General features: G+C 56.7%; 227 protein-coding genes (1 of these 227 running past the window's edge). 200 read left to right on the forward strand and 27 right to left on the reverse strand.

Annotated features, from left to right (window positions below; genetic code table 11):
* Window positions 1–70 precede the first annotated feature (70 nt).
* Together CBW65_RS16870 and CBW65_RS16875 are read left to right on the forward strand one after the other, a co-directional pair.
* Window positions 71–1,288: an MFS transporter gene (locus CBW65_RS16870; protein ID WP_087457797.1), complete on the forward strand. Its 1,218-nt coding sequence runs from the start codon at window positions 71–73 to the stop codon at window positions 1,286–1,288.
* A 22-nt stretch (window positions 1,289–1,310) separates the two neighbouring features.
* Complete coding sequence (locus CBW65_RS16875; protein WP_087457798.1) at window positions 1,311–1,757, forward strand: hypothetical protein; 447 nt, start codon at window positions 1,311–1,313, stop codon at window positions 1,755–1,757.
* Window positions 1,758–1,796: 39 nt separating this feature from the next.
* Here CBW65_RS16875 and CBW65_RS16880 read toward each other — a convergent pair whose 3' ends face one another.
* On the reverse strand, window positions 1,797–2,282 hold the full coding sequence (locus CBW65_RS16880; protein ID WP_087457799.1) for a nitroreductase family protein: 486 nt from the start codon (window positions 2,280–2,282) through the stop codon (window positions 1,797–1,799).
* A gap of 163 nt (window positions 2,283–2,445) precedes the next feature.
* On the opposite strand from CBW65_RS16880, the gene CBW65_RS16885 reads away from it, so the two are divergent.
* The 57 genes from CBW65_RS16885 (at window position 2,446) to ispG (ending at window position 51,726) form a co-directional block, all read left to right on the forward strand.
* Window positions 2,446–2,682 carry a hypothetical protein gene (locus CBW65_RS16885; RefSeq protein WP_087457800.1) on the forward strand — a complete coding sequence of 79 codons (237 nt, stop codon included), beginning with the start codon at window positions 2,446–2,448 and terminating at the stop codon, window positions 2,680–2,682.
* Between the two features lie 77 nt (window positions 2,683–2,759).
* On the forward strand, window positions 2,760–2,924 hold the full coding sequence (locus tag CBW65_RS24325) for a DUF2197 domain-containing protein (protein WP_157722006.1): 165 nt from the start codon (window positions 2,760–2,762) through the stop codon (window positions 2,922–2,924).
* A 115-nt stretch (window positions 2,925–3,039) separates the two neighbouring features.
* Window positions 3,040–4,197 carry an ADP-forming succinate--CoA ligase subunit beta gene (sucC, locus tag CBW65_RS16890; protein ID WP_087457801.1) on the forward strand — a complete coding sequence of 386 codons (1,158 nt, stop codon included), beginning with the start codon at window positions 3,040–3,042 and terminating at the stop codon, window positions 4,195–4,197.
* A gap of 24 nt (window positions 4,198–4,221) precedes the next feature.
* Window positions 4,222–5,124 (forward strand): succinate--CoA ligase subunit alpha, encoded by a 903-nt coding sequence (gene sucD / locus CBW65_RS16895; protein ID WP_087457802.1) that lies wholly within the window; start codon window positions 4,222–4,224, stop codon window positions 5,122–5,124.
* Between the two features lie 66 nt (window positions 5,125–5,190).
* Entirely contained in the window at window positions 5,191–6,342 is a 1,152-nt protein-coding gene (gene dprA / locus CBW65_RS16900; protein WP_087457803.1) for a DNA-processing protein DprA, read from the forward strand.
* Between the two features lie 202 nt (window positions 6,343–6,544).
* Complete coding sequence (topA, locus tag CBW65_RS16905) at window positions 6,545–8,653, forward strand: type I DNA topoisomerase (RefSeq protein ID WP_087457804.1); 2,109 nt, start codon at window positions 6,545–6,547, stop codon at window positions 8,651–8,653.
* 40 nt (window positions 8,654–8,693) lie between these two features.
* Entirely contained in the window at window positions 8,694–10,007 is a 1,314-nt protein-coding gene (gene trmFO / locus CBW65_RS16910; RefSeq protein WP_087457805.1) for an FADH(2)-oxidizing methylenetetrahydrofolate--tRNA-(uracil(54)-C(5))-methyltransferase TrmFO, read from the forward strand.
* Between the two features lie 57 nt (window positions 10,008–10,064).
* Window positions 10,065–10,985 carry a tyrosine recombinase XerC gene (xerC, locus tag CBW65_RS16915; RefSeq protein ID WP_232463350.1) on the forward strand — a complete coding sequence of 307 codons (921 nt, stop codon included), beginning with the start codon at window positions 10,065–10,067 and terminating at the stop codon, window positions 10,983–10,985.
* A 19-nt stretch (window positions 10,986–11,004) separates the two neighbouring features.
* Window positions 11,005–11,550, forward strand: a complete 546-nt coding sequence (hslV, locus tag CBW65_RS16920; protein WP_087457806.1) for an ATP-dependent protease subunit HslV — start codon at window positions 11,005–11,007, stop codon at window positions 11,548–11,550.
* Between the two features lie 15 nt (window positions 11,551–11,565).
* The gene (gene hslU, locus CBW65_RS16925) at window positions 11,566–12,969 is read left to right on the forward strand and encodes an ATP-dependent protease ATPase subunit HslU (RefSeq protein ID WP_087457807.1); all 1,404 of its coding nucleotides are present in this window, start codon (window positions 11,566–11,568) and stop codon (window positions 12,967–12,969) included.
* 28 nt (window positions 12,970–12,997) lie between these two features.
* Window positions 12,998–13,765 carry a GTP-sensing pleiotropic transcriptional regulator CodY gene (gene codY, locus CBW65_RS16930; protein WP_087457808.1) on the forward strand — a complete coding sequence of 256 codons (768 nt, stop codon included), beginning with the start codon at window positions 12,998–13,000 and terminating at the stop codon, window positions 13,763–13,765.
* Window positions 13,766–13,994: 229 nt separating this feature from the next.
* Window positions 13,995–14,405, forward strand: coding sequence for a flagellar basal body rod protein FlgB (gene flgB, locus CBW65_RS16935; RefSeq protein ID WP_087457809.1), 411 nt, complete (start codon window positions 13,995–13,997; stop codon window positions 14,403–14,405).
* A gap of 2 nt (window positions 14,406–14,407) precedes the next feature.
* Complete coding sequence (gene flgC / locus CBW65_RS16940; RefSeq protein ID WP_087457810.1) at window positions 14,408–14,860, forward strand: flagellar basal body rod protein FlgC; 453 nt, start codon at window positions 14,408–14,410, stop codon at window positions 14,858–14,860.
* An 18-nt stretch (window positions 14,861–14,878) separates the two neighbouring features.
* Window positions 14,879–15,187, forward strand: coding sequence for a flagellar hook-basal body complex protein FliE (gene fliE / locus CBW65_RS16945; protein WP_087457811.1), 309 nt, complete (start codon window positions 14,879–14,881; stop codon window positions 15,185–15,187).
* A gap of 69 nt (window positions 15,188–15,256) precedes the next feature.
* On the forward strand, window positions 15,257–16,780 hold the full coding sequence (gene fliF, locus CBW65_RS16950) for a flagellar basal-body MS-ring/collar protein FliF (RefSeq protein ID WP_087457812.1): 1,524 nt from the start codon (window positions 15,257–15,259) through the stop codon (window positions 16,778–16,780).
* 21 nt (window positions 16,781–16,801) lie between these two features.
* A complete protein-coding gene (fliG, locus tag CBW65_RS16955; protein WP_408646558.1) occupies window positions 16,802–17,806 on the forward strand; it encodes a flagellar motor switch protein FliG in 1,005 nt (334 codons plus the stop codon).
* Complete coding sequence (locus tag CBW65_RS16960; RefSeq protein WP_157722008.1) at window positions 17,799–18,569, forward strand: FliH/SctL family protein; 771 nt, start codon at window positions 17,799–17,801, stop codon at window positions 18,567–18,569. Before fliG ends, CBW65_RS16960 begins: the two co-directional genes overlap by 8 nt.
* Window positions 18,566–19,891 (forward strand): flagellar protein export ATPase FliI, encoded by a 1,326-nt coding sequence (fliI, locus tag CBW65_RS16965; RefSeq protein WP_087457815.1) that lies wholly within the window; start codon window positions 18,566–18,568, stop codon window positions 19,889–19,891. The genes CBW65_RS16960 and fliI overlap by 4 nt, the downstream gene beginning before the upstream one ends.
* Window positions 19,888–20,334, forward strand: coding sequence for a flagellar export protein FliJ (locus CBW65_RS16970; protein ID WP_087457816.1), 447 nt, complete (start codon window positions 19,888–19,890; stop codon window positions 20,332–20,334). The genes fliI and CBW65_RS16970 overlap by 4 nt, the downstream gene beginning before the upstream one ends.
* 10 nt (window positions 20,335–20,344) lie before the next feature.
* On the forward strand, window positions 20,345–20,899 hold the full coding sequence (locus CBW65_RS16975; protein WP_087457817.1) for a MotE family protein: 555 nt from the start codon (window positions 20,345–20,347) through the stop codon (window positions 20,897–20,899).
* Between the two features lie 21 nt (window positions 20,900–20,920).
* A complete protein-coding gene (locus tag CBW65_RS16980) occupies window positions 20,921–22,333 on the forward strand; it encodes a flagellar hook-length control protein FliK (protein WP_087457818.1) in 1,413 nt (470 codons plus the stop codon).
* Between the two features lie 14 nt (window positions 22,334–22,347).
* Window positions 22,348–22,758, forward strand: coding sequence for a flagellar hook capping FlgD N-terminal domain-containing protein (locus tag CBW65_RS16985; RefSeq protein WP_087457819.1), 411 nt, complete (start codon window positions 22,348–22,350; stop codon window positions 22,756–22,758).
* A gap of 23 nt (window positions 22,759–22,781) precedes the next feature.
* Window positions 22,782–23,177: a TIGR02530 family flagellar biosynthesis protein gene (locus tag CBW65_RS16990; RefSeq protein WP_198299641.1), complete on the forward strand. Its 396-nt coding sequence runs from the start codon at window positions 22,782–22,784 to the stop codon at window positions 23,175–23,177.
* A gap of 78 nt (window positions 23,178–23,255) precedes the next feature.
* Window positions 23,256–24,065, forward strand: coding sequence for a flagellar basal body rod protein FlgG (gene flgG, locus CBW65_RS16995; protein WP_087457820.1), 810 nt, complete (start codon window positions 23,256–23,258; stop codon window positions 24,063–24,065).
* Between the two features lie 21 nt (window positions 24,066–24,086).
* A complete protein-coding gene (locus CBW65_RS17000; protein ID WP_087457821.1) occupies window positions 24,087–24,317 on the forward strand; it encodes a flagellar FlbD family protein in 231 nt (76 codons plus the stop codon).
* On the forward strand, window positions 24,307–24,747 hold the full coding sequence (locus CBW65_RS17005; protein ID WP_087457822.1) for a flagellar basal body-associated FliL family protein: 441 nt from the start codon (window positions 24,307–24,309) through the stop codon (window positions 24,745–24,747). The genes CBW65_RS17000 and CBW65_RS17005 overlap by 11 nt, the downstream gene beginning before the upstream one ends.
* Window positions 24,748–24,779: 32 nt before the next feature.
* Complete coding sequence (fliM, locus tag CBW65_RS17010) at window positions 24,780–25,784, forward strand: flagellar motor switch protein FliM (protein ID WP_087457823.1); 1,005 nt, start codon at window positions 24,780–24,782, stop codon at window positions 25,782–25,784.
* A complete protein-coding gene (gene fliY, locus CBW65_RS17015) occupies window positions 25,777–27,096 on the forward strand; it encodes a flagellar motor switch phosphatase FliY (RefSeq protein WP_087457824.1) in 1,320 nt (439 codons plus the stop codon). The genes fliM and fliY overlap by 8 nt, the downstream gene beginning before the upstream one ends.
* Window positions 27,097–27,114: 18 nt before the next feature.
* Window positions 27,115–27,477 carry a response regulator gene (locus tag CBW65_RS17020; RefSeq protein ID WP_087457825.1) on the forward strand — a complete coding sequence of 121 codons (363 nt, stop codon included), beginning with the start codon at window positions 27,115–27,117 and terminating at the stop codon, window positions 27,475–27,477.
* 143 nt (window positions 27,478–27,620) lie between these two features.
* Window positions 27,621–28,142: a flagellar biosynthetic protein FliO gene (locus tag CBW65_RS17025; RefSeq protein ID WP_157722010.1), complete on the forward strand. Its 522-nt coding sequence runs from the start codon at window positions 27,621–27,623 to the stop codon at window positions 28,140–28,142.
* Window positions 28,139–28,903: a flagellar type III secretion system pore protein FliP gene (fliP, locus tag CBW65_RS17030; protein WP_087457827.1), complete on the forward strand. Its 765-nt coding sequence runs from the start codon at window positions 28,139–28,141 to the stop codon at window positions 28,901–28,903. Before CBW65_RS17025 ends, fliP begins: the two co-directional genes overlap by 4 nt.
* 20 nt (window positions 28,904–28,923) lie before the next feature.
* Entirely contained in the window at window positions 28,924–29,193 is a 270-nt protein-coding gene (fliQ, locus tag CBW65_RS17035) for a flagellar biosynthesis protein FliQ (protein ID WP_087457828.1), read from the forward strand.
* Between the two features lie 16 nt (window positions 29,194–29,209).
* Window positions 29,210–29,998 carry a flagellar biosynthetic protein FliR gene (gene fliR, locus CBW65_RS17040; protein ID WP_087457829.1) on the forward strand — a complete coding sequence of 263 codons (789 nt, stop codon included), beginning with the start codon at window positions 29,210–29,212 and terminating at the stop codon, window positions 29,996–29,998.
* 3 nt (window positions 29,999–30,001) lie between these two features.
* Window positions 30,002–31,078: a flagellar biosynthesis protein FlhB gene (gene flhB, locus CBW65_RS17045; protein WP_087457830.1), complete on the forward strand. Its 1,077-nt coding sequence runs from the start codon at window positions 30,002–30,004 to the stop codon at window positions 31,076–31,078.
* Between the two features lie 17 nt (window positions 31,079–31,095).
* Window positions 31,096–33,129 (forward strand): flagellar biosynthesis protein FlhA, encoded by a 2,034-nt coding sequence (flhA, locus tag CBW65_RS17050; protein WP_087457831.1) that lies wholly within the window; start codon window positions 31,096–31,098, stop codon window positions 33,127–33,129.
* Window positions 33,129–34,394, forward strand: a complete 1,266-nt coding sequence (gene flhF, locus CBW65_RS17055) for a flagellar biosynthesis GTPase FlhF (protein WP_087457832.1) — start codon at window positions 33,129–33,131, stop codon at window positions 34,392–34,394. The genes flhA and flhF overlap by 1 nt, the downstream gene beginning before the upstream one ends.
* Window positions 34,387–35,262, forward strand: coding sequence for a MinD/ParA family protein (locus CBW65_RS17060; RefSeq protein WP_087457833.1), 876 nt, complete (start codon window positions 34,387–34,389; stop codon window positions 35,260–35,262). Before flhF ends, CBW65_RS17060 begins: the two co-directional genes overlap by 8 nt.
* A 28-nt stretch (window positions 35,263–35,290) precedes the next feature.
* Entirely contained in the window at window positions 35,291–36,352 is a 1,062-nt protein-coding gene (locus CBW65_RS17065) for a protein-glutamate methylesterase/protein-glutamine glutaminase (protein ID WP_087457834.1), read from the forward strand.
* A 13-nt stretch (window positions 36,353–36,365) separates the two neighbouring features.
* Window positions 36,366–38,420, forward strand: coding sequence for a chemotaxis protein CheA (locus CBW65_RS17070; RefSeq protein WP_087457835.1), 2,055 nt, complete (start codon window positions 36,366–36,368; stop codon window positions 38,418–38,420).
* 14 nt (window positions 38,421–38,434) lie between these two features.
* Entirely contained in the window at window positions 38,435–38,911 is a 477-nt protein-coding gene (locus tag CBW65_RS17075) for a chemotaxis protein CheW (protein ID WP_087457836.1), read from the forward strand.
* Window positions 38,912–38,917: 6 nt separating this feature from the next.
* Window positions 38,918–39,541 (forward strand): chemotaxis protein CheC, encoded by a 624-nt coding sequence (locus tag CBW65_RS17080; RefSeq protein WP_087459277.1) that lies wholly within the window; start codon window positions 38,918–38,920, stop codon window positions 39,539–39,541.
* Window positions 39,538–40,017, forward strand: a complete 480-nt coding sequence (locus tag CBW65_RS17085; RefSeq protein WP_087457837.1) for a chemotaxis protein CheD — start codon at window positions 39,538–39,540, stop codon at window positions 40,015–40,017. The genes CBW65_RS17080 and CBW65_RS17085 overlap by 4 nt, the downstream gene beginning before the upstream one ends.
* Window positions 40,017–40,415 (forward strand): hypothetical protein, encoded by a 399-nt coding sequence (locus tag CBW65_RS17090; RefSeq protein ID WP_087457838.1) that lies wholly within the window; start codon window positions 40,017–40,019, stop codon window positions 40,413–40,415. Before CBW65_RS17085 ends, CBW65_RS17090 begins: the two co-directional genes overlap by 1 nt.
* Window positions 40,416–40,430: 15 nt before the next feature.
* Complete coding sequence (locus CBW65_RS17095) at window positions 40,431–41,219, forward strand: sigma-70 family RNA polymerase sigma factor (protein WP_087457839.1); 789 nt, start codon at window positions 40,431–40,433, stop codon at window positions 41,217–41,219.
* Between the two features lie 27 nt (window positions 41,220–41,246).
* Window positions 41,247–42,677: a flagellar assembly protein A gene (locus CBW65_RS17100; protein WP_087457840.1), complete on the forward strand. Its 1,431-nt coding sequence runs from the start codon at window positions 41,247–41,249 to the stop codon at window positions 42,675–42,677.
* 17 nt (window positions 42,678–42,694) lie between these two features.
* A complete protein-coding gene (locus CBW65_RS17105) occupies window positions 42,695–43,006 on the forward strand; it encodes a hypothetical protein (RefSeq protein ID WP_087457841.1) in 312 nt (103 codons plus the stop codon).
* A 19-nt stretch (window positions 43,007–43,025) separates the two neighbouring features.
* On the forward strand, window positions 43,026–43,604 hold the full coding sequence (locus CBW65_RS17110) for a DUF6115 domain-containing protein (protein WP_087457842.1): 579 nt from the start codon (window positions 43,026–43,028) through the stop codon (window positions 43,602–43,604).
* The gene (locus CBW65_RS17115) at window positions 43,604–44,089 is read left to right on the forward strand and encodes an MltG/YceG/YrrL family protein (RefSeq protein WP_087457843.1); all 486 of its coding nucleotides are present in this window, start codon (window positions 43,604–43,606) and stop codon (window positions 44,087–44,089) included. The genes CBW65_RS17110 and CBW65_RS17115 overlap by 1 nt, the downstream gene beginning before the upstream one ends.
* A 226-nt stretch (window positions 44,090–44,315) precedes the next feature.
* Window positions 44,316–45,017 (forward strand): 30S ribosomal protein S2, encoded by a 702-nt coding sequence (gene rpsB / locus CBW65_RS17120; RefSeq protein WP_087457844.1) that lies wholly within the window; start codon window positions 44,316–44,318, stop codon window positions 45,015–45,017.
* A 112-nt stretch (window positions 45,018–45,129) separates the two neighbouring features.
* Complete coding sequence (gene tsf, locus CBW65_RS17125) at window positions 45,130–45,780, forward strand: translation elongation factor Ts (RefSeq protein ID WP_087457845.1); 651 nt, start codon at window positions 45,130–45,132, stop codon at window positions 45,778–45,780.
* A 109-nt stretch (window positions 45,781–45,889) separates the two neighbouring features.
* Window positions 45,890–46,609, forward strand: a complete 720-nt coding sequence (gene pyrH, locus CBW65_RS17130; protein ID WP_087457846.1) for a UMP kinase — start codon at window positions 45,890–45,892, stop codon at window positions 46,607–46,609.
* Between the two features lie 7 nt (window positions 46,610–46,616).
* A complete protein-coding gene (gene frr / locus CBW65_RS17135; protein WP_087457847.1) occupies window positions 46,617–47,174 on the forward strand; it encodes a ribosome recycling factor in 558 nt (185 codons plus the stop codon).
* A 54-nt stretch (window positions 47,175–47,228) separates the two neighbouring features.
* Window positions 47,229–48,002, forward strand: a complete 774-nt coding sequence (locus CBW65_RS17140; RefSeq protein WP_087457848.1) for an undecaprenyl pyrophosphate synthase — start codon at window positions 47,229–47,231, stop codon at window positions 48,000–48,002.
* 12 nt (window positions 48,003–48,014) lie between these two features.
* The gene (locus CBW65_RS17145) at window positions 48,015–48,827 is read left to right on the forward strand and encodes a phosphatidate cytidylyltransferase (protein ID WP_087457849.1); all 813 of its coding nucleotides are present in this window, start codon (window positions 48,015–48,017) and stop codon (window positions 48,825–48,827) included.
* Between the two features lie 30 nt (window positions 48,828–48,857).
* On the forward strand, window positions 48,858–50,027 hold the full coding sequence (locus CBW65_RS17150) for a 1-deoxy-D-xylulose-5-phosphate reductoisomerase (RefSeq protein WP_087457850.1): 1,170 nt from the start codon (window positions 48,858–48,860) through the stop codon (window positions 50,025–50,027).
* Window positions 50,024–50,593 carry a hypothetical protein gene (locus CBW65_RS17155; RefSeq protein ID WP_087457851.1) on the forward strand — a complete coding sequence of 190 codons (570 nt, stop codon included), beginning with the start codon at window positions 50,024–50,026 and terminating at the stop codon, window positions 50,591–50,593. Before CBW65_RS17150 ends, CBW65_RS17155 begins: the two co-directional genes overlap by 4 nt.
* A 44-nt stretch (window positions 50,594–50,637) precedes the next feature.
* Entirely contained in the window at window positions 50,638–51,726 is a 1,089-nt protein-coding gene (ispG, locus tag CBW65_RS17160; protein WP_269767958.1) for a flavodoxin-dependent (E)-4-hydroxy-3-methylbut-2-enyl-diphosphate synthase, read from the forward strand.
* 55 nt (window positions 51,727–51,781) lie between these two features.
* On the opposite strand, the gene CBW65_RS17165 is transcribed toward ispG, so the two are convergent.
* A complete protein-coding gene (locus CBW65_RS17165; RefSeq protein WP_087457852.1) occupies window positions 51,782–52,615 on the reverse strand; it encodes a glycerophosphodiester phosphodiesterase in 834 nt (277 codons plus the stop codon).
* A 634-nt stretch (window positions 52,616–53,249) separates the two neighbouring features.
* On the opposite strand from CBW65_RS17165, the gene CBW65_RS17170 reads away from it, so the two are divergent.
* From CBW65_RS17170 to CBW65_RS17365, 40 genes are all read left to right on the forward strand, one after another.
* A complete protein-coding gene (locus CBW65_RS17170) occupies window positions 53,250–54,623 on the forward strand; it encodes an APC family permease (protein ID WP_087457853.1) in 1,374 nt (457 codons plus the stop codon).
* Window positions 54,624–54,638: 15 nt separating this feature from the next.
* Complete coding sequence (locus CBW65_RS17175) at window positions 54,639–55,397, forward strand: SDR family NAD(P)-dependent oxidoreductase (protein WP_087457854.1); 759 nt, start codon at window positions 54,639–54,641, stop codon at window positions 55,395–55,397.
* A 69-nt stretch (window positions 55,398–55,466) separates the two neighbouring features.
* Window positions 55,467–56,009: a hypothetical protein gene (locus tag CBW65_RS17180; protein WP_087457855.1), complete on the forward strand. Its 543-nt coding sequence runs from the start codon at window positions 55,467–55,469 to the stop codon at window positions 56,007–56,009.
* Between the two features lie 73 nt (window positions 56,010–56,082).
* Window positions 56,083–57,801: a proline--tRNA ligase gene (locus CBW65_RS17185; RefSeq protein ID WP_087457856.1), complete on the forward strand. Its 1,719-nt coding sequence runs from the start codon at window positions 56,083–56,085 to the stop codon at window positions 57,799–57,801.
* A 67-nt stretch (window positions 57,802–57,868) separates the two neighbouring features.
* Window positions 57,869–58,492 (forward strand): glycosyltransferase family 2 protein, encoded by a 624-nt coding sequence (locus CBW65_RS17190; protein ID WP_087457857.1) that lies wholly within the window; start codon window positions 57,869–57,871, stop codon window positions 58,490–58,492.
* A gap of 51 nt (window positions 58,493–58,543) precedes the next feature.
* Entirely contained in the window at window positions 58,544–62,902 is a 4,359-nt protein-coding gene (locus CBW65_RS17195; protein ID WP_087457858.1) for a PolC-type DNA polymerase III, read from the forward strand.
* Window positions 62,903–63,080: 178 nt separating this feature from the next.
* The gene (gene rimP / locus CBW65_RS17200; RefSeq protein ID WP_087457859.1) at window positions 63,081–63,542 is read left to right on the forward strand and encodes a ribosome maturation factor RimP; all 462 of its coding nucleotides are present in this window, start codon (window positions 63,081–63,083) and stop codon (window positions 63,540–63,542) included.
* A 33-nt stretch (window positions 63,543–63,575) separates the two neighbouring features.
* The gene (gene nusA, locus CBW65_RS17205; RefSeq protein WP_087457860.1) at window positions 63,576–64,715 is read left to right on the forward strand and encodes a transcription termination factor NusA; all 1,140 of its coding nucleotides are present in this window, start codon (window positions 63,576–63,578) and stop codon (window positions 64,713–64,715) included.
* A 20-nt stretch (window positions 64,716–64,735) separates the two neighbouring features.
* Entirely contained in the window at window positions 64,736–65,023 is a 288-nt protein-coding gene (rnpM, locus tag CBW65_RS17210; protein WP_269767959.1) for an RNase P modulator RnpM, read from the forward strand.
* The gene (locus tag CBW65_RS17215) at window positions 65,016–65,342 is read left to right on the forward strand and encodes a L7Ae/L30e/S12e/Gadd45 family ribosomal protein (RefSeq protein WP_087457861.1); all 327 of its coding nucleotides are present in this window, start codon (window positions 65,016–65,018) and stop codon (window positions 65,340–65,342) included. The genes rnpM and CBW65_RS17215 overlap by 8 nt, the downstream gene beginning before the upstream one ends.
* Window positions 65,343–65,380: 38 nt before the next feature.
* The gene (gene infB / locus CBW65_RS17220; RefSeq protein ID WP_232463548.1) at window positions 65,381–67,825 is read left to right on the forward strand and encodes a translation initiation factor IF-2; all 2,445 of its coding nucleotides are present in this window, start codon (window positions 65,381–65,383) and stop codon (window positions 67,823–67,825) included.
* Window positions 67,826–67,940: 115 nt separating this feature from the next.
* On the forward strand, window positions 67,941–68,327 hold the full coding sequence (gene rbfA, locus CBW65_RS17225) for a 30S ribosome-binding factor RbfA (RefSeq protein ID WP_087457863.1): 387 nt from the start codon (window positions 67,941–67,943) through the stop codon (window positions 68,325–68,327).
* Window positions 68,293–69,309 (forward strand): DHH family phosphoesterase, encoded by a 1,017-nt coding sequence (locus tag CBW65_RS17230; RefSeq protein ID WP_087457864.1) that lies wholly within the window; start codon window positions 68,293–68,295, stop codon window positions 69,307–69,309. The genes rbfA and CBW65_RS17230 overlap by 35 nt, the downstream gene beginning before the upstream one ends.
* A complete protein-coding gene (gene truB, locus CBW65_RS17235) occupies window positions 69,306–70,220 on the forward strand; it encodes a tRNA pseudouridine(55) synthase TruB (protein WP_087457865.1) in 915 nt (304 codons plus the stop codon). Before CBW65_RS17230 ends, truB begins: the two co-directional genes overlap by 4 nt.
* A gap of 11 nt (window positions 70,221–70,231) precedes the next feature.
* The gene (locus CBW65_RS17240) at window positions 70,232–71,188 is read left to right on the forward strand and encodes a bifunctional riboflavin kinase/FAD synthetase (protein ID WP_232463351.1); all 957 of its coding nucleotides are present in this window, start codon (window positions 70,232–70,234) and stop codon (window positions 71,186–71,188) included.
* Window positions 71,189–71,330: 142 nt separating this feature from the next.
* Window positions 71,331–71,558: a hypothetical protein gene (locus CBW65_RS17245; protein ID WP_087457866.1), complete on the forward strand. Its 228-nt coding sequence runs from the start codon at window positions 71,331–71,333 to the stop codon at window positions 71,556–71,558.
* Between the two features lie 2 nt (window positions 71,559–71,560).
* On the forward strand, window positions 71,561–71,782 hold the full coding sequence (locus CBW65_RS17250) for a hypothetical protein (RefSeq protein ID WP_087457867.1): 222 nt from the start codon (window positions 71,561–71,563) through the stop codon (window positions 71,780–71,782).
* Between the two features lie 82 nt (window positions 71,783–71,864).
* The gene (rpsO, locus tag CBW65_RS17255; protein ID WP_087457868.1) at window positions 71,865–72,134 is read left to right on the forward strand and encodes a 30S ribosomal protein S15; all 270 of its coding nucleotides are present in this window, start codon (window positions 71,865–71,867) and stop codon (window positions 72,132–72,134) included.
* Window positions 72,135–72,322: 188 nt separating this feature from the next.
* Complete coding sequence (gene pnp / locus CBW65_RS17260) at window positions 72,323–74,572, forward strand: polyribonucleotide nucleotidyltransferase (RefSeq protein ID WP_087457869.1); 2,250 nt, start codon at window positions 72,323–72,325, stop codon at window positions 74,570–74,572.
* Between the two features lie 109 nt (window positions 74,573–74,681).
* Window positions 74,682–75,413, forward strand: a complete 732-nt coding sequence (locus CBW65_RS17265; RefSeq protein WP_087457870.1) for a polysaccharide deacetylase family protein — start codon at window positions 74,682–74,684, stop codon at window positions 75,411–75,413.
* A 2-nt stretch (window positions 75,414–75,415) separates the two neighbouring features.
* Window positions 75,416–76,393: a polysaccharide deacetylase family protein gene (locus CBW65_RS17270; RefSeq protein WP_087457871.1), complete on the forward strand. Its 978-nt coding sequence runs from the start codon at window positions 75,416–75,418 to the stop codon at window positions 76,391–76,393.
* 97 nt (window positions 76,394–76,490) lie between these two features.
* Entirely contained in the window at window positions 76,491–77,735 is a 1,245-nt protein-coding gene (locus CBW65_RS17275; protein ID WP_232463352.1) for a M16 family metallopeptidase, read from the forward strand.
* 89 nt (window positions 77,736–77,824) lie between these two features.
* The gene (locus CBW65_RS17280; RefSeq protein ID WP_087457872.1) at window positions 77,825–78,094 is read left to right on the forward strand and encodes a YlmC/YmxH family sporulation protein; all 270 of its coding nucleotides are present in this window, start codon (window positions 77,825–77,827) and stop codon (window positions 78,092–78,094) included.
* 147 nt (window positions 78,095–78,241) lie between these two features.
* Window positions 78,242–79,120 (forward strand): dipicolinate synthase subunit DpsA, encoded by an 879-nt coding sequence (dpsA, locus tag CBW65_RS17285; RefSeq protein ID WP_087457873.1) that lies wholly within the window; start codon window positions 78,242–78,244, stop codon window positions 79,118–79,120.
* Between the two features lie 16 nt (window positions 79,121–79,136).
* Window positions 79,137–79,739, forward strand: coding sequence for a dipicolinate synthase subunit B (locus CBW65_RS17290; RefSeq protein WP_087457874.1), 603 nt, complete (start codon window positions 79,137–79,139; stop codon window positions 79,737–79,739).
* Between the two features lie 37 nt (window positions 79,740–79,776).
* Window positions 79,777–80,814: an aspartate-semialdehyde dehydrogenase gene (locus CBW65_RS17295; protein ID WP_087457875.1), complete on the forward strand. Its 1,038-nt coding sequence runs from the start codon at window positions 79,777–79,779 to the stop codon at window positions 80,812–80,814.
* 15 nt (window positions 80,815–80,829) lie between these two features.
* Window positions 80,830–82,047, forward strand: coding sequence for an aspartate kinase (dapG, locus tag CBW65_RS17300; RefSeq protein ID WP_087457876.1), 1,218 nt, complete (start codon window positions 80,830–80,832; stop codon window positions 82,045–82,047).
* 71 nt (window positions 82,048–82,118) lie between these two features.
* Complete coding sequence (dapA, locus tag CBW65_RS17305) at window positions 82,119–82,976, forward strand: 4-hydroxy-tetrahydrodipicolinate synthase (protein ID WP_087457877.1); 858 nt, start codon at window positions 82,119–82,121, stop codon at window positions 82,974–82,976.
* A 212-nt stretch (window positions 82,977–83,188) separates the two neighbouring features.
* Window positions 83,189–84,856, forward strand: coding sequence for a ribonuclease J (locus tag CBW65_RS17310; RefSeq protein WP_087457878.1), 1,668 nt, complete (start codon window positions 83,189–83,191; stop codon window positions 84,854–84,856).
* Window positions 84,857–84,974: 118 nt separating this feature from the next.
* Window positions 84,975–85,763, forward strand: coding sequence for a ClpP family protease (locus CBW65_RS17315; protein ID WP_408646507.1), 789 nt, complete (start codon window positions 84,975–84,977; stop codon window positions 85,761–85,763).
* A complete protein-coding gene (locus CBW65_RS17320) occupies window positions 85,763–85,987 on the forward strand; it encodes a YlzJ-like family protein (protein WP_087457879.1) in 225 nt (74 codons plus the stop codon). Before CBW65_RS17315 ends, CBW65_RS17320 begins: the two co-directional genes overlap by 1 nt.
* Window positions 85,988–86,113: 126 nt before the next feature.
* Window positions 86,114–88,714 (forward strand): DNA translocase FtsK, encoded by a 2,601-nt coding sequence (locus CBW65_RS17325; protein WP_087457880.1) that lies wholly within the window; start codon window positions 86,114–86,116, stop codon window positions 88,712–88,714.
* Between the two features lie 166 nt (window positions 88,715–88,880).
* The gene (locus tag CBW65_RS17330; protein ID WP_232463353.1) at window positions 88,881–89,612 is read left to right on the forward strand and encodes a GntR family transcriptional regulator; all 732 of its coding nucleotides are present in this window, start codon (window positions 88,881–88,883) and stop codon (window positions 89,610–89,612) included.
* A 97-nt stretch (window positions 89,613–89,709) separates the two neighbouring features.
* Window positions 89,710–90,765 (forward strand): BMP family lipoprotein, encoded by a 1,056-nt coding sequence (locus CBW65_RS17335; RefSeq protein WP_087457881.1) that lies wholly within the window; start codon window positions 89,710–89,712, stop codon window positions 90,763–90,765.
* A 109-nt stretch (window positions 90,766–90,874) separates the two neighbouring features.
* Entirely contained in the window at window positions 90,875–92,401 is a 1,527-nt protein-coding gene (locus CBW65_RS17340; RefSeq protein WP_087457882.1) for an ABC transporter ATP-binding protein, read from the forward strand.
* The gene (locus tag CBW65_RS17345; protein ID WP_087457883.1) at window positions 92,398–93,462 is read left to right on the forward strand and encodes an ABC transporter permease; all 1,065 of its coding nucleotides are present in this window, start codon (window positions 92,398–92,400) and stop codon (window positions 93,460–93,462) included. Before CBW65_RS17340 ends, CBW65_RS17345 begins: the two co-directional genes overlap by 4 nt.
* A complete protein-coding gene (locus CBW65_RS17350) occupies window positions 93,462–94,430 on the forward strand; it encodes an ABC transporter permease (protein ID WP_087457884.1) in 969 nt (322 codons plus the stop codon). Before CBW65_RS17345 ends, CBW65_RS17350 begins: the two co-directional genes overlap by 1 nt.
* A 96-nt stretch (window positions 94,431–94,526) precedes the next feature.
* Complete coding sequence (locus CBW65_RS17355) at window positions 94,527–95,570, forward strand: HD-GYP domain-containing protein (protein ID WP_087457885.1); 1,044 nt, start codon at window positions 94,527–94,529, stop codon at window positions 95,568–95,570.
* 40 nt (window positions 95,571–95,610) lie between these two features.
* The gene (locus CBW65_RS17360; RefSeq protein ID WP_087457886.1) at window positions 95,611–95,814 is read left to right on the forward strand and encodes a helix-turn-helix domain-containing protein; all 204 of its coding nucleotides are present in this window, start codon (window positions 95,611–95,613) and stop codon (window positions 95,812–95,814) included.
* Window positions 95,814–96,191 carry a gamma-glutamylcyclotransferase family protein gene (locus tag CBW65_RS17365; RefSeq protein WP_087457887.1) on the forward strand — a complete coding sequence of 126 codons (378 nt, stop codon included), beginning with the start codon at window positions 95,814–95,816 and terminating at the stop codon, window positions 96,189–96,191. The genes CBW65_RS17360 and CBW65_RS17365 overlap by 1 nt, the downstream gene beginning before the upstream one ends.
* Window positions 96,192–96,270: 79 nt before the next feature.
* Here CBW65_RS17365 and CBW65_RS17370 read toward each other — a convergent pair whose 3' ends face one another.
* Window positions 96,271–96,498, reverse strand: coding sequence for an alpha/beta-type small acid-soluble spore protein (locus tag CBW65_RS17370; RefSeq protein WP_087457888.1), 228 nt, complete (start codon window positions 96,496–96,498; stop codon window positions 96,271–96,273).
* A 99-nt stretch (window positions 96,499–96,597) separates the two neighbouring features.
* On the opposite strand from CBW65_RS17370, the gene CBW65_RS17375 reads away from it, so the two are divergent.
* Window positions 96,598–96,801, forward strand: a complete 204-nt coding sequence (locus CBW65_RS17375) for a hypothetical protein (RefSeq protein ID WP_198299643.1) — start codon at window positions 96,598–96,600, stop codon at window positions 96,799–96,801.
* A 211-nt stretch (window positions 96,802–97,012) separates the two neighbouring features.
* On the opposite strand, the gene CBW65_RS17380 is transcribed toward CBW65_RS17375, so the two are convergent.
* Together CBW65_RS17380 and CBW65_RS17385 are read right to left on the reverse strand one after the other, a co-directional pair.
* Complete coding sequence (locus CBW65_RS17380; protein WP_087457890.1) at window positions 97,013–97,357, reverse strand: hypothetical protein; 345 nt, start codon at window positions 97,355–97,357, stop codon at window positions 97,013–97,015.
* A gap of 240 nt (window positions 97,358–97,597) precedes the next feature.
* Window positions 97,598–98,809 carry an MFS transporter gene (locus CBW65_RS17385; RefSeq protein WP_157722013.1) on the reverse strand — a complete coding sequence of 404 codons (1,212 nt, stop codon included), beginning with the start codon at window positions 98,807–98,809 and terminating at the stop codon, window positions 97,598–97,600.
* A gap of 185 nt (window positions 98,810–98,994) precedes the next feature.
* Here CBW65_RS17385 and CBW65_RS17390 point away from each other — a divergent pair, with 185 nt between their 5' ends.
* From CBW65_RS17390 to CBW65_RS17400, 3 genes are read left to right on the forward strand one after another with little or no spacing between them, the layout of a single operon-like run.
* A complete protein-coding gene (locus CBW65_RS17390; protein WP_157722015.1) occupies window positions 98,995–99,999 on the forward strand; it encodes a type 1 periplasmic-binding domain-containing protein in 1,005 nt (334 codons plus the stop codon).
* A gap of 26 nt (window positions 100,000–100,025) precedes the next feature.
* Entirely contained in the window at window positions 100,026–100,805 is a 780-nt protein-coding gene (locus tag CBW65_RS17395; protein ID WP_087457893.1) for a DUF3388 domain-containing protein, read from the forward strand.
* 38 nt (window positions 100,806–100,843) lie between these two features.
* Window positions 100,844–101,662: a helix-turn-helix domain-containing protein gene (locus CBW65_RS17400; protein ID WP_087457894.1), complete on the forward strand. Its 819-nt coding sequence runs from the start codon at window positions 100,844–100,846 to the stop codon at window positions 101,660–101,662.
* Between the two features lie 30 nt (window positions 101,663–101,692).
* Here the strand turns inward: CBW65_RS17400 and CBW65_RS17405 are convergent, their stop codons facing one another.
* Both CBW65_RS17405 and CBW65_RS17410 read right to left on the reverse strand, forming a co-directional pair.
* Window positions 101,693–102,061 (reverse strand): hypothetical protein, encoded by a 369-nt coding sequence (locus CBW65_RS17405; protein ID WP_087457895.1) that lies wholly within the window; start codon window positions 102,059–102,061, stop codon window positions 101,693–101,695.
* A 5-nt stretch (window positions 102,062–102,066) separates the two neighbouring features.
* On the reverse strand, window positions 102,067–102,420 hold the full coding sequence (locus tag CBW65_RS17410) for a YhjD family protein (RefSeq protein ID WP_087457896.1): 354 nt from the start codon (window positions 102,418–102,420) through the stop codon (window positions 102,067–102,069).
* Window positions 102,421–102,608: 188 nt separating this feature from the next.
* On the opposite strand from CBW65_RS17410, the gene CBW65_RS17415 reads away from it, so the two are divergent.
* The 16 genes from CBW65_RS17415 (at window position 102,609) to CBW65_RS17490 (ending at window position 118,103) form a co-directional block, all read left to right on the forward strand.
* Window positions 102,609–103,100, forward strand: coding sequence for a YajQ family cyclic di-GMP-binding protein (locus CBW65_RS17415; protein WP_087457897.1), 492 nt, complete (start codon window positions 102,609–102,611; stop codon window positions 103,098–103,100).
* Between the two features lie 124 nt (window positions 103,101–103,224).
* Window positions 103,225–104,571: a 30S ribosomal protein S12 methylthiotransferase RimO gene (gene rimO / locus CBW65_RS17420; RefSeq protein WP_087457898.1), complete on the forward strand. Its 1,347-nt coding sequence runs from the start codon at window positions 103,225–103,227 to the stop codon at window positions 104,569–104,571.
* Window positions 104,572–105,150 carry a CDP-diacylglycerol--glycerol-3-phosphate 3-phosphatidyltransferase gene (pgsA, locus tag CBW65_RS17425; RefSeq protein ID WP_087457899.1) on the forward strand — a complete coding sequence of 193 codons (579 nt, stop codon included), beginning with the start codon at window positions 104,572–104,574 and terminating at the stop codon, window positions 105,148–105,150.
* Between the two features lie 83 nt (window positions 105,151–105,233).
* A complete protein-coding gene (locus tag CBW65_RS17430; protein WP_087457900.1) occupies window positions 105,234–106,487 on the forward strand; it encodes a competence/damage-inducible protein A in 1,254 nt (417 codons plus the stop codon).
* Window positions 106,488–106,497: 10 nt separating this feature from the next.
* Window positions 106,498–108,078 carry a DEAD/DEAH box helicase gene (locus CBW65_RS17435; protein ID WP_087457901.1) on the forward strand — a complete coding sequence of 527 codons (1,581 nt, stop codon included), beginning with the start codon at window positions 106,498–106,500 and terminating at the stop codon, window positions 108,076–108,078.
* A gap of 195 nt (window positions 108,079–108,273) precedes the next feature.
* Window positions 108,274–109,317: a recombinase RecA gene (gene recA / locus CBW65_RS17440; RefSeq protein ID WP_198299851.1), complete on the forward strand. Its 1,044-nt coding sequence runs from the start codon at window positions 108,274–108,276 to the stop codon at window positions 109,315–109,317.
* 10 nt (window positions 109,318–109,327) lie between these two features.
* Complete coding sequence (locus CBW65_RS17445; protein ID WP_087457902.1) at window positions 109,328–110,020, forward strand: regulatory protein RecX; 693 nt, start codon at window positions 109,328–109,330, stop codon at window positions 110,018–110,020.
* Window positions 110,021–110,144: 124 nt separating this feature from the next.
* Window positions 110,145–111,686, forward strand: coding sequence for a ribonuclease Y (rny, locus tag CBW65_RS17450; RefSeq protein WP_087457903.1), 1,542 nt, complete (start codon window positions 110,145–110,147; stop codon window positions 111,684–111,686).
* A 116-nt stretch (window positions 111,687–111,802) separates the two neighbouring features.
* Window positions 111,803–112,309 (forward strand): hypothetical protein, encoded by a 507-nt coding sequence (locus tag CBW65_RS17455; protein WP_157722017.1) that lies wholly within the window; start codon window positions 111,803–111,805, stop codon window positions 112,307–112,309.
* A 66-nt stretch (window positions 112,310–112,375) separates the two neighbouring features.
* Window positions 112,376–113,185 carry a TIGR00282 family metallophosphoesterase gene (locus tag CBW65_RS17460; RefSeq protein WP_087457905.1) on the forward strand — a complete coding sequence of 270 codons (810 nt, stop codon included), beginning with the start codon at window positions 112,376–112,378 and terminating at the stop codon, window positions 113,183–113,185.
* Between the two features lie 147 nt (window positions 113,186–113,332).
* On the forward strand, window positions 113,333–113,593 hold the full coding sequence (gene spoVS, locus CBW65_RS17465) for a stage V sporulation protein SpoVS (RefSeq protein WP_087457906.1): 261 nt from the start codon (window positions 113,333–113,335) through the stop codon (window positions 113,591–113,593).
* Between the two features lie 117 nt (window positions 113,594–113,710).
* Complete coding sequence (locus CBW65_RS17470) at window positions 113,711–114,658, forward strand: dipeptidase (RefSeq protein ID WP_087457907.1); 948 nt, start codon at window positions 113,711–113,713, stop codon at window positions 114,656–114,658.
* Window positions 114,659–114,664: 6 nt separating this feature from the next.
* Complete coding sequence (locus tag CBW65_RS17475; protein ID WP_087457908.1) at window positions 114,665–115,495, forward strand: PHP domain-containing protein; 831 nt, start codon at window positions 114,665–114,667, stop codon at window positions 115,493–115,495.
* 118 nt (window positions 115,496–115,613) lie between these two features.
* Window positions 115,614–116,276, forward strand: coding sequence for a phosphate propanoyltransferase (pduL, locus tag CBW65_RS17480; RefSeq protein ID WP_087457909.1), 663 nt, complete (start codon window positions 115,614–115,616; stop codon window positions 116,274–116,276).
* Between the two features lie 16 nt (window positions 116,277–116,292).
* A complete protein-coding gene (gene mnmH, locus CBW65_RS17485) occupies window positions 116,293–117,363 on the forward strand; it encodes a tRNA 2-selenouridine(34) synthase MnmH (protein ID WP_087457910.1) in 1,071 nt (356 codons plus the stop codon).
* Window positions 117,360–118,103: an MBL fold metallo-hydrolase gene (locus tag CBW65_RS17490; RefSeq protein WP_087457911.1), complete on the forward strand. Its 744-nt coding sequence runs from the start codon at window positions 117,360–117,362 to the stop codon at window positions 118,101–118,103. The genes mnmH and CBW65_RS17490 overlap by 4 nt, the downstream gene beginning before the upstream one ends.
* A gap of 78 nt (window positions 118,104–118,181) precedes the next feature.
* Here CBW65_RS17490 and CBW65_RS17495 read toward each other — a convergent pair whose 3' ends face one another.
* The gene (locus CBW65_RS17495) at window positions 118,182–118,376 is read right to left on the reverse strand and encodes a hypothetical protein (protein WP_087457912.1); all 195 of its coding nucleotides are present in this window, start codon (window positions 118,374–118,376) and stop codon (window positions 118,182–118,184) included.
* Window positions 118,377–118,515: 139 nt separating this feature from the next.
* Here CBW65_RS17495 and CBW65_RS24330 point away from each other — a divergent pair, with 139 nt between their 5' ends.
* The 3 genes from CBW65_RS24330 to thyX all read left to right on the forward strand — a co-directional run bounded on the left by CBW65_RS24330 (window position 118,516) and on the right by thyX (window position 120,041).
* A complete protein-coding gene (locus CBW65_RS24330; RefSeq protein WP_157722019.1) occupies window positions 118,516–118,680 on the forward strand; it encodes a DUF3973 domain-containing protein in 165 nt (54 codons plus the stop codon).
* A 146-nt stretch (window positions 118,681–118,826) separates the two neighbouring features.
* The gene (locus CBW65_RS17500) at window positions 118,827–119,198 is read left to right on the forward strand and encodes a FixH family protein (protein WP_157722021.1); all 372 of its coding nucleotides are present in this window, start codon (window positions 118,827–118,829) and stop codon (window positions 119,196–119,198) included.
* 30 nt (window positions 119,199–119,228) lie between these two features.
* Window positions 119,229–120,041: an FAD-dependent thymidylate synthase gene (gene thyX, locus CBW65_RS17505; protein ID WP_087457914.1), complete on the forward strand. Its 813-nt coding sequence runs from the start codon at window positions 119,229–119,231 to the stop codon at window positions 120,039–120,041.
* Here thyX and yjeH read toward each other — a convergent pair.
* Window positions 120,038–121,300, reverse strand: a complete 1,263-nt coding sequence (yjeH, locus tag CBW65_RS17510; RefSeq protein ID WP_087457915.1) for an L-methionine/branched-chain amino acid transporter — start codon at window positions 121,298–121,300, stop codon at window positions 120,038–120,040. The genes thyX and yjeH overlap by 4 nt on opposite strands.
* A gap of 155 nt (window positions 121,301–121,455) precedes the next feature.
* Here yjeH and CBW65_RS17515 point away from each other — a divergent pair, with 155 nt between their 5' ends.
* Entirely contained in the window at window positions 121,456–122,367 is a 912-nt protein-coding gene (locus CBW65_RS17515; protein ID WP_087457916.1) for a LysR family transcriptional regulator, read from the forward strand.
* A gap of 37 nt (window positions 122,368–122,404) precedes the next feature.
* Window positions 122,405–122,878 carry an NUDIX domain-containing protein gene (locus CBW65_RS17520; RefSeq protein WP_087457917.1) on the forward strand — a complete coding sequence of 158 codons (474 nt, stop codon included), beginning with the start codon at window positions 122,405–122,407 and terminating at the stop codon, window positions 122,876–122,878.
* A 14-nt stretch (window positions 122,879–122,892) separates the two neighbouring features.
* Here the strand turns inward: CBW65_RS17520 and CBW65_RS17525 are convergent, their stop codons facing one another.
* The gene (locus CBW65_RS17525; protein WP_087457918.1) at window positions 122,893–123,894 is read right to left on the reverse strand and encodes a CobW family GTP-binding protein; all 1,002 of its coding nucleotides are present in this window, start codon (window positions 123,892–123,894) and stop codon (window positions 122,893–122,895) included.
* A 326-nt stretch (window positions 123,895–124,220) separates the two neighbouring features.
* Here CBW65_RS17525 and cotE point away from each other — a divergent pair, with 326 nt between their 5' ends.
* The 11 genes from cotE to CBW65_RS17580 all read left to right on the forward strand — a co-directional run bounded on the left by cotE (window position 124,221) and on the right by CBW65_RS17580 (window position 135,298).
* Window positions 124,221–124,757, forward strand: a complete 537-nt coding sequence (gene cotE / locus CBW65_RS17530) for an outer spore coat protein CotE (RefSeq protein ID WP_087457919.1) — start codon at window positions 124,221–124,223, stop codon at window positions 124,755–124,757.
* A 50-nt stretch (window positions 124,758–124,807) separates the two neighbouring features.
* Entirely contained in the window at window positions 124,808–126,172 is a 1,365-nt protein-coding gene (locus CBW65_RS17535; RefSeq protein ID WP_087457920.1) for a YheC/YheD family endospore coat-associated protein, read from the forward strand.
* 29 nt (window positions 126,173–126,201) lie between these two features.
* The gene (locus tag CBW65_RS17540) at window positions 126,202–127,578 is read left to right on the forward strand and encodes a YheC/YheD family endospore coat-associated protein (RefSeq protein WP_087457921.1); all 1,377 of its coding nucleotides are present in this window, start codon (window positions 126,202–126,204) and stop codon (window positions 127,576–127,578) included.
* Window positions 127,579–127,674: 96 nt separating this feature from the next.
* Window positions 127,675–129,135, forward strand: coding sequence for a putative amidoligase domain-containing protein (locus tag CBW65_RS17545; protein ID WP_157722023.1), 1,461 nt, complete (start codon window positions 127,675–127,677; stop codon window positions 129,133–129,135).
* A 114-nt stretch (window positions 129,136–129,249) separates the two neighbouring features.
* The gene (locus CBW65_RS17550) at window positions 129,250–130,653 is read left to right on the forward strand and encodes a YheC/YheD family endospore coat-associated protein (RefSeq protein WP_087457923.1); all 1,404 of its coding nucleotides are present in this window, start codon (window positions 129,250–129,252) and stop codon (window positions 130,651–130,653) included.
* Window positions 130,613–131,947: a YheC/YheD family endospore coat-associated protein gene (locus CBW65_RS17555; RefSeq protein WP_087457924.1), complete on the forward strand. Its 1,335-nt coding sequence runs from the start codon at window positions 130,613–130,615 to the stop codon at window positions 131,945–131,947. The genes CBW65_RS17550 and CBW65_RS17555 overlap by 41 nt, the downstream gene beginning before the upstream one ends.
* Window positions 131,948–132,046: 99 nt before the next feature.
* Window positions 132,047–132,958 (forward strand): PhzF family phenazine biosynthesis protein, encoded by a 912-nt coding sequence (locus CBW65_RS17560; protein WP_087457925.1) that lies wholly within the window; start codon window positions 132,047–132,049, stop codon window positions 132,956–132,958.
* 81 nt (window positions 132,959–133,039) lie between these two features.
* Window positions 133,040–133,885, forward strand: a complete 846-nt coding sequence (gene asd, locus CBW65_RS17565; protein WP_087457926.1) for an archaetidylserine decarboxylase — start codon at window positions 133,040–133,042, stop codon at window positions 133,883–133,885.
* Between the two features lie 107 nt (window positions 133,886–133,992).
* Entirely contained in the window at window positions 133,993–134,358 is a 366-nt protein-coding gene (locus CBW65_RS17570) for a hypothetical protein (RefSeq protein WP_087457927.1), read from the forward strand.
* Between the two features lie 59 nt (window positions 134,359–134,417).
* Window positions 134,418–134,615: a hypothetical protein gene (locus tag CBW65_RS17575; RefSeq protein ID WP_087457928.1), complete on the forward strand. Its 198-nt coding sequence runs from the start codon at window positions 134,418–134,420 to the stop codon at window positions 134,613–134,615.
* A 20-nt stretch (window positions 134,616–134,635) separates the two neighbouring features.
* Window positions 134,636–135,298: a protein kinase family protein gene (locus CBW65_RS17580; RefSeq protein ID WP_087457929.1), complete on the forward strand. Its 663-nt coding sequence runs from the start codon at window positions 134,636–134,638 to the stop codon at window positions 135,296–135,298.
* A 27-nt stretch (window positions 135,299–135,325) separates the two neighbouring features.
* Here CBW65_RS17580 and CBW65_RS17585 read toward each other — a convergent pair whose 3' ends face one another.
* Window positions 135,326–135,694 carry a hypothetical protein gene (locus CBW65_RS17585; protein WP_087457930.1) on the reverse strand — a complete coding sequence of 123 codons (369 nt, stop codon included), beginning with the start codon at window positions 135,692–135,694 and terminating at the stop codon, window positions 135,326–135,328.
* A 304-nt stretch (window positions 135,695–135,998) separates the two neighbouring features.
* On the opposite strand from CBW65_RS17585, the gene CBW65_RS17595 reads away from it, so the two are divergent.
* The 9 genes from CBW65_RS17595 (at window position 135,999) to CBW65_RS17635 (ending at window position 144,604) form a co-directional block, all read left to right on the forward strand.
* Complete coding sequence (locus tag CBW65_RS17595) at window positions 135,999–137,666, forward strand: DNA repair helicase XPB (RefSeq protein WP_087457932.1); 1,668 nt, start codon at window positions 135,999–136,001, stop codon at window positions 137,664–137,666.
* Window positions 137,663–139,249 carry a helicase-associated domain-containing protein gene (locus tag CBW65_RS17600; protein WP_087457933.1) on the forward strand — a complete coding sequence of 529 codons (1,587 nt, stop codon included), beginning with the start codon at window positions 137,663–137,665 and terminating at the stop codon, window positions 139,247–139,249. The genes CBW65_RS17595 and CBW65_RS17600 overlap by 4 nt, the downstream gene beginning before the upstream one ends.
* A gap of 241 nt (window positions 139,250–139,490) precedes the next feature.
* A complete protein-coding gene (locus CBW65_RS17605; protein WP_087457934.1) occupies window positions 139,491–140,042 on the forward strand; it encodes a ReoY family proteolytic degradation factor in 552 nt (183 codons plus the stop codon).
* A gap of 69 nt (window positions 140,043–140,111) precedes the next feature.
* Window positions 140,112–140,825 carry a creatininase family protein gene (locus CBW65_RS17610; protein ID WP_087457935.1) on the forward strand — a complete coding sequence of 238 codons (714 nt, stop codon included), beginning with the start codon at window positions 140,112–140,114 and terminating at the stop codon, window positions 140,823–140,825.
* Between the two features lie 240 nt (window positions 140,826–141,065).
* Complete coding sequence (locus tag CBW65_RS17615) at window positions 141,066–141,614, forward strand: ubiquinol-cytochrome c reductase iron-sulfur subunit (RefSeq protein ID WP_087457936.1); 549 nt, start codon at window positions 141,066–141,068, stop codon at window positions 141,612–141,614.
* Between the two features lie 29 nt (window positions 141,615–141,643).
* The gene (gene qcrB, locus CBW65_RS17620; protein ID WP_087457937.1) at window positions 141,644–142,315 is read left to right on the forward strand and encodes a menaquinol-cytochrome c reductase cytochrome b subunit; all 672 of its coding nucleotides are present in this window, start codon (window positions 141,644–141,646) and stop codon (window positions 142,313–142,315) included.
* Window positions 142,316–142,365: 50 nt separating this feature from the next.
* On the forward strand, window positions 142,366–143,127 hold the full coding sequence (locus CBW65_RS25155) for a menaquinol-cytochrome c reductase cytochrome b/c subunit (RefSeq protein ID WP_087457938.1): 762 nt from the start codon (window positions 142,366–142,368) through the stop codon (window positions 143,125–143,127).
* Window positions 143,128–143,181: 54 nt separating this feature from the next.
* Complete coding sequence (locus CBW65_RS17630) at window positions 143,182–143,760, forward strand: DUF1405 domain-containing protein (protein ID WP_087457939.1); 579 nt, start codon at window positions 143,182–143,184, stop codon at window positions 143,758–143,760.
* A 52-nt stretch (window positions 143,761–143,812) separates the two neighbouring features.
* Entirely contained in the window at window positions 143,813–144,604 is a 792-nt protein-coding gene (locus CBW65_RS17635) for a sporulation protein YpjB (protein ID WP_157722025.1), read from the forward strand.
* Between the two features lie 32 nt (window positions 144,605–144,636).
* On the opposite strand, the gene CBW65_RS17640 is transcribed toward CBW65_RS17635, so the two are convergent.
* Window positions 144,637–145,485 carry a YitT family protein gene (locus CBW65_RS17640; RefSeq protein ID WP_087457941.1) on the reverse strand — a complete coding sequence of 283 codons (849 nt, stop codon included), beginning with the start codon at window positions 145,483–145,485 and terminating at the stop codon, window positions 144,637–144,639.
* A gap of 133 nt (window positions 145,486–145,618) precedes the next feature.
* Here CBW65_RS17640 and CBW65_RS17645 point away from each other — a divergent pair, with 133 nt between their 5' ends.
* Window positions 145,619–146,569: a CPBP family intramembrane glutamic endopeptidase gene (locus CBW65_RS17645; protein ID WP_087457942.1), complete on the forward strand. Its 951-nt coding sequence runs from the start codon at window positions 145,619–145,621 to the stop codon at window positions 146,567–146,569.
* A 32-nt stretch (window positions 146,570–146,601) separates the two neighbouring features.
* Here the strand turns inward: CBW65_RS17645 and CBW65_RS17650 are convergent, their stop codons facing one another.
* Window positions 146,602–147,204 carry a DedA family protein gene (locus CBW65_RS17650; RefSeq protein ID WP_087457943.1) on the reverse strand — a complete coding sequence of 201 codons (603 nt, stop codon included), beginning with the start codon at window positions 147,202–147,204 and terminating at the stop codon, window positions 146,602–146,604.
* A 76-nt stretch (window positions 147,205–147,280) separates the two neighbouring features.
* Window positions 147,281–148,336, reverse strand: coding sequence for a YkvI family membrane protein (locus CBW65_RS17655; RefSeq protein ID WP_087457944.1), 1,056 nt, complete (start codon window positions 148,334–148,336; stop codon window positions 147,281–147,283).
* A 118-nt stretch (window positions 148,337–148,454) separates the two neighbouring features.
* Here CBW65_RS17655 and CBW65_RS17660 point away from each other — a divergent pair, with 118 nt between their 5' ends.
* A complete protein-coding gene (locus CBW65_RS17660) occupies window positions 148,455–149,240 on the forward strand; it encodes an undecaprenyl-diphosphate phosphatase (RefSeq protein WP_232463354.1) in 786 nt (261 codons plus the stop codon).
* Window positions 149,241–149,283: 43 nt separating this feature from the next.
* Here CBW65_RS17660 and ylbJ read toward each other — a convergent pair whose 3' ends face one another.
* Window positions 149,284–150,555: a sporulation integral membrane protein YlbJ gene (gene ylbJ / locus CBW65_RS17665; RefSeq protein ID WP_087457946.1), complete on the reverse strand. Its 1,272-nt coding sequence runs from the start codon at window positions 150,553–150,555 to the stop codon at window positions 149,284–149,286.
* A 148-nt stretch (window positions 150,556–150,703) separates the two neighbouring features.
* Between ylbJ and CBW65_RS17670 the strand changes: the two genes are divergently transcribed.
* From CBW65_RS17670 to CBW65_RS17715, 10 genes are all read left to right on the forward strand, one after another.
* Window positions 150,704–151,036, forward strand: a complete 333-nt coding sequence (locus CBW65_RS17670; RefSeq protein WP_087457947.1) for a nucleotide pyrophosphohydrolase — start codon at window positions 150,704–150,706, stop codon at window positions 151,034–151,036.
* A gap of 17 nt (window positions 151,037–151,053) precedes the next feature.
* Window positions 151,054–151,857, forward strand: coding sequence for a 4-hydroxy-tetrahydrodipicolinate reductase (gene dapB / locus CBW65_RS17675; protein WP_087457948.1), 804 nt, complete (start codon window positions 151,054–151,056; stop codon window positions 151,855–151,857).
* Window positions 151,858–151,874: 17 nt separating this feature from the next.
* On the forward strand, window positions 151,875–152,276 hold the full coding sequence (gene mgsA, locus CBW65_RS17680) for a methylglyoxal synthase (protein WP_087457949.1): 402 nt from the start codon (window positions 151,875–151,877) through the stop codon (window positions 152,274–152,276).
* A 143-nt stretch (window positions 152,277–152,419) separates the two neighbouring features.
* Entirely contained in the window at window positions 152,420–153,637 is a 1,218-nt protein-coding gene (locus CBW65_RS17685; protein WP_087457950.1) for a CCA tRNA nucleotidyltransferase, read from the forward strand.
* 22 nt (window positions 153,638–153,659) lie between these two features.
* Window positions 153,660–154,067, forward strand: coding sequence for an SseB family protein (locus tag CBW65_RS17690; protein ID WP_157722027.1), 408 nt, complete (start codon window positions 153,660–153,662; stop codon window positions 154,065–154,067).
* A gap of 156 nt (window positions 154,068–154,223) precedes the next feature.
* A complete protein-coding gene (locus CBW65_RS17695; protein ID WP_087457952.1) occupies window positions 154,224–155,894 on the forward strand; it encodes a hydroxysqualene dehydroxylase in 1,671 nt (556 codons plus the stop codon).
* Window positions 155,895–155,928: 34 nt separating this feature from the next.
* The gene (locus CBW65_RS17700; RefSeq protein WP_087457953.1) at window positions 155,929–161,274 is read left to right on the forward strand and encodes a protein kinase domain-containing protein; all 5,346 of its coding nucleotides are present in this window, start codon (window positions 155,929–155,931) and stop codon (window positions 161,272–161,274) included.
* Window positions 161,271–161,639 (forward strand): hypothetical protein, encoded by a 369-nt coding sequence (locus CBW65_RS17705; RefSeq protein ID WP_087457954.1) that lies wholly within the window; start codon window positions 161,271–161,273, stop codon window positions 161,637–161,639. Before CBW65_RS17700 ends, CBW65_RS17705 begins: the two co-directional genes overlap by 4 nt.
* 4 nt (window positions 161,640–161,643) lie before the next feature.
* The gene (locus CBW65_RS17710) at window positions 161,644–161,973 is read left to right on the forward strand and encodes a DUF3307 domain-containing protein (RefSeq protein WP_087457955.1); all 330 of its coding nucleotides are present in this window, start codon (window positions 161,644–161,646) and stop codon (window positions 161,971–161,973) included.
* Window positions 161,974–162,096: 123 nt separating this feature from the next.
* Window positions 162,097–163,239, forward strand: a complete 1,143-nt coding sequence (locus CBW65_RS17715; protein ID WP_087457956.1) for an HD-GYP domain-containing protein — start codon at window positions 162,097–162,099, stop codon at window positions 163,237–163,239.
* A gap of 39 nt (window positions 163,240–163,278) precedes the next feature.
* On the opposite strand, the gene CBW65_RS17720 is transcribed toward CBW65_RS17715, so the two are convergent.
* A complete protein-coding gene (locus CBW65_RS17720; protein WP_087457957.1) occupies window positions 163,279–164,337 on the reverse strand; it encodes an RpnC/YadD family protein in 1,059 nt (352 codons plus the stop codon).
* Window positions 164,338–164,615: 278 nt separating this feature from the next.
* Between CBW65_RS17720 and CBW65_RS17725 the strand changes: the two genes are divergently transcribed.
* Entirely contained in the window at window positions 164,616–165,821 is a 1,206-nt protein-coding gene (locus tag CBW65_RS17725) for an NAD(P)/FAD-dependent oxidoreductase (RefSeq protein ID WP_087459284.1), read from the forward strand.
* 28 nt (window positions 165,822–165,849) lie between these two features.
* Here CBW65_RS17725 and CBW65_RS17730 read toward each other — a convergent pair whose 3' ends face one another.
* Window positions 165,850–166,122, reverse strand: a complete 273-nt coding sequence (locus CBW65_RS17730) for a hypothetical protein (protein ID WP_087457958.1) — start codon at window positions 166,120–166,122, stop codon at window positions 165,850–165,852.
* A 165-nt stretch (window positions 166,123–166,287) separates the two neighbouring features.
* On the opposite strand from CBW65_RS17730, the gene CBW65_RS17735 reads away from it, so the two are divergent.
* The 8 genes from CBW65_RS17735 to CBW65_RS17770 are packed head-to-tail and all read left to right on the forward strand — an operon-like array spanning window position 166,288 to window position 175,185.
* Window positions 166,288–167,649 carry a tyrosine-protein kinase domain-containing protein gene (locus CBW65_RS17735; RefSeq protein WP_087457959.1) on the forward strand — a complete coding sequence of 454 codons (1,362 nt, stop codon included), beginning with the start codon at window positions 166,288–166,290 and terminating at the stop codon, window positions 167,647–167,649.
* On the forward strand, window positions 167,642–168,379 hold the full coding sequence (locus tag CBW65_RS17740; RefSeq protein WP_087457960.1) for a tyrosine-protein phosphatase: 738 nt from the start codon (window positions 167,642–167,644) through the stop codon (window positions 168,377–168,379). The genes CBW65_RS17735 and CBW65_RS17740 overlap by 8 nt, the downstream gene beginning before the upstream one ends.
* Complete coding sequence (locus CBW65_RS17745) at window positions 168,358–169,776, forward strand: oligosaccharide flippase family protein (protein ID WP_087457961.1); 1,419 nt, start codon at window positions 168,358–168,360, stop codon at window positions 169,774–169,776. The genes CBW65_RS17740 and CBW65_RS17745 overlap by 22 nt, the downstream gene beginning before the upstream one ends.
* A complete protein-coding gene (locus CBW65_RS17750) occupies window positions 169,773–170,678 on the forward strand; it encodes a glycosyltransferase family 2 protein (RefSeq protein WP_087457962.1) in 906 nt (301 codons plus the stop codon). Before CBW65_RS17745 ends, CBW65_RS17750 begins: the two co-directional genes overlap by 4 nt.
* A complete protein-coding gene (locus tag CBW65_RS24335) occupies window positions 170,675–171,919 on the forward strand; it encodes an O-antigen ligase family protein (RefSeq protein WP_157722029.1) in 1,245 nt (414 codons plus the stop codon). Before CBW65_RS17750 ends, CBW65_RS24335 begins: the two co-directional genes overlap by 4 nt.
* Window positions 171,876–172,886, forward strand: coding sequence for a glycosyltransferase family 2 protein (locus CBW65_RS17760; RefSeq protein ID WP_198299644.1), 1,011 nt, complete (start codon window positions 171,876–171,878; stop codon window positions 172,884–172,886). The genes CBW65_RS24335 and CBW65_RS17760 overlap by 44 nt, the downstream gene beginning before the upstream one ends.
* A gap of 7 nt (window positions 172,887–172,893) precedes the next feature.
* Window positions 172,894–174,234, forward strand: coding sequence for a sugar transferase (locus tag CBW65_RS17765; RefSeq protein ID WP_087457965.1), 1,341 nt, complete (start codon window positions 172,894–172,896; stop codon window positions 174,232–174,234).
* 3 nt (window positions 174,235–174,237) lie between these two features.
* Complete coding sequence (locus CBW65_RS17770; protein WP_087457966.1) at window positions 174,238–175,185, forward strand: LCP family protein; 948 nt, start codon at window positions 174,238–174,240, stop codon at window positions 175,183–175,185.
* A 53-nt stretch (window positions 175,186–175,238) separates the two neighbouring features.
* On the opposite strand, the gene CBW65_RS17775 is transcribed toward CBW65_RS17770, so the two are convergent.
* Entirely contained in the window at window positions 175,239–176,018 is a 780-nt protein-coding gene (locus CBW65_RS17775) for a metal-dependent hydrolase (RefSeq protein ID WP_087457967.1), read from the reverse strand.
* 135 nt (window positions 176,019–176,153) lie between these two features.
* Between CBW65_RS17775 and CBW65_RS17780 the strand changes: the two genes are divergently transcribed.
* On the forward strand, window positions 176,154–176,981 hold the full coding sequence (locus tag CBW65_RS17780) for a metallophosphoesterase (RefSeq protein ID WP_157722031.1): 828 nt from the start codon (window positions 176,154–176,156) through the stop codon (window positions 176,979–176,981).
* 46 nt (window positions 176,982–177,027) lie between these two features.
* Here CBW65_RS17780 and CBW65_RS17785 read toward each other — a convergent pair whose 3' ends face one another.
* The 4 genes from CBW65_RS17785 to CBW65_RS17800 all read right to left on the reverse strand — a co-directional run bounded on the left by CBW65_RS17785 (window position 177,028) and on the right by CBW65_RS17800 (window position 179,194).
* A complete protein-coding gene (locus tag CBW65_RS17785; protein ID WP_087457969.1) occupies window positions 177,028–177,723 on the reverse strand; it encodes a tryptophan 2,3-dioxygenase family protein in 696 nt (231 codons plus the stop codon).
* A gap of 79 nt (window positions 177,724–177,802) precedes the next feature.
* Window positions 177,803–178,207, reverse strand: coding sequence for a hypothetical protein (locus CBW65_RS17790; protein ID WP_087457970.1), 405 nt, complete (start codon window positions 178,205–178,207; stop codon window positions 177,803–177,805).
* Between the two features lie 150 nt (window positions 178,208–178,357).
* Window positions 178,358–178,843, reverse strand: coding sequence for an SRPBCC family protein (locus CBW65_RS17795; RefSeq protein WP_087457971.1), 486 nt, complete (start codon window positions 178,841–178,843; stop codon window positions 178,358–178,360).
* A gap of 21 nt (window positions 178,844–178,864) precedes the next feature.
* Complete coding sequence (locus CBW65_RS17800) at window positions 178,865–179,194, reverse strand: ArsR/SmtB family transcription factor (RefSeq protein ID WP_087459285.1); 330 nt, start codon at window positions 179,192–179,194, stop codon at window positions 178,865–178,867.
* A 135-nt stretch (window positions 179,195–179,329) separates the two neighbouring features.
* Here CBW65_RS17800 and CBW65_RS17805 point away from each other — a divergent pair, with 135 nt between their 5' ends.
* The 20 genes from CBW65_RS17805 to CBW65_RS17900 all read left to right on the forward strand — a co-directional run bounded on the left by CBW65_RS17805 (window position 179,330) and on the right by CBW65_RS17900 (window position 205,973).
* Window positions 179,330–180,115: a class I SAM-dependent methyltransferase gene (locus CBW65_RS17805; RefSeq protein WP_087457972.1), complete on the forward strand. Its 786-nt coding sequence runs from the start codon at window positions 179,330–179,332 to the stop codon at window positions 180,113–180,115.
* Window positions 180,116–180,215: 100 nt separating this feature from the next.
* On the forward strand, window positions 180,216–180,656 hold the full coding sequence (locus tag CBW65_RS17810; protein WP_087457973.1) for a DnaJ family domain-containing protein: 441 nt from the start codon (window positions 180,216–180,218) through the stop codon (window positions 180,654–180,656).
* 252 nt (window positions 180,657–180,908) lie between these two features.
* Window positions 180,909–183,089, forward strand: a complete 2,181-nt coding sequence (locus CBW65_RS17815) for an ATP-binding protein (protein WP_087457974.1) — start codon at window positions 180,909–180,911, stop codon at window positions 183,087–183,089.
* A 13-nt stretch (window positions 183,090–183,102) separates the two neighbouring features.
* Window positions 183,103–183,669: a Pvc16 family protein gene (locus tag CBW65_RS17820; protein WP_087457975.1), complete on the forward strand. Its 567-nt coding sequence runs from the start codon at window positions 183,103–183,105 to the stop codon at window positions 183,667–183,669.
* Window positions 183,666–184,442, forward strand: coding sequence for a hypothetical protein (locus CBW65_RS17825; RefSeq protein ID WP_157722033.1), 777 nt, complete (start codon window positions 183,666–183,668; stop codon window positions 184,440–184,442). The genes CBW65_RS17820 and CBW65_RS17825 overlap by 4 nt, the downstream gene beginning before the upstream one ends.
* A 35-nt stretch (window positions 184,443–184,477) precedes the next feature.
* A complete protein-coding gene (locus tag CBW65_RS17830) occupies window positions 184,478–186,226 on the forward strand; it encodes a phage tail sheath family protein (protein WP_087457977.1) in 1,749 nt (582 codons plus the stop codon).
* A gap of 31 nt (window positions 186,227–186,257) precedes the next feature.
* On the forward strand, window positions 186,258–186,692 hold the full coding sequence (locus CBW65_RS17835) for a phage tail protein (protein WP_087457978.1): 435 nt from the start codon (window positions 186,258–186,260) through the stop codon (window positions 186,690–186,692).
* Between the two features lie 85 nt (window positions 186,693–186,777).
* Complete coding sequence (locus CBW65_RS17840) at window positions 186,778–187,155, forward strand: hypothetical protein (protein WP_087457979.1); 378 nt, start codon at window positions 186,778–186,780, stop codon at window positions 187,153–187,155.
* Between the two features lie 32 nt (window positions 187,156–187,187).
* Window positions 187,188–187,349 carry a DUF6760 family protein gene (locus CBW65_RS17845; RefSeq protein ID WP_232463355.1) on the forward strand — a complete coding sequence of 54 codons (162 nt, stop codon included), beginning with the start codon at window positions 187,188–187,190 and terminating at the stop codon, window positions 187,347–187,349.
* Between the two features lie 17 nt (window positions 187,350–187,366).
* A complete protein-coding gene (locus CBW65_RS17850) occupies window positions 187,367–187,810 on the forward strand; it encodes a phage tail protein (RefSeq protein WP_087457981.1) in 444 nt (147 codons plus the stop codon).
* Window positions 187,811–187,815: 5 nt separating this feature from the next.
* Window positions 187,816–193,062 carry a hypothetical protein gene (locus tag CBW65_RS17855; RefSeq protein WP_087457982.1) on the forward strand — a complete coding sequence of 1,749 codons (5,247 nt, stop codon included), beginning with the start codon at window positions 187,816–187,818 and terminating at the stop codon, window positions 193,060–193,062.
* 33 nt (window positions 193,063–193,095) lie between these two features.
* Window positions 193,096–193,728 carry a CIS tube protein gene (locus tag CBW65_RS17860; RefSeq protein ID WP_087457983.1) on the forward strand — a complete coding sequence of 211 codons (633 nt, stop codon included), beginning with the start codon at window positions 193,096–193,098 and terminating at the stop codon, window positions 193,726–193,728.
* A 6-nt stretch (window positions 193,729–193,734) separates the two neighbouring features.
* Window positions 193,735–194,847 carry a phage late control D family protein gene (locus CBW65_RS17865; protein WP_087457984.1) on the forward strand — a complete coding sequence of 371 codons (1,113 nt, stop codon included), beginning with the start codon at window positions 193,735–193,737 and terminating at the stop codon, window positions 194,845–194,847.
* Window positions 194,844–195,572 carry a phage baseplate assembly protein V gene (locus tag CBW65_RS17870; protein ID WP_087457985.1) on the forward strand — a complete coding sequence of 243 codons (729 nt, stop codon included), beginning with the start codon at window positions 194,844–194,846 and terminating at the stop codon, window positions 195,570–195,572. Before CBW65_RS17865 ends, CBW65_RS17870 begins: the two co-directional genes overlap by 4 nt.
* Window positions 195,573–195,586: 14 nt before the next feature.
* Window positions 195,587–195,988 (forward strand): GPW/gp25 family protein, encoded by a 402-nt coding sequence (locus CBW65_RS17875; RefSeq protein WP_087457986.1) that lies wholly within the window; start codon window positions 195,587–195,589, stop codon window positions 195,986–195,988.
* A gap of 26 nt (window positions 195,989–196,014) precedes the next feature.
* A complete protein-coding gene (locus CBW65_RS17880) occupies window positions 196,015–199,077 on the forward strand; it encodes a baseplate J/gp47 family protein (protein ID WP_087457987.1) in 3,063 nt (1,020 codons plus the stop codon).
* A gap of 23 nt (window positions 199,078–199,100) precedes the next feature.
* Window positions 199,101–201,353 carry a putative baseplate assembly protein gene (locus CBW65_RS17885; protein ID WP_087457988.1) on the forward strand — a complete coding sequence of 751 codons (2,253 nt, stop codon included), beginning with the start codon at window positions 199,101–199,103 and terminating at the stop codon, window positions 201,351–201,353.
* 30 nt (window positions 201,354–201,383) lie between these two features.
* Entirely contained in the window at window positions 201,384–203,489 is a 2,106-nt protein-coding gene (locus tag CBW65_RS17890; protein WP_087457989.1) for a phage tail protein, read from the forward strand.
* Between the two features lie 24 nt (window positions 203,490–203,513).
* Window positions 203,514–205,208: a hypothetical protein gene (locus CBW65_RS17895; protein ID WP_087457990.1), complete on the forward strand. Its 1,695-nt coding sequence runs from the start codon at window positions 203,514–203,516 to the stop codon at window positions 205,206–205,208.
* A gap of 12 nt (window positions 205,209–205,220) precedes the next feature.
* Window positions 205,221–205,973, forward strand: a complete 753-nt coding sequence (locus CBW65_RS17900) for an eCIS core domain-containing protein (protein WP_232463356.1) — start codon at window positions 205,221–205,223, stop codon at window positions 205,971–205,973.
* A gap of 50 nt (window positions 205,974–206,023) precedes the next feature.
* On the opposite strand, the gene CBW65_RS17905 is transcribed toward CBW65_RS17900, so the two are convergent.
* Both CBW65_RS17905 and CBW65_RS17910 read right to left on the reverse strand, forming a co-directional pair.
* The gene (locus CBW65_RS17905) at window positions 206,024–207,706 is read right to left on the reverse strand and encodes an MORN repeat-containing protein (protein WP_087457991.1); all 1,683 of its coding nucleotides are present in this window, start codon (window positions 207,704–207,706) and stop codon (window positions 206,024–206,026) included.
* Between the two features lie 2 nt (window positions 207,707–207,708).
* Window positions 207,709–208,095, reverse strand: coding sequence for a DUF4280 domain-containing protein (locus tag CBW65_RS17910; protein ID WP_087457992.1), 387 nt, complete (start codon window positions 208,093–208,095; stop codon window positions 207,709–207,711).
* 127 nt (window positions 208,096–208,222) lie between these two features.
* Between CBW65_RS17910 and CBW65_RS17915 the strand changes: the two genes are divergently transcribed.
* The 3 genes from CBW65_RS17915 to CBW65_RS17925 are packed head-to-tail and all read left to right on the forward strand — an operon-like array spanning window position 208,223 to window position 214,909.
* Complete coding sequence (locus tag CBW65_RS17915; RefSeq protein WP_087457993.1) at window positions 208,223–209,950, forward strand: TolC family protein; 1,728 nt, start codon at window positions 208,223–208,225, stop codon at window positions 209,948–209,950.
* A gap of 13 nt (window positions 209,951–209,963) precedes the next feature.
* Window positions 209,964–212,048: a copper amine oxidase N-terminal domain-containing protein gene (locus tag CBW65_RS17920; protein ID WP_087457994.1), complete on the forward strand. Its 2,085-nt coding sequence runs from the start codon at window positions 209,964–209,966 to the stop codon at window positions 212,046–212,048.
* Window positions 212,045–214,909 carry an adenylate/guanylate cyclase domain-containing protein gene (locus CBW65_RS17925; protein WP_087457995.1) on the forward strand — a complete coding sequence of 955 codons (2,865 nt, stop codon included), beginning with the start codon at window positions 212,045–212,047 and terminating at the stop codon, window positions 214,907–214,909. Before CBW65_RS17920 ends, CBW65_RS17925 begins: the two co-directional genes overlap by 4 nt.
* Before the next feature lie 30 nt (window positions 214,910–214,939).
* On the opposite strand, the gene CBW65_RS17930 is transcribed toward CBW65_RS17925, so the two are convergent.
* A complete protein-coding gene (locus tag CBW65_RS17930; RefSeq protein WP_087457996.1) occupies window positions 214,940–215,509 on the reverse strand; it encodes a hypothetical protein in 570 nt (189 codons plus the stop codon).
* Window positions 215,510–215,753: 244 nt separating this feature from the next.
* Between CBW65_RS17930 and CBW65_RS24340 the strand changes: the two genes are divergently transcribed.
* The 6 genes from CBW65_RS24340 to CBW65_RS17955 all read left to right on the forward strand — a co-directional run bounded on the left by CBW65_RS24340 (window position 215,754) and on the right by CBW65_RS17955 (window position 221,831).
* On the forward strand, window positions 215,754–216,044 hold the full coding sequence (locus CBW65_RS24340; RefSeq protein WP_157722035.1) for a hypothetical protein: 291 nt from the start codon (window positions 215,754–215,756) through the stop codon (window positions 216,042–216,044).
* Between the two features lie 10 nt (window positions 216,045–216,054).
* A complete protein-coding gene (locus tag CBW65_RS17935; protein ID WP_198299645.1) occupies window positions 216,055–217,224 on the forward strand; it encodes a helix-turn-helix domain-containing protein in 1,170 nt (389 codons plus the stop codon).
* A gap of 158 nt (window positions 217,225–217,382) precedes the next feature.
* The gene (locus CBW65_RS17940) at window positions 217,383–217,649 is read left to right on the forward strand and encodes a hypothetical protein (RefSeq protein ID WP_157722036.1); all 267 of its coding nucleotides are present in this window, start codon (window positions 217,383–217,385) and stop codon (window positions 217,647–217,649) included.
* A gap of 40 nt (window positions 217,650–217,689) precedes the next feature.
* A complete protein-coding gene (locus tag CBW65_RS17945) occupies window positions 217,690–218,862 on the forward strand; it encodes a helix-turn-helix domain-containing protein (protein ID WP_087457999.1) in 1,173 nt (390 codons plus the stop codon).
* A gap of 321 nt (window positions 218,863–219,183) precedes the next feature.
* Entirely contained in the window at window positions 219,184–220,356 is a 1,173-nt protein-coding gene (locus CBW65_RS17950; protein WP_087458000.1) for a helix-turn-helix domain-containing protein, read from the forward strand.
* A gap of 209 nt (window positions 220,357–220,565) precedes the next feature.
* The gene (locus tag CBW65_RS17955) at window positions 220,566–221,831 is read left to right on the forward strand and encodes a helix-turn-helix domain-containing protein (protein ID WP_087458001.1); all 1,266 of its coding nucleotides are present in this window, start codon (window positions 220,566–220,568) and stop codon (window positions 221,829–221,831) included.
* Window positions 221,832–221,981: 150 nt separating this feature from the next.
* Here the strand turns inward: CBW65_RS17955 and CBW65_RS17960 are convergent, their stop codons facing one another.
* Together CBW65_RS17960 and aepX are read right to left on the reverse strand one after the other, a co-directional pair.
* Window positions 221,982–222,605 (reverse strand): AAA family ATPase, encoded by a 624-nt coding sequence (locus CBW65_RS17960; RefSeq protein WP_087458002.1) that lies wholly within the window; start codon window positions 222,603–222,605, stop codon window positions 221,982–221,984.
* Window positions 222,606–222,641: 36 nt separating this feature from the next.
* Window positions 222,642–223,523 carry a phosphoenolpyruvate mutase gene (gene aepX, locus CBW65_RS17965; protein WP_087458003.1) on the reverse strand — a complete coding sequence of 294 codons (882 nt, stop codon included), beginning with the start codon at window positions 223,521–223,523 and terminating at the stop codon, window positions 222,642–222,644.
* Between the two features lie 1,081 nt (window positions 223,524–224,604).
* Between aepX and CBW65_RS17970 the strand changes: the two genes are divergently transcribed.
* From CBW65_RS17970 to CBW65_RS17990, 5 genes are all read left to right on the forward strand, one after another.
* The gene (locus CBW65_RS17970; protein ID WP_087458004.1) at window positions 224,605–225,879 is read left to right on the forward strand and encodes a nucleotidyltransferase family protein; all 1,275 of its coding nucleotides are present in this window, start codon (window positions 224,605–224,607) and stop codon (window positions 225,877–225,879) included.
* 5 nt (window positions 225,880–225,884) lie between these two features.
* Complete coding sequence (locus CBW65_RS17975) at window positions 225,885–227,129, forward strand: MFS transporter (RefSeq protein WP_157722037.1); 1,245 nt, start codon at window positions 225,885–225,887, stop codon at window positions 227,127–227,129.
* A 100-nt stretch (window positions 227,130–227,229) separates the two neighbouring features.
* On the forward strand, window positions 227,230–229,611 hold the full coding sequence (locus CBW65_RS17980) for a DUF7408 domain-containing protein (protein WP_087458006.1): 2,382 nt from the start codon (window positions 227,230–227,232) through the stop codon (window positions 229,609–229,611).
* Window positions 229,608–230,534, forward strand: coding sequence for an ABC transporter ATP-binding protein (locus tag CBW65_RS17985; RefSeq protein WP_087458007.1), 927 nt, complete (start codon window positions 229,608–229,610; stop codon window positions 230,532–230,534). The genes CBW65_RS17980 and CBW65_RS17985 overlap by 4 nt, the downstream gene beginning before the upstream one ends.
* A protein-coding gene (locus CBW65_RS17990; RefSeq protein ID WP_087458008.1) for an ABC transporter permease crosses the window boundary here: on the forward strand, window positions 230,531–230,686 show its beginning. 735 nt of this gene lie beyond the right edge of the window; the window shows 156 of its 891 coding nt (coding positions 1–156); its start codon is at window positions 230,531–230,533; the stop codon falls past the right edge of the window. The genes CBW65_RS17985 and CBW65_RS17990 overlap by 4 nt, the downstream gene beginning before the upstream one ends.

The following is a 230,686-nucleotide window of genomic DNA, read 5'->3' on the forward strand; positions in this document are numbered from 1 at the left end:
CTGAAATTTCACTCCTGTTCTGTAGTAGGTGTCTTGAGGTGATTGTACATCACAGAAAGAAGGAAAGTCCATGCAACTTTGGAAACGGAACTTAATCGTACTGTGGTTTGCCAACTTCACGGTGATGATGGGGATGAGCCTGGTCATGCCCTTTTTGCCTCTTTACATTGAATCCCTCGGAGTCACCGATCCGAAAGAGTTGGCGATGTGGGCCGGATTGGTGTTTTCCGGCACCTTTATGGCTTCGGCGATCTTTGCGCCGATCTGGGGCGCGCTGTCCGACAAGACGGGGCGCAAAGTGATGCTTTTGCGCAGCGCCATCGGGATGGCGGTCGTCATGGCGCTGATGGGCTTTGTCACCTCGGTGGAACAGCTGTTTGCGCTGCGGATCGGCATGGGCATCATCTCCGGCTTCATTCCGGCTGCCGTCGCGCTGATGGCGACCAACACGCCAAAGGAGCATGTCGGCTACGCGCTGGGCACGCTGCAGACCGGCGGGGTGTCCGGTCAGATCATCGGCCCGCTGGTCGGCGGTGTGCTCGCTCACTTCCTCGGTTTTCGCAGCGTGTTTTGGTTTACGGCGAGCCTGCTGGTGGTCGCGACGATCATCGTTGTGGTTTTCGTCAAAGAAGAGTTCAAAAAACCGGCTCCGGCAGCGAAACGGGTCAAAGGCGAGCGCCGGCGCTTTGAGATGCTCGACCATTTGAAGATGGTCTGGCCGGTGCTGGTCGTGTCTTTCCTGATCACCTTCTCGATGATGATGATCGACCCGATGATGTCGATCTACGTCTCACAGTTGGCGCCAAACGCCGAAAACGTGGCGCTGATCGCCGGGATGATCACCGCCTGCACCGGGATTGCCAACATCATCTTCTCTCCGCGCCTCGGCCGTCTCGGCGACCGGGTCGGCTACAAAAAAGTCCTGATGCTCGCCATGTGCGGCGCTGCTCTGTTCTACCTTCCGCAGGCGTTTGTCACCGCGCCGTGGCAGCTGATGGTCTGCCGCTTTGGACTTGGCATGTGCATCGGCGGCCTGATGCCGCAAGTCAACTCGCTGATCCGGACACGGGTGCCGACTGAGCTGCAGGGACGGATGTTTGGCTACAACACGTCGGCGATGTTCCTTGGCAACCTGTGCGGGCCGAATGTCGGCGGTTTTATCGGCGGGACATTTGGGATTAGTTCGCTCTTTTTCATCTCGGCGTGTACAATGATAAGTAACGCGCTGTGGCTGAAATTTGCTGTCAAAGATCCCAAGGAACAGCCAGTCGCCGTGCAGGGAGCGTAGCAAGAGAACGGAGGATACCGCAATGAAACGATTGATCGCAGCGGGTCTGTGCGCCGGGCTGATCTTGGCCGGGTGCGCGCCGCAGACTGCCGAGCCGCCCAAACCAGCCCATGAGGAGCAAACGGAGGGCGTTGCGCTTCAGTTTGACGATCTGCTTCAGACGACGAAACTGGTCATGACCACCAAGGCAGGCTCGGACTTGCCAAAAACCTGGAAGTTCGAAGGGGACGAAGCGAAGGCGAAAGCAAACAGCCTCGTTCCGGTGCTGAAAGAAGGCCAGGAGCTGCCGGCCGGAGAAGGTCGCCTCGTGCAGACCACGGTGCCGATGGTTTCCTTTATTCTTGATGTCGGCACAAAGAAAGCGAGCATCAACGTCTATCAGGACCGCTACGAATTCCAAGGCGCCTGGTACAAGTTGGAAAATGCACCAGATCGCACATATGGCTCGATCAACGAACTGGAGAAATAAAAAAGACACCCGTCCACACGCTGGCGGGTGTCTTTTGGGTTACGGCAGCTGATGCAGTTTTTGCTGAATCGGCGTGCGCGGTTTCACAGCCGGCACTTCCAGCGGGTAGCCGACGGGCAGGAATCCGACGATCTCCTGTCCCTCCGGCAGTGCGAGCAACTCGCGGACGCGGGGCGAGACGCCAAGCGAAGACCAGCCGGTGCCGACCCCTTCGGCGTGCGCGGCCAGCATGAAATTTTGGATGAAGCAGGCTACCGCTTCGACGTGCTCATCCCGGTCGATCGCCGTTTTTGCCGGGGTGGACGCCACAGCGAGCAGGAGGGGAGCCCCGCCAAAATTCGTTTTGTGCTTCACTTGCGCCCGCGTTTCCGGGCCGATCACGTAGACCTCCCATGGCTCAGCCATGCGGTGATTCGGCGCGTAGCTGGCCCATGTCAGCCACTCCTCAACACGCTCCATCGGCACGGGGTCGGGCTTGAACTGCTTGATGTTGCGCCGGGTGAGTATCGCTTGTTTTATGTCCATCAGAACGCGCTCCTTTCCAAGTACCCAAAGTATCTCCTACTATTGTATGTGGTCATGCAGATGTTATAGTATTCCGAATTTTTTTCAGTGACGGAAACAGGTTTGTATTTTCCACAAGGTTGGATTATCCTAAGGAAGATGTGTGTGGAAGGGGGCTATGCGGATGGATAAAGCTTCTGTTCGCGCGATGGTGATCAAGAAAGTCGTTGACGAACTGTACCTCGACGAGAAGTTTGTCACCGAGCAGATTGACGCGATGGAAAAAGAACTTGGCGATGACCTTTACGGCCGCGACACGATCGCGGAAGTAGTCGCCCGCATCCTCGACATCATGGACGACGTCGAGTGGTCCAGCGACAAGTCCGGCCTGGTCGATAAGCCTGTGAAGAAAGTAAACTGATCGGCGTGCAAGCATCTAAGAGGTAAGGAAGCAGCATACTAGTCTCATCTGTATCCATTCAAAAGGAGTGACGCCAGATGAATCAAGAGTATACGCTTCGCTGTTCGCTTTGCGGGACGACACATGAGGCGGACGCAGCATCGGTCGAGCAGGTGCAGGCTGCGAAGGAAGGCAGTTCCACCTATATCTGCGATACCTGCGGACGCAGGGTTCAGTTCGAGAGCGAGCAGAAATTCCGCTAAGAAGTTGTCACTGATTTGTCGATTCTTGCAGGACTCGGACGAAACGGGTCGAATATAGAAGTTTGTTTTGGGCAATTGTACATTTTTTCACGAATCAAGTGGAGGAGGAAGCGGAATGAACATCCATGAGTATCAAGGCAAAGCTGTCTTGAAAAAGTATGGCGTAGCGGTTCCGAACGGCCGCGTGGCCTTTACGGTAGATGAAGCAGCACAGATCGCTGAAGAACTGGGCGGCAAGGCTGTAGTAAAAGCACAGATCCACGCAGGCGGCCGCGGCAAGGCAGGCGGCGTTAAGCTTGGCAAGAGCGTCGAAGAAGTTCGTACATACGCAGAACAGATCCTCGGCATGACGCTGGTCACGCACCAGACCGGTCCGGAAGGCAAGGTTGTCAACCGTCTTCTGATCGAAGAGCTGTCCGACATCAAGAAAGAATACTACATCGGTCTCGTCGTTGACCGCGCTACCCAGCGCGTTGTCATGATGGCGTCTGAAGAAGGCGGCACCGAGATCGAAGAAGTGGCAGAAGCGACTCCGGAGAAGATCTTCAAAGAAGCGATCGACCCGGCTATTGGCCTGGTTGCTTTCCAAGCACAAAAGCTGGCATACGCGATCAACATCCCGAAAGAGCTGGTGAAGCAGGCTGTGAAGTTCATGCAGGGCCTGTACGCTGCGTTTGTTGAAAACGACTGCTCGATCGCGGAGATCAACCCGCTCGTCGTCACCGGCGACGGCCGTGTTGTGGCGCTGGACGCGAAGCTGAACTTCGACTCCAACGCACTGTTCCGCCACAGCGACATCCTCGAATTGCGCGACCTGGAAGAAGAAGATCCGAAAGAGATCGAAGCTTCCAAGTTCGACCTGACCTACATTGCACTCGACGGCAACATCGGCTGCATGGTGAACGGTGCAGGCCTGGCGATGGCAACGATGGACACCATCCAGCACTACGGCGGCACCCCGGCGAACTTCCTTGACGTAGGGGGCGGCGCGACCACTGAGAAAGTTACCGCTGCGTTCAAGATCATCCTGTCTGACGATAACGTCAAAGGCATCCTGGTCAACATTTTCGGCGGGATCATGAAGTGTGACACCATCGCAGAAGGCGTTGTTGCAGCTGCAAGAGAAATCGGCCTCAACCAGCCGCTCGTCGTTCGCCTTGAAGGCACCAACGTCGAGCTTGGCAAGAAGATTCTCAACGAGTCCGGCCTGAACATCGTAGCAGCAGACAGCCTCGCTGATGCAGCTCAAAAGATCGTCGCATTGGTGAAGTAATACGAGCGGAGGAGGGTAACCCAAATGTCTATCTTGATTAACAAAGATACAAAGGTCATGACCCAGGGCATCACGGGTAAAACGGGCCTTTTCCATACAAAGCAAGCGATTGAATACGGAACGAACATGGTTGCGGGCGTAACCCCGGGCAAAGGCGGCACCGAAATCGAAGGCGTGCCGATCTTCAACACCGTGGTGGAAGCGAAAAATGCGACCGGCGCTAACGTGTCTGTCGTCTACGTTCCGCCGGCGTTTGCAGCAGACTCGATCATGGAAGCGGTAGACGCTGACCTCGATCTCGTCATCTGCATCACCGAAGGCATCCCGGTTATGGACATGATCAAAGTGCGCCGCTTCATGGAAGGCAAGCGCACCCGCCTGATCGGTCCGAACTGCCCGGGCGTTATCACGCCGGGCGAGTGCAAGATCGGCATCATGCCGGGCTACATCCACACCCCGGGCCGCGTGGGCGTTGTTTCCCGCTCCGGCACCTTGACCTATGAAGCGGTACACCAGTTGTCCACCGAAAACATCGGTCAATCCACCGCAGTTGGCATCGGTGGCGACCCGATCAACGGCACCAACTTCATCGACGTTCTGGAACTGTTCCAAAACGACCCGGACACCGACGCGATCATCATGATCGGCGAAATCGGCGGCACCGCGGAAGAAGAAGCGGCTGAGTGGATCAAAGCAAACTGCACCAAGCCGGTTGTCGGCTTTATCGCAGGCGCAACTGCGCCTCCGGGCAAGCGCATGGGCCATGCAGGCGCGATCATCTCCGGCGGCAAGGGCACCGCAGCTGAAAAGATCTCTGCGATGGAAGCAGCGGGCATCCGCGTAGCTCCGACCCCGTCCGACCTTGGTTCCACTATGGTCGCACTGCTCAAGGAAAAAGGTCTGCTTGAGAAAGTGACCGTGAAGTAATTTCACACAACCAGCAAGAGAGACTCCGCGTGAGTCTCTCTTTTTTATCCGAGAGGGGGAACGCATGTGCGCGTCGATGATATTTTGCTCTGGCTGTCCGTATCGCCCGGTGTGGGGGCGGTATCTGTGCGCAGGCTGCACGACTACCTGGGAAGTTGGGAGAAGGTGTGGGCGGCTGGAGAAGCGGAGATGAAAGCGGCGGGGGTGAAGAATGCGATCATCCGGTCGCTGCTGGCTGCCAGAGCCCATTTTGACCCCGTGGCGGTGCGCAGGCAGTTCGAGCCGGAAGGGGTGCGCTATGTGTCACAAGTGCATGCGGAGTATCCGGAGATCTTGCACACGCTGTATGATCCGCCTGCAGGGCTGTTTGTGATCGGGATGATCCCCGGGACCGGGTCTGATGCGCTTGCTGTGGTCGGCGCGCGGACACTGACCTCCTACGGGCGGCTGGCGACGGAGCGCCTGGTCACGGAGCTGGCCCAAAGCGGCCTGACGATCGTCTCCGGTCTGGCGCGCGGCATCGACACAGCGGCACACGGCGCTACACTGCAAGCGGGCGGTCGGACGGTCGCTGTGCTTGGCAGCGGGGTCTTGCAGATCTACCCGCGTGAAAATGTCCCCCTCGCGCACCGCATCGCCGACGGACACGGCGCTGTCGTCTCCGAGTATCCGCCACACACGCCCGGCAGGCCGCAAAACTTTCCGATCCGCAACCGGATCATCTCCGGCCTTGCCCAAGCCACCCTCGTCGTTGAAGCCGGCGAAAAAAGCGGCTCGCTGATCACCGCCGACCAAGCGCTTGAGCAAGGCCGCGATGTCTACGCCGTCCCGGGTCCGATCACCTCCCCGCCCAGCATCGGGACGAATCGCCTGATTCAACAAGGAGCTAAACTCGTTTTGACAGCTTCCGATATCCTCGAAGACTACAGCCTTTCTTTCCAAGACACCCAGAGCGGCGAAAACGCCGGAAATCATGGCTCAAGCGAACTCAACTCCGCTTTCTCCCCGCTGCAATCCCCGCTGCAAAACCATCCTGCCCATTCTTCAGAAGCTCTTCTCCTTCTAAAATCCCTTGGCTACGAAGAAGCCACCCTTGACGACCTGCATCACCGCACCGGCATGCCGCCTGGTCTCCTGCACAGCACGCTCTTGCGGCTGCAGTTGCAAGGCGTGATCTCGGCCTTGCCCGGCAACCGTTTTCTCCGTGTGAAAACGTAAGAGAGGGGCAGACACCACTCTCTTTTTTAGCTGACACCGTTTGCCGTTTGTGCGGTTTGGATATTACTAATCCATGAGTTCGCGCATAAAAATATCGTTTTGTCGTGACAAACGGTGATTTCTTGATATATATTGGTACATAGCATCTCTGGATTGTCATATGAAAACGCATTCTATTACATAAAGAAAGGAGGAGAGAGTCGTGTCCGATTATCTCGTAATCGTCGAGTCTCCCGCCAAAGCAAAGACGATCGGCAAGTACCTCGGAAAGAAATATGTGGTCAAGGCGTCAATGGGTCACGTGCGTGATCTGCCGAAATCGCAGCTTGGCGTTACTGTAGAAGACGACTTCTCTCCGAAATACATAACCATTCGTGGAAAAGGCGACATTTTGAAAGAGTTGCGCGATGCCCGCAAAAAGGCGAAACAAGTCTTTCTCGCAGCTGACCCTGATCGCGAAGGCGAAGCGATTGCGTGGCATTTGGCACATATTCTCGATGTCGATACGGCAGCACCCTGCCGCGTCGTCTTCAACGAGATCACGAAAGATGCCGTAAAAGAAGCGTTCAAACATCCGCGCTCGATCAACATGAACCTGGTCAACGCCCAACAGGCCCGCCGCATCTTGGACCGCCTCGTTGGCTATCAGATCTCCCCTCTTCTATGGAAGAAAGTCAAAAAAGGGCTGTCTGCCGGCCGCGTCCAATCGGTCGCGGTGCGTTTGATCATCGATCGCGAGAATGAAATCCGCGCGTTCGAGCCGGAAGAGTACTGGACGCTGACCACTCATTTCAAAATCGACAAAAGCAAATTTGAAGCAAGATTCCACGGTTTCGGAGAAGAGAAAAAAGAATTGAAGTCGGAAGCGGACGTACTGGAGATCCAAAAGATGATCGCCGGTCAAAACTGGATTGTGCAATCGGTCAAAATGACCGAGCGCAGACGCAATCCGTCCGCACCGTTCACCACTTCCACATTGCAACAGGAAGCGGCCCGCAAATTGAACTTCCGCGCATCGAAAACGATGTCCCTCGCCCAGCAGCTCTATGAAGGGATTGACATCGGCGGGGAAGGGACGGTCGGTTTGATCACCTATATGCGTACCGACTCCGTCCGCATCTCCCCGATTGCGCAAGAGGAAGCGCGAGAATATATCACCTCAGAATACGGCGCGGACTATTATCCGCCCGAGCCGCGCAACTACGCGACCAAGTCTAAAGGGGCGCAAGAAGCGCACGAAGCGGTGCGCCCGACTTCGGTGCTGCGCCACCCGGACAAGATCAAGGAATTCTTGAGCCGCGACCAGTTCCGCCTCTATAAGCTGGTCTGGGACCGCTTTGTCGCGTCGCAGATGTCTTCGGCGGTGCTCGATACGATGACCGTCGACATCGCAGCCGGCGAGACGCGTTTTCGCGCGACAGGTTCGAAGATCAAATTCCCGGGCTTCATGACCTTATATATTGAAGGAAATGATGAAGGGAAAGACGATGATGAGAAGTTCCTGCCGCCGATGGAAGAAGGGCAGCAGTTAAAAGACCCGGAAGTTGAACCGAAACAGCACTTCACGCAGCCGCCGCCGCGCTTTACCGAGGCGCGCCTCGTCAAGACGATGGAGGAGATCGGCATCGGACGTCCGTCCACCTATGCGCCGACTCTGGAGACGATCCAAAAGCGCGGCTACGTGCTGTTGGAGGAGAAGCGTTTCATCCCGACCGAGCTTGGCGAGATCGTCCATGAGATGATGGCAGAGTTCTTCCCGCAGATCATCGACGTCGATTTCACCTCCACGATCGAGCAGGAGCTCGACGAAGTGGAAGAAGGCGATATCGACTGGGTGAAAGTCCTCGGCGAGTTCTACGGGGATTTTGAAAAGCATCTGCGCATAGCCGAAGAAGAGATGAAGCACGTGGAGCTGCAAGAGGAAGTCTCAGACGTCCCGTGTGAAAAATGCGGGAAGCTGATGGTTTACAAACACGGCCGCTACGGCAAATTCTTGGCTTGTCCGGGCTTCCCGGACTGCCGCAACACCAAGCCGATCTTAAAAGAGATCGGCGTTGGCTGCCCGAAATGCAAAGTGGGGCAGCTCGTCGAGCGCAAAGGCAAACGCCGCCGTGTGTTCTTCGGGTGTGACCACTATCCGGAGTGCGATTTCATCATCTGGGATCGTCCGACCGGCAACCCTTGCCCGGAGTGCGGCGAACCGCTTATCATAAAACGCACCGGAAAAGGTGAAGGTAAGGAAGTCATCCAGTGTTCCGGTGCGGAATGCAGCCATAAAGAAGAAGTGACCACAGAGGGCAAACAGGGGTAGTTTGCCCCTGTTTTTTGTGGTAAGAAAGGGGATTTTCATCATGACACAGCCGATCACAGTCATCGGGGCAGGTCTTGCAGGGTCGGAGGCAGCATGGCAGATCGCCAAGCGCGGCCATCGCGTCAACCTGTACGAGATGCGCCCCGTTCGCGCGACTGATGCACATAAAACGGAAAACTTCGCCGAACTGGTCTGCTCGAACTCCCTGCGCGGAGCATCGCTGACCAACGCGGTGGGCCTGTTAAAAGAAGAGATGCGCCGCCTCGACTCGGTGATCATCTCCTCGGCCGACAAGACGGCCGTACCGGCAGGCGGAGCGCTTGCTGTCGACCGCGATGTCTTCTCCGGGGAAGTGACGCGCCGCGTCATGGAGCACCCGAACATCAACGTCATCCGCGAAGAGGTGACCGAGATTCCGCAGGACGGCATCGTGATCATCGCCAGCGGTCCGCTGACCTCGCCGTTTTTGTCCAAAGCGATCTTGGAACTGACCGGAGAAGAGTACCTGTATTTCTACGATGCAGCCGCTCCGATCATCAACAAGGAATCGATCAATTTTGACAAGGCGTTTATCGCCTCCCGCTACGACAAAGGGGAAGCGGCGTACATCAACTGCCCGATGACCGAAGAGGAATACAACGCGTTTTACGAAGCGTTGGTCACGGCTGAAGTGGTGCCGCTGAAAGAATTTGAGAAAGAGATCTTCTTCGAAGGCTGCATGCCGGTCGAAGTGATGGCTAAACGCGGCCGTCAGACCATGCTGTTTGGTCCGCTGAAGCCGGTTGGACTGCCCGACCCGCGCACCGGCAAAGAGCCGTTTGCCGTCGTGCAGCTGCGCCAGGACAACGCCACCGCCACTTTGTACAATATGGTTGGTTTCCAGACCCATCTCAAGTGGGGCGAGCAGAGCCGGGTGTTCCAGATGATCCCGGGCCTCGAAAATGCAGAGATCGTGCGCTTTGGCGTCATGCACCGCAACACGTACATCAACTCGCCGAACTTCCTGCGCCAGACCTACCAGACGAAAACGCGCGACAACCTGTTTTTCGCCGGTCAAATCACCGGTGTGGAAGGCTATGTTGAATCGGCAGCAGCCGGCCTGATCGCGGGCATCAACGCTTCCCGTCTGCTCGAAGGCAAGGAACCGCTGGAGTTCCCGCGCGAGACGGCGATCGGCTCGCTTGCGTATTACATCACGCATACCAGCGGCAAGAACTTCCAGCCGATGAACGCAACGTTTGGTCTGCTCCCGCCGCTGGAGAAAAAGATCCGCAACAAGATGGAGAAAAACGAAAAGATCTCCGAACGCGCATTGGACAGCCTCGGCGCGTTTATGAGTGGGCAAGAGCTTTAATACGGGTCTAAAACGCCCGTTTTTTACATAGGGATGCAGGAAAAGGCGGGGATTACGATGGAACAGCCGCTCGTCTGGCCGCCGATGATCGATCATCAGGTGGACTTGTACATGCAGTATCTCGCCGTCGAGAAAAGGGTGTCACATCACACGCTCGACCATTATTATTCCGACCTCGAACAGTTCATCGCCTTTATGCTGGGCGAAGGGCGAACTTCGTTTGCCGACATCACGCATCTGGATGTGCGCACGTTTGTCGGCCGCATGGCGCGCGACCGGGCGAAAAAGACGATCGCGCGCAAAGTTTCGGCGCTCCGCTCCTTTTTCACTTTTTTGCGGCGGGAAGGCTTTGTGGAGAAAAATCCGGCCAAAGACGTGCACCTGCCCAAGCTGGAGCGCCGCCTGCCGAACTTTTTATACCTCGATGCCGTCGAGCGCCTGATGAACGCGCCTGACACCTCCACGCTGCTGGGACTGCGCGACAAGGCGCTGCTCGAGCTCTTGTACGCGTCCGGCGTGCGGGTCAGCGAGTGCGTCGGGCTCGACCGCTCAGACCTCGACCTGGACCTTGGGGCAGCGCTGGTCTACGGCAAAGGCGCCAAGGAGCGCTACGTCCTGCTCGGGTCGTCTGCGCTCAGCGCTTTGCGCCGGTATCTGAGCGAGGCCTGGCCGCTCTTGCGGCAGCAGGCGGACGGGGAGGATCGCCCCGTGTTTCTCAACCACAAAGGAACGCGTTTGTCTGACCGCAGCGTGCGACGTATTCTCGACAAATACGTAGTACAACTTGCCGGGATGCAAAAAGTGTCTCCGCACACGCTGCGCCACACGTTTGCCACCCATCTGCTCGACCACGGTGCCGATTTACGGGTCGTGCAGGAACTGCTCGGCCACGCCAGTCTGTCCAGCACGCAGATCTATACGCACACGACTCGCGAGCATCTGGAGCGAGTGTACACCAAGGCCCATCCGCGGGCCTAAGAGAGAGGGGACGGGAAGTATGAGCCAAAGCCAATTCCACTCCACAACGATCTTCGCCTGCCGCCGCAACGGCAAAGCGGCGATGGCAGGCGACGGCCAGGTCACGTTTGGCCAAAACATGGTCATGAAAAACGGTGCCAAGAAAGTCAGACGCCTGTTCCGCGGCGAAGTGGTCGCCGGTTTTGCCGGATCGGTTGCCGACGCATTCACTTTGTTTGACCTGTTTGAAGGCAAACTGGAAGAATTCCACGGCAACCTCCAGCGGGCTGCTGTTGAACTTGCCAAAGAATGGCGCACCAGCAAGATGATGAAGAACCTCGAAGCGATGCTGATCGTGATGAACCGCGACCATCTGCTGCTCGTCTCCGGGAACGGGGAAGTGATCGAGCCGGATGACGACATCATCTCGATCGGTTCGGGCGGCTCGTTTGCTTTGGCCGCCGGGCGCGCGCTGTATCACCACACGGAGCTCAGCGCCCGCGAGATCGCAGAAAATGCCCTCAAGACGGCGGCAGACATCTGCGTGTTCACCAACCACAACATCATCGTCGAAGAGATCGGCTAAGAGGAGGGGAAAGCCATGATCAAAATGAAAGAACTGACCCCAAAGCGAATTGTCGAAGAACTCGATAAATATATCGTCGGCCAAAGCAAAGCGAAAAAAGCGGTCGCCGTTGCTCTGCGCAACCGGTACCGCCGCTCGCTGCTCGCCGAAGACATCATCGAAGAGGTAACGCCGAAAAACATCCTGATGATCGGACCGACCGGCGTCGGCAAAACGGAGCTCGCCCGCCGCCTGGCCAAACTGGTCGGCGCACCGTTCATCAAGGTCGAAGCGACCAAGTTCACCGAAGTCGGCTATGTCGGACGTGACGTGGAGTCGATGGTGCGCGACCTGGTTGAGACGGCCATCCGCATCGTAAAAGCGGAAAAAATGGCGGAAGTCGAAGAAAAAGCGAAATTTATGGCTGAAGACCGCCTCGTTTCGCTGCTCGTTCCCGACCCGTCGAAAAACAAAAATTTCAAAAATCCGTTTGAAATGCTGTTTAGTGGCAATGCTGGTACTCAACAAGACGAAAATGCACAGGATTCGTATGAGATCCGACAAAAACGAAGCGAAGCTCGCAGACGTTTGGAAAGTGGAGAGTTGGAAGATCAGATCATCGAGGTGGATGTCGAAGACAACTCCCCGGGCATGATGGACCTGCTCGGGAACGGTGCAGGCATGGACGGCATGGGCATGAACAACATCCAGGAGATGCTGGGCAACATGATGCCCAAGCGCCGCAAGAAGCGCAAAGTGCCGATCCGCGAAGCGCGCAAGCTGCTCGCACAGGAAGAGGCGCAAAAGCTGATCGACATGGATGAAGTGACCGCCGAGTCGGTGCACCGCGCGGAACAGTCCGGCATCATCTTTATTGACGAGATCGATAAGATCGCCGGCAAAGAGCGCGGCGGCCCCGATGTATCCCGCGAAGGCGTACAGCGCGACATTCTGCCGATCGTAGAAGGCTCCACCGTGATGACCAAGTACGGCCCGGTCAAGACGGACTACATCCTCTTCATGGCAGCCGGCGCGTTTCACATCTCCAAACCAAGCGATTTGATCCCGGAACTGCAAGGCCGTTTCCCGATCCGGGTCGAACTGACGAGCTTGTCCAAAGAAGACTTCCAGCGTATCCTCACCGAACCGCGAAACGCGCTGATCAAGCAGTACATCGCGCTGCTCGAGACGGAGGGCATCAAAGTCGAGTTTACCGAAGATGCGATTGGCAAACTCGCGGAACTCGCCACCACCGTCAACCAGGAGACGGATAACATCGGAGCCAGACGCCTGCACACGCTGCTGGAGAAATTGCTCGAAGACCTCTCCTTTGAAGCATCTGACGTGCTGCTCGACAAAGTGGTGATCACGCCGGCTTATGTCTCGGAGAAACTGGAAGGCATCGTGAAGAACAAGGATCTCAGCCAATATATCCTGTAGGCATATCTCAGGAGGGTACCAGGCTGATATGGAACTTTTAAGCAAAACGCGGGTATTGAACCAATTGTTGCAACGAACTGACGGCATGAAGGTAGTCTTTGAAGAAATGACCGCCTCTTTGCGCGACATCATTTTTACAAACGTCTTTTTGACGGATGAACATGGCCGGCTGCTCGGTCATGCGCTGTCCGGGGTGTTTGATGTCTCGCAGTTTGCAAAAGACGAGGCAGGGCTCACCTGCCTGCCGAAAGACTTTGTGACAAAACTCCACAGCAACGATCTCACTCGCATCAATTTACAGGAGGACACCCCGTTTTGCAGCCCGGCGGCAGGCGATGAGACATACCTGTCGATCGTGCCGATCCGCGGCAACGGCGAACGGATGGGCACGCTGATCTTGACCCGGCAAGGTGAAGCAATGTCCGAAGAGGACATCGTGCTCGCCGAGTACAGCGCTTCGCTGATCGGGCTGGAGCTGGTCCGCCTCTCTTCGCAAAAGAAAGTGCAGGAAGGCCGCGACCGCTCGATCGTCCAGATGGCAGTCTCCTCGCTCTCCTTCTCGGAGCTGGAAGCGGTCGACCATATCTTTGCGGAACTGAACGGCCGCGAAGGACTGCTCGTCGCTTCCCGCATCGCTGACCGCGTCGGCATCACGCGTTCCGTGATCGTCAATGCGCTGCGCAAGCTGGAAAGCGCAGGCGTTGTGGAGGCGCGTTCGCTGGGGATGAAAGGCACGCATATCAGGATCATGAACGAAAAACTTCTTCCATTGTTGGAAGATATGAAATCGAGATAGCAGAAAAGGCGTGGACTCCGGTCCGCGCCTTTTTGTTTTGTTCATGTAAATGGAAAAAGAAATGAGGAGGATAATGTCGAGTAAGGTCGAAAGTCCCTAGTAAGATATTAGCTATAGTTATAAAATGGTGAGTGGCAGTTTCAAATGGATGTCGAATCCTGCAGGATTTTCGCACATCTCGAAGAAAAAATATGTTACTATCATACTATCAAATCGTAAGGGTGATTGTATGTCGTTAATCAACAACCGCGCTATCACCTTGCTGGAGCGCTCGCTGGATGCTGCGAGCATGCGGCAGAAAGTGATCTCGAACAACCTCGCCAATATCGACACGCCGAACTACAAACGCAGCGATGTGTCTTTTGAATCGACCCTGCAGCAAGTGTTGCAAGGAAATGCGCTGAGCGGCCGTCGTACGGACGCGCGGCACATGCAGATCGGCGCCGCTTCCGTTTCGGATGTGGAGCCGGAGCTTGTGACCGACCGCTCCACGTCGATGCGCCAGGATGGCAACAACGTGGATATCGACGTTGAGATGACCAATCTCGCGGAAAATCAGATTCTTTACAATGCATTAACGCAGCGGATCAACGGCAAATTCGCCACGCTCAAGTACGCGATCAGTGAAGGGAAGCGATAAGGATGGGAGTATTCGACAGCATTAACATCAGTGCTTCGGGGCTTACGGCACAGCGTATGCGCCTCGACGTTATCGCCGGCAACATTGCCAATGCCAACACGACGCGCGGAGTGGATGGCCAGCCGTACCGCCGCCAGATCGTCACGCTCGGCGAGCGCACGACATCGTTCCAAAATGTATTGAACCAAGAGCTTAGCCAATCGACAGGCCAAGGCGTGCGCGTGACCGGCATCGTCAAAGACGAGACGCCGTTTAAACTCGTGTACGACCCCAACCACCCGGATGCGGTCAAGACGCCGGGGGACCCGATGTTTGGCTACGTTCGGATGCCAAATGTCGACATCGCGCGGGAGATGGTGGATATGATCTCCGCGACCCGCAGCTACGAAGCAAGCGTAACGGCGGTTAACGCCGCCAAAGCACAGGCGCTGAAAGCGCTGGAAATCGGCAAATAGGAAGGAGGAACGGGATAGATGATTCAAGGAGTTAACAAATTGATGCAGCCGACCGCCCTTGAAGGGGTCAAGGCACTGCAAGCGCCGGATATCAAAAAGGCGGATGGCCCGTCCTTTTCCGATGTGCTGAGCCAGGCGATTGAAAGCGTCAACACCCAGCAAAAGCAATCGGATGTGCTGACCGAGGCTTTGGCCAGCGGCCAAGCGCCCGATTTGCATACCGTTATGATCGCATCTGAAAAGGCATCGATTTCTTTTCAATTAATGGTGCAAGTGCGAAACAAAGCAATGGAAGCATACCAAGAAGTCATGCGCATGCAAGTCTAGGGGTAAAAGACTTGTGTGAATGTGCATGAAGCGCGTGTGGGGAGAAAGAAGTAACGACGAGGTGAAACTGTGAACCAGCAGCTTAAGCAATTATTCGAAAAAATAACAGGATATTGGAAGCAGCTCGAGAAAAGACAACGCCGGAACCTGATCCTTGTTGGCGTCTTCTTTGTACTCACCGTATCCCTGCTCTCTTGGTTCGCTTTTCGCCCGAATTATGTAGTGGTATTTGCGAATCAAACGCCTGCCAGTCTGGGCGAGCTTTCGCAAAAGCTCGATGAACTGAACATCCCGAACCAAGTCGGAAGCGATTCGATCTCCGTGCCGGAACAGTTCCAGCATGAAGCGACGATGAAGCTCGCGATGGAAGGTCTCCCGCAATCCGGGACGCTTGGCTATTCCGTCTTTGACCAGACCGATCTTGGCATGACGGAAAAGGAGTTCGATGTCCGCTATCAGCAGGCGATCGAAGGCAATATCGCCAATGCGATTCAAACGATCAAGGGAGTACAGGAAGCAAAGGTCAGTGTCGTTCAGGCGGAAGAGAAGCTGTTCGTCTCGGAAGCAGAGCAAAATGCCAAAGCATCGGTCATGCTGGCTTTAGCGCCGGGCGTGCAGCTGACCACCGAGCAGATCGGCGGGATTCAACAACTCGTCTCGCACTCGGTCAAAGGGCTCGTTCCGCAAAACGTCACCATCGTCGACCAAAACGGCACGCGTCTTGTCGATGATACGGGCGAAGCGCTGGCGGCTGGCAGCTCCAGCACCCAACTGACCAAGCAGCAGCAGATCCAGATTCAAGTCGAACAGGAAGCTACTAAAAAGATTCGTAATGCGCTGGAGCGGATTGTCGGTCTGAACAACGCAGCCGTTGTGGTTCATGCAGATGTTGATTTTAATCAGCGCAGCTGGACCGATAAAAAGATAACCCCGCCGATCGAAGGCTCCACTTCCGGGGCGGTGATTTCGCAGCGCGAAACGAGCGAAGAAAGCGAAGGCACCACTGGCGGCGGCGCTGCCGGCCAGCAGCAAAACAACAACAACCAGCAGCAGCTCGTCAACGGCGGACAAGGCACACAATCCTCGTCCAAGTCGGATGACACCACCAACTTTGAGTGGAATACCTACGTGGAAAACGGCGAAACATCCGCATATCGCGTCAACCAATATACGGTCTCCGTTCTGTTGAACAAAGAGACGATGACCCCGGCTGAACGAGAAGACATCACCAACTTCGTTTCCACGGCGATCGGGCGCAAAAACGACGGGACTGCAAACGATGTGATCACCGTCACCGGCAAATCGTTTGTCGCTCCGGCCAATCCGTTCGAAACGGAAGCGTTCTATCAGCAGCCGTGGTTCCTCGGCGCGATGGCAGCGGCGCTTGTCCTCCTCGGCGGAGGCGCGTACGTGATGACCCGTCGCCGCAAGCAGACGGACGTTCCGGTGCTCGAAGCGCCGGCTACGAAAGAGATTGCGGTAGCGATGGAAGAATCCGAATCGCAAAAGATGAAAAAGCAACTCGAAAAACTTGCAAACCAAAAACCGGAAGAATTTGTCAACCTGTTGCGTACTTGGTTGGTAGAAGAGTAGGAGTGACTGCTTGTGGCGCGCATGCAACAAAAACTAACCGGGCGTCAAAAGGCGGCCGTTCTGCTTGTCTCTCTCGGACCGGAAATCGCTTCGAAAGTGTTTAAGCATCTGCGTGAAGACGAGATCGAACAGTTGACTCTGGAAATCGCGAACGTACGCAAGATCGAATACGAACAAAAAGAAGATGTGCTCGATGAGTTCCACTCGATTGCCCAAGCGCAAGAGTACATCTCCCAAGGCGGGATCGAGTACGCCAAAGATGTATTGGAAAAGGCGCTCGGATCTCAAAAGGCGATCGACATCATCAATCGCCTGACCGCCTCTTTACAAGTTCGTCCCTTCGACTTTGCCCGCAAGGCGGATCCGAACCAGATCTTAAACTTTATCCAAAACGAGCATCCGCAGACGATCGCGCTTGTACTCGCCTACCTCGATGCCCAGCAGGCGGCGATGATCCTTTCTGCGCTGCCGCAGGAACGTCAGGCGGACATCGCCCGGCGCATCGCGATCATGGACCGCACGTCTCCGGAAGTGATCAACCAAGTCGAGCGGGTACTGGAGAACAAACTCTCGCAGATGACCTTGCATGACTTCTCGACCGGCGGCGGGATCGACGCGATCGTTCAAGTCCTCAACGGTGTTGACCGCTCGACCGAAAAGACGATTCTCGAGTCCCTGGAGCTGCAAGATCCGGAACTGGCCGAAGAGATCAAGAAACGCATGTTTGTCTTCGAAGATATTGTTTCCATCGACAACCGTTCGATCCAGCGCGTGATCCGCGATGTTGATACCAACGACCTGGCGCTGGCGCTCAAAGTCTCCAGCGAAGAAGTGCAGGAAGTCATCTTCCGCAACATGTCCAAGCGGATGGTGGAAACGTTCAAACAAGATATGGAATTCATGGGGCCTGTGCGTCTGCGCGACGTCGAAGAAGCACAACAACGCATCGTAGGCATCATCCGCCGCCTCGAAGAGAGCGGCGAGATCGTGATCGCCCGCGGCGGAGGGGACGATATCATTGTCTAAATTGCTCAAAGCACAGCAGACGTCGCTCACTTTGCAAGCGTATCGGATGCCGGAGCAGCAGGTGTACTTCCCGCGACCAGACTCAGCTGAGGAAACGGAGCTGGAGGCGGCCAAGTCGGCTGCTGAACAGGCAGCAGAAGCAATTTTGAACGAGGCCAGAGCAACCGCCCGGGACCTACTCGCTCAAGCTGAGGCAGAAGCGACCGGACTGCTCGAGCAGGAACGGCAAAATGTGCAGACCCTGCTGCAGGCGGATGTGGAAGCAGCCAAAGCTCTGGGCTATCAGGAGGGCATGGCGCAAGGCGTCCGGCAGGCGGAAGCAGACTGCGCCGGGATGCTGATGGCGGCCGAAGAACAATACCGCTCTGCGGCGGAAGAACGCCGCCGTTATCTGGCGGAAGCGGAGCCGATGATCGTTGATCTCGCGCTTTCCATTGCGAAAAAGATCATCACCCGCGAAAGCAGCGTCGACCGCTCGTTTGTGGTTGATGTGGTCAGTACGGCGCTGGAAGAAATGCACGACGGCGGCAAAGTCGAAGTGCGCGTCCACCCGGATGACCATGATGTGGTGCAGCAGAGCCGCGAGCAACTGCGCAAGGCCGTACCGGGTCAGACGGAGCTGTTAATCATCAAAGATCACAGCGTGGAGGCAGGTGGATGTGTCGTCTGCACCGCGTTTGGCAACATTGATGCACGAATCGACACCCAACTGGAAGAGGTGAGAAAGGCGCTGCAGGAAGTCGCTGCAAGCCTTGAACCATGAGTGGGCATGCGAAACTTGAAACGTATCTCAGCCGGCTGAACCGCACCCGCACGATCAAAGTCAATGGCAAGGTGACCAAGGTCATCGGCCTCACCATCGAATCGAGAGGTCCGGCTGCGACGATCGGCGATGTCTGCCAGATCGAATCGCCGGGCGCGCCGCACATGCTTGCCGAAGTGGTTGGTTTCCGTGAAAACAACGTGCTGCTGATGCCGTTTTCCGACCTCGGAGCCATCGGCCCCGGCCATGACGTTGTCGCCACGGGGAATTCGCTGCAGATAACGGTCGGACCGCATCTGCTCGGACGCATTCTCGACGGTCTGGGACAGCCGATTGACGGCAAGGGGCCGCTCGACAGTCCGCAGATGTTCAGCGTCATGCGACAGCCGCCCAATCCGCTGAAACGCAAGCGGATCGACCAGCCGCTTTCGGTTGGCGTTCGCTGCATCGACGGTTTGCTGACCGTCGGACGCGGTCAGCGCGTCGGGCTGTTCGCAGGTTCCGGCGTCGGCAAGAGCACCTTACTTGGCATGATGGCGCGCAACACCTCAGCCGACATCAACGTGATCGCGCTGATCGGGGAACGGGGCCGCGAAGTGCGGGAGTTTATCGAGAAAGATCTCGGACCGGAAGGGCTGGCCCGCTCCGTCGTGATCGTCGCCACCTCCGACCAGCCGCCGCTCGTGCGGATCAAAGGGGCGATGGTGGCGACGGCGATCGCCGAATACTTCCGCGATCAGGGGCAGGATGTCGTTCTGATGATGGACTCCGTCACCCGTTTTGCCATGGCGCAGCGCGAAGTGGGTCTCGCCGTCGGCGAACCGCCGACCACGCGGGGGTATACGCCTTCCGTTTTTGCGATGCTGCCGAGGCTTTTGGAGCGGGCCGGCACCGGGGAGCGGGGAACGATCACCGCTTTTTATACCGTGCTGGTTGACGGGGATGACATGAATGAGCCGATCGCCGATGCGGCGCGCGGGATTCTCGACGGACATATCGTCCTCTCCCGCCAGATCGCCAACCGGGGCCATTTCCCGGCGATCGACGTGTTGGCCAGCGTCTCTCGTGTCATGAACGATCTCGTGGAGCCTGAACACAGGCGGGCGGCCGCGACGGTCAAGAAGCTCAGTTCGATCTACAAAGATTCGGAAGATCTGATCAACATCGGCGCGTATCAGCGCGGCAACAACATGCAGATCGACAAAGCGATTTTGCATCAGCCGTCCATTGCGCGCTTTACAGCGCAGGATGTCCATGAGCACAGCGATTTGCACAGCGCGCGAGCCGCACTTTTTGAACAGTTCGGAGGCATTGAGGTATGACGATCTCCTTGACTTCCCTGCAGAAGATCACCACGCTAAAAAACCGCATCACCCAGCAGGCGACTTGGGAATATGCCGAGTCGAAGCGGATACTTGATGCGGAGTATGACAAGCTGTATACGCTGGCCGAGCAGCACGATGCGGCCAAAGCGGAACTGCATCAGGCGACAGAAGAGCGCATCTCCACGCAGCATTTGCATTCGTGGATTTTGTATCTGAACGCCCAGCAGCGCCAGATGCTGCATCAGGCGGAAGTGATCGCGCAGCAGAAAGTGGATTGCGAAGACAAGCATGACCGATTGAAAGGCCGTTTTCTTGACGAACAGATGTGGTCGAAATTGCAGGAAAAGCGCCGTGAGGAAGTGCGTGCCCATCTGGATAAGCAGGCGCAGGAAGCGCTGGATGAAGCGGCTGCAGCACTGAGAAGCCGCACGGGGAGGTGAAGAGGGAAGCATGGAAGCGGAACATCGCTACAGCAAAATGGAGTGGCTGTTTTACATCATCATCCTCCCGCTTCTGTTTACCGCTCTTTTGTCCGGGATCATCCTTCAATTCTTAGGGGTTGACGTGACAGGCAAGATCGCAGGCGCGGCCCGCGAGCTCCCGGTGGTCTCCTCCTTCTTCCCAGACGAAGAGGGGGCTGTGGTCGATGCACAAGCTGCAGCTGACGCAGCCAAGCAAAAGAAGATTCAGGAGCTGCAAGACCAGGTCACCGCGCTTGAAGGAGAAAAACAGCAGGCCCAGTCTGACCTGAAGAAGAAGGACAATGAAATCAACCGGCTCAAAGAGCAGATCTCCGATCTGGAAGCGAAAGCCGGGACGAAAGACCCGCTGAAAGCAAAAGCGGAAACGTATGCTGCAATGGCACCTGCCAAAGCGGCGCTGGTGATGACGCAAATGTCTGTCACGGAAGCGAAGCAGCTGTTGGCTAAGATGGACTCAAAAGCGCAGGCGGCGATCCTCGAACAGATGGAGCCGGCGATCGCAGCGAAGATGATGAGCAGCTAACAGCGAAAGGAGGTGACAGAGATGGAAATGGCGATTGGAAATACAAGTGTGGCCACAGCAACTGCAGGCGCGGGGAAAACAACGACCGCAGGCGTGAAGTCCGAACCTCAAGGTGCGTTTGGTCTGCTCTTGCAGGCAGCAGGCTTGTCCCAACCAGCAGCAGGCACCGAAGAAGGCGCTGTCGATCAGGAAGATCTGATGGCCGCTTTGGCGGCGCTCGCAGGAGGCTTGTCCCCGCTGCTTCTGGCCGCTCTGAACCAGCCGGAAATCACGGCGGAAGGCACAGAGCAAGGACTGACCTTGACCGTGCAAACGGAACAAGGCGCCGTGTCGCTTTTGCTGAAAGACCTGCCGCTGAACAACTCCGAACTTGCTGCGGTCTTACAGGAATTCGGCGCAGCACCGGAACTTTTGACTGTCTTGTCTAAAGAGCCGCAAGGAAATCCGATCGAAACGTTAAAACTGCATCCGCAACTGATGCCGGAGCTTGGAAACGCGCTGACCCAGATGGTGCAGACGCTGACCGCCGCACCGCAGCTGATGGTGCAGGAAACGCATACGGCCGTGCTTTTTCAAAGCTTGATGCAATCGGTGCAGATCGAGACGGTGCAGGAAAAGCAAACGGCTGCAACCGGTGAGGAAGGGGCAGATCTCGCAGTGCCGGCGAAAGGCAACAGCTTGCTTGGCAAACTGCAGGCGACGATGTCGATGCACACGCTGCAAGCAGCTTTGACTCTTGCTGAAGCGGCCGTCACATCGCAAGCCCAAACGGCTGAAGGTACCGCGGGAGCCGTGCTTCATGCATCGGCACCGGCAGCAGGCGTCAATGCTGAAGAGCTGGCGTCAGCGGGCAAGCCCGCACCGGATGCTTCGCAGAAAGCTGCGGATGCACAGCCTTCCGCAGGGGTTGCGGTCAACCAGACCTACCAGCAGCTTCCTGAGCGTCATTTGAAGCTGGAGCCGGTCGTCACCATGCGCGCCGATCAATTCCGCTCGGAGTTGACCGCGAACGTGGTCAAACGCGCTACGCTGATCGAAGCGCCGGGCCGCCATGAATTCCGCATCATCCTGGAACCGCAGGGACTGGGGGAAGTGGAAGTGCGCATCCAGTCGGTGAACAAACAGATCTCCGTGCAATTGATCGCCGATTCTCAAGCATCGAAAGGCATGCTCGATTCGGCGCTGGCCGGCCTGAAACTGCAATTGCAGGCACAGGGCATCCAGTATGACCGCATCGAGGTCCAGACCGCTGCGAACAACACCGATTTGGGCTCCGGACTCCCGGAACACCGCGGATCGGGCCAGCAGGCACGCGAGCAGCAGCAAGGCGGACAATCGCGCGTTGCAGCCACTGACACCTTTACTTTGAGCGAAGGTGAAGCAGAGCTTCTTGACCCGCTTTTGAACCCGGACAGCATCGACGTCACCGCGTAGAAGGAGTGGGAACCATGGCAAACAGCATTCAAATTGACAACTCGCACCGCTACGAATCACGCCCGGAAACAACTCCCAAGCGTGAACTCGACCGCGATGCATTCTTGAAAATTCTCGTCACACAGCTGGCGAACCAAGATCCGACGCAGCCGTTGCAAGACCGTGAGTTTATCGCCCAGATGGCGCAGTTCTCCTCGCTTGAGCAGATGAACAAAGTCGCCATTTCCAACCTGCAGGTCGTGCAGATGAACGCGATGACGCTCGGCGCACAGCTGCTCGGCAACACCGTCTCGTATGCAAACGACAATGGGGAGACCGTAACCGGCAAAGTGACAGCAGTCAAGACGGTAGACGGTACAGTCAGAGTGCAGGTGGGCGATGATCTGATCGATCTGAACGCCATCGAGACAGTGCAAGCTGAATAACCTTCGAGCAGGGGGTGGGGAACGTGAGCCAAGAATGGCTTTTGCGGCCGTTGTCGCAACCGATCACTCCGAAGCGGGAGATCGGCACGGGAATCACAAGACCGAAGATACCAGGGGGAAGTTCCTTTCAAGAGGAGCTGAACAAAGTCCTTGCCAAACAGCAGCAGGCGGTCACCTTTTCCGGACATGCTCTTGAGCGCTTGCGGGTGCGTAACATCTCGCTGACGCAAGATGACCTCAACCGGCTGGGAAAAGCGATCGACAAAGTCGCTGCCAAGGGCGGACGCGAATCGCTGGTGGTGTACAAAGACACCGCCTACGTGATCTCGGTGAAGAACCGCACGGTGATCACCGCCGTCGATTCCGCGCATATGAACGACCACGTGTTTACACAGATCGACAGCGCAGTATTTGCTTAAACGGGCCGGACCACAGAGTGGATGCCCCAGAGCCGCCGACCGACAGACGCGGCACACATACCAAGGAGGGAAACTTCGATGCTTCGTTCTATGTACTCCGGCATTTCCGGGATGAGAGGTTTTCAGACCAAGCTTGACGTAATCGGCAACAACATCGCCAACGTAAACACGGCAGGCTTCAAAGCGGGCCGCGTGATGTTCAAGGACATCATGAGCCAGACCCTGCAAGGCGCAGGCGCTCCGACCGCTCCGTTTGGCGGCACCAACGCACAGCAGATCGGTCTGGGCTCGGCGCTTTCCGCGATCGACACCATCATGAACAACGGTGCGGCGCAAGTCACCAACCGTCCGCTCGACTTCGCGATTCAAGGCGAAGGGTTCTTCACGGTCGTCAACGACAACGATGAGACGTTCTACACCCGTTCCGGCAACTTCTACTTTGACAGCGCGGGCTTCCTCGTCAATGGTGACGGCTGGAAAGTGGCTGACTCGAACGGCACGCCGATCGAAGTCACCAACATCGCAGACATCAAGTCTTTCTCCTTTGACTCCAAAGGGATTCTGACCACTGTCGACGGTGCTGGCACGATCACCACGTTTGACCCGATCGGCATGACCAAGTTTGCCAACCCGTCCGGTCTTGAGAAAGTAGGCGGTTCGCTGTTCAAGGAATCTCCGAACTCCGGCGCTCCGACCTTGGCGCCGCCGGGCGATGCAACCGCCGGCACCGGCGTTTTGATGGTTGGCTCGCTGGAAATGTCGAACGTCGACCTGACGAACGAGTTTGCTGAAATGATCGTTGCGCAGCGCGGTTTCCAAGCCAACTCCCGCACGATCACCACAGCGGATGAAATTCTGCAGGAAGTCGTCAACCTCAAGCGCGGTTAAGATCAGAGGTGAGGTGAGCGTATGATCCGAGTCACGAGATTCAACCGTTCCACAGTCTATCTCAACGCAACGCTGATCGAAGCGGTGGAAGCCACACCGGATACGGTGATCTCGTTGATCACCGGGAAGAAATTCGTGGTGGCCGAATCTGTCTCGGAAGTGCTTGATATGATCCAAACATTCTACCGAAACGTCGGGCTTGTCGCCGTGCAAGCCCGACAACTCAACGCGGAGGGAACCGATGTTTCGTAATAAGATGCTCAATATCGTACTCATTCTGATCATCGCAGTAGCCCTGCTTGGCATCGTCGGGATTGTCGCTTACAAAACTGTAATCGTGCCGACTGCCGGTCATGAGGAGGAAAAAGTGCCAACTGCGGCGGAATTATTAGAGAGCCAGATTGAAATCGGTAAAATGACGACCAATCTGGCCGGCGATGCGCTGATTCAGGCGACCATCTCCGTTCAAGGCGACAGCGTGGACACGATGCACGAACTGGAAGAGCGCAAAGCACAGATCAAAGACATCATCAACGCCGTGCTGCATACGACCACTCAAGCAGACATTGAGAAACCGGAAGGCTATCAGGAGTTGAAAGTCCGTCTGGTTCAAGAGATGAACAAAGTGATGCTCGAGGGAAAAGTGACAGACATCTACATCTCCGACATCGTTGTGCAGTAAGACAACCCGGTAGAAAAAGGAGGTGATGACAGATGGCTGAGGTCTTGTCGCAAAGTGAGATTGATGCGCTGTTATCCGCGCTTTCGTCGGGCGAGTTAACAGCGGAAGAGATTCGAAAAGAAGACACCGACCGCAAGATCAAGGTATACGACTTTAAGCGTGCGATGCGCTTCTCGAAAGATCATATTCGAAGCATCACGCGGATTTTTGAAAACTTTGCGCGGCTGCTCACGACATATTTTTCTGCTCAACTGCGCACGTTTGTGCACATTTCGGTCGTGTCTGTCGATCAATTGCCTTATGAAGAATTCATTCGCTCCATTTCCAAAATGACGATTTTGAACGTATTTAACTGCGCGCCTCTGGAAGGGAAATTCGTCATGGAAGTCAACCCGAACATCGCCTACGCGATGCTCGACCGTCTGCTGGGCGGTCCGGGTCAAGGCACGGATGAACTGCGCGATCTGACCGAGATTGAAATGACGATCATGGAGCGCGTGTTCGGCCGGGCGCTGGACAACTTCCAAGAAGCGTGGAAGGCGGTCGCCGACCTCGATACGGCGGTCGATCATCTTGAGGTCAACCCCCAGTTCCTGCAGCTCGTTTCACCTAACGAAACGGTTGCCGTCGTCTCCTTGTCGACGAAGATCGGGGAAACGACCGGGATGATCAACATCTGTATGCCGCATGTGGTATTGGAGCCGATCATTCCGAAGCTGTCCGCCCACTATTGGATGGGCAGCATGAAGAGCTCCAAAGATTACAGCGAAGATTGGGAGGCCATCCGTCAGAGCCTCGGTCAAACGCAAGTGCCTCTGGCCGCGGAACTGGGGAATTCCACAATCTCCGTTGGCGAATTTCTCTCGCTTGGTGTAGGCGACGTCATCGCCTTGCATCAGGATGTCAACGCCAAAATTCAGCTTCGCATCGGCAACCGTGTGAAATTTTACGGACAGCCGGGCACTGCACGCGGCAAGGTGGCCGTGCAGATTTCGCAAGCAATAGAGGATGATGAAGGAGTGGGCGCAGATGAATAGAGATGTTTTGTCGCAGCAGGAAATCGATGCCCTCCTCAGACAGAGTGATGGAGACAGCATGGGCTCGAGTGATTTAAAAGTTTCCGATTATCTGTCGGACTTTGAGATGGACGCATTGGGTGAAGTCGGGAACATCTCGTTTGGCACCGCGGCAACCGCGCTTTCCACTCTGTTGCGCCAGAAGGTGGACATCACGACGCCGAAAGTGTCTGTCGTCGCACGCGACCAGTTGAACCACGACTTCCCGTTGCCGCACGTGGCGATCAAAGTCAGCTACACCGATGGATTCGTCGGCGCAAACGTCCTGGCGATTCGCGTGGAAGACGCGCAGGTGATCGCAGACTTGATGATGGGCGGCGACGGCAAGTCCGCGCCGGCCGAACTCAACGAACTGCACCTGTCTGCGGTGGCCGAAGCGATGAACCAGATGATGGGCTCCGCTTCGACTTCGATGTCGACGATCTTCGACATGATGGTTAACATCACCCCGCCGGATGTCGATGTGATGGACTTTGACAAACGGCAGTCGGTCAACCTGTTCCCGAATGATGAAGTGTTGATCAAGATCTCCTTCCGTCTGATCGTAGGCGACCTGATCGACTCGCATATCATGCAGCTGGTGCCGGTCTCGTTTGCCAAAGACATGATCAACAAGCTGACGGGCGGCATTGGTGAAGAACCGGCTCCGGCCGCACCTGCGCCGGAACCTGTCCGCGCTGAAGCGCCGACGCCGCAGCCTGCCCCGCAGGCCGCAGCTCCGATGCCGGAGCCGCAAGCAGCAGCGCCGATGCATCCGGGATATCCGACGCAGCAGCCGATGTACGAGCAGCCTGCGCATGCGTATCCGCCGCAGCCGATGTATGCGGAGCACCCGCCCGCGCCGTATCCGCCGCAGTACCCGCCGCAATATCCGCCTTACGGATATCCGCCGCATGGCTACGGACATGCCGAAGCTGCCGCAGCGCAAGCGCCGCAGCGCCCGATGCCGAGCGTCAATGTGCAGCCGGTGCAATTCGCATCGTTTGATGAAGGTGCCGGAGCGGGCGGACAGCAGAGCAATCTCGATCTGCTGCTCGATGTGCCGCTTACGATTACCGTGGAACTGGGACGTACCAAGAAGCTGATCAAAGACATCTTGGAACTCGTTCCGGGCTCGATCGTTCAGCTGGATAAGCTGGCGGGCGATCCGGTCGATATCATGGTAAATAATAAGCTGGTCGCAAAAGGAGAAGTTGTGGTCATTGACGAAAACTTTGGTGTACGGGTAACTGACATCATCAGTCCGTCTGAGCGAGTTCGCAAATTACAGTAATTAGGGGGAAACTAAAAGATGTCTCATAAAATCCTGATCGTAGACGATGCAGCATTTATGCGAATGATGATTAAAGAGATTCTCACCAAAAACGGATATACCGTTGTAGGGGAAGCGCAAGACGGGGTACAAGCGGTGGAGAAATACAAAGAGCTGCGCCCTGATCTGGTGACGATGGACATCACGATGCCGGAAATGGACGGCATTCACGCACTGAAAGAAATCCGCGGTTTCGATCCGAACGCGAAGATCATCATGTGCTCCGCAATGGGTCAGCAGGCGATGGTTATCGACGCGATCCAAGCAGGCGCGAAGGACTTTATCGTCAAACCATTCCAAGCGGATCGTGTAGTCGAAGCGATCAAGAAAACGCTGAGCTAATTTTTCCCTTGCGTCAACAAAACAGAAAGGGTGGGGTCATGCGACCGAAACTACGTAGACTTGTTGCCTGGTCAGTTGCTGCGGGAGCCCTCTGGTTATCGTCCCCCCCTCGCGTGTTGGCGGTTGAGAACAATGTGGAGGACATGCTGAAGAAAGACGCGCCGGCCACGAATTTTGATGTGGCAGCAGGCGACGGCGGGTCGATGATCTGGTCAATCGTGCAGTTGTTTTTTGCGCTGGGGATTATTATCGCCATCATCTATCTGCTGATTCGCTTCCTTTCCACGCGCACCAACCTCTCACGCGGCAATGTGATTCAACCGCTCGGAGCGCATACGCTTGCGTCCAACCGCTCTGTGCATGTGATCGCTTTGCAGGATAAAGTGTATGTGATCGGTGTGGGGGACAACGTCACACTGCTCGATACGATTGAAGATGCAGAGCAGATTGAACAGCTGAAAGATTCAACGCAGCAGGCAGCCGGGCCGATGTCCGGCACTCCTGGACTGACCGATTTGATCGGTCGTTTGCGCAAGAAACAAGAGCCGCAAGCGGAAGAGTTACAGGTATCCGACCTGTCGTTTGATGCAGCGCTGCGCGAGAAGTTAAACTCGCTCAAAGAACAGCGCACTTCGGCTGTACAACCGGAGGATGACAAGCGATGAAAAAACTCCAAGTCTTCCTGCTGGTCATCGTTGCTTTGTTTACGTTCGCTTTGGGGACGGAGCCTGCGCATGCGCAGCAGAGTATCGTGATTCCGGGGATCGATATCGGAGTCTCGACAGCTGACGATCCGGAGTCTGTCTCCACAAGCTTACAGATCATCATGATGCTGACGGTGCTGTCATTAGCTCCGTCGATCCTGATTCTGATGACGTGTTTCACCCGTATCGTAATCGTGCTGTCATTTGTCCGCAACGCGCTGGCGCTGCAGCAGATGCCGCCGACTCAGGTCTTAATCGGACTTGCTTTATTTATGACCCTATTCGTTATGTATCCAACCTTACAGCAAATCAATGATGACGCTTTGCAACCTTATTTGAACGGTACAATGTCTCAAACGGTAGCATTGGAGCAGGCTGCAACACCACTTAAGCATTTTATGGCCAAACAGACCCGGGAGCAGGATTTGAAGCTGTTTTTAGACTTCCGCGATCAGCCGATGCCCGCCACGGTGGAAGAGATACCGATCTCCACGCTGGTGCCGGCCTACACGATCTCGGAGCTGAAAACGGCGTTTCAGATCGGTTTCATGATCTTCATTCCGTTTTTGATCATCGACATGGTCGTCGCGAGCGTCCTGATGTCGATGGGGATGATGATGCTGCCGCCGGTCATGATTTCGATGCCGTTTAAGATCCTGCTGTTTGTCTTGGTTGACGGTTGGTACCTCGTCGTGAAGTCACTGTTGATCGGCTACCAGTAAACGGAAAGGAAGATGAAAGATTGAGCGCGGACTTTATCATCTCACTTGGACAAAACGCGATCTGGACGCTGCTCATGATTTGCGCTCCGTTGCTAGGCATCGGGCTTCTGGTCGGTTTGGTGGTTTCGATTTTTCAGGCGACCACTCAAATTCAGGAGCAGTCGTTGCAGTTTATCCCGAAGCTGATCGCCACGTTTGTTGCAATGGTCGTCTTTGGACCGTGGATGCTGTCGCTGATTTTGGACTTCACGAGGAATATTTTTGGAAATTTAAACTCGTTTATCGGATAGAAGGGGTGACATCTACATGTTAGGTCTCGTTGTTAACTATGTAGAAGTGTTCACCCTTGTCTTAGTTCGGATTTCGAGTTTTTTCTTCCTCACCCCGTTTTTTGGTGCAAGAAACATTCCGGCCCCGGTGAAAATCGGGCTCGCCTTCATGATTGCGCTGCTGATGACCCCGGCTTTGACGGGGACGGAGGCTGGGCAATTGTATGCAGGAGCCGGTTTCGCACAGCTGTTTCTGATCATCTTGAAGGAAATGATGGTCGGGGTCACACTGGCGATGGTCGCGGCGTTTATCTTTGCGGCGATTCAGGTTGGCGGGATGTTTATCGATATGCAGATCGGGTTTGCGATGGCAAACGTATTTGACCCGTTGACGGGCCACTCGGCACCGCTCACCGGTCAGTTCAAATATGCGCTTGCCATGTTGCTGTTTCTTGGATTGGATGGACATCACGGGTTGCTGGCGGCGCTGTTGCAAAGCTACAATTTCTTGCCGCTTGGCTCATTTGCATTCTCAGGTGACTTGTTGTCCGTTGTGATGCAAACGTTCTCCGTCATGTTTTTGCTCGGCTTTAAGATCGCCATTCCGATCGTAGCGGCTTTGTTCCTCACCGATGTCGGCTTGGCGATTCTGTCTCGGGCGGTCCCGCAGATGAACGTGTTTGTCATCGGGATGCCGGTCAAAGTGCTGGTTGGCATGGTGATGGTCGTCGTGGTGATGCCGGCCTTTGTCTATCTTCTCCGGGGGCTGTTCCAGACCATGTACGGTCAGTTGGATACGCTCCTGCGAGTCGTGGGGGGCAGCTAATAGATGATTTGTTTAGACCTCCAGTTGTTTGCCGGTGAAAAAACGGAAAAAGCGACACCTAAGAAACGGCAGGATGCCAGACAGAAAGGGCAGGTCGCCCGCAGCCAGGAATTTGGCCAGGCGATCGTGCTGTTGATCGGTCTGTTTTGCCTGAAGCTGATGTCCGGCACGTTCCTGACTGAATTGGTCGAACAGTTCCGGGTCCGGCTGTCCGGCGGGCTGTCGTATCAACTGTCCGAGCAGACGATCGCGCCGCTGTTTTTAGATTTGACGCTGACGGTCGCGATGCTCGTGCTGCCGATCGGCGGGGCGGTCATGGTCATCGGAGGATTTGTCGCCTATTTTCAGGTTGGCTCTCTGTTTACGATGAAGCCGCTGATGCCTGACATCAAAAAGATCGACCCGATCCAAGGGTTTAAACGCATGTTCTCCATGCGCACGTTCGTTGAACTGCTCAAGTCGCTTTTGAAGATGACGATCGTATCGGTCATCGTCTATCTGGAACTGATGAGCGACTGGAAACGCGTGTCGCAGCTCGGCTCGATGGAAGTGCTCGACATGCTGTCGGTCGTCGGCAGTCTGGCCTTTGATATCTTCTGGAAAGTTGGGGTTGCCATCCTCGTCCTCGCGATCTTTGACCTGTTTTATCAGCGCTTCGATTTTGAAAAAAATCTGCGCATGTCGAAGCAGGAAGTCAAAGAGGAGTACAAGCAGACTGAGGGCAGCCCGGAGATCAAAGGGAAGATCAAAGAGCGCCAGCGCCAGATGGCGATGCGCCGCATGATGGCCGATGTGCCGCAGGCGGATGTCGTCATCACCAACCCGACGCACTATGCGATCGCCATCAAATATGACGCCGAGAAGATGGAAGCGCCGCAAGTCGTCGCCAAAGGGATCGATGAAACGGCGCAGCGCATCAAGAAGGTGGCCAAAGAGGCCAATGTCGTGATGGTTGAGAACCGTCCGCTGGCGCAAACGCTTTACAAAACGGTTGAGATCGGGGAATCGGTTCCCGGCGAGCTGTTCCAGGCCGTTGCGGAAGTGCTCGCCTACGTCTACCGCCTGAAAGGTAAAGTGTAAGGAAAGGAGTGACCAAGTTGAAGCTTAAAGATCTCGGCGTAATCGGAGCAGTCATCGGAATCGTCATCATGATGGTCATTCCTATGCCGACCCCTTTACTCGACTTTCTGATCATCATCAACTTAAGCATTGCGCTGACGATTTTGCTCGTCGCGATGAACACCAAAGAACCGCTGCAGTTTGCGATTTTCCCATCGTTGCTGCTTTTGACCACGATGTTTCGACTCTCACTGAACGTTTCCTCCACCCGTGCCATCCTCTCAAAAGGGGAAGCGGGTAACGTCATTCACACGTTTGGCACGTTCGTAATCGGCGGCAACGCTGTCGTCGGGATCATCGTGTTTTTGATTCTTGTCATCATTCAGTTTATCGTCATCACCAAAGGTTCGGAGCGCGTGGCAGAAGTCGCAGCGCGCTTTACGCTCGATGCGATGCCGGGAAAACAGATCTCGATCGACGCTGACTTGAACGCCGGCCTGATCACCGAGAAGGAAGCGAAAGACAAGCGCCAGAAGATCGAGCGCGAAGCAGACTTCTACGGAGCGATGGACGGTGCGTCCAAGTTTGTCAAAGGGGATGCGATCGCAGGTATCATCATCGTCGTGATCAACATCGTAGCCGGTTTCATCATCGGGGTTGCGATGCGCGGCGAATCGGCTGCAGAAGCCATGCAGACCTACACGATTCTTTCGGTCGGCGACGGTCTGGTCTCCCAGATTCCGGCCCTGCTGATCTCGACGGCGACCGGTCTTGTCGTCACCCGTGCCGCTTCTGACGGCAATCTGAGCGACGATTTGATCCGCCAATTGCTCGCGTACCCGCGCATGCTGTACATCGTAGCCGGGGTGATCGCGATGCTTGGGCTGTTTACGCCGATCGGTGTGCTCAGCACGTGGCCGATCGCTGGCCTGATGGTCTTTGGCGGCATCCGAATGCAGCGCACGATGCAAATGGAAGAGCTGCGCGAAACGGAGCGCGAAGAAGAAGTCAAGCAAGACGAAGTTCGTTCGCCGGAAAGCGTTCTGTCGCTGATCCATGTTGATCCGATCGAGTTTGAATTCGGCTATGCGCTGATTCCGCTCGCCGACGTCAACCAGGGCGGAGATTTGCTGGACCGCGTGATCATGATTCGCCGCCAATGCGCGATCGAGATGGGCTTGATCGTGCCGGTGATTCGCATCCGCGACAACATCCAGCTGCGTCCGAACGAATATGTGATCAAAATCAAAGGCAACGAAGTCGCGCGCGGCGAACTGCTGCTCGACCATTACCTCGCGATGAGCCCGGGTGTGGACGACGAATCGGTCGTCGGCATCCCGACCAAAGAGCCGGCGTTTGGCTTGCCGGCGCTGTGGATCGCCGAAAACATGCGGGAGAGCGCCGAGTTTGCCGGCTACACGGTGGTGGATCCGCCGTCGGTTGTGGCGACCCACTTGACCGAAGTGATCCGCACCCATGCCAGCGAACTGCTGGGCCGTCAGGAAACCAAGCAGCTCATCGACTCGCTGCGCGAGAACTACCCGGCGCTGGTCGAAGAAGTCGTGCCGTCGCAGCTGTCGATCGGCGAAGTGCAAAAGGTGCTCGTCAACCTGTTGCGCGAGAAGATCTCCATTCGCGATCTCGTCTCGATCGTCGAATCGCTGGCCGACTACTGCCAATACACCAAAGACCCGGATATCCTCACCGAATATGTGCGCACGGCGCTGGCTCGTCAAATCACGAACCAATACCGCACCCCGCACGGTCCGGTGAAAGTGATCACCCTGGCACCGACGGTGGAAAAAATGGTGGTCGACAACATTCAAAATTCCGAGCACGGGGCCTACCTGGCGCTCGATCCGCGCGTCTCCCAGCAGGTGTATCAAAAGCTGGCTGAGCAAGTCCAGGGGCTGGTCGCGATGGGGCATTCCCCGATCCTGATCACGTCCCCGAACATTCGCATGCATGTGCGCAAACTGATCGAGCGCGTGCTGCCCGATGTGGCAGTGCTGTCGTTTAACGAATTGGATGCAACGGTTGAAGTGCAAAGCGGAGGGGTGGTGAATCTGTAATGTTAGTCAAGCGTTATGTGGTCAAAGAGATGCCGGAAGCGGTAGCGATGATTCGCGAAGACCTCGGGATCGATGCTGTGATCCTGTCCACGAAAAAAGTGCAAAAGCGCGGTTTTCTCGGTCTGTTTCCGAAAACGCACATCGAAGTGATCGCCGCAGCCAACGAACAGGAGACGCCTGCTGAGCCAAAAGCGCAGCAGTATCATGCCCGTCCGGCCGCTGCGAACGCCTACCAACGCCAGATCGGGCAGCCGGCCGCCGAGCCGGCGCCTCCCGCACCTGAACAGGCTCCTGCTCCGGCACCGGTTCAGAACAGTGTTCCGACACCTGCAGTGACACCTGCTGTAACGCCTCCAGCAACACCTGTACCCGCCCCTGCTGCAGAAGATGGGGAGAAAGTCCTCAGAGAAGTACAGGAGTTGCGCACGATGTTCCGCAGCCTGCTTAACTCGTCCTACAATCAGTTAATGCCGGAAGCGATCGTCAACGTTCGCAAGCAACTGCTCAAAAGTGATCTCTCCGAAGAAGCGGTTGACGAACTAATTGAACGCGGAATTCGAAATATTGATGGGGTTCATGAAATAAGCGAGCAGGAATTTCGGGGCATTTTGACAAACTTTATTAGAGAGGATTTAGATCGCTATAGTCCTCCATCTCAAATTAGTTTAAAATCAAAGGTAGTTGCGTTTATTGGACCGACCGGAGTCGGCAAAACGACGACCATCGCCAAGCTCGCGGCGGAGCAAGTGCTTTCGCGCGGCAAGAAGGTAGGCCTGATCACCACCGATACCTATCGAATCGCCGCCGTAGAACAGCTGCGCACCTACGCGAACATTTTGGGCATACCGCTTGAGGTGTGTTACGCACCGGAAGACATCAAGCGGGCGATGAGCGCATACGCCGACTACGATCTGATTCTGATCGATACGGCGGGGCGCAACTATCACAATCTGCTCAATGTACGGCAGCTCAACACCTACCTTGAGGAGATCCAGCCGGACGAGACCTACCTGGTGCTTTCGCTGACCACCAAAGCTTCCGATCTGGAAGAGATCGCGGGCAACTTTACGCAGGTGCGGGCCGACAAGTTTTTGTTCACCAAGTCGGACGAGACCAAGACGTATGGCGCGGTCTACAACCTTGTCACCCGCTACAAGAAGCCGTTGTCGTACCTTGCGACCGGGCAGAACGTGCCGGAGGACATCGAAGCGGTGTCGACCGAACGGCTGGCCAGACTGCTGACAGGAGACATTTCCTATGAATGACCAGGCAGAGCGTCTGCGTTCGATGGTCGCACAGTCTCGTCAGGAAGAAACGCCAGCCAAAAACACCCGCGTCATCACCATCACCAGCGGCAAAGGCGGCGTGGGCAAGTCGAACTTCACGCTGAACTACGCGCTGGGGTTGGCGCAGCAAGGAAAACGGGTAGTCATTCTCGATGCGGACGTCGGTTTTGGCAACATCGACGTGTTGATGGGGGTCACACCGAAAAAGACCCTGGCCGATTTGATTCGCAAGGAGGCCACGCTCAAGGACATCCTCGAAACAGGACCAAGCGATATCAAATTCATTGCGGGCGGTTCTGGCTTTCAAGATCTGCTCGATATTAAGCCTGAACAATATGAGTACCTCTTGGAACAGCTTGGCGAACTGCAAGGATATGCCGATTATGTGCTGATCGACACCGGTGCGGGACTGAATGCGCAGACGCTGCAACTGATTTTGGCGTCAGACGATGTGTATGTGGTGCTGACACCGGAACCGACCGCCATCACAGACGCATATGCGCTGATCAAGATGGTGGTCACCCGCGAACCGGGCACCCGCCTCCAACTGGTGATCAACCGGGCACAGTCCGTGCCGGAAGGGAAGGAGACAGCCGAGAAGATTCGGCTGGTGGCCGAGCGTTTCCTCGGGGTTGAGGTTCCCACGCTGTGCGTGCTGCTCGACGACCCGAACGTCACGAAATCGGTCAGACGGCAAGTGCCGTTTCTGCTCGCTTATCCAAACGGACTGGCCTCGATGTGCATCGGCAATGTCGTGTCCGCGCAGATCAAAGGCGAAGTTGCCAGAGATTTATCGACTAAAGGAATGAAACAGTTTTTGCATCGAATGGTTCGGCTGTTTCAATAGTACCCAGAATTGAGGGATGTTTGACAGGATGAGCCCGATCAAAGTTCTCGTTTGTGACGATTCAGCTCTTATGCGTCGCATCATTAGCGACATTTTGAAATCGGACCCCGAAATCATGGTGGTTGGAGCAGCTAAGAACGGCTTGGAAGCGCTTGAACTCATACCTCATTTAAAGCCGGACGTTCTTACCCTCGACATTGAGATGCCTGTTCTCAACGGTCTGGAAGCGCTCCCGATGATCTGGCGACGATTCAAACTGCCGACGATCATGCTGTCCTCTTTGACGCAGGACGGGGCAGAAGCGACGATCAAGGCGCTGGAACTGGGCGCGTTCGATTTTGTCGGCAAACCTTCGGGGGCGATCTCGCTCGATCTGCGCATCGTCGGCGAAGAGCTGGTCGCCAAGGTTAAAGCGGCCGCGAAGAAAGACCAAGTCGTGCGCAGCACCACCTATTTCAAGCCGTTGGCAAAACCGATTCCCACACCTCCCAAGCCCATGCGGGCGGGGAAGCGGGTGGAAGAGATCATCGCCATCGGCACTTCAACGGGCGGACCGCGGGCTTTGCAGGTCGTCTTGTCACACTTGCCGGCCGAACTTCCGGCTGCTGTCGTCATCGTGCAGCACATGCCGCCCGGTTTTACAAAGTCACTCGCCACGCGGCTCGACCACTTGTGTCAAGTGCGCGTGCACGAAGCGGAGCACGGTCAGGTGTTAGAAGAAGGGCATGTCTACATCGCACCAGGGGACTTTCATATGAGAATCGTGGAGCATCGCCCTCATACCTATCGAACGGAGCTTTCTCAAGAACCGCAGGTCGGCGGACATCGCCCGGCGGTAGACATCCTGTTTGATTCGGTCGCCGCTTTGCGCGATGTGCGCGTCACCGCCGCTATCCTGACCGGGATGGGCGGAGACGGTTCCAACGGCATGGTCAAGATCAAGAAAAGCGGCGGTCGCACGATCGCCGAAGCGCAGGAGTCATGTGTAGTATTTGGAATGCCGCGTTCCGCGATCGCCAAAGGTTGTGTCGATACTGTAGTTCCCCTGGATCGTATTGCGGACGAGCTTAGAAAATCGTGGAAACGCTAGGAGGTGCCTTGATATGGACATGAATCAATACCTTGATATGTTCATTGAAGAATCAAAAGAGCATCTGCAGGCCATCAACGAAAGCCTGCTTGCTTTAGAGCAATCACCTCAGTCGCTCGATATCGTCAACGTTGTGTTTCGCTCCGCTCATACCCTCAAAGGAATGGCGGCGACGATGGGCTTTGAGAAGATGACGCATTTGACTCATGAAATGGAGAACGGGCTTGATCTGATGCGCAATGGCATCCTCGCTGTAAACGGCGATGTGATGGACGTGCTGTTTAGCTGCGTGGATATCCTCGAAGGGCAGCTGAACCAGATCATCGAAGCGGGCAACGACAGCGCTTCTGACATCGAGCAGACCGTTCAGAAGCTCAAAGAGCTGGTGACCGGCAAGCCTTCCGCAAGCACTGGTGCTGCTCCGGCAGCCGCTGCGGAAGTGACGGAAGACGGACTCTTGTTCAACGAATATGAATCGACGATCCTACGCCAATCGCAGGAGAGCGGGTTCAGCGCTTACAAGATCATCGTCACCCTGAACGAAAAGTGCATCATGCGCGCCGCTCGTGCTTATATGGTGTTTGATGCTTATGAGCGCACCGGCGAAATCATCAAGTCCGATCCGAGCGTAGAGGACTTGGAAGAAGAAAAGTTCGAGAAGGACTTCATGATCGTCCTCGTCACCAAAAAGGACCTGGAAGGCGTCCGCACGATCGGGATGAACATCTCCGAAGTGGCTGACGTCAAGGTCACGCCGATTCAAGTGGAACTGCAAGCTGAGCCGGTACAAGCCTCCAAGGCGGAAGTGGCAGCCGCTGCAGCGCCTGCAGCAGTTGTACAGGCAGCTCCCCAAGCGCCTGCTGCTGTTGCCGATGCCAAAACACCGCTTGTCCAAGATCACAAGAAGTCGCAGATCGGCAAGTCGGTCCGTGTTGACATCGACCGTCTGGATGTCCTGATCAACCTGTTCTCGGAACTGGTCATCGACCGCACGCGTCTGGAGCAGATTTCTAAAGAAATCGGAAACAACGACCTGATTGAGACGGTCGAACATATGAGCCGCATCTCCACCGACCTGCAGAACCTGGTGATGACGATCCGCATGGTGCCGGTCGATACCGTCTTCAACCGCTTCCCGCGCATGATCCGCGATCTGGCGCGGGAACTCGGCAAGAAGGTCGACTTCGTCATCCGCGGCCAAGAGACAGAGCTCGACCGCACCGTCATCGACGAAATCGGCGATCCGCTTGTGCATCTCTTGCGCAACTCGATCGACCACGGTCTGGAAGTTCCGGCGAAGCGCCTGGAGCAAGGCAAAAGCGAAACGGGCCGCGTCGAACTGGTCGCGTTCCAATCGGGCAACCACGTCTTCATCGAAATCACCGATGACGGCAACGGCATCAACCGCGATGGCGTGCTGAAAAAAGCGATCGACAAAGGGCTGGTCGACCCGCTTGCTGCGGAATCGATGCCGGACATTCAAGTGTTCGATCTGCTGTTCCACTCCGGATTCTCCACGGCGGAGAAGATCTCCGACATCTCCGGCCGCGGCGTCGGCCTCGACGTGGTCAAGACGAAGATCGAATCGCTTGGCGGCCGCGTGGTGGTGCAGTCCACTCCGGGACAAGGCACCAAGTTCTCGATTCAGCTCCCGCTGACCCTGTCGATCATTCAGGCGATGCTGGTGCAGATCGCAGACGAAAAATACGCGATTCCGCTCTCCTCGATCATCGAGACGGCGATCATCAAAAAGACCGACATCAAACGCGTGCATCGCCAAGATGTCATCGACTTCCGCGGCAAAGTCGTTCCGCTGCTCGACCTCGAAAAGACCTTCTCCGTACCGCGCGAAGTTGCGGACACGACAGATGAAGTCAACGTGGTCATCGTCCGCAAAGGCGACAAGATGGCGGCGCTTTCGGTCGACTTCTTCATCGGTCAGCAGGAAGTGGTGCTCAAGTCGCTCGGCAAATACCTGAGCGGCACGGTGTTCGCAATTTCCGGCGCAACCATCCTCGGCGACGGCCAAGTCGCGCTGATCATGGATTGCAACGCTTTGATTCAATAAGGAGGGGACAAGTCATGTTGGAGCGCAAAGATATCGTGGAAGAAATCAAGGTAATCGTGTTTAGTCTGGTGGACGAAGAGTACGGCGTGGAAGTCGCGCAAGTACGCTCGATCGAAAAAATGCAAAACATCACCCGCGTCCCGCGCACGCCGGACTTTGTCAAAGGCGTCATCAACCTGCGCGGCGTGGTCACTCCGGTCATCGACCTGAAGACCCGCTTCTCGCTGGGTGAAGAATCGTACACCGACTCCACCCGCATCATCATCGTGGCGGTGGAAGACATGGAAGTGGGCCTGATCGTCGACGCGGCAAACGATGTCATCGACATCCCGGTCAACTCGATCGAACAGCCGCCGGCAGTTGTCGGCGGGATCAAAGCTTCCTACCTGCGCGGTGTTGCAAAACTGGAAGACCGACTGCTCATCATGCTGAACCTCGACAAGGTACTCAGCAACGAAGAGATCCAAGCGATGTCGACGTTGGAGCGCTAAGCTATGATGGAGGATATCCGAAATCTCGGAGAAATCCAACTAAGCTGCCTGCGCGAAGTGGGGAACATCGGAGCCGGACATGCGGCGACCGCGTTGTCCAAGCTGCTGCATTCCGACATTCAAATGAACGTGCCCCGCGTCTCGGTCGTTGGCTTTGACGAGATTGCAGACGTCGTGGGCGGCGCCGAACAGTTGGTGATCGGGATTTTCCTGCGCATCGAGGGCGAACTGCCGGGCAGCATTTTTTTCCTGCTGCATCAGGAGAGCGCCAAGCGTCTGGTCTCCGGTCTGGTCGGCGAATACGGCTCAGGCGAGCAGGATGTTTTTTCCGAGATGGAGATCTCCGCACTCCAGGAGATCGGGAATATCTTGGCAGGCTCCTACCTCTCTTCGCTGGCCGATTTTACGAAAAAAGACACGTCGCCGACTCCGCCTGCGCTGGCTGTCGATATGGCGGGCGCGATTTTGAGCATCGGCATGATTCAATTGGGACAGGTGTCCGACTACGCTTTGGTGGTCGACACGGAGTTTCGCCAAGGGGAGTTGGAAATTCATGGTCACTTCTTCCTGCTCCCTGACCCCGGTTCTGTCAATTTATTGTTCCAGTCTTTAGGGGTGGAGAGCGCATGAATGTGATCAGAGTGGGAATGGCCGACCTCGGCACCGCAACATCTCCTGACTCGCTGCGCACCACCGGGCTCGGGTCGTGCGTAGGCATCGCTTTGTTCGACCCGCAGGCCAAGGTGGCCGGGCTCGCCCACATCATGCTCCCTGCTGCGGCGAACGCGGACGAAAAAAACCGGGCTAAGTATGCCAATACGGCAGTTCCGATGCTGATCCAGCTGATGGAGCAGCAAGGCGCCAACAAAAAACGGATGATCGCCAAACTGGCCGGCGGCGCACAGATGTTTACGTTTGCCGGACAAAGCGACCTGATGCGAATCGGGCCGCGCAACGTGGAAGCGGTCAAACAGGCGCTGACAGCGTTTACCATTCCGGTCACAGCGGAAGACACCGGCGGCAACTGCGGCCGTACGATCGAGCTGAGCGGCGCGGATGGAGCGTTAGTGATTCGAACAGCAAAGCAAGGAGTTACGACGATCTGATGAAGCAAAAACAAAGCAGACTTGGGCTGCAAGTTGGTCTTGGCGTGTTTGGATTCTTTCTGGCGATGGGTTTGTCGCTGGCCGCCGGAAACACGATGCTTACCAGTCTGACCCGCGGGGCCGTCGGGTTGCTTGGTCTGTTTGTTTTCGGCTACGTTTTGAAATTGATCCTGCGCATCTTTGTTGGGGACCCGCAAGGCGAAGAGGTGCGCGGTCAACATATCGATCTGTTGCTTCCCGAACAGCTGCCGGTAAGCACGCCGGAAGGGAAATCGCGCCAGGGTGAGCCGGAGCATGATTTCGTCCCGCTGCATCAGGCGCTGACCCAAGAGCCGCTCTCCGATGACGAGGCTCGCAAGATGGCAGAAGCATTGCGGCATCTCAAAGATACGGACTGATAGGTGGTGGTGGAGATGAAGCAACTGCAGCATTTGGAGCAGACAGACCTTTTATGGACACGTTGGCAGCAAGATCATGACAAACAGGCGCGCGATGCTCTCGTTGTCGCTCATCTTCCACTGGTGCAAAAAGTCGTCTACAAGATGTCGAGCACATGGAATGCTGCCGTCAACTTTGACGATCTGATCAGCATGGGCACGCTTGGGCTGATCGAGGCGATCGAGCGTTTCGACCCGCTCCGGGGCTATGAGTTTGTCACGTTTGCCACGTGGCGGATTCGCGGGGCGGTGCTCGACGGGCTGCGCAGCCAGGACTGGGTGCCGCGCTCCTTGCGCACGAAGGCGAAAGAGATCGAGGCGGCCTACGCGGGACTGGAGCATGAACTGCTCCGCTCCGCTGAAGACGAGGAGATCGCCGCGCGTCTGAACATGCCGATCGCGGAATTTCGGCAGACATTATATGAATTGTCCGTTTCGCCGCTGGTGTCCTTGGACGGAATTCTGAAAAAGGATGACACGGACAGCACCGTGACAGTAGCTGATACGATCATCGATCCGAATGCTCCCCAGCCTGAGTCATCTATGGAACGGTCGATGGTGCAAGACGTGTTGACGAAGGTTCTGACGAGACTCCCGGAAAAAGAACGTCTTGTTGTGACGCTGCATTACTATGAGGAATTTTCGTTTAAAGACATCGCGGAGATTTTGGAGCTGTCCGGCTCCCGGGTTTCCCAACTGCATACCAAGGCGATCTATCGGCTTCGAGGAGCCTTGAGCCGTCTGAAGCAAGAGTTGAGAGGCTAAGGGGTTTTGACAGTGGGGGGGAATAGCATGGAGCACAAACAAGACGAGAATGTCTTTTGGCTCAAGAACTGTAAAGTCACCGTCGAAGGCGGCTTGACAGCATACATGACGTTGAGCGAGACATTACTTCAAGAACAGAATTTCCCGCAATTGACCTATAACGGCTTGGTGGAATATTTGCGTCATAACGGCGTCACGTTTGGCATCGACATGGTATCCTGCCAGCAGATCTGCATGAATCCGCGCGGCTACATCGGCTTTAAGCAGAAAGTTGCAACCGGCAAAGCGCCGATCAACGGCGACAATGCGGTGATCGACATTCTGCTCGAAGACACCCAGCACGTTCCGCGCGAACTGGAAGACGGACGCGTCGACTTCTTTGATCTGGGCGTGGTGCGCACCGTGCACAAAGGGCAAATCCTGGCGAAAAAGAAAACGCCGACAGAAGGCGTGCAGGGCGTTGGGGTAAACGGAGCTCCGATCATGGCGAAACCGGGTCGGGATTATCGGCTTCCACAAGGGAAAAATACGGTGATCAGCGAAGACGGGCTCATGCTGCTCGCGGACAGAGACGGTCATGTCTCCTACACGCCGCGCGATGTGAAAATCCATGTCTTCGATGTATTTGAAGTAAACAGCGATATCGACTTCTCGGTCGGCAATATCGATTTTCTCGGCAATGTCCGCATTCGCGGCAATGTGCTGCCAGGCTTTCGCATCGTGGCGGCCGGCGACATCGAAATCGCCGGCAATGTGGAGAACGCAGTCCTCGAAGCGGGCGGTGACATCATCATTCGCGGCGGTGTCCAGGCGCGCGGCAAAGGCCTGATTAAGGCGGGCGGGACCGTTCGGGCGCGCTTTATGCAAGGGGCGGTTGTCGAATCGGGCGTTGATGTGATCGTGCGCGATTCGATCATGCACTGCAACATCTCCGCCGGGCGCAACATCATGATGGAAGCGCAAAAGGCGGTGATCGTCGGCGGCTTGGTACGCGCCGGGGAAGAGGTGCGCACGCGTACGCTCGGCTCTCCGATGGCAACTCCGACCGAGGTGGAAGTTGGCGTCCATCCGCATCTGCGGAATGAAATGCAGGAGTTGCATCAGAAGATGAAAGACCTGCAGCAGAACATGGACAAGACGAAAAAAGCGCTGGCGTTGCTCGACAACATGGCAGGCATCGGCAATCAGCTCCCGCCTGACAAAGCGGCGCTGCGCCAGAACCTGACCGCCACCTACCAGCATTACATGAGCGAGGAAGAGGAACTGATGTTTCGCCGCTCGGAGATCGAAGCGATTTTGCTCGATACCAGACGGGCAAAAGTATATTGTCTGGATATCCTGTACGGCGGTGTGAAACTCACGCTGGGTCAGCAGGTCGCGTATTTGCGTGACACGCGCACCGGCCCTGTCGTCTACGGGATTGCGGATGGAGAATTGACAACGAGCGTCGTCTACTAGTCGGGAGGTGCGGTCTGATGTCACTCAAAGCGGTGGAATTGCAAGTTGCGGTGCCAAGAACGGTTGAACACAGCAGACAGATGCAAAACCAGCAGCACCAGACCATCCTGGCCAACGCGATGCATGCGGAAGCCTTGACGGGACAGTCGGTGGAGCGAGATCAGACGGTTACCCGATCCGATGAAAACGCGCGCGCAGAACTCCGCGACAAGCGGGAGGGCAGCGAACGGCAGGAGAGCGGACAGGACCGGTCTCAAGACGGCAGGCAGCAAGACGAGGCGGCTGCTCCTCATCCCTATAAAGGACACCGCTTGGACATCAAGATGTAAGAGAGCGGGGACAGCACTGATGGTGAATCAACTCTATCTCTACGTAGCACTGATCGGACTCGCGCTCGTCCTGTACGCGCTCACCCGCACGAAAGGGACAGCCAAAGCCCCGGTACCGGAGCGCTCAGTACCGGCTGCGGCGCCGGCAGTCGATCAGGAGCTCAAAGATCTGCTCGATAATTTCATGAATGAGCTGGAGCGGGACAACGTCAAACTGATCGACGGCTTTACGAAGCTCCAGATTGAGCACAAAGAACAGATCGCAAGTCAAAACAAGATCATCCGCACCCTGGAAAAGCGCATCGTCGAACTCGAAGCCAAGCTGGCCGACGCTCCGGAACTGGTCCTTCCGCAGGTGGTAGAAACGCCTGTGGCAGCAGAAGCGGCAGTCGAAGCCAAATCGGAACCGGCGGTGGCGGCGCAAGAAGCGGTGCTGGAAGAGCCCGCGAAGCCGGCTTTTGTGATGCACGAAAAATATGCGCAGGTGCTCACATTATCGCGCCAGGGATACTCTCCCGAACAGATCGCCCGTGAGACGAGCATCGGCGTTGGCGAGATCCTGCTTGTCATTGGTCTGGCCAAGCGAGGTGAAGCCTGATGGAACGCAGACTCTTTTTCCTCGGGCTTGGGACGGGGCTGATCGCGGCTACGCTGGTGATTGGCGCAGGCAGTTCCCTCGTAAAGGATTCGTCCGACGCTGAGCCCAAACAGGCCGCCCCGACTGAGCAGGCAACCGAAGTCGATTGGCAGCAGGCGGCCAAGCAGGCCGGGATGGTCGTTTTGAAGAAGGACGACTACCAGCAGCAACTGACCAAGGCGCAAGCGGACGGAGCCAAGCAAAAGGAAGCTGAGCTGAAGAAAAACACCGCGAGCAGCGGTGTATTTGTCTACATTCAGCCCGGCATGGGCACGACCGATGTGGCGATCCTGCTGCAGGCGGCAGGCGTGCTTCAGGACGGTAATCGGCTGATCGCGCTACGCGAAGACTGGCCGAATCCAATTCGCGCGGGCACGTATGAGCTGAAGAAGAATTCCGACCCGCAGGAAGTGTTACAAACCATCGCGACACCGCCTTCCGAATAGGCGGATTTTGCCGTTTCAGGAACAACCGGGCATGAAACACCAGGCCTGGTTGTTTTTTTCTTGGCAGGTCTTGCACAAGCTTGTCCCGTGTGCTATAGTAATCAACGGTGTGAAAACACAACACACGCCTGCCTGACTGTTTCGAAGGTGCTGGCCCTCGGGGCGAGTGTCGAAGCGGATTGACGGCGGCGGAGGAAAAAACCATTTTGAGAGGAGGCTGACGATCATGGCGATCATCAGCATGAAACAACTGCTTGAGGCAGGTGTACACTTCGGGCATCAGACCCGTCGTTGGAACCCGAAAATGTCTCGCTACATCTTCACCGAACGTAACGGTATTTACATCATCGACCTTCAAAAGACTGTTAAGAAGGTAGAGGAAGCGTACAACTTTGTTCGCGACCTGTCCGCTGAAGGCAAAGACCTTCTGTTTGTCGGCACCAAGAAGCAAGCTCAAGATTCCGTTAAGGAAGAAGCAGAGCGCGCTGGCCAGTACTTCGTTAACCAACGTTGGTTGGGCGGCACTCTGACCAACTTCTCCACCATTCAAAAGCGTATCAACCGTCTGAAGAAGCTCGAAACCATGGAGCAAGACGGCACTTTTGAAGTCCTTCCGAAGAAAGAAGTTATCATCCTGAAGAAGGAAATGGAACGTCTCGAGAAGTTCTTGGGCGGTATCAAGGACATGAGAGGTATCCCGGGCGCACTGTTCATCATCGACCCGCGCAAAGAGCGCATCGCGGTTGCTGAAGCACGCAAACTGGGTATCCCGATCGTTGCAATCGTTGACACCAACTGCGATCCGGACGAGATCGACTACGTAATTCCGGGCAACGACGATGCAATCCGCGCGGTGAAACTGCTCACCGGTAAGATTGCTGACGCGATCCTGGAAGGTCGTCAAGGCGAAGATAACACAAACGAGTAGTATTCGAGAGGGTGGCTTTAGGGTGTAAAGCCCTAACCACCCTTTTTCCCTACTCGATCAGGGTAACCACTCTCTAATAATGGGTAAGATACAACCAAGGAGGGAAATGACAATGACCATTTCTGCTGGACTTGTTAAAGAACTGCGTGAGAAAACCGGCGCAGGCATGATGGACTGCAAAAGAGCTCTTGTTGAAACCGACGGTGACATGGAAAAAGCGATCGACTTCCTGCGTGAAAAAGGCCTCGCAGCTGCTGCGAAGAAATCCGGCCGTATCGCTGCTGAAGGTCTTGTAGAATCCTACATCCACGCTGGCGGCAAAATTGGCGTTCTGCTCGAAATCAACTGCGAAACTGACTTCGTAGCTAAGAACGATGACTTCAGAGGCTTTGTTCGTGACATCGCAATGCACATCGCAGCGGCGAAACCTACATACCTGACCCGCGAAGAAGTTCCGCAAGATGTAATCGAACACGAAAAAGAAATCCTGCGCGCTCAAGCGCTTAACGAAGGCAAGCCGGAAAACATCGTCGACAAGATGGTAGAAGGCCGCGTTCAAAAGTACTACAAAGAAAACTGCCTGCTCGAGCAAGGGTTTGTTAAAGACCCGGACAAGTCGATCGAGACCATCGTAAAAGAAAAGATCTCGACGATCGGTGAAAACATCAACATCCGTCGCTTCGTTCGTTGGGAGATGGGTGAAGGCCTCGAGAAGAAAGTTGATAACTTCGTAGAAGAAGTTATGAACCAAGTTAAGAAGTAAGCTTGCAACTTTAAGGTCACCGATGGGAACACTTTCCGTGTTCCCTTTTTTTAAGCCAAGGCAGGAAATGGATAAATCACGTAGAAACTACTGTATTGGAGGATAGGCAATGCTTCAACCAAAATATAAGCGTGTCATTCTCAAATTGAGCGGTGAGGCACTTGCAGGTGTTGCCGGTTATGGGATTACGGCACCGGTTATCTCCTCAGTTGCGCTGCAGATTCGCGATATCGTTGAACTGGGCGCACAAGTAGCCGTTGTTGTAGGTGGCGGCAACATTTGGCGCGGTGTCTCCGGCAGCAAGCAGGGCATGGATCGTGCGACGGCAGACTATATGGGGATGCTGGCGACTGTGCTGAACGCACTCGCCTTGCAGGATGCGCTCGAAAACATCGGTGTTGATACACGTGTGCAGACATCCATTGAAATGCGCCAGGTAGCAGAGCCATACATAAGACGCAAGGCCATCCGGCACTTGGAAAAGAGCCGTGTTGTCATCTTTGCAGCAGGCACCGGTAACCCGTACTTCTCGACCGACACCACCGCAGCGCTTCGGGCGGCGGAGATCGAGGCGGAAGTCATCCTCATGGCGAAAAATAACGTGGACGGCGTCTATGATGCCGACCCGAAAAAAGTAGCTACAGCGACCAAGTTTGAGACGCTTTCCTATATGGATGTGCTGAACAAAGGGCTTGGTGTGATGGATACGACGGCGATTACGCTGTGCATGGATAACAAAATTCCGATCGTTGTATTCAACATTTCGGAAGAAGGCAACATCAAACGAGCGATCCTCGGCGAAGAGATCGGAACTACTGTTGAGGGGTGATCCACAAATGGTCAACGAACTGATGAAGAACCTGAATGACCGTATGGAAAAAGGGATTGGCAACGTAAAGCGCGAGTTCGCAAGCGTTCGCGCAGGCCGCGCAACTCCGGCTTTGCTCGACCGCGTGCAAGTTGATTACTACGGCAGCGCAACTCCGATCAGCCAAGTGGCGAACGTTTCTGCTCCGGAACCGCGCATGCTGGTGATCCAGCCGTGGGACAAAGGTACGCTTGGCGACATCGAAAAGGCGATCATCAAGGCTGACCTCGGCCTGACGCCGACCAACGACGGTTCGGTCATCCGCATTTCGATCCCGCAGCTGACCGAACAGCGCCGCCAGGATCTGGCGAAGATGGTCAAGAAGATGGCGGAAGAAGGCCGTGTTGCGATCCGCAACATTCGCCGCGACATCAACGACGACCTGAAGAAACTTGAGAAAAACGGCGAGATTTCCGAAGACGAAAGCCGTCGCACGCAAGAGAAAGTGCAAAAGGAAACCGACCGTTTCATCGGGGAAATTGACAAGCTGCTGGTGGCTAAAGAAGCAGAAATCATGGAAGTATAAACCGTCGCCCCCCTTGGCAAGAGGGGGGTATTTTTGACGTGGGGGACATCCTGTATGTTACAACGACTCATTCGTTTTTTTCAAAAAGCATCGCAAGAACAGACAGATGAACATGGGATCGTTTTGGACAGCGTGCCAAACCACGTAGCCATCATTATGGACGGGAACGGACGCTGGGCCAGAAGACGCGGCCTGCCGCGCATCGCCGGCCATCGCGCCGGGATGCAGACCGTTAAGGAGATCACCAGGGCTGCTGATGACATCGGCGTCAAGGTGCTGACGTTGTACGCGTTCTCCACGGAGAACTGGAAGCGCCCGACCGATGAAGTTGATTTTCTGATGCGGCTACCGGAAGAGTTTTTGCGGATGGAACTGGAAACGCTGATGAAGAGGAACTGCCGCATCCGCATCCTCGGCTATCCGGAAGGATTGCCCGAGCATACGCGCCAAGTCGTGACGGACGCGGAGATCAAAACAAAAGACAACACCGGTCTTATTTTGAATATTGCTCTGAACTACGGAAGCCGCGCGGAGATGCTGCAAGCGGTCAAGCAGATCGCGCAAGACGTGGCCGACGGTGTCCTGCAAGTGGAGGACATCAATGAACAGTCGATGGACAACGCGCTGTTGACTCGCGGGCTGCCCGACCCGGACCTGATGATTCGCACGTCCGGCGAAGTGCGCCTGTCCAACTTCCTGCTGTGGCAGGTTGCGTACACCGAACTTTGGTTTACCGATATGTTCTGGCCTGATTTCAAAAGGGAAGACTTCTTCCACGCCATTCGCGAGTTTCAAGGGCGGGGCCGGCGATTTGGCGGACTAAAATAGGAGGGACGCACCATGTTATACCAACGAGTCCTGACCGGCGTGATCGGCGGCGCCCTCTTTCTTGGTGTCGTCTGGCTGGGCGGCATACCGTTTCACCTGCTACTGGCTCTGCTCGCCGTTTTAGGGTACCGTGAGCTGGTGAAAATGCGGGGCTTTGGCAGCTTGTCCGCTCCGGCGCTGCTCGGCTATATCGTTACGCTGGTCTTGGTGACCAACCCGCTGTGGCGGGACAACTGGCAGCTTTCGGCTGCACCCGATTCGATTTCGAACTTTTGGCTGATTGTCGTACTGTTCGCTTTTTTGACAACCAGCGTTGTGACCAAGAACCGTTACACGTTTCAAGATATGGGCTTTCTGTTTGCCGGTACGCTCTATCTTGGTCTCGCGTTTCAAAGCGCCTCTCTGCTTCGCACGGAAGAGGGCTTGGGACTGCACTATTTTCTGTTCCTTTTGATCTTGATGTGGACAACCGACTCGGCCGCCTATTTTGTCGGACGGTCGCTGAAAGGCCCCAAGATCTGGCCTGCGATCTCGCCGAACAAAACGGTGTCCGGTTCTGTAGGCGGCGTGGTGGCGGCTGTCGTCGTCGGCGCGATTTTTGCCGCGATGTACGACTTGCCCTTTGGGCCGTGGCTGCTCTTGTCGGCGGTGCTTTCGATCGTCGGGCAGCTCGGTGATTTTGTGGAATCCGGATTAAAACGGTCGCTTAACGTCAAAGACTCCGGCACGTTGCTGCCGGGGCACGGCGGTGTGCTCGACCGATTTGATAGCTTGATCTTTAGCGCGCCGATCGCGTATTACTGCATTTTGGCGCTCATACACTAGCTTTGAACGCACCAGATATGAGGTGACTGAATGTCTCGAACGATCGCATTGCTCGGCTCGACCGGGTCGATTGGCACGATGACGCTGGACGTTGTGCAAAGCCACCCCGAAGAGTTTCGAGTCGCAACTTTGGCAGCAGGTCGCAACATCGACCTGCTGCTCTTGCAAATAGAACAGTTTCGTCCTGAGATTGTCAGTGTTGCTGATGAAGCAGGGCGGGACGCCGTGCGAGCGCGCTTTGGCTCGCAGGTCGAAGTGCTGACCGGACTGGAAGGTCTGATTGCCTGCGCCACCCATCCCGACGTGGACGTGGTAGTGACGGCCGTGGTCGGCTCGGTTGGACTCCTGCCGACGATGAAGGCGCTGGAGGCGGGCAAAGACATCGCGCTGGCCAACAAAGAAACGCTGGTCGCAGCCGGTCACCTGGTGATGGAGCTGGCCCAGGCAAAAGGCTGCGCGATCCTGCCGGTAGACAGCGAGCATTCGGCGATCTATCAGTGCCTGCACCGCGAACGTCCTGTCGATGTTGACCGCATCATTTTGACAGCGTCGGGCGGCTCTTTCCGCGACAAAACGCGCGAGGAGATGCAAGTCGCCACCGTCTCGGGCGCTTTAAACCATCCGAACTGGGCGATGGGGGCGAAGATTACGGTCGACTCCGCGACGCTGATGAATAAAGGCTTGGAAGTGATCGAAGCGCACTGGCTGTTCGGAATGCCGTATGACCGCATCGATGTGGTCGTGCACCCGGAAAGCATCGTGCATTCGCTCGTCGAATTTGTGGACGGCTCGGTGCTGGCTCAGCTTGGCTCTCCCGACATGCGCATCCCGATTCAGTATGCGCTGGCATACCCGAACAGGCTGCCCGCGCCATTCAAACGGCTCAACCTGCTGGAGGTGGGCCAACTGCATTTTCGCGCACCAGACTTTGAGCGCTTCCCGCTCCTGCGCATGTGCTTTGAGGCTGGCAAGGCGGGCGGTTCGATGCCGACGGTGCTCAACGCGGCCAATGAGGTGGCCAATGAGCTGTTCCGTAAGGAGCAGATCGGCTTCCTCGACATTGAGCGGACGGTGGAGCGCGTGATGGACCGCCATACGCTGCACACTCATCCGAGCCTCGAAGACGTGATGGCAGCGGATTCGTGGGCACGTCAGCAGGCGCTGGAAGTTGTGCGCGACTTGGAAACGGGCGGCAGATGAGCCAACCGGCGCTTGATGCTGCCCTGGTCAAAATCGCCCGGGCGTTCGCAAGTGAAGAGATCGTGTGGGGAGTAGGCGGTTCGCGCCTGCTCCTTGCGCATGGAATTGCAAGTGCGGCGCGTGATTTGGATCTGCTGGTCACCGAAAGTACGGCCGGGCGTGCCAAGGAACTGCTGCAAACGATTGGCAGAGGTGAGGCGGGGCTGCCCAAGCCGCCTTTTTGCTCCCATATGTTTATGCAGTTCACCGTCGATAGCACGGAGACCGATCTGATCGCCGGCTATTCGATCTCACACGAAGCGGGCGTCTATGAGCAGCAGTTCTCTGCGGAATCTGTGACGGGCAGCCTGGTGCTGGGAGACGCGCAGATCCCGCTGACGGCGCTGGAGGACTGGTATGTGACGTATCAGCTCTACCCAGCCAAAGCGCAGAAGGCGGAGCAGATCGAAGCATATTTTACAAAAAATGGGGTAGCGCACCCTGAGTTGCTCAGGCTGGCTCTGCAAGGGGAATTGCCGGAACGGGTGCGTGTACGAATCGAGCGGTTGCTGGTACAATTGTCTTAGGATCTCTCGCAGGCACCAAGACATTGAAATGGGAGAGTGTAAGTATGTTGATTCATCGTTCCAAGACGCGGCCGATTCAGGTTGGCGATGTCACGATCGGCGGTTCGGACTCCGTTGTCCTGCAGTCGATGACCATGACCAAGACGGCCGATGTAAAAGCGACCGTCGAACAGATCAAGCGCCTCGAAGATGCAGGCTGCCAGATCGTTCGTGTCACCGTTAACAACATGGAAGCGGCAGAAGCGATCAAAGAGATCAAACGCCAGATCTCGATCCCGCTGGTCGCTGACATTCACTTTGACCATAAGCTGGCTGTCAAAGCAGTGCAAAACGGGATTGATAAAGTACGCATCAACCCGGGCAACATCGGCAAGCGCGAGAAGGTAGAAGAGGTTGTCAAAGCGTGCAAAGAGCGCGGTGTGCCCATTCGGATCGGGGTCAACGCCGGGTCGCTTGAGAAGCACATCCTTGACAAATATGGCTATCCGACCGCACAAGGGATGCTGGAAAGCGCGGAGCTGCACGTGGGCATCCTGGAAGACCTCGGCTTTGAAGACATCATCATCTCGATGAAGGCGTCTGACGTGCCGTTGGCGATCGAGGCGTACACGCTGGCTGCACAGCGTTTTAACTATCCGCTGCATCTCGGCATCACCGAGGCTGGCACGATCTTCTCCGGCACGGTGAAAAGCGCAGCAGGCCTTGGCGCGCTGCTGGCCAAAGGCATCGGCTCGACGATGCGCGTCTCCTTGTCTGCCGATCCGGTCGAAGAGATCAAAGTTGGCCGTGAGCTGCTCAAATCGTTTGGTTTGGCATCAAACGCGGTGACGCTGATCTCCTGCCCGACCTGTGGACGGATTGAGATCGACCTGATTTCGATCGCCAATGAGATCGAACAGTACGTCTCGACGATCAAAGCTCCGATCAAAGTCGCAGTGCTGGGCTGTGCTGTCAACGGCCCGGGCGAAGCGCGCGAAGCAGATATCGGCATCGCAGGTTCGCGCGGCGAAGGCCTGTTGTTCCGCCACGGCGAGATCGTCCGCAAGATTCCGGAAGCGACGATGGTTGAAGAGTTGAAAAAAGAGATCGATGCGCTGGCGAAGCAGTACGAACTGACCGGCTCGTTGAAGTAACCAAGCAAGGCGCTCAGACCACAATGGTCTGAGCGCCTTTTTTCTAAGCAACTTTTTATGGGGAAAGGGTATCGGTGATCACCGCATCGACTCCCATTTCGGTCAGGTGATGAATGTCTTGCGCGGCGTGCGCAGTCCACGGGGCGACTTTCATCCCCAGTTCATGCACGCGCTCGACGAGCGATGGCGTGACGAGCTGCAGTTTGGGATTGATATAGTCGGCGTAGGCAGCGTATCGCAACAGTTGCGAGTCTTTGAGCAGCTCGCCGCGTTTGACCAGCACTGCGAGCGGAACGTCAGGCGCGTAGTGGTGAAACTGTTGCAGCGAGCGGATGTCGAACGATTGGACGATGATCTTGCTGTCCGCGTGATGGAGGCGGTGCTGCTGCAAAAGCGCGGACAGTTTTTGTTCGATGCCCGGGTAGCGCGATGGGACTTTTAATTCAAGCAAGAGACCGGTTGCTCCGCCATAGCGGGTCAGCACTTCATCGAGGGTCGGGAGCTTCGTCCCGCGAAACGCCGGATGAAATTTTTGACCGGCATCAAGCGCGCGAAGTTGATCCAGCGTCAGGTCTTTGACCGCGCCGGTTCCATTGGTGGTGCGGTCGACCGTAGCGTCGTGGAGGACGATCAACGCACCGTCACGGCTCATCTGAATGTCCAATTCTAAGAAATCGGCCTGCAGTTCGACGGCAGCGTCAAATGCAGGGATGGTGTTTTCCGGAGCAAGCATAGCAGCACCGCGATGGGCGATGAGCGGCATGTCAGTTAGCAGAGAAGGATGACTGGAATCCGGGATGGCCAAGGATACGGCTGACGCATCCGATGCAAAAAACGCCAAAAGTGATGACAACATCAGTGTTGCAGCGAGGTTTCGATAACGTTTCAAGGTGCCCACTCCTCATCGTGTCCTGCCTCTACTGTATCCGAATTGTAGTATTTTGTCTATTCGGATTATTTAGAAAATTGTTTACCCGTAGGCCTAAAGGAGTAAGTGGCAGCTGTTGCCAGTAAAAATTTTGAAACGATATTAAAATTCTTCGAAAGTTAGAGCGGAGAAGGGGATCAGGACTGTTGGACTAAGCGGGGGGAGGCGGAAAAATAAAGAATATGAATCTTGATAAATTACTAAAATGAAAACGGAACCCCTATATCTAGGGCTTTACGTCTAGATCGATGTAGTACCTTTTTCCTGTTTTAACTGATTTTTCGCTAGTTCTAAAGGGATTTGTTATAAAAGTGTGATACTCTATATATAGGGGAATTAACGAAGGGCCGTAATGTCTTTTGTTGAAGTTGTTTGAGAAATTTTCGGACAAACTCACATAAGTGGTTACAAAACTTGCGCGTTAATGTATAATGAACAAAAAATAATAATTCAATCCAACGGGATATTCGATCACAAGTAAAGTTAGAACATTAAGATTTAAATGAATATTCCGAACTGGCGGTAGGGACTTGTTTATTTCCATTGTGGGGGAATATCCAAAAATCCTTAGCGGAAATGGAAGAGGTGTGTTGGCATGGCACAGATGGAGATGCAAACTGGTTCAAGTTTTAGCTACAAACAAGAGTTGAAAAGAACGCTGACGTTCAAAGATCTTGTCATCTTTGGCTTGGTGACGATGCTTCCGATTGCGCCTGCTCAAGTTTATGGCCTGATCGCGCCAAGCAGCTTTGGGATGACGCCGCTTGTCTATCTGGTCGGGATCATCGCAATGTTGTTTACAGCGCTTTCGTATAGCAAGATGAGCCGCGAGTTTCCGTACGCCGGCTCGGTGTATTCCTTCGTCCAGCGCGGCTTGAACCCGCACATCGGGTTTGTCACCGGCTGGCTGATCATCATCGACTACATCTTGGTGCCGGCGCTCTTGTATTCATTCGCCGGGATCTGGATCTCCGGGGTCATCCCGTCCGTTCCGGCGTTTGTGTGGGTGATCGTGTTTCTGATCATCAACACCTACATCAACGTCAGAGGCGTGTCGCTGGCGGCGAAGACGAACTTCATGTTCCTGATCGTCGAGCTGCTGACGGTGTTTCTGTTCCTCTGGTTTGCCATCAAGTACGTGTTTATTGACGGCGGCGGTGCAGGCGGCTTCTCGGCAGCGCCGCTCTACCAGCCCGACAAGGTCGACTTCAGCTTCCTGGCGGCAGCAGCTTCGATTGCGGTGCTTGGCTTCCTTGGATTTGACTCGATCTCGACATTGTCGGAAGAAGTGAAGAACCCGAAAAAGACCGTGGGCAAGGCCACGATCGCAGCACTCGTGCTGATCGGCGCTCTGTTCATCGTGCAAGCTTACATGGCCGCTCTGGTGCAGCCGGACTACACCGGTCTCCATCCGGACATGGCGTTCTTTGACATCACGCGCATCGTCGGCGGCGACTTCCTCTACTTCATGTGGATCATGGTCGGCGTGGCTGCGGTCGGCATCGCCAATGCTTTGACGGTGCAGGCTGCCATCTCCCGCATCTTGTACTCGATGGGCCGGGACAAGCTGCTGCCGTTCTCGGGCTTCCTCGGCAAGATTCACCCGAAGCATCAGACGCCGGCAAACGCGACGTATTTCGTAGCCCTGCTGTCTGTCGTGATCGCGGCGTTTCTCGATCTGGAGACGATCATCAAGTACATCAACTTCGGTGCGCTGACCTCGTTTATGATCTTGCACATCACAGTGATCTACCACTTCTTCTTCCGGAAGAAGGAACGCAGTGTAAAAGGAGTGATCGGGTATCTGATCTTCCCGCTGCTCGGGTTTGGCGTGCTGCTGTTTGTCTGGATGGGATTTGACACGATGACGTATGTGTTAGGCTTCTCGTGGCTGGCGATCGGGGTAGTCGTCGGGTTCTTCAAATCAAAACGCTACAAAGAAGTGCCTCCTGCTTTGCAAGAGGTCTAAAGAGGAGGGGCAACGATGAGACTTGCTGACAAAATTGCAATCGTCACCGGAGCGGCGCAAGGGATCGGAGCTGCGACAGCCCGCCGTTTTGCGCAGGAAGGGGCGCGAGTCGTACTGACCGATGTGCTGGAATCTGGCGCCGGGGTCGCACAGGAAATACGCGATGGCGGCGGCCAAGCTGAATTTTTCCGGGCGGATATCTCGAAAGCTGCCGACGTGCAGGCGCTGGTTGCGTTTACGGTGGAGCGCTTTGGCGCTTTGAACATCATCTGCAACGTCGCCGGGATCAACATTCCGGGCTCGGTGGTCGATCTGGAAGAAGAGATCTGGGACCGCACGTTTGCGGTGAACGTCAAGTCGATGTTCCTGACCGCCAAATACGGCATTCCGGAAATGCAAAAGTCGGGCGGCGGCTCGATTATCAACACCGGGTCGGCCAACTCGCTGGTCGCAGAGCCGCTCCTGTCCGCTTATGTGGCGTCCAAAGGGGGCATCCTGATGCTGACCAAGCAGATGGCGCTCGACTTTGCCAAAGACAACATCCGCGTCAACTGCGTCTGCCCGGGTTGGGTCGACACGACGATCAACGATGCGCACCATGACCTGTTTGGGGGGCGCGCCGTGCTGGAAACGATGATCGCTGACGTGCAGCCGATCGGCCGCGTGATTCGGCCGGAGGAGATCGCCGACGTCAATCTGTTCCTCGCCTCTGACGAATCGTCGTCGATGACCGGCAGCGCGATCGTCTGTGATGGAGGCATCACCGCGAAATAAATTGGACAAGCTCTCCCCAGACGATACGTTTGGGGAGTTTTGTTTTTGCGGGTCAGGGAGGATGACGAGATGAAACTGCAAACACCGCTTGGAACGATAAATTTTGTTTGGACGACAGAAAAGGAGTCGGGAACAGAAGCGGAAGGCACGCTGCAGCGGGTCGGGGTCACGAAGTTTCTAAAAAGCAAAGGGGTCAAACAGATCTGGGCGGCTTACTGGCGCATGCAGATAAAAGGCGACCCGGGGCTCGTGCGCTTTTCGTTTGCGTGGGAGCCAGGGTATCTGTGGAACGATGACATCGGGTCGAACTCCGGACAATACTTGGATGCATACAGGTATTCAACCGACGAGTGGAACCTGTCGATCGGGACGGACGATGAAGAAATGTTAGGCATCCGCGCCAAGCAGGGCCAGGGAATCCCAATCCACGCGCAGTTTCATGATGCGGAGTATGAGGAGGGGGGCTTTTCCGTCCCGATCGGCGGTCTGAAAGACGGGGACGAGTGCTGGATTTATTTTGCCGTCGCCTGGGCGAAAGCGTCGGACGATGTCGGGGACTGGCTGGCGGTCGATACGGCCAATTGGAAATACAGAATGCCTTTCGTACGCTAGATTTCGCTTTGTGTTTTGGTACGAAATACCTTACAATAATGAATCATGGAGTCTAGACTTGGAGGAACTCACCATGCGTCAAAACAAGATGATCCTTCCCACGCTGAGAGAGGTGCCGAAAGAAGCAGAAATCACCAGCCACAGGCTGATGCTGCGCGCAGGCCTCATTCGCCAGCTCGCTTCGGGGATCTATACATATCTGCCACTGGGCTATCGCGTCCTGAAAAAAGTGGAGCGCATCGTCCGCGAAGAGATGGAGCGCGCAGGCGCACAAGAACTGTTGTTCTCCGCGCTGCAGCCGGCCGAGCTGTGGCATCAGACCGGCCGCTGGGATGACTACGGCCCGGAGCTCGTTCGCCTGAAAGACCGTCATGACCGCGACTTTGTCCTCGGTCCGACCCACGAAGAAGTTATCACCACTTTGGTGAAGCAGGAGATCTCTTCGTACAAAAAGCTCCCGGTCAATCTGTTCCAGATCCAGACCAAATACCGTGACGAGCGCCGTCCGCGCTTTGGCGTGATGCGCGCCCGCGAGTTTGTGATGAAAGACGCTTATTCGTTCCACACGTCGTGGGACGATCTCGATGTCACCTATAAAACGATGTACACCGCTTACAGCAACATCTTCTCCCGCCTCGGCCTGTTCTTCCGTCCGGTCGAAGCCAATGCCGGCGCGATCGGCGGCGAAGGCGAGAACCATGAGTTCATGGCGATGGCTGCTGTCGGGGAAGACACGATTGCCGTCTGCTCGCACTGCGACTACGCGGCCAACCTGGAAAAAGCAGAAGCGGCAGATGTGCCGGCTGCAGGCCTTGAGCCGACCGCAGACGCTCCGGCGTTTGAAAAGCTGCACACCCCGGGCACCAAGACGATCGACCAGTTGGTAGCGGCACTTGGTCTGGAAGCGTCCGTCTTCCTGAAGACCCTCGTTTATCTCGCTGACGGCCAGCCGGTGGTAGCGGTCGTGCGCGGCGACCACGATGTCAATGAAGCGAAACTGAAAGACCTTATCGGAGCGACCGCGCTGGAGATGGCGAACGACACCACGATCGAGCGCACCTTGGGCGCGCCGGTCGGCTTCATCGGCCCGGTCGGGCTGAAAGGCGTCCAGATCATCGTCGACAAGGCAGCAGCAGGCGTTGCAAGCGGTGTGACCGGCGCTAACGAGTCGGATTACCACCTGCAAAACGTCGTGGTCGGCCGTGACTTCACGCCGGACAAGGTAGCTGATATCCGCAACGTGGTCGAAGGCGACAAGTGCCCGAACTGCGGTGACGGCGCGCTGGAATTCCACCGCGGCATCGAGTGCGGCCACATCTTTAAGCTGGGGACCAAGTACTCTTCGAAGATCGGCGCGACCTATCTCGATGAAAACCAAAAGTCCCAAGACATCATCATGGGCTGCTACGGTATCGGCATCTCGCGCTGCCTCGCTGCGGTCATCGAGCAAAACAACGACGAAGGCGGCATCATCTGGCCGATTTCCGTCGCGCCGTTCCACGTGCATGTGATCCCGGTCAACGCCAAGGACGAAGAGCAGACGGCGATCGCGGAGAACCTCTACCGCCGCCTGCAGGCGCAAGGCGTCGACGTGCTGATCGACGACCGCGACGAACGTCCGGGCGTAAAGTTCAAGGATTCCGACCTGATCGGCATCCCGCTGCGCGTCACCGTAGGCAAGCGCGCAGGCGAAGGCATCGTTGAGTTTAAAGTGCGCAAGACCGGCGAGACGACCGAAGTGGCGATCGAGCAAGCGTACGAAGAGATCACCGGTCTGGTGCTCGGGCAGTAATCATTTGCCCGGCGCCGGAGATCAGGGGAGAGGAGACAGGGTGCTCTTTTGAAAAAGGAGTGAGACCTTGCTTACCTTGATTATCCCGGCCTATAACGAAGCGGAGAATATCGAAGCTGTGCTTGACGTTGTGGTGCAGATGCCCGATTTCCAGCAAATAGTTGTGATCGATGACGGTTCGGTCGACGGAACTTATGATAGAATCAAACAGTATCCGGTCGAATCGATCCGTTTTGATCACAACCGCGGCAAAGGCGCCGCGATCTGGGCGGGCGTCAAATTTGCACAGCATCCGTACATTATGCTGCTTGATGCAGATCTGATCGGGCTTCGCGAGAACCATCTGCGAAGTCTGATCGAACCTGTGGTTTACGGAGATGCGGCGATGTCGCTTGGCCTGTTTGGCACGGGGCGTTTTGCCACCGACTGGGCGCAGCGTGTGGCGCCGAATCTGTCCGGTCAACGCGTGCTGCGGCGTGAAGTGCTTGAATCTTTGCCGATGATTGAAGATACCCGCTACGGCGTGGAAGTGGCGCTTACCCGCCATGTCCGCCACTCGGGGCTGAAGGTGACCGAAGTGCCGCTCGAGGAGCTGACCCATCGGATGAAAGAGGAAAAATTGGGCCTGGTGCCCGGCTTCATGGCGCGGATGCGGATGTACTGGGACATCATGCGCGTATTGATTCGCTAGAGTTGATGTTAACTACGTATCATTTCATATAATCGAGGGGGTTTTCCCATTATGAGTCTTGTGGATATGAATGGGCAAAGTCTCTCTTTTTTTTGCGAACGTTTGGGGATTAAGGAAGAAGCGGTGATTGAAGAGCTTGCCCGCGGACAATTTGCCGGCCGTGCGGTCGTCAACAAAAAAGACCGTTCCGTCTCCGCGAAAATTACGCTGCCAAGCCGCATTCCCGTTGCTGCGTATGCACGGGTGCAAGGCGCGTTTCAAGCGTATTTTGCCGGTGTGGCGAAACAGGCGAACCTGCGTTTTGAATATGCAAACGAAGAGACCGATGTGCTGGAGCGCGTCCGCGATTACTGGGCGCTGGCTGTCGATCAGGTGCTGGGCGAGGATCTTTCCTTAAAAGGAGAGCTCAAAGAAGCAGCCCGGCTGCTGCTCGATGAGCGCTCGATCCGCGTGCCGGTCACTTCCGACGTCATCGTCAGCCGCGTGAAGCAGAAGCAATATGATGAGCGTTTGGCGAACTGGCTGAAAGACCACTTGAGCCTGCCGCTGATCGTGCAGCTGTACACCGACGAGAGCAAGCGCACCGAAGCGTTTGAAAACTTCCGCTCCCTGGTCGAAGAGCAAGACCGCATCGAGGGACAAAAAGCTGCCGTGGCAGCAGAGGAAGAGAAGCGTCAGGAAGCGATGAAAGGCGGGAAAGACGGCGCACCGCCGGAGAAAGTTGAACTCGGTCATCCGATCGACGACGAGCCGACCAGCCTGAAGGAGATTCAGGACGAGATGCGCCGCGTGACGGTGCTGGGACGAATCTTCTCGGTGGAAACCCGCGAATTGGCATCGGGACGCACGTTGTTCACGTTTAACATCACCGACAACACCGACTCCATCTCCTGCAAGACGTTCTCGAAAGGGGACAAGCAGCTCGATGTGCTCAAGCTGCTCAAAGACGGGATGTACATGAAGGTGCGCGGCACGGTGCAGTTTGACACCTTTGCCAAGGAGCTTGTGCTGATGGTGCAAGACCTGTCCGAACAGCACAAGCCGACCCGCAAAGACACGCGGGAGAAAAAGCGCGTCGAGCTGCATCTGCACACGCCGATGTCTTCCCTCGACGGCGTGGCGCCGGTCAAAGACCTGTACTGCCAGGCGGCGAAATGGGGACATACGGCGATCGCCGTCACCGACCATGGCGTCGTGCAGTCCTTCCCGGAAGCATACAGCGTCGCCAAGAAGAACAACATGAAGTGCCTGCTTGGACTTGAAGCGTATGTGGTCGATGACGGAGCGTCGATCGTCTTCCAATTAAAAGACGGCACCGATGTTACGATCGACACCAACACCGAATGGGTCGTGTTCGACACCGAGACCACCGGTTTGAACGCAGCCGAAAACACGCTGATCGAGATCGCGGCCGTGAAGATGAAAGGTCTGGAGATCATCGAAGAGTGGACAGAGCTGATCGACCCGGAAGTGCCGATCTCGGCGAAGATCACCGAACTCACCCGCATCACCAACGACATGGTCAAAGGCAAACGCAAGCTGCACGAAGTTCTGCCCGACTTCCGCGCATTTGTCGGCGACGGCGTGCTGGTCGCGCATAACGCGGAGTTTGACCTCGGCTTCCTGAAAGCGAGCGCCAAGCGCATCGGCATGGAGCCGTGGCGCAATGTCGTGCTCGACACGCTGTCGCTCGCCCGCAAGATCTACCCGCATGAAAAGAACTACCGCCTCGGCACCTTGGCGAAAAAGTTCGATGTCGATCTGGTCAACGCCCACCGCGCGCTCGACGATACGGTGGCGCTGGCGAGAATCTACCAGTTCATGCTGAAAGACTTGGAGGAGAAAGGCTATGCGACGTTGTCGCAGCTGAATCAGAACGACGGTCAGGTCGACTACAGCCGCATCCGGCCGTTCCATGCCACGATCCTCGTGCAAAACAAGACCGGTCTGAAGAACTTGTACAGGATCGTCTCCGAATCGCACACGAAACATTTCTTCCGCGTGCCGCGCGTGCCGCGCAGCCTGCTCACCAAATACCGCGAAGGCTTGCTGGTCGGCTCGGCCTGCCAGCAAGGGGAAGTGTTCGATTCGATCCTGCGCGGGAAGACGGAAGAAGAGCTGCGCGGTGTGGCGGAGTTCTACGATTATCTGGAAATCCAGCCGCTTCTGCACTACAAGCCGCTTTTGCGCAACGAATCGATCTCCACGCTGGAATCGGTCAAAGAATACCAGCGCATGATCATCCGCGTCGGCAAAGAGATCGGCAAGCCGGTGGTGGCGACAGGCGATGTCCACTTCCTCAACCCGGAAGATGCGATCTACCGCGACGTGTTCCTACAGGCGACCAACGATCCCAACCGCGGGGATCAGCCGCCGCTGCACTTCATGAGCACCGATGAGATGCTGGAAGCGTTTGAGTATCTCGGTCCGGAACTGGCAGAAGAAGTGGTCGTCACCAACACCAACCTCGTCGCCGACATGATCGAAGACGTGTCGCCGGTGCCCGACCAGCTCTACACGCCGAAGATCGAAGGCGCCGAAGACGAGATGCGCAACATGTGTTACGAAAAAGCGCGCCGTCTCTACGGCGATGAGCTCCCGACGATCGTCGAAGAGCGTCTGGAAAAAGAGTTGACGTCGATCATCAAACACGGATTTGCCGTCATTTATCTCATCTCTCATAAGATCGTCAAGAAGTCGCTCGACGACGGCTATCTCGTTGGTTCGCGCGGTTCTGTCGGCTCGTCGTTTGTTGCGACGATGTCTGACATCACCGAGGTCAACCCGCTGCCGCCGCATTACCGCTGCCCGTCTTGCCAGTTCAGCGAATTTATCGCCGACGGTTCTGTCGGTTCCGGATTTGACTTGCCGGACAAAGACTGCCCGAAGTGCAATCATGTGCTGGAGAAAGACGGTCATGACATTCCGTTCGAAACGTTCCTTGGATTTAAAGGGGACAAGGTTCCTGATATCGATTTGAACTTCTCCGGGGATTACCAGGCGCGGGCGCATGCCTACACCAAGGTGCTGTTCGGGGAGGATTACGTGTACCGTGCCGGGACGATTGCAACCGTCGCGGAAAAGACGGCATTTGGCTACGTGAAGAAATATGCGGAGGAAAAGGGCTGGAACCTGCGCAACGCCGAGATGGCGCGGATGGTGCAGGGCTGTACCGGCATCAAGCGCACGACCGGCCAGCATCCGGGCGGCATTCTCGTCGTGCCGGACTACATGGACGTGTATGATTTCAGCCCGATTCAGTTCCCGGCCGATGATAAAAACGCGGAGTGGAAAACGTCGCACTTCGACTTCCATTCCATCCATGACAACCTGCTCAAGCTCGATATTCTGGGGCACGATGACCCGACTGTCATCCGCATGCTCCAAGACTTGACCGGTCTCGATCCGAAAAAGATCCCGACCGACGACCCGCAGGTCATGTCGCTGTTTGCCGGCACCGATGCGCTGACGATCGACCCGGACAACCCGGTCACGCCGCAGAAGATCCGTTCAAAGACGGGCACCTACGGCATCCCGGAGTTTGGGACGAAGTTCGTGCGCCAGATGCTGGAAGACACCAAGCCGAGCACATTCTCGGAGCTGTTGCAGATCTCCGGCCTGTCGCACGGGACGGACGTCTGGCTGAACAACGCGCAGTCCCTGATCCAAAAAGGCGTCTGCAAGCTGAAAGACGTGATCGGCTGCCGCGACGACATCATGGTCTACCTGATCTATGCAGGTCTGGAACCGTCCTTCGCCTTCAAAATCATGGAGAGCGTGCGGAAAGGGAAAGGCCTGACGCCGGAGATGGAAGAAGAGATGAAGAAGCATAAAGTGCCGGACTGGTACATCTGGTCCTGCAAGCAGATCAAGTACATGTTCCCGAAAGCGCATGCTACGGCGTATGTACTGATGGCCGTGCGGATCGCTTACTTTAAGGTTCACTATCCGCTGGAATTTTATGCAACTTACTTCTCCGTCCGCGCCGATGACTTCGACCTCGAAGTGATGGGCAAAGGCTACGACGCGATCGTGGCGAAGATCGAAGAGATTGAAGCAAAAGGCTTCCAGGCCGCTCCGAAAGAAAAAGCGCTGCACACGGTGCTGGAGATGGCTTGCGAGATGACGGCACGGGGCTACAAGTTCCTGCCGCTCGACCTCTACAAGTCGGACGCGACGAAGTTCCAGGTCGTCAAAGAAGAAAACGGCCTGCGTCCGCCGTTTGGCGCACTGGCCGGCTGCGGCGAATCGGCAGCCAAGTCGATCGCCGAAGCGGCGAAGCAGGGCGAGTTCCTGTCGGTCCAGGATCTGCAGGAAAAATCCCGCGTTTCCAAAACGGTGATCGAACTGCTCGAATCGCATGGCTGCCTGCAGGGGATGCCAGAGAGCAACCAGCTCTCCCTGTTTTAGTCTTGCGTGGAAAAGTCGTTCATGCTATAATTTGTATGGCTATGATGTGGAATACTGTCATCGACAAGAGTGGGGAAACCCACTCTTTCGGTTTATCTGGGTGTTTCGCGAGGTGCATACTTTGGAAATACTATTCCCACACACACGACATCTGCTCTCATTCTGAAGGAGGGATAGCATGACGAAGCGTAAAGTAACAGAAATCGTAGAAGAACTCGCAACCCCCATCGTCGAGGGTGAAGGTCTCGAACTTGTCGACGTTGAGTATAAAAAGGAAGGCGCCAACTGGTTCCTTCGCGTATTTATCGACAAGCCGGAGGGCGTAGACATTGATGACTGCGGCCGTGTCAGCGAAAAGTTGTCCGACATGCTGGATGAAGTCGATCCGATTCCGACCAGCTACTTCTTGGAAGTATCGAGTCCGGGAGCGGAACGACCGCTGAAGAAACCCGCCGATTATGAACGGGCGGTTGGCAAACATGTATACATAACAACGTACGAACCGATTGATGGACAGAAAACGTTCGAGGGTGTGCTGGAAGCGTACGACGGTGAGAACCTCACCGTAAAAGAGGCGAAAGCGGCAAAGACGCTCAACTTGGAAGCGGTCGCGTCCGCGCGCCTGGCCGTCGCATTCTAAACGGCGATTCTCGAAAGGAGGAGAGACCATTCTATGAATACAGAGTTTATTGATGCTTTAGAGCAGATCGAGCGCGAAAAAGGCATTTCCAAAGACCTTTTGATCGAAGCGATCGAAGCTGCCCTCATCTCAGGTTACAAGCGCAACTTTAACTCCGCGCAAAACGTGCGCGTCGATGTCAGCCGCCACACCGGTATCGTCAAAGTCTATGCGCGCAAGACGGTCGTCGAAGAGCCGACCGACCCGCGCCTTGAGATTTCGCTGGACGCGGCGGAGCAGATCGACCCGGGCTTCCAGATCGGCGACATCGCCGAGATCGAAGTTACCCCGCGCGATTTCGGCCGCATCGCAGCACAGACTGCGAAGCAGGTTGTCACGCAGCGCATCCGCGAAGCGGAGCGCGGTATGATCTACAATACGTTTGTTGACCGCGAGTATGACATCGTCACCGGTATCGTACAACGTCAGGACAACCGTTTTTATTACGTGGACCTCGGCAAGGTGGAAGCGGTGCTTCCGCTTACTGAAGTGATGCCGACCGAAAAATTTACGCATAACGACCGCGTGAAAGCTTACATCACCAAGGTCGAGAAGACCACCAAAGGCCCGCAGATCATGCTTTCCCGCACCCATCCGGGTCTGCTCAAACGCCTGTTTGAGCTGGAAGTTCCGGAGATCTATGAAGGTGTGGTCGAGCTGAAATCGGTCGCCCGCGAAGCGGGTTACCGCTCCAAAATCGCCGTGTTCTCCCGCAACCCGGAAGTTGATCCGGTTGGCTCTTGCGTCGGTCCGCGCGGCATGCGCGTGCAGGCGATCGTCAACGAGCTGAAAGGCGAGAAGATCGACATCGTCAAATGGAGTGAAGATCCGAAGGAACTCGTGGCCAACGCCCTGTCTCCTTCGAAGGTCGTCTCCGTCGACACCGATGAAGAGAACAAGGTCGCGCGCGTTGTTGTGCCCGACTATCAACTGTCGCTTGCGATCGGCAAGGAAGGCCAAAATGCCCGCCTCGCCGCAAAGCTCACCAACTGGAAGATCGACATCAAGAGCGAATCGCAAGCGGGCGAAGACGGCGATGTGCTCCCGCAGGATGCTGCTTCTTCTGACCACGGTGACTATGCGGATGAGAACTACCACGCAGAAGCTGTGGATGCCGAAGAAGTACGCGACTAGGGAAAAGGAGGGGATCCGCCTTGCAGAAAAAGATCCCTCTTCGCAAGTGCGTCGGTTGTCAGGAGATGAAGCAGAAGCGCGAATTGATTCGCATCGTCTACAACCAGGCGCAGAGTACGGTAGAGCTTGACCCGACCGGCAAGAAGGCCGGCCGGGGAGCCTACATCTGCCGCAAGGCAGAATGCTTAACGCCGGCACGCAAGAAAAAAGCGCTGGAGCGCTCGCTGAAAACGTCCGTATCCGAAGAGATTTACGAGAACCTGGCCAAGGAACTTTCCTTGGTGGATGAGGTGGGTCCGGATGAATGATGGGCGAATCTATAATCTCTTAGGACTGGCGATGCGAGCAGGTGCTCTGACAGCAGGAAATGACGCGTGTATGTCCAGTGTGCGTTCCGGTAAAGCGGCCCTGGCCGTCATTGCAAGTGATACTGGTGGAAATGCCAAGAAGAAGTATGCTGACAAGTGCAAGCACTACGGGGTACCCTTGGTGGAGCTTGGCACAAAAGACAGCCTTGGCCACGCGGTCGGGAAGGCGCAAAACGCCATCCTCGTGCTCACAGACCGCGGCTTCGCACACCGGATTCTGCAATTGACTGGGGAAAACATCGGGGGTGAAGCACATTGAGCAAACTGCGGATCTATGAATACGCCAAACAGCAGAATATGTCGTCCAAAGAGATCATTACAATCCTCAACCGCGTAAATGTGCCGGTTAACAACCACATGAGCGTGATGGATCAGGAGATGATCAGTAAAGTGGAACAACATTTCAAAGATGTGAAGGCCAAAGCAGAACCACAAAAAGGGGATCAATCCTCAAAACAAAATGGAGAACGGAGAAATCAGGGATATATGGCAAATGAGAATTCGAAAGGGAACCCGTCGACACAGTCTCCTCAGGCGAAACCTGAGAACGATAAAGACTACGATAACCTCGTAGATGATCGCGTGGCTTCCCAGCCGCGCAATGAGCGCATTCCGAAGAAACCGATTCCGAACAAGCCGGCCGGCGCGAAGCCTGCAACCGGCGGCACCACGGGCGGCAATCGTCCGAGCACAACCGGCGGCGGCAATCGCCCCGGCGGCCAGGGCGGCAACCGTCCGGGCGGCCAAGGCGGCGGCAATCGTCCGGGCGGCCAAGGCGGCGGCAATCGTCCGGGCGGCCAAGGCGGCGGCAACCGTCCGGGCGGCCAAGGCGGCGGCAACCGCGGTCCGAGCAACAACAACCGCGGCGGAAACAACAACAATCGCGGCGGCGGCGCAGGCCGCGGCGGGAACAACAACAACCGTGGCGGCGGTCGCGGAGGCAACCAGCAGGGCGGACATCGCCCGGCAGCGCCGAAGCAGCCGGAATTGCCGACGAAAATCGAGCTGATGGAAGCGCTGACCGTCAAGGATTTCGCCAAGCTGGTCAAGCGCGAACCGTCGGAGATCATCAAAAAGCTGCTCTTCCTCGGTATCATGGCGACGATCAACAACGAGATCGAAGTTGATGCGATGACCTTGGTAGCAGAAGACTACGGCATCGAAGTCGAAATCAAAGAGCCGGTCGATGAAGAAGCGGTCGACATGCTCGTCGAAGAAGAAAACCCGGAAAATCTCAGCGAACGTTCCCCGATCGTTACGATCATGGGCCACGTCGACCACGGGAAAACCACGTTGCTTGATGCGATTCGTTCCACGAACGTCACCGCATCGGAGGCAGGCGGCATCACCCAGCACATCGGCGCCTACCAAGTTGAGATCAAAGGCAAGAAGATCACTTTCCTCGACACCCCGGGCCACGCCGCGTTCACCACGATGCGCGCGCGCGGTGCGCAAGTCACCGACATCACCATCCTTGTCGTTGCAGCTGACGACGGCGTTATGCCGCAGACGGTCGAAGCGATCAACCACGCGAAAGCTGCGAACGTGCCGATCATCGTCGCTGTCAACAAGATGGACAAAGAAAACGCCAACCCGGACCGCGTGAAGCAAGAGCTGACCGAATACGGTCTCGTTGCGGAAGAGTGGGGCGGCGACACGATCTTCGTGCCGGTGTCCGCACTGAAGCGCGACGGTCTGGAAGACATCCTGGAAATGATCCTGCTGGTGTCTGAAGTGCAAGAGCTGAAGGCCAACACGGACGGCCGTCCGCGCGGCACCGTGATCGAGGCGGAGCTGGACAAAGGACGCGGCCCGGTGGCAACCGTGCTCGTGCAAAACGGCACCCTGCGCGTCGGCGATATTGTTGTCGCAGGCACCACCTACGGCAAAGTGCGCGCAATGGTCAATGACCGCGGCCGCCGCATCAAAGAAGCTGGCCCGGCGATGCCGGTTGAGATCCTTGGTCTCTCCGACGTTCCGAGTGCAGGCGACCTGTTCGTCGTTTACGATGATGAGCGCAAAGCGAGCAAACTCGTCGACAAGCGCGTCTCCAAGGTTCGTCAGGAAGCGATCGGCTCGAACTCCCGCGTCACGCTGGACGATCTGTTCAAGCAGATCAAAGAAGGCGAGATCAAAGAGCTCAACGTCATCCTGAAAGCGGACGTGCAAGGTTCTGTCGAAGCGCTGCGCGGCTCGCTTGAGAAGATCGAAGTCGAAGGCGTTCGCGTCCGCGTGGTTCACCAAGGCGTCGGTGCGATCAACGAGTCTGACATCATCCTGGCGACTGCGTCCAACGCGATCGTGATCGGTTTCAACGTCCGTCCGCAGCCGCAGGCGGAAAAGATGGCCGACTCGGAAAAGGTCGATGTTCGTCTTTACCGCGTCATCTACAACGCGATCGAAGAAGTTGAAGCAGCCCTCAAAGGGATGCTCGATCCGGAATTCAAAGAAGTTGTGCTTGGCCGCGCAGAAGTGCGCCAGACCTTCAAAGTTTCCAAGGTCGGCACCATCGCAGGCTGCATGGTCACCGAAGGCAAGCTCGTTCGCAACGCCGAACTGCGTGTCATCCGTGACGGCATCGTCATCTTCGAAGGCTCGTTTGACTCGCTCAAGCGTTTCAAAGACGATGCAAAAGAAGTGGCGACCGGCTTTGAATGCGGCGTGACCATCGAGAAGTTCAATGACGTCAAAGAAGGCGACATCATCGAAGCCTTCCAAATGGAGCAAGTTAAGATCGTATAATGACGACAGGAGTTGGGTTTCGCAATTGCCAAAGCACCGCTTCGGCTCTTGCGGGGCGCAACTCCGTCATGTATACATAGGCTGTTCACACTCCAACAAGATGAGGTGACCATTCATGGCAAAACTCAGAGTAAGCCGTGTGGGAGAACAGATCAAGAAAGAGATCGTCGATATCGTGCGCACCGAGGTCAAAGACCCGCGCGTTGGATTCGTAACGATCACCGAAGTAGAAGCATCGGGCGACCTGCAGCATGCGACCGTTTTCGTGTCGGTTCTCGGCGATGAAGAGCAGCGCAAAGGCACGATGGAAGCTTTGCAAAAGGCGGCGGGATTCATCCGCGCCGAGGTCGGACGCCGTGTTCGCCTGCGCCGCACGCCGGAATTGCACTTCAAATTGGACACTTCGCTTGATTACTCCACCCGTATCGGCAAAGTCCTGCGGGATATCAAAGAAGGTGAAAAGCAGGATGAGCCTCAATCTGAAACTGAAACCAGAATATAAGACGGCTGCCGACTTTTTCCACAAGCATGACAACCTGCTGCTCCTCGTCCATGAGAAACCGGACGGGGACGCGCTGGGTTCGGTTCTCGGCGCTGCAAAGCTTCTGCAACAGCTCGGCAAAACGGTGACGCTGGTCAACGATGATCCGATCCCGGATAAATTTATGTTCCTGCCGCTGGCCGACCGTTTCCAACTGCCGGAGCAGGTCGAAGGGACATTTCACAACGTGATCTCCTTTGACTGCGGGGACCGCAAGCGCCTTGGCCGCTCCGGCGGCCTGGTAGCAGAAGGAGCCAACCTGCTGAACGTTGATCACCATGTGACCAATGACCACTTCGGCACGGAAAACCTCGTCGACCTCGACGCGGCGGCGACCTGCCAGATCGTCTTCAAGATCGCGCAGCAACTGGGCATGGAACTCGACTTGGATACGGCGACTTGTCTCTATACCGGCTTGGTCACCGACACGGGCGGCTTCCGCTATTCGAATACCACTGAAGAGGTGCTGCTGATCGCAGCCAACCTGCTGACAGTTGGCGTCTCGCCGTACAACATCGTCGACCGCGTGATGGAGACGATGACTTGGCCGCAAGTGCTGCTGATCCGTTCCACGCTCGATACGCTGGGCCGCGATGAGAGCGGTCGCATCGCATGGGTGACGATCACCCGCGAGATGCTGGAGACGGCAGGCGGTTGTGACGAAGACGTGGAAGGGCTGGTCAACTACCCGCGCAACGTGGAAGGCGTAGAAGTCGGCATTTCCTTCCGTGAAGGGCTGCCCGGCAAAGTCAAAGTCAGCTTCCGTTCCAAATACGTCGTTGATGTTGGCGCCATTGCCTTGGAATTTGGCGGCGGCGGACACGCGCGCGCAGCCGGCTGCACGGTTGACGGCGACGTGGAAGCGGTCAAAGCGCGAGTGCTTACCCGCGTGCAAGAAGCGGTCGCAGGAGCGCCAGTGCACCCGGAGGCGACGGCAGAATGAACGGAATCCTCGTCATCAACAAACCGGCGGGCATGACGTCGCATCAGGTTGTGGGCAAGGCGCGGCGGATCTTGAGCATCAAAAAGATCGGTCACACCGGCACCCTCGACCCGGACGTGCAAGGCGTCCTGCCGATCTGCATCGGCATGGCGACCCGCGTCGCCGAGTACCTTCTCGACCAGTCCAAAGCATATCGTGGTGAGGTGACGTTTGGATTCTCGACCACGACGCAGGATGCTTCCGGCGAACCGGTCGAGACGGCGGACGATGTCAGCCTCACCGAAGCGGCCGTTCGCGAGGCGTTCGCTTCGTTTGTCGGTACGATCCTCCAGCGTCCGCCCGCATTTTCGGCGATCAAGATCGACGGGAAGCGGGCGTATGACCTGGCCCGCAAAGGGGAAGAAGTGGAGATCCCGCCACGCGAAGTGACGATTTATAAGCTGGAGATCGAAGAGATGCAGTTGGACCTGCCAAGGCCCAAAGTGCGTTTTTATGTGGAATGTTCCAAAGGCACATATGTGCGGACGCTCTGCCACGATCTTGGACAGCAATTGGGCGTTCCGGCGCACATGTCGGAGCTGTTGCGCACCAAGTCGGGTCCGTTTGACCTGTCGCAGGCGCTCACCTTCGAAACGCTGGAAGAGCTTGTGAAAAATGGCACGATCGGGGAAGTGCTTTTGCCGATGCAGGCGGCGCTTCCGCATCTGCCGCAAAACGTAATCCCGGAAGTGCTGGAGCGTCGCGTCAATAACGGGAGAGAGTTGACCATCAAACGCCAGATTCCGGGAGCTGAGGTCGGGTCGCTTGTGCGGATCGAGAGCCGTACCGGGAAACTGCTGGCGCTGTATCGCGTCACAGAGGTCGCGGACGGAGAACTGCACACGCTGCCGGAAAAGGTGTTTAAAGAGTAGGGGTGAACCTCGTGGAGATCATTCAAATCACCGATCTTCTGGACGGGAATGGGAATACGGCATTTCGGCCGACTGTGATGGCATTGGGGAATTTTGACGGGCTGCATATCGGGCATCAGCAATTGATCGCGCGGGCCAGAGGTTTGGCGGAGACGACCGGGCTACCGGTCAGCCTGCTGACCTTTTATCCGCATCCGCGTCAAGTGCTGGGCAAAGGGGGCTACACGCACCTGCTCACGCCGTTTGATGAAAAGATGCGCGTGATGCAGGAGCTCGGCGTGGATGTCGTCTATGTCGTCAACTTCTCGCTGGAATTTGCCGGCATGTCGGCAGAAGACTTTGTGTACCGCTTTTTGGGAGCGCTGCATCCGCAGACGGTCGTCGTCGGCTTCGACTATGCATTTGGGCGCGGCGGCACGTCAGACACGTCGCAGCTCAAGCAGCTCGCCGAGCAGATCGGCATTGACGTGGACATCGTCGGCGCTGTGAACGCGTATGGCGAGAAGGTGTCTTCCACGCTGATCCGCGAGAAGCTGTCCTACGGAGATGTGCGCCTGGTGCAGGAACTGCTCGGACGCCCGTACGGAATCAACGGCATCGTTGTGCATGGCGAGAAGCGCGGGCGGCTGCTCGGTTTCCCGACGGCGAACATCGAACCAAATGATCCGTATACCTTGCCGAAGAACGGGGTTTACCTGGTGCGGGTGCTGGTACAGAATGTATGGTACGCCGGCGTGCTGAACATCGGCACGAAACCGACGTTCCACGACAACCACCGCCGTACGCTTGAAGCACACCTTTTGAACTTTGAAGGAGACTTGTACGGGCAGACCGTGCGGCTCCAACTGCTCGATTTTATCCGCGATGAGAAGAAGTTTTTCTCCGTCGAGGAGCTGATTGCGCAGATCTCCTCCGATGTGCGGGAAGCGGAGACGCGCCTGCATTCGTTTTCCGGCATATCGTACTAGTTTTCGTGCATACATTTACAGCACGAAGGCTGGTATTGTAGAACATGTCCTACTATGCTATACTACTTTAGTGGTTCTTACTTACATTCCAATGATCCCGGCTCCGGCTCTAAACTGTTCGTGAGCGAGGGGATGGATGAGCGTGAGATACCCGCATGTCGATGAACGTGACGAACGTCTGATGGAATTGTGTCGCGAAGTCGCCCGCATCTGCATCAGCGATGAGTTTAAGCGACTCAACCGTGACCTTGTGAAGTTTTATCGCAAGAGCGGCATGCAAGACGCATTTCTGCTCGCATTTCAAGATTCGCTCTTCTCCATGTACACGGAGATGGATGATGACCGCCAGCTCTCGTTTGAGTATAACTGAGTATGCGAGTCATCGTCACTGATCACGCCAGACAACGGTTGTTTGAAGAACGGCAACGAGGCATCCGCATCGAGGATATCTCGAAAGCAGCGCGGCTGATTCCGGGCATGGTCCCGGTCGCCACACGTTTTCGGGGCTTTGTTTCTTTAGGCGGGCGGGCGTTTGATATCGTGGCGAAAGATATTGCGCAGGGAAGACTTGTCATCACAGTAATCGGCAAATGACACAGCAACCATGAGCGCGGATTGTCCGAGCACACCGACGGCATTCTGGGCCTTGGGGATAACTTAATGGAGGTGTATTGAGATGGCATTGTCTCAAGACGCAAAAAACCAACTGATCGAATCCTTTAAAGTACACGAGACCGACACTGGCTCTCCGGAAGTACAAATCGCAATCCTCACCAACAAGATCAACTACCTGAACGACCACCTGCGCACGCACAAGAAGGATCACCACTCCCGTCGCGGCCTGCTGAAAATGGTTGGTCATCGCCGTAACCTGTTGAACTACCTGCGTAACAAGGACATCAACCGTTACCGCGAAACGATCGGTAAACTCGGTCTGCGTAAGTAATGAATCAAGAAGCGGGAAGAAATTTCCCGCTTCTTCTTTGTATGTCCATGATTTTTATTAGACGAAGAAGGAAATACTGTCCACAGGTGCGAATTACTTAGAGGTTGTGGGTATAGTTTCCACTCATCTCTTTTTCATGAATACATAGGATATTAGGCAAAACGCCAAAAGGAGGCAGTTTTTCTTCTATGCATAGAACGTTTACAACTACACTCGGAGGCCGCACGCTGACGATCGAGACAGGCAAACTCGCGAAACAGGCGAGCGGCTCTGTTCTGGTTCGCTATGGCGAAACGGTGATCCTCTGTACTGTCACCGCATCGAAAGAACCGAAAGACCTCGATTTCTTCCCGCTCACCGTCAACTATGAAGAGCGTTTGTACGCGGCCGGCAAGATCCCGGGCGGTTTCATCAAACGTGAAGGACGCCCGTCCGAAAAAGCGATCCTGGCCAGCCGCCTGATCGACCGTCCGGTGCGCCCCTTGTTCCCGGAAGGATTCCGCAACGACGTGCAGATCGTCGACATCGTCATGTCGGTCGACCAGGACTGCGCGCCGGAGATCGCCGCGATGATCGGCACCTCTGCTGCGCTGATGCTGTCTGACGTGCCGTTTGAAGGCCCGATCGCCGGCGTCATCGTCGGCCGTGTTGATGGACAGCTGGTGATCAACCCGACCGTTCAGCAAACGGAGCAGTCCGACCTGCACCTCGTTGTCGCCGGTACCAAAGAAGCGATCAACATGGTCGAAGCGGGCGCGAAGTTCGTCTCCGAGCAGGATATGATCGAAGCGATCATGTTTGGCCATGATGCGATCAAAGAACTGATCGCGTTCCAAGAGCAAATGATCGCAGAGATTCAGCCGGTGAAAATGGCTGTCGTCCTGCACGAAGTGGACGCTGAAGTCAACGAGCAAGTCCGCGCCATGGCGACGGACAAGCTCAAAGAAGCGATCCGCACCTTCGACAAGCATGAGCGCGAAGCGAACATCTCCGTTGTCAAAGAAGATGTGCGTGCAGCGATGCTCGAACTGCTTGGCGAAGACAACTATAAAGCAAAACAAAAAGACATCGATGAAGTCCTCTACGACATCGTCAAAGAACAAGTGCGCTACTCGATCGTCCACGAAGGCATCCGTCCGGACGGCCGCGCGGTTGACGAAGTGCGCCCGGTCGCGACCGAAGTTGCGATCCTGCCGCGCGTGCACGGCTCCGGCCTCTTCACCCGCGGACAAACCCAAGCGCTGTCGATCTGTACGCTCGGCGCGCTTGGCGATGCGCAGACCATCGACGGCCTTGGCCTTGAAGAAGAGAAGCGCTTTATGCACCACTACAACTTCCCGCCGTTCTCCGTCGGCGAAGCGCGTCCGCTGCGCGCTCCGTCCCGCCGCGATATCGGTCACGGCGCGCTCGGCGAGCGTGCCATCGAGCCGATCATCCCGAACGAAGAGGAATTCCCGTACACGATCCGCCTCGTCTCCGAGGTGCTGGAATCGAACGGCTCCTCCTCGCAGGCTTCCATCTGCGGCTCCATCCTCGCCCTGATGGACGCAGGCGTGCCGATCAAAGCACCGGTAGCCGGTGTGGCGATGGGCCTGATCGCAGACGGTGACAAGATGGTTGTCCTCACCGACATCCAAGGCATGGAAGACCACCTCGGCGACATGGACTTCAAGGTCGCAGGGACCAGCGAAGGCATCACCGCGCTGCAGATGGACATCAAGATCAAAGGCATCAACCGCCAAGTGCTGGAACAGGCGCTGGAGCAGGCGCACCGCGGCCGCGCTCACATCATGGCGAAAATGATGGAAGCGATCTCCGAGTCGCGTCCGGAGCTCTCGCCGTACGCGCCGCGCATCATCACGATGCGCATCAACCCGGACAAGATCCGCGATGTTATTGGACCGGGCGGCCGCGTGATCAACAAGATCATCGACGAGACCGGCGTCAAGATCGACATCGAGCAGGATGGCCGCGTCTTCATCGCCGCGACCGATGCGCAAGCAGGCTATCGCGCGAAGGAGATCATCGAAAACATCGTTGCTGAGGTGGAAGCAGGCGCGACGTACAACGGCACCGTCACCCGCGTTGAGAAATACGGCGCGTTTGTCGAACTCCTGCCGGGCAAAGAAGGCCTCGTGCACATCTCCCAACTGGGCGATGAGCGCGTAGCGAAAACGGAAGACGTGTGCAACGTCGGTGACAAGCTGATGGTCAAAGTCACCGAGATCGACTCCCAAGGCCGCGTCAACCTCTCGCACCGCGAAGCGCTTCGTGAGCTGCGCGGCGAGCCGCCGACGCCGCTGGAAGAGATCCAGCGTCAGGTCAAAGCAGCGCGTGAACGCTCCGGCGGTCCGAGCCGTGGCGGAGATCGCGGTGGTGACCGTGGCGGCGATCGCAACCGCGACCGCGGCGAACGTCCGGCACGTCCGAGAACCTAATCGAACAGCAACACGCCAAGGAACAGAGCCCCGCTCTGTTCCTTTTTTCATTTGGTCTAGTCCTTTTCCAGTTTGCATAGACTGCCAATGAGGTTAGGAGGACAACCAGATGAAAAAAATAATGTACAGAAACAAATTTCATTCCGGCAAACTGGTCGCCGCCTGTGCCGTTTGCCTGTTGATGTTTTCCGGAATCACCGATACGCTGGCCATCAACACCTATGTTCGCGATCTGAAGGGACTGGCCATCCCCGTGCAGACCTACCGCGTCGAGCACCCGATCGTGGCGCTGACGTTTGATGTGTCCCAAGACAGCGACCAAGTTGCGCAAATTTTGGTTAAGCTGCGTGCAGAACGTGCGCGCGCGACCTTTTTCCTGACCGGCGAATGGGTGGAACGCCATCCGCATCTGGCCCGCGCCATCGTCAAAGAAGGACACGAGGTCGGGCGGAGTCTGTACACCAACCGCAAAGCGTCCGACCTGTCCACCGAGCAATTGCGCCAGGAACTGAAACGGACGGACGACGCATGGAGCGCAGCGAACCTGCCGGATGTCGATCTGTTTCGCGTGCCCTTTGGCGAAACGAACGGACAAGTTGCCAAAGAGATTCGTGCCCGCCATGAAAACCTGATCTCCTGGTCGGTCTCCGCCGTTCCGGAGGCCGAGGAAACGGCTGCCGCAGTCTGGAGCGGGCTGCCTGCGGGATTGTCCGCAGGGGACATCGTGCGCCTGCGCGCCGACAAACTCACAGCAGAAGGCATCAGCGCCGTGCTGCAGGGGATTCGCAGGGCTGGATTTGACGTCAAAACAATCTCTTCACTGCAAGAGGAGGTAGAGTGACTGTGAAACGACCATTTTTGATTGTGACGCTGACCAAACGCCGTCTCTTGCTTATGGTGGCGGCGTTTTTGTTTTTGGCAGCCGGACTGGCCATGAGCGGCGAGGAGCAGAAGCAGGTCGCTGTCGTCAACGTGATGGCCGGCATCAGCGACGATGCGCTCAAACAACGGGTCGAACTGCTCGCCAAAGAATATGACCAGAAGCCGATCGACGCCAAAAACGACCCGGTTTGGCGTGCGATACCGGGGCTGAACGGGCTGAAAGTCGACATTGAGGCCACGATTCAGAAAACCAAAGCGGCCGGCGGTGACCGCATCCAAGTCGTGGCGGAACAAATTCCGCCGAAGGTACACTTGAAAGACCTTGGCGCTTTACCGATCTACAAAGCAAATTCGCAAAAAAAGCAAATTGCACTTATGATCAACGTCGCTTGGGGGACAGAATATATACCAGAGATGCTTGCCACCTTGGAAAAGCACCACGTAAAAGCGACCTTTTTCCTCGATGGCAGTTGGACCAAAAAAAATCCGGAAGTCGCGAAACAGATCTCTGCGGCCGGGCATGAGCTGGGCAACCACGCTTACTCGCACCCCGACATGTCACGCATGGGCGTCTCCGATCAACTGCGCCAGATCACCCGCACCAACGCCGTGATCGAAGAGGCGACCGGCATCAAGCCCACACTGTTTGCGCCGCCGTCCGGAGCGTACGCCGACTCCACAGTCGCAACCGCCTACAAGCAGGGCATGTACACGATCCTCTGGTCACTCGATACGGTCGACTGGAAAAAGCCGCCCGCTTCCACGATTGTAAATCGAGTCCTGTCCCGAGCGGAAAACGGTTCGATGGTGCTGATGCATCCGACCGAACCAACTCGCGATGCGCTGCGTACGATAGTACCAAGTCTTCTCAAAAAGGGCTATGGCCTGGTTACCGTTTCTGAACTGCTGGACGAAACGCGTCCGGTGCCATCCTCTTAAATTGGTTCGATGTGGCATCGAACCCGGTTTTTTGCTATAGTAAACCTGATTCAGTCACATAGAAGAAGAGTCTCTCGTTGACAAGAGGAGGATGTTCTTGATTTATCGTGAAGTGCTCCAAAACGGGATACGAGTGGTCATCGAAGAAATTCCATCGGTGCGCTCCGTATCGCTGGGGATTTGGGTCGGGGCAGGTTCCCGCGACGAAAGTCCGCAGAATAACGGCGTTACCCATTTTATTGAACACATGATGTTTAAGGGAACGGATAAGTTGAATGCGCGCCAGATCGCCGAACTGTTCGACGGCATCGGCGGCCAGGTCAACGCGTTCACCTCCAAGGAATACACATGCTACTATGCGAAAGTGCTGGACGAACATTTTGGGCTGGCGCTGGAAACGCTTGGCGATATGGTGCTCAACTCCAAATTTGCGGAGGAGGAGCTGGCCAAAGAGCGCCGCGTGGTCGTCGAAGAGATCAAGATGTACGAAGACGCGCCGGATGATCTGGTGCACGACATGATCGCCGAAGTGGTGTTCCAAAAGCATCCGCTCGGCTATAACATCCTCGGCACGGAAGCCAACCTCAACGCGTTTACGCCAAACGATCTCTTCTCTTATATGGAAGAGAAATACACGACCGACAATGTGGTCATCGCCATTGCCGGCAACGTCAAGCGCGACCACGCGGTGGCTTTGGCGAGCCAACTGTTTGGCCACCTGCAGCCGTCCCGCATTTCGCGCCAGGATGAGCGGGCGGCGTTCCATGCGGGCAAAGCGATCCGCACTAAGCAGACCGAGCAGGCGCACATCGTGCTGGCGGCGCCTGGCATCGCGTATGATGACCCGATGATCTACCCGGTGATTCTGTTCAACAACGTGCTGGGCGGGTCGTCCTCGTCGCGTCTGTTCCAGGAAATTCGGGAAGAGCGCGGCTTGGCCTATTCGATCTACAGCTACCATACCGCCTATAAAGACATCGGCATGTTTGGGCTGTATGTCGGCACCGCTCCGGAACGGGCGCAGCACGTGCTGGACCTTTGTGAAGAGGTGCTTGGCGGCATCGCGCAAAAAGGCATCACCGAGAGTGAGTTGAACAAAGCGAAAGAGCAGGTCAAAGGCTCGCTGATGCTCTCCTTGGAAAGCACGTCTTCGCGCATGTCGAGACTTGGCAAAAACGAACTGCTGGGCCGTCACATCTCGCTTGACGAGATGGTCGACAAAGTCAAAAACGTGTCGCTTGAAGATGTAAAAACAGCGGCGGGCGCCATTCTTGGCGGCAAATTCGCAATGTCGGCAGTTGGTCCTCTCGACGATCTGCGGGCGCCGGGTGAAACGAAATAACAGGATTGACGAAAGGCACCTGAGCCCTCAGGTGCTTTTTCTATTTTCCCGCGCATAAGAGGTAACAAAGACAGGAGGGATTTTTACAGATGAGACTGAGTGAACTGGCGGGCAAAGAATTGATCGACGTGCGATCCGGCACCCGGATTGGGATGCTGGGCGGCGCCGATTTGTTTATTGATGAAGAGAGCGGGAAAATTCATTCGATCGTGATCACCCAAGGCGGCTTTTTCAATAAGAAAAAAGACCAGGCGGTCATTCCATGGGCGGCGATTCACAAAGTTGGCCCCGACATGATTCTGCTCGATTCGTCCCAGGAGGCGCGCTACGCCGGAGCGGTGTTTGGAACCACAGACTAGCCCAGCGCATAGGATATCTCACCTGCAGCGACCCGCGGCACTGGAGATTCCCCGTTTTCTGTGCAGCAAGGTCTCAGGAAGAATTGTCTGTTTGCCTTGAATTTTCTTCTGTTTCGCGTAAAATGTTGTGAAAGGGGTAACCGGAGCATGCTGACAGGGATCAAAATGGCGTTCGTCGGCGGCGACGCTCGCATGATTGAAGTGATCAAGTATGCGATCGAACTCGATGCGAGCATCGTTTTGATCGGCTTCGACCAACTTGAGACCCCCCTCGCAGATACGGTAAAGGCGGAACTTGCACCTGACGTGTTCAGCGACGTAGACGCAATCGTGCTTCCTGTGACCGGGATGGATGATGCAGGCCGCGTGGAATCGCGATATTCCACGGAAGAGCTGGTGCTGACGGAAGAGCACTTTTCCGCAGTCCGGCCAGAGGCGCTCATCTTCACCGGGATCGCAAGGAAGAGACTGTCGGAGGTGTGTCAGACCAAAGGTCTGCGCCTGATCCAACTGATGGAGCTCGATGAGGTGGCGATCCGCAACTCAGTGCCTTCTGCCGAAGGGGCGATTGCGATGGCGATGGAGCATACGGATATCACGATCCATGGTTCACGCTCCGTAGTGCTCGGTTTCGGGCGCTGCGGGATCACCCTAGCCCGGATGCTGAATGGCATCGGGGCGGATGTACGGGTATGCGCAAGGAAAGAACCTGACCTCGCCCGCATTCAAGAGATGGGGCTTGAGGCGTACCCGATGAATGAAATTTTGAAGGCGGTAGGAGATGCGGAACTGATCTTTAACACGATCCCGCATCTGGTGTTGTCAGCCGAAGTGCTGACACGGGTGCCGAGATCCTGCGTGATCATCGACATCGCGTCAAAGCCAGGCGGCACCGACTTTCGCTATGCAGAAAAACGGGGAATAAAAGCAATTCTTGCTCCAGGCCTGCCGGGAATCGTTGCCCCGAAGACCGCAGGGCAGATTTTGGCCAGAACGCTCTGCCGGATCCTTTGGGAACACGCATAACCTGGAGGTATCTGCTATGGAATTGAAAGGGAAAACGATTGGTTTTGGTCTTACCGGTTCACATTGCACGTATGCGGAAGTACAGCCGGCGATGGAAGCGCTGGTAGAAGCCGGAGCTCGCGTTGTTCCTGTTTTGTCTTATACGGTTCAATCGACTTCGACCCGTTTTGCCGAAGCGGACGAATGGGTGGCGACGATTGAAAAGATCACCGGCGAAAAAGCGATCAGGTCGATCCCGGAGGCCGAGCCGCTGGGCCCTTCGAAGCTGCTCGACTGCATGCTGATCGCGCCGTGCACAGGCAACTCGCTGGCCAAACTGGCCAATGCGATGAACGAATCGCCGGTGCTGATGGCAGCCAAATCTACGCTGCGCAACGACCGCCCACTCGTCGTGTCGATCTCGACCAATGACGGGCTGGGCCTCAATGCGACCAACATCGGGCGGCTGCTCGCGACAAAGAACATTTTCTTTGTTCCGTTTGGGCAAGATGACCCGTGGAAGAAAATCAATTCGCTGGTCGCGCGCAACGAGCTGATCCTCCCGACCATCGAGCAGGCGCTTGAAAAGAAGCAAATCCAGCCGATGATCGTGGAGAAATGGCGCGACCTGCAAAAATAAACGGTAAGCTTACTTGACGAGGAGTTGGACGATCGAAATGGTAAAAAAAGAACGCTACAACGTTGCAGTGGTTGGAGCCACAGGCGCAGTCGGTCAGAAAATGATTGAAACTCTGGAGAAACGGGATTTCCCCGTTGGCGAACTCCGCTTGCTCGCCTCTCCTCGTTCTGTTGGGCAGCAAGTGACGTTTAAAGGCCAGACGTATACGGTGGAAGAAGCCCGTCCGGAAGCGTTCGAAGGCATCGACTTCGCGCTGTTCTCGGCGGGCGGTTCCATCTCTGAGAAACTCGCTCCAGAAGCGGTGGAGCGCGGTGCGGTCGTCATCGACAACACCAGCGCGTTCCGCATGGTGCCGGAAGTGCCGCTCGTCGTGCCGGAAGTCAACCCGCACGCGATCTCGCAGCACCGCGGCATCATCGCCAACCCGAACTGCTCGACGATCCAGATGGTCGTCGCGCTCAAGCCGCTCTATGATGCGTATGGCATCGAGCGCGTCATCGTTTCGACCTATCAGGCGGTGTCCGGCGCCGGTCAAAAAGGCGTCGACGACCTGCTCAGCCAGACCCGCGCTGTCCTGAACGGCGAAGAGGTCGTTGGCACCCATCTGCCTGTCGGCTCGCAGCCGAAGAAACACCAGATGGCTTTTAACGCGATCCCGCAGATCGACGTGTTTGAAGAGAACGGTTTCTCCAAAGAAGAAATGAAGATGGTCAACGAAACGCGCAAGATTTTTGGCGACCAGGAGATTCAAGTCACGCCGACCGCCGTGCGGATTCCGGTCATGTACGGCCATGCCGAAGCGGTCTACATCGAGACGGAGAAGTCGTTCGACCTCGAAGAAGTGCGCCAACTGCTGGAGCAGGCGCCGGGCGTGACGGTGATCGATAACCTGAAAGAGCAGGAGTACCCGATGCCGGCGATGGCAGAGGGCACGCATGACGTGTATGTGGGGCGCATCCGCCGCGACTTGTTCCATCCGCGCGGTCTGAATTTGTGGGTAGTATCTGACAACGTGCTCAAAGGCGCTGCCTGGAACGCGGTGCAGATTGCGGAATATATGGTGAAATCCAAGTAGTAAGAAGGGGACTGCATGCGAATACTCGTTCAAAAATTCGGTGGCACCTCGGTCGCCACGCGAGAGATCAGGGAACAGGCGATCGAACACATAATGGAAGCGAAGTCACTCGGGTACAGCGTCGTTGTTGTCGTCTCAGCGATGGGGCGCAAAGGCGATCCGTACGCGACCGACTCGCTGCTCTCCCTGATCGACGAGCAAGACAGAACCTCCCGCCGCGAAGTGGACTTGTTGATGTCCTGCGGCGAACTGATCTCGGGCGTCGTCTTTGCCGCGCAGCTGCGCGCGCACGGCGTCGAGACGACCGTGTTAAACGGCGGTCAGGCGGGGATCACGACCAATGACGATTTTTCCCGCGCGCAGATCATGACGATCAATCCGAAGCGGATTCTGCAGGAGCTGGAGCATGACCGCGTGGTGATCGTGACTGGGTTTCAAGGCTGGACGAAAGACTATGAAACGACGACGCTTGGCCGTGGCGGCAGCGACACGACGGCGACTGCGCTCGGCGTGGCGCTCGATGCGGAAGTCGTCGACATCTTTACCGATGTCGAAGGCATCATGACGGCCGACCCGCGCATCGTCGATGACGCGAGACGCCTGCGCGCTGTCACCTACAGCGAGATCTGCAACCTCGCCTACCAAGGCGCGAAAGTGATCCATCCCCGCGCCGTGGAGATCGCGATGCAAAAGAACATCCCGATCCGGGTGCGGGCGACCTCGTCGAAGGACGAAGGGACGCTGGTCACCTCGCAGACCGGGACGGACCGCATCGAAGGCGAACTGCGTGATCAGCTGGTGACCGGGATCACGCAGACGGCAAACGTCACCCAGATCAAAGTGTTTGCCGAGCCTGGCATGAGCGGGATGCAGTTGAAAGTGTTTCAGGCGATGGCTGCGAACGGCATATCGGTCGACTTTATCAACGTCAACCCGCGCGGCGTCGCCTACACCGTCTCGGACAATGACACAGACAAAGCGCTTCGCGTGCTGGAAGACATGGGCTACCGTCCGGAAGTGACGCGCGGCTGCGCGAAAGTGTCGGCGGTCGGCGCGGGCATCGCCGGTGTACCGGGCGTGATGGCGCTGATCCTCGATGCGATCACGTCAGAAGGCATCGAGATCCTGCAGTCGGCCGACTCGCATACGACGATCTGGTGCCTCGTGCGCGGGGACGACATGGCGCGGGCCGTGCGGGCGTTGCATAACAAATTCGAACTGCACGCTCTGTAGACGGAGCACAAGATACAGGACTATATCTCAAGGATGGTGTGTAGACAGTGGCAGTTGATTTTGGAAGAATTATGACCGCGATGGTCACTCCGTTTGATGACAACCAGGAGATCGATTACGGGCGTTTGGACCGTGTGATCGAGCATCTGATCGCGACCGGCACGACAACGCTCGTCGTCTCCGGCACGACTGGCGAATCGCCGACTTTGACCAGCGATGAGAAGATCTCCCTGTTCAAATACGTGGTCGAAAAAGCGGCTGGCCGCGTCAAGGTGGTCGCAGGAACTTCGAGCAACAGCACGAAAGCATCGGTCAAATTGTCGCAGGAAGCGGAAGCGGCCGGCGTCGACGGCCTGCTGCTCGTGGTGCCGTACTACAACAAGCCGACGCAAGAAGGCATGTATCAGCACTTCAAAGCGATCGCCGAAGCGGTGCAGATTCCGTGCATCCTGTACAACGTTCCGGGCCGCTCCAGCGTCAACATGACGTCGGAGACCACGCTGCGCCTCGCTGAGATCGGCAACGTCGCAGCGACCAAGGAAGCGAGCGGCGACTTCAATCAGATCTCCGAGATCATCGCGGCCGCGCCGGCCGGCTTCAAAGTGTACAGCGGTGACGACAACCTGACCTTGCCGCTGCTGGCGATTGGCGCGTACGGAGTTGTCTCCGTGGCGTCCCATGTCGTCGGCAATGAGATGACCGAGATGATCACCCAGTTCGTGGAAGGCAACGTGGCGGAAGCGGCACAGATTCACGCCAAGCTCATGCCGGTCTTCCAAGGCCTGTTCCTCACCACCAGCCCGACCCTCGTCAAAGCCGCGCTGAACTTGAGCGGCATCGCAGTCGGCGGCGTGCGCCTGCCGCTGGTGGACGCAGCGCCGGAGCTGGTCGAAGAGATTGGCACCCGTTTGAAAAAAATCAAGGACTGATCCTTGTAAAAAAGAGGAGGGGCCCCGCATAAAGGGGCACCTCCTCTTTTTGTTGGTGTAAGCACAGTTTTTGACGGAAATACTACGCCCAATGGCTCTCTCTTGTAACGAAGATATAGTTCATGTATAATATTTACCAAGTGACTGGTACGGGTTTTTGGTGACACGAACTAGGACAAGCGAATGAAACGGATACTTTTGGAGGTGTAGTTTTGAGCAAGAACAACAACAAATTGTCGATCATCCCGTTGGGCGGCGTTGGGGAAATCGGCAAGAATATGACGGCGTATGTGTACGGCAACGACATCATCGTAGTCGATGCCGGCCTGAAGTTCCCGGAGGAGGAAATGCTCGGGATTGACATCGTCATCCCGGATATCACCTACCTGATCGAGAACAAGAACAAGATCCGCGGTATGTTTATTACCCACGGCCATGAAGACCACATCGGAGGTCTTCCGTACTTCCTGAAGCATATCAACGTGCCGGTATACGGGACACGTTTGACGCTCGGGCTGATCGAAGGCAAACTGCGTGAACACAATCTTCTTGAGGTCACCAAGCTGATCACCGTCACCAACCAGAACAATATCAAGGCGGGTGCCTTCACGGTAACTCCTTTCTACAACAACCACTCCATTCCGGACACCGTCGGTTTTGCGATCGACACTCCGGAAGGCGTCGTGATCCACACCGGCGACTTCAAATTCGACTTCACGCCGGTCGACAACCGCAAAGCGGACTTCCACATGCTGGCTGAGTGGGGCGCAAAGGGCGTATTGGCGCTGCTTTCCGACTCCACCAACGCCGAGCGTCCGGGCTACACGATGTCGGAGCGCGTCGTTGGCGTGACCATCGACGATACGTTCCGCCAGTCGAACGGCCGCATCATTTTGGCGACGTTCGCGTCCAACCTGCACCGGATTCAGCAGGTGTTCACCGCAGCGGAGCGCTTCGGCCGCAAGGTTGCTGTCGTAGGCCGCAGCATGGTGAACAACATCAACATCGCCATGGATCTTGGCTATCTGCAAGTGGCAAAAGGCACTTTGATCGACCCGGACGAAGTGAACAAGCTTCCGGCCGACCGCATCGTCGTGCTGTCCACCGGTTCCCAAGGCGAAGCGATGTCAGCGCTTACCCGCATGGCGCGCGCTACGCACCGCAAAGTCGAGATCATGCCGGGCGACACCGTCATCATCGCTTCGTCGCCGATCCCGGGCAACGAGAAGTTTATCTCCCGCACGATCGACCAACTGTTCCGCATCGGCGCGAACGTTATCTACCAGCAAGTGTCCGGCGTGCACGTATCCGGTCACGGTTCGCAGGAAGAACTGAAGCTGATGCTCAACTTGGTACAACCTAAGTACTTCATCCCGGTACACGGTGAGTTCCGGATGCTGAAAAAACACGTGGAACTGGCTGTCGCGACCGGCGTTGAAGAGGACAACTGCTTTATCGTCGATGTCGGCGATCAGGTGGAATTCCAGAACGGCCGCGCCCGCGTCGGTTCGAAAGTCCCGTCCGGCACCGTTCTCATCGACGGTCTTGGCGTCGGCGACGTCGGCAACATCGTCCTGCGCGATCGCAAGCTGCTCTCGCAAGACGGGATTCTTGTCGTCGTGGTCACCTTGTCCAAGGCGGAAGGCACGATCCTCTCCGGTCCGGACATCATCTCCCGCGGCTTCGTCTATGTGCGCGAGTCGGAACAGCTGCTCGACGAGGCAAACCGCATCGTCACAGCGACCCTGCAGCGCATGGTGGCAGAAAACGTCAACGAGTGGTCTTCGCTGAAGACGGGCGTGCGCGACGCGCTGTCCCGCTTCCTGTACGAGCAGACCCGCCGCCGTCCGATGATCCTGCCGATCATCATGGAAGTTTAATCAAACATTCGAGCCTTGGTTTCTTCGGAGACCAAGGCTTTTTTGCGTTCACAAGAACTGCATGTTTTGGCGAGGATTGTTTCATACTACATCCGAGAACTTAGAGGAGAGTGGTACGATGCAAGAATGGAGAAACGGGCGGATGGATATGCCGCCAACGATACATCCCCCACAACCGCCGGGCGTACAACCTGCGACGCCGCCGGGAATGCCGCTTGATATGCCAAGCCGCGGTCCTGTGGATACGATCCAGGCGCTTGGCACGACCAATGTGCCGTCCACCGACCAGTCGAACATCTATTGCATCAACGTGATCGGGCAGGTGGAAGGACATGTTGTGCTGCCGCCGCAAAACAAGACCACCAAATACGAGCACATCATCCCGCAATTGGTTGCTGTTGAGCAAAACAATTCGGTCGAAGGTGTGCTGATCATCCTGAACACGGTAGGCGGGGATGTAGAAGCCGGCCTGGCGCTGGCCGAGATGATCTCCTCCTTGTCCAAGCCGACCGTCACGCTGGTGCTGGGCGGCGGACATTCGATCGGGGTGCCGATCGCCACCGCGTCCGACTACAGCTTTATCGCCGATACCGCCACGATGACGATTCACCCGATCCGCCTGACCGGTCTGGTCATCGGGGTGCCGCAGTCGTTTGAATATCTGGAAAAGATGCAGGAGCGCGTGGTCAGCTTTGTCACCACCCACTCGAACATCACCGAAGACAAATTCCGTGAACTGATGCTGAAGACGGGCGAACTGGCCCGCGACATCGGCACCACCGTCGTTGGCCGCGATGCGGTCAAATACGGTCTGATCAATGAACTCGGCGGCTTGGGCCATGCGATTCGCAAGCTGAACGAAATGATCTCCGAGCGCCGCAACCGCGGGACTGAGGTGTTGCAATAATGCTCTGGTCGGTCGTTCCGGAAGAGTTCATTCTCGAAAATTATGACAAGCAGACATACAACTGGGTCGAAGCGGAAGTGAACGGCGTGAAAATGCTGGTCGAACCGGCCGAAGGACAGCCTGGCTACGGCCGCATCATCCGCCTGCTTTGCCCCAACCCGTCCAATTACTTAAACCCGAATTACCAGCCCGGTCAAACGATTTGTTTGCACGGCGGGAACTAGTTTTGAAACAAGAAAAGCCACGTCCCGGCTCAGCGGGAGTGGCTTTTTTTGCTGTGCACTGAAGGAAATGGAGGAAAAAAGGAGAAACTTTCATAGAGCAAGATTTGGCAAGAACGGAGCGAACCAATGGCGAGAGCAAAAGGGAAAGGCAAAGGCGCCAAAGGCGCAGGCAAAATTGAACAGACCAAGCAGTTTCTGAAGTTTGAACTTCTCGGCCTCTCCCTGATCGCCCTGGCGATGCTGGGGCTGGCCGCACAAGGCTGGGTGGGCAAAACGATCGATTATTTGTTCATCCTGGTCGGCGGCAACTGGGATTGGCTGCTCGAATGGTATTTGATCTACATTGCGGTCTATCTGATGATCAAGCGCCAGCGCTTGACGATGACCGCACGGCAGTGGGGGCTGATCGTCTTTTTGATCGTGATGCTCACCTGGTCGCATATGAACTTGTACGACACGATCACCCGGGGGCACACCAACGTCGCGCCCGACCTGTTTGACGCGACGATGGACCGCATTGCGGCACAGTCTGACTACAACACGAACATTCCGACTCAAAATGGACAGGCGATCACCAAGCCGTCTGCCGGGGGCGGCCTGACCGGATTTTTGATCTTCTCGCTGACCCATTACCTGTTCGATACGGCCGGCACGTTGTTCGTGCTGGTGATGTCGGGCATCATGGCGGTGATTTTGATCACGAAAAAGTCGCTCGTCACCACGCTTGGCAACGGGCGAGACAAGATGGCGACGCGGATGTCCGGCATGTTTGACGCGTTGCGCGAGTGGCCAAGCCTGCTGCGTGAAAAGCGCGAGAAGTCCAAGCAGGAGAAGCAGGAGAAGCAGGAGAAGCAAAACGCGCGCAGCCGTGCCGCTGCGGATGAAGTTTCGCCACTGTGGGATCTGGAAGAAGATGAATTTGCTGCCGTGACCGAAGTGGAGCCTGTTGCGGCCGCCAAGCCGAAGCAGCCGGAAAAACGCGCAACGCAGCAGTTCAGCGCACAGGAGCCGGAACAGGGCGATCTCGCCTTTACGGTGCGGTCTTTTGCCGATCAGTTGATCGCTGAGCAGCAGGAAGAAGACGTGCCTGCTGCAAGCGACGATCTGGACGTTCCGCGCTTCGTGCAAGGGGCAGACTCGCCGCAGATCAAGATCCAGTTTCCGGTCAAAGAGGCCCAGGCGCCGCTCGATCCGCCGTCTGTGCAGCAGCAGATGCCAACCTTGCCGATCAAAGGCATTCCGAAGCTGGAGGAGCCGATCGATCTGAAGCTGAATTTCCAGCCGGTGCAGGAGGATTTTTACGAAATTCCGCCGCTGTCCCTGCTCGATGTTCCGAAGTCGGGACAAAAGGGCATGGGCATCGCCTCGGTCAAAGCAAACGCGCGCAAATTGGAGCAGACGTTCGAAAGCTTTGGCGTTTCTGTCAAAGTGGTCAACGCCCAGATCGGGCCGACCGTCACCCAATACGAAGTGCAGCCGGCCGTCGGGGTGAAAGTCTCCAAGATCGTCAATCTGTCGGACGACATCGCCTTGGCGCTGGCGGCGAAAGACATCCGCATCGAAGCGCCGATCCCCGGCAAATCGGCGATCGGCATCGAGGTGCCAAACACCGAAGTTGCGGTCGTCACGCTGCGTGAGGTGCTGGAGGGGGGCGAATTTGCCGCCAACGATTCCAACTTGGCGATCGCGCTGGGCCGCGACATCTCCGGCATGCCGATCGTCGGCACCCTCTCCAAGATGCCGCACTTGCTGGTCGCCGGCGCGACCGGTTCCGGGAAATCGGTCTGCGTCAACGGGATCATCACCTCGATCCTGTACAAAGCCAAGCCGTCCGAAGTCAAGTTCATCATGGTCGACCCGAAGATGGTCGAGCTGAACGTCTACAACGGCATCCCGCACCTGATGGCGCCGGTCGTCACCGATCCGCGCCGCGCCGCCTACGCACTGAAAAAAGTCGTGGCCGAGATGGAACACCGCTACGAGCTGTTCTCCAAGACCGGCTGCCGCAACATCGACGGCTACAATGCGCTGATGAACGAAAAAGGGGCTCAGCCGCTCCCGTACATCGTTGTCATCGTCGACGAGTTGGCCGACTTGATGATGGTGGCGCCGGGTGACGTGGAAGATGCGATCTGCCGTCTGGCGCAAATGGCGCGCGCGGCCGGCATTCACATGATCATCGCCACGCAGCGCCCGTCGGTCGACGTCATCACCGGCGTCATCAAAGCGAACATCCCGTCGCGGATCGCCTTTGCCGTTTCCTCGCAAGTCGACTCGCGGACGATTCTCGACTCTGGCGGCGCGGAAAAGCTGCTGGGGCGCGGGGACATGCTGTACCTGCCCGTCGGCGCTTCCAAGCCGGTGCGCGTGCAGGGCGCGTTCCTCTCCGACTCCGAAGTGGAACGGGTCGTCACCTACGCCAAGTCGCAAGGCGAAGCGAACTATACGGTCGACCTGACATCGCCGCAAGCGGACGAAGGGAACGGAGCGGGCGACGACGATCTCGACGATCTGTTCTACGATGCCGTCTCGCTGATCGTCGACAGTCAGCAGGCGTCGGTGTCGCTGTTGCAGCGCAAGTTAAAAGTCGGCTATGCGCGGGCCGCCCGCCTGGTCGACCAGATGGAAGACCGCGGATTTGTTGGACAGTTTGAAGGCAGCAAGCCGCGGGAAGTAAAGATCACCCGCGACCAATGGACCATGATGCAACAGTCCGCCTCAGAGTAAATCTGAGGCGGTTTTTTATTGACAGAAAGTGCAGAAAACGATAAACCTTGTATGTTCTGTTTATCTTTTTTGTAAATGAGGAAAAATATCTCTAGCACTCGACAGTCGAAGTATGTAGAATAAGAAATGGTGTCAGACATCTGACTGACTATCCAGGGAGGTAAACGTGAATCAATTACGACCGGACACACGTCCTTTGTACATGCTGGTCATCGATCGCATCAAAGAGATGTCGGCAAGCGGCGAATGGCCGCCTGGAACGCGGCTGCCCTCCGAGTTTGAACTCGCCAAGATGTTTGGGGTGAGCAGGGCAACGCTTCGGGAGGCGCTTCGCGTGCTGGAGGAAGAGGGCGCGGTCGTGCGCAGACACGGCATCGGAACGTTCATCGCCGAACGTTCGCTTGTGCAGGCTGGCATCGAGCAGCTGTTTTCCGTCACCGAATGGATCGAGCGGGCAGGCCGGACCCCCGGCACGACCGGTTTTTCGATCGGGGAAGTGGAAGCGGGCAAAGAAGATCAGGAAGCGTTTGGCCTGAAAGGGCCGGAGAGCCTGTATCTGATCCACCGCATCCGCACCGCCGATGATGATCCGGTGGTGTACTGCGAAGACCGCGTGCCTAAGTCGGTGCTGCCGGACGGCCTCGACGGGTTTGACGGTTCGATCTTCAACCACTTGGAAGCGGCAGGGCGTCCGATCACCTATGCACGGACTGTGATCAAGCCGATTGCCCACCACCCGGAAGTGTTTCCGGCGCTCGATGTGAAAGAGGGCCAGGCCCTGCTTTTGCTGGAGCAGATGCACTTTGATGCAAGCGACAGCCCCGTTCTGTTGTCGGCCAACTATTTTCGCACGGATACGTTCCATTTTCACGTGTTCAGACGCCGGCCGAAAGAATAACGATGCAAGTTCGTGGGGGAAATGGGAAACGCTAGTATCAGTACATACCAGATGATCTGACTACACCATGTGAAACTATGAGAGTGAGGGACTACAAATGAAAGCAAGAAAGTTTCTGAGCTTGGCGCTCACCGGCGTGCTCGCAGCATCCCTGCTTGCAGGCTGCGGCACCGATAACAACGCAGAGCAAGGCAACAACAACGCAGGCGGCGACACCGAGAAGAAGCTGACGATCGGTATGGTTACCGACGTTGGCGGCGTGCACGACAACTCCTTCAACCAAGCAGCTTGGGAAGGCCTGACCCGCGCGAAAAACGAACTTGGCGTTACCCCGAAGGTATCCGAGTCCAAGCGCGCAGAAGACTACACCCCGAACCTGAACGGCTACGTGAAAGACAAGAACGTCAACATGACCTGGGGTATCGGCTTCCTGATGGAAAAAGACATCAAGACCGTTGCAACCGCGAACCCGGATGCTAAAATCGGGATCATCGACTCCGACCTCGGCGGCGACATTCCGAAAAACGTGACGGCTGTCACCTTCAAAGAAGAAGAAGGCTCCTTCCTGATGGGCGTTATGGCCGGCAAAATGACCAAGTCGAACAAAATCGGCTTCGTTGGCGGCGTGAAATTTGCCCTGATCGAGAAGTTCGAGTACGGTTTCAAAGCAGGCGTGAAGTCGGTCAACCCGAACGCGACCGTAACTGCTGTTTACGCAGACGCATTCGACAAGCCGGACAAAGGGAAACTGCTGGCAGCTCAGCTGTACCAACAAGGCGCTGACATCATCTTCCACGCTTCCGGTCTGACCGGCGACGGCGTATTCGCAGAAGCAAAAGAGCGCGGCGCGGGCTACTGGGTGATCGGCGTTGACCGCGACCAGTCCGAACTCGCTCCGGCGAACACCCTGTCTTCCATGGTTAAGCGTGTAGACAACGCGATCTTCGCGATCACCAAAGACCTGAACGAAGGCAAATACGAGGGCGGTCACATCGTCTACGGCCTGGCAGAAGACGGCGTAGGCTACGCTCCGACCACCAAGAACAACGTACCGGAAGATGTAATCAAGCTGATGGACGACTACAAACAGCAGATCATCGACAAGAAGATCACCGTTCCGGCTACTGCTGACGCATTCAACAACTTCAAGTAAGACAACTTCACGTAAGACAGAGCACCGATGAATAGTTCCGACAAACAAGGCTAGTGCTGACCCACTGGCCTTGTTTTTGGATTTAACCTCTAAAAGGGGAGGGAATGCTGTGCCGGCAGTCGTTGAAATGCTGGGGATCACAAAGCGGTTTGCAGGTTTTACCGCGAATGACAACATCAATCTGGTTGTAGAAAAGGGCGAGATCCACGCGCTGCTTGGGGAAAACGGTGCGGGGAAATCGACCTTGATGAATATCTTGTTCGGTCTGTACCAGCCCGACTTGGGCGAGATTCGCATCCGGGAGAAAACGGTGAAGATCACCGACCCGAACATGGCTAACGATCTCGGCATCGGCATGGTGCATCAGCACTTCATGCTCGTCGACAAGTTCACCGTCACCGAGAACATCATCCTCGGCGCAGAACCGAAAAAAGGCGTCAAGATCGACATCAAGAAGGCGGAGCGTGAAGTGCAGGAACTGTCGAACCGCTACGGTTTGAAAGTCGACCCGAGCGCGAAGATCTCCGAGATTTCCGTCGGGATGCAGCAGCGGGTCGAAATTTTGAAAACGCTTTACCGGGGCGCTGAGATCATCATCTTTGACGAGCCGACGGCAGTGCTGACGCCGCAGGAGATCAAAGAGCTGATGGAGATCATGCAAAATCTCGTCGCGGAAGGCAAATCGATCATCTTTATCACGCACAAGCTCAAAGAGATCATGGCTGTCGCGGACCGCTGCACGATCATCCGCCGCGGGAAGCACATCGACACCGTCTCGATCAGCGAAACGAACGTGGACGACCTCGCCGCCAAGATGGTTGGCCGTCACGTGTCGTTTGAAGTGCACAAGACACCGGCTCAGCCAAAAGGCGCAGTGCTGGAAGTCAAAGACCTCATTGTCGCCGGCAATCGCGGCGTCGATGCGCTGCGCGGCTTGAACCTGGAGGTGCGCGCCGGTGAAATTCTCGGCGTGGCCGGAATCGAAGGCAACGGGCAGTCGGAGCTGATCGAAGCGATCACCGGGCTGCGCAAAGTCAAATCGGGTTCGATCAAGCTGAACGGCAAAGAGCTGCAAAACCGCCGCCCTCGCGAGATCGTCGAGTCGGGCATCGGGCACATCCCGGAAGACCGCCACAAGCGCGGGCTGGTCCTCGACTATTCGATCGGGGAGAACATGGTGCTCCAGACCTACTACAAGTCGCCGTTTGCCAAGCGCGGAGTGATGCGCTACAACGCCGTCTATGAGTATGCGCGCAAGCTGATCAAGCAGTTTGACGTGCGCACGCCAAGCGAGTACACCGAAGCGCGCGCGCTGTCGGGCGGGAACCAGCAAAAAGGGATCATCGCCCGCGAAGTCGACCGCAATCCGGACCTGCTGATCGCAGCGCAGCCGACACGCGGCCTTGACGTCGGCGCGATCGAGTTTATTCACTCTAAACTGGTCGAGCAGCGTGATGCAGGCAAAGCGGTTTTGCTGCTGTCGCTCGAACTGGACGAAATTTTGAATGTGAGCGACCGCATCGCCGTCATCTATGAAGGCGAAATTGTCGGCATCGTGGACCCGCAAGAGACCAACCATGACGAACTGGGTCTGATGATGGCCGGCGGCGCAGAGAAAGGGGGAGCGCAGGCATGAACCATGGCAACTCGAGACTAAATGCGTTTCTCATCCCTGTGCTGGCTGTCATCCTCGGGATGATCATCGGCGCGATCGTGATGTTTGCGATGGGCTACAATCCGCTTCAGGCGTACTCGCTGATGTTCCAAGGCATTTTTGCAAATCCGTACTACATGGGCGAGACTCTGCGATCGGTGACGCCGCTGATCTTTGCCGGTCTGGCTGTGGCATTCGCATTCCGCACCGGCCTGTTTAACATCGGGGTAGAAGGCCAGTTCATCATCGGTCAATTGGCTGCTGCCTATGTCGGCATCATGTGGAACTTGCCGCCGGTGATTCATGCGATCGTGGCGATTGTCGTGGCGATGGTCTCCGCCGGCCTGTATGCAGGCATCGCGGGCTGGCTGAAAGCGCGCCTCGGGGTGCATGAGGTCATCACGACGATCATGCTCAACTACATCGCGCTGTTCAGCGCCAACTACATCATCCGCACGTTCCTGAAAGGTGCGTCGGAAGGCACGAAAGACATCTTGCCGTCGGCATCGATCACCTCGCCTTTCCTCGCCACCCTGTTTGAAGGGGCGCGCGTCAACCTCGGCCTGTTCCTGGCGCTGGGCCTGACGCTGCTCATGTACTGGCTGTTGTGGAAGACGACGACCGGCTATGAGCTGCGCGCCGTCGGGTTCAACCCGCATGCGTCCGAGTATGCCGGGATGAGCGTTTCGAAAAACGTCGTGCTGTCGATGGTGATCTCCGGCATGCTCGCCGGTGCAGGCGGCGCGGTGGAGACGCTGGGCGTCTACGGCTATATGGCGATCTCGGCCGGCTTTACCGGCATCGGCTTCGACGGCATCGCCGTTGCGCTGATCGGAGCGAACAACCCGTTTGGCGTTGTGCTTGGCGCATTGCTCTTTGGCGGCTTCTCCTTTGGCGCGGACAACATGCAGCGCACCGAAGGAATTCCGACCGAATCGATTCAGATCGTCATTTCGATGATCATCTACTTCGTTGCGGCTTCCTCGATCATCTACCGGTTGCTCGGTGTGTTCCGTCGTCGTCGTGAGGAGGTGCAGAGCTGATGAATATTGCAGATATTTTAGTTACGATCATCAATGGTTCGATCATCTTTGCGACACCGTTGATTCTGGCCGCACTTGGCGGCGTGTTCTCCGAACGCGCCGGTGTCGTCAACATCGCCTTGGAAGGCTTGATGGTCATCGGGGCGTTCGCTGCGGCGGTGATCACGATCTTCGCAGGCGAACAGTGGGGCGTGCCGGGCTGGCTGGCTCCGTGGCTGGGGATGCTCGCCGCGATGGTGGCAGGGATCATCTTCTCGCTTCCGCATGCTGTGGCGTCGATCGACTTCAAAGCCGATCAGACGGTCAGCGGCGTCGCGCTCAACTTCTTGGCAGCAGGTTTTGCCCTGTTTTTGGTAAAGAAGCTGTTCGAAGGAGCAGGTCAAACCACGACCGTGCAAAACGTGTTCACTAAGATTGCCATTCCGGGCCTGTACGAAATTCCGGTCATCGGCCCAGGGTTGTTTAACGTGTACGGCATCTCCTACCTGGCCTTGATTCTGGTCGGGGTCTCGTACTACGTGCTGTACAAAACGCCGTTTGGCCTGCGCCTGCGCGCTGTCGGGGAACACCCGCGCGCAGCAGACACGCTGGGCGTCAATGTGCGCAAGATGCGCTACATGGCGGTGATGATCTCCGGCGCACTGGCCGGCCTGGGCGGAAGCGCCTTGTCGATTGCGATCTCCTCGAACTTCCAGCACGCGACCGTCTCCGGTCATGGCTTTATGGCGCTGGCAGCGATGATCTTCGGCAAATGGCATCCGGCCGGGGCGATGGGCGCAGCGCTGTTCTTCGGCTTTGCGACCGCATTGTCCGTTTCCGGCCAGGTGCTGGGGCTGACGGCGTATGTGCCAAGCGAATTTTTGAATGCGCTGCCGTACCTGTTGACGATTCTGGCTCTGGCCGGGGTGGTCGGACGGGCGGAAGCGCCGGCCGCTTCGGGCAAGCCGTACGAAAAAGGCAGCCGCTAATCGCTCCAAACTAAGAGGAACGGGGGAATACCCCGTTCCTCTTTTTCACGTTCTCTGGTATAATTTTCACACAGATTTAAAAACGGGGGAACAGGTATGCCGACAAACGAGCGTAAAGTGCAAACATCTGAGTGGCAAAGCGAACTGGTCCTGGCCCGTGACATCATCGGGGAGCGGGGGCAGTTGGTACTGCCGCGCAAAACGGTGCTGACCCAAGCACAGTTGACCCGGCTGAAACAGCTCGGCATCTTAGAAGTCTGGGTACGGGAGATCGACCCGGTGGTCGCGCCGCTGTTCAATGATGTCATCGTGCAGGTCTATGAAGAAGCAGCCATCTGCGTCGAAGACCTGTTTGCTCAAGCGTCTGCTGCCCGGCAGCTCGATTTGGCAGGGACGCCCGACGTGCTGCAGCAGTTCTGGCGCGCTTGCAAGGAAGAGACCAATTTTTTGAATTTAATTCTGAATCTTCGCACGTTGGATGACTATACCTTTCAACATTCGCTGGGGGTCGGACTGCTCAGCGCGCAGATCGGCGAGTGGCTGGGCCTTTCAGTAGAAGCATGCGATGACCTGCTTTTGGCCGGCACTTTGCATGATATCGGCAAAAGCCTGGTCGATCAGGATGTGCTGCTCAAGCCGGACCGCCTGACGCGCGAAGAGTACGAACATATCAAGGCGCATACGACGCTCGGGTACATGGTGCTGCGCAACTCGGATGTCAAAGAAACGGTAGCGCTGACGGCGCTCAATCATCATGAGCGCATGGACGGCAGCGGATATCCGCGCGGCTTGAAGCAGGGGGAGATCGACCTGTACGCCCGCATCGTCGCCGTCTCCGATGTGTTTAATGCGATGACATCGCGCCGCGTCTACCGCGATGCCGCTTCCTATTACCGGGTGCTCGATGAGCTGTTAAGCGATTCGTTTGGCGCGCTCGACCCGGAGGTGGTGCTGATCTTTGCACAGCGGATGGCTGGATATTTTGTCGGCAACGTGGTGCGGCTGACCAACGGCCAGTCCGGCAAAGTGGTGCTGATCCCGCAAGATCGCCCGATGCGCCCCTTGTTGCTGGTCGGGGAAGGGTATCTCGATCTGCAGAAGCACCCGGAGTTGTACATCGAAAAAGTGCTGGAAGTATGATACAATGGTCGCAGTTTTAAGATCGAAGGAGACTTGCCACATGAGCGGAACCCAAACGCTTGAGCAACTGATAAAAGACAAGAAGCTGACCGTGCAGAAGATCGCAGATGAGACTGGGGTCTCGACGCTCGCTTTGGAATTTTTAGTTTACAAACAACATCAGCCGAAGCCGCACATCGCTCAAAAGATCGCCAAAGTGTTGGAGATGAAAGTCGGCGAGATCTGGCCGGAACTGAAACCATAATGCGCAAGATTTTTGTGTATGGCACATTGCTCACCGGCGAATCAAATCACACTGTCGCCGCACCCTACCTGCTGCAGGCCGAGCCTGGCCGCGTGCGGGGCCGCCTGTATGATGCGGCACAAGGGCGCTATCCGGCGCTGGTCCTCGATCCGGGCGGTGAGTGGATCGAAGGGGAATGGTTTCTGGTCACGCCGGAGGGCGTAGCGCGAATGGATGAGCTGGAAGAGTTTTTTGGACCGGATCATCCCGACAACCTGTACGAGCGCGTGGCGGTGTGCGACGCGGATACCGGGCAGGAAGGCGAAGTGTACGTCTGGCGAGATCACCGCAGTTGCCCGCCGATTCGCGGCAGGTCGTGGCGCACCTATCGCCGATAACCAAAGAGAAAGCGACCTCTGCTCAAGCGCGGAGGTCGCTTTCTCTTTGGTTGTCCCTATGTAGCAGAGGCGTGAGTGGTTAGCGGCGCATGCCCATTTGGCCCATGCTGCCCATACCGGACATGGACTGTTCGGCAAAACCCACCAGACGCTTGGTCATTTCACCGCCAACCGAACCGTTCAATCGGGAGGGGGTGTCACCACCGAGGTTTACACCAAATTCATTCGCAATTTCGTATTTCATCTGATCCAGCGCGTTTTCTGCACCGTTGACCAGCAGACGATTACGACCGGAATTGCTTGCCATTGCTATCACCTCCTTGTATTGAATACCTTTCCTTGGCATCTTCGATCTTATACATGGGATGTTATCCTTTTTTTCGGTCATCCTAAGCGGTAAAGACCGATGAGTAGTGGAGGTGTGGCAGTGCGCTCCGACAGCTTAAAAATGATCAATCTCTATGAAATTCCGGTTGGCGATGTCAAACGCATCGTCGATGTGCTGCAAAACGATCTCAAGGAATACGAGCAGCTCGATGCCGATTTTGGTCCTGGCACGGAAGAGGCTTTGAAAAAATTTGTTGAGGAATTGTCCAGACATCTCGAGTAGAAAGGAGTGCATCACGCATGCCGCCATCCCTCTGGTTTACCGCCAATTGGATCTGGGTGCTCACCGTTCTGGCCGCGGTCGGGATTCTCGTCTATCTGATGACATACCGCCGAAAGAACAAGCGCAGATAAAAAACAAGCCGCCTGCCCGTCATTCCCGGGTCAGGCGGCTTTTCGCGGTGATGCGCATCGTTTTGGTTATTTCCAGTTCTTTATTTCCACTTCTCGATGCCGATGATATAAGCTTGCGTAAAACCGATTCCGAGGTTGCGCGTTTCTCGGAGCAGCGCCCGGATGACCGATTCGTGTCCGTTTTTCATCAGGGTCTCAATGATCGTTTTGGTGGTAAACGGTTCGCTCATCCCTTCCTGCACGTCCGGATCGTGTTCGAGATCGTCCAGCCATTCATCGCTGTAGTGCGGGCCGAGTCGCTCTGCGTACGCCTTTTTGTACAGGTCTTTCACCGAAAAGGGCAGATCCAGTGCCTTTAAATAGAAGTCCAACTGATACAAGGCCTGGTCCGTTGTGTACTCGATATGATGAAATTCTTGTGCCACCCTGACATCTCCCCTTTTCCTGTGACCTTCGAATCCTTTTTCTATATATATTCAAAATCAGAAAAAGTGATGATTTTTTGGTACAATATGATGGAATTGCAAATGAGGAGGAAGACATTGTGGATTTCTTTATGGCGGTAGCGTTTGTACTCGTGGGGTTTCTCACGTTTGGACTTATGTTGATCTTTGCGCGCAAGAAAAAGAAATAAGGTTGGAACTTCGAGAGTCGAAGTTCCAACCTTATACGCGTAAGGTCTCATTGGTGCGCCGGAAAAAGAACAAGGCAACGAGCGGAGACAGGCCGACCAATAAGAAGGTCAGTTTCATCGATAAGCCTTCCGATAGCAGCCATTGCAGCCCAATCAAGGCGAGGATCGACAGACAGCGCCCGGTGTTGACCACCGATTCCCGGATGACGATGTACTCGACTTTGCGGTGCACCGCTTCCGGCAGCTGTCCCATCACATCGTAGGTGAGACAGGAGTAGGGGATGACCAAGAGTGGCGTGAACAAGGAGTTGGCGATCCCAAAGACAAACAGGGAGACTTTGTTCACTTCAAATAGCAGCATCAGCACGGAGAGTCCCAGCATGAAGGCGGCCGTCGTCACAAAGGTGTTGCGCCGCGCGGTGGTCAGGAATTTTTTGACCACATAGTAGGCGACCAGCGACCCGGCTGACGTGAACAGCAGGTAGCGCGAGGCGGTCAATTCGTCCTGCGTGACCACGAACACCAGCAAAAACGGCAAAAAGGCGAGCGTGCCTTCCCGAAATCCCATCGAGAATGACATGGTGAGCATTTTTCTCCATAAATTCTTGTGTTCTTGCGGTGAAAATCCGGCGTACAAATCGTAAGAGGGCGGTCCCCCTTTTGGCTGCAGCTTCCATGTGATCAGCACGGCGGTCAGGAACAGAGCAAACGAGACGGTAAAGATGATCGTATAGCCTTTCATCGGCAAGGTGGAAAGGATACGTCCGGCGAGCAGCGGGGCTGCCATCGTGGCCACAGCGAACAAAAAGCCGTTCGCCCCGTTGTATTCGTCCCGCGTCTCCGGTTCGGTCACTTCAAACACAAGCACGTTGTAGGACAGCCAAAAGAAGCCGGTGCCAATGCCCTGCAGCATCCCAAGCAGCACGTACAGGCTCACAGCCCGCGAACCGAAGCTGATGATCAGGATGTAAAACAAGGCGAGGATGGCGACGCCGATGCGCAGCGTGTACAAGCGGTCACTCTTTTTGGCAATCCAGCCGGCGATGGTGTACCCGATCGCAGAAAACAAAAAGATGTAGAAGTTGTAGATGGCAATCTGCTCCACGCTCTGCAGGAACTTCCAGAGGTAGATGTTGAGGAAAGTGTTTGATAAGGCGCTCGCTCCCGCAAAAAGGGTGTTGATCGAAAGCAGCCATTTGGAGCTCGGCGGCAAAAGCTGCCGAGTGGCTTCTGTCGTGTTCATGGATCTCCTCCTTTTTGTGAGATAGACATTCATCAGCTTTCCCGCCATGTGGGCAGGATACGTCTGGAAAAATTCGCAAAGCAATGTTGCCGCTCGAACCTGCCCGGAACTCTGTGTTATACTAGCAAGGAGTACCGTTTTTACGCATCTAAGGCAATCTACAGGCAGGAGCGTTCATTTCCACTATGAAACAGAGAATCCTACAACTCGTTGCAGCAGGCTGTCTGACCGCTGTGTTCGTCAGCGGTTGTCATAAACCAACATTTGAACATATGGAGCCAAGCACGATCAAATGGTCGATGAGCGTCGTCTCGACCGCACAGAGCGAAGCGGAGCAGCAGAGCGTTGCCAAACTCGCGCAGGAAGTGGCGGGCAAGCAAGGGCTGTCGGCCGATGTGCTGTACCCGGCCCAAGACGGAGATGTGGCGAAGCTGGCTTCGCAAAAAGGGCTTGACCTCGTGCTCGCCTCCGCTGATACGCCGCAGATCGCAGAGCTGGCCAAAGCACATCCGGAACTGCGCTTTTCACTGCTTGGCGACACGTCCGACCCGGAGTTGAGCAATGTCCGCCATCTCGTCCATGACCGGGCGCGGGTCTTGTTTATCGCCGGTTATCTGGCGGCGGAAGCAAACCGCACGTCGAACCAGCCGTTTACGGTGGTCGTGAAGGAACTGCGCGCAGCCGACGATCCGGACTGGCAGATGATCATGGCCGGGATGCATTATGCCGGGCGCAAAGACGTGCCGGTGCAAGTGCCGGTCTCAGCGCTTGACGGGACCGATGCGGCAGCTGGCCAGACGGCGGCGGGGCAAGGTGCACGCCCGCTGAAAGGCTTGTCCGCCGTGCTGCTCGACCCGCTTTCGGAAAAAGCGTGGGCAGGGCTTGGAGCGGGCGGCCAATGGCTGATCCGCACCGATGAAAAGACGGCTGCGTTGCCGTTGCAAGACCGCGTCATCGCCCAGCCGGCGTCCTTGTACGAAACGGCTCTGGAGCAGGAAGCCGAACTGCTGGTGTCCGGAAAGTGGACAGGTCAGCAAAAGGTCATCGTGGAAGGGACACGGTCGTACCGGATCAACAACGCGTCCGCCTTCGCCGATGCCGGGATGGATGTGCGTCTCGAACTGATCGAAGAACAATTGAAATCCGGCGCGATCAAGCCGGATCAATACACAGCAGGAGTTGGCCAATAGGCTGCTCCTGAGGCAAAAGGGGATGAATGGTGTTGGAGGATTGGTATTTGGAATATCACATCCACAAGGACAGACCGGGTCTGCTCGGTGATATTGCCTCACTGCTCGGGATGCTGTCGATCAACATCCTGACCGTAAACGGTGTGGAAAACAAAAATCGCGGATTTCTGCTGCAGACAGATGACCGGCAAAAGATCTCAGCGCTGCGTTCCATGCTGCGCAAAGTCGAAAATATCACCGTCACGGCCCTGCGCCAACCGACCTTGATCGACCGTCTGGCCTTGCGCCACGGCATGTTCATCGAGCGCGAATCCAGCGAGAATGTCAAAACGTATAAATTTACCAGGGACCAACTTGGAATTCTTGTGGATTTTTTGGGGGAATTACTAAAAAAAGAAGGAAATCAGGTGATCGGCATCAGAGGGATGCCCCGCGTTGGCAAAACGGAGTCGATCGTCGCTGCCAGCGTATACGCCAACAAGCGATGGTCGTTCGTGTCCTCCACGCTCTTGCGCCAGACGATCCGCTATCGGCTGGAAGAGGATGAGATGGCGACAGACAACATGGTCTACCTGATTGACGGCATCGTCTCGACGCTCCGCTCCAACGAGCAGCACCATTCGCTCGTTCGCGAGATCATGCGATTGCCGGCGCCAAAGGTGATTGAACACCCTGATATCTTTGTTCGGGAGACAGAATTTGGCTGGGAACATTTTGACCGGATCATCGAGCTTCGCAACTCGCCGGAAGAAGAGATCTCCTACCAGATGATTCAGACCGGATTTTCATCCTTCGATATCAGTTAACAAGGAGAAGGCAGCATAGTCTCGAAGGAGGTAACAACGTGCAGGAACTCGGAGCTGAGCTCAAACGAATCCGCGAAGAAAAAGGCTACAAGCTGGAAGACGTCCAGCAGGCGACCAAGATCCGCACCCGCTATCTCGAAGCGATCGAAGCGGGCGATCTGTCGGCGCTGCCGGGCGTGGTCTATATTCGCGGCTTTATCAAAAGCTATTGTGATTTCCTGGAGATCAACGGCCAGGAGATGCTCGACAAGTACGGGCTGGCTGCAGAGAAAAACGATACGCAGGTCGAGCCGGTGCGCGTCGCGCAAAAGAACAAAAACCTCGGCAAACCGGCAACGTTTAATCCGCGCCTGCTGCCGCAAGTGGCGATCGCCGTCGCGATCCTCGTGGCGCTGTCGGCCGCCTATGCGGTGTATGTAAACAAAGACGATCAGCAGCAGGTCAGCAACGAAAAAGCGGAAGTCAAGACGGCGGAGCAGCAAAAGCCGGCAGCCAAACCGCAAGCGCCTGCCACAACGCCCACACCGGCGCCGAAGCCGGAACCGGCCAAGCCGAAGACGGTGGTCCAGCAGGTGCAGAAAGCCGGCACGCAGACGACCTATCAAGTGTCCGGCACCAAGGAGATGACGGTGGTGCTCGCCGCGTCCAACGACTGCTGGATGCAAGTCACGGCAGACGGCAAGGTGCTGGAGTCGGGCATCGTCAAAAAAGGCGAGACCCGCACCTGGAAGGCGAAACAGGCGATCTCGATGCAGACGGGAGCTTCGAAGTATCTCACCGTCAAAATCAACGAGCAGCCGGTGCAGATCGAACAGCTCCTCGGCGGCTACACGTTCCTGTTTAACCTCAAGTCGTAAGCCAGGCAGAAGTGAAGGGGGATCGGTGCATCAGGATTCGTCCTCTCCGCCGTCATCAAGGCGGGGCGGGCGGCCGGTGTAGCGTCCGGGTTCGAGGATGCCCATGCCGATCCCCAGCCGTTCTGTCTCGCGGGCAATCACGTCGAGCAACTGCTCCAGACCGGCGTCATGCAGCGTGTCAAAGATCGTCATCAGCGAGTAAAATTCATCCCGGCCGGCCCGGACATACGGGTCATCCGCCAAAAACTCCAGCCACAGCGCCCCCGGCATCTCTTCCCACTCGTCCCCATAGGCCATCCTGTAGAGATCGGCCAGCGCAAACGGCACCCCGATCGCGTAAAAGTACACGCTGAGCTGATCGAGCGCGCGGGCAAGCCGCAATTCTGCTTTTCCTTTCATCCTCATCACCTCCCGCCCCAAAAATCTTGCAGAAACCGCTCCTGACATTCCGCATATAAGGTCGCCAGCAGAAAGCAGTGCCGGACTTCATATCCCCGCTCCACGTAGGTGATCTGAAAATCCAGACTGTTTTTTTCCTGTTGGATCACACGCACTCCGTGACGCCCCAGAAGCCGCTTCGCTTCGCCGATCCGCTTGAGCAGGCCGGCATGAAACGCTTCCAGCCGGTCGATATACGCCTGCCCGAGGTGCAGCGACAGGGCGCGGATTCTGCCGAGGTCTGCATCGACGTGCTGGCGGAGCAGATGCAGGATGAGGATTTCCTTCACCGTGGAGAGGGGATCAAATCCACCGTTCATGTGACCGGCCTCCTCGAAACAGAACAAACGTTCTAGGAATGTATGTTCGTATTCTAACACCGTGTTCGCCATTTTAAAAGCGCGAACTCAAATTTTTGTGATGGGATTTTTTGGCGCTTAACGTGCGGCGCTTTGTGTTATAATTGGGACAGCACATCGTTACAGTTGGTGACAGGAGGTACATACATATGGCAAAAGACGCATCTTTTGACGTTGTGTCAAAAGTGGACATGCAGGAGATGGACAACGCAGTCAACCAGGCGAGCAAGGAGATGATCTCCCGCTTTGACTTTAAAGGCAGCAAGAGCTCGATCGATCTGAAAGACGAAGAGATCTCCCTCGCATCGGACGATGAAGGCAAGCTGAGAAGCGTTGTCGACATCCTCGAGAGCAAGCTGATCAAGCGCGGCATCTCTCTGAAGTCGCTCGACTACGGCAAGGTGGAACCGGCGTCGGCCGGCACCGTCCGCCAGTCTGTCAAGATCAAGCAGGGCATCGATCAGGACAACGCGAAGAAGATCGTCAAGATCATCAAAGACTCGAAGATCAAAGTTCAGGCGTCTGTGCAAGGCGATGCTGTTCGCGTTTCCGGCAAGAACCGCGATGATCTGCAAGCGGTGATCCAACTGCTGAAAGAGTCGGATGTTCCGGTCGATCTGCAGTTTACTAACTACCGTTAACACTCGGATTGGAAGACTCTGCCCGCTGCGGAGTCTTCTTCCTTTACTTTTGACACCATTTCCTCATTCGTTTATACTGAGGGCAGAATGCCAAGCTTTTGCTTAGGCTTTGGAGGATAGGCTAGTGACAGAGAAAACCATACAAAAAGTACATTTCGTGACGCTCGGTTGTGAAAAAAATCTCGTAGATTCGGAAGTTATGATGGGGATTGTCAAAGGCAAGGAGTATAAGATTGTCGACACGCCGGATGAGGCGGATGTTGTTGTCGTCAACACTTGCGGCTTTATCGACAATGCCAAGGCCGAATCGGTTGAGACGATTCTGACCATGGCGCAATTGAAAGAAACACACCATGTAAAATCAGTTCTGGTCGCCGGCTGCATGGCCCAGCGCTACCAGGATGAATTGATGACCGAAATTCCGGAGATCGACGGGATCGTCGGCACCCAGGATCTGATTCGCATCGACGAACTGATCGAAGAGGCGCAGACCGGCAACCGTCCGCGCTACTTCTCGGCGGAGAACCCGATCTACCTCTATGACGAATCCACCCCGCGCGTGCACACGACGGGCGGATCTTCCGCGTATATCAAGATTGCGGAAGGCTGCAACCACTCTTGTACGTTCTGCATCATCCCGAAGATGCGCGGCAAATTCCGTTCCCGCCCGATCGAGTCGATCGTCAGCGAAGCGGAGATGCTCGTGTCGCAAGGCGTGAAAGAGATCGTGCTGATCGCGCAGGACTCCACCGACTACGGCATCGACATCTACAAGAAGCGCCGCCTGAACGACCTGCTCGAAGCGCTGAACGGCGTGGAAGGTCTGGAATGGATCCGCCTGCACTACGCGTATCCGGGCTTCTTCACCGATGAAGTGATCGACGCGATGGCGCGTCTCGACAAAGTGGCGAAATACATCGACATGCCGCTGCAGCACTCGGAGAACCACATTCTCAAGGCGATGCAGCGTCCGGGTCATCAGGCCGGCGTGAAAAAGCTGGTGCAAAAGATCCGCGACCGCGTGCCGAACGTGGCGCTGCGCACGTCGTTTATCGTCGGTTTCCCGGGTGAGACGGACGAGGACTTTGAGAACTTGTGCAATTTCGTCCGCGAAGTCGCATTCGATCATATCGGCGTCTTCACCTACTCGCCGGAAGAAGGCACTCCCTCTGCAGAATTTGGCGCTCAGGTGCCGGATGATGTCAAAGAGCGCCGCTCGAACATCCTGATGGAAGTGGCGCGCGAAGTCGCTGCTGAGCGTCAGGCTCGCCATGTCGGCCATGTGCTTGACGTGTTGGTTGAGAAGTATGATGAAGAAGACGAAACGATTCGTGTGGGACGCACGCAGTTCGATGCCAAAGACATCGACGGCATGGTCTTTGTCGCCAACACCGATGCAAAAGTCGGCGATATTATCAAAGTCCGCATCACCCATGCGTACGATTTCGACCTCTCGGGGGAGGCGGTCTAATTGAAATTCAATCTGGCTAACCGCATAACATTAGTCAGGATTTCATTGGTACCGATCGTCATGTTTTTCCTCTTGGTGCGTCTTGATCTGGGGAAATTTACGTTGTTCGGTCATCAAGCCTCTTGGTCTGACATTATCGCCGCGTTGATTTTTATCATCGCGGCGGTAACGGACGGCCTGGATGGCTACATAGCGCGCAGTCGGAAGATGATTACAGATTTCGGCAAGTTTCTCGATCCGCTCGCCGATAAGCTGCTCGTCTCCGCTGTGCTGATCTCGCTGGTCGAACTGGATCGGCTCGGCGCGTGGGTGGCGATCGTCATCATCTCCCGCGAATTTGCGGTGACCGGTCTGCGCCTCGTCGCAGCAGCCAACGGCACCGTGATCGCCGCATCCAAACTGGCGAAATGGAAGACGACCTTGCAGATCATCGCCATCGTGGCCTTGATTCTCAACAACTTCCCGTTCTCCACGCTCGACATTCGCTTTGACCTCTGGATGGTCTGGGCGATGGTTGTGATCACCGTCTGGTCGGGCGTTGATTATTTCGTGAAAAACAAACAAGCGATACAAGAATGACGTTGTGCATGGTAGCCGAGTGGAATTTTCCCTTGGCTACTTTGTTTCTTTCTTAATCATCGAATCGGAAGGGCTGAGACGTGATGAGAGCAGAGATTCTTGCGGTCGGCACCGAGCTTTTGATGGGTCAGATCGCCAACACCAACGCACAGTACCTGTCACAGCGCCTGGCGGAAATCGGCGTTGGCGTTTACCACCACACGGTGGTCGGGGACAATTTTGAACGCGCTGTGCAAGCGTTGCAAACGGCTAAGGACCGCGGGGCAAATGTGGTGATTTTAACAGGCGGTCTCGGGCCCACGGAAGACGATCTGACGCGGGAAGTCGTCGCTTCATTTGTCGGCAGAAGTCTGAATTTGTCAAACGAAATAGTAGAATATATTCGCAGCTTTTATACATATCGTGGACTTGAGATGCCCCAAAACAACAAGCAGCAGGCGATGGTGATCGAAGGGGCGGAAGTGCTGCACAATCCGCGGGGCACAGCGCCGGGCATGTACCTGGAGCAGGACGGCGTGCACTATTTCCTGCTGCCGGGTCCGCCGACCGAAATGCGCCCGATGTACGAAGAGCAGGTGCAGGCGATTTTGAAGCGCGTGCAGGGGGCGGCAGCGCTCGTTTTTGCCTCCCGCTTTCTGCGCATCTTTGGGCTTGGCGAATCGGCGATGGAAGAACAGATTCGCGACATCATTCAGAATCAGTCCAATCCAACTGTGGCGCCGTACGCCTCAGAAGGGGAAGTGAAGATTCGCCTGACCGCCAGCGCCCCGACGGAAGCGGAGGCGCATGCGCTGATCTTGCCCCTGGAAACGGCGATCCGTGAGCGCATCGGCCGCTTTATCTACGGGATCGATGACGAATCCTTGGAAGTGAAAGCAGGGCAGCTGCTGCAGGCGGCCGGGCAGACGTTTGCCACGGCGGAAAGCTGCACCGGCGGTCTGATCGGCAAGATGATCACCGACCTGCCGGGCAGCTCGGCCTATTTTAACGGCGGTGTGGTCTCGTACCACAACGAGGTGAAGCAGCGTGTGCTCGGCGTGGAGGAAGCGGTGCTGAAGGCGCATGGCGCCGTCTCGGCAGAGTGTGCCGTGCAGATGGCAGACGGCGCGAAGCGGGTGCTCGGCACCGACTGGGCCGTCTCGGTGACAGGCATCGCCGGACCTGGCGGCGGTTCGGAGGAAAAGCCGGTCGGGCTGGTCTACATCGCTGTCTCCGGGCCGGGCGGAACAACCGTCAACCAACACCAATGGAAACACGGGGATCGCACACAGATCCGTTTGCGGGCAGCAAAAACGGCTCTCTACAGCTTGATCCAACGTCTCCAGAACGAAAGGTGATCATAGGCATATGACGACATTTTTAGAACTGAACCTTGGCAAGAAGATTCAACAGGCGATCAGTGACATGGGTTTCGAAGAGCCGTCGCCGATCCAAGCGCAGTGCATCCCGGTCGTGCTGACCGGCAGTGACGTGATCGGGCAGGCGCAGACCGGCACAGGCAAGACGGCGGCGTTTGGCATTCCGCTGCTGGAAATGGCAGGTCCCGCCAAGCATGTGCAGGCGCTGATCCTGACCCCGACCCGGGAACTGGCGATCCAGGTCGCAGGCGAACTGCGCAAGATCGCCAAATACAAGCGCACCCGCACCATGCCGATCTACGGCGGTCAGTCGATCGGTTCGCAGATCCGCGCGCTGCAGCAAGGCGTGCAGGTCGTCATCGGCACGCCGGGGCGGATTCTCGACCATCTGCGCCGCGGCACGCTCAAGCTCGACAAGCTGAAGACGCTGGTGCTCGACGAAGCGGATGAAATGCTCGACATGGGCTTTATCGAGGACATCGAGTCGATTCTGAAAGAGACGCCGGCCGAGCGCCAGACCCTGCTGTTCTCGGCGACGATGCCGCCTGAGGTGAAGAGCCTCTCCAAGCGCTACATGATCGACCCGCAGAACGTGACGATCAACCGCGGCGACGTGACCGTGCCCTTGATCGAGCAGGTCTATTACAAAGTGCTGGAGCGCACGAAGCTGGAGAGCCTCTCGCGGATCATCGATTCCGAAGAGGTGGAGCTCGGTATCATCTTCTGCCGCACCAAGCGCGGCGTCGATGAGTTGACCGACTCCTTGATGAGCCGGGGCTACCTCGCCGACGGGCTGCACGGCGACCTGTCACAGGCCCAGCGCGACCGCGTGATGCGCAAGTTCCGCCACACGGAGATTCAACTGCTCGTGGCGACAGACGTCGCAGCGCGGGGGATCGACGTGGAGAACGTGACGCACGTCATCAACTTCGACATCCCGCAGGACCCGGAATCGTACGTGCATCGCATCGGCCGCACGGGGCGCGCCGGCAAGCGCGGCTTGGCGCTGACTTTGGTCACGCCGCCGGAGTTCAAGCTGCTCAAGCAGATCGAGAAGGAGACCAAGGCGAAGCTGGTCGCCAAAGAGGTGCCGTCGCTCGCCGATGTGGCGGAGCGGCAGACGGAGATCTGGCGCGACCGCCTGGTGCGCACGATGCAGGACGGCAAGCTGGCCACCTATCGCGCGATCCTCTCCGGGCTCGTCGATGAGTTTGATCCGCTCGACCTGGCTGCAGCCGCTCTGAAGCTGGCCAGCGGCGAGGACTTCGAAGCGCCGGAAGCCGACTACAACTTCGGCGAGACGGGCGGAGCGCCGGGCATGGTGCGCTTCTTCCTGAACATCGGCCGCAGCGCCAAGATCGGCCCGAGCGACCTCGTCAAGCACATCTCCGAAGAAGCCGGCATCCCCGGCGGGGCGATCGGCAAGATCGACATCTTCGAGAAATTCACCTTTGTGGAAGTGCAGGAAGAGTCGGCGCCGTTCGTGTTTGAGGCGCTGCGCAAGTCCCGCATCAACGGTTCCCGCATCAATTTGGAACCGGCGCGTCCGCGCGAACGCCAGCGCAAATAGACCGCAAACAGTCCCTGTGTCTGCAGGGGCTGTTTTTTGAAAAAAGAGGAGAACAAACGTTTGCTTTTTCTATTCATATGAAGTACAATAAAAGCAGGGATTGAAGAAACAGACGCGAATCTATTGGAGATTCGTGAGAGGAATAGAATAAGGGGAGTGTAACCATTGTCTAACGATCGTAAAGCGGCTTTGGATATGGCGTTGCGCCAGATTGAGAAACAGTTCGGGAAAGGTTCTGTCATGCGTCTTGGGGAGGCAGCTTCCAGCTACAACGTGGAAACTGTATCGACCGGTTCGCTGGCTGTAGATATTGCACTTGGCGTCGGCGGGTTCCCGCGCGGCCGGATCATCGAAGTATACGGACCGGAATCCTCCGGTAAAACGACCGTCACCCTGCACGCGATCGCTGAGGTGCAGCGCACCGGCGGCCAGGCGGCGTTCATCGACGCCGAGCACGCGCTCGACCCGGTCTATGCACAGAAGCTCGGCGTCAACATCGACGAGCTCCTGATCGCGCAGCCGGACACCGGTGAACAGGCGCTGGAGATCGCCGAAGCGCTCGTGCGCTCCGGTGCGGTCGACATCGTCGTTGTCGACTCCGTAGCGGCGCTTGTGCCGAAAGCAGAGATCGAAGGCGACATGGGCGATACCCACGTCGGTCTGCAGGCGCGTTTGATGTCGCAGGCGCTCCGCAAACTGGCAGGTGCGATCAACAAGTCGAAAACGATCGCGATCTTCATCAACCAGATTCGTGAAAAAGTCGGCGTCATGTTCGGAAATCCGGAGACCACATCCGGCGGCCGTGCGCTGAAGTTCTACTCCACCGTGCGTCTGGAAGTGCGCCGTGCCGAAGTGCTCAAGCAAGGCAACGACATGGTCGGCAGCCGCACCAAGATCAAGGTCGTCAAGAACAAAGTCGCGCCGCCGTTCAAACAGGCGGAAGTTGACCTGATGTTTGGCGAAGGCATCTCCCGCGAAGGCACGCTCGTCGACATGGGCACCGACCTCGACATCATCAACAAGTCTGGCGCTTGGTACTCCTACGAAGGCGAACGTCTCGGCCAAGGCCGTGAGAACGCGAAGCAGTTCCTGAAAGACCATCCGGAACTGGCGGCGAAGATCGACGGGCTGATCCGCGAACATTACCAAGTCGGCAAAGCTGCCGCGCCGGACTTCAAAGCATCTGCTGAAGAAATGGCCGATCAGGAAGCGGACGAATTGCTCGGTCTCGACCTGTAGGGCGTAACTCATGCAGGAAAAGAAAAAGCAGCAAGAGCAACCGGAATTTCGGGGCGGTCACGTGACCGCCCTTTCTGTGCAGAAAGCAAGTCCTGACCGGCTGAACGTGTTTGTCAACGAGGAGTTCCTGATGGGGGTCTACCGCGAAGTGGCGCTCAAGCACCGCTTGAAAAAAGGGCTGGAAGTCACGGTGGAGATGCTCCAGGCGGTGTGGCGGGATGAGGTCGTGTACAAGGCGAAAGACGCGGCGGTGCACTACCTGTCCTTCCGGCAACGCTCGAAGAAAGAGATGGTCGACTATCTGTCCGGCAAAGACCTCTTTGACGAAGAAGTGGTGCGGATGACCGTGGAGTGGCTGGTCGAACGCGGCTATATCAACGACAATGAATTTGCCCGCCTCTGGGTGGAGAACCGGATGCGCAACCGCCCGCGCGGCAAAGCGATGCTGCAATGGGAACTGAAGCAAAAGGGGATCGAGTCGGATTACATCGCCGAGGCGCTGGATGAGGTCGTAGACGAAGAATTGGAACTCGAAGGAGCCATGCGCCTGCTGCAGAAAAAAGTTGGCCGCAAATCGCTCCAATTTACATTTGAAGAACAGCGAAAACTGGCGCAATATCTGGCAAGACGTGGGTTTTCCACCTCGGTGATCAAGGATGCGCTGCGCCGTTTCATATCTCTCGCCAATCTTGACAATGATTGACACAGACGATAGAATTAATATTGCGTATAAACAGCTTGATCATTCTCTCGTGGAAGTAGCTTCGCATACCGGGTTTGCGTCAGACATGCTTAGATACATTTGAACTGAGCAAGGAGGCGCCACCATGGATTCCTTACTCCCGATCTTGTTATCGGTGATCTTCTTGGCAGTAGGTCTTGTTGGAGGCTATCTGGTTCGCCGCAACATCGCAGAGGGCAAATTGGCCGCTGCGGAACTGCGCGCAGAACAGATTCTTGATACTGCAGCAAAAGAAGCCGAAGCGAAGAAGAAGGAAGCAATTTTAGAGGCGAAAGAAGAAGTACACAAGCTACGTTCCGAAGCTGAAAAAGACACTCGCGAGCGACGCAATGAGATTCAGCGTCTCGAACGCCGCCTTTTGCAAAAAGAGGAGACGCTCGACCGCAAGACTGAGTCCATTGAGAAGCGCGGGGAAGTCTTATCGAATAAAGAACGTATGATTGAGGAGACGAAGGAGCGCGCCGACGCGATGCTCCGCGAGCAGGTCGCTGAGCTGGAGCGGATTTCCGGTCTGACCCGCGACGATGCCCGTCAACTGATCCTCACCAATGTGGAAAATGAATGCCGTCACGAAGCGGCAATCATGATGAAAGAGATCGAGCAGCAAGCGAAAGAAGAAGCTGAAAAGAAGGCGAAGGAAATCATCGCAACCTCCATTCAGCGTTGCGCTGCCGACCATGTCGCCGAAACGACCGTCTCCGTCGTCGCATTGCCGAATGACGAGATGAAAGGTCGCATCATCGGTCGTGAAGGCCGTAACATTCGTGCGCTGGAGACGCTCACCGGCATCGATCTGATCATCGATGACACTCCGGAAGCGGTTATCCTCTCCGGTTTCGACCCGGTACGCCGGGAGATCGCACGCGTTGCTTTAGAGAAGTTGGTTGCTGACGGGCGGATCCACCCGGCCCGCATCGAGGAAATGGTGGAAAAGGCTCGCCGCGAAATCGACGAGCGCATCCGCGAAGAGGGCGAACAAGCCACCTTCGAAACTGGGGTGCATGGTATTCACCCCGACCTGATCAAAGTTCTTGGACGTCTGAAGTATCGTACAAGCTACGGTCAAAACGTTCTCAAACACTCGATCGAAGTGGCCCATCTCGCCGGTCTCATGGCAGCCGAGCTGGGGCTTGATGTTCAACTTGCGAAACGTGCTGGCTTGATCCACGACATTGGCAAAGCGATCACCCATGAGGTGGAAGGCTCGCATGTCGAGATCGGTGTGGAACTTGCGAAGAAGTACAAGGAACACCCGATTGTGATCAACGCAATTGGAGCGCATCACGGTGATATTGAATTCACATCGCCGATCTCCATGCTGGTGGCAGCGGCTGACGCATTGTCGGCTGCACGTCCGGGTGCGCGCCGTGAAACGCTTGATATTTACATCAAGCGTCTTGAAAAATTGGAAGAAATCGCCGAGTCCTTTGACGGCGTAGAAAAGTCATATGCCATTCAGGCTGGACGTGAAGTACGTATCATTGTCAAACCTGAGCAAATTGACGACGCAGAATCGGTACGCGTTGCACGTGAGATTTCCAAACGAATCGAGAATGAACTCGATTACCCTGGACAAATCAAAGTTACGGTCATCCGGGAGACCCGAGCCGTCGAATACGCAAAATAAAGTAGCCCTTATGGCTACTTTATTTTTTTCTGCGCAATTTTTACCTGAAGGAATTTGCAGCAGGGTAAGCGAATAGGTGTGAGGTGGAATTTTTGAATTGAAGGGTTGGATTGCGATTGGCAAAACTTCGATTGAAGGAAACACCGGGCACGAATCTGCTCGTTTCGATGCTGATTCGTTATCCCGAACTCTCCTCACTCAGTCTAAACGCGCGAGCAGGAATGCTCACCTTGACGATATTATTGAAAGGCGAAGTGGCGGACGACACGTGCCGTGAATTCGCTTTGTATTGCACCGACTATTTTCTTGCCTGCCGCGAGCTGGAACCAAGCTTTGCACCGCTCGGCAAGATCGGCCATTCGCTGATGGACGGCGTGACGATTTTGACGTATGAGCAGCAGGTGGACGCGTTGCACGTCACGGAGCTTTCGTTGTTTGTGCAGTTGGTGCGCGAGTTTTATGCCGGACTGGTCGGAAGCGACCTGCTTCCGCTGCAGGAAGCGGAACTCCATGCGCAAGAAGAGATCATTGCGGGTATCTTAGGGGAAAAGGAAACGTTGCGCCAAGAGGACTCGATTGTCGCCTACCGTGATGGCGGGAAAGTTTTCGTATACAATAAGTAACAAAGAGTAACACAGAGCAACAGAACCAGAGATTGGCCGTTTCACAAGTAGATCGGAGGAAATGCTGTGCGCATTTTGTTTTTAGGAGATATTGTTGGACACCCGGGCAAGCAGATGGTCGAGCAGTGGATGCCGAAGCTGATGAAACGCTTCCAGCCGGACATCACCATCGCCAATGCCGAAAATATCGCACCGAACGGTCGCGGGATCACCGAGCGGCTTGCCGAGGCGCTTTTTGATGTGGAGGTTGACATCTTAACGCTCGGCAACCACACATTCGACCAAAAGGAATCGCTGCACCTGATCGGCACCGACCGCCGCATCGTCCGCCCGGCCAACTACCCGGACGGAGCGCCGGGCCAAGGCTACACGCTGTGCAAGGCGGCAGGCGGCCAGGTCGCGATCATCTCCCTGCTCGGACGCTCCTTTATGGGCGACTATGACGACCCGTTCCGCAAGGCGGATCAGATCCTGGCGGAGATCGGCGACAAGACGAAACACATCTTCCTCGACATCCACGCCGAAGCGACGGCGGAGAAGGCGGCGCTGGCGACTTATCTGTCCGGCCGCGTATCGGCGGTGGTCGGCACGCATACGCACGTGCAGACGGCCGATGAGCGGATTCTGGCCGGGGGAACTGCGTTCCTGACCGATGTCGGGATGTGCGGACCGTACGAATCGATCATCGGGTTCCACAAAGACGGCGTCATCCAAAAGTTTTTGATGCAAATGCCGTCCCGTTTTGAAGTTCCACAAGGAGAAGCGCAACTCCACGGCGTATTTATAGAAACAAACGACCATGGCCGCGCGGTGGCGATCGAGCGCATTTCGATCACACCGGATCGTCCGTGGGAATCAAATTTCGGTTTAAAATAAAATTTAATACCAACTTCTCCCTCCTTTAAGGATCACTGGTGGAATTTTGAGAAAATTTCACGCATTTCAGAAGGAATTAATTTGGTCTGCGCGAATATAGATACTAGTGTCCTAACCTAACGATCCAATCTAAAGGAGGTACTTGAAGTGGATGTATTAAAAGTTTCAGCAAAATCCAACCCTAATTCTGTAGCTGGAGCATTGGCAGGTGTCCTTCGCGAACGGGGCAATGCTGAGATCCAAGCGATCGGGGCGGGCGCACTCAATCAGGCAGTGAAGGCGGTAGCGATTGCACGGGGCTTTGTCGCACCCAGCGGCGTTGACCTGATTTGCATCCCGGCTTTTACCGATATCATTATTGATGGCGAAGAACGCACCGCGATCAAACTGATTGTTGAACCCAGGTAAGAGAGAACTTATTGCTCTTATACATTTTACGACCTCCTGTTTATCGCCCGATAAGCAGGTTTTTTCATATTTTTAGGCGAAACAGTAAGCACTACATACGACGGAGGAGATTCGCTGATGAATAAAAATACGCTGATCATCGACGGACATGCTGACATTCTCTACCGCATGGAAACGGAAGGGCTGCGTTTTCAAGATGAAAAAGGCCTGCTCCATTTAAGCAAAGACCGCATCGCCAAGGCGGGCATCGACTTGCAGTTTTTTGTGCTGTTTGTGGAGCCGAAGCACAATCCGGCCGAGCAGCTGAAGATTCATTTGAGCATGATTGAACAATTTTATGATGAAGTGGTCGCCGGCGCGAACTTCCGCCCGATTTTGAAAAAAGGCGACTTGGAGCGCAACATGGCCGATGGCGTGACGTCCGGCCTGCTGTCGATCGAAGGCGGTGACTGCATCCAGTCTGACCTGCGCATCCTGCGGGCGATGTACCGCCTCGGCGTGCGCGCGATGGGCCTGACCTGGAACCAGAGCAACTGCATCGCCGACGGCTGCGGCGAACGGGTCGACCGCGGCTTGACCGCGTTTGGGCGCGATGTGGTGCGTGAGATGAACCAGTTGGGCATGATCGTCGACGTCGCCCATCTCGGTGAAAAAGGGTTCTGGGACGTGATGGACATCGCTCAGGCGCCGGTGATCGCATCGCATGCCAACGCGCGGGCGATTCATGACCATCGCCGCAATCTGCACGATGATCAGCTGAAAGCTTTGTTTGCGACCGGCGGGCTGGTCGGCGTGACGTTTGTGCCGATGTTTGTAGGCGATGGTACGGTGTCGATCGATGACTTGATGCGCCATGTCGATCACATCTTGGAACTGGGCGGTGAAGATCACCTTGGCATCGGTTCGGACTTTGACGGCATCGAGCGGACGTTGACCGACCTGCGTCACGGGGAAGACCTGCCGAACCTGCAGGAGCGCCTGCTGCAAGCATATGGCGAACCGATTATGAAAAAGATAATGGGTGGAAACTTTAAGCGCGTGATCGACAGCGTGTTGAAGGGGTAGAGGCAGATGGAACTGGCAGACCTGCATGCACATACAACCGCCAGCGACGGCACCTACACGCCGCGTCAACTGGTCGAACTGGCCAAGCAAAACGGACTGCGCGCTGTTGCCGTCACCGACCATGACACGACCGACGGTCTGGCGGAAGCGCGGGCAGCCGGCAAGGAGCTTGGCGTGGACGTGGTGCCGGGCATTGAGCTGAGCACGACGTTTGAAGGCCGGGAAGTGCACGTGTTGGGCTATTTTTATGATCCTGATCATGAAGAGCTGCGCGACTTGACCGCAAGGATGCGCGCAGACCGCTTGAACCGCCTCGACAAGATGATCGGACGGCTGCAGGACGCAGGCGTGGCGATCACCCAAGACGAGGTGCTGGAAGAAGCGCAAGGCGCGGTTGGTCGTCCGCATATCGCCCGCGTGCTGATGCGCAAAGGCTATGTCAGCAACATCCCGGAGGCGTTCGACAAGTACCTCGGCTCCGGCAAGATCGGCTATGTCGAGCGCCTGAAAGTAACGCCGGGCGACGCGGTGCAGTTGATTTTGCGCGCCGGCGGCGTACCGGTCGTCGCTCATCCGGGGCTGATCGGCAAAGACTATCTGTTTGACACGCTGGTGCCGCTGGGGCTGGTCGGACTGGAAGTGTTTCATCCCGATCACCCGTTGGAGAAGCGGGCGCACTATGAGCAGCTCGCCAAACAGCACGGGCTGCTGGCGACGGGCGGATCTGATTTTCACGGCGGCGGCGCGGAACATCGCGGGGCGCTGGGCTCGGTTCATGTGCCGTACTCTGTCGTCGAAACGCTGCGGGCCAAAGCGGTTTATCAAGGCTGGACATAACTCTCAAGGCCGCCTGTTTTTACAGGCGGCCTTTTTGTGTGGCGGAGCAGCCGGGCGGGAACGATAAGTTTGAAATTGTCGCTCGAACAGGACTTCGCTATAATGAGGGGGGATCTGGATGAATATTCCGGTAGGTGTTTCAGCAAGGCATGTTCATTTGAGCCAGCAGGATCTGGAGACTTTGTTTGGACCTGGCGCGGGGCTGCATCCGAAAAAGGAGCTGTCGCAGCCGGGGCAATTCGCGTCCGAAGAAACGGTCGATCTGCAAGGCCCGCGCGGCACGATTGAAAAGGTGCGCATCTTAGGTCCGGTGCGCCCAAAGACGCAAGTGGAAATTTCCAAAACGGATGCGGTAAAGCTTGGCGTTGACGCGCCCGTCCGCGAGTCCGGTGATATACAAGGCAGCGCAGGGCTGCTTTTGATCGGCCCGCAAGGCCACATTGAACTGCAGACCGGCGTGATCGTCGCCGCCCGCCATGTGCATTTTTCGGAAGAGGATGCGCGGACATTTGGCGTGCATAACGGGGATGAGCTCGATCTGCAAGTGCAAGGGGAGCGCGGGCTGATTTTTAACCATGTGGTGGCTCGGGTGAACAAAGCGTATAAGCTCGATTTCCATATCGACACCGATGAAGCGAACGCGGCCGGTCTGCACACAGGCGATGAAGTGGAAATCGTCGAAGTGCATGATCTGCACGCGGATGAAGATTTCCGAGGAAATGAAGAAAAACGGGACATTTCGACTCCTGTCGCCGCTGAGCGTCAGGCAGTCGTGAAGTGATGGAGAGGAACAGGCAATGGCATTTAAAGAGATAGGAATCGAGCGGCTGTATGATGTGCCGGGGCGCGTGCTGGTCGATGTGCGCTCCCCAGGCGAATTTTTGGAAGGAACGATCCCAGGCAGTGTAAACGTGCCGCTGTTTACCGATGAAGAGCGGGCGCATATCGGCACGGTGTACAAACAGGAGAGCCCGGCGGCGGCGAGACGGCTGGCCATGCTGACCGTCTCCCCGAAAATCCCGCAGGTGGTCGAGCGGATGGAAGAGCTGATGCTGCAAGGCGAGTTGGTGATTTACTGCTGGCGCGGCGGGATGCGCAGCTTTGCGGCCTGCACGTTTATGGATCTGCTCAAATATCCGATTGTGCGCTTGAAAGGCGGATACCGCGCCTACCGCCAGCTGGTGATGACGGAGCTGGGCGGATATGTTGGGCTGGAGAGTCCGGTTATCGTGCTGCATGGCCTGACCGGGGTCGGGAAAACCAGAGCTTTGCTGATGCTGAAAGAACGCGGGCATCAGGTGCTCGACCTCGAAGGCATGGCCAACCACCGCGGTTCGGTGTTTGGCTCGATCGGGCTGGGTCAAGCGCATAATCAAAAGACGTTCGACTCGCACCTGTGGGAGTCGCTGCGTGAGCTCGACCCGACACGTCCGGTGTTTATGGAAGCGGAGAGCAGACGCATCGGCCGCTCGGTGATGCCGGAGTGGCTGGAGCGGGACAAGCAGTCGGGCTGCCATGTGCTGCTCGAAGCGTCGATGGAGCATCGGGTAGAGCGGCTGCTGGAAGATTATCTGCCGCATGAAGACCATCAGATCCGGGCACAGTTGGGCGATGCGCTGACGGCGATCCAGCGGCGCATCTCCCGCGAAGAATTCGATTGGCTGCAAGAACAGCTGGGCAACCATGCGTATGACCGCTTTTGCGGACGGCTGTTGGAGCTGTATTACGACCCGAAATACAAGCACAAGCTCGCCTCTTATCAGGCGGAGATGCTGCGCATCGACGGGGACGATCTCGAAGATGCGGTCTACAAGTTGGAAGTGCTGGCCAGCGAGCTTGGAGAACGTGAAGGAGTGTTTGCAAAATGAGCATGAAATTGCGCGTATTGGGCGAAACGGGCCCGTATCCGGCTCCGGGCGGTGCGACGACCGGATTTTTGTTATCGACAGAGCAGGGCAATGTGCTGATCGATGCCGGCAGCGGCGTGATGGCGGAGTTGACCAAACATGTGGCGATCAAAGACCTGCATGCGATCATCATCACCCATCACCACGCCGATCACACCAGTGACTTGAATGTCTTGCAGTACGGCGTGATGATCCACCGCCTGCAAGGGTTGCGTCAAGACCTCATCACCGTCTACGCCAACGGTGCGCCGGCGGAGGAGTTTGCCAAAGTCGGTTTGGACGGCCATGTGCAGGCGGTGCCTTTGTCGAAGGACAGCAAGATCGAGCTGTGCGGCATGACCTTTACGTTTGCCGATACGGTGCATGCCATCCCTTGTCTGGCTGTGTCGGCCGAGTATCAGGGCAAGCGCTTTGTCTTCTCCGGCGACTCCGGCCCTTCGGAGAGCCTGGAAGGGTTGGCGGCTGGCGCGGACTTTTTCCTCTGTGAAGCGTCTTGGTTGGAGCAGGACAGAGGCCCGGCGCACATCGGGCACCTGACTTCGAAGGAAGTCGGCGAGATCGGCAAGCGAGTTGGAGTCAAGCAGCTGTGCCTGACGCATTTCTACCCGGAGTATGACCGCTCGCTGTTGAAAGCGGAGGCGGAAGCGGAATTTGGCCGCGAAGTGCTGATCGCGACGCAAGGCGCAGTGTTTGAGATTTAGAACTTGAGACAGCAAAAGACCCGCGTTCCGGATGAGGAACGCGGGTCTTTCGTTCAAGCCGCAAGCCGCAGAAAAAGCTTAGTGATCAGCGCCGAGCTTCGACTGCATCGACCGCTTGATCGATTTGTGTGTCAACTGGTGCTGGCCGTACTGGGCTCTTTGCGACTTGCGTTCCCGCGAGCGCGGATGCCCTTGCGGTTTGTACAGCTCGGTGGCGAACTCTTCACGGGCAAAGTCGACTTTGTTGTGAAAGATATTCTTATGGTTTGGCATCGAAACCCCACCTTTCGTCTGTACTCGATTTGTAGTATGCCTTCATAAAAATTTTTTAGTAACGGTGAAACTTTCCACTGCTGCCAACCGTCTTATAGAGTATAGATGTCGCTTTTTGTCGGAATAGGAGGAGCGCGCCATGTATTATTGTTTGACGTGTCAAGACAGCCATCATCCTGAATCGAAGGCAGGCAAGCTGTTTCGCACCGGTTTCCGCACATTTCCGAGCGGGGAGAAATTGCCGCTGGGCGTGTGTCTGAAACGGGTGGAGCAGGAGCAGGCTTCGAATAAAAAAGTATCATAAGGTAAAAGATTCCACTTGAGAAGAAGTTTCTTCTCAGATGGGATCTTTTTTGATTTGAGCATCTTTGATAAGATGAGAGAGGTATTTCTATGAATCAGAGAATTGATTTGAGATGTTCTTTGAAACGGAGATTAGGATTTGTCACTTTGATTTGTTGTTTGCTCACGACCCCGCTCGCCGGCTGCAGCCGGAACGACGGAGGCTCGGCCGCGGCGGCGGAAGCGCTGCAGGTGGTCGTCAAGACCCTGCCTGCGGTGCCGCATGCCGGGCAGAAGGCCGAGTTTGTGGTCAGCGTCCTCGAACAGGGCCGTCCGGTGCAAGAGGCCGGGATCTCCTTGTATCTGGAGATGCAGGACATGGATCACGGCGAGCATGTGGTCACACTGCACGAAGCGAAGCCGGGCGAGTATCGCGGCAAAGGCTCGTTTCCGATGGCAGGAGAGTGGGTCGCGCATGTCCGGGTGGAACGTGAGCGCGGCACCGAGTCGGCCAATGCCAAGCTGGTCGTGAGCGACTAGACGTCTGGGAGATACGGGGAGGAGAATCACGTGGCGGTACGTTTTGCGTATAAAGGGGTCGAATACCCGACGGCGCTGAAGCTGTCTAAGGAATTGCCGATGCTGGCGTCGGTGCTGGTGCAGTGGTCGGAGGATGCGGACTGGTTTGCCGCGAATGTGGCGAGCTTGTGCTATGACACCGACTTGTACAAGCCGGGTTCGAAAGTGGCGACGCGCGTCGTCGAACATTGCCGCGATTCCGGGCACAATACGGTGCTGGAGCACAACGTGTTTTCGTTTGTGAAAAAGGTGCCGATCTTTGTGGCGCGGCAGGATCTGCGCGCCCGTCACGCCTCGTTTGACGAGCGGAGCCTGCGCTACTGCCGGGCGGATGACGGAAGCCTGGTGTATTACACGCCCAAGGAGCTGGCCCAGCCGGGGCGTGAAGAAGAGCTGAAGCAGTGGCACTATGTGCATGAAAAAGCGATCGAGCTGTACAGCAAGCTGACCGACGAGCAGATCCTCGAAGGGGAAAAAGCCCGCTCGGTGCTGCCGGTCGGCATTGCGACGACCTACACCGACACCCGCAACGCATGGGCATGGCGTCACCATTCGATGAAGCGTTTGTGCCTGCGCGCGCAGGAGGAGATCCGTCTGGTGCGCCGTCAGGAGGTCAATCAGCTGATCAAAGTGGCGCCGCTGTTGTTCGGCGACCTGAACATGCCCTGCTACATGCAAAATCAAGGCTGCCCGGAGACGAAGACGTGCGGCGTGATTCCGCTTAATGAAGTGAGCGGCCTGGCGACCGCTTACGAGCGGATGTTGGCTCGCAAAGAAGAACAAGAAAAACATCCCGTTGGTTAACGGGATGTTTTTTTCTTATTGCCAAACAGCCAGAGCGCCAGCATGATCACCAGCGGGTACAACACCGCCCAGCCGACGAAGGGGAAGATCAGCGCGGTGAGCACAAAGCTCAGCCAGGATAGACCGACGCCCCATCTGTTGCCTTTCAAAAGCCGGATGCCGGCCGCACAGCCGCCGAGGTAGGTCAGGATGAAGGTGGCGTTCGGGAACTGGATCAGCGTGCTGAGCGATACGGTATCGGTGGTATACAAGGTGAGCACCACCACGAAACACAAGGCGAGAAAGGCGAGTCCGCCAAGCGGCGTGCCGTGTTTTTCGGACAGGATGGCCAGCGGTTTGGGTGCATCGCCTTTGCTCGCCAAGGCGTAGGCGAGGCGGGAGGTCGCACCGACATAGGCGATGATCGTCGCCGTGCAGATAAACACGCCGGTAAATCCGGCCACATAGACGCCGCTTTTGCCGAGAATGCCTTCGATGACGAGGGCGAGCGACGCTTCGGAAACGCCTGCTGAGCCATAGGTGTGCGTGCCGACGGCGGCGAGGGCGGTCAGGAAATAGAGGATGCCGACGATGACCGCTGCGATCATCACGCCTTTGACCGCGTCCCGCTCCGGGTCAACAAACTCTTCGGACAGGTGGGAGACCGCTTCCCAGCCGATGAAACACCAGAACAGGATCGCGGCGGCCTGCCCGACGCTGACCCAGCCGTGGGGCAGGAACGGCGTGAAATGGCGCGCTTCGATGTTTGGGGCAGCGCCGGCGATGGCGAGCATCAGCACGGCGATGATCGCCGCGACGACCGCGACTTGGACGCCGCCGGCGACTTTCATGCCCAGCAGGTTGGTGAGCAGTCCGGCGAGCAGCATCAAGATGGCGATGATGATCCGCGCCCCTTCGCCCCAGCCCATCGCGGCGGTGAGGTAGCCCGCTCCGGTCAAGGCGGCGATCGGAGCGCCGATCGGCACCGACATCAGGAAGAACCAGCCGACCATCGTGCCGGCCCGGTCGCCGAACGCCCGCGATACAAAATGTGAGACACCGCCCGCACTGGGAAATTTGGCGGCGAGCAGTCCCATCGACAAAGCCATCGGCAGCACGAGCAAAGTCATCAGCCCCCAGGCGAGCAGGGAGGCGGGACCGGCGATTTCGGCAGCGAGGCCGGGCACGAGCAGCACGCCGGAGCCAAGCACCGCGCCAATGTACAAGGCAACGGCTTGCGGCAGGCCGATCGTTGCTTTGAGTCGTTTTGTTTTCTCCATGTTCAAAACCCCATTCTTCGCTGTTCTCTCTGCCAAGAAGCGTACCAGAGAACAACTCAATCAGTAAAATAGATCATTTTGATAATAAGAATCGGTTTTGCCGATGGAAAGCAGAGAGCGGGTGGTGTACAATTTAGCAAAAAGGGGGGCGGAGCATGGAGATCAGGCAGTTGAACACGTTTAAAGTGGTGGCGGAAGTGCGCGGCTTTACGAAAGCGGCCGAGCAGCTCGGCTATGCGCAGTCGAGCGTGACGGCGCAGATTCAGGCGCTGGAAGAGGAGCTGGGCACGCCGCTGTTTGACCGGCTGGGCAAGAAGATCATGCTGACCGACGCCGGAGAGCGGCTCTTGCCGTTTGCGACGGAGATGCTGCGGATGCACAACGCGGCCAAAGAAGCGCTGCAAAGCGATGCGACGCCGTCCGGGACGCTGACGATTGGCGCGCCGGAGTCGCTGGCGGCGTACCGTCTGCCGGAGATCGTGCGGGAGTATCGGCGACTCTATCCACAGGTGAAGATCGTGCTTCGTCCGGGCGTGTGTTATGAATTGCGGCAGCAGGTGCGGTCGGGGCAGCTCGATTTTGCCTTTTTGCTGGAACCGCCGGGTGAAGCGACCGATCTGCATTTGGAAACTCTGGTCGTGGAACAGATGGCATTGATCGCGCCGCTCGACCATCCTTTTGCAGCAAAAGAGCGGGTGCAGCCGCAGGATCTGGTGCAGGAGTCGATCTTGCACACCGAGCCCGGCTGCAGCTATCGCGGGCTGTTCGAGCAGCATTTGCAGCGCCATGGAGTGGTGCCGGCGAATTCGCTGGAATTTTGGAACATCGAAGCGATCAAAAACTGCGTGATGGCCGGGCTTGGCATCTCCTTTCTGCCTTTCATCGCGGTGGAGTCGGAACTGCGTGAAGGCAAACTGGCGGCGCTGTCGTGGGACGATGCGGCGACCCGTGTCGCGACACAGCTGATCCATCACAAAAGCAAATGGCTGGCTCCGGCGCACAGCGAATTCCTGCGCCTCGTCCGCGAGCACGCGAAGAAATGGAAGGAGCGCACATCCGCTCCGTGATCGACGCGCACCCGCAAACAGAAGGAGGAACTCCTGCATGACGATCAAAGTCCAAGTCTCCTGCATCGCGATACGAGACAACCACATCGCCTTGATCAAAAAAATCAACAACCCTGAGCAGGCGACCTACCAAAAACTCATCCCGCCCGGCGGTCATGTCGAGCTGCGCGAAACGCTGGAAGAAGCCTGCATCCGCGAGATGCGGGAAGAGACCGGCCTCACCGTGCAAAATCTGGAGCTGCGCGGCGTCGTCACTTTCATCGGCCATGGCCCCGGCTACCACTCCGTGTGCTTTTATTTCGTTAGCCGTGACGTGACCGGAGAGCTCCTAACTAACGAGCCCGACATCCTCATCCCGTCTTGGGTGGACCTCGCCACGTACCAAACCAACCCGGACATCCCCGACTACCACCGCGCCTTCCTCCGGCACTTCCTTGAAACGGACGCCATGCTCAACGCCCGCGTGGAATGGCTGCTCCCCGACAACCGCCTCGTCTGGTCGATCCAATAAAAAATACCCCGCTCTTATCGCGGGGTATTTGCCACTTCACACGCTTTCAATTTCCGAAGCAACTCGCGTTCGTCCAGCCCTTCCCCGATCAGCACGGCAAAAGCGGGCACCTCGCCGTCTGCAGGCGCAGTCATCGGCGCATAAGGCGTAAAGTGGAAGAGATACATCCGCCCGTTCTCCGCATCGCGGTAGAAGCCTTTCCCCCGCGCCACGCTCTCCGGCAGTCCGTACAAAAATTCATAGAGCCGGTCCGCATCCACTCCTGCTGCAAACTCATAATGCAGCGTCTGCAAGCCGCCAAAACTCGTCTTCTCCGCCACGCGCACTTCTGGCTTTACCTTTGATACCGTCTGCCGCATCTTAATCCGCTTCGGCCTGGCCGCAGCAGTTGCACCCGACACCCCGGCCCGCACTGCCAAGAGCGCCTCTGCATCGACTTGCCCGTTCACGACCCGCAACAGCGGAGACACAGGGTTGTGCTGGCGCAGCGCCCCTTCCAGCGCAAACCGCCGGTCCGGCTGGATCAGGTCGGTCTTGGTGACGAGCAGCACATCGGCATGCATCACCTGCTGCACCATCGTCTGCTGAAGCGGCGTCTGCTCAAACAGGGGCGGCAGTTGCAGCGGAAAACGCGTCGCATCCACACAGGAATACACGCCGGCGATCCGCACTTCGTCTTTCAAAGGGGGATCGAGCAGCGAATCGACGATCTCCAATGGCAAGGCCACCCCTGACGCCTCCAGAAAAATCAGATCGGGGCGATGCTCCTCGACCAACTGCATCATCGCGCCGGTCAAACTGCCTTTTACCGTGCAGCAGACACAGCCTTCGATCAGATCGACCGTCGGCACGGCCGCCCCTTGCAGGAGCAGGGTATCCACGCTCTGTTTGCCAAATTCGTTCATCAGCACGGCCGGCTTGTTCCCCTGCGCTTTCACCGCCTGGAGCAGCGTTTTTAAAATTGTCGTCTTCCCGCTCCCGAGAAAACCTGTCAACAGATAGACCGGTATTTGCATATCCAAACGACCTCCACGCCAAAATTCAATGCCCTAACCCTAGCGAACCCGTCCTGTTGTTGTCAAGTGTCAAGATTTCAAAGCGGGCGAATACACCTAATAGGGAAGGTTTTGCTGAAATCGAGGATGGGCGATTCTACCTGCACACATCGCCTACCCGCTCCATACGATATAGGGACAGTTGACCCACATTTTGTTAGCAGATAGCAGGAATGCAGCAGCCACCGTGACAGATGCACCAACGGCAGATGTCCCGCATAGAAATGGTATCACGTCTTGCCATCCAATGGCCTGCATCAACCTGAACTGAAAGAGGAGGTAGCTAGATGGCACGCACAGACAAAGAATACCGCGCCCGGGAAATTATCACCAACGCGGTCTGCGGCACTGGCAGCAAGTACTCGCAGACCACCTACACGATTCGTCCGGCGAACCGCCCGACGACCATCGGGGGCTGCTGGGTGATGAACCACTCCTACGAAGCGGAACTGGTCGGCGACGTCGTGGAAGTACACGGCCGTTTTGACGTGAACGTCTGGTATTCGTACCAAGGCAACTCGGAGACGGCGGTTGCGAAAGACACCGTTACCTATACCGAAACGATTCCGCTGCGCGAACTCGACCCGCACTGCGCCCGCGACAACATCAAAGTCTCCGTGAAAGTGCTGCAACAGCCGAACTGCCTCGATGCAACGGTTGTAGACAGCGGCCACGAGATTTTGGTCCGCGTAGAAAAAGAGCTGGCAACCGAAATCGTCGGCGAAACGAAAGTGTGGGTGCTCACCATCGACCAACCGCACTACAAGGATGACGAAGACATCGAAGATGAAGTCTTCGAAGACGACGACGATTTTGAAGATTAAAGGCTGAGGGCTGCCCTCAGCCTTTTTTCTTTCAGGAAAGGAGCCATCGTATGAAAGGCATCTGCGAGATTCAAAACTGGCCCGGCAGCGATGAATTTGTTGTCACGCTGCCCGGAGAGTGGCAGCCGCATCTCGCCGCATCGAAACAGCATGACAAAGTGCTCCTGCGCGCAGGCAACCGCAAAGCGGCCGCACATGTGGTCTACACGGACGAAGAAGAGGTGCAGATGACGCAAGCGCTGCGCAAAGAGCTGTGTCTGCCGCTGGGCAGGATTGCGATGAAGACGGTGGACGGCGAGCTGTGCTTCGGCCCGTTTCTCGGCCTGTACGCGCTGCCTGCGAAAACACCGGGCAAGCCGTTTGGCGAACTGACCTCTGTGTTTCAGGATATGATGCCGCTCGCCCAGCAGGCCGGCGTCGCCTTGTACGTCTTTGTCCCTGGCGAGATCAACTGGAGCGACGGAGTGGCGCACTGCTACGTCTACAAAACCCGCGAGAAGCACTGGGTGCGGACAAAACGCCCGTTGCCCGACCTCGTCATGCCCAAGATCATGGGCCAGCCCCCGCAGTGGCGCGACCGGATGCGCCAGGACCTGTGGCAGATGCAAAGGAAAGTCCCCTACGGCCACTTCAGCAACGCCACCGGACACAAATGGGACGTCCACCGCACGCTGGAAGCCAGTGAGGCGACACGCCGCTATCTGCCGGAGACGCGCTTCGTCAAAACCCCGCAGGACATCGACGAACTGCTGGAGCGCCACCGCAACATCTATGTGAAGCCAAGCTACGGCACCCAGGGCAAAAGCATCTACCGCCTGACCATGCAGGAACAGGGGCGGGGCGTCCGCGTCCAATACACGCAAAACGGGCGCACGATGACCCGCCGGCTGCAGCGTCCGGGAAAAGGCTGGAGCGGATTTTTGCAAAAACGCTTTTGTGCCGGGCGGTCTTATCTGGCCCAGCAAGGGATCGACCTGCTCGCCGACCGGGGCGTGCGGCCCGTCGACTTCCGCTGGCTGATGCAAAAGGACGGGCAGAACAGTTGGCACGTCACCGCCCGCATCGCCCGTGTTGCCGGGTCGGGATCGATCACCACCAACCTGCACACCGGCGGCCGAGCGGTGCTCGCCGACGACTTGCTCCGCGAGAACGGCTTTGGAGACAGCGCGGTGCGCAGCCGTCTGCTCAGCCAACTGGACGAAGCGGCCGAGCACATCTGCCGCGTGTTGGAAGCGAAGGCAGGAAAGATCGGCGAGCTCGGAATCGATTTTGGCGTCACGGCGGAAGGCAAGATCTATCTGATCGAAGTCAACCCGCGCCCGGGCAGGCAGATGCTCAAACAGACCTCGCTTGAGGTACGTGCGTTGTCACTCTTGCGCAATCTTGAATATGCTAAGTACACAACAGGTTTCTGACTATCCACAACGAGAGGAGGGACGGGGTCATGGCGAGTTCGAAAGCGATTCGTATCGAGCCCTCTTCTCTCGCGCACGGCTATGTGATGGCATTGCCGCGCGGTTATCTCAAAGACTTATCGCTCGCTCCGGGCGACCATCGGCTGTTTTTTGGAGCCAAACAAGCCCTCATCAAACTGCGCCCGTCGGAGAAAGGCGCAGCGGACACCGCTTTTTTGAGCGGGGAACTGCTCCGCGAGCTGCATCTGCCCACCGGGATCAAACTCATGCTGCACAAGACGGGAGACGGGCTGCGCTTTGGCTTTTTGCTTGGCATCTTGGCCAATGTGAAAACGGCGAACGGCCAGCTCACCGGCCAGCAGAAGCAGGTGTTTAAAAATTTGCTGGACGCGGCTGCCGGGGAGAAGATGTACGGCTATGTGTTTTCCGTGGCCGACATCGACTGGGAAGAGCGCACGGTGACCGGATACCGCCTGGAAGGCAAAGCAGGCTGGGCGAAACGGCGGCTACCGCTGCCCGACGCGGTCTATGATCAGATCATCTCGCGCGCCTACATCAACAAAAGCGATGTGGCTGAAGCGCGGGAAAAGCTGAAAGGGCTGCTCGGCAAGCGCTTTTTCAACCCCGGCTATTTTGACAAATGGCAGGTTCACCAGTGGCTGCACGGCGACCGGCGCACGATGGAGCACGTGCCGGACGCGGTCTGTTTCGAAAGCGTGGAGCAGGCCGCCCCGTTTCTGTATCAGCATCCCGATGTGTACTTGAAGCCGGTGCACGGCTCACTTGGCATCGGGATCATCCGGGCCCGGCGCCGCCCCGACGGGCGGGTGTTTTACCAGATCAAAAAACAAGACGGCAGCCTGCGCCAGGAGTACGCCGGTTCCGTCTCGGTCTTTCTGAAAAAGTTTCAAAAGCGCCTGAAAAACGGCCCTTATCTGCTCCAGCGCACCTTGCGGCTGAAAAGCTGGCAAGGCCGCCCGTTCGACATCCGCATTCTGCTGCAAAAAGACGGCGCGGGCGTCTGGAACCGCACCAAGATGTTCTGCCGCATCGCGCAGCAGGGCCAGATCACGTCCAACCTCTCCACCGGCGGCGACGCGCTTGCCGTCAAGCAACTGCTCCAAGAGATGTACGACGACAAAAAAGTCAGGCGCATCATGCAGCAACTGCGCGACATCTCCGATGCGGTGCCGCAGGTGATCGAGCAGGAGAACAGCGGCACGATCGGCGAGCTTGGCCTTGATCTGGGGCTGGATGAGAGCGGGAACATCTGGGTGATCGAAGTGAACGCCAAACCGTGGAAAAAGCCGAATGTCGAGGAAGGGGAATGGCGCGACCTCGCCTTGCTCGCGTTTGTGCGCCCGGTGCAATATGCGAAGTACTTATGCGAAACAGATCTCAGATAATCTCGGAAAGGAGACATGGCTATGGGTTACGTGCTGTTGCATTCTGGGCAGACCTCCGCAAAACGATTGCTTAGGCGCGTACAAGAGTGCATAGGCGTGGAAAGTGTAAACCCGGTGGCCAGTCAGGATGTGATGATTCGCTGGGGCACGCTCACAGGGGACGACCGCGCCGCCTGGACGCTCAATCCCCGGCAAGCGATCGAAAACTCGATCAACCGCACGCGGATGCTGAGAATTCTGAAGCAAAACGGCGTCTATGCGCCGTCCCTTGCCTCTTCAGGCTTGGAGAAGCGTCCGGATATGGCGCGGGACGTGATGCTCGACTCCGGCAAACGGGTCAAAATCGTGCGTCACTACCGCGTGCCGATCTTCGATCTGCAGCCGCTCGCCGTGTTTCGCGCCGACAGCAAGTCGCTATGGCTGGAGAGCAACGTCTCCCAGGCGCAGGAGAAATTTCGGGAAGTGCCGCTGGATGAGGACGTGTATGCGGAGCGTGCCGTGCGCTTGTCGCTGCGGGCCTTGCATGCGCTGGGCCTTGATTTTGGCATGGTTTCGATCGGGATCACTTCGGCCGACCGCACGATCTGCCTCGATGTTACCGCCTCCCCGAAACTGAACGTCCGCCTGCTTGAGCTGTTTGAAGACGCGCTGCAAGCATTCATCACGCGCGACCGTTCGGAAGAGCGGCAATATGAACAGCATGGCAGAAATCCGCATCCTTTTCTGATCGGCACCGATCTGGAGTTTATGCTGCGTTCGCCGCGCGGCAAGATGGTGCTCGCCTCCAAGTTCCTGCCGCGCAGCGGCCCGGTCGGCTGTGATGACCGCAGCTTGAATCTGGACGGGGAGAGATTCCCGCTCGCCGAGATTCGCCCGAGTCCGGCCCGCTCGCCGGGGGAACTGATGTCCAACATTCGCCGCACCCTGCAGGAAGCGGCCGGCCTGATCACGGCGAGAAATGTGCAGTGGGTCGCCGGGAGCATGCCGTTTCCGCGCTTTCCGATCGGCGGCCATGTGCATTTTTCCGATGTGAACTTTTCTTCCAGGCTGGTCAAAGCGCTCGACAACTATGTCGGCTTCCCGGTGATGATGATCGAAGCGGGGCAGACGGCGGTGAAGCGCCGGCCGAAGTACGGCTTTTTGGGCGATGTCCGCTTCAAAGACCACGGCGGTTTCGAATACCGCACGCCGGGCTCGTGGCTGGTATCGCCGGAGATCTCTGAAGCGGTGGTCTATCTGTCCTATCTGGTCGTGATGCACTATCGGGAGCTCGATGCGGACCTGTTTGTCAAACCGGGCATGCAGCGCCTGTTTTACCGCGCCTACAAGCAGGAGCTCCGGCCGCATTTTGAGCGGATCTGGAAGAGCATCGAAGCGACATCTACCTACAAGCAGTACAAAAGTACTCTGGAGATCATCCCGGAGATGGTGCGCCAAGGCATCGCATGGAATGAAGCGGCCGACCTCAGGCAGTCATGGGGCTTGCAGCAGCCGGCCGCGCCGCGACCCGTCGTCAGCGCACGCCGTGGACGAGGCGGCAGTCAATCGGCCAGGTAACCGTGAGCGACGGGTGCCTGGCCTTGTTGTTTGTCCAGAAAAAGGGGACCGGAGGAACCCGGCTGTCTTTTGCTTCATACAATACTAAATCATGAGCCAAGGGGAGGGGTATGAGTGAACCAACCCGGATCTTCCCTCATCCTCACAGCGCCCCGCAAGCAGCTGTCAGAATGGGGCTTGCGTGACGGCGCGAGCGTGCCGCTCGTCTGCGGCAGGCTGCAAGGGACGGTAAGCGTGAAGCAAAGCGCAAAACAGGAGCAGACCACGACCCTGCGCTGGCCGGGCGGTGTGCTCCAGTTGCAGATACAGGGGCTGTCCGGTCAGATTCTCTATTCAAAAGAGGAAGGCTTTCGCATCGGGCCGGTCATCGGGATCATGACCACCGGCGTCCGGCGCGATCACAAAAAGCCGATCGGCGGGCGCACGTCGCTGCTCGGCGATTTCGTCCGCGCCTCCCGTGAACTGAACGTGCTGTGCTACGTGTTTAACGCGTCCGATGTCAATTTTGTAAGTGGCACCGTGCGCGGCGTGACTTTATCCGGCCCGCCGGGGCGCGAGACGTGGACATTTGCCCGCTTTCCGCTGCCGGAAGCGGTCTACAACCGCGTGCCGCACCGCCGGGCGGAGACGCTGCCCGACGTGAAGAAGTGCAAGGAGCAGTTTGAACGGATGGGCGTGCCTTTGTTTAATGAGCGCTTTCTGAACAAAAACGAAATGTATCGCTGGCTGTCCGACGACAGACGCTCCGAGGCGTTTATCCCCGCCACCGACCGCATGCGCTCGCCGGAAGCTTTGCAGCGCTTTATCCAGACACACAAGCTGATCTATCTGAAGCCGACCGGAGGAAGCCTGGGCATGGGCATCTACCAGGTCGAGCGCGACAAACAGAGCTATCTCGTGCGCTACAAGCGGGAAGGCCAGCATGTCACGACACGCTTTCTGACGGCCGACGCTTTGTTCCAGTTCGTCAAGCGGCGCAGTCATCCGAAGAGCACCTACCTGATGCAGCAAGGCATTCGCCTGAAGGAGTACGGGGGCCGCAAAACGGACTTCCGCGTCCATCTGCACAAAAACGGCCGCGGCGAATGGGAAGCGGCCGGCATCGGCGGCAAAGTGGCGGGCGCAGGCTCAGTCACCACGCACGTGCACAACGGCGGCAAGGTGGTCGAGGGCGACCGTGCACTTCGCGCCTGGTATGGCGAGCGCGCCGGGCAGATGCGCGAGCGGATGGTCGATGTGTCGATCCGTGTGGCCGATGTGATCCAAGGGCTGTTAAAAGGCGAGAGCGGCGAATTTGGCCTCGATGTCGGGCTCGATCAGGACGATCATGTCTGGGTGTTCGAAACGAACGCCAAGCCGGGACGCGCCATCTTCCGCCATCCCGATCTGGTCGAGGCGGGCAAACGGTCGGCAAGGCTGGTGCTGGAATACGCCGCTTATCTGGTGAATTTTCCACTGCACAGAGGAGGGAGAGAGGATGAACCGCAAAGACATTATCCACATCGGAGTGCGCGCTGACGGCGGAAAAAGTCCGTGGTACCTCTCGATCTCCGAAACGGCGCGGCGCGAAGTGCAGCTGCCGTACCACCGCTCGCTGCGCGTGCGGATGAGCAAAAACAGCCCGCCGATGATCCTGCCGGTCGAACCGAGCTGGCGGCAGGCGCGATCGGCGGGCGATATCCTCGTGCCGGTCCGCGTGCAGAAGACCCGTCACGGCATCGTGCTGGGCCCGATCATCGGCATCCTGACGGTGAAGCGGAGCAGCATCGGCGGTTTTCGCGGCAACAAAGCGAATTTTAAAGACATCATCAAGGCGGGCAAACGCCTCGGCCTGACCGTGGTCGTCTTTACGCCGGAAGGGCTGCGTTCCCGCGAGCGGATGGAATGCTATGTCTACACCGGCAAAGGTGCAACGCCGTGGAAGCGGGCGGTGCTGCCGCTGCCTAACGTCGTCTACAACCGCGTCCCCGACCGGGAAGCGGAAAGCCTGCCGGAAGTGGTCCGCGTCAAAAAGTGGCTGGCCGAGCAGCAGATCCCGCTGTTTAACAAACGCTTCTTCGACAAGGCGGAGATTCATGACTGGCTGCGCGGCGCACAGGAAACGTCACGCTATCTGCCGTACACCGAAGTGTTGCGCCAGGAAGGGCAGATCGGGCGGATGCTGCGCCGCCACAAGTTGCTCTACGTCAAGCCGGTCGACGGCAAAGCGGGCGACGGGATCATCCAGATCCGCGCCGAAGGAAAAGGCTATGTCGTCACGTCGCAAAACAAAGGCAAGCGCACGCACACACGCGTCGCCTCCCGCCAGGATGCGGCCGCTCTGGCCTACAAAGCGGTGAAGAACCGCCCCTACCTGATCCAGCAGGGCATCTATCTGGCCACGTTTGGCGGACGGCAGTTTGACCTGCGCCTGCTCCTGCAAAAGGATCGCCACGGGCATTGGCGCGTCACCGGCATGGGGGCGCGGATCGCCGACAGCGACGGGATCACCACCCACGTTCCCAACGGCGGGCGGATCGAAAAAGCGGGCGTGGCGCTGCAGGCGGCGTTTGGCAAAACGCGGGCCGAGCAGCTCGAAGAAAAAGTGAAAGCGATGGCGCTGACGCTCGCCGCCGCCATCGAGCAGCAGAGCAAAGGCGACGGCTACATCGGTGAAATGTCGATGGACATCGGCGTCACGGTCGACGGGGCCTTGTATTTTTTTGAGGCGAACGCCAAGCCGATGAAGTTTGACGAGCCGTACATCCGCGCCAAGTCGCTGATCAGGCTGCTCCAATACTGTGAATTTCTCGCCGAACACTCCGTCTCCTGACGGGGTGTTTTGCTTATGCCGTGGGGTTTGGGAGGGGAACCGAAGAGAAAGGGCGAACATACAGGGTAAAGACGCAAGCTAAGTCAGGAGGAATTTACGATGACCACACAGGTACGCATCTATCAGATGGACGCCTTTACCCACATTCCGTTTGGCGGCAATCCGGCCGGAGTTGTCACAAATGCTGACGGCCTGACCCCCGAACAGATGCAGAAGATCGCCCGCGAGATGAACTGCTCGGAGACGGCGTTCGCCTGCTCGACCAGCACGCCAGGCGCCGATCTGCGCGTGCGCTTTTTCACGCCTACCGAAGAGATCGACCTCTGCGGGCATGCCACGATCTCGATCTTCGTGGCACTGGGGCTGGAGCAGCGCTTTGGCGCCGACCTGCCGATCACCTTGGTGCAGGAGACCAACGTCGGGCTGCTGCCGGTGATGTTGACCAAAAACAGCGACGGGATGATTCAAGCCTTGATGACGCAGGCCGCTCCGCAGTTCCGCGAATGCGACCTGTCCCGCCGGGATGCTGCCAAGCTGATCGGCCTCGAAGAAGCGGACATCGACCGCGACTTGCCGATCGGACTGGCCTACACCGGCGTCTGGGATCTGTTTATCCCGATCAAGACCCGTGAAGCTTTCGAGCGCATGCAGCCGGAGACGGCGCTGATCGCCGCGCACAACCGCGGGCTTGGCGTCACGTCGACGCACTGCTACTCGTTCGACACCGTCCATGAATCGTCGCATCTGCACACCCGCGATTTCTCGCCCGCCGTCGGCATCCCGGAAGATCCGGCGACCGGCACGGCGAACGGTGCGCTCGGCGCGTTTTTGCTGCGTCACGGCGTGCTGGTGCCGAAAGGTGAGCAGCTGCGCCTGACGGTGGAGCAGGGTTTTGAGATCGGTCGTCCGAGCTTTCTGACCGTCGAAGTGGACGGAGAGCCGAACTCGCCGCGCACGGTGCGGGTCGGCGGCACGGCGGTGCCGATTTTGCAGGGGACGATGACTTTCTAATGTTCTTTGACTAATCCAGTCCAAGATGAGTAAGATAGAAGCAATGAACTTTTTCATATTTTTTCATCTTGGGGGATTTAAATGTCAGACCGTTTGCAGTTGTTCCTGATGAATCTGCTTCCGAAAAACACGGTGTCGCGCCTGGCGGGCCGTTTTGCCGGCAGCAGCATAAGCCGCCTGTTTATCCCGATGTACATCAAAAAGTTCAACATCAACCTGCAGGAGGCGGAACAGGCTTGGGAGCAGTATCCGAGTCTGGTCGAGTTCTTCATCCGCCGCCTGAAGGCCGAAGCGCGTCCTGTCGACCCGGCGGCCGACAGCGTCGTTTCGCCGGTCGACGGCAAAGTCGCGCAGATGGGCCGTATCGAAGACGGCAATCTCGTGCAGGCCAAAGGCGTGCTGTTCACCGCTGCCGAACTGCTTGGCGGCGATGAGGAGCGGGCGAAGAAGTACCATGGCGGCACATTTTTGACCGTTTACCTGTCGCCGACCGACTACCACCGCATCCACATGCCGCTCGACGGGCAGGTCACCGCTTCGACCTATGTGCCGGGCACCCTGTTCCCGGTCAACCCGTTTGGCGTGCGTGCCGTGCAGGGCCTGTTTGCGAAAAATGAGCGGCTGATCACCTACTTCGACACGCCGGCTGGTGAAGTGGCGCTCGTCAAGGTCGGCGCGACGATCGTCGGCTCGGTCAAAGTCGAGTATGACGAGCGGTCGGGCACCAACATCAGAGGCGGGCGGCTGGAGCACCACGACCTGCCGGACGGCCCGTCCTACGGCAAAGGGGAAGAGGTCGCCCGCTTTGAATTCGGCTCGACGATCATCCTGCTCTTCGAACCGGGCCGGGTCGAGTTGAAGGAAGGCCTGCACCCAGAAGCGAGTGTGCGGATGGGAGAGCAGATCGGTCGCATTTTGTTAAAATAAGGAGTCGATGCCAGCATCGGCTCCTTCCTTTTTGTCATCAGAAGCTTTATGCTAAACATACACTCAAAAAATTACGTTTTTACCTACACTCGAAAGGAGAGAAGCCGATGAAGCAGTTTATTAACGTCAAGACGATGGACGGCGAACTCAAACGAACGGAGATCAGACGAGGCGTCGGGTTTCGACTGACGACCAAAGAGATGATTTTGCTGCGTGAAGATGTCTCCTATCACATCTATCTCGATGACATTCTCGGCGTCATCTCCCGTGAAGAAGACGAGACGGGCATCTATCAGGAAAAAGTCGGTGACACGAAGGTCGCGCACCATTTCGGGGCATCATCCTATAAGATTGTGGCAACAAAACTGCGCATGTACAACCGCAGCGGCATGGTGGAGCGCGGCTCGTCCACACTGTTTACACAGCTCTCCGCAGGTTTTTCCAAACAGCTGCTCGAGCTGTTGAACGCATAGACATCCGCCTGCATACGATATTTCAGATTTGCGAGTGAAACGCAACTGGAGGTATCGTCATGGCAGGGAAAAAAGCGGGCGCGAAAAAGAAAACGCTGGTCGACACGTCACAGCGGCAGCAGCAGATGGCGATCGTCACCGTCGACACGTGTCTGAAATGCCCCGCGGTCTGCACCCGCGGGGCCGCCTATATGGAGAAGATGTCAAAGCCGGGCTCAATCGGCTATGGCGTTCCTTGCATCCTGCGGCGCAAGTAAACTGGGAAGGGGGAGTCCTCATGATCGAAGACGTGCAAAAACATGTGGGGCAGGTCTGCGTGCGCTCCGTCAATCGGCGCGATCCGGTCGATGTGCGGGAACAGCCGGACAACTGGCGCTGCATCGGGGTCGGCAATTCGGCCGCCGTGTTTCAGCCCAAAGACCATCCGCAGACGGTGGTCAAGGTGTACGCCGACACACACGCCCACATCGCTTCTGAAGAAGCGGCCATCTACGAGCAGCTTGGGGATTCGCCTTATTTCCCGCATTATTACGGACGGGGAGCTAATTTTCTCGTCATCGAATACAAACAAGGCACCAATCTGTATGACTGCCTGCTGCAGGGAATTCGGATTCCCGAGCAGGTGATCCAAGACGTGGATGAAGCGATTCGGTATGCGCGTCGCTGCGGGCTGAACCCGGCCGACATCCATGTCAAAAATGTGCTGGTCCACAACGGCCGGGGCTATCTGGTCGACGTGTCCGACTACGGCAAAGCGGGCGAGTGCAGGCGCTGGGAGACCTTGAAAAAGGCCTACTACGACTACTACCTCGACCTTTACAAGCCGGGCCTGACCGTCCCGTCCTGGCTCTTGGAGACGATTCGCAAGTGGTACAAAGCAAATGAAGGCGAAGGCGACATCCTCGGGTTTGCCGAGCGGATCAAGCGGATGTTTTTCTGAGCCGCAATCATAAAAAAGTGGAGTCCGCTAATGTGCGTACTCCACTTTTTCTTCGGTCAAAAACTGCAAGGCGTCTTCTTGTCTGGTAAAGTAACCCCGCTCCTCCGGGTGGGCGGCCCGTTTGCGCAGCTCTTTCATCAGGTGGCTCAGTGAGCCGTAGTCGGACGAAAGATAGGCGCAGCGCTTCACGCCGTAGTCGAGCAGGAGGAGATGTTTGTCTGTCAGCATGCTCAAGTGTTCGGGATTAAGCTCGGACAGGTCGATCAGGACGGTAAAGCCTGGTCTGGTCAAAGGAAGCAAGCGTTCCAGACTGTTCGTAGCTTGGGTTGAGAGAATTTCGTCTGCCCGTTTGGCATAGATTCGATTGGCTTCAACATCGAGGCTGTATTGAACCATTCACATTTTCACTCCCCGTACAAAGTCTTAACCCTACGCCAAATTATATGATAGAAAAAACGTCCTGTATAGAGAATTTGCGTATAGAAATGAGAAAATTTCTACTCTTTGGCCCGGACACCAAGAACTACCTGCATCTGATCGGGCCAATTCGTGTTACAATACATCTTGTAACGGCTTACTTCTTACAACTCGAACAACCATTGAGACTCCGCATCGGTCAGGATCGCGGGGTTTTTTTTATGCCCAAAACGGAAAAACTATGGAGAGAATGGAAGGAGATGACAGTTTGTCCTCTTCAAAAATGATCCCCAGACCTTTGATCGTCCAATCGGACGGCACGCTCCTCGTGGAGACGGCGCATCCCGACTTCGAAGGAGTGCGCGATCAATTGTTAGGCTTTGCAGAGCTTTTGAAAAGTCCTGAGCATTTTCATACATACCGAATCAGCACGATCTCGCTGTGGCACGCCGCGGCGATGGGCCAGACCCCGGAGACGGTGCTTGGCGTCCTGCACGCAGAGAGCCGCTATCCGCTGCCGTTGTCCCTGCAGCAGATGGTGCTGACCGAGATGAACAAATACGGCTCGCTGACGCTGGTGCCGGGCGAGGGCTGTCACGTGCTGGAAGGCGAGCGCGATCTGCTCGAAGAGATCCGCCGGCTGCCGGAGCTGAAAGAGCACCTGACCGGCCGCAAGCGCACCGTCCTGCAGATCAAGGAAAACGCGCGCGGCGCCGTCAAGCGACTGCTCGCCAAACACGGCTATCCGGTCCGTGACCGCGTCGGCTATGTGGACGGTGATCTCCTGCCTTTGTCGCTGTTGACGAAGACCAGGGGCGGGCAAGCCTTCCTGCTCCGCCCGTACCAACTGGAGGCGGTGAACGCGTTTGCGGCAGGCGGTGTGGACGGCGGCAGCGGCGTGGTCGTGCTGCCCTGCGGCGCGGGGAAGACGGTGGTCGGGATCGCGGCGATCGCGAGGTTGCAGACGCACACCCTGATCTTGACGCCCAACATCCTCGCCGCCCGGCAATGGATCACCGAGCTGCTCGACAAGACCGACCTCGCGCCGGACGTCATCGGCGAATACACAGCGGAGAAGAAGGACATCAAGCCGATCACCGTCACCACCTACCAGATGCTCACCTACCGCAGCGGCAAGCGCTATCCGCACTTTGAACGGCTGAACAGCGTGCGTTGGGGCCTGATCGTCTATGACGAAGTGCATCTGCTGCCCGCGCCGATCTTCCGCTTGACCGCCGATGTGCAGAGCACGCGGCGATTGGGGCTGACGGCGACGTTGGTCCGTGAAGACGGAGCGGAGCATGACGTGTTTGCGATGATCGGCCCGAAAAAATATGAGGTGCCGTGGAAGCTGATGGAGTCGGGCGGCTATATCGCACCGACCGAGTGCTATGAGATCAATGTAGCGATGCCGCGCGACTGGCGCATTCGCTACACCTCGGCTGCACAGCGTCAGAAATACCGCATCGCTTCGCTCAACCCGGAAAAGTATGCTGTGATCCGCGCCTTGCTCGACAAGCACCGCGACGACCGGGTGCTGATCATCGGGCAGTATTTGGAGCAGCTCGATGAAGTGGGCGCTCTGTTCGGAGTGCCGGTGCTGACCGGCAAAACGAAGATGGCGGAACGGGAGCAGCTATTCCAACAATTTCGTGACGGTGAGCTCTCCGTGCTGATCGTCTCAAAAGTCGCCAATGTCGCGATCGACCTGCCGGACGCCAATGTGGCGATCCAGATCTCCGGCACGTTTGGCTCACGGCAGGAAGAGGCGCAGCGCATCGGACGGATCTTGCGCCCGAACAAGGACGGCAGCACGTCCTATTTTTACACGGTCGTCACCCGCGACACGGTCGACCGCGAGATGGCGAACCACCGCCAGCTGTTTTTGACCGAGCAAGGCTACACCTATCATGTTCTGAATGCTGAAGAGATTGGAGGGGCTGCACGATGAGGCTCAGTGAATGTTTAAACTCGTCCAGCGTCGACACGTTGCGCAAGATCGCAGAGAGCTATGAGTTCGACTGCTCGTTAAGCTCGAAAAACGCGCTGATGCAGGAGATCCTGACCCATTTTAACAACCGCAAATTTATCGAAACCGCCTTCTCAGCTCTGGAGGAGAACGCCTACAAAGAAGCGGTCTCCCAGCTGATGCTCGACCGGCGCGAGACGTTTTCCCGCGAAGACGTGCTGGCGATGGTGCAGCGCACAGGCGACACCGCAGGCGTTGACGGGCAGAAGCAGATGCAGCGCCTGCTGCAAGACGGCTGGCTGTATTGCCTGAACTCCAAAGGCGGGCGCCAGATCTACTACATACCGGACGACCTGCGCCGCACGATGCGCGAGTATCTCGCCGACAACCTCAAGCAGCGCGTCCGCATCGCCGAAAGCGCGCCGATCGTCTACCGCGATGAAAACATGGCCCTGCAGCGCGACTTGGCCCTGTTCCTGAATTTTGTCAGTAAAAACGACATCCGCATCACCAAAGACGGCACGATCATGAAACGGGCGCAGCAGCAGATCCTCGCCCTTTTTGAAATCAAAGAGGAGGCGCTCGGCAAAGTCTCCTGGCGATTTGGCTATGGACGCCGCTTTCACGATTATCCCGACCGCTTTGCCCTGATCTACGACTACTGCTTCAACCGCGGGCTGATCGAGGAGACGCAGGAAGGCGAACTGCTCGTCACCAAGCAGGCGGCAGAGTGGCTTTTGCAGTCCGAAAAGGAGCGCGCTGCCGACCTGTTCCGCTATTGGCGGCTGCTCTACCGCCGGCCGATCCCGCAGCTGAAGCTGTGCATCGCCACGCTGGCCCAGACGGCAAAGGGGGACTGGGTGCATGTCGCTTCGATGAACGAACTGCTCGCCCCCTATGTCGGCGATTATTATTATGAAAAAGCCGAGCTGGTCATGGAGCAGCGCATCTACCAGATGCTCGTCCACCAGGGTCTGCTCGCCCACGGGCAACTCGCCTGTGGCACGGCGGTGATCAAACTGACTCCGTTTGGGCGCGAATTTCTGCTCGATGAAGCGGTGGAGATCGAAGAAGAGCCGGAAGAGACGCAGGACCTGCGTTCGATGCCGGTGATCATCCAGCCGAATTTTGACCTGCTGGTGCCGTTGGAATCGTTTGAGCGCATCGCGTGGGAGCTGGAGGAGCTGACCGACCTGATCCGCGTCGATACGATGCGCGTGCACCGCCTGACCAAAAAAAGCGTGCTGCGCGCCTTTGATTTTGGCTGGACCTGTGAGACGGTGCTCGACTTCTTGCGCGAAGAGTCGGACGGGCTGGTGCCGGGCAATGTCGAGCGGATGATCGAGCAGTGGGCCGCCGAGTTTGGCCGGGTCAAGCTGTACCGTGCAGTCGTCGTCGAATGCAGCGACGAGGCGACCGCCAAGGACCTCAAGAGCCTCCCGGAGTTGAAGCCGCATGTAAGGCTGGAACTGACTCCGACCCACCTGCTGATCGCCGAGGCCGGGCTCCCGCTCGTGCAGGCGCAGCTGGCCAAGCTGGGCTACCCGGCCGAGCTGATCGAATAGAGTTGTCCGCTAAATAAATCCCGTACGGGCCTTGACAGGCCCGTTTTTTATTTCCTCCAATTCCCCCTTCACAGACAATCCTGTTAACCTATAGAATAGAAGCATAGGCAAACACACAAATTCCAAATTTGTTGCAGAAAAAAGGAAAACATCAGCGACCCAACGAATATAATACAGTAAGAAAATTCACAACATTCCGAATGAATCCGGTTGTGAAGACACAGTGAAGGAGGGAACGGCGATGGGAGAAGTCATTACGATTGCTGAAAAGAAAACGTTTATTAAGTGGTTTATCGAGAAGTACGACCTGCAAAACCGTGAAGCGGAGTGGCTTTTGCAATACGTTGCCTCGTCCGATCAGTTGCTTGAGCGCGTTCACTTCATTGATAACTTCCGCAACCTCCCCAAGACGATTTTGATCTCGACCAAGTGCGTGCAGATGACGCCTTTCAAATTTTACAAAAACAAGCGTGTGACGTCCGATGTGGAAAAGGCGTTTCTCGACATTCACAATAACCCAAGCGAAGACATCTATATCGGATTGTTCTTCAAAGACCGCACCACCTCCCCGGAATATGCTTCGGTTCTCGAGCAGAACCCGATGGATGATACAAAAGAAACGATCGACGCGCTCGTCTCGCTGCAGGCGGAACTGGTGCTCGATTACGCGCTGAAAACGTTCCGTGTGGACGCTCTGAAGCAAGAGATCGACAAGGCGCTGGATCGCGGCGACAAAAACATGTTCGTGGAATTGTCAACAAAACTTCGCGAAGAGATGGAACTGGGCACTTGAGCCCGGTTCTTTTTTTTGTACATAATAAAGAGAAGGATACTCCATACTGGAAAGGAGGGAGAGGTTACCATGAAACTGACACATGTACATATGAAAAACTTCGAAGAGTACAAGCCCTACATCGACACCCTGATCCTGCCCGTCGGCGCGATTGAAGCGCACGGCCCGCACGCCCCGCTTGGCACCGACATGCTGATTCCGCAGCTGATCGCCGAGTATATTGAAGGCAAGCTGTCCGGACGGGTCTGGACGGCGCCGGTGATCCCGTACGGACACTGCGCGGTGCTGGCCGATTTTCCGGGCACGATCGACGTGCCGAACCGCATCCTTGCCGATTATGTCCATGCGGTCGTCGCTTCTTTCTCCAGGTACGGCATCAAGCATGTCGTGCTGCTCAACGGCCACGGCGGCAACATCACGGCGCTGAACGAAACGGCGATGCGCCTGACGGAGCTTAACCTGCACGTGCTGGTCAGCAACTACTGGCTGGACTACCAGGCGGAGATTCGGGAAATCACGCCCGGCACCGGCCACGGCGGGGAAGATGAGACGTCGCTGGTGATGGTGGCAGCCAAAGGGGCGGTCGACCTCACGCTCGCGGGCAACCACGAGCTCGACGCACCGACCCGCGCCCGCTTCCCGGAGATGGGCAAGCGCCTGTACCCGAACGGGTACTCCGGCCATGCGGCTGCGGCCAGCGCCGAGAAGGGCGATCGGCTCTTGCAGCTGATCGGCGATCGCATTTTGCAGGAGATCACGCAGATGTGGGAGCTCAACTCGTAACTTTTTGTGACACTTTTTGCGGCGCTCTGATGTTTGACCCGCTGTGAAACGGGGAAAACATAAGGGAAAACCGTTGTCGGGGCGCCTTGAGAAAAGTTGCACATGCTTGCTTGACACTGTATAGAGCAGAATGTAAGATTGAAGCGAAGATAGTACGGGTCATTTTTCCCATACCAGGGTTAGGGTATGACAGCAAGATGACTGGCACGATTTTTTGTCAACGGTAGGGAGGTAAGAACAATGAGTGATCAAAAGAACCAGGGGAAAGAAGGACTCTCCCGCCGTCAGTTCCTCACTTATGCATTGGGGGGCACTGGCGCGTTTATGGCAGCTACGATTGCAGCGCCTTTGATTCCGTTCACCCTTGATCCGCTCACTCGCTCCGGCGCAGGCACTTTTGTCGACTCAGGCTTGAGTGAAGCTGATGTCAAAGCGGATCTGCCGCAGCTGATTGAGTTCAAAGTCCACCGCAAAGACGGCTGGATTGAAGAGAACGCGAAGTACACCGCTTGGGTGATCAAGGACGAGCAGGGCAAGATCCTGGCAATGTCCCCGGTCTGCACCCACTTGGGCTGCCAGGTAGCTGGCACGACCGACCCGAACGGAAACGCACAGCCGGCAGCAGACGGCAAATGGTGGTTCCATTGCCCGTGCCACGGCGGTCGTTACACCGTCACCGGCATCAATGACCCGACCAAACCGCCGACTCGTCCGCTCGACTTGTTTGAGACGAAGGTTGAAGGCGGCAAAGTAATGATCAGCTCCAAGCTGAACCAGCGTAAAGCGTAATTGACGTTGAAAGTAGGTGAGTAAGACAGATGTTGAAAAAAACATATGACTGGATTGACGAACGACTGGGCGTAACTCCGATCTGGCGCGACATCGCCGATCACGATGTCCCGGCTCACGTCAACCCGGCGAACAAGATGTCCGCGTTCGTCTACTGCTTCGGCGGCCTGACGTTCCTGATCATCGTCACGCAGATTCTGTCCGGTATGTTCCTCGCTATGTACTATGTGCCTGATATTGTAAACGCTTATCGCTCCGTACAATACATCACGGATGAAGTATTGCTTGGCAACATTGTCCGAGGGATGCACTTCTGGGGAGCGTCATTGGTCATTATCATGATGTTCCTGCACATGCTTCGCGTATTCTTCACCGGTTCGTACAAAGCTCCGCGCGAGCTGAACTGGGTTGTCGGCGTCCTGATTTTCTTCGTCGTCATCGGCTTCGGCTTCACCGGCTATCTCTTGCCGTGGGACCAAAAAGCTTACTGGGCGACCGCTGTAGGTGCTCAGATCGCAGAAACCGTTCCGTTCCTTGGTCCGTACATCAAGACCCTGCTGATCGGCGGCGACATCCTCGGCGCGCTGACCCTGACTCGCTTCTTTGCGATTCACGTGTTCTTCCTGCCGGCTGCTCTTCTCGGGCTGTTGGGCTTGCATTTCATCATGATCCGCAAACAAGGTATCGCCGGTCCTCTCTAAGATCGATGCGGGTTCAGCTCAACTGTTAACTGAGAAGGAGGTTAAAAAGAATGGCTCACGATCATTATCGCGACCGCATTCCTGGCACACCGCGCTTTAAAGAAAAAGACAAGAAGAAGCCGCTTGGAACGGAACCGTTCTTTCCAAACTTTCTTCTGAAAGAATGGATTGTAGGTTCGCTCTTCCTCGTTGCTTTTGTACTTTGGATTATTTTCAACCCGGTTCACCTGACCGATCCGGCCGATCCGAACCCGTCGGGCTTTATCCCGATGCCGGACTGGTACTTCCTGTTCCTTTACCAGTTGCTCAAGTACTTCCCGGGCGACATGGTATGGATGGGTACGGTTGTTGTGCCTGGCGTTGCTTCCACGCTGCTGATCATCGCTCCGTGGCTTGACAACAGCAAGGCGCGCCATCCGTTTAAGCGTCCGGTTGCGACCACCGCAATGACGCTGGCAGTTCTCTTGTGCATCTGGCTGACCTACGAAGCGGAAGTGCAGCACGAAGACGCGCTGGCACACGCTCCGAAGCCGGTGGACAAGTCGGAAATGCCGGTTGACACCGCACTCGTTGACGAAGGCGATGCAGGCGCGAAGCAGTTCCAAGCTTCCTGCGCAGGCTGCCACGGCACCGATTTGAAAGGTGTTGCAGGTCCGTACCTGCTTGGCGTTGGTAACAAGTACGATGCAGCACAACTCGAAGAGGTAATCACCAAAGGCTTCCCGCCGTTGATGCCTCCGGGCGGCGGTTTGACCGACAAGGCGAAAATCGCTGAAATTGCTACTTGGCTGTCCAAGCAAAAACAAAAATAATCGCATAAACCGACCCGGGCAACTGGGTCGGTTTTTTCGTAGGAGGTAGCCTCTGTGCTGCAAGTGATTCGCGCGCAGCTGATGAGCCGTCCGTTTTTGTGGCTCTTGTTCTTTTGCAACCTGCTTGGCACGATCTACGGCTTTTACTGGTATCGCTATCAGATCGAAGACACTGCCTGGTACTGGAACTTCTTTGTGCCGGACAGCCCGACGTCATCGGGCTTGTTTACGCTGGTCATCTTGCTGTGGCTGATCCGCAAATCGTCGCCGTTTTTGGAGATGCTGTCGATGGTGACGAACATCAAATACGGCATCTGGGCGTGCGGAGTTATTTTTACATACGGAATTGCCGATGGCGGGATTGAAGCGCAAAACTGGATGCTTGTCCTGTCGCACGGCGCGATGGCCGTCGAAGTTATCTTGTACAACTTTGCCTACAAGTTTGACTGGCGGTTGCTGTGGATCGGGGCGGTCTGGCTGCTCTTTAATGATTTTGTAGACTATGTGTACGGGATTCACCCGTATTTGCAAGATGAACGCTTTTATAGCGACGTGCAGTTTTGGACGCCGATGTTGAGCATTTTGACCTTGCTGCTCGTGGCGCTGCTGCGTCCCAAAGCTCGGACAAATTAGCATGTCTAATTTATTGCCTCCCCCCATATATTCGTGGTGGGAGGCGATTTTTATGTGTAGGCGTCTGGCTTGGCTGCTCGTCCTCTTCCTTACTGTCTTCTGTGTCACGCCCGCGCAGGCCGCAGAGTTGGTGAATCCGATCACTTTGTACCAGGAGTCGGTCAAGGTGGAGAACATGATCAAGCAAGGGGAGAGTCCGGGCAAAGTGTTGACCGCTTTGGAGACATTGTCTGACATGTATACGCGGCTCGATCCGCGCAACATTCATCAACGTGTGGAAGGGCAGCAGGCGGTCACCGCGGAGCTGATCGCGCTGAAGCAGATGTTTGCTGCCGTCAAGGGACCGGAGCAGGCGGTGGCGGAATACCGCATTCACCGGCTGTCGGTCGCGTTTGATTCGCTGGCCTATCCAACGTCTTCGACGTGGCTGCCGGTGGCGCGGTCGATGGAGAACAACCTTGACAAGCTGATTGAAACGGTGGCAAAAGGGGATCAAAAAGCGGCGCGCGCGACGATGAGCAAACTGCGTCAAGAGCGCGATGGGATCTGGCTGGCACTGCAATTGCACGGCCATCCGGCGGAGTTGAATGCACTGCAGTCGGCGCATCGTTATGTCGAGTCGCAGTTGGCGATGGAGCAAGTGGCCGACAAACAAGGCACGCTGGATGCGCTCGGGTCGTACAAGGCTTCGATTGGCAGCGTGACCTCACAAATTCACAAAGTTGAAGATCCGCCGTTTTTGCCGGTGCTGCACCTGACGCTCGATCCGATGATGTACGGTACGGCAGGCGCGATGATCCTAGCACTCTTTGGCTGGCGGATGTTTCGCAAAAAGAAAAACTAGGAATCCCTGGGACTCCTAGTTTTTCGCATGCTTTAGTTTTTGGCGTGTTTCAGGGGATTAAATCCTTCACCGAGCACATCGTGCACATCGTTGACGACGATGAATGACAGCGGGTCGATCTGGCGGCAGATCTCATTGACGCGGGTGATCTCCTCGCGGGAGACGACCACATACAAGACCTGCTTGTCGCGGCCGGTGTAGCCGCCGACACCGTTGAGCAGCGTTGTGCCGCGCTCCAGCTGGTCGTGGATCGCTTCGGCGATCAGGGTGCTCTGGTCGGAGATGATGAACATGGCGCGGGAGGTGGAGACCCCTTCGACGACCATGTCGATCACGCGGGCGGCGACAAAGAGGGCGACGAGCGAGTACATCGCGACCTCTTTCCCGATGATGAAGGCAACAAAGGCGATCACCACCACGTCGATCATAAACAAGGTGCGGCCCATGCTCCAGCCCCAGTAGTGGTTGACGAGGCGGGCGATGATGTCGGCGCCGCCGGTGGTGCCGCCGTAGCGGAAGATGATGCCAAGCCCGACCCCGGAGGCCACGCCGCCGTACAGGGAGGCGAGGAGCTTGTCTTCCACGCCCATCGAGAACCAGCCGATGGTTATTTCCGCAAACACGGAGACGGCAACGACGCCAAAGATCGTTTTCAGCAAAAATTCGCGGCCAAAACGCTTCCAGCCGATCAAAAACAGCGGGATGTTCAAGACGAGGAAGGTGAGGCCGACCGGAATTTTGAACAGATACAGCCCGAGGATCGAGATGCCGACAAAGCCGCCTTCTGCCAGGCCGTTCTGGATGATGAAGTTGTTCAGCCCAAAGGTGAACACAAAGGCACCGACTAAGATGCCGAAGTATTCAAGAATGTAACGTTGCAAGCCGGTTCCGCCTTTCTTTCGTATAGAAACTGAATGAGGTTGGTACTAGTGTACCTACAGCGGAATATTTGAACAAGGTGGTATGCAATAGTCGCAATCTTGCGTTTTGAGTATAAATAAGGGGGGGCGGGGGATGAAGCGAAATCTCGCGCGTAATGTGCAGCTGACCGGGGCGCTCCTGTTGATTTGGGCCTTTTTGCAGGACATTCTGCTCACGCTGTCCACCATGACCTTCGTCCGCGATGATCACGGAAAATGGCAGGCGCTGATCCAGGCGGAGCAAGTCTCGCCGCTCTGGTCGGTGCTGTCTCTGCTGTTTGTGCTGGGGGGACTCGTCGTATTTCTCATCGGGTATCTGTTCAAAAAACGGCTCCCGATGCGCAAGGACCCGGGGCGTTCCCGACTCACGCTGCGGGACTTGTCGATATCGTTTGGCTGGGTCGGACTGTTGTTTTTCGGCAGTGTTTTTCTCTATTATTTTGGGATCGGCGGGCTGATTCCGGAGTGGTTCCGCACCTCGCCCGGGGCCAGTGCGCTGGGCGGCGTCTCGATGCAGATCGTCGCGATCCTTGTCATTCCGCTGTATTTCCGCAAGTCCTTGCGGGAGATCGGGCTGCAGCGCCCGGTGCTCTCGTGGAAGATGATCGGCTATGTGCTGATGTTTTTCATTTTCGTCTACGCGATGTCGCTGGTCACCACGTCGCTTTCCGAATGGATCGGCGTCGACACCGACTCCTACCGGGAGAAGCATATCTCGCAGGAACTCAACGATGCCAAAGCGCTTGGCTTCCTGATGGCGATGCTGCCGGTGATCGCGACGGCGGTGATCGCGCCGCTGGGGGAAGAGCTGCTCTTTCGCGGGGTGCTGCAATCGGTGCTGACCGCCAAATGGGGCGTCTACGCCGGGGTGATCGGCTCTGCGCTGCTCTTCTCGCTGATCCACGCCGATCTGGTGCTGTTCGTCCCGATCTTCCTGATGGGGGTGCTGTTCAGCGTCCTCTACCGCATCACCGGCTCGCTCTGGGCGCCGATCTGGCTGCATGCGGTCAACAATCTCATCGCCAGCCTCAACGATCTGCTCTAAAAAAAGCCTTCCCAATCTGCTTGGGAAGGCTTTTATTTCACTCTCTTGCGTTTGCGCCAGTAGAAGAGGCCGTAGACGAGACCGGCGATCAAGGCGAGTCCGACGATCCAGAAGACTAACTGGTGGGTCAGATCTGTGACCCGCGTCCAGTGAACGCCCAGCACGTTGCCAAGCGTGATGAACGTCAGCGACCAGATGATGCCGCCCGAATAGGCGTACAGGGCAAACGAGCTGAACTTCATCCGCGACAGCCCGGCCGCAAATGCGGTGACATGGCGAATGCCGGGGAGGAAGTAGCCGACGACCAGGACAAATTTGCCGAAGCGGTTGTACCAGTTGTTGACCGTGTCCAGCCGCTTTTGGTTGATGCCGACGCGGCGTCCGTACTTTTCGACGAGGGGCAGGCCAAAGCGATGGCCAAGCCAGTAGGAAGTGGAGATCCCCACGATGCTGCCGGAGATGGCGGTGAGCAGCGTGGCGGTCAAGTTCATCGTGCCTTGTGAGACCAAGTAGCCGCAATAGGTCATCAAGATCTCGTCCGGGATGGGCAGACCTACGATGCCGAGCACCAGCGAGATGAACAAGCCAAAGTAGCCATATGTTGTCACAAGCTCTAAAACGGTTTCCTTAATCATAAGAGAGCTCCAGGCACCTACCTTCCTCGAAGACATGCAGTTATTAGCATATCATACCAAGCTTGGCGATCTCAATTCATTTTTTGATCGAGATGCGCCGCGGCCAGAGCAGGAGCAGGAGCAGGAGGAAGCTGACATAGCCGAACACCGGGTAGAGATAATGCACGATGTTCGAGAAGCCGATCTGGGCCACAAAAAACGCGGCGGTGAGGATGACGACGGTGATCAGCGACCCCTGCACCTTGTTTTGCGGGCTTGTCAGCTGCGAGCTTAAGCCAAACACGTTGGCGATCAACGTCGAGTAGATCTCGCCCCACAGCGCCATGATGAACAGCCCTTGCATCAGCGGCGAAAACGTGGAAGACAGGAAGCCCATCGGAACTTCGTATTCGGCGATCAGCGGCATGCGGGTCGACATGGCGTACTGTGCGCCGAGCAGCATGATGCCAAGGCCAAGCGCGCCAAGCAGACCGCCCATTTTCAAGACGCTGGGCTTCTTCATCTCGCCGCCCATCGGCACGAGCACCGAGATGGCGAGTCCCATGTTCAGCGCGGCGTAGGTGATCGCGGAGAAGATCCAGGAGTAGCTGATCGACTCGGGATGGGCGACTGTCAGCTGCGGCCGGTATTCCGTTTGGAAAAAGCTCTGCAAGAAGATCGTGACGACGACGAGCAGCATCACCGGCACGATGATCGTGTTGGCGATCATGATGCCTTTCATGCCGCGCAGGATCGTCAGGAAGGTCAGCACCATCGTCAGGAGCACGCCGATCTGAAAAGAGAGGTTCAACTGCTCTTCGAACAGCGCGCCAACGCCTGCCAGCATGGCGACAGTGACGAAGAAGAGCATGATCATCATCGCAGTGTCGATCAAGGTGGCCAGCTTGCTGCCGAACAGATAGGCGGTCATTTCGCGGTAGGAGCGGGCCTTCAGCTTGTGCCCGAGCAGGAGCATCTGCACGCCGACCCAAGCAAATAAGGCGACGGCAAGGAGGATGGCAGGGTAGGCCATCGGTCCAAGCAGCGTGAAAAACTGCAAAATCTCCTGCCCCGATGCAAAACCGGCGCCGACGACCGTTCCGATGTAGGTAAATGCGATCTGCAAAGAAAGTCGTAAATCAGTTCCATTCATAGCTTATCCCCCCTACTAGCAACCATATTATTCGAAACCGAAAATCATGCTTTTGAATGTACAAGCATAGGTGATATACAGGGAAAAAAATAAAAGAGAGCATAAGGAGGGGATGACGTTGTCTCTGTGGGAGGCGATATTCCTCGGCGTGGTACAAGGCCTGACCGAATTTTTGCCGATCTCAAGCTCCGGTCACCTGGTCTTGTTTCAGCGGCTGTTCGGTCTTGAGGAAGGAGCCTTGACGTTCGATATCCTGCTGCATCTGGGCACCTTGCTGGCGGTGTTTGCCGTCTTCTGGCGCGACATCCTGGACATTTTGAAAAACCCGTTTGGCAAGATGGGACGCCTGATCATCGTCGGCTCGATTCCGACTGCAATGATCGGATTTTTGTTCAAAGACTACTTTGACACGGCGTTTGCATCGGGCGGGACGCTCGGCATCGAGTTCGTCATCACCGGGATCGTCATCTGGTGGGCCGACACAGCGCGCCGCGGCTTCAAGAAAGAGCGGGAGATGGGCTATGTCGATGCCTTGCTGATCGGCACGCTGCAAGGAGCGGCGATCATGCCGGCCTTGTCCCGCTCCGGACTGACGATCATGGGGGCGCTGTTTCGGGGCTTGGACCGCGAGTTTGCGGCGAAGTATTCGTTTTTGATGTCCATTCCGGTCATTCTCGGCGCCGGCGTGTTCGACATCTCCGATGCGATGGAGCAGGGGATGGCGATCGGCGCACCGGAGATCTTCGGGACGCTGGCCGCTGCGGTGGCCGGGTATTTCGCCATCAAATACATGATCGCGCTGATCGTCAAGCGCGGGATGCGGATGTTTGCCTGGTATGTCTGGCTGCTTGGCGGATTGATTTTGCTCGACCAGCTGTTCACCCAGTACTTGTTCACGTTTTAGAAGCCATAACAAAAACCCCTTCCGCTCGGGAAGGGGTTTTTGCTTAGCGGCGATTGGAACGGGAGTTCCAAGCGACGAGGCGCGCGCTTTTGAAGAAGTGGATCGTCAGCGCGAGCAGGATGACCGAGCCGAAGATCAGGAACCAGTTTTTCATCACGATCAGGGACAGGCCCCAGTGCTGCATGCTTGGGTCGGCGACGGCCGCCATCATCGGCATCATCGGCGCAAACACTTCGGTTGCCGTCTGGCCCCAGCCCATGTTGTAGAAGATCAGGGTGAAGGCGCCGGCGAGCACCGCGTGCAGCAGGCGGGCTACCATGTACGGGGTCATGCGGATGTCGGTGCCGGTGAGAACGGACGCGACCTGCGCATGCACAGACAGACCGGACCAGGCGATGATGAAGGAAACGATGATCAGCTGCTCAATTAGCGGTGCGGACGTCTGCGCCGCCATTGCGGAGCCGATATCGATCTCGAAGAGACCTGCCACAAACGACTGCACGAGGCCGGCATCGAGGCCGATCACGCGGAAGATCATTTCGATCGGCAGAGCGATCAGCGGCACGATGCCAGACAGGGACAGCACTTTGAACAGCACGGCGAAGAAGATGATAAAGCCACAAATCATAAACAGGGTCTTCATCGAGTCGTTGACCGCATCGCCGAGCAATTTGCCCAAGGTGCGGCCGTCTTCTTCACGCGCGCGCATCATTTCGCCAAAGGAGCGTTTGAAAATGTTGCCTTTGACGCGGGTTTCTTGCACAACATCTTCTTCCCGGTGGTTGCGTTCGGCGCGAACTCCGTAAAACTTAAAGGCGATGCCTACCAAGAAAGCCGATATGTAATGGGCGATGGCAAGCAGCATCCCGAGCTGCGGCGAGTGGAACATCCCGACCGCGACGGCGCCAAACATGAAGAGCGGGTCTGCCGTATTGGTGAACGCGAGCAGGCGCTCGCCTTCGATCCGGGTGCAAAGTTTGTTTTTGCGGAACTTCGATGTGATGACCGCGTCCATCGGATACCCGGCGGCGAGGCCCATCGACAAGGCAAAGGCGCCGACTCCCGGCACGCTGAACAAAGGGCGCATCAGCGGTTCGAGCAGCACGCCCAGCGCATGGACGATCCCTACGCCAAGCAAGAGCTCCGAGAGGATGAAGAACGGCAGGAGGGACGGGAATACAACGTCCCAGAAAAGCTTTAACCCATCTACCCCGGCTTTGAACCCTTCTTGCGGGTACATGACCAGGGACAAGGTCAGAAAGACGACCACGGTGGCCAAGATCGTTGTTGTTGAACGCTTCGGCGCTGTGGACATTGCTAGCCTCATCTCCTTTTTCAATTCGAAATACGGACTACCCTTACCCATACATATGGACGACCCGCCTGAGATATGTTTGGATTCGTCCAAGGCGGAAAGTTATGGTACTCTATACGAAAGATCAAACTGAGAAGGAGACACAGAGATGGCCGACATGACGATCAAAGAGATGCAAAAAGATGTGGACGCGTATATCTCGCAGTTCAAAGAAGGCTATTTCCACCCGATGACGCTGGTGGTGCGCTTGACCGAAGAACTGGGAGAACTGGCGCGGGAAGTCAACCACAGCCACGGGCAGAAGCCCAAGAAGAAGGAAGAGGCGGAGAGCTCGATCGCGCTGGAGCTGGCCGACATGATGTTTGTTATCACCTGCATGGCCAATTCGCTGGGCATTGATCTGGAAGAAGCGCACCAGGCTGTGATGCATAAATTCAACACGCGCGACGCGAACCGCTGGACGCGCAAGGACGCAGAGTAAAAAGGGGATCGATACATATGGCAGAACAGATTCGCGTGGTTGTCGTCGGCGCCAAAGGCCGCATGGGCCGCGAAACGGTAAAAGCAATCATCAATGACGAGGCGCTGGCGTTTGTCGGCGCGGTCGACCGGACGCTGGACGGCGTGCCGGTGTCGCAAGTGCTCGGCCTTGATGCGGGCGAGGTGCAATTTTCGACCGATCTGGAAAAAACGCTGCTTGAGACGCAGGCGGACGTGATGGTCGACTTTACGACGCCGGCGGTAATGAAAGGGAACATCGACAAAGCAATTGCGCTTGGCGTTCGTCCGGTCGTCGGCACGACAGGCATGACGCCCGAAGAAATCGCCGCTTGGGATGCCGCGTGCAAGGAGCGGGGCATCGGCGGGCTGATCGCGCCGAATTTTGCGATCGGGGCGATTTTGATGATGCGCTTTGCGGCGGAAGCAGCGAAATTCCTGCCGCATGTCGAGATCATCGAGATGCATCATGACCAGAAGCTGGACGCGCCGTCGGGCACGGCGATCAAGACGCTGGAGCTGATCGCGCAAGAGCGCGAGAAGATGGGACAAGGGCATCCGAACGAGCATGAGACGATCGCGGGATCGCGCGGCGGGGATTATGAAGGCATGCGCGTGCATAGTGTGAGATTGCCGGGCTATGTGGCGCACCAGCAAGTGATCTTCGGCGGCCTCGGGCAGACGCTGACGATCCGCCATGATTCGATCAACCGCGAGTCGTTTATGCCGGGCGTGGTACTGTCCTGCAAAGAGGTAATGAAGTATGAAGGCATGGTCTACGGTCTGGAAAACCTGCTCTTTTAACTGACGGAGGGATCCCGATGAACATCGCACTGATCGCACACGACCGCAAGAAAGAGACCTTGATCAATTTTGTGATCGCCTACCAGCATATTTTTGCAAAAGCCACCCTGTACGCGACCGGCACGACCGGGCTGCGCATTCAGGAGGCGTCGGGGCTGTCGGTCAACCGCTTCCTGTCCGGCCCGCTCGGCGGCGACCAGCAGATCGGGGCGTTGATCGCCGAAGATCGGATGGATCTCGTTCTCTTCTTCCGCGACCCGCTGATGTCCCAGCCGCACGAGCCGGACATCCTCGCGCTGCTCCGCCTCTGCGACGTCCATGAAATCCCCGTCGCCACCAACATGGGCACCGCCGAAGTCCTCGTCAAAGCACTCGATCGCGGCGATTTCGCCTGGAGAGAAGCAAGGCAAAAGGGCTAGACCTGGCCTGTCGGCCATTGGTTGGTGGAAGCCACCAGTCCAGTACGGTCTGGGACAGTCTGGGACGTCTGGGACAGTCTGGGACAGTCTGGGACAGTCTGGGAGATGGGCGGAGCTGAGGATTGAGGGAGTGAACATGTGTAATGGAACGTATTGAGGCTGTTGCTTGGAAAGTTGTTGAATCGCTTGAAGCGGCAGGATTTGAGGCCTATCTCGTCGGCGGCTGTGTCCGCGATAAATTGTTGGAACGAAACATTTACGATTATGACATCACCACCTCCGCATTGCCGGAGGAGGTGCAGGCGCTGTTTCCGCATACGGTGCCGACCGGTATCAAACACGGCACCGTCTCCGTCCGCGAAGAAGGTTTTCAGTATGAAGTGACCACGTTTCGGACGGATGGGGAGTATGAGGACGGGCGGCATCCGGCGGAAGTCAAGTTTGTGCGGTCGCTGGAGGAGGACCTGGCGCGGCGGGACTTGACGATCAACGCGATGGCATTGGGTCGCGACGGCACGCTGCACGACCCGTTTGGCGGACAGTTTGATCTGTTCGCCAAACGGATCAAGGCGGTCGGCGACCCGGTGAAACGCTTTGAGGAAGACGCGCTGCGGATGCTGCGGGCGATCCGCTTTGCGGCGCAGCTGCAGTTTGAGATCGAAGAGGAAACCCTGCAGGCGATCTCCGAAGAAGCATTTCGCCTGCAGCAGATCTCCCGCGAGCGCATCCGCGACGAATGGCTCAAGATGCTGCTCTCGCACGCGGATACGGCGATCCAACTGCTCTGGGAGACAGACACTTTGCGCCACATCTTCTCCCGACCGACCGTCGAGCCGGAACCATGGGAGCGAGCAGCCGCCTGGACGGCCGACGCGCCGCCCGACATCGCCTTGCGCTTCTGCCTCGTCTTTGCCGCGCTGGAGATCGACGAGCCGCGCATGGACAAAACGCTGCAAGGGCTGAAGCTGCCATCCCAGCTCAAAAAAGAAATCCGCGACCTGTTCGCTCTGCAGAAGACCGAACCGTCCCCGGACTGGCCGGACAGCACATGGCGGCAACTGTTTTACATCCACGGCTACGAAACGATCTGGCGCCGCTGCATGATGCGCGCCGTGATCCATGAGCCGGATAAGCTGCCTTTCTGGCGTGAACAGGTCGCACAGCGCCGCGAGCAGCAGCCAATCTGGGTCTTGTCCGATCTCGCGCTGACCGGCGAGGACCTGATCGAACATGGCATCGCGGAAGGCCCGGCCCTCGGGCACTGGCTGAAACGCCTCGCCCAAGCGGTGCTGCAAGATCCGTCGCACAACGAGAAGACGGCGCTCCTGCAGCTCGTGCAAGACTGGCAAGCCAACTCGTAGCAGGTGCAAAGGAGGTTGTCGATTGGACGATCAAAACGAACAATCCCTTGTCTCTTTGGATCAAGCCCTTCTGCAAGCGCAGGCCGACCCGGACCTGGAGCCCGCTTTCTTCAAACGGCTGCTCCACTCCAACCTCTATGTGCTTGGGCACGTCGAGGATGCGCAGATCGAAGAAGACGGCACGGTCTGGCCGCGCGACAACTCGACGCTGCACATCACCCATTTTGATGTCGACGGCCAGACGGTGCTGCCCGTCTTCTCCGCGCCGGATCACCTGCGCAGCCTGTTTGACGAAGAGCCCGACTTTATCCTCCTTCGCGCCACCAACATCCTCGCGTCGGCGACACCCGACCTAAAAATTGTGCTCAACCCCGGCACCTCTGTCGGCAGAGCCTTCACCTACGAAGACATCCAAAAGCTCCTCCGCTGAGGAGCTTTTTTCATGCCCTGCTCTCTCCCTTCAACAAAAATCTACTTAACCCGACAAAATAATTATTTAGTATCTAGCAAATTGATGATATAAATAGATTGGGGTAATTAGGTTTCTTCCACATGAAGCACTAATGAAGGGAGATTGTTCCACCTTATGAATCAGCATTCATCCACCAATCAAAAAGTTGTCATCTTAGGCGGCGGTGTCGCCGGGATGAGCGCCGCGCATGAATTGATCCAGCGCGGATTTGATGTTGTTGTCTACGAATACAAAAGCATTGCCGGCGGCAAAGCGCGCTCCATGCCGGTGCCGGAGTCAGGCAAAGAGGGTAGAAAAGACTTGCCCGGCGAACACGGCTTCCGCTTTTTCCCCGGTTTTTACAAACATGTGACCGATACGATGCAGCGCATTCCTTATACCGATCCGGACGGCGAAGAGAAAACCGTCTTTGACAACCTCATCCATGCCCCGCGCATGGGCCTGGCCCGCTATGACCATCCGCTGACCGAGTTTGTCGCCAACTTCCCGACCTCGCTCGACGATGTGGTCGACATCATCAAATCGATGTTTGACGCCGACCTCGGCCTCTCCGCCGAAGAGATGGAAACGGCCGCTTCGAAAGTCTGGCAGATCCTCACCTCCTGCCATGAACGCAAAGTGCAAGAATACGAGCAGATCCCGTGGTGGGACTTCATCGAGGCGGAACAGCACTCCGAAGCGTACCGCAAGTTGTTCACCGCGCTGACCCGCACCCTCGTCGCCGCCAAAGCGCACGAAGCGAGCACGAAGACGGTCGGCAATGTCGGCGCGGAGCTGATCCTCGACATGATCACGCCGGGCATGCAAAACGACCGCGTCCTGAACGGCCCGACCAACGACGTGTGGGTCGACCCGTGGCTGAACTTCCTGCGCGAACAAGGCGTGGATTACCGCTTCGGCGCAGAAGTCAAAAAGATCGACTGCAAGGACGGCGTCATCACCGGTGCGACGATCCTCGAAAACGGCGTTCAATACGAAGTCACCGCCGACTACTATATATCGGCGCTGCCCGTTGAAGTGATGGCCAGCCTGCTCACCGACGAGATGCTGCTGGCCGATCCGACCCTGTTTTACCTGAAACAGCTGGCCTTGTCGGTCGACTGGATGACCGGTATTCAGTTCTACCTGACCGAGCCCGCGCCGATCATCGAAGGCCACGTCCTGTACATGGATTCGCAGTGGGCGCTGACCTCCGTCTCGCAGGCGCAGTTCTGGCCGTACATCGACCTGCGCCAATACGGGGATGGGGAAGTGGTCGACATCCTCTCCGTCGACATCTCCGACTGGAACACGCCGGGCACCAATGGCATGACAGCGATGGAGTGCGACTTTGAACAGTTGAAAAATGAAGTCTGGGCGCAGTTGAAAAAGAGCCTCAACCACGACGGCGAAATGCTGCTGCGCGATGACATGATCCACACCGTCTTCCTCGACCCGGACATCTGCTTCATCAACCCGCGCGACAAGATCAATCTCGAACCGCTCTTGATCAACAAAGTTGGCACCTGGACCCAGCGCCCGGATGCGTACACCGCAATTCCGAACTTGTTCCTCGCCTCCGACTATGTCCGCACCAACACCGACCTGGCGACGATGGAAGGGGCCAACGAAGCGGCTCGCCGCGCGGTCAACGCCATCCTCGACGCGGCACACTCCAACACGGAGCGCTGCGAGATCTTCGAAATGTTTGAACACAAGCTGTTCACGCTGTGGCAAAAACACGACCAGGAGCGCTTCGAAAAAGGCTTGCCGTGGGACGGCAAAACGGTTCTGCATATCTTCTAATTCCATTCAATCCTGACCAAAAGGGGGGAGTCGCATGTTTTCGATCGCCGGATACCAGATCCTCGGCCAGATCGCCGAGGGCAGCAAGTCGGTCATCTACCGCGGCCAGGCCGAGGGCAGCAGCCAGACTTTCATTTTAAAAGCGATGAAAACCGAATATCCCCCTTTGCAGGATGTCGTCCGCTGGAAGCGCGAGTATGAGATTGCAAAAAGCCTCGACTCTGACGGCATCGTGCGCCCGCTGGAGCTGTGCGAGCAGGGCAACGGTGTCGTGCTGGTGCTGGAAGACTTTGGCGGCAGCTCGCTCGCTCATCTTCTGCGGCAAAAGCGGCTCAACCTGAGCCAGTTTCTCGACATCGCCATTCCGCTCGCCGAGACGCTGGGCTTTTTGCATCAGCGGCAGATCATCCACAAAGACATCAAGCCGCACAACATCATCGTCGCGCCCGATGCTGGCATCGTGAAGCTGACCGACTTTTCGATCGCCTCGCTGCTCGTCAGCGAGAAGACGGAGATGGTCAACCCGACCCAGCTTGAAGGCACGCCCGCTTATATGTCGCCGGAGCAGACCGGCCGCATGAACCGCGTCACCGACTACCGGACCGACTTTTATTCGCTGGGTGTCACGTTTTATGAAATGCTGACCGGACAGCCGCCATATGTCACGCACGACCCGGTCGAGCTGATCCACTGCCACATCGCCAAGCAGCCGCAAGCGCCGTACGAATGGAACATCGGCATCCCCAAGGCCGTCTCGGACATCGTCATGCGCTGCCTCGCCAAAAACGCGGAAGACCGCTACCAGAGCGCGTTTGGCTTGAAAGCTGACCTCGAGACCTGCCGCCGCCGCTTGCAGGAATATGGCGTGATCGGCGATTTTCCGCTTGGCCAGTCCGATCAGTCGGAAATTTTTCGCATCCCGGAAAAGTTGTACGGGCGCGGGCAGGACATCGCGGCGATGCGCGCCTGCTTTGACCGCGCCGCACAGGGTACGAGCGAACTGTTGCTCGTGTCCGGTTTTTCCGGCATTGGCAAGTCGTTTTTCGTCCATGAGATCCACGCTTCTGTCGTGCAGGAAAACGGCTTTTTCCTGACCGGCAAATTCGACCAGTTCAAACGGCACATTCCGTACCACGCCTTGATCCGGTCGATGAAAGACCTGATCGCCCAGCTGTTGACCCAAAGCGAAGAGGACGTCCTGCACTGGCAGGACAAGATCTTGCAGGCGCTTGGCAACAACGGCAGCGTGATGACCGACGTCATCCCGGAGCTGGAGCTGATCATTCACAAACAGCCGGACGCCCCGCAACTGCCGCCTGAAGAAACGCAAAACCGTTTCCAACTGACCATGCAAAAGCTGCTCAGCGTTTTTTGCAAGCGCGAGCATCCTGTGGTGCTCTTTCTCGATGACCTGCAATGGGCCGACCCGGCTTCGCTTACAATGATCGAATATCTGCTCAGCGACCCGGCGACCTCCCATCTGCTGTTTATCGGCGCGTACCGCGACAACGAAGTCTCCTCCGGTCACCGCCTGATGCGGATGCTGGACGCGCTGCGCCAGAAGCAGCGCCCGTACCGGCAGATCACTTTGCGACCGCTTGACCTTGAACATATGGGCGAACTGCTCGCCGATACGCTTGGCCAGGCCGAGGAACAGGTGAGGACGCTCACGGAGCTCGTTTTGCAAAAGACGAACGGCAACCCGTTTTTCGCGCGGCAATTCCTGCAGGCGCTCTATGCCCGGCAGATGATCTCCTTCGATTCGGCAGAGGGTCGCTGGGTCTGGGATGAAGCGCGCATCGGCGGCGTGGACATCACCGACAACGTGGTGGAGTTCATGCTGCAAAAGATCCAGGAGCTGCAGGAGGACACCCAGCAGATGCTGCAGGTGGCCGCTTGCATCGGCAGCTCCTTCGACCTGCAGACCGTAGCTCGCACAGCCGGCAAAAGCGTCAGCGCCGCAGCGGACGAACTTTGGCCTGCTCTGCAGGAAGGCTTGCTCGTGCCGGTCGGCACCGATTACAAACTCCTCTACAGCCCGGGCCGGGCAGAAGAAGATGATTTTAACGTTTCGTTCAAATTCCTGCACGACCGCGTCCAGCAGGCCGCGTATGCCTTGCTGACCGAAGCGCGGCGCAAAGAAGTGCATCTCGGGATCGGCCGTCTGCTGCTGGCCCGCACGAGCCGGCCGGAGCTGGAAGAGCGACTGTTCGATATGGTCAACCACCTGAACGAAGGGCTATCGCTGATCCAGACCCGCAAAGAGATTCTGCAGCTGATCTCCCTGAACCTGATCGCCGGCAAGCGCGCCAAAGCATCCACCGCCTACGAACCTGCCCTGAAATACCTCACCCAAGGCGCGGAGCTTTTGCCAGCCGACGCGTGGGAGACGCAGTACGACCTGACGATGCAGCTCCATCTGGAGCGCTCCGAAGTCGAGTACCTCTGCGGCAACTTCGAGCTGGCCGAGCAGCTGTTTGACCTGATTTTGGCCAACGCGAAGACCAAGCTGGAGCAAGTCCGCGTCTACAACATCAAGACCCAGCTTTTGATCAACCTCGGGCAATACGAAGAGGCGATCCGGCAGGGGCTGAAATGCGTGCGGCTCCTCGGCATCAAGCTGACCGACGAAGCGGGGATGCTCTCGTTCCTATGGGAGATGGCGAAGGCAAAATGGAACCTGCGCAAACGGACGGTGACCGAACTGCTCCATCTGCCGCTGGTCAAAGACCCGTACCGCGACGAGGCGATGAAGCAGGTGTTCAACATCGCGACCGCGTTTTATTTTGTCAACCCGCAGAAGTTCGCCCAGCTCAATCTGAAAGTGCTGAACATGACGATCAAGCATGGCAATTCGCTGGCTTCCAGCATCGCCTACGGAGGCTATGGCGTGATGATCGGCAACATCCTCGGCGATGTCGAGAACGGCTACCACTACGGGAAGCTGGCGAAGCAGGTCAATGACAAATACTTTGCGCCGCTCCGGCACAAAAGCGATTTTTCGTTCGCCTTGTTCTCGATACATTGGAAAGAGCATCTGCAGCATGCAACCCGGCTGTTCCGCGAGACGCACCAGAACGCGATGGAGTCGGGCGACTTGATTCAAGCCTTTTTCTCCGTCCTGCAGATGATCAACTGCATGGTGATCCACGGCGAGCAGCTCGATGTGATCGACCGCGATGTCCGCACCTATCTGGAGTTCGCCAAGCGGGCCAAGCTGCGCGACCATGTCAGCAACTACCTGATCTTAAAAGCGTTTGTGCAAAATCTGCTCGGGCGCACCGACGGGCTGACCAGTTTGAGCGATGAAGATTTTCAGGAAGACGCCTATCTGGAGCGGCTGCAGGCGGAAGAAGGTCTGCATCTCCTGAACTGGTACTATTTTGTCAAAGCCAAACTCTGCTATCTGTATGAGCAGCCGGGCGAAGCGGTGCGCTGGTCGCGGGAAGGGGAGAAGATCATCTCCGCCTCGATGGCCCAGCCGCATGTGCCGGAGCACTATTTTTACTATTCGCTGAGCATGGCGGCCAACTACGGCCACGTCTCCCCGCAGGAGCAGCGCGCGTATTGGAAACAGCTCAAGAAAAATCGCCGCAAGCTGAAAAAGTGGGCCCGGCACGCCCCGCAAAACACCGAGCACAAATACCTGCTCGTCCAGGCGGAAATGGAGCGCATCAAAGGCAGCGAGCAGGCGGCGATGCGCCTGTACGACGCCGCGATCGAGTCGGCGCACCTGTATGAGTTTGCCAACAATGCCGCACTGGCCGCTGAATGTGCGGCCAAGTTCTACGCCTCCCGCGCCAAGCATAAAATCGCCAAAACGTACATGACGGAGGCGGTCTATGGCTACCTGCGCTGGGGCGCGACGGCGAAAGTGCAGCAGCTCGAAGCGACCTACCCGCACCTGCTGGCGACCCGTCTGGAGCATGAGACCTCCCTCGAAGTGGCGGCGACAGGCTCCGGCAGCATCAGCGCGACGGGCGGAAGCGCGGTGCAGAAGATCGATCTGCTCACCGTCATGAAAGCAGCCCGGGCGATCTCCGGCGAGATCGTCTTGGACAAGCTGCTGGAAAACATGATCCACATCGTCGTCGAAAACGCCGGCGCGGAAAAAGGCGTCCTGCTGATCGAGCAGGAAGGTGACTTGCTGATTGAAGCGGAGAAAACCACCGGGAACGACACTGTGCGCGTGCTGCAAGGCACCCCGTACCGCAACTGCTCGAACGTGGCCTCGTCGGTGATCCAGTATGTCAGACGGATGCGCGAGCCGGTCGTGCTGCATGACGCGATGGATGCGGACATGTTTGCGAAAGACCCGTACATCCTGCACAAAAAGCCCAAGTCGATCCTCGCCATGCCGATCTTGAACCAAGGCAAGCTGGTGGGGGTGCTGTATCTGGAGAACAACTTGACCACGCACGCCTTCACGGCTTCGCGACTGGAAGTGATGAGCCTGCTGTCCTCGCAGATCGCCGTTTCCATTGAAAACGCCAAGCTGTACAACCAGCAGGTCGAGCTGAGCCGCGCGTACGGCAAGTTTGTGCCGCATCAGTTCCTGCGCTTTTTGGACAAGAAAAGCATCATCGACGTAAGGCTGGGCGACCATGTGCAGACGGAGATGTCGGTGCTGTTTTCCGATATCCGCTCGTTTACAACGTTGTCGGAGCGGATGACGCCGGAGGAGAATTTCAAGTTCCTCAATGAATTCTTGAGCCGGATGGAGCCTTCGATCACAGAAAACCACGGTTTTATCGACAAGTATATCGGCGACTCGATCATGTCGCTGTTCGATCAGGGCGCGGATGATGCGGTGCGCGCCGCCTTGTCGATGCTGAAAGTGCTCGCCGCGTACAACGAGCAGCGCCGGATGGACGGGCTGGAAGAGATCGGGCTTGGCATCGGGATCAACAGCGGTCTGTTGATGCTTGGAACGCTCGGCGGCGACAACCGAATGGATTCGACGGTGATCTCCGACGCCGTCAACCTGGCATCAAGGGTGGAAGGGCTGACCAAGCGGTACCGCGTGCAACTGTTGATCTCCGAGCAGACCTTGTCCCGTCTGCGCGATCCGGGCCGCTATCACATCCGCATCATCGACCGGGTGAAAGTGAAAGGCAAGTCGGAAGCGGTGTCGGTCTATGAGGTGTTTGACGCCGACCCGCAGGAGGTGCGTGAAGGGAAGCTGCGCACCAAGGAGATTTTTGAACAGGGGTATTGCTTGTATCAGGAGCAGAATTTCGTTGGCGCTAAAGCATTGTTTGACGAGTGCCTGCGCCAGAATCCGCAGGACAAAAGCGCACAGGTCTATGTGGAGCGCTGTCTGCATTGTCTGGAATATGGGTACGACGAATATTGGACCAACGAGGGAGCGAAAACATGACCAGTGCGGCAAAAAGCATGTTTGTATTTGGCATTTACCTGTTGAGTTTAAGCCTGAGCTGCCTCTTTTGGCCAAATACGGTGATCGAACTGATCGGAATCGGGGAACCGGGCGATGCTTCGGTGTTTATCCGCTTTTCCGGGATGATGGCGTTTTTCCTGGCGATGTATTATTTCATCGCCGCGCGCAAAGACCAGACCGAGTTTATGTGGTGGACGGTGTACACGCGCCCGCTGGTGTTTGTGTTCTGCGCCTTGTTTGTGCTGACCGGCGCGTTTCCGAAGATCGCGATCTTCGTGGGAGTTTTCGATATTGTGACCGCCTTCTGGACGTATCTCGCCCTGCGGGCGCAAGCGGGGGCGTAACTGAATGGACTGGCTGATCGGCCATCTGGTCGGGGACTATCTGCTCCAAAACGACTGGATGGCATACAACAAAAAGCAAAAGACCTGGCGCGGCGAACTGGCCTGCAATCTGCATTGCCTGATCTGGACGCTCAGCGTCCTTTGCTTTACCGGCTGGTGGGACTGGCCTCATGCCCTGTTGGTCTACGGGACACATTATCTGCTCGACCGCACGGGGCTGGTCAACTGGTATGTGAAGAAGATCAATCTGGGCCCGCCGCTGCCGTGGCTGTATATTGTGACCGATAATGTGCTGCATCTGCTGGTGCTTTATTTGGTTGATAAATATGTATAACTTTAGGCGTTAAGATTTATATGAATGGCGCGTTAAATATAACTGTTCAGATTGAAGAGAAGCGTGGTAGACTAGAAGAGGAGCAAGATTCCGAGATGTTATCATGTAAGGTGTGAGAGAGACATGGGAGACCCTCTTTTGGCGGTACGGGAAGAAGTCAAACCGGAAACCATGCTGAAGATCATCTTTGACTATATTGCGAAAATCACGGCGGAGAAGCGGCTGAGCCATATTTTGATGCTGATGGCCGACATGGGGCGGGAGATGATCCTCGCCGACCGCTGCACGTTGTGGCTGCTCGATGAAGAGCGCCAGGAGCTGCGCACGACGGTGGCGCACGATGTGAGCGAGCTGCGCATTCCGGTCGATTCTGGCGTGGTCGGGCATACGATCCGCACGGGACAAGCGGTGATCATCGATGATGCCTATCAGGATGACCGGTTTAATGTGATGGTGGATCGGACGACCGGGTATCGGACGCGATCGATTTTGGTGATTCCGATCCGGGATAATGAAGACCGTGTGATGGGCGCGTTTCAGGCGATCAACAAGATGACGGCGAAGGGCAAGTTTACGCAGCAGGATCTGGAGCATCTGACCTTGGCGGCGTATTACTCGGGCAAATCGCTGGAATCGGCGATGTTGGCGCATGAGATCGAAGAGACGCAAAAGGAGATCATCTTCGCGATGGGCGAAGTCGGCGAGACGAGGTCGAAGGAGACGGGCAACCATGTGAAGCGGGTTGCGGAGTATTCGAAGATTTTGGCGCTGCGCTTCGGGCTGAGTGAAGAGGAGGCCGAGCTGATCAAGACGGCGTCGCCGATGCATGATATCGGGAAAGTGGCGATCCCTGATTCGATCTTAAACAAGCCGGGCAAGCTGACCCCGGATGAATATGAATTGATGAAGACGCATACGACAATCGGCTATCAACTATTGAAAAATTCCAAGCGCCGCATCCTGAAAGCGGCCGCGACCATCGCCATCGAGCACCATGAAAAATGGAACGGCACCGGCTACCCGAACGGTCTGCAAGGGGAAGCGATCCACCTGTACGGGCGCATCACGGCCGTCGCCGATGTCTTTGATGCATTGGCGAGCGACCGCCCGTACAAGAAGGCGTGGGAGTTAGCGCGAATCCTCGACCTCTTCCGCGAAGAGCGCGGCCAGCATTTTGATCCGCAGCTCGTGGATGTCTTTTTCGAGAGCCTCGATGAGATTCTGGAGATCCGTTCGCAGTATGGCGACAATTTTGATATCTGGTAAGAAAAAAGCGACCCGGTAAGGGTCGCTTTTTGCGTGCTGCTATTGTTCAATCTGCCGAACAAACTCTTCCACAGAAGAAGCGCGGGCGGCAAGTTTGCCCCAGGTCTTGAGTTGCTGAATATCTTTTACAGAACGAACCCGTTCTTTCAAGGCGTCATCGACAGGACCAAGCTCATCTAAGGAATCGATCACAAATTCGGATAGTCCTTGTTCGACGCCTTGTTCAATACCTTCTTTGATGCCTTCTTTGATGCCTTCTTGACGTCCTCTTTCCATACCTTCTTGCCAGGCTTCTTTCTTTTTGACTGCCAACGCTTCATGGTTGATCAGGGAAGTTAACATGGTCTCTACCTCCTCGTAGAAGCTTTCGAAATAGGTATAGAATTTCTGATAGAGATGATGGGCGAGGTTGGCGGTGACGGTGACCATTTTGTCGAGGTCATCGAGTTCCATCTTGCCTTCATCTCGTATCCGGATCAGTGATTCATGGGTGGATTCGATGATGCGCAGCACTTTGAGGAGCTCTTGGTGCACGAGCTCGGTTCGTTGCACAGAAGTGATGCTCTTATCTTTTATTATATCAAGAATTTCCTTTCGCGAAGCAAAAACATGAAAGGGGATCAAGGCGTACAGCTGCGTTTGAAACTGGCGCGGCTTGATGTTCCAGAACTTTTTCACCGGCACTTTATAGTGGAGGCGATCCGGCTCCTCGTAGGGGGGCAGCTCGATGACACAGGAGAGTTCGTCCTGAATCGAATCGTCGCGCTCCAGATACAGCACCAACTGGTGTGGAAATCGTATGACCAGCTGCTGCAGATCTTTCTCCATCCCTTGCTTGGCGATCTGGTACCCGTACTCGAACATGCGGATGATCATCGAGTGATCGTCATACGTTTGAAACTCGACATGGTACTTCTTCTGCTCTTTTTCCCGCAAAACGACGAGCAGCGAGTCGGCATAAGCGGTTGTGAGATCCGATCCAACAAACTCCGTACTCCCCCGGATGACCTTGGTGTCGGAAATGGAGAACGTTTCGCCAAACAGGCCGTTCAACAGATCGAGCGTCGGCCGGTCTGACAAACTGAAGAGCAGTTTCATACATTCGTCTGCTTGCACGTGGACTCGTGTCATGGCGATCCCTCTGCTTTATGAAGTTTTGTATAACGAGGAAAGGAACTCCCCGGCCGTAGCTGAATGAGTTCCTGTCCTCTGATGAGATAAACTAGGCTGCAAGAGCAACAGTTTGATTATACGATAGGAGAATGCTTTTGTAAACGGATGAGTAATTATTAACTTTGCCCTTCTAAAAAACCAGTTGCTGGGAAGAATGAGAAGTGACTGTATTTGGACCGTGAGGGGAAAGGATGTTGCGGACGATGAACTTGAAAACGGGACCTCTTTTGTGGCTGGATTCGCTGCCTGAACCGCCGCAGTATCCGCGTTTGGAAGAAGACATTTCCTGTGCAGTGCTGGTCATCGGCGGCGGGGAAGCGGGGGCGCTGACGTCGTATCATTTGCATCAGGCCGGTGTGGATGTGGTGCTGGTCGACCGCAGGACGATCGGGTTTGGCAGCACAAGCGCCAATACCGGGCTGTTGCAGTTTGGCAATGACAAGCCGCTGACCTCCTGCATCAACACGTTTGGGGAGGCCAACGGGGTTCGCTATTATAAGCTTTGCGAAAAAGCGGTTGGGGATCTGGAAACGCTCTCCGGGCAGCTGGAGATCTTCCCGGACTATGTGCGCCGCGACAGCTTGTACTACGCGACAAACGCCGAAGATGTCCCCGCCTTGCAAAAAGAGTATGAGGCGCTGAAACAATACGGCTATGACGTGACCTACCTGCAAAAGGCGGACATCGAGCAGAAATTCTCCTTTTCCAAAGCCGCCGCCATCTACGCCCGCGGCGACGCGGAGATCAATCCCTACAAACTGGCCAACGGCCTGACGCTCACCGCCCACAAAAAAGGGATGCGCGTCTACCAGGAGACGGAGATCACCACGCATATCACACAGGACGACCATCTCGTCTTTTTCACCAAAGACCGCCGTCAGATCAAAGCGCAGAAAGCGGTGATCGCCACCGGCTATGAAACGCAGGAGATCAAACGCAACTCAAACGCCTTGATCAACAGCTCCTACGCCATCGCGACCCAGCCGCTCGACGATTTCCCCGGCTGGCACAACCGCTGCCTGATCTGGGAGACGGCCCGTCCATACCTCTACATCCGCACCACCGCCGACAACCGCATCCTCGCCGGCGGTCTGGACGAGGCGACCAACATCGAAGCGGAGCGGGACGCCAAACTGCTGCACAAAAAAGACCTGCTCCTCCAAGAGGTGCAGCAACTCTTCCCGCAGCTCCCCGACCTGCGCGTCGACTATTTCTGGTCGGCCGCCTTCGGAGAAACGCACGACGGCTACCCGCTGATCGGCACCCAGCCGGAGTTCCCCCACTGCTATTTCCCACTCGGCTATGGCGGAAACGGCACCGTGTACAGCACGATCGCCGCGCAAGTGCTGACCGGGCTGATCACCGAAGGGCGTCACCCCGATGCCGACATGTTCCGTTTTGACCGATAACCGATCACCCCATCAACAAGCTGGCTTCTTAAACGGAGCTGGCTTTTTTTGCGTTCTGAAATCCCCAGAGGTTCAGTGGGATCAACAGGCAGAGCGAATAGACCGCGTAGTTGTAAAAAACCACCATGCCAGCACCGCCGCTCAAGACCGCTTTGGTCAGGCCGAGGTCGAGGCTGACCAACTCGCCGTTGCTGGCGGTCGCCAGGTAGTGCATCGTGTCGATCTGCTCCAGATAAAACCACAGCAGCCCAAACGTCGCCACGATCAAAAACAGATTGGCCCCCATCATAAATTTACGCACGGAAAAATCTCCCTTTCGTTTCGGTATTTACTCTTAGATTAACACAATTTCCCAAATTGTAAATCTACAGAGCTGTCGGAATGTGTCGGCAGCCGGGCTCATACAGTGGAGTATGAATTGGTTCTGTATATCGAACAAGCTTTGAAAAAAGGAGTCGTGCGATCCATGGAGATGGGCCTTGCGGAGATGGGGAGGGTCATACGGCAGCGGGTGCTGCTGATCGTGCTGGTGACGCTGCTTGCGGTCGGGTTGACCGGGGCGGGCAGCTTTCTGGTGCTGGAACCGGAGTATGAAGCGACGACGACCCTGCTGGTGCAAAGCAAACAGGCAGGGAATGTCATCGCCTACAACGATTTGCTCACCGATCAGAAGCTGGTCACCACCTACGGGGAAATTTTTCAGAGCCGCATGATCGCCGAAGCGGTGATCGACCGTCTCAGCCTGAACAGCACCGAACAGGAACTGCTGGAAAAAATCCGCGTGACCACGTCGGGCGAATCGCTGCTGACATCGGTGACCGTCACCGATCACGATCCCAAGCAGGCGGTGGCGATCGCCAATGCGATGGCGGCGGTGTTTATGGAAAATCTCAGCCGGATTATGCAAGTTGACAACATTTCCATTCTCGATACGGCCAAATTGACCTCCGATGTGCAACAGCCGGTGCGGCCCAAACCGTTTCTGAACATGGCAGCCGCACTGGTGCTTGGCGCGATGGCCGGGGCGGGGCTGGCGTTTTTGTTGGAATTTCTGAACAATACCGTCAAAACGGAAGGCGAGATCGAGCAACTGCTCCAGCTTCCCGCACTTGGTGCGATCACCGCCTATGACAACAAAGGGCGGGCCGGGCATCGCCTGGCGGTGCGGCAAGACCCGCGCTCGGCGGAGGCGGAAGCGTTTCGAACGCTGCGCACCAACATTCAATACGATGAGGCGGGCCAGCACGTCAAAGTGCTGATGGTCACGTCGACCGCCGCAGGAGAAGGCAAAACGACGGTGATCGCCAACCTCGCCGTCACCATGGCCCAAGCCGGCAAAAAGGTTCTGCTGATCGACGGCGACCTGCGCAAGCCAACGCTGCATCACGTCTTCCATCTGGGCGGGCAGAAAGGGCTGACCGAAGTGCTTTGCGAAGAGACGCCGCTGGAAGACGTGATTGTGCCAAGCGCAGCCGGCCCGGATGTGATCACCGCCGGCGCGATCCCGTCCAATCCGTCCGAACTGCTCGGGTCGCCGAAACTGCGGGCGGCATTGGCCGACGTGCGCACACGCTATGATCTTGTGCTGATCGACTCGCCGCCCCTCTTGCCGGTCACAGACGGACAGGTGCTCTCCACGCTCTGCGACGGCGTGCTGCTCGTCGTGCGCAGCGGGGCGGTCACACGCGACCATCTGCAGCAGGCCAAGGCGCTGCTGGACCGCGTCGGCGCGCAGGTGATCGGAGCGGTGCTCAATGGAAAGAAGCGGAAGGGGAAAGAGCAGACCTACTCCTACTACGCCTCTCCCGCAGGTGACCGCGATGATTGATCTGCATTGCCACATCCTGCCGGGGCTGGACGACGGGGCGCGCGATGATGAAATGGCGCTTGGGATGGCATGGGCGGCCGTTCATGAAGGGATCACCGACATCGTGGCGACCCCGCATACGGAAGACGGAGTGTACCGCAATTCGGCAAAAAAGGTGCGGGCAGCTGTCGAACGGCTGCAGCAGCTGTTCCTGGAAAAGCAGGTGCCGTTGCGCCTCCATCCCGGCTCCGAAGTGCATGTGCACCCGGAGCTGCTCGACCACTTGCAAAGCGGGCAGGTGATGACGATCGGCGACGCCGGACGGTACCTGTTGCTGGAACTGCCGATGACCAATCCGCCGCGGGTGATGGAGCGGATCTTTGCCGACTTGGCTGGTCTTGGCATCACGCCGGTACTGGCGCATCCCGAGCGCAACGAGGTGCTGCAGGAGCATCCGGAGCGGCTGGCGGCGTGGATCGCCGAATACGGTGTACTCGCCCAGTTGACGGCGGGCAGCGTGACGGGACAGATGGGGAAGAAATTGCAGAGCACCGCCCTGTCCTTCTACCAAAACCGTCTCGCCCACATCGTCGCCAGCGACGCGCATGATCTGAAACGCAGACGCCCCGAGCTGCGCGCCGCCTATCTCAAACTGGCCTCCCTCGATCTGGAAGAGGCCGCGCGGTATCGGGAGCAGGCGGAGTTGATTTTGTTTGGGGTATCCGATGTATGGCGGCAGCTCCAATGCTGATGCGTCACAGCCTGGCTTACCTCGTCGCGCGCGGCGTGCCGGGGCTGCTCAATTTTCTCGCCGTCGCCTGGCTGACCCGGTTGCTCACCCAAAGCGAATACGGCCACTACGCCAGTGTGATTGCAGGAGCCGCCTTGCTCAATGCGCTGCTGTTTCAGTGGCTCGGGCTTGGCGTGATCCGCTTTTGGCCCGGCGTGCAGGCGGAGCGGCGCGAAGGATTTCTGGCGACGCTCTGTGCCGGGTATCTCGGACTGGTGCTGGTGACGGGCCTTGCAGGCGGCGTCTTGATGTGGCGGCTCGCCGATCCTTTTTGGCAAGGGATGGTCGGTTGTGGTGTCCTGCTCGTCTGGGGGCAGGCGTGGTTTGAACTGCACTTGGAGCTCTTGCGGTCGGAGCTGCGTCCGAGGCGCTATGGTCTGGTCATGCTGGCGAAGGCGCTGCTGTCGGTTGGCATCGGCGTTGGGCTTGCCTATCTGGGCTACGGCATCTGGGGCGTGCTGGCCGGTGTACTGGCCGGCATGGTGGCACCCGTTGCGTGGCAGAGCGTCAAGGTCTTCCAAAGTGTGCGCTGGCGGCTCATCGACAAACAACTTTTCAAACAGCTTTTGCGATACGGACTGCCGCTGACTGCTGCGTTCTCGATGGAGCTGATCGTGAGCAGTTCCAACCGCCTGCTGCTCGGTGCGGGGCAAGCCGGGATGTATGCGGTTGGCTACGACTTGGCAAAGCAGACGGTCGGGCTGCTGATGTACACGATTGGTCTGGCCGCGTCACCGCTCTTGGTGCGGTCATTTGAACAGTCCGGCGTCGAAGCGGCCGGGCGGGAGATGGAAAAAGTGCTCCTGCTCCTGCTTGGCATCGGTCTCCCGGCCACCGTCGGGCTCAGCCTGCTCGCGCCCAATCTGGCCGAGACGCTGCTCGGCGCTCCTTTTCACGGCGCTGCTCTGCTGATGCCGTGGGCGGCGGTGGCTGCGCTTTTGTTCAGCGTGAAGGAATATTGCCTCAACCGCGCGTTTCAACTGCAGCAAAAAACCTTGCGCCTGATCGTGCCCACCGTGCTGGCCGCGCTGCTCAATCTGCCGCTCGCTGCATGGCTGGCAGGCATTTACGGCGCACTGGGAGCGGTCTATGCCACCTGCATCGTGTATGGTGCGGCGCTCGTGGTGACATGGGTGCTGGCGAAACGAATTCTTCCGCTGCGGGTGCCGGTGAAAGAGACGGCAAAAGTCGCCTTGTCCACGCTGGTGATGGCAGGAGCGCTCTTCCCGCTGCACACTTTGCGCGGCGCGGCGGCGCTGCTCTTGCAAGTGCTGACCGGCGGGGCGGTGTACGCCGGAATGCTGTGGGCGACGGGGCTATTGAAAGTTCATTTTTGGCGGAGGAGGCAGGGAATATGAAAGTGTCTGTGCTGATCGGGACGCGCGACCGGTTCGCGACGCTGATGCGCTGTCTGGAGACGGCGCTGGAGCAGGATTACCCCGACATGGAGATCTTGCTGCTCGATGATCATTCCAAGGAAAACCTGGCTGAAAAAATCTACCAATACGTCAGCGACGACCGCCTGCGCCTGTTCCGTTCCCCTCGTCCGCTCGGCGTGGCGGCCGGGCGCAATTTTTTGATGCGGCTGGCCCGGGGCGAAGTGTTTGTGGTCATCGACGATGACGCCTATTTCGACGACTCCGGCGCCTTGACGCGGATCGTGCGCCATTTGGAGACGCATCCGTTTACCGGCATCCTGGCGCTGAAAGTGATCGATCACCAAAACGGCGAGCAGGACCTGCTCGTGCCGTTCAGCCGCCGCTGGCGCAAGAAGCAGCCCGCATTGCCAGAGGAGACGCAGACCTGCTCCTACTACCTCGGCGGCTTTCACGCCATCCGCAAAAAAGTGATCGACATCTGCGGGCCGTATTACGAAGGGCTGGTCTTTGGCGAAGAGGAGCTCGACCTGTCGTATCGGGCGGTCGGGGCCGGGTTTGAGATTCAGTACCTGCCCGATGTGGCCGCCCACCACCATCCGGAGCCGTCGGTGGTCGGCAGGCGGCGCGGGGCGGAGCTGCATCATCATGTGCGCAATCGCTTTTTCCTCGCTTACAAATACTTGCCCGCTTTTTGCGTGCCAGTCTACCTGCTGGTCTGGCTGATGATCTACGCCTTGCAGGCCGGGAAAAAGCTGGCTTGGGGCGCGTACCTCACCGGGCTGTGGGCCGGGCTGCGGGAATTGCGCAAAACGAAACGCACGCCGCTGAACCGGGCTGCCCTGACCTACTTGAAACTCCATTACGGGAGAGTCTGGTATTGACGCCGGGGCGGATCGCGCTGCTCTCCTTCCTATTGATCTGGCTGGCTCTGCACCTCTCCGGGGTGCATGCCTTGTTCTGGGAAGGGAGTTTTTCGATCGCGCCGTGGGATGTGCTGACCTTGCCGGTGTTTGCCCTGTGGCTGTTCTACGCGGCGCGGGGGCGGGTGAAGGTGTCGCGTGATCTGATAATCGGGCTGTTCCTGATGCTGCTCTTTTGCACATGGATCGGCATCGAAGCGTTTCGTTCGCCGCAGCCGATGCGCGGGCTGAGCATGTATGGGATCATGCTCCGCAACGTCGTGCTGTTCCTCGTCGTCGGCACGCTGCTCGGCGAGGTGAAGTCGCTCCGCAAGTTAAACCGCACGCTGTTTCTCGCCGGAGCAGGCATCGCGGTCGCCGCGCTGGTCCTCTTTTTCCAAGCGGCAGGCAACATGCAGAGAATCGCCTTCCATCCGTCGCTCTGGCGGCCAGGGATCGGCTATGTGCTGGATCAGGGCGGGGTGATGCGGCTGGTCGGCTTCGCGGAAGACCCCAATTTTTATTCGATCTACATGGCTTTACCGCTCTTGATCGGCTTTTCGCTGCTGTCGCGCAAAAGGTGGCTGGGCATCGGCGTGATCGGCCTGTCGCTCGTGCTGGCCAACTCGCGGACGTTTTATCTCGTCTTCGCGATGAGCAGCCTGCTCCTGCTGGCGGCAGCAATCCTGTTTCGCCAAGGGAAGGCCGTATCCGGCTACCTCAAGTCGATCGGCGGAAGCGTGCTGGCCATCGGGATCGCCGCCTGGATCTGGTCGCTCTGGCAAGGGGATCTGCTGCAAATGATCCTCAAGCGCTTCGACCTGCTGGAAAAATCGGGCCGGTTCGAGCTGTGGGACCGCTTGCTGGCGAACGGCACCGGCGACTTTTGGCTGGGCAAAGGGCTGCGCGGCTCGGAGCAGTTGCTCGGCGGGATGTATTCACACAACTCCTACCTCGATCTGCTGGTCGAGACCGGTTTCGTCGGGCTTGTGCTCTGGGGGCTGTTCGCGCTGTTCGTCTCCTTGAAAGCTTTGCAAAAACTGGCTTTGGCAGACCGCGTGCCATGGGTGCAGATGTGGTTCTTGCTCCTGCCGATGATGTTTGCGTTTTCGTTTCTATACAATCCATTTTTCTGGCTGTTGGCGGCGGTGCTGACCGCCGATGCGGGAGGTGAAAGAGATGAACGTGCCGTTCGTAACGGTGATCATGCCGGTGCGCAATGAAGAGCCGTATTTGGCAGGCTGTCTGGACTCCCTGTTCGCGACCGACTATCCGATCGAACGGCTGGAAATGCTGGTGATCGACGGAAACAGCACGGACCGCACGCGGGAGATCGCAGCCGACTATCAGCAGCGCTATCCTTGCCTGCGCCTGCTCGACAACCCGCAGCAACTGCAAGTCGCGGCGCTGAACATCGGGATACAGCAAGCCCGGGGTGAGATCATCATGCGGATGGACGCACATACCGAATATCCTTCCGACTACATTCGCCTCTGCGTCACGCTCCTGCTCGCTTCGCGGGCGGACAATGTCGGCGGCGTGCTGGAAGCGGCGGGGCGCACGTATTTTGGCAAAGCGGCGGCGTTGGCGGTGACCTCTCCGTTTGGGGCGGGGGATGCCAAATACCGCACGGCGACCCGGGAGGCGTGGGTGGACACGATTTTTCCCGGCGTGTGGCGCAAAGAGAAACTGCTGGCGCTTGGCGGGTTCAGCGAGGCGTGGGAAGTCAATGAAGACTATGAGCTGAACTGCCGCCTGCGGGCGGAGGGCGGGAAACTGCTGCTCTCGCCTGTGATCTCCTGCCGCTATTATGTGCGCGAGGAGATCGGGGCACTGGCCCGGCAGTATTTTCGCTACGGGCATTGGAAAGTCAAAACGCTTGTCGTCCATCCCGATTCGCTGCGCTGGCGGCAATTGGCCGCGCCGCTGCTGGTGCTGGGGCTGGCCGTTTCGGCGCTGATCGCCTGGTGGTGGCCGGTGTTGGGGATGTTGCTGCCCGCCCTGTATCTGCTCGCCAACCTGGTCGCCTCCGCGCCAAAAGGGTGGCGGTATCTGCCGGTGCTGCCTCTGGTATTTTTGACAATTCATCTGGGCTGGGGGATCGGGTTTCTCAGCGGGATCTGCAAATGGGGAATGCCCCGCTTGACGATTCGGAGCCTGCGCAACGCGGTCAAAGAGGTAAGGAGTTGAGGGGAGCATGGGCAAAACCATTCGGCTGGCAGGCCTCGTCCTGTTTTTCTTCGACCTGCTGATCGTGAACGGCGGGCTGCTGGCGGCGTTTTGGCGGCATGATGCTTTTTCGTGGGATGCGTATTGGGGGATGCTGCCCGGATTGTCGGCAACCGCTTTGGTGATTTTTGTGATGTTTGATCTCTATGCGGTCCAGAAGCGCAGGGGACTGGATCTGCTCCTCTATTCGGCGGTGCTGGCCGTGGGGCTGCTGACGTTGTGCACGGCACTGTTCAGTTCACTGCCGGGGGCGGTGGCGGCGGTGGCGGGGCTGTTGCAGGGGACGTTGCTGTTCTTGTGGCGCCTGGGCATCTGGCAGATCGAGCGGCGCGTTTATGGCGGGCGCAAAGTGCTGGTCGTGGCGGATGATCCGGTCGCCGGGCTCTTGATCGAAGAACGGCTGCACCTGCACATGCGGGGCTGGTTTACGGTGGCAGAGGTGCTGACCGCCGAGGAGCAGGAAAAGCTGGCCCGGCTGCTGCCGACGGTTGACGCGGTGGTGCTGGGCGGGGCGAGCGGTGTGCAAAAGCAGCTCGTCTCGCTGTGCGCCCGCCATGGCAAAGAAGCGCTGGTCGTGCCGGAGCTGTTCGATCTGCTGCTGTTTGGAGCGGAGCCGCAGCAGATCGGCGACCTGCTGGTGCTGTCGATCACGCCGCCCAAACTCAAGCTGAGCCAGGAGATCGTCAAGCGCGGGCTGGACATTTTGGTGTCGGGCTTGCTGTTGATACTGCTCAGCCCGGTTTTGCTGGCTTTGTGTCTGGTGATTCCGCTGACCTCGGCCGGCCCGGCGGTGTTTCGCCAAGAGCGGCTCGGCAAAGGCGGCAGACCGTTTGCCTTGTACAAATTCCGCTCGATGGTCTGCGATGCGGAAAAAGCGACAGGACCTGTGCTGGCCGTTCTGGATGACCCGCGCGTCACGCGGCTTGGACGGCTCTTGCGGGCGACGCGGCTTGATGAAGCGCCACAGCTGATCAACGTGATCCGCGGCGAGATGAGCCTTGTCGGGCCGCGGCCGGAGCGGGCGTATTTCAGCGACCAGTTCAAAGAGACGGTGCCTGGCTACCTGCAGCGGCTCTGCGTGCGCCCCGGCTTGACGGGACTTGCGCAGGTGCGGGCCGGCTATGCATCTGCGGCGGTCGACAAGCTCCGCTTCGACCTGATGTACGTGCAGAACTACTCGCTGGTGCTCGACCTGAAGATCCTCTTCCAAACCCTCCGCGTCGTTCTGCTCCGCCAGCAAGCGGCCGGCTTGAACGGGCAGGCGCCGGCGACGGAGGCACGGGAGCCTGGGATGAAGGAGATGGTGTAACTTTTGAAACGGTGGGGAAAAGTCTGCCTGAGCGTTCTGGCGGGGCTGCTGCTGGTCGCAGGCGGGGGTGCGGCGTATCTGTACCGCGAGCTGGAGCCAGAGCGGCATTTTGAAGGGGTGCGGCATCCTGTGATCGCGCCGCTGCCTGAGTCGGAGGAGGAAGCGCGGCCGGAACCGGCGTCAGAACAGCAGGCGGAGGCGTTTAACGTCCTGATCCTCGGCATCGACGCGCGCGGAAACGAAGATGCGCGCACCGATGTGATCATGGCGGCGCATGTCGATCCGATCGCGAAAAAAGTCAACCTGATCTCCGTCCCCCGCGACACGCGGATTGAGATTCCCGGCATCGGCTACACGAAGATCAACCATGCCCATTTCCTCGGCAGCCTGCAGGCGGGCGATGACGCGGGGACGGAAGCGGCTTTGCATGCGGTCAGTCGTTTTTTGCAGGCGGAGATGAATTATTACATCAAAACCGATTTTCAAGGCTTTATCGGGCTGGTCGACCGCATCGGCGGTGTGGATGTCGACTTGCCGCATCCTGTTGCTGATTTTGCGGAAGGGGCGCATCATCTGGACGGGGCGGAGGCGCTGAAAGTGGTGCGGGAGCGGTATTCGCTGCCGGATGGCGAGACCGGACGGCAGGCGGATCAGGCGCTGGTGCTGCGGGCGATGCTGGAGAAAATGCTGGCGCCGGACGCGCTGCGCCAACTGCCGGATTTGATCGCGCAGGTCAAGGCGGAGGTGATCGAGACCAATTTTTCCGATGCTGACCTGCTGTCCCTGGCCTTGCTGTTTCAAGGGATGGAGCGCTCACAGCTGGAGTACGTGCAGATTCCGGGGGAGAGCGGAGTAGCGTACGACCCGCTGGTGCAGGCGGAGCTGTCGTATTGGCTGCCCGATGAAGCGGCGGTGCAAAGGATCTCTGCCGCGTATTTGCAGAACAAGTAGTTGAATGAGGAAAAGCCATCCTGGGCAGGATGGCTTTTTGTGTGCGATGTGGCTTAGAACTCGGTTTCTTCGCCGTAGCCGAGCACGACGACCTCCGTTTTGTCGAAGTCGGCGAGCAGTTCGCGGAACTCCTGGTCTTTGTGGTGGTACATGTTGGCGACGACCGGGAACATCTGCAAGGTGCCTGCGAGCACTTCCGGGCGCGGCGAGGTCTCAGCGGTCGGGAAGGTATGGCTTGGGATGACGTATTTCACGTCGAGCAGGTGTTTCACGCAGTACGCCGCTTCTCTCGGGCCCATCGTGAACTGCCCGGAGGCGGCGAGGATGGCGATGTCCGGCCGATAGAAGTCCGAGATCAGCTTCATGTCGGAAAACATCGCCGTGTCGCCGGAATGGTACACCGTGCGGTCGCCATCGAAATCAAACACGTAACCGGCCGCCTCTCCCGCATAGATCGGCAAGCCTTCCGTCTCGCCGTAGGACGAGGTGTGGCACGCCTGCACCATCGTTGCGGTCACCCCATCGAGCTGAATCTGGCCGCCGAGGTTGAGCGGGAACACGTTGCTGACGCCTTTTTGGATCAGGATCATCGCCAGTTCGTATTGCGCGATGACCAAAACGTCCGAGTTGGCCGCTTTCAGTTCGGCGAGGCCGCCGGTGTGGTCGACATGGCCGTGCGTCAGGAACACGGCGTCGATCGTCTGCAGAAACGCAGGCTCCGTGTATTCGAGCGGGCAGCCCGGGTTGACAGACAAAAACGGGTCGACCAGATAGTTTTTGTTTTTCTGGGTTGTAAAAAGATACATGGCATGGCCTAATCGTTTAATTTTCATCGGGCACCTCCGATAACTATGTAACAGTTTATGTTTATTCAAGACAGTTCTAAAGTAAGACCTAAATCACAGGAGGTTTGCTACATAAAGTGGTATAATAGTTGAATAAAGCGGAACGCCTGGGAGGTACTGATTTTGAAGATTTTATCGTTTTCTGACTTGCATGTAGACTATAACAGCACGGAGCTGAAGCGCGAGTTAACGCAGGAAATCGCCTTGTGCATCAAAGAGCACGCCCCCGACCGGGTGATCGTGGCGGGCGATATGGCCGGCGGTGCGGAGCGCTGCATTCGATACATTGAGGAAATTCAGGAGAAGTCGGGAGTTCCCTTGTCCTATGTGCCGGGCAATCATTCGATCTGGGCGACGCGCGACAACGGAGATTCGTGGAAGCAGTACAACATGCTGCGCGACCATGAGTCGTCCTTGATCGACAAGCCGCTGCAGTTGAATGACGAATGGGTGCTGGTCGGCGATATGGGCTGGTATGATTACACACACGGTCTGGCGCAAAAGACGCGGGCGGAGATCGTGAAAGATAAAAACATGATGTGGAAAGACAGCGTGATGGCGCGGTGGGGCATGGAGGATGAAGAGCTCACCGAGCTGATGCTGAACAAGCTGCGCGCGCAGTTCGAGCAGTTTCAGGACAAGAAGATCGTGTTCGCCAACCATTTCATCCCGTACGCGGAGTACGTGCCGGTCTCGCAGCGCCCGGATCATCCGATGGGCAAAGTCTGGAACGCGATCCGCCCGTTCATGGGCTCGACGAAGCTGGGCGACCTGCTCGACGAGCACGCGCATGTGGAGTACGTCATCTTTGGCCACAAACACTGGCGCCACAGTATGGAAGAGCGCAACGGCAAAAAGATCATCTGCAACCCGCTCGGCTATGTGAAAGAGTGGATCACCGATGACTTTGCCACCGAGATTCGGACGGCAGCGACGGTGATTGAGCTGTAAATAAAAAGCATCTGGGCGGCTTGGGCCGCTCAGATGCTTTTTCACTTTAGTCGGGCAGCGGCTTGGCATTGTACGAAGTGCCCGTGTGTTCCGTCAGGTCACATACGGCCTGCCACAGCTCCGGGAAAAATTCATGCCGGGTGCCTTTTTGCAGTGTTTGGGCGGGCACGCCTTTTAAAGAGTTGACGTTCAGCCCGATCATGCGCCGCACCATCTGCAGATGGCTGTAGCGGAAAGACTGGAAGTCCTCGTCAAACTCGATCAGGGCCTGCATGAGCTGGAACAGGCTGTAGTGGGCTTTTGGGTTTTGATGCAGGGCCAGCGGCGTCAGGCTCTGTTTGGTCAGCAGCTGTTGAAACGGTTCCCACAGGGTCGGACCCTGCTGCAAGATTTGATTAAAACCGGGCGAGTCCTGCCCGCTGCCCCGGCCTAAGTGCAGGCGAATGGTATGGTATTCGATCGGCTCGATACACTCGGTGATCTTAAAGACGGCCGGCACATGCTGCAAATGAATATGTACCCGGCGCAGCTGCGTCGCCGCGTCATCGATGCGCTCTGCCGCCATAGAGTCCTTGGCGAGCTGCAGATGCTGCAAGATCAGCTTGAAATGCAGTTCCGCGATCTGATGCACCATCTGAAACGTCAGCTCATCCGGGCAGCAGAGCTGGTCATTCGTTTTTTGCAGCGCGAGCAGTTCTTCGGTGCGGATGTACTTTTCGTAGTCGGTAAGGGGTTTGGTCATAAAAAAGTCCTCCCATCGCATTGAGAGCCTGGAAATCATCACAGAGCTATTCTATGCATGCCAAAAAAGCCACAGTCGCTCAGGAGACTGTGACTTTTTTAACAAAGAGAGCATAAGTCATGCCGCTGATCAGATACATCACTACATCGATCGGGTCGCTGACACTGCGAGTCAAAAACAACGGGGTGAGATATTCCCAACCCAAGCCGGAGAGCAGCGCCAGTCCAAGACAAGCCGGGATCGAAGTGATGCTTATGACTCGATACGGATAAAAGGAGAGCAATAAATTGATATAGGGAAGAAAAATCCACATGGCGAGAGCATCATTGAAATGCCCGTGCAAAAATGCGTTGTTCGTCAGTTCTTTCCATACGTGTTCATTGAGCAGATAAAGTGCATAGGTGCCAGCAAGTAGGGACAAGTTTAACAGAACGCGAGGAGTACGAATCCAAGAAAGATACCGCCGCCAATAATTAAGATCCAAGAGCAGCCGCTCCTTTGTTGTGCCATTGCAAAGCCAACCCCTTTTTTTGAAAAGTATGAATTAAACCCTTCTTCATTTTACCATAAATTTCCCACAACAAAAGCCATCGGCAGAAAATACCGATGGCTACAAATGCGATTGAAGTCGTATTTACAGTGTCTCCAGGTACGCTTCCAACTGGCCAAAAGTGCCGGCAAAACCTTGCTGCATGTTGGCATGCATAGCTGCGTAGAATTGCTGCTCTTCTTCGGTGGCGTTGTGCGGCGTGCTGCGCAAGGTGAACTTGGTGTTGCCTTCGTGCTCCTCGAAGGTCATGATGTTCATGACTTCCAGCGGGAAAATCGGGGAGAAAGGGGCGCGCACAGTGTTGCCCGCTTCATCGGCGAAGGAGTTGATGTAGACGATCCGCTCCGGCGCTGTGATTTCCTGATATACGAATTTGCCCCACATTTTGTTGCCGTCCGGGGTCTCCATGCTGTAGTGGAAGATGCCTTCCGGGCGGAGTTCCAGTTGGGCAACTTCGAGCTTCATGCCGGTCGGGCCCCACCAGTTCTGCAGGTGTGCGGACTCGGTCCAGACTTTAAACACCAGTTCACGCGGGGCATTCAAAATGCGGGTAATTTCCAATTCGGACATCGAGATCTCTCCTCTGAGCATCTATTGTTTTTTCTCTTTGCCTTGCAGTTCTTGCAGGTAATCGTCCAATCGATCCAGTCGGTCGTCCCAGACGCTCTTGAACGTATCCAGCCAGGCATTCAGTTCTTGAAACGGCTGGGGACACAATTTGTAGTATCGCCGGTTGGCAACCGGGCGGGCCTCGACGAGACCAGCTTCACTAAGTACACGCAGATGTTTGGAGACTTGAGGCTGTTGGAGTCCGAGCCGCTCGGCGATCTCGCCTACGGTCAGGGGACCGGTACGCAATAATTCGATGATCTGAAAACGGTTCGGGTCGGCAAGTGCGCTTAGAGTCGAGTGCTGTTTCATGAGTTCAATATACCTGATATGGAATATTCTAGTCAAGGAATATTCCATATCCAATTTTCCGATAACTCCTTATCGGAATTCTATAACCGGAAAGGGCTGGCAGGGGATAGAATAAGAGCAGGAGGTGTTGCAACGATGAACAACCAAGAAAACACAAACGAGGCAAAAGCGCTGGTGCAAAGCCAGTTCGGGAAAAACGCCCAGCACTATGTGCAAAGCGAACTGCATGCCAAAGGCGATGACCTCGCCCTGCTGGTGGAGTGGCTGCAGCCGAAGCGATCGGCCCGGGCGCTGGACATCGCCACAGGCGGCGGGCATGTCAGCAAAGCGTTATCGCCGCATGTCGGTGGCGTGGTCGCCTGCGACTTGACGCGGGAGATGCTCCAAGCCGCATCCGGGCATCTGCACGCGGAGGGCTGTGACAACGTGCTGTTCGTGCGCGGCGATGCGGAAGACCTGCCGTTTTTGAACGGGGCGTTTGACATCGTCACCTGCCGGATCGCGCCGCACCATTTTCCGAATCCGGGCGCTTTTGTGCAAGAAGCGGCGCGCGTGCTGCAAACGGGCGGACAGTTCCTGATGATCGACAACGTGGTGCCGACCGGAGCAATGGGCGCCTGGCGCGATAAGATCGAAAAGCTGCGCGACCCGAGCCACTTGCGCTGCCTGAGCGTGGACGAATGGCAGGCGCTGTTCCAAAAAGCCGGCCTGACCGAAGCGCAAAGCCTCCTGCGCCGCAAAACGTTCCGCTTCCAGTCGTGGATGGAGCGTATGTCCTGCACGGAGGAACAAGTGCGCGAAACGGAAAGGCTGATCCTCTCCGGCGAGCAGGCGTGGCAAGCGTATTTTAACGTCGTGATCGAGGACGGCCATGTGATTTCTTTTGAGATCGAAGAATGGATGGTGCTCGCCAAGAAGTGACAGGAAACCGACACAACTTCGGGCTTGTGAAACCGTTTTCATAGAGCGAATTAACATATACTGGAGGTAGAGAGAGCAGAAGCTTAAGGAGGATGGGAACATGGCGAAAGATAAAAATCAATTTGTGCCAGGGGAAGTGCGCGAGAGTTCGGAGGAAACCCGCTATTCGGAAGTGCAAGTGTCCTCGTGGCTGGACGAAGCATTCAAGGACTTTGAAAAGGGCGGCGGGCTGCAAGACAATCCGCACAAAGGCAAACCGCAGGCTGTTGACGACGCGCACCACAACGAGAACTATGCGCTGAACTCGATTTTGAAAAACGCCAATGTCCTGCCTCCTTGGCTGGAATTGCAGCACAAGATCCGCGATGAGATCAAAAAGGTGCTCGATGCTCTCGACAGCGGCAAGGGGGTCGATCTGGAAACGGCTGTGCTCCCGATCAACGAGCAGATAAAAAAGTACAACCTGTCTTGTCCCTTCGCGATGCAGAAAACGAGAATTTTCCCGGAGAAAATCCGCAAACAATATGAAAAATGGGTCTAGCAGAAAGACTGAGCGCCTTGGCAGATGCCAAGGCGTTTTGTTTTCACGATTTGAAAAAAAAAGGTTCCTGCTTCTAACGAGTCAGGAACCTTTTTCTATTCACGTGTTTACCACAATTATCGAATATGTAAATATTTCTGTATACAACTCACTTAATCATGAAAATCCGTGCTAGATATAGCAACGCAGATGGTATAAAATAAGGAGCGATAGAAGATTTATGTCGGTTTTTGTCACTTAAAGGGAGGCACCATGAAACAACCGAGGGGATACCAAAACGGATGGGAGCATCTGGCCGGATTGCTGGAGTGGCTGGATGTGAAAATCGGCCTGCTTTTGGAGCGGCAACAGGCGGCAAATCCGCCTGCCGATGACATGATGGACCCGTTTAAAGGGCTCGTCGTCTCCGAGCAGGAAGTGTACCGCCTGCTGGAAGAACCTGTCTTTTCCTTTCCGCTGGCAGACGATGCCCACGCATCGCTCTTGGAGGAACTGGAAGCGGGGATCATGCAGCGAGTCGGGCTCAGCGCGGCGGAAGGCCATTTTTTGCCGCTGCCGTATGTGGCGGACGTGTTTCAACTCTCCGCTTTGGAGCAGCAGATTCTGCTGGTTGCCCTCGCGGTTGAGGTGCACCGCAAATATGAAAAGCTGTACGCCTACCTGCAAGATGATGTAACCTTGAAAAGCCCGACCGTCGACCTGGTGGTGAAACTGCTTGGTCAGACAGCGGGAGACATGATGGGTATCATGGAGCAACTGCGGCCGAACGGAACCTTGTTTTCTTACTTTTTCAAACGGGACGAAGAGGCGAATGACACGCTGTTGTCCAGAAAATTGCGACTGGAGCCGCGCATGATCCGCTTTTTGCTGCAAACGGGCGAAGGGGATGAAGTGCTGGCCCGCTGTGCACAGACGTTTGATCCAAACGAGCCGCTTCCGGCGCTGCGTTGGGAAGAGAACGTCCAGGAGCAATTGCGGCGGTTTGTCGATACGAATGCTGCGGAGACGGCGCTCTTGTTTCTGATCAGCGGCAATCCGGGCTCCGGGAAAAAGCTCCACGCGCGCCACACGGCGCAGCATCTGGGGAAAAAGCTGGTGCTGGTCAATCTGCGGGAAGCGCTGCAGGACGAACAGCCGCTCCCGGACGTGCTCTCCCGCGCGGTGCGGGAAGCTCACTTGCAGCGTGCGGCGCTGGGACTTACTGGCGTGCATCTCTTGCTCGAAGGGGATGAGGCGCTGCAGCGGAAACAGATTTTCATCCTGCAAGAAGCATTGGAAGTGTTTCGAGGAGTTACGTTCCTGGTGTCAGAAAAGCCGTGGAAAGCGCCGGAATTGCGCCAAGGGCGCGTCTTCATCGACCTCGCGCTGCAAGTGCCGCCCGACCTCGTCCGCAAAAAGGTCTGGGAGGAAGCAAGCCTTAGCTTCACGGTCGCCGATGAGCTCGACTGGCGGGCGATGGCCGGCAAGTTTCGCTTCACCATCGGCCAGATCGAACAGTCGCTGCTGGCTGCCAAAGCCAACGCACACTGGCAACAGGACGCCGACACGCCGATCGATCTCGATGCGCTGCACCGGGCCTGCTATGCGCAGGTTCAGCACAACCTCGAGAAAAAGGCGGTGCGGATCTCGCCGCGCTACACGTTTGAGCAGTTGATCCTGCCCGACGAGCAGAAAGACAACCTGAGAAACGCCTGCAATCAAATGAAATTCCGCTCGGTCGTCTATGGCGAGTGGGGATTTGACCGCAAGCTGTCCTATGGCAAAGGCTTGTCGATGCTGTTTGCGGGACCGCCCGGCACGGGGAAAACGATGTCGGCCGAAGTGATCGCCAAAGAACTGCATCTGGAAATCTATAAAATTGACTTGTCGCAAGTCATTTCTAAATACATCGGGGAAACCGAAAAAAACCTGCAGGAGATCTTCGCTGAAGCGCAGCTCTCCAGCGCGATTCTGTTTTTCGATGAAGCGGATGCCCTGTTCGGCAAACGCTCAGAAGTCAAAGATTCACACGACAAATACGCCAACGTTGAGACCGCCTACCTGCTGCAAAAGATGGAAGAGTATGAAGGCATTACCATCCTCGCCTCCAACTTCCAGCAGAATATGGACGAAGCATTTATGCGGCGGATCAACTATGTGATCAAGTTCCCGTTCCCGGACGCGGAGTACCGCGAGATGATCTGGCGCGGCATGTTTCCTCAGGAAACGCCGCTCGATGACGATCTCGACTTCCGCTACCTCGCTGACAAATTCCAGTTTGCCGGGGGGAACATTAAAAATATCGTAATGTCGGCCGCGTTTTTGGCGGTTGAAACGGGCAGTCCCGTCGGAATGAAACATATCATTCGGGCGATCAAACACGAGCTTGGCAAAACGGGCAAACTGCTGCTCAAACACGAGCTCGATGAGTTTCAAGAATACTTAGGCGTGTAGGAGGCGGAGTACTGTGGCAGATTTTACCGCGCTGGCCGATGTCGGCAGAACGCTTGTCCAACTGTTGCGAACGCATATGACGCCCGATCCGATCCCGCAGCCGGAGATGATCGGTCTGGCCTCGCCGGCAGACAAAGGGGACTTTGTGCTTTCCTTGTTCCTCTACCAGATCGAGCAAAACGGCGTGGCCCAGCAGTCGTATATGATCGATAACGGCCCGTCGGTCAAAGATCCGCCGATGGCGGTCGACCTGCATTATCTGGTCACGGCGCATTCGAACGCCGACCTGCAGACGCGCTCGATCGACGAACAGCGGGTCATGGGGCGCGCGATTCAGGTCTTGCATGACAATTCGATCGTCAAAGGGTCGGTGCTGCAAGGTGCGCTCGCCGATGCCAATGAGGAATTTAAGATCATCATGCGCGAGCCGATCAATCTGCACACGGCGATCACGTTATTCCCCAATCAGCCGTACAAGCTCTCCTTCAACATTATGGCCGGACCGATTTATATTGATTCCGGCAAAAACAAGCCGATTGGGCGCATCGTCGACCGCGGCGATACGTTTGGCGAGAAATGATGAAGGGCGAAGGCAAACGCCTGCTGGTCGTGCAGGCGGTCGACAGCTTTACGGCGGGACCGCCTTTGGGGAAATACACCGTGACGGCGGACGGCGTGCTGCGGCCGCCGCTGCAGAAGACCAATGGGATGAACGTGTTTCAGCATCTGGCGGACGGCACCTATAGCTCGCAGGTGCAGGCTGAGCACTATTTTTCCGAACAGGTCACTGTGGCGGTGGAAGAGCTCGACCCGCTGTATCCGGTGGTGATCGTGCCGTTAGCGCCGAAGCCGTCTTATCCGTTCGCCGGAGAGACGACGCTGATCCGCGCGTCATTTTCGGATGAAGATGGCCTGCCGCTGCCGGGCATGCGCGTGCGCGGCACCGCGATTTCAGAATCTTGCACGAAGGCGAAACTTTCCGCAGAGGCGGTGGCAGGCACGAGAGAGCTCGCCCTGTCCCGGTTGAGCGGCCGCATCCGCGTTGGCGAGCGTTATGCGCTGGGCGCGGAGACGGTGACGATCGCCGAAGCGAAGGAAGGCAGCCGCACGTTTTTGCTGACAGCGCCGCTGTTGGCAAGCCATGCGCGCGGCGTCTCGCTGCTGCCTTGTGTGGAGACGGTGACCGATGTGCGCGGCGAAGTCGTGCTGGCGTTTGGCAACTGCAAAAGCGCCGCGTTTGATGTGCGGATCACGGTGTTCCACGGAGAACGTGAATTATGTCGGGAGGTGAGGGTCCAAGAAGGAACATTGCTGAATTTACGCGCAGTCAACCTTGACGATTTCGCAAGTTGACGATAGATCAAATCCAAATGAGAGGAAGGGCTTCGATGCCAGAGTACAAAACGCCTGGAGTATATGTGGAAGAGTTTGACAGCGGCTCAGTGCCGATGGAAGGCGTCAGCACCAGCACCGCCGGCTTTATCGGCTGCGCACAGCGCGGACCGACGGTAGGGGTGCCGCAACTGGTCACCAGCTTTAACGATTTCCGCCGCATTTACGGGAGCTACCTGTCGGAGAACCAGTACGGTGATTACCGTTACCTGGCCTACGCAGTAGAACACTTTTTCCTGAACGGCGGAGGGCGCTGCTTCGTAACGCGCGTGGTTCCGGCCGATGCAGTGGCTGCGACCAACCTGACCGAAGAGAACAAGGAAACCCTGGCGCTGCATGTGGCAGCAAGCAACCAAGGGGCATGGGGTAACCAGATCCGCGTTGTCATCGGCAGCAACAACAAGGCGAAGACCAAGATCACCGCACTGGTGGAAGACGGTCAGCCGAAGTACCAGCTGAAGAGCGCAGACGGTTTCTTTGCAGGCGACGTTGTCGTCTACACCGATGCGGAAGGCAACAAGCAATACAACAAAGTCGTCTTTGCCAAAGACGATGTGATCACCCTCGCCAAGCCGCTGGAAGGCGACGTGGTTGACACCGACCTGATCCCGAAGAAGACCATCCAAACCTGCGAGTTTTCTCTTGAAGTGTTCTACGCTGACCAAGCGGAGAAGTTTGAAAACCTCTCCTTCAACGTGGAAAGCCCGTACTATGTGGTCAACGTGCTTGGCAAGTCGAACCTGATCGCAGTGAACGATCTGTTCCGCGCCCGTCCGGAAGCGGAAGAAGTGCAAACTCCGTTCCAGGTCATCACCGGCCGCATCGACGACGGCACGACGTTTGACATCGTGCTGACTCAAGGCACCGACGGCAACGCGCGCGCGATGGTCGCTTCCGACTTCAACGGCGTGGACAACGGCCCGGGCAAGCGTACCGGTCTGGCGGCTTTCGTCGACAACGACGAAGTGGCGATCCTTGCGATCCCGGGCGTGACCGACCCGAACGTGCAGCTGAACCTCGTGGCGCACTGTGAAAACCTGAAGAGCCGCTTTGCTGTGCTCGATCTGCCGAAAGAAACGACCAAGATCGAAGACGTGCAAACGCACCGCAACTACTTCGACTCTTCCTACGCGGCGCTGTACGGCCCGTGGCTGCAAGTGTTTGACCCGCTGGAAAAGCGCAGCAACTTCATCCCGCCGTCCGGCTCGATCGTGGGCATCTACTCCCGCTCCGACACGACCCGCGGCGTGCACAAAGCTCCGGCGAACGAAGTCGTGCGCAACTGCACCGGCTTGTACTGCCAGTACAACAACGCGGAGCAGGCGTCGCTCAACCCGATCGGCGTCAACCTGATCCGTTCCTTCACCGGCCAAGGCATCCGCGTATGGGGCGCTCGCACCCTGTCCTCGAACGGCCTTTGGAAATATATCAACGTGCGCCGTCTGTTCATCTTTGTTGAACAATCGACGCTGCGCGGCACGAACTGGGTTGTCTTCGAACCGAACGACGAGCCGCTCTGGGCACGCGTACAACGCACGATGGACGTGTTCCTGACCGGCGTATGGCGCTCCGGCGCACTGGTCGGCGCATCCCCGGGCGAAGGTTTCTACATCAACATCGGCCGCACGACGATGACGCAAGACGACATCGACAACGGTCGCCTGATCTGTGAAATCGGCATCGCGCCGGTCAAACCGGCTGAATTTGTCATCTTCCGCTTCACGCAGAAGACGAGCGACAACTAATCCTACATTTTGGTAAGAAGGAGGTAGAGGTATGTCTGACCGTAAAGACCCGTACCGCAAGTTTCGATTTAAAGTGGAATATGACGGCATCGTATCGGCCGGTTTCAGCGAAGTGTCCGGCTATGACGCGTCTGTAGACGTTGTCGAGTACCGTGAAGGCACCGAAGTCACCACCCCGCGCAAACTGCCGGGCCTGACCAAGTACGGCAACATCACGCTCAAGCGCGGGATGACCGACAACATGGAGCTGTTCAACTGGATCTTCCAGTACATCGAAAAAGGCGAGATCGTTCGCAAATCGATCACGATCACCGTGATGGACGAAAAAGGCGCCGATGCGGCTGCTTTCCAGATCATCAACGCCTGGCCGATGAAGTACACCGGCCCGGACCTCAACGCGACCGCGTCCGAAGTGACGATCGAATCGCTTGAGATCGCGCACGAAGGCATGAAGCGCACCAAGTAATTTTTGACAGGCATTTGTTTTGGGGAACAAGAGGGCCATTTTTGTCCTCTTGTTCTCCCTACTATTTATCCGGGAGGAACCGACGATGGCATTCCAGACTGAATATGAATTTATTCTTCCGAAGGGTTTTGTAGACGAAGAAGGCACCTTGCACAAGCGCGGCGTGATGCGTTTGGCGACGGCAGCCGATGAGATTCTCCCGATGCGCGACCCGCGCGTACAGTCCAATCCGGGCTACCTGACGATCATTTTGCTGTCCCGCGTCATCACCCGCCTCGGCGACCTGACCATGATCGACACGCGCACCGTCGAGAAATTTTTCACGGCCGACCTGGCGTTTTTGCAAAACTTCTACCGTCAGATCAACGAAGGCGAAGGCGTGCAAGTGAAGACGGTCTGCCCGAAATGCGATCATGAGCATGAGGTCGACATGGCTTTTCTTCCGGGGCCGAGCGGAGCATAACCTTATATCCTGTCGACAAGATCTATGAGGAAGTGGGCTTTATCGCCTATTATTTCCACTGGCCGCATGATGAGATCATGTCGATGGATCACCGCGAACGCCGCCGCTGGTGTGATGAAATCTCGCGGATCAACCGCAATCTGAACGGGGAAAAGCCAAGCGACAACCCGTTTGATATCTTTGGCGAGTTCTAGGATAGAGGTGACTTCGAGTGGCCCAGATCAAACCGCGTAACGTTGTGGCCGGGTTTCGGTTCAAAGTGGAGCTGGACGGGATTCAAGTGGCCGGGTTCAGCGAAGTGACCGGCTTGCAGGCGGAGATTGAATATGAAGAGTACCAGGAAGGCGGCGTGAATATTTTTGTGCACCGTTTTCCGAAGCATACGAAGTATCCGGCGCTCGTGCTGAAGCGCGGCGTGAGCAACGGGGATGAACTCTGGAAGTGGTTTCTCAATACCCGCGACGGCAAGATTTCCAAGAAAAGCGGCGCGGTGATCATGTATGACAAAAAGGATTCGGAGCTGTGCCGCTGGACATTTGTCAACGCCTACCCGGTGAAGTGGGGCGGGCCGGAACTGAATGCGAATTCGAGCAATTTGGCGATTGAAACGATTGAGCTTGTGCATCAGGGAATCAAGTTTATCAAAGGAAAGTGACAGCGATGAACGTGCTGCAACCGTTTGAACTGCATAGTGTCGAAAGCGGCCTGCTGACGCCCGATTTTGCGCAGGGGATTTTGGGGAAGTATGGTTTTTCCCATGACGATTACCTCGGGTTCTTGCGTCTGGTGTTTCGGGAACTGGAGCTTTTGGAAGCGGAAGAGGGCAGTCCGGAGATCGCGGAGTTGCTGGCTCAGCTGCGCGGACAGATCGAACTGCTGCAGCGGCAGAACAAGAACACTTCGCAAACGGTTGAGACCCTGACCAAGGGAGCATTTGCGAAAGGGATTCAAAATGAAATCGGGGTGTTGAAGCACTCGGTCACGAAGATGTTGACGGGGAGTGTTTTGGCGCCGGTTCAGATTTTTTATACGAACAAAGGCGATATTTCGATGCAGGGGGTTCGCCACAAACTGCAGACCCTGCTGCAACAAGCGCCGGCGCAAGCGGCACAGCGCATGACCATGCTGTCCCGGACGGGGCAGTTGACGACCGCTTTGTATCAGGCACAGCGCAGTTTGCAAGACGATGGAACTGCAAGAACGGTGCAGGATACGCTGCGGACACTTTTGCATTACCATCAGACGATGCAGGAACGACTGGACCGCACAGAGCTTGAGACAGAGCGCGGGGAACAGGTGCTGAAGAGTTTTTCCAAGCACTTGAGCCGCCATGTGCAAGTGCTGCAGCCGTATGTTGACTTGAGTCAGCAGATGGCGCGGCATCGAGCGGTCACTAAAGCAGAGAACAAGCAAGATGCAGGCAACAGCCTGCGTCCTGATCCTAATATTTCCGCGCCGGTGCGCGAAGCGCTGCGCGTCGTGACGCGGCAGAATCCGCATCTGCTGGATGTGCGGCCGTATGCGAACTACTTCAGCAGCCAGCAGCGGATCAACCGCCAGATGGCGGGTCATTTGACGATTCAAAACCTGTTGGGCATCCAGCCTGCTGTCCGCCTGAAACTGACCGATACGCGCCAGTATGCAGAGCAGGCGGCGAACCCGCAAGGAAGCCATTTGGTGAGCAAGCCGGGGGCGGCAGAAACGACCCCGGTGGGCCAACTGGTCAGTCAGAACGGAACGGCGGGGTTGTCCTCGGCGGGTCAACTGATCAATCAGAACGGTGCGACTGGGTTATCCTCGGTGAGCCAATTGGTCAGTCAGAACGGTGCGACTGAGCCGTCTGTTGTGAATCAGTTAGTGAACCAATATGGGGCGGCCGAGCTGTCCGCAGTGAGTCAGTTGGTCAATCAGTACGGGGCAGCTGAGCTGTCTTCGGTGAGCCAGTTGGTCAATCAGTATGGGGCGACTGAGCTGTCTGCTGTGAGCCACTTGGTGAATCAGTATGGGGCGGCCGAGCTGTCTTCTGTGAATCAAATGGTCACCGAATACGGGTTATCCGAGCTGTCCACTGTGATCCAGCTGGTGAGCGAGTATGGGGCGGCTGAGCTGTCTTCGGTGAGCGAGCTGGTGAATGAGTACGGAGCGGCTGAACTAACCTATGTCGGCCAGTTGGTGAATCAGTACGGGGCGGACAATCTCGTGCAGATGAGCCAATTGATCGAGGAGTTTGGCGTCACCGAGTTGTCCCGCGTCAGCCAGATGGTCAACGAGTACGGCGCGAATGAACTGGTGCAGATGAGCCAGCTGATTCAAGAGTTTGGCACAACCGAACTGACCCGCGTCAGCCAGATGGTGAGCGAGTACGGAACCCATGAACTGGTGCAAGTGAGCCAATTGATTCAAGAGTTTGGCGCGACCAGCCATTTCTTAAAAGAACTGGAAACTGTCAATGGAATTGCCCAGACGTTGCGCGCTGCCGACATGACGGGCGTGAATCGGCTGCTGCAGGAACTTGCGGTTACGGAAGTGACCGAAGTGAACCGCTTGATTGACAGGCTGTCGGCAACCGATCTGTCCGGTGTGAGTCATTTGATCGACACGCTGGGCACGACCGATCTGACGGTGCATCACCTGATCGACGCTCTGCGGACGACCGATCTGACCCATGTGCACCAATTGATGGATGAACTGCATCCGGCAGAGTCAGCGTCGATCTCCCGGTTTGTTGAAACGCTTTCGAACACCAATGTCACGCAGACGAGCCAGTTGATCGCCCAGCTCCATTCGGCCGTTTCGACCGACGCTGTCGATCTCGTGGACACGCTGCGTGCGACCGACCTCCGCCAAGCGGGCCAGCTGATCAACACGCTGTCGGCAACAGATGTTGGTCGGATCACTCAACTGGTCAGCAGCTTTACAGAAGCACATGCTGGTGACCAGTTGAGCGCAACGAACCTTGTATATGCCAATCAAACAACGATCGAAGGCGACAGTGTCGAAGCGACCAAGAGCGATTCTGATGTCTCCACGATGGTCGCCAACATGACTCAACTGCTGCAAGAAGTGCGTTCCGGCGAAGTTGTGCATGTGAACCAACTGTTGCAGGAGCTCCGAACGGTCGAGGCAGGCAGCGTGACACAGCGGCTGCAACAGCTGAACCAGACGGAGATCGCCCAAGCGGTCACGCAACTCGGGGATCTTGCCACCGTTGATTTTTCGCAGGTGACGACGCTGGCAGCTCAGCTCAACACAACCAACCTGAGCCATGCTGCCAAGCTGATCAACGTGCTGAACCAAACGGAGATCACAGACGCCGGAACGCTGATGTCTTTGTTTACCGATACCGAAATACAGAATGCAACCAGTCTGATTCATGCGCTGAACACAGCAGATGTTAGCAACGTGAATCAGCTGATCCATACACTCCGCAACACCGCAAGCATCACCCATGCAACAAGCCTGATCGACAACTTGAGCGCCCCGGAATTGACTCGGGCGACAGAATTGCTCACCACCCTGAGTCGGGCAGAGGTCGTGCGTTCCGCCGAGCTGCTCACCTTGGCAGCCCAGCCGGAAGCGGTGCGAAGCGCCGAGTTCCTGGTGACGCTGAGTACGCCGGTGATGATGAAGCTCTCGACACCGGAGGTACTCCGAACAGCCGAGTTTCTGTCGACGCTGACGACAACCGATGCGCTGCGCGTGTCAGAAATGCTGGTCAGCACAAGCGAAATCGCCAATGCGTCCGAACTGATCCATACGCTCAGCACGTCCGAGCAGGAGATCACCGCAGGCCAGCTAAGCAAGCTCCTCGCCGATGACAGCGCCATGCGTCTGATCACCGGCACGAGCCAACTCAGCCAACTGCTCAGCTCCGAAAACGCAACGAATTTCATCAATCTCACGAGCCAGTTCAGCAAGCAGCTCACGACAGAAAACAAGACAAATCTCCTCAACCTTACGAGCCAGCTTAACAAGCAGCTCACAACAGGAACAGAGACGAATCTTGTCAACCTTACGAGCCAGCTTAACCAGCAGCTCACGACAGGAACAGAGACGAATCTCGTGAATCTTACGAGCCAGCTTAACCAGCAGCTCACGACAGGAACAGAGACGAATCTCGTGAATCTTACGAGCCAGCTTAACCAGCAGCTCATGACAGGTAACGAGATGAATCTCGTCACCCTCACGAGCCAGCTCAGCAGGCAGCTCTTTACAGAGAACGAGACAGACTCCATCACCACCACGAGCCAGTTGATTAGATTGCTGAGCATGGAGAATGTTGCAGATCTCTTCTATACGTCGAGCCAGCATAGCACGGAACGCAATACGGAATACGAAACGAATCTCATCAACATCACGAACCAACTGAGCAAGCAGCTCAGCGAGCAATACAGTACGGAAAATGCAACGAATCTCGTCAACGTCACGAATCAGCTAAGCAAGCAGTTGAACTCGGAAACCGAAACGAACCTGATCAACACCACGAATCTACTAAGCCAGCAGCTCAGTGCTGAAACTGCAACGAATCTCGTTAACATCACGAATCAGCTTAGCAAGCAACTCAGTACCGAGCATGCAACGAACCTCATCAACACCACGAATCAGCTTAACAAGCAGCTCAGCACAGAAAATGCTGCGAATCGCGTCAGCAGCACGAATCAACTTAGCAAGCAACTCAGTACCGAGCATGCAACGAATCTCATCAACACCACGAATCAGCTTAACAAGCAGCTCAGTACAGAAACTGCAACGAATCTCGTCAACACCACAAGTCAGCTCAGCAAGCAGCTCACTACAGAAAATGCTATAAATCACCTCAACATCACGAGTCTGCTTAGCAAGCAGTTCAGTACCGAAACAGCAACGAATCTCATCAACACGACGAATCAACTCAACAAGCAGATTAGCACAGAAACAGCAACGAATCTCATCAACACCACGAATCAACTTAGCAAGCAACTCAGCACGGAACATGCAACGAATCTCATCAACATCACGAATCAACAGAGCAGACAACTCAGCACCGAAAATGCAACAAATCTGCTCAATACCACGAGCCAGCTGCGCAAGCAGCTCAACTCGGTAAACGAAACGAATCTCAACATCACCAATCAGCTCAACAAGCAACACATCACGGAAACCGCAACCAATCAGATCACCACCGCCAATCAGCTGATCAAGCAACTCAGCACCGAAACGGCAATGAATCTCAGCCACACCACAAGTCAGGTTCACAAGCAACTCAGTACCGAAAACACGACGCACACAACGAACCTGATCAACACAACGAACCAGCTCAGCGAGCAACTCAGCAACCAACTCAACAAGCAGCTTAGCAACGACATCACAACCAATTTCATCAGCACATCAAGGCAGCACCACCGCCTCAACATACAACCGCAAGACCCCGCGGGCATGCCGGGGATCGGAACGGGGCAGCGGATGATGAACACCATCACCAACACCCCGCTGCTCACCAACCGGACCAACACCCCGGCAACGGGCATCGTCACACAAGCCAAGACCCTGCCCACCACCATCGCCCAGCTCCTGCCAAACGCGGCACAGCCTGACAACCAGGCCGTCCACCGCGAAGCCAATGCGAACGCGAACCAGAGCGCAGCGACCCCTTACCAAGAGGAATCTGCGTTCACCCTTCGTCATCAGCAACAGCAGCAGCACGAAGCGCCGTCGATGGACTACCGCAAACAACCACTTGCGGAGCCCGCAGCCCAACCGGCCCCGACACCTGCCGTGCCGGTCACACCGGCGCCGGAAGCGAGCGAGGCGCCACAACCGAACAAAAACAACCCGCTCGCCAATCTCGACATGGACGAACTTGTCGACCATCTCTACCGCGAGCTGGAAAAACGCATCGAATTCGAACGCACCGTCCGCGGACTCTAACCGCGATCATCCTCTGGAAAGGAAGGAACTGCCATGACTACCAAAGCAGTCATCGAAGTCTTAAACGGCGGCCAAAAGGGCACCAAGATCAAAGTCCTGTTCAACCCGAACAACTACTCCCTCGATCACGGCAACCAGTTCGCCTGGCACACCATTCCCGGCCTTTCCATGCCGATCGCGCAGTTCGTCTCCGGCCAGACGCCCTCGCTTTCGATGGAGCTGTTCCTCGACTGCTACGGCGAAAGCGCCGACGCCGACGTCCGCGACTACACGAAACAAATCGCCGGTCTGCTCGCCGTCGACAAAGACTTGCACGCCCCGCCGATGGTCAAATTCGTCTGGGGCTCGCTCAAGTTCCAAGGCATCATCGAGAAGCTCAACCAGAAGTTCACCATGTTCTCCAACAAAGGCAACCCCGTCCGCGCGACGCTAAACCTCACCTTCAAAGCGGTCTACGGGGTCAAAGAGCAGTACCAGGACATCCCGCGCCAATCGGCCGACCGCACCAAACAAAAGCTGCTCCGCCAAGGCGATGCGCTCTGGATGATCGCCAGCGAAGAATACGAAGACCCCGGCAAATGGCGCGACATCGCCAAAGCCAACGGCATCGACAACCCGAAAAAGCTCGAAGCCGGACGCACGTTGACCATCCCGCGATTGGAGTGATGAAGCATGCCGCCGAAAATCAAGCTCGACAGCTCGACCTACGAATTTGAAGACCTTGAATCCAAATACGGCAAATTCTTCGCCCCCGCTTTTCTGATCAACGTGGACGGCAAAGACATCGTGCGCCAAGGCGCTGCCGTGACCAACGTCACCGTCACCCAGAGCATCGAGAAAGCGAACTCCTTCTCCTTCTCGGTCAACAACGCCTACAACTGGGTGTCCCGCGAATTCGACTGGGCGGACACCTTCGTCCTCGGCAATCCGGTCGAGATCAAAATGGGCTATGTCGACAAACTGGAGACGCTGTTCTACGGCCTGATCACCAACGTGTCGTACAACTACCCGTCCGGCGGCAATCCGACGCTGACCGTCACCGGCATGGACTACTCCTACGTGATGATGCGCGGCAAAGGCGAGGCGGCCGCCAACTCATGGGAGAAAAAGATGAACAGCGACGTCGTCAAAGAGATCGCGCAAAAATATTCCCTGTCCGTCTCCAACGTCGAGTCGACCACCAAAGTCAAAAACAAGATCGACCGCCAAGGCCAGGACGACTACAACTTCATCAAAAAGCTGGCCGGGGAGACGTTCTATGAATTTTTTGTGCTCAGCAAAGACGTCTATTTCCGCAAACCGTACCAAAACAAAACGCCGGTCACGACGCTCGTCTTCGGCAAGAACCTCAAGTCGTTCTCCACGTCGATGAAGCTCGACTTCCAAGTCAAAAAGTTTGTCGTCACCGGCTACGACCCGAAAGAAAAAAAGCAGCTCAAGGCGGAATCGAAACCGATCAAGCCGGTCAACTCCAACTCGTCGACCGGTGAAGATCTGCTCGCCACCTTTGCGGCCGACAACAAAGTGAATTTTACCAACACCAACCTGTCCGACTTGAGCGAGCTGCAGACGATCGCCGACGCGCAGGCGCTGGAAGCGTCGATGCGCCTGATCACCGGAAGCGGCGAGTCGATCGGCTTCCCGGAGCTGATCGCCGGACGGTTTCTCAAGCTAAACGGTCTCGGCGCCCGGTTCAACCAACCGATGTACCTGCGCACCGTCACCCATAAAATCAGCTCGTCAGGCTATCTCACCACATTTGAAGTAGCGGGGAATGCAGTATGATCAATTCGTGGACACAGGCACCTTCCCATACCGAGTCGCGCAACTACGTTCATGGCGTGGTGCGCGCCCTCGTCACCGACAACAAAGACCCGGAGAACCTCGGGCGCGTCAAACTGAAGATCCCGATCCGCGAAGGCGAGGAAGTCACCGAGTGGGCGTACATCGCCACCTTGATGGCCGGCAAAGAGCGCGGTTCCGTCTTCGTCCCGGAAGTCGATGACGAAGTGCTCGTCGCTTTCCATAACGGCGACATGGCCGAACCGTACGTGATCGGCATGCTCTGGAATCCGAAAGACAAGCCGCCGACTTACGACGCGGAAAAAAACAACCTGCGCCGCATCGTCTCCCGCGCCGGACACGAGATCACCTTTGACGACAAAGACGGCGAAGGCAAAATCACGATCAAGACGGCCAAAGAGCACCTGATCGAGATCGATGACAAAGCGGAGACCTTGAAGATCTCCGACAGCAAAAGCAAAAACTCGGTCGTCATCACCGGCGGCGACTCCGGCAAGATCACGATCGACTCCGGCGGCGGACAGGCCAAGATCACTTTGACCGCCCAAGGCGACATCAACATCGAAAGCGCCAAAGCGGTCAAAGTCAAATCGGCCCAAGTCAACCTCGAAGCATCCGGCATGATGGGCCTGAAAGCGACGGGCAACCTCACGCTGGAATCGAGCGCCATGGTCACGATCAAAGGCACGATGGTCAAAATCAACTAGAGAGGATGAAACTGATGGGAAAAAGTTTTCTCGGGCGCGGCTGGAAATTTCCGGTCGTCGTCGACCCGGCTACCGGGCGTATCGCCATGTCGGAGTTTGAAGACGACATCGCCGAAGCGATCCGCATCATCCTCTATACGGCAAAAGGCGAACGGGTGATGCGCCCCGACTTCGGCTGCGGCATCCATGAATTTGTGTTTGAAACGACCGATCCAACCACCTTGTCCTTGATGGAAGCGTCTGTCGAAGAAGCGATCATGCGCTGGGAGCCGCGCGTGCACGAAGTGGACGTCAAAATCACCCAAGAGCAGCACGATGAAGGCAAACTGCACATCAGCTTAGCCTACCGCGTGCGCACGACCAACAACCTGTACAACCAAGTCTATCCGTTCTACATGCATGAAGGCACCAGATAAACAGCCGGAGGAAGGGAGGGGAGAGCATGCTGCCACCCAGAATTGACGAGCGCACTTTGCAGGATCTAGTTACGCGCATGAAAGAGATGGTTCCATACTACACGCCGGAGTGGAGATTCTCCCCGAGCGACCCCGATGCCGGCGCCGCTTTGTTCTACATGTTTGCCGAGATGTACCTGCAAAACGTCGAGCGCCTCAACCGCGTTCCGATGAAAAACCTGATCGCTTTTCTCAACCTGACCGGCCTCGCACAGCTTCCGGCCAGCCCGGCCACCGGCTACGTTACCTTCACCGTCAGTGAAGGCACGCCGCACCCGGTGCTGATCCCGCCCGGCACGGCTCTGCTCGCCGAAGCGTCAGACGGCGGCGACGCGATCCCGTTTGAAACGGCCGCCCCGCTGCTCGTCACCCCGGCTCGACTGGCCGAGACCTGGCTTACTTCGACCGAGCATGACCGCATTTTGCGCCTGGCTCCAAGCCCGGAGAACCCTGCTCTCCTGTATGATTTCGCGCAAGGGGAGAACCTGCAGTCGCACTGCCTGTATCTCGGGCACCGCGACCTGTTTACCGCCACGCAGCCGGCTGTGATCGAGCTCGATTTCTACCACTCGGCCGCACGCTATCTGGAAAAATCATACGGGGAGAAACTCGCCGACCCGACCGCGCTCGAATGGGCGTATTACGGACCGCAGGGCTGGGAGCCGTTTGATGTGGTCAGCGCCAAAGGCAACCGCCTGCTGCTCACGAAAAACAAAGTCCGCGAGATCGTCCTGCACGAACTCCAAGGCATCGAAAACCGCTGGATTCGCTGCATGCTGAAACCAAATATGCTGGAGCAGGTGGCGAGCGCGCAGCAACCGCTGTTGATCGACGCTCTCCACGTCAAAACCAACTACCTCGACGCCAACCGCGAAGGCGGGATTGCGCCCGAGTTGCTTTTTTTCAATGACATTCAGGTCGACCCGGCCGGCTGCTATCCGTTTGGCGAGCACTTCGCGCCGTTTGCCCTGTTCTATGTGGGCAGCCAGGAAGTGTTCACCAAGCGTGACAGCGTGATCACGATGACCTTCCGCTTGAAAGCGGTCCCGCACCGTCTGCTGCCCGAAGAAGAGCAGAAGATCGAGTGGAAAATGGTGATGAAAGAAACCGATTTTGACAAGCCGAAAGTGCATGAGACATCGGTCTTGCACGTGATCTGGGAATATTGGAACGGCAACAGTTGGGTCCGGCTGTTCCACAATCAGGAGTACGAAGAGATCTTCTACCGCCCAAGCGACGCCGGTGTGGACAAAGTGATGCAGTTCACCTGTCCAAGCGACATGGCCGACACGATGGTCAGCGGTCATCAGGCGCGCTGGATTCGGGCGCGCGTGCTGCAAGTCGAGAACCTGTACTCGAACAACCCGGTCTACCTGTCGCCGAAAATGGAAAATCTCCGCCTGCAATACAGCTACTTCCCCGATGCGGGGTTCCCTGTCGAGCGCTGCCTGACAGAAAACAACATGGAAGTGCTCGACCGCACCGCACAGGTCCTGCAAGGCCAGACGCTGTTTGCGCCGTTTGCGGGGCTGGAAGGCACCGATCCGGCGTTTTACATGGGCTTTGATCAGGCGCCGCGCAAAGGGCCGATCCAGATGTACTTTTCGATGATAGGCATGCCTGTCACCGCGTCGTCCGAATTGCCGCTGATCGAGTGGGAATATCTGCGCCAAGGCCCGTCCGGGCCGGAGTGGACGCCGCTGAAAACGATCGACGAGACGCTGGGCTTCACCCGCAGCGGCACCGTGCAGTTCGCCGGCCCGTCCGATTTTGTGAAAAGCGGACGTTTCACCCGCGAGCTGTACTGGATTCGCGCCATCAACCGCGACGGGCAGTTCGAACGCAAAAAGCAAGGGGACAGCCCGCGCCCACATCTGGCCGGCATCCACTTGAACACCGCCAAAGTGATCCAGCAGGAATCGATCCGCCGCGAAGTTCCGAAGAAAGTCCACGTCAGCGACACCGAAGTCCATTTCCATCTGGAAAGCCCGCCCGTCTTCTCCGAAGAAGTCTGGGTGGACGAGACGGGACATCTCAACGAGCTTGACCTGAACGCCTTGCTTGAGCAAGATGCGACGGCGACCGAAGTGATCCGCGACTCGGGCGGCAATATCTTGCAGCTCTGGGTGCGATACGCAGCGGTTGGGCATTTTGACCAGTCTGAGCCGCTTGACCGCCACTATCTGCTCGACCGTTCGTCCGGGGTGCTGCGCTTCGGTGACGGCGTGCATGGCAAAGCGTTGCCAAGCAACGGCCCGGAGCCGGTGATGGTGCATTACAAAAAAATCGCCGGCAAGCGCGGCAACGTCGAAGCGGGACGGATCACCCAACTGCAGCAGTCGATCGCCTTCGTGCAGGAAGTGTTCAACCCGGAGCCTGCAGGCGGCGGCAGCAACATCGAGCCGCTGCGTGCCACCTTGCAGCGCGGCCCGCAGACGGTGCGCCACCGCGACCGTGCGATCACCGCGCAAGACTACGAATGGCTGGCGCGCCAGGCCTACCATGACATCGCAAAAGTCAAATGCCTGCCCGGGTACAACGCCAAGATGGAGCGGGAAAACGGCTGTATCACGCTGGCCGTCTTAGGCAGCGGCGGCGAAAACGGCCGTCCGTTCTTCCCGCAGCTGAAACGCAAAGTCGAGGAGTATCTGGCGGAGCGATCGGCGAACACGATCGCCATGTCCAGCCGCGTCACCGTCATCGAGCCGGTCTATCTGGAGATCTCGATCTTCGCGCAGCTCGCCGTCACGTCGATGGATCAGATCGTCCCGGCCGAACTGACGGCGGTGCAGAAGCTGAACGGCTTCCTCGATCCGTACACCGGCAACTACGACGGCAAAGGCTGGGAGATCGGGCAGCAGATTCATTCTTCCGTCTTCTACGGCCTGCTCAAAGCGGTGCCGGGCGTCAACCACGTCAAGAAATTGTCTTTGACCGTCCACAAAGTGGAAGACCGCACCCGCACCGAACTGACGCTGGAGGAAGCGATCCGCATCCAGCACGGGATCGTGATGAACGGCAAACATCAGATCGAAGTTGACCTGCTGTAATTCAATGAAAAGGTGGTGAGCCCATGCTTCCGTTGCCAAACTTAGATGACCGCCTGTTTGATGAAATCGTGGCCGAAGCCCGCAAAATGATTCCCAAGCTCAGCCCGCAGTGGACCGACGAGAATCCGCACGACCCCGGCATCACGATGGTCGAACTGTTCTCGCACCTCTCGGAAATGCAGCAATACTACCTGAACCGCGTCACCGTCAAAAACGAGCTGAAGTTCCTGCGGATGATGGGCATCCACCTTGAGCAGGCCGATTCGGCAAGGGTCGACGTGTCGTTCGCGCAGGCGGACAAGCCGCAATGGATGCCGCAGGGAACCAAGCTGCGCGGCTTAAACGAACCGTTCGAGACGACCGAACCGCTCCTGCTCGTTCCGGCACAGATCGACCGCGTGCTGGTCGGCTCCGAAGCGGAGATCTCCGATCACACGTCGGCCAACGAACACAGCAAGGTCGGTTACTTCGCATTTGGCAACGGAGCCAGGCAGGGCAGCCGCCTGTATATCGCCTTTGACAGCAGGCTCCCGGTAGGAGTGCCGGTCACGCTGACCTTCGATCTGTTTAACAACTACCAAGTGCCGGTCAACCCATCCGCCGACGGGGAAGAAGAGCTGGTTCCGCCCGCGCGGATCTCATGGAGCTACTCGACGATCGACGAAAGCGTGGACAGCCGGCCCTTGCGCCTGCTGCCGCTGACGGTCGAGCGCGACGAGACCTTGCACCTGTCGAAAAGCGGCCGGATCACCTTCACCGTCCCGAAAGCGATGGCCGGCATGCGCATCCACCCGGCGAACGACAAAGACCGCTACTGGATCTGCGCCACGCTCGACGAGCCAGGCTACGAGATTCCGCCGAAAGTGGAGAAGATCCTCCTGAACACCGTTCAGGCGGTACACCGCGACACCCGCTGCCAGCTCTTGTCCTTCGACGGCACGGGGGAGATGTACCAGGACGAGGCGGTTGACGGCTATCTGCCCTTTTTTGGCGAAGTCGAAGTGCAGGTGGAAACGGAGACCGCAGGCGTCTGGCGCATCTGGAAACAGGTCGACGACCTGACCCTGTACGGCCCGGAGGATGCCTGCTGCGTGTTCTACCGTGACCTGCAGACAGAGCGCTGCTACCTGCGCTTTGGCAACGGGGAGCACGGACAGATTCCCAAGGCCGGCTCCGGCACGATCCGCGTGATCGCTTATGAGCCGAACTTCCGCGACGACATGATGATCGGACGCAGCAACGGGCTGCCCGGCCAGCATTTTGAAGTCGAAGGGTCGCCGATCTTGCCCGAATCCTTGCGCCTGCAGGTCGGTGTGCAGGTAGAAAACGGCGGCGAGTGGCTGTGGCAGGACTGGACGCGGGTCGATGATTTCGAACACTCCGGCCCGGATGACCGGCACTATGTGCTCGATCAAAACGACAGCGAGATCTATTTCGGCAACAGCGAAACGGGGCAGATCCCCGATGTCTGCGAGTATGACAACATCCGCCTGATCGCTCTGCAGTTGGGCGGAGGCGAACGCGGGAACGTGCAGCGCCGCCTGATCACGCAGTTTGCCCGTCCCGAACTGTTTGGCACGATCACCGTCACCAACTACGATTTCGCCAGAGGCGGAGCGCAGCGCGAAACGCTGGACGAAGCGAAAGCGCGGATGCGCCGCGAGCTGAAGCAGGCGACGCGGGCGGTGACCTGCGAGGATTTTGAAAACATCGCCCTCGCCACGCCGGGCTTGCGCGTCGCCCGCGTCAAAGCGGTGCCGCTCTACACGGTCGGCCTGAAGGGCTACCCGCAAGAACAGGCGCCGGCACAGGTGACGGTCGTCGTTGTTCCTTACAGCGAAGACTCGATGCCGCTGCCGAGCAAAGGTTTTCTCAGCACGGTGCAGAGCCATCTCGACCAGCACCGGCTGCTGACGACCGAAGTGCATGTCGTGCCGCCCGAATACGTCAAGATCACCGTGCATGCGGTCGTCGTGGTTAACCCGGATACGAAAGACATCGCTGGGCGGATCAAAACGGCGCTGCATAAGCACCTTGATGTGCTCGACAACTCCGACCCCAGCAAAGGCTGGGAGTTCGGGCGTGCCGTGTACAAAGGCGACATCTACGGCATCATCAACCAGATGACCGGTGTCGAATACATCCAAACCCTCTGGTTCGAAGCAGAAGGGGCCGGGGTGCAGAAAGACCCGAGCGGCGACATTCTCTTGCCGCCGCACGGGCTGGTCTACTCCGGCCTGCATCAGATCGAACTGGTATCCCGAACGGACGTGTAAAAAAAGCGGGCGAAATGGAGGTGATTCCCGTTGTACGTTGACACGACCTTTTTCTCCTTAAACCGGCAGGCCGATTGGAACAAAGGCGCCCTGCACAACTTGAGCGTCACCGAACGAGGCGTGCAGATCACGCGCTCGGAGCGCTATGGCTTCTACCACACGATCCGGCTGGAACACATCGAAGGGCTGCGCGGCCTGGCCGATTTTGCCCTCGGTGAAAACGACAAGCTGTATCTGCTCGACCGTGCTGCCAACGTGTTTCTCTACGACTACGAAAACCACTACGCCGACGCGGTCTTCCGCTCCGGGCACGGCCAGTTCTCATCACGGGCGATGCTGACCCGGGCCGGCAGCCATCTCTTGATCGCCGAGCGGGAAGGGGAGAACCGCCTGGTCGCTTATTCCCCGGGCACGGGGCAGGCGGTATGGCGGATGAACCACTACAACGGCATCCCCGTCCATCCGCTGGCTGTCACGACCGACCGCCAAGGCGACGCCTACGTGCTGATCCCGCTCGACCCGGTGCGCACCCAAGGCGGCGTCGAAGCGTCTGACAACTCTTTTTACGGCGTCTTAAAAATCAACTCGGGCGGTATCCCCGAGCACTTGTACCAGCACCACACGCTTGCCATTCGCAGCGGGGCCGGGCTGCACAAGCTGCAGGAGCGGTTCCACATCACCGTCGGACCGGACGGCAAGCTCTACATCCTCGACGGGTACGACCGCGAAGTGACCACCTTCCACCCGGACGGCACTTATGAACAGCGGTCGCGCATCCAGATGTACGGCGGCGCGCCTTCGGGCATCGGGGTTGATCCGCACGGCGCGATCTACGTCGGCGACAACCATCCGATCGAGCAGGCGTGGGAGGACAACCGCTTTGTACTGAATTTCCTCGCCGACGGCAGCTATGTTGACGAAGTGTCCGGCTTCCGCGGTCAGGCGATGAAGCTGCTGGCCGGATACGCCCGCAAAATGTACATCTGGAACGAAGAAGAAAACCTGATCAGCGTGCTCGAACAAAAGCGCCGCACCCATCCGCTCGACAAGCAGGGTCCGCTCAAAGGCGTCTACTTCAGTCAGGCGTTCGACAGCACCGAGACGGAGACCGTCTGGCACAAGATCACCGTCGACAGCGAACTGCCCGACGAGACGCAGTTGCGCATCTCCTATTATGCGGCTGACCAGAAAGAGCTCCTGCTCGGCGGACAGCGCGTGCAGCTCGACGAGTATCTGCAAGACAAGAGCATCCCGCTTTCTACGAAACTGCCGCAGCTTGACGAGCTGTTCTCCGCTCCGATCGTCAACCCGAAAGATGCGCTCCTGCGGGCGAAGGGGAGGTACATCTGGTTTAAGATCGAGTGGAGCGGCAACGACCGCAAGTCGCCGCTGATGCGCAAGCTGCGCGTGTACTTCCCGCGCCAATCCTATTTGGACTACCTGCCCGGCGTGTACCAGTCCGACCCGGGAAGCCGAGATTTTCTCGAACGGTATCTGTCCTTGTACGGCACCTTCTTCGACGAGATGGAAGAGATGATCGACCATATGTCCCGCTTCTTCGACGTCGATTCCTCGTCAGGGGATCTCCTGAAGTGGCTGGCCACCTGGCTTGGCATCGCCGTCGACGAGCGCTGGAGCGAGGATCAGATCCGCCGCCTGATGAAAAAAAGCCCCGAGCTGTTCAAAAAGCGCGGGACGCGGCAAGGCCTCGCCGAAATGATCGAAGTCTTTACGGGAGAAAAGCCATTTATCGTCGAATACTTCCAGTACAAGTATCTGCTCGAAAAAGCGCAGGTCAAAGAATACATGGAGCAGCTCTACGGGCTCGACCCGTACCGCTTCTGTGTGCTGATCAAGCCCGATGTCGTCAAGAGCGAAGAAGAGCGCAAGATCCTGCAAAAGATCATCGACGAAGAGAAGCCCGCCTACTCTGAAGCGCAGCTGGTCGTGCTGGAGCCCCGCATCTACCTGGGGACGCACTCCTACCTCGGCATCAACACCTTCTTGTCCGAGCCGACCCTGCTCGTCCTCGATGACCGCACTTCCATGCCGAACAACACCGTGCTGATCGACCTTGACCGCGACAACCGGATCGGCTTGCATACACGTTTGGAACTGGACGCCAATTTAGAATAAAACGGGAGAAAAAGGAGTTTGGAGATGCAAAAATCACGATTTTATCCATTCGAACGCAATCGTTATTTTTACGGCAAACTGCTGACCGTTCGGGATTTCGAATCCGAGCAGACCTATTTTAACGACAAGCGCCGCCTGCTCAACCGCCTGCTGTACGGCACCGGCGTGATCGCGGGCATGCAGGTTGTCAAAGTCGACGAGCGTTCCTTCTCGCTGCAAGCGGGCGTCGCGCTCGACCATCTCGGCCGCGAGATCGTCGTGCCCGAGCCGATGACCTACAACCTGTCTGTCGTGCCGGGCTTCGTCAACAACGGCGAGTACAGCAAACACGTCTACCTCTGCATCGCGTACGATGAAAAAGGCAAAGAGCCGGTCTTTTCCATCGCCAACACGACGGTGCGCAAAGATGAAGTCAACGAATACAACCGCATGTTCGAAGGCTACAAAGTGTTCGTCCGCGAGCAGGCGCCCGAGCTGTCCACCTTCGAGCACCACAACCTGGCGCACACCACCAAAGAAGTGCTCTCCGCAGGCGGCATCCGCATCCTGCACCAAATCCCGCGCTACGTGCAGGCGGGCAGCGTCTTCGAAGCCAAAGTCATCGTTGAAAAAGCCCTGCAGACTCCCGAGCTGCAGCTCGAATTCGAACTGATGACCAAAGGCTGCGAGCCGCTGAACGGCAGCAAACTGTCCTTCAAAGTCCAAGGCCACAGCGAAACTCGCTCCGAGTTCACCTACCAGTTGAAAGCCCAAGATACGCCGGGCCATGATGCGACCGTGGCGATCCTGCCCGAAGGCTCGATGATGGCGGTCGGCAACGAAGTCGTCAAAGTCAGCTCCGTCAGCATCCAAAACATCGAGCTCACGGCCACGCCGGCCCGCGAGCGAATTCTTGAAGAGTACTTTGCCCGTTCGCTCGACAAAGCGTTAGAGGCGGACAGCGAGCCGTGCCTGTACCTGGCCAAGATCCACCTCCAGCAAGTCGGTGCTGTTTTCATGATCGACCGCATCGATACCGTGCCCTTCGGCGACCACATCTACAACCATTCGCTCCTGACCAACCTCGGCCTCGACCAGCAGTCTTCGGCTGCTCCGGGCATCGGCGGCGTTGCCGCGCCGAGCTTCAGCGTGCAGTCGACGGCCGAACGTCTGCCGTCCGATGCCGATCCCAAGCTCGATGTAGCCTACGACCCGTCCAAGCAGGAATTCACCTTCACGCTTGGCGTGCCCGAAGGCAAGCCGGGGCAGGGCGGAGGAGGCACCACCGTCATCAGCAAGGGGCATGCCCCGAAAACGGCGGCGGGCAGCACCGACATCCTGTTGTTCCCGAGCCAGCGTACCGGCAAGATGAACCCGTTTGGCAAAGCGGAGCGCACCTACTACTCCGACGAGATCGAGCACGGCCTCGGAGCGGGCAACGTATACGTGCAGGCGGGTATCGAAGAGTGCGATTCCCTGCTCAACCAAGGCGATGCTGTCTACTATGGGGATCAAGATGTGTTTGGGGGCAGCGAGTACGAGTCCTACCTGCCGAAAACGAGCCTTGGCGTCCTCGTCTACCCGAAAAAAGGCACCTTCCGCATCGGACTTAAGCTGCATGGCAGCACCGAGATGAGCAAAGTGCGCGTTCGCTGGTGGGCGGTGCAAGACGCCGAAGAAACACCCGGCGTGCAGCGCCGTTACCAGTCCGAAGCGGCGTCCACAGACGACGAACTCTAGGAGGAGATCCCCGTGGCTAAACAAATGCACCGAGGCGCCGCCTCGGCCAAAGCAACCACATCCTCAGTCAAACAAAAAAAGACTGCCACCCAAGAGCAGTCGGCAACGCCCTTGCAAAGCACCCTGCTGCAAATGCAGCGTGCCTACGGCAACCAAGCGACCAGCCGCTTCCTGAGCGGCCAGATCCAGCGCAAAGCGGCCATCCAGCGGATGCCCGAAGACGAAGAAGAGCTGCAGCTCAAGGCAGACCCTGCGCAGCGCATGCCCGAAGAAGAAGAGCTTCAACTGAAAGCAGACCCCGCGCAGCGGATGCCCGAAGAAGAGGAGCTTCAACTGAAAGCAGACCCTGCCCAGCACATGCCTGACGAAGAAGAGCTTCAGCTAAAAGCTGAAGCTCCCGTCCAGCGCAAAAGCACGCCGTCTAACAAAATGCCGGAAGATGTGCAAGCCAAAATGGAGACGGCGATGAACGCCGACTTCTCCGACGTCAACATCCATGTCGGCAGCCAGGCATCAGATGTCGGTGCCCTCGCGTATGCGCAAGGCAACGACATCCATTTCGCCCAAGGCAAATTCGAACCGGACAGCCAGTCCGGCCAAGAGCTGCTCGGCCATGAGCTCGCCCATGTCGTCCAACAGCGCCAAGGCCGCGTCCAACCGACAACCGAGGTTGGAGGTCTGCCGGTCAACGACGACCCCAAGCTCGAACAAGAAGCCGACAACCTCGGCCGCCAAGCGGCGAGCTTAAAGCTCGAAGACAAATAACGCAACCAAAAAAGCCCTCCATAGGAGGGCTTTTCTTATGATTCTCTTTCTTACTTCATCTTCTTCGTAATCTCCGCTCTCGCAATCACTGACCCATTATAAGAGCAATAGTACCAATAATCGCCAATCTCATAAACCGTCACATTCCCCGACTTCCGAATTTCCTTCGCCGGAGTGACAGCAGGTTCATCCTTCCCGGCATCTCCGGTTTTCCCGCCAGCAGAAGTCTCCGAAGCCTGTCCAGCCGTCTCAGCCGACTTCCCAGCCGCCAGCTTCTCCTTGATCATCTGCTGCAGCTCCGCCAACTGCTCTGAGCCCCACAGCTGCACCGAAGTGACTTTTGCTTCCTTCTGCTGCTCCGGGTCAGGGGAGAGGTTCGCCGGGTCCAGCTCCAGCTTGAACAGCATATTATTCCCCGCATACACCATCTCCAGCGCCGGAGTGCCAACTTCGGCAATCCGCACATCGGTCGCCTTCCCGAGCAATTCTTCCACCTTCTGCGGCGCGAGATCCAAGAAGCCGGGGTAGAAGGGATAGCCTTCCTGAAACTGGCCTTTATACACCACCATACCCTTCAGGTTGTAGCGTTCACCCGGCCCGTCCTCACGTCCCGCCTTAAACTGCCCCTTATAGCGCAAGTTGCCGTCCTTGTCATACAGATCGCCCAACCCGTCATACTTCCCATCCACAAAGGCACCCACATAAAGCGGCTTGCCTTTTTCGCCATTCAGCGTGCCTGCGCCCTGATACTTCCCGGCCGCATACTGTCCGGCATACTTCAACTGGCCGTCGCTGTAGTACTCCTTGCCTTCGCCGCTGTACTTGCCTTCCTTAAACCCGCCGTCATACAGCAGCTTGCCGTCCTTGTCATACAGCTTCCCGGCGCCGTGATACTGACCGCCCGAGAACGCGCCTTCATAGACCTTGTTGCCATTTTCCGCAAACAGCTTGCCTTCGCCTTCAAACACATTGTTCAAAAACAAGCCGTCATACTTCACCTGTTCATTAAAATAGTACTCCGTGCCTTTGCCCGCGTACTTATCTTCCACAAACAGGCCTTTGTACATCATCTTGCCATCCTGATAATACATCGTGCCGTCGCCGCTCATCTTGCCATTTTTAAACTGGCCCGAGTAGCGAATATCTCCATCCGTATAATACGTCGTGCCTTCGCCGCTGTACAAGTCATCCGCAAAGTTGCCCTTATACACAACTTCGCCCATCGCATTGTACTTCTCCCCGGCGCCGTTCATCTTGCCGTCCTTCATTTCACCTTTATACAGCACGTCGCCGTTCGAAGCATACACCGTGCCATTTCCGGTAAACTTGCCCTTCTTCAAATCGCCTTCATAAATCAGCTTGCCGCTCTCATCGACAACTTTCCCATAACCCGAATACTTCGCAATCTCCTTCGAGTTCTCCACAAACACATTCCGCCCCAAAAACTCGCGCAGAAACGCCGGGGGATTGACATACAAAAACTGATACGCCAAAATGCCCAGCGCAACAGAGACAATCAAAATCATCAAAATCAGCCGCTTCGCCACATACCGCCGGCCAAAGCGCACATAATTCTTCAGCGACTGCTCCTTCGGGGCCAGCATCACCTCGACCCTGGCCTGAATTGCTTTCGGCAGGTTCGTCACCGTCGAAATCGCCTTTTGTATCGTCGTCCGCACCGGCGTGATCACCGGTTTCACAATCATGTCAGATAGCTGCATCAACATTTTCATCTCTACGGCACCTGAATCGTCTGCTGACCGGGCTGGGTGATCTGAATCACGCCGCCCCAGTTGCACATCAGCTTCGAAGAGTTATTCAAAGCGGGCATATTCGCCACCTGCACCGTCGGACAGCCCGGCGCCCAGGGCGCTGCCGTCACCGGAATGCACGGCATCGGCGTTAATACGCCAAACGCCGCAGCGGTCGCCGCAGCCACCGTCGGATTGGCCATCGACTGGCACATCCCAAACGGCAAAATATTCACCATCGGCTTGTTATCCATAATATTTGCAATCGGCATCGCCGTCAGAACCTTATTGGTCGGAAGCACCATCAATGCGCTTGGCGCAGCGCCAAAACTGCACTGCATTTGAGCGCCTCCGCATACCACAAACCCCATAGCACTCTCTCCTTTATATCTCCTTCTCTAAATGTAACATAACTTCTGCCCTGAATGCTCTTAAATTAGATGCTAGAGTACAGGAAAGTGTAGTAATATTGAACTAGGATTCGAGATTCATACAGGAGTGGTTCATATTTTAATCTTCCATAAAAAAACAGCTGCCATCTCTCTGCTCACCGCTCTGATGCTGACCGGCCAGGCCACACTGCCGATCTTGCCGCAACAGGCTGTCGTGCACGCTGCAACAATCCTTTCGCTCAAAGACCTGACCACGCGGGCCGCGCAAGTCAGCCCCGACCTGAAAGACCTGACCAGCAACCTGCAAAAAAAGAAATACGAGCTGACCCAAGCCTATCAGGCGGTCAACATCCAAGCCGAAAAAGACGCCAGCAAGCAGGCCAAAGAGCACAGCTTGAGCCGCGACATCGACCTCGGCACCAAGATCCCAACCGCACAGCTCGAAGTCAAAAAAGCAGAACGCGAGATCGAAAACAAGCGCCGCGCGCTCGGCCTTGAGATCGAGCAGCTCTATATAACTGCGTACCAGGCCCAACTCGGCGTCCAAAAAGCGCAAACCGCGCAGAAAAAAGCCGAGACCAAAGTAAACGACCTCATCAAAAAAGCGGTCTACGGCTATGCCAAGCTCGAAGACGTCGAAGCGGCCAAGGCGGAGCTGGAAACCGCCGTCTCCGCTGTCACCGTCGCCCAGCTTGGCTTCAAGACCAGCCGCAACGAGCTGGGGCAGAAGGTGAGCATGGACCTCGACGGCGATTTTACCTTCACCGTCCCGCGCCAATACGCCATGCTCAACCAAAAGACGCTCTGGCAGCTGATCGACCGCGCCGAGAAGACCGACCTTGAGCTTTGGAAAGACACCGAGGCCCGCCGAATGGCCGAAGCCAAAGTCAACCTCGTCCGCCAGCTCTACCGCAACAAATTTGGCGCTACTGCCATGCAAATCCTTGAGTCCACCTATAGCGGCACCCAAGAGACCGACTACAGCGCTTTCATGACCAAATACAACGAGCTGGCTGCGAACATCGACGCCAAATGGAAAGGCAAAACGTGGATCCTCGTCTTCTCCTTGCCCTTCCTGAAATACGTCCCGAAAAAAGAGCTGCAAGGGGAGTACGAAGGCATGCGCTACTTCGAAGACATGCAAAACGCCTTGCCTGTCGCCATGCTCGACTATGACAAAGCCCGCCTGAAAGAAAGCGACACCCGCCAAAAGCTCACCGCCAAGATCAAAACGTCCTACCTCGGCGTCAAACAGGCCGAGTCGACCTACATCCTGGCGATGAAAGCATTGGACAAAGCCAAGCAAGACACCAAAAAAGCTGAAGAGAAGAAAAAGTTCGGCGTGATCAAGCAAGAAGAGCTCGACGCTGTCAAAGCATTGGAAGTGCAGGCTTCCGAAGTGGTGACCGCCACTTTCCTCGCCTACAAGCTGTCCCTCTCCAAGCTCGACCTCGACACCTCGGGCGGGGTCGTGTACCGCAACGGCAATCTGCCGTACCAGGTCGACAGCGGCCTCGACCCGCTGATCAAACCGCCTGCACCCGACCTGCAACTCGGCGGGTGGAAGCTCGAACCGGTCGCAGAAGGCATGACCAGCAAATTCACCCTCGTCGACCTCAAAGACGGCTACAAACCAACGCATTTCACCTTGCATTCCAAAAAGACCAGCAAGCAGGTCGGCGCGCGCACCGCGATCACAGGCGAGCTGCTCCATTTAAACCTCGCCTTCAGCGACACCAGCGACCTGTACGTCGTCTTCTACAGCGGGGACAAAAAATTGGACGAAGCCGATCTCGACGGTTACGCGCCAAAAGGAACTTTGACCAAGAAGTAAAAGGAGAATCGCCATGATCAAGAAACATCGCCGCAAGTTCGTGACCCTTTTGCTCGCGTTTTCACTGTTTGGCGCGTTCCTGCCGACCTCGCCCGAAGCGACGGCAGCCGAGCGTCCCGCAGCGTCGAAAGTGAGCAGCGGCCACCTGCTGATCGGCACCTACCTGATCCAAAAAGAAGCGTTGACCAAGCCCGTCCTCGATGCGGCCAAAGCGAGCATGGACCAATCGGACCAAGGCATGTACTACAAATCGGAGCTGGCGGACGGCGCATGGTTTAACATCCAGAACGGATATGACCTGTCCGCGATCCTAAGCCCCAGCGGCACGACCGTCACCAACGCCGACATCGACAAAATGACGATCAGCGTCTGGGTGCATCTCGTCGACGGCAAACCGACCGTCGAGTGGACGCAGACCCCGGCCGATCTGGACCAAGCCATCGCCGGCGCCAAAGCCCAGCAAGTGCAAGCAGAAGCGGACAACAAAGCGGCTGTGGAAGCGGGCGATGACACCCTCGCCATCACCCTGTCCCTGAAAGCGGCAACGCTGAAGGCGCAAGTCGCTTTCCTCGAAGCGCTGAAAGCAGGGAAGGGCGACCAGGCCGCCGCCGAGCTGGAAAAGCTCGCCGATCCGGAAAAACTGCTCGCCGACTCGGTCAAAGGCGCACAGGCCGACCTGCAAAAAAAGCTCGAAGCCGATCTGAAAAAAGCGGAAGATGCGCTAAACGCCGCCACCGACCCAGCCGAAAAAGCAAAACTGCTCGAACAAAAAAAGCAGGCCGAAGACAACCTGAACGATTTTAAAGCAAACGCCTTGTCCTCCCAAGTCGACACCGCCAATGCGGCGAGCCTGCAGCTGGCGCAAGACCTCAGCCGGGCGGTCAACAACTCGCAGACCAAGCAGGCCCTAGACCTGCTGACCCAGCTCGAAGCTGCTGACCAGCAAGTGCTGATCCTGCACAAAGGCCTGCTCACCCAACAGGTCGCCGCGCTGGAAAAAAAGATCAAAGAAACCACCAACTTCGATGAGATCCAGGAACTGCAAGCGGAGATTGCGACAACCAAGCAATCGGCCTACGCCAAAGAGAAAACGGCGTGGGAAGCAGAAGTCAAAGTTCTGGAAGCAGCTTTCCAAACGGCCGAAAAGCTCGGTCAAAACGACATGGCAGCACAACTGCTCGCCAAGCTGAACACGATCGCCGTGCGTCTTGATGAGATCCAAGCGGAAGCCAAAGCCACCCGTATCTCCTCGCGCAAAGCGGAGATCGCCGACCTGAAAAAGCAAATTCAAGAGGCGAAAGCAGCAGGCGCAACCGATACCGCCGACCAGCTGCTCATGCCGCTGGTGCAGGCGGAAGGCGTGCAGGCCGCAGATGAACAAGGCGTCATCGACATCATCCTCGACATCGAAGAAGCGATCGTCAAAGTGAACGCCAAGCTCAAAACCGCATCGGCAGAAGAAGCGGTTCTGCTGAAACAAGAACTGGCCGTCCTGAACACCAACCTGCTGAAAGCGCAAAAGACCGAGCTGTTCCTGATCAAAGAGCAGGCCGAAAAGAAACAGGCCGAAGTGAAAGCCGAAACGGGCAAAACAAGCCCAACCCTCACCCAGATGCACCAGCTCTATATCAAAGAGATCAAAGCGATCGAAAAACAAAAATACACAGCGATTGACCTGACCGCCCTCGCCGCTCTGCAAAAGCAGATCAAAAAAGAGCAGCCAAAAGCGACGGTGCTGCCGGTGGAAAACGTCATTGCCAAGTCGGTCGACATCAAGTTCATGATGCCGCCGGTGATCCTCGACGGCCGCACGCTGATTCACATCCGTCCGATCTCCGAATCATTTGGTTCCACAGTGATTTGGAACAACGACGAGCAAAGCGTTTGGATCAGCCAAGAAGGCGCCACCGTCTACTGCAAAATCGGCGATAAAACGGCGCTGGTCAACGGCAAGCCGGTCACGCTCGACGTGCCGCCGCGCCTGATCGCCGGGCGCACGGTCGTGCCGCTGCGCTTTGTCGTGGAGGCGCTGGGCCTGAATGTGACGTGGGATGACCCGTCCCAGACGATCGAGATCAAAGGAACGGTAAACCGATGAGACAATATGTATGGAAGCTGGTTCTTCTGCTGGCCGCCCTGATCGGCCTCGGCATTTACGCCTATCAGCATCAAGAGTACATCACGCACTTCCCGATCGAAAAACAAGTCGAACTGCACAACCCGTACCAAGCCACGTCAGACGGGAAGGGCAACTGGTACGTCATCGAGGACGCCAAACAGTCGATCCTCAAATTGGGCGCAGACGGCACCCAGTTGGCGAAGATCCAAGCGCCCTCGCTCAAAGAGTTCGTCAATCTGAATTCCAAAGACCCGACACTGCAAGATGATGCCCGCACCTATATCACTTATGACCAGGTGCTGCCTGCACCGGACGGCTCCTTGTACGCCGTGGTGCGGCTGATGGAGATCAACGCCCTGGTCCTCAAGCACGAAGTGGTCGTCCGCTACAACGCCGACGGGGAGCTCGATCAGAGCTGGATTGGCTACTCGCGCCCGTACAGCGTGGCTGAGCAAGGCTCTCTGCGCAGCGGCACGATCCGTTCGCTGGCGTTTAAAGAAAACAAGCTGTTCCTGATCACCCAAGAGAGCGATGTTGAGCTCGACCTGCACGAATGGGATGCCAAGCTGGGCCGGTTCAGCAAAATCACCAGCACGCATATCCCGTCCGAATCGGGCGTGTCAGACATCAGCGGCGTCACGTCGCAAGAGCTGGTCTACGCCACGAAAAAAGGCGAGATCTACTATTCGGGCGAACGCATCTACCCGCAGACCCGCACCGGTCAAAACGGCATCTTTGCCGATCATGTCCAAGTGGCGGGCGAGGATGTCTACTTCCTCGATGAATACGGTGGCAGCGTGAAGCGCTTTTCCACCAGCAATCCGGCCCAGGTCGAGACGCTGTTCACCCAGCAGGATGCGGCGGCCAAGCTGGCTGTTGATGAGCAGGCTGCAAAAATCGCGCTGACCGACGAACCGCTGGACAGCTTGGGCGTCGCTCCAGACGGCACGATCTTTGTTTCCGTCGGACAACAGGCGCTGCTGATGACGCCCGACAAGGAACTGCTGCCCCTTGAGTATTCGGGCAGCACGCGCACCCATCAGTATCTGATCTGGGCGGCTGCAGCTGTTGGGGCTATCCTGCTGGTGTGGGTGCTGAAAATCCTGTACGTCAACATTATGCCGTACTCGCTGATCTACAAGCAGCTGTTCGCCCTCGTGCCGCTGATCGCCCTGTCGATGCTGCTGCTGGCCTTCCTGGTGCACACAGACTTCCGCACCGACACGGAGCTGGAAGTCAGGCGGGCGCTGACCTATCTGGCGCACGACGGGCAAAACCTCGTCGATGCCGAGCGGCTCTTGAAGATCGATTCGCCGCAGGACTTCATGAACGAAGACTACCAGGCGCTCAAGGAAAAGCTGACCTTCAAAGACAACTACGGCAAGTTCTACATGATGATCTACAAATACGTCGACCGGCGTCTCTACGATTTGCTGGAAGATGACAACGATATCCGCATGTTCGATTCCTTCGAAGTGTCGGCTGATGATTCGGCCGTTTCGGCCTGTATGGTGCGCGACAAGCAGACGGGTGAGTTCATCGAAGTTGATGCCAATTTTGACTACAACAAGGCGCTGCAAGAGCAGACCTACGTCACCTGCAAGTCCCAAGATGAAAACGGGACCTGGCTGTTTGCGTTAGGGCCGTTGTACAACGCGGACAAAACACAGGTCGTCGGCATCTACGAAGCGGGGATCAACACGCACGCGCTGGAAGTGCGCATGACCGCCAACTGGTACGAGACCTTGAAACAGCTGACCGGCTTTGCCGTGCTGATTCTGATCGTCGTGCTGGTCGTCACGCTCCTGTTGCTGAAATCGGTGCGCAACCTCAGCGTCAGCGCCAACCAGATCGCCAAAGGCCAGTGGCACACGCGGGTGACGGTCAAGTCGCATGACGAAGTGGCCGCTTTGGGACACACCTTCAACAACATGTCGGAAGAAGTGGAGAAAAAGATGCTGGAGCTGCGCGAATTCCGCGATGCCTACCGCCATTTTGTGCCGGAGAAGTTCCTCAACTACCTTGGCAAGCGCGACATTCGCCATGTGAACCTCGGCGATCAGGTGGAGCTGGACATGAGCATCCTGGTCACAAACATTCGCCATTTCGATGATTTTATGGAAGATATGAAAGACAAGACGCGCGACAACTTCAACTTTATCAACCGCTTCCTGCATGAGATCTCGCCGATCGTCGATCAAAACAACGGCGAGGTCAGCAAGTACCTCAACCATGGTATCCTCGCCGTATTCCCGGAGAGCCCGGGCGAGGCGCTGAAAGCGGCGGTGGAGATGAAGCGGGCGCTGGACAGCTACAACTCGCACCGCGCCGGAAAAGGCAAAGCGCGGATCGAAGTCGGCATCGGCATCCAGCAGGGGCCGCTGATGCTCGGCATCATCGGTGCGGAAGAGCGGCTGGAAGTCAGCGTGATCTCAGACAGCGTGCAGTTTGCGATGGTGCTGGAGGAGATCTCCGACAAGCTGGGCTGCACGATCCTGCTGCCGGCCCGCGTCCTGCAGGCGATCCCGGGGAGCGACCGCTTCCTGGCGCGCAGTCTCGGCAACATCCAGCTCCAAGGCTCGCTCAGCGGTCCGATCGAACTGTATGATGTGTTCGAAGCGGACGATGAAGAGACGCGCCGTCTGAAGCGGAAGACGCAAGACCTGTTCGAGTCGGCGATCACCAAATACCAGCAGGGCCGTTTCTATGACGCCCGTGAAGCGTTCCTCCAAGTCATTCGCCAGAACCCGGGCGACAAGATTGCCCAGCTCTATTTTTACGTCTGTGACGAATACCGGAGCGGCATGACAGGCGATTGGAAAGGGACGTTGGAAGTATAAAAGCGAAATGGGCAAGAAAAAAAGAGCCTCTCATTCGAGAGGCTCTTTTTCCTGCGACGAAAGCACCATGCCAAGCACGCCGGTCAGGTCTTCGTCGCCGTGAGCGATGACCGGGGGATAGAGATAGGCGCGGTTGCTGGCGTCGATTTGATACAGACGTATATGAACGGGGAGGTCCACGCCGAGGTGGTGGAAGGCCTCCATGTAATGGACAATCTGTTCGATCAGCTGAACTTCCGTCAGGTCGGAGGAGTCTACTGCTTCAATATAGCCATCTTGAAAGAACTGGGTGTAAGAGATGATCGAGCGGGTATTGGGTACCTTGACAAAAGATGTCATGCTGTACGTTTCGTTCTCCGTCAGGTAGTCCTGTACGGCAAGCGGAGCCAACGGGCGGATGTCGTACTCCTTCGGGTCGACAAACGCGCTTTCCGGGAACATGTGCAGCACAAGCCGCGCCGTGCCCACAGGCAGATCAAAGCCGGTGCGTCCTTCTAAGACGCTGTGCAGACGGGAGATCGATTCATCGTGAATGACCTCGTAAAGCGGTGGGTGATACTCATACGACAGTTGCTCAAGTTGGCGAGTCAAATTTTCCACTAGCAGCATCTCCTCTCAGAATGAGGGTGGGAAATTACCACCTAATCATATCACAATTACTTTCGATATAAAACGGTTTGAAACGTAGTTGTGTCTATGATATTAATTCGATATAGTACTGAATTTTCTGCCTAGGTATTAGGCATTATTCGACAAAATAACCTATGCTAAAAGTTGGACATTGATTATAATTTTCCTAAGAGCTCAAAGGGAGTGCCGACACCTTTCAAGACGAGATTCCTTTGTGGAGAGAACTGCCAAATGGTCGCCTGGGTGTATTTTTGGAAAGAGAGATTTCCAAGCGGCAGAGTCTTTGATTCGTACGGCACTGCGGACTGAATCTGTTGACCAGCTTCTGGATATCAAAGCAAGTTATGAAGAAAGTGTTGCAATGGAACTGAGTTATCCAAAACAAGCCAGATACCATGCGTATCGATATCTTTCACTCACCTACAAGCAAGAGAAGTTCTTAAGTGGCGCATTTCGACGAAGAGATTCCCGCTTGATAGAATTTTTAGCCTACTTAGGGAAATGAGGGTTCAATGATGAGTCATTTGATTGCCCCCGAGAGAACGGTTGCCGACGGGATCCCGCTATGGCTGCGGATTCGCGAGATCATGAAAGAGCAGGGCAGTTCCTACAGCCTGACCGCCATAGCCGGGCGACTTGGGATCAGCCGGGAGACGCTGCGGAAGATGCTGAACGGGGAACGGGAGATCTACAGTTTTGAGCTGGAAAAACTTTCGAAGGATCTGAAAGTGTCGATCTCGCGGCTCTTGCAGGAAGATCTCATCGTTCCAGAAAGCATTACCATCCTTTGCGGTCAATGCCGCTGGAATGATGCGCTGAAAGTGGCCCGACGGTGGCAGGATGTTGCGATGGGTCTGTCAGAACGTGCCAATGCGCTGAATAAGTTTGGACTTATTTACCTCTGGAGGAAGGACTATGATGAAGCCAGACGTTATTTTGAGGAAATGCTGCTTCTGGCGCAAGAGATCAACGCGAAATATGACCATGATTGCCTGCTGCGAAGAACCTTACGGAACCTCTTGAGCACGTGCGCAGATATGAAGGAAACGGAGCGGGCATCTGAAATTATTGAAATTGCTGAACCTTATTTCCAGGCGTGTCCGGTGGAGATGGGGCTTCTCTATTATTCAAAAGCCAAGATCAATAAGGTGATGCTGCAGCCTGCGGAAGCCAAACTAAATCTCTACAAAAGTTTGGAGCTGTACTCGCAAGGTACAACTCACGATACGACAGGACGAGGGTATATCGCCGTCGCCACCGCTGAATTTGCTGACCGCAATTATGCGAAAGCCAAGGAGTTGTTGGAAAGCGCGATCTCTGTGGCGGAATCCGATACGGTCAAGCTGACTGCACGGTCGCAACTTGCGAAAACGCTGTTCAAACTGGGCGAGTACGCCCTGGCGGAGGCGCTGATACATACCACGCTCGCGATGGAGGCGATTGCACGGGACCCGGATTGCGAAGCCAAACTGCTCATTTTGCGAACCCGGATCACCCGGGATGCCCGCTATGCGGAGCAAGCCGCGGTCAATCTGTCCTATTCGATCGTTGTCCGCTTTCTTGCCTATCGTTATCTCTCCATCCAGTACAAGCAGGAGCGATTTCAGCGCGGCGAATTGAAACGTCCAGAAAAGAGCAAAGGGCGTCTGACGAAGCGGCGCTTGCCGCTCGATACAAATTTTTAAGCCGAATAACTCTTGCGGGGACAGCGATTGTGCGCAGATTCAGAAAGCGATCAAGTATGCCGAACTTTCAAGTCAATACTACCAAGAGTCAGGACGTGTGCAAGTAAAGTACAGTGCGGAGGTACGCCTATCCGCTTATCACTGTCTGAATATTTACGTTGGCCCCTGCCCACACCTTCACGATGGCGGCGCGCATCGGGATCAGCCGGGAAACGCTGCGTGTGATGGTAAACGGGGAACGGGAGATCTATTGGTTTGAGCTGGAGAAGAATGCGCTGGATTTGAAAGTTCCGGTCAAGCGTCTCTTGATGGAAGACTTGGAGGAGCGCGAGAGTCGGGATCTGATCGTACGGCACGTCGCCTATTCCTTGCCGACACAGCACAGCAAGCCGAATCAGCAAAAATCAAAGGGACGCTTGCCATAGCGGCGATTCCCGCTTCATCTGAATTTTTAAGGAGATCATCATGAGCCAACTCACAGCACCAACCCATACGGTAGTTGATAACATTCCGCTCTGGCTGCGGATTCGGGAGATCATGAAAGAGCAGGGCAGTTCTTACAGCCTGACCGCAATGGCCGGACGGCTGGGGATGAGCCGGGAAACGCTGCGCCTGATGTTGAGCGGGGAGCGCGAGATCTACAGCTTTGAGCTGGAGAAAATTACACAAGACCTGAAGATTCCGCTTGCACGGCTGTTACAGGAAGACATCGTTGAACTAAAACCGGCGTATGCGATACTGATCGATCAAGGCCGATTAGAGGAGGCGATGGAACTGGCCAAGTACCGGGAATCGATTGCCATCGGACTCTCGGAAAAGGTATTCAGTTCCGCTTCGGTCGCCTGGGTGTATTTTTGGAAAGAAGAGATGGATACTGCCAAGGGGATCATCCATGAAGCATTGGCAGCGGCGGAAGAGGTCAATAAGAAATATGCCTTCCAGGGAGTGCTCACTCGTGTCTTTGTTGTTTTTTTGAATATCTACACGCATACGGAAGAGCTGGATAAAGTACTGGGGATCGTCGAGAGATTGAAGCCTCTTTTGCATTCTGACCCGATTAATATGGGGGTGCTATATGTAGCGCTTGCCAAAATGAAGTACGCGTCCTTCGAAAATGCAGAAGCCAAGATGTATATGTATAAATGCCTTGAGCTTTTTATTGAATGCGCGAACCGCGACCGGATTGGGCGTGCGTACATCAATACTGCGATTGCGGAATATGCGGATCGGAATTATGAGCAAGCAAAAGAACTTTTAGAGACAGGAAAAGAGTACTGGGAGAATGACAAAGTGCGCCTGCTCGGGCTGAAGGAATTGGCAAAAACGCACCTTAAGCTGCGCGAGTTCCAAGCGGCAGAGTCTCTGATTCGCACGGCACTGCGGACGGAATCATTTGAGCAGCTGATGGATATCAAAGCAAGTCTGATCATATTGTTGTCGAGAGCTGCGGGAAGTACAAGTTATGCGGAAAGTGTTGCGATGAATCTGCGTTACCCGAAACAAGCCAGGTATCATGCGTATCGGCATCTTACACTCGTCAACAAGCAAGAGAAATTCTTAAGACGCGGGAAGAGTGCACAGGGAAAATCGCAAGGGCGTATTCCGACCAAGAGATTTCCTCTCGATAAGAATTTTTAACCCGCTCAGCGAAATGTGAGGGTTAACCCGCCAAGCGTTAAACAATGTTCTAGTGGCGCAGCATCCAGCATTAAAAGCCAAACTGTTTATCTTGCTGACAAGAATCACGCGAGACACTCGTTACGCCGAAAAAGTTGCGGCCAGCCTTTGTTACCCGCAAAAAGTGAGATACTTGGCATATCGTGATCTTGTCATCTTGTACAAGCAGGACCGGGTTAAGCGTGGGGAGCTGCGGTCCTCATCAAAATCAAAAGGGCGGCTGACAAAACGGCGCTTTCCGCTCGATACTTATTTTTAAATAACGAAAGAGAGGCCGTGAAAATGAGTCAATTGCTTGCCCCAGCCAAAACGGTTGCGGACGGAATCCCGCTTTGGCGAAGGATTCGCGAGTTGATGAAAGAGAAAGGCTCCCGCTACAGCATGTCTGCCGTCGCCGGTCGGCTTGAGATCAGCCGGGAGACGCTGCGGCTGATGCTGAATGGCGAGCGCGAGATTTATTGGTTTGAGCTGGAGAAGATCGCCGAGGATCTGAAGATGCCGATGGCTCGAATCCTTCAGGAAGATGTCGCTGCACTCCATGCTGAAATCGCGACTCGAAAAAAAAGTCTGCAACAGTTGGATGTGGCGATGGAGTTCGCGAAAAAACGCTTCGATATGGCGCAAGGACTAACGGAGAAGGGGTACGCATTGCTTGACATCGGCTATCTGCATCTCTACCAAGAACAGTTTGCCGATGCAGAACGGGTGTATCTAGCCGCCTATGAAGTGATTCAGCAGATCGGGCAGGCTCCACAAGAAGACGATGAAATGGCTTTTCAGGCATTGGCACATCTTGCATGGGTCTATGTGTGGTCCAAACAACACCTCAAGGCGCTTGATTTTCTGGAACAGCATCGAACAATTCTTACGTCAACGCGGACGCGCCAAGCAAGTTATTTGAATAGAAAGGGGCTGGTCAAACAGAGCTTGAATGAGCTCGCCGAGGCCAAACAGTTGTTGTACCAAGCGATGGAATTAGTGCGAGGTCTAGGGAGAGAGGAGTGGTTGGGGCGCGTCTGCATCAGTGCAGCGTACGTCGAGTATTTGGATTTGAACTATAGCAAAGCAAAAGATCTGTTGATTCAATCTTTGCTGCATCTGCAGACGGACACAATGCGACTGCTGGCGACCAAAGATCTGGTAAAAGTCTATCTGAAGCTGCACGAGCGTCAGGCCGCCGAGGCGCTGATTCGTCAGACTTTGCGCGAGGAACCGGTTAAGTCCAATCGGGAGATGGAAGCACGATTGCGAATCCTCTTGTCGCGCACTCTGGAGGTGCCCTTTCACGCGGAGGCTGTAGCCGGCAATTCGAAGTATCCGAAATACATGCGCTTGCTGGCCAGTCGCTTTCTGCGCATTTTCTATCGTCGTTGGTTCCTGCAGGGGCGAAGCAAACGGGTGAAAGCTGTCTATCAAATGCCGCGCAGAAGTTTCCCATACGACAAATTCTTTTAAGAGCAGATCGAATGCGAGGGTTCATCGATGAGTCAATTGCTTGCCCCCGCGCAAACGGTAGTGGACGGGACCCCCTCTGGTGAAGGGAATTGTCAGATAACTTCTGCCGTTTTTTTTTCCTGCAACCACATGGTCTGTAAATATATCAAAGGTTGGTAGTTTCTTGTTACAATGTGTTCAAGAAACACATCGCAAGGAGGTACCAACTGATGATGACAACTTTAGGACAACGCATTCGTGAGTTGAGAGTCAAAAAAGGACAGACGCAGATTGGGTTGGCTGACGGGATTTGCACACCAAGCATGATTTCGCAGATTGAAGCGGATCGCACGACACCTTCGTATAAGATATTGTTTGGCATCGCGGAGAAGCTGGGCGTGCCGCTCGACTTCCTGCTCAAAGACATCGAGCTGGATCTGGCCGACATCACCAAATACAAGATGGCCAAAGGCCTCGTCCGGGCGAAAGAATATGCGCTGGCGATCAACCAGCTGCAAGAGCTGCTCGACAGCACTGACCAGCAGATTCCGAAGATGGATGTGCAAGTCGAACTTGCTTTCTGCCTGCTGGAAGTCGGACGCGGACCGGAAGCGATGGCCTTCCTGCATGAAGTGCAGGGCTTGGCGATTCTGCGCCAGGACGGGGAGCTGCTGGCCAAAGTTTTTCTCCATTTGGGGTTGGATGCGCTAAAGAAGAGCGAATATTCAATCTCCTTGTATCACACTGAGCGCGCTCATGGAGAACTGCTGAAGATCGAGCTGCCCGACCCGGCGCTGCAAGCGAAGGTATGGGTGCAACTGGCGGAGATTCAGGAGCGAATGGGCCAGGTGAGCAAGGCGGCAGCAAGCTGGGAAGCGGCTTTGCAACTGGTGGAAGACACGGAACGCGGCAAGACGATGCTGAAGCTGGCCGACGCGTTTTACCGCCAGAAGAACTTCCTGAAAGCGGATGAGTACGCGACGAAAGCGGCGATTTTGCTGGAGGAGGAAGAGAACGCGCGCCAGAATCAGGACTGGAAGCGCAAAGCGCTGCTGCTCAAGCGTGAAGCCGACTGGCAAGCGTCCGTACAGCAACTGCTGGAATTGAGCGCGACGTGTGAAGGGGTGAAGGCCGGAGAGATTTTTGCCGACATCGCGGCGATCCTGTTGGAGCACGGCGAGACGGAGGAAGCGATGGCTTATGCGGAGCGGGCGCGGATGATCCTGCCCGAGCTGCACCCGGTGATGGGCAAGGTGCACCAGCTGTTTGCTTTGAGCTACTTCCAGCGCGAGCAGGAGCAAAAAGGGCAGTCCCATCTCGACCGCGCCCTCGCCTTGTTCGAAAAGCACGGCATGACCACGGAGCTGGAAGACGGCACCCGCAAGCTCTGCCGTCTGCTCAACGCCCAAGGCAAACACGAAGCGGCCGCCCGCCGCTGGGAGCAGCTCCACGACTACCTGATGGGCAGCCTGCAAAAGCGCGGCATCGCGCTCTAACAACACCTTTCAAGCAAGTCAAAACCAAAGCTGGCACCCTGCCTCATGACCTGTGTGCCAACGCTGCATGACATGTGCTGTACACCGCATTTGCGGCAACGCAAAAGAGAGTATCCCGCTGAAAGGGATACTCTCTTTTTGTGCCTGTTTTTAGTTCGACGCCGGGGTGACCGGCTTCCAGTCCGGGATGTGGGTTTCGCAGAGGCGGCGGGCTTCGGCGATCACCTGCTCCGGCGTTTTGCCGGTGGTGTTCAGCTCGATGAAGCTGCCGTCCCAGCTCATCACTTCGCGCAGAGCCGCTTCGAAGTTCAGCGTGTATTCCAGCGAATTGACGACCCGCATATCGGTTGCCTTCAGCTCATGGACGCGGGCGAGCAGGCGGCTCCTCAGTTCTTCATGGTCGGCTGTCAGCAAAATCGACAGCTGCGGCGTCAGCATGCGCTTGCGAATCGGCAGGAACGCTTCTTTGACCACAGACAGCGGGGTGCCGGTGTTCAGCGAGTAGATCGCCATGTAGGTCGCAAAGTAGCGGTGGCAGATCACCGGTCCCAGCTCCAGCGATTTCTGCACTTTGCCCGACGTGTAGACACACGAAGCAAAGTAATAGAGCAGGCGGGAGTCATCATCCGCATCCTCATCGACAAAATCGCGGAAGTCGCGCCACTCCGGCGACATCCCTTTATAAAAGGCAGCGCTCTGCTCAGCTTCGAGCGCTGCACAGACTGTGCTTTTCCCGGTGCCGTCGACACCTTCAATCACCAAAAACGGATTCACATTCCCGCACTCCTTTCAGTAATTCGTGCTGTTCAATTAACGGACTTCCAGCTTTTTGTAATGCTCTTCCTGCTTGATCATGTCTTTCAAGCCTTGCAGCTCAAACAGCTGGTCCATCGGGCTCAACTGATCTTGAATCGCCAGAAGCGACCCGGATTCTTTGAGCTGGGCCAGCACCGCGTTCATCGCTTTGACAGCTGCACGCAGGGCCTGGTTGGCATAGATCGTCATCTTGATGTTGTGTTCGGACATGTCGGCCAGCGTGATGCTCGGGTAGGTGGTCGGCACGATGACCAAGGGAGTTTCGGACGTCCAGCGGCGGCTGAACTCAAAGATCTCGCCGGGGTCTTTTTGCTTGGAGTGGATCAAAACCAGGTCGGCGCCCGCATCGTCATACGCGGCTGCCCGCTCCAGCGCTTCTTCCATGCCGTGGCCGGCGATCAGCGCTTCGACGCGGGCGATGACCACAAAATCAGGGTCTTGCTGCGTGTCTTTGGCGGCGCGGATCTTGGCTGCAAATTCATCTTTTGGGGCCAGCGACTGGTAGCCCGGGATGAAGGAGTTCATTTTAGGAAACACCTTATCTTCTATACAGACGGCAGCGATCCCGGCTTTCTCGTAATCGCGCACCATGCGAATCACATTGTTTACATTGCCAAATCCCGTATCGCAGTCGGCGATGACCGGCAGCGTTGTGGCATCGGCCATCTGAGATGCTGCGTTTAAAAATTCGACCATCGTTAAGATGTTGGCATCCGGCTTGGCGTGGGCGGTCGAGATTTCAAATCCGCTTGCCCATACGGCATCAAAACCATTCTGTTCCACCAGTTTGGCTCCCAGTGCGTTGTGCGCCCCCACCGTTTGGATCACACGCCCCGGCTCCTGCATCATCTTGCGCAACTGTTGTCTTGCGTTCATCTCAATTCCCACCTTTCAGTATTTTACATATAATTTTTGTTTAGGTGTAGAGTATTTACCAATCAATCCAGTTGAAAATTTTCCAAAACTTATCTTGATTATTTTCTGATTATTTATATAATAGAGTAAACGGAAAACTTTTTCAAGGCAGTAAAACTGCTAAATTTTCCGTCTCAAATTAAATATAGAGGGAGGTGCTCAAGCATGATCCGTAACCGCAAACTCGAACCGGTTCCGTTTATCGACGTTCGTGGCGTTGCTGTAACGATGCCGGAGTTCATCGACATCCGCAAGTAACCTATCTTGCTTGTCACTTCTCATCAGAAAGGAGGTGCCCTTTCATGCGTAACCGTGTAGCTGATCCGGTACAATTCGTTGACGTCCGCGGCCTCGTTCTCGAGCGTCCGGAGTTCATCGACATCCGTGGCCTGTAAGCCGTAAAGGGTACACCCACTACGGGAGAGGAGGTGCACCTCATGCAACGTTGGCAACCGCCTGTCGAGTACATCGACATTCGTAAAGAGTACTGGCAAGAACCGGTACAATTCATCGACGTCCGCAAATAAGCGGCTTCTGTCTTCCTGCAATTCTTCATTCGACTTACCGAGCAAGGGAGGTGCTTTTCATGGAGCGCAATCTGCATATGGAACTGCCGTACTTCAACGACATTCGCAAAGGTGAAGTCATGGAGCCGGTTGAATTCATCGACATCCGCAAGAAGTAACATTGGCTAGCATCTAGCATTCTGACGCAAAGGAGGTGTAACACATGGAGCGCAACCTGTATATGGAACTGCCGTACTTCACCGACATCCGCAAGGATCTCGTAACCTACCCGGTTGAATACGTTGACATCCGCAAGAAGTAATTGCCCTGAAAAATGAATTGTAACGTAAAGGAGGTGCACACCATGGAGCGCAACCTGCATATGGAACTGCCGTACTTCAACGACATCCGTCGCGGCCTCGTTCTCGAGCGTCCGGAATTCATCGACGTTCGTAAGTAGTATTTTCGTTACATCCAGAAAGGAGAGGACTTCCTCTCCTTTCTCCTGATTTTAAGCGCTAAAGGAGTGAACCACCGTGCAAGAAAAGATGCTTCCGTTTCTGTATCGTCTGGCCCTGACCTCTGATAAAAAAGATGAAAGCCTGGTCCAGGAGTACCAAAGCATGCAGGAAGAGCTCAAGAAGATTGCCAATGACAACAAGATGCTGGTACCGATTCTGCAGTTGGAAGAATCGATGGGGCTGCACACCGAGTTTACGGAGCGCGTTCGAATTCGGGCGGCGCAAGATGAGCTGTTTGCCGAAGTGGCGAAATTGTTGAATGACAACGGCGTGACTTATATCCACATCAAAGGCAACGCCATGAAGAATCTGTACCCGGAAAATTGCTTCCGCCAGATGGGCGACTATGATATGGTCGTGCCGAACATCGATGAGTTCTGGAGATTGATCACGCTGGTCGAGACGCTTGGGTTCGACTATCAGAACGCGCCGTCGATCGGTGAGTTTAACGGAGAAGTGGTTGGGGTTGGCGGGTTTTACAAGAAGATCGATGAGACCTGCATGCTGGAGCTGGAAGTCAGCGTCGGTTCGTTTACCATGGGCTTTACGAGCTGGTTAACTGGAGATTTTTGGAGCGAAGCGCGGACGACCGAGGTAAATGGCGTCCCGGTGCCGATTCCATCGGCCGAAGATATGATCTTGATTCTGACCGGCGAATCGATTGGCAACAACATCTTCCGCCTGCGCGATGCGGTCGATCTGCATCTGCAGCTGCAAGCGCCGGGCCTTGATTTTGAAAAATTGGATGCACGTTTGAAACGCCATCATCTGGATATGGAATTTTATCTTTTGGTGCAGTACTATGAGCAGGTTTCCGGACAGAAATCAAACATCCCCGGCTTTATGCTCGAGGGTTCTTCCAATAGATTGTTCAGCAAGCAAAACGTGTTTGGCAAGCAAAGCGAATTCCGCAAGAAGCTCTATCATTACATCCCGTACAACGTGGATCATGAAGGCTTGTTTAAAGCTCTGTTGATGGAAGTTCTCAACGTCTACCGCAACAAGCTGACCTTCTGGGCGATGCGGCGTAAACACTTGAAGCTGGTGCGCAGCCTGGAAAATGTGTTCCCGGTGTTTGCCCGCTACAAAATGCGCATTCTGGCCCATCTGATCCCCGTTCCGAGCGGTACGCCGGGCGCGTATGCCTGGATTCGCCTGCGCGGCAAGATGGTCGTGCGCACCCCGATCGGCTGGTATGTGGCGAGCTGCTTCGGGCTGGAGACGCGGGAGGAACTCCTGGCCCTCGACGCGGCGATCGCCGAGCACTGCGCTGCGGCGAGCGGGGAGTGAGTCCGGTGAGCACACCGCTTGCCGGGGCAACTCCGGCTGAACGTCCCAAGTCGCTGTGGCAGAACCGCCAGTTTTTGTATCTGTGGGTCGGCACCTTGTTTTCCGGGCTGACTTTTCACATCTACACGCTGGGCCTGCCCTTGATGATCTATGACCTGTCGCACTCGACGCTGGCGATGAGCTCGATGGCGGTGATGAACATGCTGCCGTATGTGCTGTTTGGCATGCTGGCCGGCGTGATCGTCGACCGCCTCGACCGCAAGCGGGTGATGCTGGTCGCAGTGGCGATGCAGATAGCGATCCTGCTGCTCTTGTTTACGCTGCTGACCACCGGCGCGGCACATGTTTGGGTGCTGTACATGCTGGGCTTTTGCCTGACCACGTTTGGCTATCTGTTTTCCAATGCGTCGACGAGCATCGTGCCGCTCTTGATCGATCGTGAGCAGTATGTGTCGGCCAACGCGACGATCAATTTCTGGGGCACGGTGATCTCTTCGCTGGGGCCGGCCATCGCCGGGAGCATGCTGGTGGTGATGAACTACCGCTACGGGATCTTGATCACCGTCGGCGGCTTCCTGCTCCTCTTTTTCTTCACGTCGCTGATGAAGGTGCCGGTCGCGGAGAAGCCAAAAGAGGTGACGGAGCGCAAGACGACGATTCGTGAAGAGATGAAGGAAGGCTGGCAGCAGCTGCTCTTGACCCGCGAGCTGTTCATGATCACGATCCTGATCCTGGCGGTGAACTTTGTGACCTCGTTTGCCGGGGCGGTCATCGTCTTCTATGCGCTCGACAAACTGCATCTGGCCTCCAGTTCGCTGGGACTGGTCTTGTCAGCATCGGCGCTCGGCAGCCTCTGCTCGACATTTGTCGCCAAGCCGAGCTTGAAGTGGGGCCGGCGCGGCAAACTGCTGGTCGGCGCGGTGCTGACGTCGGCGCTTGGGCAGTCGGTGCTGTTTTTCTCCTCGCATTGGCTGGTCTTGGCGGCGGGGCTGTTCATTTTGGGCGCTGCGTCGACGTTCTCGAACATCCACATCCACACGATTCGCCAGGAAGTCACGCCGAACCACATGCTGGGCAGGGTGGCGGGCACCACGTCGATGTTGGCGCGGGTGGCCGCTCCGATCGGGTTGTTCCTCGGCGGGTTGTGCGGGGAATATATCCCGGTGCACTTTATCTTCCTGACCGCCTCGATGATGTTTTTGAGCTTGGCGCTGCTGTCGATGAAAAACAAACTGCAGGAAATTACTTGAATGTCGTCAGGTTTTGGGCGGCATTTTTTGTTTGCCATCTGTCGAAAAGAGTGATATCTTCGAAATAATTCAAAATCCTGTAAATTCGAGAGGTATTAACATGGGAAAAAGGAAACGTGCGTGGCGCTGGACAGCAACAGCGGTCACGGCGGTGTGTCTGTTGACTGGCATTCCGGGTTCCGCTGGGGCGGATGAGGAGATCAATCTGACAGTAAAAGCGGGCTTTGACGGTTCGTTTAAAGCGGGAACATGGACCGTGATGCAAGTGACGCTTGAGAATAAAGGCCCGGATTTTCAAGGCGACGTACAGATCGTGGAGAAAGCTTCCACCACACGGTCGAACAGCGGGCATTACGGCACCTACCGCAAGCCGGTGGTGCTGCCAAAAGGGACAACCAAGAAAGTGCTGATCGAAGTGCCGTCCGGGTACCTCGAGGTGCCGCTCACCGTGCAGCTCGTCGACGCGGAAGGCAAGGTCGAGGCAAGCCACAGCCCCGGCATCACGTCACCGATGGAAAATCAGCTGCTGATCGGGGCGATCGCAGCGAAAGAGTCCGATCTGGCGTTTCTGACCAAGACGGCCGGCCCCGGCATCGGGGACCAGGTGTATGTGCGCGAACTCGACGGCACCAATCTGCCGGAGCAGGCCGATCTGCTGGAGTCGCTCGACGTGTTGGCGGTCAATCATGCGCCGAAGGAAAAACTGACGCCCGAGCAGATCGCGGCGATCAAAGCATGGGTCGAAGGCGGCGGCAACCTGCTGCTCGCCGGCGGCGCGCAATATGCGGGCGGGGCCGGGCTGTTTGCCGATCTGTCGCCGGTGACGGTGAATGGCACAGAGGAGACCAGCGACCTGTCAGGGCTGGAAAAGCTGGCCGGGCAGAAGCCGAACCTGGGCAAGCTGACCGTGACCAACGCTAAGCTGAAACCGGAAGCGCAGATCATGGCGCAGGCGGGGGACCTGCCTCTGATCGCCTGGCAGCAGGTCGGCGCAGGCAAGGTGTTTTATGCGGGCTACGACTTGAGCGTGGAGCCGCTCGCTTCCTGGGCGGGCAATGAGGAGCTGTGGAAGCGGGTGCTGACTGAGCGGGCATCGGCATCTGTGCAAAAGGTGCAGTTTAATCCGGGCTATCAGCTGTCCAATCTGGCGGGCACGGCGGGAAACTTCCCGGACCTGGTGCCGCCGATGCGGACGATGGCGCTGGCCTTTGGTGTGTACGTGCTGATCGCGGGACCGGGACTGTATCTGTTCCTGCGCCGCAAGAACCGCCGCGAATGGGCGTGGGCGCTGATTCCGGCCACGTCGATCGTCTTTGCGGCCGGCATTTTTGGATTTGGCTCCTTGGAGCGCGGCTCCGGGCCGATCGCACAGACGCTGGCACATCTTCAACTGAAAAGTGAAGATGTCGCCAAGGTGCAGGCGGCGGCAGCGTTTGTCGTCCCCAGCGGCGGCGACTATTCGGTGGAAGCGGCGGCAGACGGGCGGATCGCGCCGCTCAACCCCAATTTTTCCTTCAATGAAAATGGCCCGTCTGCACAGGTGGTGCAGGAAGGCGCGAAGCACTCGGTCGCTTATGAAAATGTGGAGTATTTCTCCTCGCGCGAGGCGGATGTGTCGGCGACGGTCGGCGGGCTGGGGCTGGTGACCAGCGATCTCAAGCTGGATGATGCGGGGCGCATCAAAGGGACGCTGGTCAACAAGACCAAGCTGGATCTGGAGCGCGTGTATCTGCTCGTCGGAGCGTCTTCGTTTGCGGTCGGCGATGTAAAAGCAGGAGAAAGCAAGACGATCGATGTGGCCTTCCAATACACGGCGCCGTCTTCGGGCATGGCGATGCATCAGACGCTGCGCGACAGCTTGGCCGGATTTAATCATACCCAGTTCGGTCCGTCGCGCGACATCGAAGCGGATCGCCGTGGGGTGCTGCTCGACTTTGGGCTGCAGCCGACCAGGTTGGGACAGGCCGAAGTGGCCATGATCGGATTTAGCAAGAGCCCGCTTGACCTGTACACGATCGACGGGGAGCAGGCGCGCACCGAAACGCGCTCGCTGGTCACGCAAAATCTGTCGCTTGAGCACGGCACGGGCCAGGTGAAATGGCCGCTGGGGATGGTGCGTCCGAAGCTGATCAACGCAGAGGGCAACGTGGTTGTCAACCAGATTGAACTGATCCTGCAAGGCGGCTCGATCGACCTGGAGTTCAATTTGAAACAAGCGCCGGGCTTGGTGGTGGACAAGGCGCAGATCGACCTCGACGAGTCGATGTATGCGTTGCTGAAAAAACGATATTTCAATTGGAAGACCCAGTCGTGGGAGGAAGTGAGCGGGAAACTGCTGACCGATCTGTCCGCAGCCGACTTGCAGAAGTACATGTCGCCCGATGGGAAAGTGCGGGTGCAGTTGCAAGGCGACTCGCAATTGGCCAGCGGGCCGTTCCTGCATTTCCCGAGCATGGGCGTGGAAGGGACGGTGTCGCCATGATCCGCACGGTAGGACTGACCAAGCGATATGGCTCGTACAAGGCGGTCGATGACCTCAACCTGCATATTGAGCAAGGCTCTTGTTTTGGATTTGTCGGGCCAAACGGTGCGGGGAAATCGACGACGATGTCGGTGCTGGCGACCTTGCTCGAACCCACGTCGGGACACGCGTATGTCGGCGGGTATGATGTCATCGAAGAGCCGGCGAAAGTACGTCAGCTGATCGGGTATATGCCAGATTTCTTTGGGGTGTATGACAACTTGACGGCGGTGGAATATCTGGAGTTTTATGCCGGGGCGTATCAAGTGCCAAAAGAGAATCGGATGGCGCTGATTCAGGATCTGCTGGAACTGGTCAATCTGTCGGGCAAAGCGGATGCGTATGTCGACACGCTGTCCCGGGGGATGAAACAGCGGCTGGGACTGGCCCGCTGCCTGATTCACGATCCGCAGGTGCTGATCCTCGATGAACCGGCTTCCGGTCTCGACCCGCGGGCGCGGATTGAGATGAAGGAGATCTTGAAAGAGCTGAAGGGCATGGGCAAGACGATCCTGATCTCTTCGCACATTTTGCCGGAGCTGGCCGAGATGTGCGACACGATCGGCATCATCGAGCAAGGCAAGCTGATCGCGATGGCGCCGGTCGATCAGATCGCCGCGCAGGTGGCGGGACACCGCGTGCTGCGCGTGCGGATGCTCGACCGCATGGAAGAGGCAGCAAGGCTGTTGGAGCAGTCGGAGCTGGTCACCCGAGCCGAGGTGGAAGGGAATGCGGTGCTTGTCACGTATACGGGCGATGATGCCGGGCAGGTCATCCTGCTGTCCGCGCTGGTGCAAAACGGGCTGCCGGTGCTGTCCTTTGCCGAAGAAGCGGGCAATCTGGAAGAAGTGTTCCTGACGGTGACGAAAGGGGTGGGGTCATGATCCAACGATTGTTGTCGCTCGACTTTGTATCCAATCCGATCCTGCTGCGCGAGTTTCGCGCGCGGATGCGGACGCCGAAGACGGTGGTGCTGCTCTGTCTGTATCTGGCTGTGCTCGGGGGCTTAACGATGGCGTTTATCTTTGTCTCCAAT

The organism is Tumebacillus avium (assembly GCF_002162355.1).
GTDB lineage: Bacteria > Bacillota > Bacilli > Tumebacillales > Tumebacillaceae > Tumebacillus_A > Tumebacillus_A avium.

Bases quoted from the DNA above. Each gene is read 5' to 3' on its own strand.
- CBW65_RS17100 (WP_087457840.1), top strand. From the start codon at position 41,247: ATGGAGCACAAACAAGACGAGAATGTCTTTTGGCTCAAGAACTGTAAA.
- CBW65_RS17445 (WP_087457902.1), top strand. From the start codon at position 109,328: ATGCAGGAAAAGAAAAAGCAGCAAGAGCAACCGGAATTTCGGGGCGGT.
- CBW65_RS17140 (WP_087457848.1), top strand. From the start codon at position 47,229: ATGTTACAACGACTCATTCGTTTTTTTCAAAAAGCATCGCAAGAACAG.
- fliG (WP_408646558.1), top strand. From the start codon at position 16,802: ATGCAACAAAAACTAACCGGGCGTCAAAAGGCGGCCGTTCTGCTTGTC.
- CBW65_RS17945 (WP_087457999.1), top strand. From the start codon at position 217,690: ATGAGCCAACTCACAGCACCAACCCATACGGTAGTTGATAACATTCCG.
- CBW65_RS17520 (WP_087457917.1), top strand. From the start codon at position 122,405: ATGACGATCAAAGTCCAAGTCTCCTGCATCGCGATACGAGACAACCAC.
- CBW65_RS17760 (WP_198299644.1), top strand. From the start codon at position 171,876: ATGAACGTGCCGTTCGTAACGGTGATCATGCCGGTGCGCAATGAAGAG.
- flgB (WP_087457809.1), top strand. From the start codon at position 13,995: ATGTCGTTAATCAACAACCGCGCTATCACCTTGCTGGAGCGCTCGCTG.
- CBW65_RS17555 (WP_087457924.1), top strand. From the start codon at position 130,613: ATGAACCGCAAAGACATTATCCACATCGGAGTGCGCGCTGACGGCGGA.
- CBW65_RS17025 (WP_157722010.1), top strand. From the start codon at position 27,621: ATGCTGAAGAAAGACGCGCCGGCCACGAATTTTGATGTGGCAGCAGGC.
- CBW65_RS17645 (WP_087457942.1), top strand. From the start codon at position 145,619: ATGAAGCGAAATCTCGCGCGTAATGTGCAGCTGACCGGGGCGCTCCTG.
- CBW65_RS17895 (WP_087457990.1), top strand. From the start codon at position 203,514: ATGCAAAAATCACGATTTTATCCATTCGAACGCAATCGTTATTTTTAC.
- CBW65_RS17005 (WP_087457822.1), top strand. From the start codon at position 24,307: ATGTTTCGTAATAAGATGCTCAATATCGTACTCATTCTGATCATCGCA.
- sucD (WP_087457802.1), top strand. From the start codon at position 4,222: ATGTCTATCTTGATTAACAAAGATACAAAGGTCATGACCCAGGGCATC.
- CBW65_RS16875 (WP_087457798.1), top strand. From the start codon at position 1,311: ATGAAACGATTGATCGCAGCGGGTCTGTGCGCCGGGCTGATCTTGGCC.
- CBW65_RS17060 (WP_087457833.1), top strand. From the start codon at position 34,387: ATGAATGACCAGGCAGAGCGTCTGCGTTCGATGGTCGCACAGTCTCGT.
- CBW65_RS17265 (WP_087457870.1), top strand. From the start codon at position 74,682: ATGAAAAAAATAATGTACAGAAACAAATTTCATTCCGGCAAACTGGTC.
- CBW65_RS17215 (WP_087457861.1), top strand. From the start codon at position 65,016: ATGAATGATGGGCGAATCTATAATCTCTTAGGACTGGCGATGCGAGCA.
- truB (WP_087457865.1), top strand. From the start codon at position 69,306: ATGAACGGAATCCTCGTCATCAACAAACCGGCGGGCATGACGTCGCAT.
- CBW65_RS17290 (WP_087457874.1), top strand. From the start codon at position 79,137: ATGGAATTGAAAGGGAAAACGATTGGTTTTGGTCTTACCGGTTCACAT.
- CBW65_RS17635 (WP_157722025.1), top strand. From the start codon at position 143,813: ATGTGTAGGCGTCTGGCTTGGCTGCTCGTCCTCTTCCTTACTGTCTTC.
- flhB (WP_087457830.1), top strand. From the start codon at position 30,002: ATGATTTGTTTAGACCTCCAGTTGTTTGCCGGTGAAAAAACGGAAAAA.
- CBW65_RS17435 (WP_087457901.1), top strand. From the start codon at position 106,498: ATGACGACATTTTTAGAACTGAACCTTGGCAAGAAGATTCAACAGGCG.
- dpsA (WP_087457873.1), top strand. From the start codon at position 78,242: ATGCTGACAGGGATCAAAATGGCGTTCGTCGGCGGCGACGCTCGCATG.
- CBW65_RS17615 (WP_087457936.1), top strand. From the start codon at position 141,066: ATGAGTGATCAAAAGAACCAGGGGAAAGAAGGACTCTCCCGCCGTCAG.
- CBW65_RS17000 (WP_087457821.1), top strand. From the start codon at position 24,087: ATGATCCGAGTCACGAGATTCAACCGTTCCACAGTCTATCTCAACGCA.
- CBW65_RS17365 (WP_087457887.1), top strand. From the start codon at position 95,814: ATGCGCAAGATTTTTGTGTATGGCACATTGCTCACCGGCGAATCAAAT.
- CBW65_RS17295 (WP_087457875.1), top strand. From the start codon at position 79,777: ATGGTAAAAAAAGAACGCTACAACGTTGCAGTGGTTGGAGCCACAGGC.
- hslV (WP_087457806.1), top strand. From the start codon at position 11,005: ATGAGCCAAAGCCAATTCCACTCCACAACGATCTTCGCCTGCCGCCGC.
- CBW65_RS17725 (WP_087459284.1), top strand. From the start codon at position 164,616: ATGAACTTGAAAACGGGACCTCTTTTGTGGCTGGATTCGCTGCCTGAA.
- CBW65_RS17080 (WP_087459277.1), top strand. From the start codon at position 38,918: ATGGAGGATATCCGAAATCTCGGAGAAATCCAACTAAGCTGCCTGCGC.
- CBW65_RS17595 (WP_087457932.1), top strand. From the start codon at position 135,999: ATGATCCCCAGACCTTTGATCGTCCAATCGGACGGCACGCTCCTCGTG.
- CBW65_RS17175 (WP_087457854.1), top strand. From the start codon at position 54,639: ATGAGACTTGCTGACAAAATTGCAATCGTCACCGGAGCGGCGCAAGGG.
- ispG (WP_269767958.1), top strand. From the start codon at position 50,638: ATGTTGATTCATCGTTCCAAGACGCGGCCGATTCAGGTTGGCGATGTC.
- dapG (WP_087457876.1), top strand. From the start codon at position 80,830: ATGCGAATACTCGTTCAAAAATTCGGTGGCACCTCGGTCGCCACGCGA.
- CBW65_RS17950 (WP_087458000.1), top strand. From the start codon at position 219,184: ATGAGTCAATTGCTTGCCCCAGCCAAAACGGTTGCGGACGGAATCCCG.
- CBW65_RS17985 (WP_087458007.1), top strand. From the start codon at position 229,608: ATGATCCGCACGGTAGGACTGACCAAGCGATATGGCTCGTACAAGGCG.
- xerC (WP_232463350.1), top strand. From the start codon at position 10,065: ATGGAACAGCCGCTCGTCTGGCCGCCGATGATCGATCATCAGGTGGAC.
- CBW65_RS16870 (WP_087457797.1), top strand. From the start codon at position 71: ATGCAACTTTGGAAACGGAACTTAATCGTACTGTGGTTTGCCAACTTC.
- CBW65_RS17355 (WP_087457885.1), top strand. From the start codon at position 94,527: ATGCCGACAAACGAGCGTAAAGTGCAAACATCTGAGTGGCAAAGCGAA.
- CBW65_RS17875 (WP_087457986.1), top strand. From the start codon at position 195,587: ATGGGAAAAAGTTTTCTCGGGCGCGGCTGGAAATTTCCGGTCGTCGTC.
- CBW65_RS17395 (WP_087457893.1), top strand. From the start codon at position 100,026: ATGGTGTTGGAGGATTGGTATTTGGAATATCACATCCACAAGGACAGA.
- CBW65_RS17585 (WP_087457930.1), bottom strand. From the start codon at position 135,694: ATGGTTCAATACAGCCTCGATGTTGAAGCCAATCGAATCTATGCCAAA.
- CBW65_RS17715 (WP_087457956.1), top strand. From the start codon at position 162,097: ATGGGAGACCCTCTTTTGGCGGTACGGGAAGAAGTCAAACCGGAAACC.
- CBW65_RS17525 (WP_087457918.1), bottom strand. From the start codon at position 123,894: ATGCAAATACCGGTCTATCTGTTGACAGGTTTTCTCGGGAGCGGGAAG.
- hslU (WP_087457807.1), top strand. From the start codon at position 11,566: ATGATCAAAATGAAAGAACTGACCCCAAAGCGAATTGTCGAAGAACTC.
- pnp (WP_087457869.1), top strand. From the start codon at position 72,323: ATGCATAGAACGTTTACAACTACACTCGGAGGCCGCACGCTGACGATC.
- aepX (WP_087458003.1), bottom strand. From the start codon at position 223,523: ATGAACGCAAGACAACAGTTGCGCAAGATGATGCAGGAGCCGGGGCGT.
- CBW65_RS17065 (WP_087457834.1), top strand. From the start codon at position 35,291: ATGAGCCCGATCAAAGTTCTCGTTTGTGACGATTCAGCTCTTATGCGT.
- CBW65_RS17375 (WP_198299643.1), top strand. From the start codon at position 96,598: ATGAGTAGTGGAGGTGTGGCAGTGCGCTCCGACAGCTTAAAAATGATC.
- CBW65_RS17315 (WP_408646507.1), top strand. From the start codon at position 84,975: ATGCAAGAATGGAGAAACGGGCGGATGGATATGCCGCCAACGATACAT.
- CBW65_RS16985 (WP_087457819.1), top strand. From the start codon at position 22,348: ATGGCAAACAGCATTCAAATTGACAACTCGCACCGCTACGAATCACGC.
- CBW65_RS17020 (WP_087457825.1), top strand. From the start codon at position 27,115: ATGTCTCATAAAATCCTGATCGTAGACGATGCAGCATTTATGCGAATG.
- CBW65_RS17075 (WP_087457836.1), top strand. From the start codon at position 38,435: ATGTTGGAGCGCAAAGATATCGTGGAAGAAATCAAGGTAATCGTGTTT.
- CBW65_RS16970 (WP_087457816.1), top strand. From the start codon at position 19,888: ATGACGATCTCCTTGACTTCCCTGCAGAAGATCACCACGCTAAAAAAC.
- CBW65_RS17810 (WP_087457973.1), top strand. From the start codon at position 180,216: ATGGCGAAAGATAAAAATCAATTTGTGCCAGGGGAAGTGCGCGAGAGT.
- CBW65_RS17710 (WP_087457955.1), top strand. From the start codon at position 161,644: ATGGACTGGCTGATCGGCCATCTGGTCGGGGACTATCTGCTCCAAAAC.
- CBW65_RS17150 (WP_087457850.1), top strand. From the start codon at position 48,858: ATGTCTCGAACGATCGCATTGCTCGGCTCGACCGGGTCGATTGGCACG.
- CBW65_RS17840 (WP_087457979.1), top strand. From the start codon at position 186,778: ATGGCATTCCAGACTGAATATGAATTTATTCTTCCGAAGGGTTTTGTA.
- CBW65_RS17390 (WP_157722015.1), top strand. From the start codon at position 98,995: ATGAAACAGAGAATCCTACAACTCGTTGCAGCAGGCTGTCTGACCGCT.
- cotE (WP_087457919.1), top strand. From the start codon at position 124,221: ATGGCACGCACAGACAAAGAATACCGCGCCCGGGAAATTATCACCAAC.
- CBW65_RS17570 (WP_087457927.1), top strand. From the start codon at position 133,993: ATGAAGCAGTTTATTAACGTCAAGACGATGGACGGCGAACTCAAACGA.
- CBW65_RS17110 (WP_087457842.1), top strand. From the start codon at position 43,026: ATGGTGAATCAACTCTATCTCTACGTAGCACTGATCGGACTCGCGCTC.
- CBW65_RS17360 (WP_087457886.1), top strand. From the start codon at position 95,611: ATGAGCGGAACCCAAACGCTTGAGCAACTGATAAAAGACAAGAAGCTG.
- tsf (WP_087457845.1), top strand. From the start codon at position 45,130: ATGACCATTTCTGCTGGACTTGTTAAAGAACTGCGTGAGAAAACCGGC.
- CBW65_RS16975 (WP_087457817.1), top strand. From the start codon at position 20,345: ATGGAAGCGGAACATCGCTACAGCAAAATGGAGTGGCTGTTTTACATC.
- fliR (WP_087457829.1), top strand. From the start codon at position 29,210: ATGTTAGGTCTCGTTGTTAACTATGTAGAAGTGTTCACCCTTGTCTTA.
- CBW65_RS17335 (WP_087457881.1), top strand. From the start codon at position 89,710: ATGAAAGCAAGAAAGTTTCTGAGCTTGGCGCTCACCGGCGTGCTCGCA.
- CBW65_RS17920 (WP_087457994.1), top strand. From the start codon at position 209,964: ATGATCAAGAAACATCGCCGCAAGTTCGTGACCCTTTTGCTCGCGTTT.
- CBW65_RS17185 (WP_087457856.1), top strand. From the start codon at position 56,083: ATGCGTCAAAACAAGATGATCCTTCCCACGCTGAGAGAGGTGCCGAAA.
- trmFO (WP_087457805.1), top strand. From the start codon at position 8,694: ATGACACAGCCGATCACAGTCATCGGGGCAGGTCTTGCAGGGTCGGAG.
- mgsA (WP_087457949.1), top strand. From the start codon at position 151,875: ATGAACATCGCACTGATCGCACACGACCGCAAGAAAGAGACCTTGATC.
- flgG (WP_087457820.1), top strand. From the start codon at position 23,256: ATGCTTCGTTCTATGTACTCCGGCATTTCCGGGATGAGAGGTTTTCAG.
- CBW65_RS17750 (WP_087457962.1), top strand. From the start codon at position 169,773: ATGAAAGTGTCTGTGCTGATCGGGACGCGCGACCGGTTCGCGACGCTG.
- CBW65_RS17700 (WP_087457953.1), top strand. From the start codon at position 155,929: ATGTTTTCGATCGCCGGATACCAGATCCTCGGCCAGATCGCCGAGGGC.
- CBW65_RS17370 (WP_087457888.1), bottom strand. From the start codon at position 96,498: ATGGCAAGCAATTCCGGTCGTAATCGTCTGCTGGTCAACGGTGCAGAA.
- CBW65_RS17670 (WP_087457947.1), top strand. From the start codon at position 150,704: ATGGCCGACATGACGATCAAAGAGATGCAAAAAGATGTGGACGCGTAT.
- CBW65_RS17495 (WP_087457912.1), bottom strand. From the start codon at position 118,376: ATGCCAAACCATAAGAATATCTTTCACAACAAAGTCGACTTTGCCCGT.
- rbfA (WP_087457863.1), top strand. From the start codon at position 67,941: ATGGCAAAACTCAGAGTAAGCCGTGTGGGAGAACAGATCAAGAAAGAG.
- CBW65_RS17655 (WP_087457944.1), bottom strand. From the start codon at position 148,336: ATGAATGGAACTGATTTACGACTTTCTTTGCAGATCGCATTTACCTAC.
- CBW65_RS17535 (WP_087457920.1), top strand. From the start codon at position 124,808: ATGAAAGGCATCTGCGAGATTCAAAACTGGCCCGGCAGCGATGAATTT.
- dapB (WP_087457948.1), top strand. From the start codon at position 151,054: ATGGCAGAACAGATTCGCGTGGTTGTCGTCGGCGCCAAAGGCCGCATG.
- fliY (WP_087457824.1), top strand. From the start codon at position 25,777: ATGAATAGAGATGTTTTGTCGCAGCAGGAAATCGATGCCCTCCTCAGA.
- CBW65_RS17870 (WP_087457985.1), top strand. From the start codon at position 194,844: ATGATCAATTCGTGGACACAGGCACCTTCCCATACCGAGTCGCGCAAC.
- frr (WP_087457847.1), top strand. From the start codon at position 46,617: ATGGTCAACGAACTGATGAAGAACCTGAATGACCGTATGGAAAAAGGG.
- CBW65_RS17415 (WP_087457897.1), top strand. From the start codon at position 102,609: ATGGCAAAAGACGCATCTTTTGACGTTGTGTCAAAAGTGGACATGCAG.
- CBW65_RS17905 (WP_087457991.1), bottom strand. From the start codon at position 207,706: ATGAAAATGTTGATGCAGCTATCTGACATGATTGTGAAACCGGTGATC.
- CBW65_RS17880 (WP_087457987.1), top strand. From the start codon at position 196,015: ATGCTGCCACCCAGAATTGACGAGCGCACTTTGCAGGATCTAGTTACG.
- CBW65_RS17560 (WP_087457925.1), top strand. From the start codon at position 132,047: ATGACCACACAGGTACGCATCTATCAGATGGACGCCTTTACCCACATT.
- CBW65_RS17325 (WP_087457880.1), top strand. From the start codon at position 86,114: ATGGCGAGAGCAAAAGGGAAAGGCAAAGGCGCCAAAGGCGCAGGCAAA.
- CBW65_RS17865 (WP_087457984.1), top strand. From the start codon at position 193,735: ATGCCGCCGAAAATCAAGCTCGACAGCTCGACCTACGAATTTGAAGAC.
- CBW65_RS17085 (WP_087457837.1), top strand. From the start codon at position 39,538: ATGAATGTGATCAGAGTGGGAATGGCCGACCTCGGCACCGCAACATCT.
- asd (WP_087457926.1), top strand. From the start codon at position 133,040: ATGTCAGACCGTTTGCAGTTGTTCCTGATGAATCTGCTTCCGAAAAAC.
- flhF (WP_087457832.1), top strand. From the start codon at position 33,129: ATGTTAGTCAAGCGTTATGTGGTCAAAGAGATGCCGGAAGCGGTAGCG.
- mnmH (WP_087457910.1), top strand. From the start codon at position 116,293: ATGGCATTTAAAGAGATAGGAATCGAGCGGCTGTATGATGTGCCGGGG.
- CBW65_RS17955 (WP_087458001.1), top strand. From the start codon at position 220,566: ATGATGACAACTTTAGGACAACGCATTCGTGAGTTGAGAGTCAAAAAA.
- CBW65_RS17775 (WP_087457967.1), bottom strand. From the start codon at position 176,018: ATGAAAATTAAACGATTAGGCCATGCCATGTATCTTTTTACAACCCAG.
- CBW65_RS17835 (WP_087457978.1), top strand. From the start codon at position 186,258: ATGTCTGACCGTAAAGACCCGTACCGCAAGTTTCGATTTAAAGTGGAA.
- CBW65_RS17605 (WP_087457934.1), top strand. From the start codon at position 139,491: ATGGGAGAAGTCATTACGATTGCTGAAAAGAAAACGTTTATTAAGTGG.
- infB (WP_232463548.1), top strand. From the start codon at position 65,381: ATGTCGTCCAAAGAGATCATTACAATCCTCAACCGCGTAAATGTGCCG.
- CBW65_RS17805 (WP_087457972.1), top strand. From the start codon at position 179,330: ATGAACAACCAAGAAAACACAAACGAGGCAAAAGCGCTGGTGCAAAGC.
- nusA (WP_087457860.1), top strand. From the start codon at position 63,576: ATGAATACAGAGTTTATTGATGCTTTAGAGCAGATCGAGCGCGAAAAA.
- fliM (WP_087457823.1), top strand. From the start codon at position 24,780: ATGGCTGAGGTCTTGTCGCAAAGTGAGATTGATGCGCTGTTATCCGCG.
- CBW65_RS17735 (WP_087457959.1), top strand. From the start codon at position 166,288: ATGGAGATGGGCCTTGCGGAGATGGGGAGGGTCATACGGCAGCGGGTG.
- CBW65_RS17180 (WP_087457855.1), top strand. From the start codon at position 55,467: ATGAAACTGCAAACACCGCTTGGAACGATAAATTTTGTTTGGACGACA.
- CBW65_RS17515 (WP_087457916.1), top strand. From the start codon at position 121,456: ATGGAGATCAGGCAGTTGAACACGTTTAAAGTGGTGGCGGAAGTGCGC.
- pduL (WP_087457909.1), top strand. From the start codon at position 115,614: ATGAATATTCCGGTAGGTGTTTCAGCAAGGCATGTTCATTTGAGCCAG.
- fliP (WP_087457827.1), top strand. From the start codon at position 28,139: ATGAAAAAACTCCAAGTCTTCCTGCTGGTCATCGTTGCTTTGTTTACG.
- CBW65_RS17855 (WP_087457982.1), top strand. From the start codon at position 187,816: ATGAACGTGCTGCAACCGTTTGAACTGCATAGTGTCGAAAGCGGCCTG.
- CBW65_RS17105 (WP_087457841.1), top strand. From the start codon at position 42,695: ATGTCACTCAAAGCGGTGGAATTGCAAGTTGCGGTGCCAAGAACGGTT.
- CBW65_RS17935 (WP_198299645.1), top strand. From the start codon at position 216,055: ATGAGTCATTTGATTGCCCCCGAGAGAACGGTTGCCGACGGGATCCCG.
- CBW65_RS17740 (WP_087457960.1), top strand. From the start codon at position 167,642: ATGATTGATCTGCATTGCCACATCCTGCCGGGGCTGGACGACGGGGCG.
- CBW65_RS17705 (WP_087457954.1), top strand. From the start codon at position 161,271: ATGACCAGTGCGGCAAAAAGCATGTTTGTATTTGGCATTTACCTGTTG.
- rimP (WP_087457859.1), top strand. From the start codon at position 63,081: ATGACGAAGCGTAAAGTAACAGAAATCGTAGAAGAACTCGCAACCCCC.
- fliE (WP_087457811.1), top strand. From the start codon at position 14,879: ATGATTCAAGGAGTTAACAAATTGATGCAGCCGACCGCCCTTGAAGGG.
- CBW65_RS17430 (WP_087457900.1), top strand. From the start codon at position 105,234: ATGAGAGCAGAGATTCTTGCGGTCGGCACCGAGCTTTTGATGGGTCAG.
- CBW65_RS17600 (WP_087457933.1), top strand. From the start codon at position 137,663: ATGAGGCTCAGTGAATGTTTAAACTCGTCCAGCGTCGACACGTTGCGC.
- CBW65_RS17575 (WP_087457928.1), top strand. From the start codon at position 134,418: ATGGCAGGGAAAAAAGCGGGCGCGAAAAAGAAAACGCTGGTCGACACG.
- CBW65_RS17350 (WP_087457884.1), top strand. From the start codon at position 93,462: ATGAATATTGCAGATATTTTAGTTACGATCATCAATGGTTCGATCATC.
- rpsO (WP_087457868.1), top strand. From the start codon at position 71,865: ATGGCATTGTCTCAAGACGCAAAAAACCAACTGATCGAATCCTTTAAA.
- CBW65_RS17925 (WP_087457995.1), top strand. From the start codon at position 212,045: ATGAGACAATATGTATGGAAGCTGGTTCTTCTGCTGGCCGCCCTGATC.
- flgC (WP_087457810.1), top strand. From the start codon at position 14,408: ATGGGAGTATTCGACAGCATTAACATCAGTGCTTCGGGGCTTACGGCA.
- fliI (WP_087457815.1), top strand. From the start codon at position 18,566: ATGAGTGGGCATGCGAAACTTGAAACGTATCTCAGCCGGCTGAACCGC.
- CBW65_RS17860 (WP_087457983.1), top strand. From the start codon at position 193,096: ATGACTACCAAAGCAGTCATCGAAGTCTTAAACGGCGGCCAAAAGGGC.
- CBW65_RS17795 (WP_087457971.1), bottom strand. From the start codon at position 178,843: ATGTCCGAATTGGAAATTACCCGCATTTTGAATGCCCCGCGTGAACTG.
- CBW65_RS17405 (WP_087457895.1), bottom strand. From the start codon at position 102,061: ATGAAAGGAAAAGCAGAATTGCGGCTTGCCCGCGCGCTCGATCAGCTC.
- CBW65_RS17610 (WP_087457935.1), top strand. From the start codon at position 140,112: ATGAAACTGACACATGTACATATGAAAAACTTCGAAGAGTACAAGCCC.
- CBW65_RS17095 (WP_087457839.1), top strand. From the start codon at position 40,431: ATGAAGCAACTGCAGCATTTGGAGCAGACAGACCTTTTATGGACACGT.
- CBW65_RS24325 (WP_157722006.1), top strand. From the start codon at position 2,760: ATGAATCAAGAGTATACGCTTCGCTGTTCGCTTTGCGGGACGACACAT.
- qcrB (WP_087457937.1), top strand. From the start codon at position 141,644: ATGTTGAAAAAAACATATGACTGGATTGACGAACGACTGGGCGTAACT.
- recA (WP_198299851.1), top strand. From the start codon at position 108,274: ATGGCGTTGCGCCAGATTGAGAAACAGTTCGGGAAAGGTTCTGTCATG.
- CBW65_RS17195 (WP_087457858.1), top strand. From the start codon at position 58,544: ATGAGTCTTGTGGATATGAATGGGCAAAGTCTCTCTTTTTTTTGCGAA.
- sucC (WP_087457801.1), top strand. From the start codon at position 3,040: ATGAACATCCATGAGTATCAAGGCAAAGCTGTCTTGAAAAAGTATGGC.
- rny (WP_087457903.1), top strand. From the start codon at position 110,145: ATGGATTCCTTACTCCCGATCTTGTTATCGGTGATCTTCTTGGCAGTA.
- CBW65_RS17145 (WP_087457849.1), top strand. From the start codon at position 48,015: ATGTTATACCAACGAGTCCTGACCGGCGTGATCGGCGGCGCCCTCTTT.
- CBW65_RS17785 (WP_087457969.1), bottom strand. From the start codon at position 177,723: ATGACCAAACCCCTTACCGACTACGAAAAGTACATCCGCACCGAAGAA.
- CBW65_RS16980 (WP_087457818.1), top strand. From the start codon at position 20,921: ATGGAAATGGCGATTGGAAATACAAGTGTGGCCACAGCAACTGCAGGC.
- CBW65_RS17475 (WP_087457908.1), top strand. From the start codon at position 114,665: ATGGAACTGGCAGACCTGCATGCACATACAACCGCCAGCGACGGCACC.
- CBW65_RS17910 (WP_087457992.1), bottom strand. From the start codon at position 208,095: ATGGGGTTTGTGGTATGCGGAGGCGCTCAAATGCAGTGCAGTTTTGGC.
- CBW65_RS17410 (WP_087457896.1), bottom strand. From the start codon at position 102,420: ATGAACGGTGGATTTGATCCCCTCTCCACGGTGAAGGAAATCCTCATC.
- pyrH (WP_087457846.1), top strand. From the start codon at position 45,890: ATGCTTCAACCAAAATATAAGCGTGTCATTCTCAAATTGAGCGGTGAG.
- codY (WP_087457808.1), top strand. From the start codon at position 12,998: ATGGAACTTTTAAGCAAAACGCGGGTATTGAACCAATTGTTGCAACGA.
- CBW65_RS17765 (WP_087457965.1), top strand. From the start codon at position 172,894: ATGGGCAAAACCATTCGGCTGGCAGGCCTCGTCCTGTTTTTCTTCGAC.
- CBW65_RS17490 (WP_087457911.1), top strand. From the start codon at position 117,360: ATGAGCATGAAATTGCGCGTATTGGGCGAAACGGGCCCGTATCCGGCT.
- CBW65_RS17825 (WP_157722033.1), top strand. From the start codon at position 183,666: ATGATGAAGGGCGAAGGCAAACGCCTGCTGGTCGTGCAGGCGGTCGAC.
- CBW65_RS16880 (WP_087457799.1), bottom strand. From the start codon at position 2,282: ATGGACATAAAACAAGCGATACTCACCCGGCGCAACATCAAGCAGTTC.
- CBW65_RS17070 (WP_087457835.1), top strand. From the start codon at position 36,366: ATGGACATGAATCAATACCTTGATATGTTCATTGAAGAATCAAAAGAG.
- CBW65_RS24330 (WP_157722019.1), top strand. From the start codon at position 118,516: ATGTATTATTGTTTGACGTGTCAAGACAGCCATCATCCTGAATCGAAG.
- CBW65_RS17385 (WP_157722013.1), bottom strand. From the start codon at position 98,809: ATGAACACGACAGAAGCCACTCGGCAGCTTTTGCCGCCGAGCTCCAAA.
- CBW65_RS17830 (WP_087457977.1), top strand. From the start codon at position 184,478: ATGCCAGAGTACAAAACGCCTGGAGTATATGTGGAAGAGTTTGACAGC.
- CBW65_RS17685 (WP_087457950.1), top strand. From the start codon at position 152,420: ATGGAACGTATTGAGGCTGTTGCTTGGAAAGTTGTTGAATCGCTTGAA.
- CBW65_RS17320 (WP_087457879.1), top strand. From the start codon at position 85,763: ATGCTCTGGTCGGTCGTTCCGGAAGAGTTCATTCTCGAAAATTATGAC.
- CBW65_RS17650 (WP_087457943.1), bottom strand. From the start codon at position 147,204: ATGATTAAGGAAACCGTTTTAGAGCTTGTGACAACATATGGCTACTTT.
- CBW65_RS17540 (WP_087457921.1), top strand. From the start codon at position 126,202: ATGGCGAGTTCGAAAGCGATTCGTATCGAGCCCTCTTCTCTCGCGCAC.
- yjeH (WP_087457915.1), bottom strand. From the start codon at position 121,300: ATGGAGAAAACAAAACGACTCAAAGCAACGATCGGCCTGCCGCAAGCC.
- CBW65_RS17115 (WP_087457843.1), top strand. From the start codon at position 43,604: ATGGAACGCAGACTCTTTTTCCTCGGGCTTGGGACGGGGCTGATCGCG.
- CBW65_RS17470 (WP_087457907.1), top strand. From the start codon at position 113,711: ATGAATAAAAATACGCTGATCATCGACGGACATGCTGACATTCTCTAC.
- CBW65_RS17815 (WP_087457974.1), top strand. From the start codon at position 180,909: ATGAAACAACCGAGGGGATACCAAAACGGATGGGAGCATCTGGCCGGA.
- ylbJ (WP_087457946.1), bottom strand. From the start codon at position 150,555: ATGTCCACAGCGCCGAAGCGTTCAACAACAACGATCTTGGCCACCGTG.
- CBW65_RS17170 (WP_087457853.1), top strand. From the start codon at position 53,250: ATGGCACAGATGGAGATGCAAACTGGTTCAAGTTTTAGCTACAAACAA.
- CBW65_RS17230 (WP_087457864.1), top strand. From the start codon at position 68,293: ATGAGCCTCAATCTGAAACTGAAACCAGAATATAAGACGGCTGCCGAC.
- rpsB (WP_087457844.1), top strand. From the start codon at position 44,316: ATGGCGATCATCAGCATGAAACAACTGCTTGAGGCAGGTGTACACTTC.
- CBW65_RS17745 (WP_087457961.1), top strand. From the start codon at position 168,358: ATGGCGGCAGCTCCAATGCTGATGCGTCACAGCCTGGCTTACCTCGTC.
- CBW65_RS17800 (WP_087459285.1), bottom strand. From the start codon at position 179,194: ATGAAACAGCACTCGACTCTAAGCGCACTTGCCGACCCGAACCGTTTT.
- CBW65_RS17695 (WP_087457952.1), top strand. From the start codon at position 154,224: ATGAATCAGCATTCATCCACCAATCAAAAAGTTGTCATCTTAGGCGGC.
- CBW65_RS25155 (WP_087457938.1), top strand. From the start codon at position 142,366: ATGGCTCACGATCATTATCGCGACCGCATTCCTGGCACACCGCGCTTT.
- CBW65_RS17885 (WP_087457988.1), top strand. From the start codon at position 199,101: ATGCTTCCGTTGCCAAACTTAGATGACCGCCTGTTTGATGAAATCGTG.
- CBW65_RS16885 (WP_087457800.1), top strand. From the start codon at position 2,446: ATGGATAAAGCTTCTGTTCGCGCGATGGTGATCAAGAAAGTCGTTGAC.
- CBW65_RS17155 (WP_087457851.1), top strand. From the start codon at position 50,024: ATGAGCCAACCGGCGCTTGATGCTGCCCTGGTCAAAATCGCCCGGGCG.
- CBW65_RS17250 (WP_087457867.1), top strand. From the start codon at position 71,561: ATGCGAGTCATCGTCACTGATCACGCCAGACAACGGTTGTTTGAAGAA.
- CBW65_RS17345 (WP_087457883.1), top strand. From the start codon at position 92,398: ATGAACCATGGCAACTCGAGACTAAATGCGTTTCTCATCCCTGTGCTG.
- CBW65_RS17720 (WP_087457957.1), bottom strand. From the start codon at position 164,337: ATGAAACTGCTCTTCAGTTTGTCAGACCGGCCGACGCTCGATCTGTTG.
- CBW65_RS17090 (WP_087457838.1), top strand. From the start codon at position 40,017: ATGAAGCAAAAACAAAGCAGACTTGGGCTGCAAGTTGGTCTTGGCGTG.
- CBW65_RS17580 (WP_087457929.1), top strand. From the start codon at position 134,636: ATGATCGAAGACGTGCAAAAACATGTGGGGCAGGTCTGCGTGCGCTCC.
- CBW65_RS17980 (WP_087458006.1), top strand. From the start codon at position 227,230: ATGGGAAAAAGGAAACGTGCGTGGCGCTGGACAGCAACAGCGGTCACG.
- dapA (WP_087457877.1), top strand. From the start codon at position 82,119: ATGACCGCGATGGTCACTCCGTTTGATGACAACCAGGAGATCGATTAC.
- CBW65_RS17280 (WP_087457872.1), top strand. From the start codon at position 77,825: ATGAGACTGAGTGAACTGGCGGGCAAAGAATTGATCGACGTGCGATCC.